This is a genomic window from Prochlorococcus sp. G4PB16 (genome assembly GCF_059772465.1).
The window spans coordinates 57,672-285,640 of the sequence record NZ_CM186289.1 but is presented as its reverse complement, the minus strand read 5'-3'; the positions used below and the strand labels follow the sequence as shown (position 1 = coordinate 285,640).

The following is a 227,969-nucleotide window of genomic DNA, read 5'->3' as shown; positions in this document are numbered from 1 at the left end:
AAATGTTGTAGTTATTGGACCAGATCTTGAAGAGAAGCTATTTAATGACAGAGAAGGTTTAGGAAAAAGAATAAGAATAAAAGATCAGTCTTTTGAAATTGTTGGAGTTATGAAACCTAAAGGTGCAGTATTTGGAAATAATCAAGATGAGAACGCATATATTCCTCTCTCAACAATGGTCAGTAGAATAACTGGTAAGGATCCAACATATGGAATAAGCCTAAGTTTCATTAGTGTTGAAGCAATAAATGAAAAATCAACAAAAGCAGCAAAGTTTCAAATAACAAATTTATTGAGACAAAGGCATAAAATAATCAGAGATGATGACTTCGCTGTTCGATCACAAAAAGATGCTTTGCAAATAGTATCAAACATTACGGGAGGTTTAACATTAATGCTAGCTGCAATAGGTGGAATATCATTACTAGTAGGTGGAATAGGTATCATGAATATTATGCTGGTATCTGTAAGTGAAAGAACAGAAGAAATAGGTCTTAGAAAAGCCCTAGGTGCAAGGAGACTAGATATTTCAACCCAATTCCTAATTGAATCTTTAATTCTTTCTAGTATGGGTGGAATAGCTGGAACAGGCTTAGGACTTACGACTATCAAGATTGTAGCCGTAATAACACCTTTACCAGCAACAATTGGTTTAGGAACTGTATTAGTTACAGTTATAATTTCTAGTACAATAGGTTTAACTTTTGGCGTTTTACCTGCAAAAAGAGCTGCAAAACTTGATCCAATTACTGCCCTAAGAAGTTTGTAACTATTATTTCCTTAAATAGAAAAACTAGAAATAAAATTTTACTCAAAAATATATTTTTTCTAGTATTTCTGAGAACCTGATGAAATCATCCAACAGAAAGGGGCTTTACCCTACTAGAATTAATGAAAAATTAAGGGATTATGAATAAAAAATGGAAAGTTATAGCTCTTTGGGTGCTTCCAATAACAATAGTGGTTTTAATTACTTGGCAAATCGTTGGCTCTGCAACCAATACTCAAGTAACTCAATCCAACTCTTCTACAACTTCAAGAAATGCTCCTGCAGCTAAAATTAGTTATGGAAGGTTTCTTGATTATATAAAAGCTGGAAGAGTCACTTCTGTTGACATATATGAAGGAGGTAGAAATGCAATCGTTGAATCAGTTGACCCCGAAATAGATAATAGAGCGCAAAGGCTAAGAGTTGATCTTCCAGGGTTAGCTCCTGAATTAGTTACTTCATTAAAAGAAGAAGGAATCAGTTTTGACATACATCCTCCTAGGACAGCCCCAGCTGGAATTGGAATATTTGGCAATCTTTTATTTCCAATAATTTTAATTGGAGGCTTAATTTTACTTTCAAGAAGATCAAATTCAATGCCAGGTGGACCAGGTCAAGCAATGCAATTTGGTAAAACAAAAGCAAGATTTGCCATGGAAGCCGAAACAGGTGTGAAATTCGATGATGTGGCTGGAGTGAATGAAGCCAAGCAAGATTTAGAGGAGGTAGTCACTTTCCTCAAGCAACCTGAAAGGTTTACTTCTGTCGGTGCGCAAATACCAAGAGGTGTCTTACTAGTAGGACCTCCAGGAACAGGCAAAACACTTCTAGCTAAGGCAATTGCAGGAGAAGCAGGTGTACCCTTCTTTTCACTTTCAGGCTCGGAATTTGTAGAAATGTTTGTAGGTGTGGGAGCAAGTCGTGTCAGAGATTTGTTTAAAAGAGCTAAAGAGAACAGTCCCTGCTTAATTTTTATAGATGAAATTGATGCAGTGGGAAGACAAAGAGGTGCTGGTATTGGTGGAGGAAATGATGAAAGAGAACAAACACTCAATCAACTTTTGACCGAGATGGATGGATTTGAGGGGAATAGCGGAATTATTATCATTGCTGCAACAAATAGACCAGATGTACTCGACTCAGCATTGATGAGGCCAGGGAGGTTTGATAGACAAGTAACCGTAGACGCACCAGACATAACAGGTAGATTATCGATTCTTAAAGTTCACTCCAGAAATAAAAAATTAGAAAAGGATTTAACTTTAGAAAGTATTGCTAGAAGGACGCCTGGTTTTACAGGCGCAGACCTTGCCAATTTGCTTAACGAGGCAGCAATTCTTACTGCAAGAAGAAGAAAGAATCATATAGGTCTTTCTGAAATAGATGATGCAGTTGATCGCATTATTGCAGGAATGGAAGGTCAACCCTTAGTTGATGGAAGAAGCAAGCGACTAATTGCTTATCATGAAGTTGGTCATGCATTAATTGGTTCGCTAGTAAAGGATCACGATCCAGTCCAAAAAGTTACTGTCATTCCTAGAGGTCAAGCAAAAGGTTTAACTTGGTTCTCTCCAGATGATGATCAGGCTTTAATAAGTAGGGCTCAATTGAAAGCAAGAATTATGGGAGCACTAGGTGGAAGAGCTGCGGAAGATATTATTTTTGGAAGAGAAGAAGTAACAACTGGTGCTGGTGGTGATGTACAGCAGGTTGCTTCTATGGCCCGTCAAATGGTCACTAGATTTGGAATGAGCAGCCTTGGTCCAGTCTCTTTAGAAGGGGACAATCAAGAAGTTTTTGTTGGAAGAAGTCTTATGAACACATCTGATATATCAGATGAAATCTCAAAACAAATCGATGAGCAAGTTAGAAAAATTGTCAAACAGTGTTACAAAGAAACACTTGAATTAGTAGCAAAAAATAGAGCTGCTATGGATAAATTGGTAGAAATTTTAATCGAGAAGGAAACCATGGATGGAGATGAGTTCTGCAAAGTATTATCCGAATACACTGTCGTTCCCGAAAAAGATAGATTTATTCCTGTTTTACAAGATCCTAAATAAAAATTTAATTAAATTGAATTTATTGGTCGCTTGTTAAATACATTATCAATAATTCCATATTCGATAGCCTCAGTTGGAGACATATAGAAATCTCTATCTGTATCTTCTCTTATCCTTTCGATAGGTTGACCAGTCCTTTCAGACAATTCTTTATTTAATTTATCTTTTACAAACAATATTTCATCAGCTTGGATCCTTATATCGCTAGCTTGTCCTCTAGCACCTCCCAGTGGCTGATGAATCATTATTCTTGAATGGAGCAAGCTGCTTCTCTTTCCTTTTGCACCTGCACATAGAAGGAAGGCGCCCATACTTGCAGCAAGGCCAACACAAACGGTATGAATATCAGGTTTTACATGCTGCATTGTGTCAAAAATACCAAGGCCGTCATAAACAGATCCACCTGGTGAATTTATGTAGAGAAAAATATCTTTATCTGGATCTTCAGCCTCTAGGAAAAGGAGCTGAGCAACAATCCTGTTAGCAGAATCACTTGTAACTGGTTCACCCAAAAAAACTATTCTTTCTCTTAAAAGCCTTGAATAAATATCAAAGGCTCTTTCTCCTCTTCCCGATTCTTCTATAACTATTGGAATCATTGAACGATAGTAATGGTCGGTTTTCATGATCCTAGCTAAGTCGCGAGGTAAGCTAAGGTCTCTTAAGAATTATCTAGGTTTGGCATTGAGCGTTAGAGCAACAATTTCAGACAGCAAATCTGATTTCCATAAGGAATTTCCTTATGTCATACCACCAATTTACAGAAAACTTGCGGATGAGCTGCTGGTAGAACTTCACTTACTGAGTCATCAAAAGAATTTTAAGAAAGATGCAATATTCGCTACTGGATTATTAGAAATATTTAGTAAATTTACAAATGGTTATAAACCTGTCGAACATATTACCAAGCTATTCGACGCAATATGTAATTGTAATGATTTCAATCCAAGCGAGATAACCAGCTCATCAGAACAAATACTTAGTAAGGCCAAATCATTTACAAAAGAAGATTTAAATAATTTTTGTTCACAGCTAAATAAAGACAACAAAAGCAGTCAATACTACAGTCGCATAAGCGCTATTGGTATATACAAATTAGTTAGTGAAATGCCAACATCTAAGGATGCAAATGAAGAATATTTGAATAAAGAAATAAGTAATATTTCCGAATTACTTGGCTACCAGTATTCAAGAGTTGAGAAAGATATAAGTATGTACAAGTCAAATATTGAGAAGATGAAACAAGCATTAGAAATTATTTCTTTAAACATAACATCAAAATAAAATATAAATTACTTTTTTCTTCTTTTATCTTTCCAATCAATATAGGTTAAGTAAATCACACCAATTGTGATAAAAAATAGTAGTGAAATTGAGAAAAAAGATAAAAAACTATAGAGGTTAAAGTCTATAGGCATAACTTTTACTAAATATCAATAGAACCATCACCATTTCTACCCCAAACAACCATTGCAATAGAAAAAGTGAAAATAGCAGCTAGAGAAGCCCAACCTAGAGTGAAGATCATGACTAAAATTATTTACTAAATTATAACTTATTAAAATGATTTAATTTGTCATTATCCACAGACCATTTAGGAAATTAGACAAAAACATCCAAAAAAAAAGATGGGAAGACTTGTTCAAAATCACAGCACTCACATAGAAGGCTTAATCAAATGGCTGAAAAAGATTGCGGAAAACGATGAGATTAAGACAATTACGCCTGCCTCGCTGTCAAAAACTAATGGTAGGGGTGAGAATCTTGGTCTAAAAGTTACTGTCAAAACAAATGAAGGATATAAGCTCCTTGCTAGAAAAGGAAAACTCGTACAAGAGGTTTTTCTTGTTACAAGCTTGGATGAAAATAAAATTGTAGAATTAATTAATAAAACTAATCCAAAGGGTCGTCGGAAAAAGAAAGGTTATTAGATGAAGTATGACGATAGAAGGGATTTTTATTTTGCTTGGATACAGATTCAAAAAGTTCTCTAATGATATCTTCCTTGATCATATTCATTGCTGAATCGATTTCGTACTTATTTTCTGCCATAAAGATAATCTTTAAAGAGAATATAATCCCTGAAAACTAAGAAGCTCGATTAGTTAATAAAGAAATCGGATTTACTCAAAGCCAAATGAAAAAAATTTATAAATAAAAAGTAGTTAAAATTTATCAACAATTCTGTTTTTAACTAAAGAATATAAATTAAGATTTAAAAAATCAATATTTCATATAGCTAATCTAAATAATATTACACTAATGGACAAAAAGAAGATAAATCTAAAGTTCATATTCGTTTTTAAATTTATCTAAATTAGTCAAATATAGTTGATGAAGATTAGTAGTCTCATCATTAAATCCAACTTCCTTATACATCTGATCAAGTGACATATATGCACTCATTACAGGCAAGAATGCAGATTTATATTCTTCCTGTATATCATCCTCATCTATATCATGAATTATAGCTGTAATTAATTCAATTTGCTTCTTGGCTAATGAAATGTTTTTCTCTAATTCAGGACTAAGTTTACGTCGTCTTTTTGCCATTGAATACAATTCATCCTTAAAAATAATACACTATTTTTAATAGAAAAATCAATCAAACGAGTAAGGGAATTAGAAAACCAGAAGAATAAGAGTAAATACTCATAAAAGGGTCCGGTGAGAGTTCCTTTTTTATAAAAATGGGATATATTTTATTTGGTACAATATTAATGTGATAAAGGCCCAAAACAAGGTTTATTAAAGGGCTGACAAATCCAACTATCACTATGAAAAGTAATTCAGATAAAAACCAAACAAATCTTCCATGGTGGGTTGAACTGTTATTTGTTCAAATAGGATTACCTGATGCGTGGCTTTCTAAATATCTTAAAAAGAAAAAGCAAGCAGTAAACTTTATTAATGAAAATAAAAAATATATAGTTTATTCAGCTATCTTAATTTCTGGAATTTTATACATCTACCCAATAGTAAGGTATACATCATCAAGTGCTACATGCATAGATAAAACTACAAAATATCTAAAATCAAATAATATAAATAGATCTCAAAATGAAATTGACATAAATTCCCTAGCAGTTGGATATTGTCATGGTGGTTCTCTGCCAGAATAATCACCTTCTATTCATTTAGTTTTATCACCATCAATATCATATGTGGGAGGAGTTTCAGGAGCCTTTCCCTCAAGCAAAGGAATCAATTTAGAAAGAAACCTTCCCATAACAGGAACCCAGAATTCTGCATAAGCTTTTTTAAGTATTTTATTCATTGATATTTTTATTTAATATAAAAAAGAATTAACATAATATTATTCACCCATATTCACTAATAATAAGTGATTGTCAAATTTTTTAACAGGAATAAAAAGTCGTTTTGATTTTAATTTATCAAATGAATCACTATTAGAGGTGATAACATACTTATATTTTTTTATTGATTCTATATCCTCTACAACCTTGAATGAAGGCAAATAATATGATAATAAAGTCTGAATTTTACTGTTTACACCAAATAAATAAATTGTATTAGAGTTAATAATTGAAGATACAACATCACTTTTCAAGAATAGCTTTGTTTTATAATTGGGATTACCTAGTACACCAAAATTAAACAATAATGATAAAGAAATATATTGAGGTATAATTATATTATAGAAGAAATTAATCAAATTAAAACTAAAACATTTAAAGTCGAACAGAAATCTAATTGAGGTAACGTAGGAAACCAATAGAAATGAAGTTAAGATATAAACTATTAAAGGTTTTCCATAAGAATAATTAATTACCAAATCATTATAATTAAAAATAGAAAACAAGAGGATGGATGATACCAATAGAATTATTATAAACAATAAACAACTAATAGTATAACTTGAAAAGTAGTATCTAAAGGAATTAGACGTAATGTAGATAGAAAAAATTATAGATAAAGAAGGTAATAGGAAAAGATAATAATGAGGATAAGAAGTAGACATACATAATAATAAAAATAAAGATATAAAAGGATAAAAATAAATCAATAATGGATACTTTATATTAATATTTGACCTAACAAGAAGAAAAACAAGAAGGAATAACACTCCAACTGGAAAAGTTAAATAAAGAAAATTTAAAGGAGTAAGCAAAAAATTATTATAACCATATTCTCCTACAGCTTGTTTTGTTGCAAAATCAATAAGAGCTTTAATACCAATAATTCCAAACTTCTTAAATGCAAAATAAAGATTTAGAAAAGTTGGCATAGATCCTATAAATATACCAGTACAAAAGAAAATTTTAATAGTATTTTCTTGTCTAAATAAATGATAAAAAATAAAAGGTGCTAGTCCTAAGAGAGGAGCAAATGCCATATAACTTCTGACAAAAAAGGATAAAGAAACAAAAAAGCCAGACAAAAATATATAAAAATACTTGCTTATATTTCCTAAAGTATCAAGAGATTTAAGAAAAAATAAAATAACAAGAAGTATACACAAAACAAATGGCAAATCAGGACTAGCGTATCTTGAATATTGAATCCATAATGGCATTGATGAAAGTGAAAACAAAGAAATCAATGCAGCCTTTTTATTTGTAATTTTTAATGCAATTAAATACGAGCTAATCAGGCAAAGGAAAGAAGAAAGAATACTTGGAAGTCTTAGAGCTAATTCACTATATCCAAACAACCTAATAGATAATGCTATTAACCAATAGCTCCCTAATGTCTTATGGTGAGGAGAAGGGAATGGGGTTGAAAACCAATTTTCAGAAGACTCAATCAATCTTGCTCTTCTAGCATAAAGTCCTTCATCATGAGCGACTAGACTTTGAGTAGAAATATCGATAAGAAAATATAGTGATATAAAGACAAGAATAAGAAGGAAAGATATAATAGTTATTTTATTCTTTAAGAAAAAAGTTATAAATCCTATTTTAATCTTCTTATAGTTAAAAACATGAGATGGAAGTATTTGCATGTTCGAATATGTTTAAAATTCAATGTTCAATTTTAATGAACTACATTTTAATCAAATTATATCCTTAGTAATTTGATTTGGGAATCTGAAAGAGATTGTATTAATAACATCGTGTATAATAATAGATATACAAGATTTATAAAGATGGCAACTGCTAAGGAAAAGAAAGAGGAGGTAAAAGCATCTCTAAAAATCTTACGAGCGGAACTAAGAAAAATGCATTTAGGAGTAACAGAAGAGCTATCACTCCCAGAGCCCACAGAAGTCAAAAAATTAATGACTCAAATGGAGGAGCTATTATTAGTAATTGAACCAAAGTCATCTAGAAAAGCAAAAAAATAGAAATTGCATTTTTTTAATAGATAATTACAACCTAAAACTGATAAATTTAAATAATATGATTGGTTTATATCACTACTTTTTCATGGATTTAAAAAAAGAGGGACTTGTAATTAATATCGTAATTGCCAAAGGATGTTCTGAAATAGTATAAACAAGAGTCGAAAAAGTGAAAAAATCGATCAGAATTCTAATATCTATTCTTAAATCATATATTGAAAGGACAATTAGAAGAATATATAACCAATTGTATTTTATATAAATAAATAATCTATCTATAGTAATTAAGCTCATGTTTAATCGACAAAATCTTTATTGCTTGTTATTGATAACAATGAAGGGGCTAAAGCAATGCTCGACCAAGAACCAGCTATAACGCCTATTACCAAAGCAAATGCAAACCAATACAAAGTTGATCCTCCCAAAATTAATATACATGTTAATGGAAGTAGTGTTGTAAGACTTGTATAAAGAGTCCTTGTTAACGTTGCACCAACTGCCTTATCTATTTGATATTTAAAACTTAATTGTTTCTCTATTAAACTTTTTTCTCTGATCCTATCAAAAACTACAACAGTATTGTTTACTGAATATCCTGCAATGGTCAAAAGAGAAACAGCAAATAACGAGTCGACCTCTACATTGAATAAATATCCCAGCCATGCAAATACACCACAAACAATAAGTATGTCATGCAAAAGAGCAAATAAAGCTAAGAATGAGTATCTTCGATCATATCTAAAGTTTATATATAAAGCTATTCCAAGAAAAGCAAAGAGTAAAGAAATCAAACTACTTTTAAGTAACTGCCTCCCAAGACTTGGACCAATAATTTCAACTGAAATATTTTCATTATTAAATGGACCAAAAGATTTATCAACCTGCTCAACTACAGAATCAGATTGAGCTGCAGTTAAAAATGGGAGCCTAATTGATATTAATTTTGAATTATCAAGTAATTGTATTTGTGATCGAGTTAAATTAGGAGAAGTATTAGAACTGAAATTTTTATCCTCATTTTTTAAAGCTATTATATTAGAAGATATGTCAATTGTATTTAAAGTAATACAGTCATCAGTACAATTCCTCTCTAAAGTTATTTGAGTTCCTCCGGTATAATCTAAACCAAGGTTTAAAGGGGCCTTAATAGAAGTGCTTTTAAGGGAAATTAACATTCCAATTATTGATATTAAACATAAAGAAAATGAAACAAGCCAAACTATCTTTCTATTTTTATAGAGTTGAACATTGAAAGTAGCTTTCATAATTAATTTAATTTGAATTAGTTGCTATTTAAAGTTGATAGAGGGTGAAGAAATCTGATTAAGATTAATAAAGTTGGAAATTTTTCTAAGACCTTGAAAACTCATTAAGAACTTTAATATTGCTTTTGTACAGGTTAAGGCCGTAAATAAGCTCAATACAACCCCAATACCTAATGTAGCTGCAAAACCTTTTACAAATCCAGTACCCAAATAAAATAATGTAATGCAGCTTATTAAAGTAGTTAAATGACCATCAATAATTGATGAGAAAGCGTTTTTAAAACTTGCATCTATTGAACGAATTAATGTATTTCCATTGCGTAATTCTTCCTTTAATCTTTCAAAAATAAGCACATTAGCATCTACAGCCATTCCTATGCTTAATATAAATCCAGCAATACCTGGTAGAGTAAGAGTTACTGGTAGTAGTGCATAAATAGATAAAGTGAATAGAGAATAAAAAGACAATGCCATGACAGCAACAAATCCAGCTAGTTTATAGATAAAAATCATAAAAAGACCTACAAAAATCAAGCCTGTTAAAGCAGCAAAAAGACTTAGACGAATATTTTGAGCCCCTAAAGAAGGCCCTATTGTTCTTATTTGGATAATATCAATAGGTAGAGGCAGAGCACCTCCCCTTAATTGAACTTCTAAATTTCTAGCATCATCAGCCGTAAAATTTCCACTTATTGTCGCAGCCCCACCCGCTATACCTGCAGATTCAAACTGCCTACCAACACTTGCCTCACTATATGAAATCCCGTCAATAACAATTCCAAGCAATCGAGAAGTTCCCGCAATGGATTTTGTGAGCTCTGCAAATAATTCTCCTCCCTCATTATTGAAGCTTAAAGTGACTTCCCAATTATTGGTATTTTGATCTTGTCGTCTTCCTGCATTTGTCAAATACTGTCCAGTAAGCGATGTTGGCTCAAAGAGAGCTGCTATGTCAGTACTTATTTTATTCCGCAGAAGATTGAATTGAGCAACATCTAATATCTGCTCAGATTGAATATTATATTTTTCGAATAACTGATTAATTTCATTGTTAATATTGATTTCCTTTATCAATTGAGCTGAATTATTGTTCTCTTCTAATAAATTAATAATAGATTCAACACTACTTCGTTTAGTTTGTAATTCTCTTAATTTAGCTTCTGTACCATTTTTCTGAATTCTAAATTCTAATAGAGCAGTCTCCCCTAATACTTTGGCCGCACCCGAAGGATCTTGTTCCCCGGGGAGTTCTAATAACAATTGATTTGTTCCTACAGTTTGAAGTTGAGAATCAGAAACTCCTAATCCATTCACCCTCTTATCAAGAACAGCCTTAACTCCTTCAATTTCATTAGAAGTAATTTGTGGTATTTCGTCAGTAGGCTGCACCTCTAAGGTTAATTGACTACCTCCACGTAAATCCAATCCTAATTGGAAAGGTATATTAGTGCAGATAAAAATACTTAATACTGCAAGAAGAACGACGACAAGAAACCAATAATTCTTCCGACCCATTATTAATCTACTCCACCATTATTAACAATTTTCTCAGCAGCATCTACAATCTGATGAGGTTGAATAATAGTTAAATTTTCTAAATTTCCATTATAGGGAGTAGGAATGTCTTGGCTGCTTAAACGTACTGGAGGAGAATCTAAATCATTAAAACAATTCTCAGTTATTAAAGACATCAATTCAGCTGCAATACCACCTGTTTTCATACATTCCTCAACGATAATTACTCTATGTGTTTTTTTTACAGATTTAGAAATTGTTTCCATATCAAAAGGCTTAAGACTTATTAAATCAATCAATTCGACATCAATTCCTTTACTTTCAAGAAGTTCAACAGCTTTTAAACAGTGATGACGCATTCTTGAATAAGTCAAAATTGTAATATCACTACCTTGCTTAACAAGATCAGCTTGGTCTAGGGCACAAACATAGTCACCCTCCGGAAGCTCTTCTGTGAGGTTATATAAAAGAACATGTTCAAAGAAAAGAACAGGATTATTGTCTCTAATTGCAGCTTTCATTAAACCTTTAGCATTCGTTGGAGTGCTACAAGCAACAATTTTTATACCTGGAACTGCATGGAAATAGGCTTCAAGTCTTTGACTGTGCTCAGCTCCTAATTGCCTTCCAACTCCTCCAGGACCTCTAACAACTGTTGGAATAGTAAAATTACCGCCACTCGTATATCTGAGCATGCCCATATTGTTGGAAATTTGATTAAAAGCAAGCAACAAAAAACCCATATTCATCCCTTCAACAATTGGTCTTAAACCTGTCATAGCAGCACCAACAGCCATACCTGTAAAACTGTTTTCAGCAATTGGTGTATCTAATACTCTGAACTCTCCATATTTTTCATATAAATCTTTCGTAACTTTATAAGAGCCCCCATACTGTCCAACATCTTCTCCCATTACGCAGACTAAGGGATCTCTATCCATTTCTTCATCAATTGCCTCACGAAGAGCATTAAACAAAAGAGTCCCTTTCACAGCTTTAACAGATCGTCCGGATTACCGGTTTGTTATTCCAAACTATCTCAAACAGTGCCTAATTACCCACCCGCCGCAAAAGTCGATAACAGCAATATGGAAAGCAACATCCCAGGAGAGAGTAATAAAACCAGTAGTCCTAAATCATGAAGAGTCATAGGAAGACCTAAATATGACAATTTAATAGTTAAATCTTAGTCTTTTTCTTCCTTATTGCCTTCTATCAAACTGCGAATAAATACTAAAAACAAACCTAGTCCAATAAAACCAAAAGTAAAAGTTGCAAGAAAGCTAATTCCAATAATTAGTGTTTTAAAACCCGAAGCTATACTCTGAGCAATTGGTGATGAATAATTAGGCGTATGAATAGAAAAATATAAAACTATTTTTTTACTTATAAAAAGGCTTAATAGGCTAAAAGATAAACTCGTGATCGAACCTGAAAAAAAGCTCAAGGGGCCTTTCTTTGGTTCTGAAATAGAGTTATCTAAAGGACTTAATGATGGATTAGCTAATTCATCAGATTCATTTTTAAATCCATTACTAGGTGAATTCATTTCTTAATTCAACTCCACTAGACATCATTGAACATGCCCAAGCTGATAAACCAGCCTTAGCAAATGCATTAACATGTTCATTTAGAACTTTATTTGCTTTGGCATAATTTTGAAACAAGGCAAAACAACTTGGACCAGAACCACTCATTGAGACAAGACGAGAATCAGGTAAACGAGACAATATATTCAATGACTTCTCGACCTCTGGAATCATAGGGCGAACGCTTTTTTGTAAATCATTTTGTATCTCTTTACAATCATGAAAAAACCATTGATCAGACCAGTCATTAGATCTGATAATGTTTCTCTTTTTTTCAAAATCCCTATCATCTTCAAGATAGCTATCGCCATACTGTTCTTTATATGTTTTATATGCAACTGGTGTCGAAACTTGTATTGACGGGTCTTTAACCAAAATAATACCCAAATCAAGCCTGTCATATTTTAATTTTTCTAAAACTTCGCCTCTACCAAAACATATCTGTCTACCTCCTGATATGCAAAAAGGTATATCTGATCCTATCTCTTTTGATAAGCTCTCTAATTCCTCAGTCTTGAGATTTAACTTCCAGAGTTTATTTAATCCAACCAATGTGGCAGCTGCGTCTGTAGACCCTCCTGCCAATCCTGCTCCAATAGGTATATTTTTATCAAGTTCGATATCTACACCTAAATTAGTATTTCCTGCTTTATTTCTCAACAGTTTTGCAGCTTTAATTATTAGATTGTCATCACCATTACTAATCTCTTTATTATTAGATGTAAGAGTAATGTTATTTTCTGGACTGTTTATAATTTTCAATTTATCACTTAAATTAATACTTTGCATGACCATTGCTAATTCATGAAACCCATCGGTCCTATTACCTAAAACCTCTAAATGTAGATTAATTTTTGCATATGCTTCTGCGATAAGAAAATCTTCATTTGCTTTGGAAGGTACCATTTTCAGTAACACAAGTTTCTTTTAAAGCTTTTGCCAAGGCGAACCAATTGGAAGGTGAAATTTCCTGTGGTCTTTGTTCAAGACTAATACCTCTGTAGGCGAAAAATTCCTTTATTTTATCGTTGGAAGTAACAAAACTTCCAATCGTGTTTCGTAATTTCTTTCTTCTACCAGCAAAAGCATGTTTTAAAAGTTTCTCTAATAAATTCCCTATCTCATAAAAATCTGGCTCACAAGATACAAAGGGCTTAATCATTACTACTTTGGAATCCACCTTAGGTACTGGTTGAAAACATTTAGAAGGGACATCACATATGACCTGACATTCTGCCAAGAGCTGAACCCGTACACTTAACGCACTAAAGTTACTAGTTCCAGGTCTAGCTACAAGTCTTTGTGCAACTTCCTTTTGCATAAGTAAAACTAAAGTTTCAAAAATATTTTCAGGCGCTTTTCTTAATTCACCAATCAATCTTTTTAACAACGGACCTGTGATGTTGTAAGGAATATTAGCTACAACTTTGTTGATAGTGAATCCATTTTCAGTCTCCAATGGGACAGAGAGGATATCTCCTTCTCTCAAACTAAATTTATTTTGATGCCCAAAACGTTTTTTCAGACCAACGACTAAATCTCTATCTAGCTCAATTGATTGGATGAATCTTGCTTGAGATTCAATTAATTTTTCAGTTAAAGCTCCTTTACCTGGACCAACTTCTAATACGCAATCTTCAGGATTCAATTCGGCAGCCTTAACTATTTGATCTAAGACGCCCTTATCTTTCAACCAATGTTGGCCAAAGCGTTTTCTAGGAATATGCCTAAAATCATTCAAAGTGTTATCACCCATACGCACAATCTCCAAACCACATTAGAAACGATCACATATTTCACTCAAATAAAACTAAATTATTTAAAATATACTCAAAAGAAGATCTTCCATCAATATACATTTTTCTAAAATGACTTTTGATAGCCATAGCATTGAACGATTAAAAGAGTTAGGACGAAAACTTCCTAAAGAGATTTCAAAACCTCAATCAGATGAATTAAGAAATCAAAAAGAAGAAAAAAAACAAAACTTACATCCAGTTGAAATCGAAACCAACCCTGAACAACTTTTTCGAGAGTTGATGGAAATCAGTCCAGATGGATACGTACCCCCTCATTTATTAGAAAGACTTAAAAAACTAGAATCAAATAACCAGAAGATTTCTTCTAATGCCAATCCAAATACTAATAAAAATCCTAAAGATATTACGATAGAAGACTCACCAAGCCTTTATACACAATTTCAACAATTTCTCCTTGAAGATGATATCGATTAAAGAAATATTTTTATGCTAAACATTTCACATTATAAAATCATTGCAATTGGAAAAATAAAAAAAAAGTGGATTCAAGAAGGTATAGAAATGTATATAAAAAGATTACCTGGTTTAGAAATTAAAGAAATTAAAGACAGCACACAAATAAAAGAAGTACATATGATTAATGAAATTATCACCAAAAATGAAATTCTCGTAACTCTTAACGAAAATGGGCAATATTTCACATCAAAGCAACTAGCAACAAAACTTCTAAATTCCAATAATCATAATATTACTTTTGTTATTGGAGGTGCTTTAGGTCTTCCCCATTCCCTTAACAATTCTGCCTCTTGGCAATTAAGTCTTTCGCCTTTAACTTTTCCTCATGAATTAGCTCGCCTTTTACTAATAGAACAACTCTACCGAGCAAAAAACATTACTCAAGGAGGCCCTTACCACAAGGAATAAAAAACTCGAATGCATGCAAGTAGTTTATTTGTACTATAATAGATTATATTGATTTGGCCTATGGATTCAAGCAGCTCTTGTTCTTCCTCAAAGGAAGGCTCTTCGACGCTATTAATTCCATTAGTAAAAGAAACTATTTCTGCGGGTTTTCCTTCTCCTGCAGAAGATCACATAGAGCTTGGTATCGATCTAAATAAATACTTAATCAAAAATCCAATAAGTACATTTTTTCTACGTGTAAGCGGTAATTCAATGAATAACGCAGGAATTTATAATAATGATTTATTAATAATAGATCGCAGTATCAAAGCAACTCCTGGACATATTGTAGTTGCTCTCTTGGATGGAGAATTCACTTTGAAAAGACTTATAAAAAAGCAAGATAATTATTATCTAAAAGCAGACAAAGAAAATTATCCAGCAATAAGCTTATATGAATATATAGATATCCAAATATGGGGAGTCGCGATTTATTCGATACATGAATTACAGAAACAAAAAATCTAATCATGTCCAAAGTAATAGTTCAAATTGATGGGAACAATTTTTATGCCTCGTGTGAGCAAATGATCGATCCTTCCATAAAAGGAAAGGGCTTAGTTGTACTTTCGAATAATGATGGATGCATAATAGCTCGCAGTTCAGAGGCTAGAAAAATGGGAATTCCCATGGGACAGCCATATTTCAAGTTAAAGAATAAGCTGAATCAATTGAATATAAAAGTGAGAAGTTCAAATTACGAGCTTTACGGTGATATAAGTAATCGATTAATGCAGCTACTAAGAAAAAATTGTGAAGAGCTAGAAATCTACTCTATAGATGAAGCATTTGGGACTATAAAACGTCCGAAAGGAAAGTGCTTATATCAATGGGGAAAAGATATAAGAGCTTTAGTTTATCAAAACATAGGAATACCAATATCTATCGGTATTGGTGAGACAAAAGTTCTATCAAAGATTTCTAATCATCTAGCGAAAAAAATAGAAATTAATTCAGGTATATTTGATATAGGTATCATTCAAAATAAAGACCATTATCTTAATCAAATCAAAGTAGATAAAGTTTGGGGTATAGGCAAAAGAATGTCGATATGGCTAAAAAATAAAGAGATAACTAATGCACGGGAACTTAGAGATATGTCAATCAACCAAATCAAAGGAAAGTATGGTGTAGTTGGTCTACGCATTCAAAATGAATTAAAAGGAAAACTCTGTATCCCTATAAAAGATAACTCATCAGACCGAAAAGAAATCTGCGTAAGCAGAAGTTTTTCATATCCCATAGATAACTTAGAAGATTTGAGCCAAGCAATCATTAAATATGTTTTAATCGCAAGTGCTAAGTTGCGAAAATACAATCAATTATGTTCAGCTATTACAGTCTTTACGAATACAAATACTCATAGAAAAGATTTTTTCAGAAGTGAAGCAACAGAAAAGATAAGCGTTCCAACCTCTAACTCAAGAATCATGATTGAAAAAAGCCTATCACTAACAAAAGAAATTTTTAAACCTTATAAAAAATTTATAAAAGCTGGTGTAATGTTGCATAAACTTCAAAGCAATAAATACAAACAAAAGCAACTATTTGATGCAAAAAATATTCAAGAAGAATTATATCTACAAAAACTAGATAATGTAATAGATAATATTAATTCAAAAAATGGTATAGATACAATAAATTGGGGATCCTCAATGATGGAGAAAGAATGGATGCCGCGAAGAAAAAAACTATCTAAAATAAAGACAACAAATATAGAAGATATTCCAACTATATATGCTAAATAGAAGTAGTATAATATTTCACATTGAGTCTACATATTAGAAACGAAACAATTTTCATGTTAAAATTAAAATATAATAAAAGTAAAATAGAAAAAATAATGGAGTTCATACAATATTTAGATAGAAACGAAGTAGAAATAATAAAGATGATTGAAAGGGCAGGATATAAAACGACAGAAAATACAAAACTATGTTTATCAAGCGAAAACTATGTAGGTTTTTTTAATAAGAAAAAAAAGGAAATTATCATTTGTACAAGTAACGCAAAGAAGAGAGAGGGCTATACGCTTCTAAGAAAGAAAAATAAAGATGTTTTTGAAAGGACAGCCCTACATATAAAAAAAGCTTTAAGGCATGAAGCTGTTCATGTTGCACAAGAATGTAATAATGGAAACTTATTAAAGATAGATAAAAAATTATCCATGAACCCATCGAAGATCAATGCTTTGATTGGATCTTTAAGAATATCCGGAGAAGAAGAGAAAGAAAGACAAGCATATATATTAGAGGATAAACCAATATTAATAATGAATGAATTAAGAAAATATTGTCTATAATAATTATTTAATATTAACTATCTCTAAGTAATTGAATAGCATTTAATTTACTACTAAAAATCAAAACCATTCCTTGCTCCAAATATGAAAGACCAATATAATTCTTAACAGCTTGAGAATTCACCAGAGCAGTTCCACATGTTTCAAGAATAAGGAGAGGTAGAGTTGACGTAGAACCTTGCATTCTTTGAAGATCAAGAGATTGACGTACCGCTAACTTGGCTTTCGTAAAACCAATTTTATTGATAAAATTTGCCCAAAGATCATTTGATAAAGAACATTCATCGAAATTAAAAGAAGATATATTTTGCATTGTTAAATATAAGTAAAAAAGATTATTTATAACATCGTTGTTGATCTAGATTTAATATATGTTTTCTTTCAGAGTAGTAAAGTTGTTGAAAGTTTATAGCGTCAGTGTTTAACTCTTCGAACATACTAATAACTCGGTTTTCCATATCAGATGAATTACTAGGATTAGAATTTTCATGAACAATAAGAGAGGCGATACAGTTTTCAAGAGTTTGTAATCTCTGTGAACTCCAAGCTTCAATCAAATGCCTGCAACGTTTTAAAGATTTTTGCTTTTCAAGAGCAGCTAAAGATCCGCGAATGAGAGACTCGGGATCACTTAATGTTGCCAAACGAAGTTCAGTAGCTTCAAGCAAGGGAGTAAGTTTAGGTAGATGTTCATTATCATTTACTAGGAAGTTATCTAACAAGCTTTTAATTAAATCGACATCAGCCAAAATATTACTGGAATCTATTGTACGGTTTATTTTCTCAACAGTCTCAGACCCGAACTTGCTTTCCTCAATGTCACTTATAGTTGACCAAATTGCACGATGATGATTTATTGCAAAGTTATCTAAATCCCTTAGGCGAAGCTGATAACGAATATAAGATCTATAATTAGGACAATGGATATAAGTAAAAAGTATATCCGCTTCACTTCTTTCTCGAAGACTTATTTCTTGAGGTTTATCATATTTTTTAGAGCGACCGTGCCATCTTTGACCGCTAATTTGATTACGTAAATCTTCCTCTAGTTGTAAAGCAAATCTACCTTGACCTCCACTTAGACGCTGTGCAACATTCTGAAGATAATGAGTTCTTATTGCTGTTTGAGGTAATTTCCCAAGAAGAGTTACTAAATTACTAACGCCTTTTTGAAATTGATCAGATTTACTTAAATCTAAATCCTTCAATGCTTGATCGATTTGCCAATCCATCCAGAGAGGTGATTTAGCCGCCAATGCCTCATATTCGGATGGAGAATTATCCTTAAGGAACTCATCTGGATCTTTTCCTGATGGTAACTGAAGAATTCTTAAATCTAGCTGACCTTGAATAGCAAGGTTTTCTACTTCACTAATAGCACGATTAGCGGCACGGATTCCAGCATTGTCTGAGTCAAAATTTAAAAGGATCTTTTTACTATCGGTAGAGCGAGAGAGAATGGTTATTTGATTGCGACTTAATGCTGTTCCCAAAGAGGCGACAACATTTGTAATTCCAGAATCATGAAGGGCCATCACATCAAAATATCCTTCGACTACAACTGCATAGTCTTTTTTCCTAATTGAAAGGGCTGATTTATCTAAACCAAAAAGATTCTTACCCTTTTCAAAGATTTCAGTCTCAGGTGAATTTAAATACTTAGGCTCTGAGCCATCAAGACTTCTTCCTCCAAAACCAATAATTCTTTTTTGCCTATCGTGAATAGGGACAATAATCCGATTACGAAATCTGTCATAGAAACCATTACCACCCTTTCGAGGAACAATTAATCCAGCAGATTCAAGAACTTGAACATTGACTTTTTCTACTTCTACAAAATATTGGAGTAAAGAATCCCAATTGTCTGGTGCAAATCCAATCTCAAAATTGATTAAAGTACCTTCACTTAAACCACGCTTATTCCGAAGATAGCTAAGAGCATTTTCTCCACATGGAGAATTTAATTGATTTCTAAACCAAGCAGTAGCGATTTTTAAAACACGATAAAGAGTATCTCTACGTGAAAGCTGTTGCTTTAGTCTTTCTTGTTGAGGCCCATCAACAGTATCAATTGGTACTTGATATTTTTTTGCCAACTCAAGAACAACCTCACTAAAACTTTGCCTCTGAAACTCCATTAAAAATTTAATGGCATTTCCACCTGCCCCACATGAAAAACAATAATAAAATTGCTTGCCAGGAATTACTGACATTGAAGGTTTACTATCGTCATGGAAAGGACATATTCCAACGTATTCTTTACCTTTTTTCTTTAGGACGACGTGCTCACCAACCACGTCAACAATATCTACACGTTCTTTAACAGACTCAATTGTCCTAGGATGTAGTCGAGCAGAAGCCATATGATAATTTTAATTGATCTTTAAATATTTAGTTAAGAGATTTAGAAATTGAGAAAAAAAAAACTTACAAATGAATTTAATTTAGAGAAAAATTTAAAAGGGATCAAATTTTTAATAGGAAGCAGTTTGGCCTTTAGCCTTATGAGTGTTTGCGTTAAGGCGATTGGAGAAAGGATACCTATTTCTGAACTTGTTTTTGCTAGGGCTACAATAAGCATAATAATAACAAGATTTTTCTTATATAAAAATAAAATCAACCCCTGGGGATATCAAAAAAGATTATTAGTTATAAGAGGTTTACTTGGAACATTTGCACTATTTTGTATCTTCAAAGCATTAACAATATTACCCATAGCAACAGCAACAGTAATACAATATATTTACCCAACTTTTACTGTGATATGTGCTTACATAATTTTAAAGGAATTTATATTAAGGAGAATAGTATATTCAATAATTATTGGATGGCTAGGAATTCTTTTAGTTAGTCAACCAGAATTTACAACAAAAAGTGATATTCAAGAAACATTGTTAGCAATTTTCATTGCAATATTGGGCGCATTGATGACATCATTAGCATATATATGCGTAAGAAAACTATCCACCAAAGAACACCCTCTAGTTATTATTTACTACTTCCCTTTAGTTTCTATTCCCTTATCTATTCCTTTTATTATTAATGATTTTGTATTACCAATAGGAACAGATTGGTTCTGGATAATAGGTATTGGCTTTTTTACACAGATTGGTCAACTCTGCATAACAGAGGGTTTAAGACTACTGCCAGCTGGCCAAGCAGCTTCTCTAAATTATTCACAAGTTATCTTTGCAAGTATATGGGGAGTATTGATATTCCAGGAAACAATAACAAGTTCAATTTACCTAGGTGGTTTTTGCGTACTAATTTCCACTATTATTAGTATAAGTGCATCCAAAACGTCACAAGCCAAAATATGAATTGTAAATCTTTCGTTTTTTCAATAGTTCTCATTTGCACTGGATCATCATCCATTCTTGCAGATGAGTATCAGCGAGGTTACTCAACAAGTAGAACTTGTACGAGAAACGAATATAGAGAAGAATATATTCCAGGGACAAGAAATGACCCTGGATATGTCAAAAAATGGGAGGAAACGGTAGAGGTTCCTTGTCCAAGTGATGGTTCAATAAACAAAAACAATGAATTCGATAACAATGATTGCTCTGAAGGGAAAATTGCTGGTGGAATTTTAGGTGCTGGCTTCGCTACCGCAATATCTAGAGGAAAAGATCGTTGGTGGGCAATTCCTGCTGGTTTAGTAGGGGGTTCAATGGTTGGATGTCAGATTGATGGTGGTTGATTTTAATTTATATTCTCAGAAATTTAATCAAAATAGATAATGATTAGCTGGTTAAAAGGTGAAATAATTCATACTTGGGAAATAGCCTCCAAAAAAGGAGTTGTCCTAAATGTTGAAGGGGTGGGTTATGAAATACAACTATTACCAACACAAATAGTTAAAGCAGAAGAATCAAACAAGATTGATTTATGGATTCACCAAATAAATAGGGAAGATGGCACAAGTTTATATGGTTTCAAAGAGGTTAATCAAAGAGATTTATTTCGAGAAATTATAGGTGTAAATGGATTAGGTCCTCAAATTGGTATTGCATTGCTTGAGGACTTTGAGGTGAATGAACTAGTTAATGCTATAGAAACTAAAGATTCTAATTTATTAACAAAAACCAAAGGTATAGGCAAACGAATCGCAGATAGATTAATAGTTGAGCTAAGAAACAAACTTCAAAGATTTATAGATAATAATGAAATAATTCATTATGATAAAAATGAATTAGACACTAATCAATTCTCTAAATATATAGATGAAATATATTTATTTCTAAATTCACTTGGCTATGTAGATAATGAAATAAAAGATGCAATTAAAATAATATCAACAAACGAAAAAGAAAATTCTCTACTATTGAATTCCTTATCTGCAGAAGGAAAAGAAGAGCTAATGGATAAACATCTCAAAGAGATTCTTATGAAATTGAGTGAAAAGAGTACTTGATAGAAGGCTAGGGATTCAATTAGAATTGAAGAAAAAGAAAAGTTAATCAAATGTCACTTGGCACAGAAGAGAAACAAAACCTAATCAACACACATCAAGTACATCCAACTGATACTGGTTCAGTAGAAGTTCAAGTGGCCATGCTTACCACAAGGATCTCAAAATTAAGCACACATCTTCAGGGAAACATCCATGATTTCTCCTCGAGACAAGGATTGCTCAAAATGATTGGACAGCGCAAAAGACTTTTAGGTTACGTACGAACTAAAAGTGAAAAAAGATATACAGAGCTCATAGAAAAATTAGCTATTAGAGGATAATGACTTGTACTAGATTGCTAGAAGCTAATGAAAGGTGCAAAAAAAAACAAAAAGGAGCAACCTAAAGAAGTAAATATAGGATTCTCAAGCAATAACTCGGCTCCAAAAATAGTTTCAAAGAAATCTTCCAAAAATACTAGCCAGAAATCTGGAATTCCAAGCTATGTTGCAAATAGGATGGCAAGAAGAATAGCTTTTACTACAGGTATTCCAACGCTCAGTGGCATGGGGGTATTTATTGGGAGTTATTTTTTAATAAGTAAAGGCATTGCTGAAATATCTCCATCACTCACTCTTGTCAGTTCTGCTCTGTGTTTCCTTGTCGGCTTATTGGGATTAAGTTATGGAATACTCTCCGCGAGTTGGGATTTTAATCCAGGAAGTTTTCTTGGTTTTGAAAACATAAAGCCAAATATAAATAGAATGAAAGATGCATTCAAAACAAGTCAAAAAGATATTTCTAGTTAAAAATAAAATTTAAATTACAAGACTTTGACTTGATCTTGCAATAAAGGAATTCTTAGACAGTGAATCCAAAGCCAAGTCAGTATCCTTTACGCAAAATTGATCGCCCAACCGTACATACCTAGTATTATTATTATCCTTGAGACAGGCTACTACAGGGATTCTTACACCTAATTCATTTCTGGCAGGTCTATTTTTATAAAGGCATTCTCTTAATTTATGCTGAATATTGATATCTGTAGCTTGATCAGGACGAAGATCAATCAAAAGAAATCTTAAATCATCAATTTCACGGCAATCATCAATAAGCAATTGAACACTTTCATCTCTTCTATCTACGCTACCCCATATCAATAACCTCGTTTCAACCATCAAATGATCAGATAATCTTTCATAACTTTTGGGAAAGACAACGGCCTCACAAGAACCAGTTAAATCCTCTAGTTGAATAATCGCCATCCTGTCACCTTTTCTAGTTGTGACTTCTCTTATTTCTGGAATCATTGCAATAACGCTGACCTTTGACTTATCCTTTTGCTCTTCTAAAGAACCAATACTGATAGGAGCAATCAATTTTGCTGGTTCTGAAAGTTGCTTTAAAGGATGATCCGAAAGATAGAAGCCAACATGCTCTTTTTCAAATTTAAGTTTTTCTGAAGGGAGGTACTCGTTGACTGGTTTAGCCTTTGGAGCTGAAGAATAATCATCAGCCGGTGATGATAAAGTATTCGTAGAAGTAGAAAGATCGAAAAGATTACCTTGGCCGCTAGCTCTATCTTTTGCTCTTGAAGAAGCCCATTCAATAGTCATATCCAAATCAGCAATCAGCTGAGCGCGATTTGCATTTTCATCAAGACAATCAAGCGCTCCACTATGTATCAAAGCCTCAAGTCCTCTTCGATTGACTGCACTAAGTGAAATTCGATCACAGAATTGTGCTAAAGAAGTAAATTCACCATCTTCATCTCTAGAGGTAATAATTTTTCTAATTGCACCATCACCTAAATTTTTGACTGCTGAAAAACCAAAAAGAATAGAATTATCTTTTGGAGTGAAATCAACACCAGAAGTGTTGATATTTGGAGGCATTACGTTAATGCCCATTGAATTACAGTTAGAGATGTATCTCTGAACCTTGTCAGTTGAACCGGAATTAACAGTAAGCAATGCCGCCATATAAGCGACAGGATAATGTGCTTTTAAATAAGCAGTCTGATAGGTAACCGCGCCATAAGCAGTTGAATGACTTTTGTTAAAGCAATATTCAGCAAACAAAACCATTTGATCAAATAGCTGTTCAGAAACAATGGATGAAACGCCATTTTTAACCGCTCCATCAACAAAGAGGGTTCTATGACGCTGCATTTCGGATACTTTTTTCTTACCCATTGCTCTTCTCAATAAATCTGCTTGACCAAGCGAATATCCTGCTAAATCCTGAGCGATCTTCATAATCTGCTCTTGATAAACCATGATTCCATAAGTCTCACTTAAAATAGGCTCAAGTGACTGATGTTGAAAATCAATACTCTCCTTACCATGTTTTCTATTTATAAATTTAGGAATTAATCCCGCATCAAGAGGACCTGGACGATAAAGGGCAAGAATTGAAGAAATATCCTCAAGAGATGAGGGTTTTAGATCTTTTACTATTTGTCTCATTCCACTAGATTCAAGTTGAAAAATTCCTTCTAAATCACCCCTAGAAAGTAATTCAAATGTTTTTTCATCTGTGAAAGGCAAAGAATCAGGATCTAACCTCTTACCAATTGATTTCTCAACTAAATTAATTGTCTTTTCGATCATTGTAAGATTTCTAAGTCCTAAAAAGTCCATTTTCAAAAGGCCCAGTGATTCAATATCTTCCATAAAGTATTGAGTAATTATTTGTCCATCATTGTTTCGTTGAAGGGGAACCAAATTATCAAGTGAATTAGCCGCAATAACTACACCTGCGGCATGCACACCAAAAGTCTTATTTGTACCTTCTATCCTCATTGCCATATCAACCCATTTCTTTACTCGTGAATCATTATTGTATTTTTCATAGAAATCTTTATTTGGCGATTCTTTTGAAATCATAGATGACAATTTTGCAGGCTTACCTCTTACAACAGGAATTAATTTCGCTAAACGATCTGCATCTCCATAGGGAATATCAAGAACACGAGCAACATCTTTCAAAACAGCTTTAGATGTCATTCTGTTAAATGTAATTATCTGTGCAACTTTATCTTCACCATATTTTTTTGTAACATAATCAATAACTTCTCCTCGTCTTTCAATACAAAAATCAGTATCAATATCAGGCATTGACTTTCTCTCAGGATTGAGAAATCTTTCAAATAATAAACCATTTTCTACAGGATCTATATTAGTTATATGAAGAGAGAAAGCAACTAAAGAGCCTGCTGCAGAACCTCTACCTGGACCCACAGGAATGTTTTTTTCTCTTGCAAATCTTATATAATCCCAAACCACAAGAAAATAAGTAGGAAATCCCATCTGTTCTATTACCTTTAACTCATAATCAAGTCTTTCTTTATAAACAGTTGGGAAATTTTCAAATTTATTAATATCTAATATTTCCTTCAAACCATTGATAGTTATCTCTTTAAGATATTCGATAGGCTTATATCCATTAGGTATAGGAAAATTAGGCATCTTATAAGTTCCTAATATGGTATATTCCTCAACCTTATTTGATAGTTTAACAGTATTTTCAATTGCACTATTTATGACATTATTGTCTAAATGATCAGTAAATAAACTTCTCATTTCCTCCTCAGATTTAATATACTCAGTACCTGTATATCTTAATCTTTTGTGATCACTAATTAATTTTCCAGTCAAAACACAAATCAATGCATCATGTGCTTCAATATCATTTTTTGACACATAATGTGCATCATTGGTAGCTATGATTTGGATATCAAGTTCTTCAGCTATTTTAACTATTTCACTATTAACAATTCTATCCTCAATTGATCCATGGTCTTGAATTTCAAGATAAAAATCATCACCCAAAATTTCTTTATACCAAGCTGCTACTGATCTGGCTACATCGTTTCTTCCTTTTAATATTGCTTGCGGGATTTCACCTCCTAAGCAAGCTGTTGAGCAAATTAATCCCTCACTATATTTCTTGAATAAAGACTTATCTATACACGGTCTTGAAAAGATCCCTCTTCCTCTAACTCCATTTAGATGACTAAGTGTGGTTAATTTTACAAGATTTTCATAGCCAATTTGGTTTTTCGCAACAACGACTAAATGATATCTTTTCTCTTTTTTGGGCTGAGGGTCATCAATTGAACCATTGATAACGTACATCTCATTCCCAATAATTGGCTTTATATTTGCAGCCTTACATAACTTCAACAATTCAATCGCGCCATACATTACCCCATGATCAGTGAGGGCTAGAGCTGGCATCCCCAGCTCCTTTGCCCTTTGAACCATTAAAGGTAGTTGACTAGCTCCATCAAGAAGACTGTAGTCACTATGGTTATGAATAGGAACAAAGGTCATTATTACCGCATTAAACTACGCTGCATATAGTGTAGCGATAATTATGTTGTCCACATGAAGTGGTTTAACCTTTATAACGTGAAATCTGTTTTAGGCCTGTTTTTATGAACCTCAGCAGCTTTTTCGAATTGACTAGCCACTTGAAGAAGCTTACCTTCTTCAAAAACATTGCCTATAAGCTGCAAACCTATTGGCAAACCAGATTTATCAAAACCACATGGAAGGCTTATAGCAGGTAATCCAGCTAAATTAGCTGGTATGGTTAATAAATCAGATAAGTACATCGCCATAGGATTATCAATATTATCTCCAGAACCAAATGCAGTAGTTGGAGCTGTGGGAGCAAGCAAAACATCTACTTTTTTGAAAGCATCATCAAAGTCTCTTCGTATCAGAGTTCGAACTTGCTGAGCTTTCTTGTAGTAAGCGTCAACATAGCCAGCGGATAGAGCATAGGTACCTATAAGAATTCTTCGTTTAACTTCACTTCCAAAACCAAGTGCTCGACTTTTAGAGGTCATTTCGATAAGAGTTTGTTCATCTTCCGAGCGGAATCCATATTTGACCCCGTCATATCTAGCCAAATTCGCTGAAGCTTCTGATGGGGCAATAACGTAATAAGTGGCAATTCCATCATTAAAGCGAGGACAAGAAACATTAATAATCTCTGCACCTAAATTTTGAATTACCGACGCAGCACTAAGAACAGATTCTTTAACATCAGTGGCTAAACCTTCATGCTCAAAACAGTTATCAATTAAACCTATCTTCATGCCCTTAATTGACTTAGAAAGCTTCTCTAAATAATTAGGAACAGGTATATCAACAGTAGTTGAATCAAATTCATCTTTGCCTGATATTACTTGCAAAATTTCAGCTGCATCAGAGACATTATTAGCAAATGGACCAACCTGATCTAAAGAACTAGCAAAAGCTATTAACCCCCATCTACTTACACGACCATAGGTAGGTTTCATTCCCACGACACCACAAAATGAGGCGGGTTGTCGGATTGACCCGCCAGTATCAGAACCAAGAGCTGCATAACATAAAGAGGCAGCAACAGAAGCTGCGCTACCACCTGAGCTACCTCCAGGCACTTTAGTTATATTCCATGGATTTAAAGTAGAACCGAATGCTGAGGTTTCAGTAGAACTACCCATCGCAAATTCATCCATATTTGTCTTACCGATCATTATTGCTCCTGCGTTCATAAGCTTTTGAGTAACTGTGGACTCGTACGGTGGTACAAAGTTACCCAAAATCTTGCTAGCGCAAGTTGTCCTAATCCCTTTTGTACAAAGGTTGTCTTTAATAGCAATTGGTATTCCCGACAAAAGCGGTATAGAATCTCCTGAAGCAATTTGTTTATCGATATATTCAGCTTTGATTAAAGCCTCTTGAGTATTAACAGTTAAAAAGGAATTCAAAGTTTTATCTAATTTCTTTATTCGATTTATTTTTTCTTCAACAAGCTCTTTGGAAGAGACTTCACCACTTTTCAATTTCTGGCGTAAGTCTGCAAAAGTCATTATTAATTTATAAAAAATATTTTTAAGCTTATGACGTTAGAGGCTCATTACGGCGACACCTAATTAAAGTATGACTTATTTTTTTTGGTGACTCTTCAGAAAGATCATCAACAAATCCATTTAATCTGAGCTTCAAACTACGACGAGTCAGAAATGGACCAAACCAATAAGTCACTTCAGGTTGAATTGTCTCAACCTTGGCCCACCAAGCCAAGCCAAAACTATTTCCTAAGCTTCGAAGAGCCCTAATGGGACCCATAAGTAAACTGCGTTTAATTTATTATACTTTCTTAACCAGATGTTTATCAAATAAAAAAGGAATATTATGTTCACTTGATGATGAAACATCTATTTGAATACAAAAGACATTGAGTGAAAATCCTGTGGTCGATGTAATTAATAATGTAATTTGATTATCATGTTTTTAAAATCATAATAAAACTATAAAAAATATACGCTGATTTTCAGAGTTAAATTTAAATAGATTAGTTATTAGTTTCAGTAGAAATCTGAGGTTTCAATAATCTAGGAGATGGGTCTTGACCAGATATTGAGCGCATCCATCTGGATCTAGCTACTTCATATAAGAAAATAGACGTAGCTACTGATGCATTAAGGCTTGTAGTGACACCCTTAAGAGGAATCCTTAGCAACTGATCACACAACCTTCTAGTTATGAGGGAAATTCCTTTATCTTCAGCTCCTACTACTACTACTAAAGGGCCTTGGAATTTGATTTCAGACAAAGTTGAAGGTCCTTCCTCTGCAAGGCCAACAACGGTATAACCTTCATCTTTCAATTTCTCTAAAGACCTATTTAAATTAACAACTCTAGCTACGGGTAAATGTTCCAGAGCTCCGGCCGCAACTTTTGCTACGGATCCTGTTAAACCTGCACTGCGTCTTTGGGGAAGAATTAATCCTTGAGCGCCAAGGGCTTCGGCAGATCGAATTATTGCTCCAAGATTCTGAGGATCAGTTAATCCATCCAAAGCAAGAAGCAATGATGAGTCACCAAAAGATTTGCAAGCATCTATTAGATTCTTTAAATCAAGTGTCTTTGATGCGGCAATTTGTAAAACTATTCCTTGATGAACTGCTCCATTAGTGAGCTGGCCAAGCCTGGACCAAGAAACTTCTTCAACCAAAACCCCAGAAGCTTTTGAATCTTTGAGAAGTTGAAAGAACTTTGGCGTACTTCGTAATTCGGAGGTACACCAAATCCTATGAATTGCCCTACCACCCAAAAGGGCTGCCTCACATGAATGACGACCCCAAATCAAATCATCACTTAAAGTTTTCGTAAAGCTTTCCGAATAGGAGAGAGGTTCTTTATTATCTTCTCTTTTGTAATTATTATCTTTATGAGAATTTTGTTTTCTGTATGAAGGGTTATTAGATTTCCCTTCAAATCGATTAGATCTTCTGTATTTGTTAGTTTCTTGTAGATTTTGATCTCTGTATGAAGTGTTATTAGACCTTCTTTCAAATCGATTAGATCCTCTGTAGTTTGAGTTTGACTGATTACTACTTCTTGATCTTTCAGAAGATTCTTTATCTAATGAATATTGATTAACTTTCTCAGATGAATAACGATTACTTTTATTATTTGCTCTTCTTCGATCGTTAAAATTTGACTTTTTGGACTCATTATCTTGACGAAAAAAATTACTACCTCTTTTGCTAGATGAAGGGTTTCTTGAATTCGTTGTGTCTTTATTGAAGCGATAACTCATTTTATAAGAACTATTTTCTAATTAATGGGTCGATCTAGAAGATCGAATAAGTCAGCAAGGCGACTGGGATTTTTTAAAAACAACCATCCAACAATAGTCTCAAATCCGGTAGCAATTGCATATGTGGCAGCATCTATATTTTTCGGACCTCTTCCAGCTTTGTTTCTACCTTTTCTAAGGAAATCCTTTTCAGTATCAGTTAAAAAAGGTTCGATTTTACTGATTGCCCTAGCTTGACTGGATGCATTCACCTCTTTAACAACAGCATTGTGTAGATCCCTTGATCGCATTGGACTATTGCAATGTCGCAACCTTTGATGCATTTCCCATACTGCATCACCCAACCAAGCTAATTGGAGCGGGCCCAAGCCATCAGGAGAAATGGATGATTTGGAAGAGCGAATCCAATCAGTCAAGCTGATAAGTTGCCAATGGCAGTTTTCAGATCTGGGGTCAAATGAAGAAATTCCTCTAATCTAACAAGTTTAATTGTTTGAATGACTCTAGGATTTCCTACAACGTTAAATGATCTTTTTGACTGGGTACATTTTTTAGCTGCTTGCACCATTGCACCAAGGCCACAAGAGTCAATGAAATCGATATTAGTTAAATCAATTACGACTGAAAGTTGATTAGAAGATAAAACTTCATTGATATATGTAGAGAATTGTTTCTCCGAATATGCATCTAGTTGACCAGTGAAATTAATCACCAAACAACCATTTTGCTGGCTAAACCCACCTCTAAGAGAAACAGTAAGTCGTTGTAATTCAGTTATGGGATTAGTCCCCTATGACTTCATGTTGGAAGTGTAGTGATAGAAACCAAATTAATCCACGATTCTTCGTCGTTCTTCTATTAAGGTTACGAAATGATTAAAATGATGATCAGCGTCGTGAGGTCCTGGGCTTGCCTCTGGGTGATATTGAACACCAAAGAAAGGCTTATCAATTACCGAAATGGCGGCCACTGTTTGATCATTTAAATTAAATCGTGTAATTTTTATTTTTTCGGGATTTAGAGATTCTGAATTCAAAGCAAAACCATGGTTTTGACTCGTGATTTCAACTTTTCCATTCAATCCACATGGATGATTTAATCCTCTATGGCCATAAGAAAGTTTAAAAGTTTTTCCACCTAAAGCTAATCCAAGGATCTGATGCCCTAAGCAGATTCCAAATACTGGTAGTTTTTTATATTCAATTAAACTTTCAGCAAGATTAATACCACTGTCAACTGTCGATGGATCACCAGGGCCATTAGAGAGGAAAACACCCTCAGGAGATAAAGCTAAAACATCGGATATGTCAGAATTTGCAGGTAAGACAGTTACTTCACAACCATGGGCAACTAATCGATCTAAAATTGATTGCTTTATTCCAAAATCTATAGCGACAACTTTGTATGGAATTGTTTGAATATTTTTAATTCTCTTATCAAATGAAACAGGACAGCTTGAATTAACTTTAAAAGAGCTTTTCGTCGTTACTTTATCCACAAGATTCAGACCACTCATTGAAGGAGATTTTTGTAAAAGAGAAAATAATTCAGCTATTGAATAGCTTGATTCTGAAGAAATAATTCCATTCAAAGAACCAGATTCTCTTATATGTCTAACAAGTGCTCTTGTATCTATTCCATGAATTCCAACAACATTTTCTTCCTTTAGCCATTTTTCAAACGAGATTTCATGTCTCCAATTACTGGGAATTTTTGTGATTTGACGAGCTATCACACCTTTAACTGAAGTATTTGATGATTCATTATCCTCAGAATTAACTCCAGTATTCCCAATCTCAGGGTAAGTAAAAGTAATAAGCTGACCATAGTAACTTGGATCAGTTATGACCTCCTGATATCCTGTCATACCAGTATTAAATACGACTTCTCCTGCAATAGTCCCTACAGCGCCAAAAGATAATCCTTCAAAATAGGTACCGTCCTCTAATAACAATATTGCAGAGCTATCAGTATCAAAAAACATAAGAAAAAAGATTTAACAGGTTAAAAGAATTACGTGGTTAAAAAATCTTTTAACTGATTAAAAAGGAGCCAGGATTTATCTGTATTCAAACAATCTAATGATCGTTTGACACCTAAAGATAAATCATCCTCAGATCCTGATGCCCATAAAACAAGAGCCGTGTTTAATGCTACGACTTCTTTGTGATATTTATTTCCTTCTCCTTTAAGTAATGACATTAGAATTTGAGAATTAGTTTTCAAATCATCACCGCTCAAGCTGTCATTAGATATTTCAGTAAGTCCAAGATCACTAGGGTTAATAATTTCAGATCTAATAACATCTTTGTCTAAGAACCTAAATTGATTAGGCCCTGATAGTGAAGCCTCATCAAGACCACCTGCACCATGGACCACAACAGCTCTTTTAAGCCCCATTGCTTGTAAAGCTACTGATATTGGATCAAGTAAATCAGCTTTGGCAACTCCTAATACTTGAGACTTTGGTTTAAGTGGGTTAACTAATGGACCTAGCAAATTAAAAATGGTTCTCACTCCTAAGCTTTTTCTTAAAGGAGCAAGGTTTACCAATGAAGGATGCCAAGAAGGAGCAAAGAGAAAGGTAATACCCAAATTCTTTAGTGCCTTAAGAACTTTTTCGGAAGAAACATTTAAAGGTAATCCTAAATTTTCTAATACATCAGCTGATCCAACCTTGCCACTTGCACTTCGATTTCCATGTTTAGCGATTTTCACGCCTAAAGCAGCTGAGACAAAAGCAACTGCTGTAGAAATATTGAAAGTGTTAGCTCCATCTCCACCAGTACCACAAGTATCAACCAAATCAAAGGTTGGAAGATCTAATGGTGTTATTGAGGCATCCTGAAGGATTTTGGCCATAGCCGAAAGTTCAACACCAGATACCCCTTTTGCTCTAAAAGCCGCTAAGAATGCGCCAGTTTGAACTGGTTCAATTTTATTTTCGAGCCATGAAGTCATTAAAAAATTAGATTGTTCTTCTGTTAAATCATTTGAGGAAAGGAGAGATTCTAGAATTACTGAAAAACTTATAGGATTTAATGGGGTCATTTATAAGAAAATGCCTGAATGATAAACATTCCAAGCAGAATATTTTTAACTTCATCATTAATATATCAACAATAGAAGTTGTTTAAATAAAAAAATAATTTCCTAACATTAAGCTTGAGAGGAATCTGACGTATCAAATCCAGAACCAACGTTATCAGGGCTTGAATGACTTGTAGGACGAAATCCCTCTGACCAAAGTTTTCTTGTTATCACCTCTAATTTATCTCGATTAATGCTCCATTTTTTTAATAATTTGTCCATGTCAGAATTAAGATCATCAGCACCTTTGAAATCTTGATAGCGAATTATTAATCTGGCTAATTCAACAAAATGGTTAGATGTTGGGGAATCGATGGCACATAAACGATCAATATTTTCACGATCAATAGAATAAAGCGGATGATTTTGAGCCTCGTTCATAAATTTAGTTAAAATGGTTTCGCTCGCAACCATGGGCTTATATTGCCTAGGTTAATGAGCATATTAATAAAAGAATGGCTGCATTAAGACTTGATCTAATAAAAAACTACTTGAGACCACATAAGAAGGACTTGATAATAGGTGCTTTCTGTCTGATTTTTGTAAATATCCTAAGTGTTGTTATTCCAATGGAAGTTAGAAACATCGTTGATGATCTCAAGGAAGGATTTACATTTTCATATGTCTTAAATAAGTCGACATGGTTAATACTCTTAGCAACAGTTATGGGAGTGACGAGATTGATATCTCGGCAACTCGTCTTTGGAGTAGGTAGACAAGTAGAAGTTTCATTGAGACAAAAATTATTTGATCGCATGCTGGAACAAGATCCTGGATGGGTTCAAACCATAGGAACTGGAGAAGTCATAACAAGAGCCACTAGTGATTTAGAAAACATTCGAAGATTGCTTGGATTTACAGTATTAAGTCTTACGAACACATTTTTGGCATACACCTTTACATTGCCAGCGATGCTGTCAATCGATCCACTTTTAACTTTCTTTGCTATTTCTGTCTATCCAGTTTTGCTGGGGACAGTTGGATTATTCGGTGGAAGAATGGTCAAACAAAGAAAGAGGCAACAGCAAGCATTATCAGAGTTGAGTGAATTAATCCAAGAAGATTTATCAGGAATTAGCGCTATTAAAATTTATGGTCAAGAACAAGCTGAGCAAAAAGCATTCAATAAATTAAATATCAGATACAGAGATGCTGCTATTAACCTTGCAAGAACTGCAAGTACTTTATTTCCACTACTTCAAGGTTTATCCTCAATATCTTTGCTTCTACTTATTGCAATTGGGAGTGGGCAACTAAGCAGTGGAAGTCTTACCGTTGGGGGTTTAGTAGCTTTAATTCTTTATGTAGAAAGACTGGTTTTCCCAACAGCATTATTAGGTTTTACACTTAATACTTTTCAATTGGGCCAAGTAAGTTTAGAGAGAGTAGAAGAGCTACTAAATAATGAACCTACAATCAAAGATAAAGAAAAGACTGTAAATATAACTAAAAATATTACAGGAAAATTAGAAGCAAGAAATCTATCAATAAAATATGAAGATTCTCCTAGAAAAATACTTGATGAAATATCTTTTAAAATAGACCCTGGAGAAATAGTTGCATTAGTAGGGCCTGTAGGTTGCGGTAAAACGACATTGGCAAGAGCTTTAGGGCGAATGATAAAAATTAATGAAGGAAGCTTATTTTTAGACGACAATGATGTGACGGACTTAAAGCTAAATCAGTTAAGAAGTAATATAGCCATAGTGCCTCAAGAGGGATATCTTTTTACAGAAACACTTTCAGAAAATATAAAATACGGTAATACAGAAGCGTCACTAGAGAAAGTGCAGAAATCAGCTTATGAAGCCCGGATGACAGATGACATAAAAGGTTTTCCAGATGGCCTGAAAACACTTGTTGGTGAAAGAGGCATAACTCTTAGCGGTGGCCAAAGACAGAGAACCGCTTTAAGTAGAGCATTACTGGTAGATTCAAAAATAATTGTTCTTGATGATGCCTTGGCAAGTGTGGACAATAAAACCGCCTCTGCAATACTTCAATCAATAAAAAATCAATATAACAAGACTATATTAATGATTAGCCATCAATTATCAGCTGCTGCTGCTTGTGATCGGATATTAGTTATGAGTGATGGAAAAATTGTACAAGAGGGAACGCATCAATTTTTAATTAAGAAAGACGGTTTGTATAAGAGCATGTGGGAGAGAGAAAAAGCTAAAGAGAAACTTCAAGCAGATGATTAATCATTACTAATTAAAGTTTTTTAATCATTTTATATGAATTGGATTTAAAGTAGAAAAACAATTATGTTCACTAAGATAATCATGAAATTATGAGCGACCAAACAAAATATAAACTTATTTGCGACCTCGCATTTGGTGATATTTACATTCAAATCCTTGCATGGATGGGTGTAATTTTTGTAAGCCTTGCTGCCGGTCTTGCACTCATGGGATCATCAAGACCAATTTTCGCTCTTTTAGGTGTAGGATTAATACTTGTTTTAAGCCTGCCTTTCTTATTATTTGCATTTGTTACAACACTAATAAATCATATAAAAATAGAAACTATAAATTAAAGTTATGATTAAAAATATAATTGAATATTTAACAACTTTAATTGATAAGCTATATTCATATAATATTAAAGAAAAATCAAAGAAAAAAGTGCTACATGTAATATTAAAAAATGAACTAACCGCAAAACTAAAAGAACATGAGAAAGAAATATTGTTTGGATGTGGCTGCTTTTGGGGCGCTGAGAAAGGTTTCTGGAGGCTGCCAGGTGTTATCAATACTGCCGTGGGGTATGCTGGCGGTGAAAAAGAAAATCCAAACTACAGAGATGTGTGTTCTGGGTTAACTGGTCATACCGAAGTCGTAAGAGTTGTTTGGAATGATAATGAAATTGATCTAAGTGACTTACTAAAATTATTTTGGGAATGCCATGACCCAACTCAGGGAAATCGTCAGGGAAACGATAGTGGAAGCCAATATAGATCTGCGATTTATACGACGAGTAAAGATCAACTAAGTAAAGCAATAGAAAGCAAAAAAAGCTATCAAAAAGAATTAAAAAATAATGGCTTCGGGGAAATTACCACAGAAATTAAGAATGATATTAAATTCTATATCGCTGAGAATTATCATCAACAATATTTAGCCAAGCCTGGCAGCAGACCATATTGCTCTGCAATGCCAACGAAGGTAAGATTTAAAGATTTTAGTGGTGCAAACTTTAAACTAGATAAAAGAATTTGGTCTAACTATAATTGGAATATAAATCATTGTATTCTTAGAGGCGAGAATAAACCTATTGAATCTAATTTATAATGAATGATCAATTACCAGACAAAACTATTTTGCTAATTATATTTGCTACATTGTTGCTAGTATTTTTTTTAGTATTTAGTTTCAAATCTGAGAAAATTGAACAAGAAAAAACAATTCAATGGATGGATAGTTCGATAAATACTGAATTTTCATACCCAAGCTAAACAAAAAAATTTAATCTTAGCTTGTGAATTTTAAAACATATGAAAAATAATAAGTTAGAAAACCATTTAGAAAGAGCCCGGATCAACATATACAATATTCTTGCGATTATAATTGTAATTATTCCAGAATATTTTGCCGAGTTATTCTATATAATCGAATCCACTCAACATAAATCTAAATTGCCGTATGAGGGAGATGCCTGGAAAAACAATATAGAGTTAAGACTCTCAAAGATGAGTATCTACGAGTTAAGATTAATGGCTAAAAGACTATGTATTCATGGTTATTCTAGTGAAAATAGAAATTCACTCATTAGACGAATAAATAAAACGTCAAAGAAAAGAATTAAATGGAAATCATCAAAAATTTAAAATCTATGGAACCCCCTATGATAATTTAAATTTACGGGACGTAGCGCAGCTTGGTAGCGCACCACTTTGGGGTAGTGGGGGTCGTGGGTTCAAATCCCGCCGTTCCGATAAAATCTTAAGATTACTAATCAGAGTCGCTGATTAAGGATTGGATTAATTTCGTTGTACTAATTAGAACTGCTAAGAAAACGAAGAGAGTTAAAAAAATAATTAACGCAAAAACGAAAGTGGGAACATCTATTTCTCCAAAAGAAACAATGAATAAATTAGGTAAAATTTTCATCAAAGCTACGAAGTTCATAATGCAATATTAAACTAAATAAAATAGAAAACTTCTATTCATAAAGTTGCTAAAATAAATAAACCAAAAGCTATACGATAATAAACAAAAACAAAAGTATTATTTTTACCTAAGAAGTTAAGAAGCAGGTCAATAGCATATATTGAAGAAAAGAAAGATGATATAATCCCGATAATCGTAGGTATAATTTCTATTACAGATAAAGATCTAAATAAAGTAAATAATTCTACAAGTCCTGAAATTGAAATAGCAGGAATACCAACTAGAAAAGATAGTCGAGCTGCTGTTTTTCTTTCAATACCTGAAAACAATGCTGAGGTCAAAGTAATGCCAGATCTAGAAACCCCAGGAAAAATAGCTAAAGCTTGAGCCATGCCTAATAAAATAATATCTTTTAAATTAACATCCTCAATAAACTTTTTTCTTTTACCATAAATCTCCGAAATAGCTAACAATACTGCCATAATAATAGATGTAATAGCTATGGAAAATAAACCTCTAAAATTCGAAACGGAGTAAGTGGGCCAATATAATTTAATAATTAAACCCAAAACAAAAATTGGGATACTTGCTACAAAAATATAAGTAGAAAGTCTGTTATTATAATCATTTAAAACCTTACGACCATTCAAGATTGAAGAAAAAGAATCAATTATTAAACTAATCTGATTTCGAAAATAATAAACAATAGCTGCTGCGCTTCCTAATTGTAAAGAAGCGGAAAAAGACACACCATAATCATTCCATCCAAAAAGAGTAGGTATAACTTTCAAATGGGCTGTACTACTAATGGGAAGAAACTCAGTAAAACCTTGAATAATGCCTAGGAAAAATGATTTAACGCAAATAAATAAATAAGGACTAATTTCATCAAGCATATTTGGAAAATAATAAAAACATAAGCTTGTTAAATTTCTATAAATTTCCAATTATTATAGATATGATTTCAAAAATAAGAATAAATCATGCAGAAAAAAATTATATTATCACTAATTCTTGCTCTGACATCATTGGGAGGATTACAAGATAAGGTACTGGCAGATTACTGGCTTGTAATTGGTAGTTATAGACAAGGGCCCGGAGGAAAACCACAGGTAAGTGGTATTACGAGTCCATCATTATTTGCAATTCCTATTGGTACAAAAAAAATGTGTATGGAAGCTGGAACGAAAATTGAGAATGATATCTACAAACCTGTCTGGCAATTTGATAGTAAATGGACATGCATCAAAAATTCAAATAATTAAAAGAAATTATTTGGGTCAGATGGAAATAATAATCACCTCTGCACGTCATGAGCGCATCCATCTCCCTCATAGTCATCGCTATTGTAATATCCATTCTTTGTGCCAAAAAAAATAGCAGATATAACAAAAGGTACTGCTACAAAAATCAAAAAATTAGATAAATTCAAATTACGTAAATACACGTTTGTACTCTCAATCTAACAAGAAAACGAAATTTTTGAAATCAACATTCTGTATATATTATTAATCTATAAAAAGAAATAAATAAAAATTAGCTAAAGCGACTGAGAATAGGATTTACGCCAAATTCAATAATAATATACGTTAATAAAAACCAAGATAACATAAAGAATATAAATAAAATTGGACCTTTGAGAAAAGGTTGAAAATACTTATTCGAACCATCTCCCTCTAGAAGAGATCTGCATTCTTTCACCTGTGAATTCGCAAGTCGATAATAATCTGAGCCAGGTAATCTATTATCAACATATGTTTTCCTAAGATTTCTGATAAGTGGTTCAGGTTTTTCAGTAACTATAAAGGCAAGCAATTCACCTGGTCTTAAGTCAATTCTGGTTCGTTCAAGGTTGTTAGTAAAACCAATATTGAATAAATCACCGTTTTGAATCAAATAGACATATGAAGCCATTTTATAGGCATGTGTAAGATTTATATTTAATAATAATAGTGTTTAATTAAAGTAAAAGATAAAAGTTAACAAAAGATAAAATAAATAAACCAACAAAACTCATGATATATGTTATTTAATATAGTTTAGGAATATAGAAATTAGTATTGATTAGTCTTTAGTTTTTCAATTCGACGATTTTGATTGATTACGACTGTAGTATCTGAATTAATAAAAGATAAAGATTGTTGTGGAATTGAGCATTGAATCATACGTATAAAGTTAGTTAAATTGTTACCTTTCAATCCTGAACCTTTTATTTTAATCATTTCATTTTCTTGCTCTGATTTCCATAGAATTGTATTATCAAATTTAGAAGACTTAAGATGCCAAATCTTATAAAACTTTTTCCAAATTTCACTATATTTATCCAGTGAATCTTGAATCAAAATACGGTAATCTTTTTCACTCTGAGTTAATGATAAGTTAATTTCTTCACCAGTCAAATCATTTATTTTCAATGAATCTAAAACGGGTTCACAACCAACAAACCACCCTTCCAAAATTAAAACTCTAGGTTTTAATTCACACCACCCTGATCTATCTCCTTTCCCATCTCTTAAAGACTTATCAAAAGTAGGACTAATTAAAACTCCAGTTTTCAAAAATCTATCTATTGAATGATGCAATAAATCTATAGAGTGACTACCCGGGAAACCTCTAGGAACATTCCATGGATTACCATTCATTGCAGCATCCATTTCTTTTCCAGGCAAATAAAAGTCATCCAAAGATATAACTTTAATATCTAAAGATAGTTCTCTTGCAACACTATCAATCCAAAAGCCTAAAGTAGATTTTCCAGAGCCAGGTAGTCCTGAGAAGCCTATTATGATTGGATTATTTATAGAATTTATATAATTCTCTAACAGGGTGAAAAAAGGAAAAGCTAATGACCATTTCCAATCTAATTTTGTATTTGGTTTCCAATATTTATCAATAATAGATTGATTGTTAATCTTAGACCATTTATTAAAAAAAAGAGAGGGGTTAATCGACAAACCTTGTAGGAATAAATGATAAGTTTCTAGCGGGAAAAGGAAATCATCCTTTATTTCCCTTGGGAAAATATCATTGAAATCATAGTTAATTTCGTTATCTATCATAAATCCTTAAAATTATTAATAACGTCTGCAACACTATTTGACCATCCCTCTGCATGTGGAGCATTTGCTAATCTAAAAGATCCATTATCAATTCCATTCTGTAAATACTTATTTGGACCATTTTTACCAGGAATAACAATAGATATATCAGCATATTCAAGTAGAGGAAGATCATTTTGAGAATCACCTAGTGCAATTATCTTTACATCTTTATTCTGTAAGTGCTCCTTTAATTTATTAACGGCTTGGCCCTTATGACTTTCATTAGAAAGCAAGTGACTCATACGGTTTCCCTTGAAAATATGAACATTATAAGAATCACAAAAAGACTTTAATTCTTCATAAATATCATCAGGAGGATTTAAGAATGGAACACTCCACTGCCTATCTAAAGCTCTAACAATACCTTGCTCAGACAAACCAGTAAGTTCAAATATTTGATTATTATTTAAATCATTTAAAGGAATCAAATGGTAATTAAGTTCTTTAGATATATTCATTAATATAAATCTCAATTCCTTATAACTTTTACCTAGGACCAACTCCCACTCAGAAGAATTATTTTCATTAGTCCCATAAATAGCCGCACCATTCTCTACAATAAAAGGATCTGACAACCTATTTTCATTTCTAAAATATCTAACCTCAGAAGCTGTTTTACTTGTACAAGGTATGACAGGAATATTTATTTCTGACAACATCTTCAATGTTTTCTTAGCAGGCGATATGTCATAGTTCTCATCCATCAATGTTCCATCAAGATCTGTAACTATCCAATATCTAGAATTATTTTTCATAATACTAATCAGTTAAAGAGAACCAAGCTACTTGATAGGGATTAAGTTTAAATGTATCAGTATTAAAATGAGAGCCTGTAATATTATCAATTAAACTTTTATTTGAAAATGAATTGCATAAATCAAGTTCATTCAATGGATAAATATCTAAATATTTGTTAGACATATTACAAAATATATAAACACTTTCTTCACCCAAACCTCTTTGAATTATTACACAATTATCAATATTAGTAGAGATACATTTCATACTCGCCTCTGGATGAAAAGCCTTAAGTCTTGATCTAACTTTAACTATGTGAGTAAGATATGAAATATTTTTACTAGCAGGAGAATCAAAGTTCTTTAGAAGCTCAAGTAATTCGCTAGCCTCGAATTTCTCACGATTTAAATCTCTTCTTTGCCCAGTTTTTCTAAAAGAGTCAAGATCATTTGGAGAAGCTAATATCGATGGAAGATAAAAGGCTGGAACTCCTTTTAGAGATAAAGTGAATATCTGACTGAGTAAAAAACGTTCAAATTGTAGTAAAGAGATATCAGCTCCATTGTGAGACATTGCACTCCACCAACTAATGTTTAATTCATATGGTTGATCTTCCCCGTTTGAAAGACGACGATGACTAACTAATCCTCCTCTCTTCTCAGATTCAACCAAGAGATTATGTACTCTATGATCGTCCATAATTCCTTCTAATGCTCTCAAACCAATACCATCGTGAGAAGAAGTAAAATTAAGCAGTGATGTATCCTTTGGCAACTCATTCCAATTGGATAACCAATTATTCAACAAATCTGTTTTACCGGTATAAATAGCTTCTAATAATAAAGGAGGTAAAGTAAAATTATAAGCAAGATTTGCTTCATTACCTTCAATCAAATAAGAAAGATTTTCCTTTTCCGGTACATTAGTTTCAGTAATTAATACAGCCGATGGTTTTATAATCTTAAGGCATTTATTTAAAAGCTTAACTATTAAGTGTACTGGGCCTAAATGTAAACAAGTAGTGTATGGCTCCTTCCAAATAAAAGCAATTGCATCAAGTCGAATCCATTCAGCTCCATTATTTACATATCTAACCAATAATTTCAAAAACTCTAAAAAGATATGTGGATTACTCCAATCAACGTCAATCTGATCCGGTCCAAATGTTGTCCAAACGTTCTTAAAGCCTTGATTAGTATTTATGTTAGTGAAAAGCGATGAATTTCTCGGTCTTATAACTTTCTCCCAAGAATGAGTCTCAGATGGAGCAACAATGTAGCCAATACCGGGATTCTCTGATTTTATAAATTGATGAACCCATGGATGAGAAGAAGAGACATGATTTAAAACTAGATCTGCCATTATTTTGTGCTTACTTGATAAATCCTTTAAATCATTCCAATCCCCAAAAGTATCTTCAATCTTTTCATGATTAGAGACAGCGAATCCTCCATCACTTGTAGAAGGAAGAAATGGTAAAACATGTATGACTGAAGAAAGAGCGCCTAGTCTATTTTTAACGAATTCAGTTAATGTTTTTAATGTTGATTCACCTTTCCTATAAATTGAATCTGGGTATGTAATCAAAACAACACTTGAAGCATCCCAAATTGATTTAATCTCTAATTCATCAGTGTCGTTATTAACACGAAATGGATCGAGAATCTGCAACAATTGTGACCACACTGAATTGATTTCTTGTTCAGAGTGATCAGGATAAATTTCTCTGAGAGACAATCTCAGTTCATCTAATTCACTATCCAACTCAGACACTCTTTAAAGGGAAACAATCATCTCTACCTCATCGTAGCTCCCACCTTGAATCTGTAAAACTTTTTTCTTGAATGGACTTTCAGCAGGGTTTAATCACAACTATTCATGAGTACGGACTAGCAAAAGATCCAGTATCTCAAATAAATAAAGACCTATTAAAAAGGCCAACATCAATACTTATTCCATGCCTATACGAAGAATTCAGTAGGCCAGCATTAAAACTAATAAGAACCACTTTAAAAGAATTAAAAAATTTAAATCAATTAGTCATAGCTTTATCGGCAAATAATCGAGAAGAGGTAGCAAAAGCAAGAGATTTCTTTAAAGAAATGCCATATCCAGTTCACGTCCAATGGACGAATAGTCCCGCGGTAATTGAATTGCTAAAAGACCAAGAGAAGAATGGCCTAGATCTATTAGGTGTTCCAGGAAAAGGATGGGCCGTATGGCAAGGAGTAGGTGTGGCAACAAAAAGCTCTGAGGTTGTAGCACTTTTTGATGCAGATATCAGAACATTCAACTCTAAATATCCAGCAAGAATGTTGGGACCTTTACTTGAAAAATCAAATGGGATTTCTTATGTAAAAGCTTTTTACAGTCGTTTATCTCTTGAGACAAATGCACTACAAGGTAGAGCTACCAGACTATTTGTAGGTCCACTTCTATCAAGTTTGGAACAATTGATGGGGAATGCCCCATTCATCCAATATTTACAGTCTTTTAGATACCCACTCGCTGGAGAATTTGCTTTTACTACTGACTTAGCAATGAATTTAAGGATCCCATGTGACTGGGGCCTGGAGATAGGGCTTCTATCAGAGGTCTATAAAAATGTAAGAATATCAAGAATTGCCCAAGTGGATCTTGGGATTTTCGATCACAAGCATAAAGAAATAGGTTCAAAGGCTAATGAAGGCCTCCAAAAAATGTCTACTGAAATTCTTTCCAGTGTTTTAAGAGGTTTGATGGAACATGAAGCAAGAACACTTACAAGTTCTCAATTAGCAAACTTGGAGGTTTTATATCGAAGAGCAGGAGAAGATAGAGTTAAACAATTTAGTTTAGATTCCTCAGTTAATCAGTTGCCCTACAGTCGACATAAGGAAGAACTAGCAGTTCATACTTTTGGGAAACTATTAAGACCCGCAATAAATAAATTCCTTGAATCACCTGTCAAGCAGCAATTGCCATGTTGGGCAAGGGTTTTAGACTGTGAAAGTAAATTGCAAGATGATTTAGAAAAAGCTGGATGCGTATAAAAAACTTTTAACAAAGTAATACTCATAAAAAGGCTTTGATTAGTAATGAAATTCCAACAGAAAAAGAAATTATTTCAAAAACTACCTTAATAAATTTAGAACCTTTAATTATTGAAAAATAAGCTCCAAAATAGCCACCTAGAAGTGAACCTGAAATCAAAACAGGTATATATTTCCAAATAATATTTCCAGTTAATCCTAAAGAAAGGGCGCCAATACCATTCCAAAAAATTCCAACAAATATCAAGGTATAAGGAACCGCCTCAGAAAAAGATAAGTCAAATATTGTTATCATCCAAATCGTCACAAATAGCCCAGTACCAGAAGAAAGATAGCCATTGACGAAACCAATCATAAAAAGGCCTAATGAGCCGATTAGTATTTTTAACTTACTAATTCGGATTTTTTGATTTGAACTGCCAAGTGTTTTCTGCTTTATTGAGTAAAAGCTCAGAAACAGAGTGAAAAAACCTAATAACGTAGTAGAAAAGTTATTAGGCAAAATGGAAGATGTATAGGCCCCTATTAAAACGCCAGGTATTCCCGAAATTAATATCAAAAAAGCGTATTTTATTTGTAAGTTATTTTTCTTTAAATGTGGGATTGACGCCCCAAAGCCAAGTGCAACACTAGCAACCTTATGAGTTGCTAAAGCTTTTGAGAAAGGTAAGCCAAAAAATAAGAGAGCTGGAAGCTGTATTAATCCTGCGCCTCCTCCAGATAACGCAGAAATGAAATTAGATAAAAATGATATAAATCCCAAAAAGATTTGAGAAAAAATATCAATATTTAACATATAAATCTAAATGAATTCTTTTATACAAAAATCATCTATTATGTATAGACTAAATATTCGTAATAATTTCCCTCCTAATAAGGTCGATACAATTTGGGTGCTCATGAATATATCTATTAAATTCCATTGCAAGTAATCTTGCTTCATAAGCATCACATGCATAAAAGCAATTCTCAAGACGTTGATTATCACAGTTCCTATAATGAACTGTATAAGGCCTTAAGCTTGAAAGTGGGATTTTAAATTGAGTTTGATTCATTTTCAATTTATATTCCTATTTCAGTTATGCATCCATTTTATTTTTTTTTCTACTGATGTCTTGTAACCAATATAAATTAAAATTTATTTATAATTTGATCTTGAATTAAAATTCGACTTATAAAGATTAAATAAATTAGTAGAGATTATTTGCATGCTCAAATTATCTGAAATAGATCTAGGGTCTGCCCTTTTATCAATTTTTATCTTGGTGGGATTTATAGCTACGGCTTTTGTCTTTATAAGACTAACGATAATTGGAATTAATTATGTAAAGGTTAATTATTTAAAAGAAGAAGGAGAGTATAGGGGGAAAAAGGAAAACAAAAACGAAACCAAAGGGTTTTAAAGACTTTAAATATAGAAGAAACAAAGATAGGCTTTTCAACACATAAAGGAATTTTGAGTAAATGGATAGTTAATTCATTGATTCAAAAAATATGTTAATTTAGTAAAATCTAAAGTTATTCATAATGGAAGTAAATCCACTAATACCAATTGGGTCCAAGATAAAAGTAGATAAGTCAAAATTAGAAACTCTGCTACCAAACAAATTATTCGATAACTTACCTCAGATAATAAATGGAGAAATTGTTGATTATAAAATGACCGATGGGATGGGTATTGGATATGTCTTAATTACTGAAAATAATCTAAGAATTTGGATTTTCAACACCGAATTAAACGAACAAACAAGAAAAGAATATAGCTTGGGAGAAACTAAAAAACAGTATAATCCTCAAAATAGTGTTCTCATATTAGGAAAATATAAGGTTGTCTACGAGCTAAATGGAAATAGAGCTATTAAAAAGATAGCCAATCCAATCAATTTAATTAACTGGTTAATATTTACGATGAAAGATATTTTCTAAACTACTAATCAACTTGGCGTTTCATGATAAGAAATAACATATTAGCTATTTTAATTGTTTCTGAAAGTTCCCATCGCTCAAGTCCTTTTTTATTTAGAAATTTACTTAGTTGAATAGCAGGATGATTGGATCCTTCATTTTCCTGATATTGTTCAGGGAATTGATCTTTGAGAAAATCTGGACTTAGTGAACCCTTAAGTTTTTGACTTGCAGCTTCAGGATTGCTCGATTCTTCTTTTATACTTGACGATTCGTCTACGTTTAGATGGACTACGTGATACTCCCATTTCATTATATGATTTCAGATAATAATTATTATACATAATTCAACTATAAAAAATTTGAATATATACAGATTTCAAGAAAGTTAAGAATCGGAAATTAAATCAAAAAAATATTAATATGGAAAAAGCTAATTAAATTAATCGTGGAAGGTTTTGACCCAGCAATAAATTACGGCCCAAATGATGCAGGAATTTCAGCGGTAACAATAATTTTAGGGATTTTTGGCCTTATTGCTATTTCCTGGCTATTTGGAAAAATATATGGACAAGTAGCTAGATTCTTTGAAACAAATAATAAGAATGATTCATAGATAAAAATACATTAAAGAAATTTATATCAATAAAATAATAATATTAGAGGGAAATTATTTTTGAATGAGGTAATAATTTAATATAGTTGTGAATTATTACGAACATAATAACAAAACTAAAATAGATGTAGTATTTTTAGAATTAACTATAAAAAGTATCTTATGTTAGCTTCATTGATGGTTCACGATTGGGCGACGCCATTAAATCTATCGGCTCCGATAGCTGGCATACTCACCATAGGTGGCTTTATGGGGTACTACAGTTTATCTAGGAAGTTTTAAAAATATACCTTAAGAGTAAAGAAATCATAGTAAATACCTATAACTAAATAAGTTGAACTGGTCAAATCTTGATAAATGCCTATATTAAATATGTATGAAATGTAAAAATAAAAAATCCTAAGGAGTTTATGCTTTCCCTAGGTGAGGACTATTTATTGCCGTTGCAGTAAGTCATTCACTTGAACTACCACTATTAGAAGAGTCTAAAAGTAATTCTCTCATAGTTAATTATATACGAAAAGGGTCATACACTTGAAAAAATAAGATATTTAAAAGGTACAGAAACTCATGTATGGGTTAGCAAAAAAGGGGCTACATGGTGGAATTCTTATAAATATATAAAAAATAATGAATGTATAATTTTTCCCTGGGAAAGTATCAATGCAGCTAATAAAGATCGAGATTTATACAATAAATCTCGATCATAAACGATTTTTACCACATCAAATCATTAGATTTATCAACTCTAAATGACAAGTTGTTTGGACTAAAACTCAATAATCCATTTAATTTAGTAGCAAATTCATAAGTATCACCTTTTAATCCTAAATTAATATAATAATTATTGGTTTTTATTTTTTTTCTTAAGTTCAATAAACCAATATATTTTTTCCATAGAATATCATTACTATAATTATAGGCCCATATATCAAAAATATCTTCAATTATGTTAATGGGAATCTCAGAAGAGTAACCAATAATAGAATTATCTAATTTATATCGATCAAATTTAGAATCAAAAGCCAGAATATCTAATGTGCTATTAATTGCTTCTTTAACTTCATTTGCAGCTTCAATACCAAATAATTCCTTTCTATAGCACTCAAGCAATTCAAAACCTGTAGAATTCAAGATATCATCATCCTCAGTAAAGTTAACAAGCCAAAAGCTTTTATCCTCACTGACTCCTGAAGCCAAATATAGGTTAACAGAACTAGTCATTAATTAAAGCCTATAGACACTGGGCAATAAATAGAACTTAGAAAAAGACAATTTAATAAAAAGATATCTAAGTATAAAATAATAATCTTTATGTACTTAAATTGAAAAAATTATTTTTATTGTAAAAATAAACTAACCTCCCAATCAAATGGAAAAAGTAGCCTCAAGTAAATCCATGGGTTATAGAAAAAGCCTTGGCCCTGGAATCCTCTTAGCTGCAGCATGCATAGGCGGGTCACACCTAATGTCATCAACTACAGCGGGTGCCAAATTTGGATTTTCGCTTTTTGGACTTATTTTATTAACAAATCTAGTTAAATATCCTTTTTTACTTGTTGGAACAAGATTTACAGCAGTGACTGGATTATCACTTTTAGAGGGATTTCAAAAACGTAATAAATTTTATTTACCTTTATATTTAATAGTTGGTTTAATTACAGGAACCTTTACTATTTCTGCCGTTAGCTTTGTTACTGGTCTCCTTTTAAAAAATATAGTAATTTTTTCATCCTTTCCTGCTTTAGATTTAGCTATAGGTATATTAATAGTCTGTTCATTAATATTATTTATAGGCCAATATAAAGCTCTTGATAGGATATCTAAAATACTAGTATTTTTGCTTACAGTATTAACATTTTTTGCTGTTATCTCTTTACTTATTAAAGGCCCCGCTGGAGATATCAATATTTCATTCTTGAATAGCAGACCCTCTCCGTGGACTCTCTCAAACCTTGGTTTTCTAATTCCTCTTATGGGTTGGATGCCTGGTCCAGTAGAGCTTTGTATATGGCCTTCATTGTGGATGTTTTCAAGAGCTAAAGAGACAGATCACACAGCCACGTTGAAAGAAGCAGAATTTGATTTCAATCTTGGATATTTCATCACTGTTTTAACTGCAATTTTCTTTCTAATACTTGGTGCATACACAATGTATGGCACTGGCGATGAAATGCTTACAGGTTCAGGAGTTAGTTTTGCTCAGAATTTGATCCGCTTGTATACAGAATCCATTGGTGGATGGGCAAAGTGGATAATTGTACCTGCAGCTTTTGCTGCAATGTTCAGCACTACGCTTACATGTTTAGATGCATATCCCAGGAGCATCTCATCAGCTCATGGTTTGATAACTCGCTCAGACAAGGGTAATAGCTCTACTTTGATTGAAAAGAAACGTCTCAAGAAATGGATAATATTTCATGTTTTTGCATCACTTTGTGCTCTTCTTATTGCCAAATCTGGAGGAATTGGAGTTAAAGACTATGTCTTCGGGGCAATGACCGGTAGTTTCCTGACAGCTCCTTTCTTTGCATGGATGGCTATGGATACTATGAATAGCTCATTAGTCAAAAGTCAATTTCATTACGGAATTGTTCTAAAAACAATTTGCTGGTTTGGGATTTCATTCCTCTCAGTCTTTAGTTTATTATTCATATTCAATTCATTCTTTGGTATTGGACAATAAGCTCATAATTTATAAATATCGTTAAAATAAAAATATTTAATGAAATTAATTAAATAATTTAACTTGAGGCAGAAGTATAATGTTTAAGGGCGAATTTCCAGAAGAGTCTGCTAAAAATAAAAAATAAACTACTTAATATTAGGCCAAAAAATATTATATTAAATTTAAGTTCTCCAAGAATTGCCTCAGCAGGAAAAGTGGTTAAAAAAGCTACAGGTAAAACCAAAGTAAATATGAATCTCAAAATAACAGGATAAGCGGAAATAGGGTATCTACCTGCAGCTAACAAAGCTCTAAGAACTTCTGTAGCATTCCATGTCTTAACGAACCAAATACTTGATGCAGCAATTAGGAACCAAACTGAATAAAGAATAATAAAACCAATCAATAAGGAAATATTAAATACAAATAATGAGTAAATTGAAAAAGATGAACCTGATTGGATAGCCGCCCAAAAAACAATTGAAATTCCTAAAATAATTTCAGGTAATCCTGCAAAAGAAAACTTTTTAACTGATAGCCAAAACTGACTATCAATTGGTTTTAATAAAACATAATCGAGAGTACCCTCTCTAACGTAATTAACGATCTCGGTTAAATTTGGTCGTAAAAGAGCATTCGTTAAACCATCGAGAAAGGTATAAACTCCCTGAATAACTAAGGCTGATTCCCAAGTCCAATCTCCTAATTGCCTTCCTCCAGTAAAAAAAAGGGATAATATAAATACACTTCCCAAAAGAGTTCCCAACATAGCTAACAACTCAATTAAAAAATTTAATTGATATTCAAGTTGAGAAGCAAATGCTGTAGACCAAAATAATCTAATAGTTTTAAAGTAACGCTGCATATTAGGCTCCCATTGCTGTATATCTTTTTACACCAAGTTTCCAAAGAATATTTACAGAAGGTACCAGTATTGAAATCCACAAGATCTGAGCTAAAAAGCCATTAAAAATATCAACTGGCATCCCTGATAAAATCTTTGCTGGAAAATTAATTAGATAGGGAAATGGTGTTAACATTGCCAGTTTTAGAACGTTAGAAGGAAAGGCTGATAAAGGTACTAATAAACCAGAAAGAAAAAGATAAGGAACAAATATTAATCTCTCAAGAGCACTAGATTTTTCAGTCCAAAAGCAAAGTGCAGCGACTAAACTTTGAAGAAGGAAAGCGATAGTAAAAGCAAAGTGAGTAGATAAATACGCCAAAAACAATTGAGGCAGTGAAGGAAGCCAAAAAGATGATGGATTTAATATAAAAAAGGTAATAGCTATGGCTATTGCGAAAGGAAGTCTTGTTGCCTGCTCTGCCAAGTGAGAAGCTACATATCTAAAAAGAGGGTGCAAAGGCTGCAGCAAATATGGAGATAATCGACCAGAGAGAGAATCCTCCTCAAACGAGAAGACGACCCAAACAACTGAAAATTGCCTAACTAGAAAAGCACTTAAAAAATATCTTGCCAACTCTATATCATTTAGACCAAATGAATTACCAACATCATTTTGACTCCAAAGAGAAAACATAATAAATGGTAGTACTCCAGATAGAGCCCATAAAGCTATTTCTATTCGATATTCCAACATATATGCATATTGTGTTGTTAGTAGGGTCTTAATAACCTTGAAAGACAATCCAAATATTCTCAATTGACTTCACCTTTAATAAATAATTCTCCTATCAGTAGATCAATAGGAGGATCACTAATCTCTAAATCGATAATATCGAAATCAGTTAATAGATTGCTTACTACATCTGTCAATTTCTCTCTTGAAACTAATAAACATACAAAACGATCATTTAAATCTTGAATCTCACCATATTTTTCAAATTGTTCACTTGTACATGGTTTTTTCAATTCAACTTTTACCTCTCTTGAGGGTGATAATGAATTAGCCAGTGAATCAAGGTCACCATCATAAAAAAGGTTTCCTTTATGAATACAGATAACTCTTGGACATAATGCTGTTATATCAGCCATGTAATGACTAGTTAGCAAAATTGTCGCACCAGTTCTTTTGTTGTATTCAGATAAAAAACTACGAACTCTAGCTTGAGCATTTACATCTAGACCAAGAGTAGGTTCATCTAGAAAAAGGACAGATGGTTTATGCAACAAGGCAGCAAGAATTTCAGATTTCATTCTTTGTCCTAAAGACAACTTTCTTACAGGTCTTGTAAGTTCTTCTCCTAATTCAAGCATTTCAGCTAATTCATTAATTCTTACTTTTGCTTCGTGGTCAGACAAACCATATACAGCTGCGTTTACATACAAAGAGTCCATGGGAGGAAGGTCCCAAATCAACTGTTGCTTTTGCCCCATAACCAAAGTTATCTCCTTTAGAAAAGCAGGTTGCCTTCGTTGAGGAGAGAAACCTCCAACATCAACTAACCCTGTCGATGGATGAATAAGACCACACATCATTTTTAATAAAGTGGTCTTACCAGCTCCATTAGCTCCGAGAAATCCGACGACCTCTCCCTGTGAAATTTTAAAACTGATATCAGTGACGGCAGGGACGTCATAAGTCTTGCGATCGAAAAAATGCTTAAGAGTACCCTTAAAGCCAGGTTGTTTGTTTGCAACTCGATAATATTTACTCAGCTGATCTACAACGATCAAGTCACTAGGATTATTGTGCAATTAATTTTCAAATGCTTCAACATTAAGATAAAACATTTTTGCCTACATAGCAGATAAAATAAAAGGAGTGAAAAATTTATAGGTTGTTAAAACTAAATGGAAGAACAAAAATATGTAATAGCGATTGCTCTTGCAGAGCAAAATAATAAAAGATTAATGCCTCTTGGAGGAAAAACTTTTTCAGGAGTTGATCCTTTAAGTCAATCGTCTAACAAAGAAGTCGAAAAGATAATACTTGATTTATTACTAAGGATATTTCAAAGAACTACTGAAGGTAGTCTTAAAATAGCAAACAATGAAACTGGATTATTACTAGCAGAAATTAGTTTTGAAAGTATGCATAATAATATTCCGGAAATAAAATCAAATTGGATTAATAGCGGAGATACAAATACTTTAATAGAAAAATTAAAATCAATTTGTTCAAATCTTTGGAGTGTTAAATTCCAAAAGCATGAAGGTATAATGTTTAATGACTTAAAGAATAAATAACTATCCTGAAATCTTTGATTGAGCTTTCTCAGCCTTACGAATAATCTTCTGAGCCTCTTCACGAGACATGCAAGACTCAGCTTTAGTTTGCAACTTTATAAGTTTCGCGTGCTGCTTCTCCAACTTCATAAAAAAATTTAAGAATTAAATAATTATTATAAACATAACATACTTCTTTGTATTTGTAAATACAATAAGTTCTTAAAAACCAATATTTACAATAATTCTAGTGATCTATTCTTTTATTTGAGATATACCTATGAAGAACAGAGATATCTAATTCACCCAAACCAGCCTGCATTAATCGTTGCTCAATCTCTTTTACTTTAGAAGCTATTGGTAAGTCAATATTTATAGATTTAGCCAGATCAATGCCAATAGATAAATCCTTATGATGCAACTTTAATTTAAATCCCAAGGGATGTTTATCAATCAACATTGCTTTTGATCTGTTTTCTAATGGCCATGAATTCGCTGCTCCAACTTTTAAAGCAGAAACAACATCATCCATGGGCAAATCAAGCAATTTCCCTAATTCCATTGCCTCGGCTACTGCGGCATATGTTCCTGCGACTAATATTTGATTAAGAGCTTTGACTTGTTGGCCTTTACCTACGCCATTAAAATAATTAATTGATTTGCCGAGGACATTAAATATATGTTCAAAAGATAAGCACTCTTTTTTGCTTGCACCAATAAACAAAGACAGTGAACCTTTATCAGCTCCCTCTGTCCCCCCTGAAACTGGACAGTCAACATAAAAGATATTTTTTTTAGCTAATCTCTTATGTATGGAGATAGATTTATTAGGACTTATTGTAGAGAAATCAATCACAAAAGATTTCGGCTTTAGTGAGTCTGCTACTCCATTATCTCCAAATAAAACAGATTCAACCGCATTATCATCAGTAACACAAATCAAGAGTCCATCGCAGTCAGTAACAGCCTCTATAGGGTCAACAAAATATTTTCTTTTTTCATCCTTTTTTTGTTTATTTCTCTGATATAAATTCAAATAATAACCATTATCAATAAGTCGCTCAGACATTGGTTTCCCAATAGATCCAAGACCAATAAAAGCTAGTTTCATCAAAATCGGATTTTCATTCAAAACGAACTAAGAGTAATAAGTTCAACAAAGGTTAGAAGTATTACTATAAAAAATTAATATGCTGCCAAAAGAAGAAAATATGATGCGATAATTAAATCATTGAATACTTAAGAAATTGACTAATTTAACAGATTCCAAGAATGCGACACATCATTGGTATCCATTCTTGAAGTATCAAGAGGAATGTGAAGCCGCTGGCAAGGAAGCTAGCGTAAATGATTGGATGAGAGCTTCAGGTCAACTACAAAACAGAATTGATTTTGAAGAAGCGAAGAAAGCTGCTGAGGCAGAGGCTCTTAAAGCGAAGGCTGAGGCTCCCAAAAAAGAGGCTTAAATAATTAATTTTCAAATAAGAAAAAAGTATATTTACCTCTTTAAATAATTAGAAAGATTACTTGAAAATAATAAGGAAATCTTGTGAAGATCTATCAAACTAGTTGCATAAATGTAAGTCATTTTACTAAAGTTATTTACTTAAGGTCCTAGGATATCTTGCCTAAGATCTATATATCTGATCCTAAATAATGTCAGAGACCAAAGCCCTAAATGTACTTATCGCCCCAGAAGGACAACTACAGGGTAATGGACAATTAAGAGAATCCTTTCATGAGAGAAGGGATCGCAGAGGCGCAGATTATCCTATGTGGTATCTCAATTGTTCGTTAGTCAGCAAATTCAATATCACTGAAAAAGAGGGTTATGAAGCAGTTGTAGCGGAAGATGCAACAACAATAGCTTGGCTAAAGCTTCGCTTTGGAGGAGAAAAGTTGAGCAAAGAACTCAATATCGATGAGCTTTGGGAGCATGCAAGTTTGCCCCCTGAACCACCAGAAATAAAAGATATATCAATTCAGAAATAAATAACCTTATGAAGCCTGTTCATAAAATAACTATCCATCATAAACAGGAAGGAAAAACATATACCTTTGAGGTACCTGAAGGTGAGTACATTTTGAGAAATTTCGAATCCAAAGATGAGAATGGCGAAATTATCGGAAATAGGCTTCCTTTCTCTTGCAGAAACGGCTGCTGCTCAGAGTGCGCAGTTAAAATAATTTCAGGAAAAATGGATCAAGAAGCTTGTATAGGTTTGTCTAAAGAGCTTAGAGATAAAGGTTATGGTTTGTTATGCGTTTCAAAAGCTATTGGACCTTTGGAATGCGTGACACAAGAAGAAGACGAAGTCTATAACGCTCAATTTGGTAAATATTTCAAAGGACTGGAAACTCAAGCTGGCAATCCTTTTGATATTTAAAAGCTCTAAATACTCTTACTTGTCAGTCCAAAAATTCAGAATATCTCCACCAGTAAAATTAACATCCTTATCGTATCTTAATGCGTTAGTTGCCTCCATAGGTAAAGCAAATTGCTGAAAAATTAAAGAAACAAATTTTATAAATTTAACTGGTTTAGATATCCCTTTTGTGGAGACAAAAGCTCTGAAAGCTTCAATAATATTATTTCTTAAATCCCAAAATCTGTTGTCTTCTAAATTAAATACCCAAGGGAATGCATTTTTAGATGTGTGGTTAGTTCTTTTAATAACTTCCTCATCAAATTCTTTAGGCTCAATACCCAATAATTCATAAAATTCTCCTCTTTCACAAACTGTCAATGTATGAGTAAGAAATACACTCCAAAGGAAAAAACGACTTAATAACTTACCTCTCCAACCTTTAGTAATTCCAGGCCAGCATCTCATCATTACAGTAAAGCAATCGCCATGCCTATTCTCGTCTTGACACCATGGTTCAAAGAAGTCAAATAAGGGAGCAAAAGCTTCCCCTGGATTAGCTTTAAGGTGCCTATCCATTAAAATATATCTCCAATATCCAATTTTCTCTGAAAGATATACAGAGTAAATAACCCAACTTATGGGGAACCAAGTTGCTGCTCTTTTTCCACCTAGATGAGGGAGATCCACTTCAATACCCTCTGCAACTAATGCTCTGCTGAGAAAGCCAGCATGTCTAGCTTCGTCTCTAGCTAAAAACTGGAATAGTTTGCCAAGATCCCTATTTCCCTCTTTCTTTAAACGGTTTGAAATCTCCTTAAATAGTAGGAATCCAGAAAACTCTGATATGACTGATCTAACTAAATAACTCTCATAAGTCTCTTTTGCCTTCTGAGGCAATTCTTTTAATCTATCAAGACTTGCCTTTCTATCAAAATGAGTACAGTTATAATCCGCTTTCATTTCTGATAGCATTGCTTCGAACTCTTCACGTGCATCAGTTAATTCTGTCTTGGCCGCTTTCTTGAATTCGGTTACATAGAAACGAGGTGTTAAAAGGTTTTCATCTAAATGTGGCGGCAACTCATTAGTTCCGCGTGTATCAACTCTTAATTTTGGGGAAGAAGAAGCTGTTGCGGTCATTCCAATTATCAAGCAAGAACATAATTGTATGTCTAAATTTGAAAAAAAGGTGAATTTTTAATCAGGTAGTAATAGAGCTTTGCCAAAAATGATCGAAAAGACACTGAAAAAAGTGATTATAAAATTGATATTTAACAATTTATAGAAATAAATATCATAAAATAAATAATATTTATAATTGAGATTACAAGATATTAAATTTACATAAATATCAAAAGATGTTTAAGAATGAATATCTTGTAATGCTGAAACTGATAAGGACTGACTCTGCAATGCCTGAATACCTTCTACTGCAGCGCTAGCACCTTTTAAGGTAGTTAAAGTTGGTACTGAATAGTCAAGTGCTGCTTTCCTAAGATATTTGTCATCATAAATTGCTTGCCTTCCAATAGGTGTGTTGATTACTAACTGAACTTTTCCAGATCGAATCATATCCTCGATATTGGGTCTTCCCTCATGAACTTTTAAAACCATTTCAACATTTAAACCGAATGCTTGGAGATATTTAGAAGTACCTGAGGTTGCTAATAATGAAAAACCTAACCCAATTAATTTTTTCGCCACAGGAATTAATGCAGCTTTATCTCGATCATGAGTAGATAAGAAGACAGAACCAGAGGTAGGCAATCCCTCCCCGGCTGCAAGTTCAGATTTTGCATAGGCCATGCCAAATGAATCAGCAGATCCCATCACCTCTCCTGTTGAACGCATTTCTGGTCCCAAAACACTATCTGAGCCAGGGAAACGTCTAAAGGGCATTACAGCTTCTTTGATTGCTTGAAGAGGTGGAATTGGTTCTTGATTTAAACCAATATCTTTAAGTTTTTTACCTAGGAGTAACTGAGTTGCAATTTTCGCGAGAGGGATACCAGTAGCTTTAGAAACGAAAGGAACAGTTCTTGAAGCCCTTGGATTTGCCTCGATAATGTAAACAATCTCATTTCCTTTGTTATCTCTTTTGACAGCAAATTGAAGATTAATTAAACCAACAACATTTAATTCAATAGCCAAATATTTAGTCCATTTTTTTATAGTTTTGATTGATTCTTCAGAAAGAGTTATCGCAGGCAGGCAACAGGCCGAATCACCGGAGTGAATACCCGCTGGTTCAATATGTTCCATTAAGCCTCCAATGACAACATCTTTACTGACGTCACATAAAGCATCTACATCAACCTCAACTGCGTTCTCTAAATATTGATCAATTAAAATTGGATGATCAGGCTCAACGTTTACAGCTTCATTTATATATTTTTCTAATTCATCTTGTTCATAAACAATTTCCATAGCTCTACCGCCAAGGACATATGAAGGTCTAACAACCAGTGGGTAACCAACTATGTTAGCTACTTCTATTGATTCTTCAAAAGTTCTAGCAAGACCATTTTTGGGTTGTCTAATACTTAATCGCCTCAAAACCTTATCAAATTGCTCTCTATCTTCAGCTAAATCTATTGATTTTGGAGAAGTACCTAAAACTTTAGTACGCAACTTTAGATTTTCAGATTTATCTAGCCAATTTAATATTGGTAATGAAAGTTTTAAAGGAGTTTGTCCTCCAAATTGAACAACTATTCCAAAAGGATCTTCAGCCTCAATAACATTTAGAACATCTTCTAGAGTTAGTGGCTCAAAGTAAAGTATGTCACTTGTATCATAATCAGTAGAAACTGTTTCAGGATTGCTATTTATCATTATTGTTGTAAAATCTTCCACTTGAGCTTGATAAGAAGCATGGCAACAGCAATAGTCAAATTCAATTCCTTGTCCAATACGATTAGGGCCACCACCAAGAATTAAAATTTTATTTTTGTTATCAACTTTAATCTCATTAAGATTGATATTTTTAATTATTTTTCCATCTTTATCTATCTTGAAAGCTGGTCTTTCATATGTTGAATAATGATAAGGTGTATTAGAGGCAAATTCAGAAGCACATGTATCAACTGTTTTAAAAATAGGAATTATTCTTTGGGCAATTCTTTTGGATCTAATTGTTAATTCATCTGAATTCAATGCAAATCCAATTTGACGATCGGAAAATCCAAGTTGTTTTAGTTTAAATAAAAAATTAGAGTCTAATTGATTAATACTTTCATACTTTAGTAATTTCTGCTCAGCATTTACTATATTCCTAAATTTAGATAAGAACCAAGGGTCTATTTTAGAAAAACAAAAAATTTCATTATCGCTACGACCATGCAGCATGGCCAATCGGACATACATAATTCTATCTGGAGAAGGAGTCCTTAATTTTCTCTCTAATTCAATAGATGAAAGCTTTTCCTCTTCACGATCACAACCCCAACCACTTAAACCAGTCTCAAGGGATCGTATTGCCTTTTGAAAAGATTCTTCAAAACATCTTCCTATTGCCATAGCCTCTCCTACTGACTTCATTGAGGTAGTGAGAATTGAAGAACTTCCTGAGAATTTTTCGAACGCAAAACGAGGTATTTTAGTAACTATGTAATCAATTGAAGGTTCAAAGCAAGCGGGAGTCATGCCAGTAATATCATTAATAATCTCATCTAATCTGAAACCAACAGCCAAGAGAGCTGCAATTTTAGCAATAGGAAAACCTGTTGCTTTACTTGCTAAAGCTGATGATCTGCTAACACGAGGATTCATCTCAATCACAATAATCTCACCATTATTGGGATTAATTGCAAATTGAATATTGCTTCCACCAGTTGCTACTCCAATTTCTCTAATTATTGAAATTGAATAGTCTCTTAGCCTTTGATATTCTCTGTCAGTTAGAGTTTGCGCTGGAGCTACTGTAATCGAATCTCCAGTGTGAACTCCCATAGGATCTATATTTTCAATACTGCATATAATTACAACATTATCTGATAAATCTCTCATAACTTCTAACTCAAATTCTTTCCAACCTAAAAGAGATTTTTCGATAAGTATTTGAGATACAGGACTAGCATCTAGACCTGTTTTACATAATTCTAAAAATTCATCCTGGTTATAGGCGATACCACCTCCACTTCCTCCCAATGTGAAAGCAGGACGAATAATTTTTGGAAATGAAGAAATTTCATTTCCAACTATTTCAGCTTCTTGAAGATTAGAAGCAATACCAGATGGACAAACATCAACCCCAATATTATTCATCGCAATTTTAAATAAATTTCTATCCTCTGCCTTTTTAATTGCCTCAAGATCTGCACCAATTAATTCAATATTGTAATTTTCTAAAATGCCTGATTCAGCCAATTCAACTGAAATATTCAAAGCAGTTTGCCCACCCATTGTGGGCAATAGGGCATCAGGTTTTTCTATTTCTATAATTTGTTCAACAACTGAAGCCGTTAGTGGTTCAACGTATGTCCTGTTTGCCGTTTCAGGATCCGTCATTATTGAAGCTGGATTAGAATTAACTAAAATAACTTCAAAACCTTCGCTTCTTAGCGCCTTACATGCCTGGGTACCGGAATAATCGAATTCACAGGCCTGTCCAATAACAATTGGTCCAGACCCTAGTATCAAAATCCGACGTATATCTTTACGCCGTGGCATTTGAATTTCTTGTAAACTTCATTTATGTCACACATACTAGGTATCTGTTTATCATCTACTGCCTAGATCGGCAAACTACCATTAAAGTTTAACTAACTTTCCGAATAAGAAACAAAGAGTATGAGCGAACTACAGCGCCTTAAAGGGCTGCTGCCACCAGAGAACCAAAGCTGGGTATTCATTGAAGCCGCAGCAGCAATAGATCCTCCTCTAATCACGCTTGAAGAAATTGGGCGAGATGAAGTGGAGATTCAAGTTGACCTTGAGCAATGGGACTATCTAGCTCAAGATCATAGAAATCTATTGTTTTGGCATGAGGTGGGACGCATTCAAAATGACACTATTCCAAGAGATGGGTGGGAAATGGCAGCTCTTGCAATAGGTTTAGGTGGTGCCATTGGAGAATTATGGGTTCAAGATGGATTGCTACTTTTAATGGCACTTGGATTGTCAGGTTTTGCAGGTTATAGGCTTTACTTGAAAAATAATTCAGAGAAACGATTGCAAGATGCAATATCCGCTGATGAGAGGGCTATAGATTTAGCTTGCAGATTTGGATATAGCGTTCCAAATGCATATAAAAGTCTTGGCGGAGCATTAAAAGATTTAGTAGAAAAATCTAGAAAGAAAAAAAAGCGTACATTTTATGAAGACAGATTAGAAGCACTCAGAAAGAGTGCTGAAAGAGCTCGAGCAGAAATGGCAGCTCAGGAGGGATCTAAAAAATCAGTTACGAGTGAAAATGTTTATGGATAGTAGGGGTTTAGTTGAACTAGCTGCAGTTGCTTGCGATGATAGAAAAGCAGGAAATATAAAACTTTTAAAAGTAGACGAGGTTTCCAGTATTGCTGATTGGATATTAATTACAGAAGGACTCTCCGATGTTCAAGTAAGAGCGATAGTTAATAATGTAGAACAGACACTAAGAGAAGAAGCTGATCTACTTCCTCTTCGGAAGGAAGGAATAAATGAAGCGAAATGGGCCTTGTTAGATTACGGAGATCTAATAATTAATGTTTTTCAACCTAATGAAAGAAAATTCTATGATTTAGAATCATTTTGGAGCAATGGGATTACTCATGATTTTATTAATAATAAATTAATAGCCTTAAAAGATGGATAAAATAATATGCCCTGTTCCAATAAACCAAAGGCCCTTAAATGAATTTAATAGTATTAGAAATTCATGGATAATTTCATGGCCTTTTTTAGAAAGAAGTATTTTCTATAGAAAATTATTATTTAGCTGGTTTTTAACTACACCAATTTGTTTAATAATATCTTACGGAAGTGATTACTTAAAAAACAACATTTTTGAATTTGCATTAGTAAGCTTCACCTCCTCTCTTTTTTTTCCTATATTATTACTAGTAAGACAATGGCTAAGTTGGTTATACATATACAAACGTCTTAATTCTGAAAATATTGAATATGAAGAGTCTGGATGGTATGACGGACAGGTCTGGGAAAAACCTATTGATTGGAGAGCGAAAGAATTACTTGTAGCTCAATACCAAATCAAACCAATTTTAAATCATTTAAAAGTAATAATAATACTATTAATCGCAGTTATTATTATATTATTATTATTTACAATTTTAGAAATGAATTATACATGAATATACAAGGAAAGTCGTTAAATCAAGAAATAAATCCTATGAAGGTTCTGGTAAAAAGAGGTTCAAGTGTTGAATCCATACACAGAGCACACGCTTCGATATGTGATACGAAAGGCAGGATATTAATGAAAGCAGGCTTATGTGAATATGAAACATTCATAAGGTCCGCACTGAAACCATTCCAAGCTTTGCCATTCCTTACAAGCGGTACTTCAGAAAAATACAATTCAGACAACAAAACCTTGGCTCTTGCATGTGGTTCTCATTCTGGCTCAGCTGAGCAAGCGAGAACAGCTTTCAAGCTCCTTTGGAATGCAAACATAGATATAAAAGAACTCAAATGCCCCATCCCCAAAAACAGAGAAAGCAATCTTCAACATAATTGTTCAGGAAAGCATTCAGCATTTCTTGCAACTTGCAAAAAAATGAACTGGGATTTAGATAGCTACTTAATGGGACATCATCCACTTCAAAAAGAAATTTTCCGAAGAGTTTCAGAGATATTAAAAATACCCGCTGAAGAATTGATTGCCGAAAGAGACGACTGTGGAGCCCCGACCTTACTTTTACGTTTGTCCCAGATGGCTCTTTTATACGCTCATTTATCAAAATCAGACCAACCAGAATTCGAAAAAATAACTCGTGCAATGACAAATCACCCAGATCTTCTTGCTGGGAAAGGCTGTTTTGATTCGGAAATAATTAAAAGAGGTCACAAACAAATCGTCAGCAAAGGCGGAAGTGAAGGAATCCAATGTATAGGTCTTTTAGGTGAAGGAATTGGACTCTCAATAAAGGTTGAAGATGGATCAAAAAGAGCAAAACACGCTGTAGCCATACATCTTCTTAGACAGCTTGAATGGCTCACTCCATCGGCATTAGATGAAATGGATGAAATGATCCTCCAGAAGAAACCTGGCATATATTTAGAAGTTAAAGGACAATTAAAGGTCCCATAACGAAAACAAATTATTCTTTAGCGACACTTAAAGATGTATGCTTTGTTTGCTACGCGGGGTAGAGCAGTCTGGTAGCTCGTCGGGCTCATAACCCGAAGGTCGGAAGTTCAAATCTTCCCCCCGCCACCACTTCAAACCAAGCCCTAAGGGCTTTTTTAATGCATTTTTTTATATTTAAGGAAGTAGCTAAAACTACAAGAAGAAGAGACATTCCATTTATAGCTCCATCGACTTTTTTCAAATGCACACTTTCACTAAAGAAAAATGGTCTAATCCTCTCAAAAAGTTCTCTGTGACTGAAATGATTTAATTTAATTCGTCGGGCGGATAGCACGAAGGTCAGAAAATATATTTAAATCGTCACGTACAAAATATAAAAAAGGTAAATCAAACCTGAAATTGAAAAATTTTTTTGTCTCTAATTAATCTATAGTGAGTAATTTGAAAGTAGAATTAAAAAATAGTGAGCGAGGGAATTTCGCCGGAAAACGGATGATTGTCAAACGCTTATCGTGTAATTGAAACAGATCAGACAAGTCTAAAACTGTAATATTCAAGTGAAAAAATTACAAAGGTTTTAATAATGATTCTATTTAATAAAGCGAAAAAATCCCAACACCATTTAGGTGATTGTGTGGTTGATTGTTTAATTCCAAATTTTTATCATCCTCATTCGAGGACAAATTTTTATGCCTAAAAAATGGAATAAACTATCAAAAGAGGAACAAATGAAATGTCTAGTAGCAGCAACGCCAAAATCATGGATTGATTAAAGTAAAAGGCGGACGTTATCGTTACGACTATCTCCTGTCGATCGAAACTCTGACAACAATCACTCAGCAAGACATATCTAGTTGATTGATTAATAAATAGTAACGTATATTAAAATAATTACTTTATATTTTAGACCTTGATGTGAAAATAATATAAAGGAGGCTAACAGTAGGTTAATAATCCAATTTAAAATCTCTTACTAAAAATCAGATACAATCCTCATCATTTAATTTTAAATATAATTTTGCATATATATATATTATTTACTCTACTATAGAAATTTAATCTAATAATTCAAAGCTTGTAATTAAAAAATTATTAAGTATACCCATTTGGATTATTTCTTTGCCATTTCCATCCATCCAAGCAAATCTGTTCTAATGATCTTTTAGGAGTCCAACCTAATAATTTTTTTGCTTTTGAAATATCTGCATAACATTTTGCAACGTCACCATCTCTTCTGCTTTGAATTGAAAAGGGAATTTGCAAACCTGTAGATTGCTCGAATTGGCTAATTATCTGAAATACTGAGTATCCTATCCCAGAACCTAAATTAACAAATTCAAGACAAGATTTTTTAGAACATAAAAAATCTAAAGCGTTTATATGACCTTCGGATAAATCCATAATATGAATATAATCACGAACTCCTGATCCATCATTGGTGTCCCAATCATCACCAAAAATATTTACAAACTTTCTTCTTCCAATTGCTACCTGAGTTATGTAAGGGAATAGATTGTTTGGTATGCCGATTGGATCTTCACCAATTAAGCCAGATGGATGAGCCCCAACAGGATTAAAGTAGCGTAAGGAACAAATTTTCCAAGATTTGACATTTGATCTAAATAAATCATAAAACATATTTTCAATTGCAACTTTGGTTTCTCCATATGGGTTTATTGGTGAAATAGTATGATCTTCAGATATTGGAATAGAATCTGTTAAACCATAGATAGTTGCACTACTACTAAAAACAATTGAGTAACAATCATTTTCATTCATTGTAGCTAAAAGATTTAGCGTCCCACAAACATTTACATCCCAATAATGAAGAGGATTAACAACAGATTCAGATACAGATTTTAAGCCAGCTAAATGTATAACTGTTTGTATAGGATTAAATTTCTTTGCGGCATCACTAAAAATTTTATTTAAAAGTTGTTTATCTCTAATATCCCCATCAATCGTTTTTAAATTATAGCCAAGATTTTTATTATCTAAATAAGTTTTAATTGCATTAATTGCCTTTGAAGAACTATTTGCGAAAGAGTCTAGTATTAAGACATCATATCCCTTCTCTAGCAACAACAATGCAATATGCGAACCTATGAATCCAGAACCACCAGTTAAAAGCACCCTCATAATAGGATATGTATAGGTTCAGGAGAATCCTCATTTCAGGCAAGCCTAAAAAAGGAAAAGACTTTTTATAATTATTCTAATTAACAGATTAGCACCTGATAAAAGCAATTTGAATCTAATTAGCACTTTTTATGAAAATCTTACTGAAACTAAATTAGCCATTACAAAGATCTATACTTTACTATCAATCATAATAAACAAAATAAATAATGTATATTAAACATATTACTTGTATTACTTTAAATTTGACTATGTGAGCAATCAGATACTATAAACAAATAAATAAAGTGAATAAATAAATTATAGAGTATTATGATTACAATAAATTTAAAATCTATTTAATTACAACTATATATATGAAAAAGGACAATTTAAAAAGAATCATCAAACAATTCGAAACTTTGATAGAAGAGTTAAAAAGTGAAGTTTACTCTGACAAAGATTCATATGTTCATCCATGGGACGAGCATATTAAAAACACTCCGCGAATTATAGAATCAGATGACGACGATGGTTATGCAGATTAGATCTCCTGACACGGCAGCAAGAAGATAAAGATAAAAAGCACATATCTATCTCAACCTTTTGGTAAATTTACCTATTGCAATTCATTGATATAAAAAGCAAATTATAAAAAACTAAATTATTGAAGGCTGTAATGGCTGCTTTACCTCAACTTGTAAAATCTACTCCATATGGAGGCACTATTCATAAATACCAATTAACAGGGGGTAAAACATCCTTTATGAGATATCTTGGTTGCTATCTTGGAACTTGTAAATTCTGTAATGATATTGAAGAAGCAACAGAATTTGTATCTAGCATAGAGATTTCCCCAAAAAGCCTTTAAATAAAAGATTTCTCCAAAGCAACAAAGACTAAAAATTACATAGAGGATCAGCTAATCGGGATACAAGTTTTTTTATGTAAATTTAATCGATTCTCGAAGGCTTTAGGTGCTATTTTTTTGGGACTTTAAACATTTCAGGAGAATACTCTTTAAATGAGTTAAACACCTCACCAAAAGAGCTGCTCGCCTATGAAAGAAGAAAAAGGAAAAGAAGATAAATCATTTGAATATGAGACTAATAATCTCATTAGATCTGCTTTTAATGAGAAAAAGGCTGTAAAAGAAATAGATAATATTGCTTCAAAGCCCTCTAATCAACTAACCAATGGAATATTAGGATGGTATTCAGTTTCAAGCAGTGAGACAATTAAGGAGGGCAAATTAAATCATTTTACAATTTACAATGAGCCACTTGTTTTATATCGCGATAGAGAAGGAATTGTAAGATGCGTAAAAGACGTATGTCCCCACAGGGGAGCTTCGTTTTTAGGTGGTGAAGTTATAAATGGACAACTTGTATGTCCTTATCATGGTGCAAGGTTCTCATCTCAAGGGAGTTGTACAAATTTAGATAGAATAACTTGCCAGCATATTATAGATTCTAATTATGATAATTATGCGAAAAGTATAAAGCTATTTCAATACCCATGTATAGAAAAAGAGGGTTATATATATATATATTATACAGGTACACCACTTGCAAATATTGAAGACTTCCAGATCAAGTCCTCAATCAATAGCCTACTTCCTGATTCCTATGGATTTCCATCATTAGAGTATGAATATGAAGAAGTTTATGTAGATTTCAAAGCAGATTGGGCAAGAATTATTGAAAATCACCTAGATATATTACATGTATTCTGGATGCACGGAGATACCATACCAGACAAAAACGTTAACAGAGAAACCATTACAAGCTTTAATCAGAAAATAAAACGAGATAGTAGACAAATAGAAAGTATTTATTCATATAAAACAAATGGTCAAGAAGAGTTTATAAGAATAAAATTCGTACCACCTGGCAGGATTTTTATATATAAAGGCTCACCTGAAAGCACAAGATATATTCAAGTTCTTGATCATATTCCACTAGGAAACAATAAAGCAAGAGTAATAGTAAGACATTACAGGAAATTCTTAAAGAATAAGATATTCACGAATTTAGTTTTATTTAGCCATCTACAAAGAAGGACATTTTATAAGATTTTTACAGAAGATTATTTAGTCTTAAAGACTCAGACATTTAACGAACAGATGGGTTATATACAAAAAGATAATGTTAAATTATTAGGTGAAGATAAAATGGTTCAATACTACTGGGATTGGCTACAAAATGCGCTAAACAAAGAAAAACCATGGGATTTACATCCCACTAATTCATTAACCAACTCAGTTCATGAGGATAGAGGAATGCAATATCCACCAGAAAATCCAAATATGGCAATAAAGAATAATAGAAAGATAATTATTAAGCTTTTGACGAGATTATTATTCCCAATAAGTTTTATTCTGCTATTAGTCTAATTAAGATATTACATAGTTATATAAATGAGAATTGAATCTCAAAAAGATTTGAAATGCTGGGCAAAATTTAAAAATATAAATGTTTATATTGATCAAAAAGAAATTCTATCCAATATCACTATTAATTTAAATTATGGAGAGAATACAGTAATATTAGGTCCAAATGGCTCTGGCAAATCAACTTTTTTAAAGTTATTAAATAGATCCATTTATCCAATAGTTTCTCAATATAGTTCATTTAAGCTTTTTAACAAGGAAAACATAAATATTTGGGATATAAGAAAAAAGATTGGATTTTTATTTAAAGAAATGGAGCAAAGGGTAAATAAGGGAGTAAATCTATATAATTTAATTGCATCAGGCTTTTCTGGAACCTTCAATTCTAGATATTCTATATTACTTTCAGAATCAGAGAAAATAAAAATTGATAAGCTAATAAATGATTGGGAACTAAATAATATTATTAAAAATGATTTTACATCATTATCTGATGGTCAAAAAAGAAGAGCATTGCTAGCTAGAGCTCTTGTTTATGAACCTAATATACTGGTCCTAGATGAGCCATTTTGTAATTTAGATATAAAATCAAATTATATTTTGAATAAGAATATAAATAAATTAATTGATCAATCAGTAAATATAATTTATGTTACACATAATTTAGAGTCGATATTATATAAGACTAATAGAGTTATTTTAATAAAAGAAGGTAAAATAATAAAAGAAGGGAAACCATATGAAGTGCTAAATTCAAAAACACTTAGTGATCTTTATGAAATCTCACTTAATGTAATAAAAGAAGAAGAATACTGGAGAGGAGTCCCAGCTAATAATTAAATAATAACAAGAATAAAAGAAATAATTAATATGCAAAGAAAGAAAAAGTATTTATTGTTTAAAGAGAAACCATTGAAATTATTTATTTTATTTTTTGCTGATCGTCTAACTCCAAATGGTGTTCCACATGAATTACAGACCAATCTTCCTGATAATGCACGATCTGCCCTCAGATTAGAGCTTCCACAAACCAAACATTTATTTGCAGTCATTAAAGTTAAATTAATTCAAAATGTCATCTAAGAATGATAATGGTTCGCTCATTTTACTTGAATAACCTAGAAGGCTTTCAGGAAAAAATTTATATAAGACCTCGTTCTTTTCATTCAACAGTATTGTGGCTCCTCTCTGCGTAAGGAATGACGAATCAGGAACATATGTATTCCAATTAGAGAGTATTTCAATCATATTAGAAAGTCTTCTTGTAGCCAATTCAAAAGGACGTAAATATTGTTTTTTAGAAAAAATATCAAACATTTTGCCTTTAAATAAAAAGAAAGGTCCTATTTTTATATTCTCATCAGTGGCAAACAACCTTTTTGCCTTTTTATCCCCCAAATAACCTCTTAGAACCTCTTTTATTGTACCTCTTGAATTTATACCTGCACACATAATTAATAAATTAAAGATTGCTGGCAGTGGTGAAACAAACCCTGCATTAAGATTAAGTTTTTCATGAAGGTCAGCATTCCTGACTGCAACAACATTTTTTAAATCGATTTTATTAAACCTACAAAAAAGTTCTTTAGACTTTTCACTACCAATACCTATTAATAAAAAATCTACTGAATACTTTGCAAGCTTTTTTGATTCGCTAGACAATTGCTGAGAGTATTCAAAACTGTCAAAATCAGCAAAAGAACCCAGAAAAACTATTAAGATCTTTCTTTGTTCTAGAAAAAGCCTTTCTCTTCCAAGAAATTCAATAACGACATTTTTATAGTCCATTAATACATTTAGCTTTGTTTTCAAAATAACAAAGTTCAAAGGGTGGAAATGAGCTTTAACTATGTCTAAAAGCAAATATCATAGTCACTCAATGGGACTTAAGTACTAAATATGCCCATAACACGAAGATCATATTAAGTAGCAGATGTTCTTCAAATATGTACAAAACCTACAATTTCAATAAGCAATGTGAAGGGATATGGAACTTATAGACCTATAAATATATCCTCTTACTGTTCTTTGTTTATTTCTCGTGCAGACCTACGGGAATCCTAGCGTTACCTATGACTGGTACGCGGGTAATTCAGGGACGGCCAATCGCTCCGGAAAATTCATCGCTGCGCATGCTGCCCATGCTGGTTTGATGATGTTCTGGGCAGGTGCGTTCACTTTATTTGAGCTAGCTCGTTATGACTCATCCGTTGCGATGGGTAATCAAAACTTGATCTGCTTGCCTCACCTTGCTCAACTTGGAATAGGTGGAATCGAAAACGGCGTAATAACTGAGCCTTACGGTTGCACAGTTATTGCTGTACTTCACCTAATTTTCTCTGGTGTTCTAGGTGCTGGTGGAATTCTTCACTCCACAAGATATGACGGTGATTTAGGAAACTACCCAGAAGGAAGTCGTCCTAAAAAGTTTGACTTCGAGTGGGATGATCCAGACAAACTTACATTTATTCTTGGTCACCACCTAATTTTCCTAGGTTTGGCAAACATTCAATTCGTTGAATGGGCTCAATATCATGGTATTTGGGATACAGCTCTAGGAGCTACTCGTACAGTTTCCTACAACCTAGATTTAGGAATGATTTGGAATCACCAAGCTGATTTCCTTCAGATTTCTAGTTTAGAAGATGTAATGGGTGGCCACGCTTTCCTAGCATTTTTCCAAATAATTGGTGGTGCATTCCACATCATCACAAAGCAATTTGGTGAGTACACAGAATTCAAAGGTAAAGGACTTCTTTCAGCTGAAGCTGTTCTTTCATACTCACTTGCTGGTGTTGGTTACTGTGCACTTGTTGCAGCTTTCTGGAGTTCAACAAACACAACAGTTTATTCAACAGAATTTTTTGGAGATGTACTTCAACTAAAGTTTGATTTTGCTCCTTATTTTGTTGACACCGACGCATCACTTGCTACTGGTGCTCATACAGCTAGAGCTTGGTTGGCAAATGTTCACTTCTATCTTGGCTTCTTCTTCATCCAGGGACATCTCTGGCATGCATTAAGAGCTATGGGATTTGATTTCAGACGCGTAGGTAAAGCGTTCGACAATATGGAAAACGCAAAAATCACTAACGGTTGATTAGCAAGCTAATTGATTGCAATAGTGATAAAGAAGGCCCTTCAAGGGCCTTTTTTTTTGCAATTTTTAGCAGAAAAATTACAAGCTAACTGAACTAATGTCACAAATAGCTAACTCAAAACACCCTAAAAAAGCAATAAGTGAATGCGTGTGTATTTTTTTATACGAAGTGAAGTAAAAACTTGTCAAAAAATCTCAAGAGCTTCTTGCTATTGAGAATCGGTTGCAAAAAGGATTCTTTTTTGTGTAAGTTAGGTATGAAATCAGCTATTTAGATTCCGATGGCCTTTAGAGGCTACCCAGAGACACCTTCGTCAGCTGTTCGAATGAGTACTGGGCAATCTGTGCTAATAGATCCTTCTTCTCGAAGAGGAGATACTTGTTTAGAAGTATTAGATGGCATTGCTCGAGTTTATTGCCCATGCGAAGAGACAGAAGGAATGACATTAGCATTCTTGCAATCAGGTGACCAATTAAGAACAGATCGTTTATGCAGTGAAGGAGTCTGCGTTGAGGCATTAACCCCTCTTTGCTTTGTAAGTGACGCAGAGGCCTCAATTGAAGCTAGAGGATATGACGCCGTAAATGAATGGACACTTCAACTTTTGAGGATAAGACATTTAGGAAATGCCGAACAGAGACTACAGGCTTTGTTTGCCTTATTAGTAAATCGACTAGGTAGAAGATGCGGTGATTGGTGTCAATTACCTTTTAGGCTTACTCATGAAAGGATTGGCGAGTTAATTGGATCAACAAGAGTTACCTCTACTCGTTTAATTTCAAGATTAAGAACAGCAGAGTTACTAAAAGCACCATCAGGTGAGCCGACTTTAAGCCTTGCACCTGAATTCATTGAGACATCACCATTAACAACCTAATTAATAATGAGTAAATCACTATTTTTCTATTCTGAATCAATTGTCTTATCACTTTGCAAAGAGATAGAATATATAAAATCTAGATCAAAGAATATAAATACATCACTAAAGACTTGCCACAACAAAAATCTATCCAAAAGATTGAAAATAGAACTTGATAAACTAAATAAAAATAGATTAAAAATATTAAAAATTTCTGAAAGTATGTTCAGAATCAATTCTCAAGATTTATCGTTTGAGTTTCTACTAGAAATGACCAAAAGGTCCAATTCTTATCAACAAATATAATTTCACCAATATATATTTTTAATTTATATTTAATTCATTGTCGATAATGAACAAAGCAGATGCATCGTTGTTGGCAAATCTGACTTTACCAAGTAAATAAGCCATTTCATCTTCAGATTTAATTTGCTCATCTATAACCGGATCAAGGAATACCGTAGTACGAGTATCATTTGATCTCTCTGCCAATGAATAAAGTTGCTGGACCGAGGTCGTTACGTCAGCCTCCATTTGGAAAGATAAAGTAACTAATTCCTGAACTGTTTTCCATTCTTGAATCGGTTTAGTTACTTCATCAAGTTCAACAGTTTGACCACGAGCAATCATGTACTTAGCGAAGTTAAATCCATGCTCCTGCTCAGATAAAGACTCTTTCTTGAAAAATGAAGAAAATCCTCTAAGTTCTCTTTCTAGGAACCAAAGGGACATGGCTAGATATTGAGCACTTGAAACCCTTTCAAGAGATGTATGTTGATATAGAGCCTCAAGCAAATCAACATCCATCGGCTGTGCGATAGCACGACCTGAGGGACCCATGTTAAGACCTATTGAACTGGATGTGGCTGATTGCATGACAAAAAAAGCTAAACCAGAGAACGAAAAAACAGATATTTTTTTCAATCAAATGATAACTCCTTTTGTATCATTTTGTTGTTAGAGGTCTAAAATTTAAAATTTATTTATTTGATAATGAATCTCAATTGCTTAAAAAAATTTAACTATAAATTTCTAGGCTTTTACTTTATTTAAAATTTAGATTTAATATTTTCAGGAAGAATTGAAAAGTTTTTTTCGTGAATTGATTCAACTTTACATTTATCTCCAATAGATAAATGTGTATCCAAGCTCATCTCTGATCTTAATTTTAAATTGTCACAAATAATAGTATAGACAAAATGATTGATGCGATATTCTTTTGATATAACAGTGAAGAGATCATTTGAACTAGGTTGGATCCGAATAGCATTTTTATCAAACATACAAACAGATTTTGATGAGATAGAGATATCTGCAGGCAAATTCAATTTGCCAATGCATGTAGAATAGTAATCATCATTGTATTGAATAGGCAAAATATTTTTTTGCAAAACAAATTGACCTACAAAATCATTTGTTGGATTTGAAACTATTTCAAAAGGAGTTGAGTATTGCTGAATTTCGCCACTTCTTAAGACAGCTACCCGATCGCAAATAGCTAATGCTTCATGAGGATCGTGGGTTACTAAAATTGCAGATGCTGAGCAGGACTTTAGAACTGAAGAGAGTTCCGACCTCAATCTAGCTCTCACTTCAACATCTAAAGAGCAAAAAGGTTCATCAAGCAAAACCAGAGAATTACCAGGAGCCAGTGCACGAGCTAATGCAACTCTTTGACTTTGACCTCCTGAAAGTTCGTGGGGATATCTATTCTTGAATTCATAAATATCCAATAAATTTAAGAGCCAGTTTGCTCTTTTAATAGATTGCTCTTTCTTATTTATGCCAAAGCAAACATTTTCCCAAACATTTAAATGAGGGAAAAGAGCATAGTCTTGAAAAACCATTCCTATTTGCCTTCGTTCAGGGGAAAGAAGATAATGATTATTTGAGATTATTTGACCATTTTTTTTTATTAATCCACTTTTAGGTTTTGCGAAACCTGCTATCAATCTTAGGAGTGTAGTTTTGCCACAACCCGAAGGACCAAGCAAGCCTACTAATTCTCCAGGTCTTAGAGAAAAGTTAACATTTTTAAGAACCCAATTATTATTTTTATCAGGCTTAAACTGATGCCATAAATTGTTGACTTCTAATTCAGTACTCACTAAACCTATTTTTTATGATTCTATTCAATCAATACCCATTAAAGACAAACAAACCACAAAAGAAAAAGCCTACGCACATAAATCACGAGTATAAGTATAGAATGATACCTGGGAGTCTACGGTAAAGTCGCTGGATTATGGTCAATGGGTTTTAATTTAGTAATTTAAAAACAAAATATTAATTCTGTAATGAAAAAGAATGAAAGGGTAAAAATAATAATTAAGAGACTTGAAGAAATATACCCTGAGACACCTATACCCTTAGATCATCAAAATGCGTTCACGCTACTTGTAGCAGTTGTGTTAAGTGCGCAATCAACAGACAAGAAGGTCAATGAATTAACTAAAGCACTTTTCAAGATTGCCACAACTGCTGAGGAAATGTATAAATTAGGGGAAAAGAATATATATAATCATATAAAACAACTTGGGCTTGCAAAAAACAAAGCAAAAAATATTCATAACTTATCAAAGATTATTCTTGAAAAATTCAATAATATAGTTCCAAATACATTTCAGGAACTTGAGTCACTTCCTGGAGTTGGGCATAAGACAGCAAGTGTTGTTATGTCTCAGGTGTTTGGTGTACCATCATTTCCCGTCGATACACACATACATAGATTATCTCAGCGATGGGGACTAACATCAGGAAAAAATGTTATTCAAACTGAAAAGGACCTAAAAAGATTATTCCCAAAGAGTCTGTGGAGTAAGTTACATCTACAAATTATTTTTTACGGTAGAGAGTATTGCTCAGCGAGAGGATGTAACGGGAAAATATGTAAGTTGTGTAAGGAACTTTACCCTAATAGAAAGAAACCAATTATTTGTTCAAAGGCTTAATAATAATCTATTAATTTTATTATCTCAACAAAAAGCACTATTTCTTGCTAGAAAGCATATCAAAGTAATTAACTCTAATGAAATTAGCCATAACAGGAGCTTCGGGGAAAACAGGTTTTCGTGTAGCAGAAGAAGCAATACTATCTGGATATGATGTGAGATTAATAGTTAGAACAAAATCTGAGATTCCTGAATCGATTAAAAATTGTGAAAGGTACGTTTTGTCAGATACTAATGGAATCACTCTTGATTATGCATTGCAAGGTTGTGACAGCCTAGTTATTGCAACAGGTGCTAGGCCATCTATCGATTTAACAGGTCCAGCAAAAGTAGATTATCTTAATATCAAAAAACAAGTTGAAAGCTGCAAGAGACAAAAACTAAAAAGGGTTGTTCTTGTTAGTTCGCTTTGTGCAGGTAAATTGATACATCCTCTAAATTTATTTGGTCTCATACTTCTATGGAAAAAATTAGGTGAAAGATCTCTACAAAAAAGTTGTCTAGAATGGACTGTAATTCGTCCTGGTGGTTTGAATGAGAATGAAAATAATTTAAAAAACCAGAACATTTTGTATTCTGGTGAAAAAACTCAGGAAGAAGGTTCAATTCCAAGAAGACTGGTTGCAAAAGCCTGCATAGAAGCTTTAAAAACAAAAGATTCGATCGAAAAAATAATCGAGATTACTAGTAGCAAAGATAATCCTAAAACAAATATGAGTAAGGCAATAAAGACGTTTAGTATTTGATTATAAAACCATAAAATTGCTATGAACAACAACGCTAAAATTGATGCGTTGCAGCTTATGCTTACTGATCTAAGAACAAGGAATGAATCAATAAGACATAAAGCTGCATTCAGGGGATGCCAACCAGAATTTCAATCATTAGTTACGGCACTTATTGATCAATTAGAAACTCAATTGAATGAAGAAAAAAAAATTCACAGAGGAAAATCAAATTCCAATGAATGAATAAGATAAAATCTCACCCCAACTCCAAGCAAGCTAAACCATATACATCATTCATGGAAACAGGAGGTTGAGAACCTCTATACATTCTGAAAGTTTCAGATTCTGATTTAAAACCTAGTTTATTAAAGACTTCAGAAGCTGACTTATTTAATCCAGGAGAGTCGATAATTATCAATCCAGGATGACTCTCAATAAGTTTCCTTAGTAAAATTTTTAAAAGCTTAGGAGTATCAGCCATTAAAGGACCAATCCTCCATCCATCTCCGTTTTTTAAAAGACATGGTCTTATTCGACCAAAACCATGACATCGATTTTCATTATCAATAACCGCTATTACCTTTCCTGCTGAGTGATTCAGCCAATTTGATAAAAAATGAGGTCTAGGAGTTGTCTCTCTTTTTTCGTCAAAATTTTTTACGGCATCTTGAGGGATAGAGGCGCCCTCAACAAAGCTGAAATCATCTAAATTATCGTTCTTAGAGTTTTCTTCAAGTAATTTCCCATCGCCGAACCACTGCCATCTAGTTGTTTTCGATGAAATAGTAAATCCCCATTTTGAGTAATCCGCAATTCTCTCTGGAGCTGCCTCTAAACCAACACAAGGTAAGTCGATTAAATGACTCAAAGCCTTTTTCCAAAGCTGAAGTCCAAAACCCCTACCTCTATACTTCTCAACTACTAAAAACAATCCAAGAAATCCGTAATATTGATTATATCGAACACCTGCAATACATCCAATAGGATTGTCATTCAACCAACCAACCCAAAGTCCCTGTTTATCGGTATTTTGGTATATGGATAAATCTCCAACTCCTGGAGCAAAACCTTCTTTTCTAGATATTTCAGTAACAAAATCGATATCTTTATCACATAGAGGTTTAATAAAAAAAAGATCATCCATAAATTATATTTTTTAATAAATAATAAATCTTATAAACAATAAATCTATAAATATGAGCAAAAAAAAACATCTAACAAATCCTATATATAATATATATGAACGAAATAAAATCCTTTATATATTATGCAAATATTGAAAAGAGATTTAAAAACAATTTTTAAATTATATAAGAATTAAGAACATGAGCTATAATTATTACAAAATAAAAATTAATACATAAGATTATTCAAATCTCCTTTAAAAGATAGATTTTTAAGTTCAGAATAACCACCAATAAATTGATTATTTATAAATATTTGTGGGAAAGTAGAGAAAGAAGTTTTAGTGTTAATTCTTTTAAATTCATCATCATTGGTAATTACATAAGAGTTATATTTTATTTGAAAAGAATCTAGAAGATTACAAGCTTTTTTTGACCAAGGACAATCAGGAAGAACATAAATATCAACGGATGAAGGATTATGTTTTGAGCTCCCCATTGATATTCTATTAAGATTAGGAATTACCCCAATCAAGACATCTAATGATTTGAGAACAATTGTTCCAGAAAGGAGATGTCCACCGAATACACTACAATTATCATCAGATACACTTACATGTAGATGAGAATCGGTTGATCTTATATAACCACTTAAAGTTATAATCTCTAATTTCTTTTCAAGAACAATTGGCTTTTCATTCAAAGGGCATTTGAATGAGACTTTTGAAAGATCGCCAACAGCACTTATTAAAAATGATGTAGAGTTAGGATCCGTATTCAAAACATTTAATGAATCACAAATATCTACTCCTGAAGCAAAATTATAAAAATAATGTTCCATAATATTAATGTTATTAGATATTAAAAATTTTAAGTTATTCCTGATCTAATTTCCGTACAATGAATGCCATTGTACCTAATGATAAGAAAAACATAAAAATGAGAAATGAGGTCATGATTTTACAATGTTAATTCTTAGTATATTATAATTTATTCTAAATAGGCTATGCTTAAGAAATTTTAAACAAATTCACTTAATAATATAAAAAACATGAACAACAAAATTTTCAATTTAGATAGATTTATTACATGGCCGAAGATTATAAATGGACTGACAATTTCTAGGATATTTCTTGGATTACCAATAATTCAATCCCTGAGGAGTGGTAACAATGATATTTTTATTTTTCTACTACTGCTGGCAGGTCTTACTGATTTTCTTGACGGTTATTTTGCACGAAAATATGATCATAAAACTGTTTTTGGCGCGAAGTTAGATCCTCTCGCAGATAAAATCGTTCTTATTGGTCCAATGATTTGGTTGGCCCATGAGAATCTAGTACCCTTATGGGCTATTTGGTTAATAATATCAAGAGAACTATTAATAACTAGTTGGCGATCTGATAAAAGCTCTGGTGGTCCTGCCTCAATTCAGGGTAAATATAAAACTACATTTCAATTTTTTAGCATGATTCTATTATTATGGCCCAAAAGTTGGGGTCCAATTTATACCATATATATTTTTAATAAAGTAGGCTATATTTGTTTCTGGATAGCATTATTTCTTAGTTTAAGTTCTGCAATGAAATATATTTTTAATCAAAAAGAATCTCGTCAGAACTGAAATCAGCTTGTTCATGATTAGCTAATAGATAATCATTTTGATAGCTATCAATTAAACCATTTAATAAATCAAATTTGGGCTCCCAAGATAAATCTTTTTTTATTTTAGAAGTGTCCGTAAAAAAATTAGTTAACCTTAAAGGAAAGAGTTTTCTTGCTTTAGGATCAAGTTTCGAAGGGTCAAAAGATCGTAAATTAAAATCAGTGCTTTTTTTTCCAGTGGCAATAATTGCTGTTTCAATTAGACCTTTAAAAGTTACTGCTTTGCTTCCTGAACAATTATAAATTTGATTAATCGCTTTATCTGTTTCAAGAGATTTTGAAATAGCCTCGGCCAAGTCAGAAACATGTCCTAATTGCGTAATAGATTGACCATCAAGAGGAAGAGGAATAGCTCGCCCATTAGTTATACGATCAAAAAACCATTTTTCAATGGGGTTGTAGTTACCTGGGCCATAAATATACGTTGGGCGAAAACTCGTAAAAGGGATACCTTCAGTCTTCAGCCAAGACTCTGTTTTTGCTTTACCAATATGACGACTTTCAAGATCTACTGGACTATCTTCAGTAACTGGAAACAATTGTGTGTTTTTATATACTCCTGCAGAACTTATGTATATGAATCTAAAGTTAGGAAGACCTGAAAACTTAAGAAGTCGTTGTGAATCTTCCAATTTACGTCCAGAGCTATCAACAATGAGATCAAACGAATAGTGAGATAGCTTTTTTAGATCCTCATCATTTGACCTATCTCCCTTAAGGTGGGTTATATTTTTTGGAACGGGTAAATTTCCACGTGTAAAAACAAATATTTCATGTCCCTTCGATTGCAACTTTGAGACAAGAGCTTTTCCTACAAACCTAGTTCCGCCGTAAAATAGAACTTTCAAGATCCTTTATAAAAAAATTATATTAAAGCCTATAGATAATCTCCCAGAGCTACTTAAATGATGTTAGATGAATAGTAATAATTTTTTTCATGATGGAAATCATACCTGCAATTGATCTATTGAACGGCAAATGTGTTCGACTAAATCAGGGGAATTATGATGAAGTTACCAAGTTCAATAGTGATCCTATAGAACAAGCTCAGATTTGGGAAAGTCAAGGAGCAAAGCGACTACATCTAGTAGATCTTGATGGTGCTAAGACTGGTGAACCCATAAATGATCGAACAATAAAAGAGATAAAAAAATCGATTACAATCCCAATTCAACTTGGTGGTGGAATTAGAAGCATTGATCGTGCAAAAGAATTATTCTCTATAGGAATAGACAGATTAATTTTAGGGACAATTGCGATAGAAAATCCAGAGTTAGTTAAACTTCTATCTCAAGAATATCCAAAAAGAGTTGCTGTAGGAATTGATGCCAAGGAAGGAATGGTGGCAACTCGAGGATGGCTAAAACAAAATGAAATATCTTCTTTAGAGCTAGCGAAACAACTTAACGATCTTGAATTAGCTGCAATAATATCAACTGACATTACAACTGATGGCACTCTAAAAGGACCAAATATTCAAGCCTTAAGAGAGATAGCCGAAATAAGTATTAATCCAGTAATCGCATCAGGCGGAATAGGTTCAATATCTGATTTAATTTCCCTATCAGATTTCGAGAATGAAGGTATTGAAGGCATCATCGTAGGCAGAGCACTTTATGACGGCTCAATAGATCTAAATGAAGCGAGATTAGTACTAAAAAATCTTCATATTCAAGATTCATTTAATAATAAAGATAAATTTCTTGCCTAACATTTACATATAAGATTGATCTTATGGATTTATTGGATAGGGCTGGAAGTATTTTTAAATCAAGTTATCTTAAAAAGGATAGGTTCTAGAATTCAAATTGATCGAAGAAAGACCAAAACAAATTTTAATGATAGCGCCTTCACTCCTGGGCGAATCATTAGCTTTACAGCTAACATCTCAAGATAATAATTTAGAAATAATCCTAGATAAAAAATATATAAATGGTTTACCTAAACTTATTCTATTTTGCCTTGAAGAAATAGAGCTCTCAAGCTCAATCAAACTGGAAATTCTTAGGTTAAAAGAAAGATGGGATCAAGCTCCTATATTAATTGTAATCCCAAAAAATATTAAATTATCCTCTTCCGATTTGATGACTATGGGTAGTGAGGGAGTTATTCAAGACCCTACTGTTGATATTTTAAGTGATACGATCAATATTTTACTTGAGGGCGGCAGAGTATTTAAAATTAATAGTGAAACAAATTACAATGCTGACTCAATTAATAATTCATATGGACTAGGACATTGGCTGTTAACTAGTGGCTTATCACAAATAAATAAAGATCTACAGATTATAGATCATATGATAGATAAGAACTCAATAAATACATTTTACCTTTTCATATTATTAGGGAGAAAAAGAGAACTATTACTAGCAAAGAAATTGATCATTTGGCTATGGGGTCCACTAGAGGTATTGATAGAGTCTCCTGTTGAAAATATTAACAAAAAAAATGTAAATCTAATTAATAAATATAGTACTGATATAACAATAAAAAACTCATCAAGTAACGAGTTATGGCAGGTAATTTATAAACGAGCATGGGAGAGACTTCAAGATGATCTTATAAACTCTACAGACGAACTAGCAGCTCTTTATTCATTAAATAAAAGGAAAAGGAATGATCTCTTAAAAACTCTTTTGAAAGAATTTTCAATTTTTATAAATAAACTTGATTCAAAAAATGAGCGCGAAAAAGGATTGGAAGATATCTTACAAAAAATTACTCCTGAATTATGCGCCAATACATTGCGTAATTTCATAGATTCTTACGATCATCTTCCAAAAAATGGCGTTAATGTTTCTATTTCAGACTTTCTAGTAAATAATGCAGAGCTTGGGATTCTTGATGATGAACTACCTTCAATTACTTTAATAATAGATCCAATATTAAATAATAAACCGATTCTCATCGATGGAGAGTATTTAACTAGAGAAGAACCTCGATCTATTATTCAGTTAGAAACACTCATTCTAAATTGGGTATTCAGGACAGCTGAAATAGTTAGTGAAGAGATTATATCATCATGTTCAGAGTGGCCAGAATTACGTAAATACTTTCTAAAAAAAGAATTAGTTTCAACAAGAGAATTAGAACGAAAAAGAAATCATATTAATACCAATAATCAACTTCAAAATCTATTCAAAAAACCAGTAAGATTGTACGAAAGCAAAAGATTATATTATACTGTGAAAAATAATCAAATTGAAAAGATTATTATCCTTGAACCTAGAGATGATGAATTAAAGAAATTAGACTGGGCCCAAAGACAAATAGCATTTATTATAGAGTTAAGAGATGCTATAGCTCCACAAATACAGGCAATAATTCAATACTTAGGTGATCTAATAGTACTAATTCTTACGAAAGTTGTTGGAAGATCTATAGGATTAATTGGTAGAGGTATCGCTCAAGGTATGGGGAGAAACCTATCCAAGTGATAATTTATTTATTAATTTATGTAGCAAGAGCAGGATTAAGACTTTAGAATTAGAAAAATTATTATTTTACATTGATTTTATTAAAAATATTCTCCTCACTACTTATAATTTTTACTCTCTCTGTTAATCCAGTATATTCTGCTAGGGATACTGATAGTTATGATGGAAATATATTCCCAATTTATGCTGGTAACGGATCATTAGTTCCACCACCAAGCACATTATCCGAATCATTAAAGAACGAAAGAACAAGCGTCTTAATATTCTATCTAGACGATAGTGCTACTAGTAAAGAATATGCACCAGTAGTTTCAGGTATTAAGTTATTGTGGAGCTCATCTATTGATTTAATTCCTTTATCAATTGATGAATTAGACAATGATGACAAGAAAACTTTTAAGGACCCTGGCTATTACTGGCATGGAAAAATACCACAGACTGTGGTTATTGATGGAAAAGGTAATGTTCTACTAGACAAAGAAGGGCAGGTATCGTTTGATCAAATTAATGATGCAATAACTAAAGGGACAGGTCTTAAGAAACCTGATTTTGATCTAACAGTAAAAAGCTTTAACGAATATAATAGTGAGCCTTCTAAAGATGGTTATAATAGACCTAGAGGCAGCTAAAAATGTAATAACAATATTAAATAAATTTTACTAAATTATCAAATATTTTTATTAAAAAATGTTGTTAAACTTTTTTATTCTTATAATAATCACCTTTGGTTTTATTGAAGTAACTCATTCTTTTAGAAAGGATTCGCCATTAGTTCTTAAACCAAAGAAATTTAAAAAAATCATATTAGATTCTACACAAAAATATATTACTTTGGTAGAAATTAAAAATATAGATAAAAGAATGGAAGTTATGATTCCTTCGTTTATTGTGAATCCGCAGTTAATTGGTATCTCCAAAGATGAAATAATAACGATAGGTACCAAAATCAAACCGCTTCATCCGGAAGAAGAAGAAGAACCGCAAAATGACTATTGGAGTGCATATATCTTAAAGGGTAAAAAATCGACATTTATCGAAATTGAAGTTGAATTTAAGATCAGAAGTTCATCATTAGATAAGATTAAATGTTTATGGTTAGATATTGAATGGTGTAATTATGGTCCATTCGGTTCTTTCAAGAGATACAATGGTTTTGTATTACCTAATCTTGCAGATATAACTAAAGAATATTCCTCTAAAACTAATTTAGTGGAACCAATTAAAACTCATATTCTTGGTACTTTAGATGACCCTATTAATATTTTAAGATCCTATATACCCTTAGATTTCTTGCCTACAGATATTCTTACAATTGGAGAATCGCCCTTAGCTATCATGCAAGGAAAATATATAGATTATAGAGCAGTAAAAGCAAGTCCACTTTCAAAGTTAATTTGCAAAGGTTTTCATCCAACAAGTAGTTTGGCAACTGCCTGCGGAATGCAAACACTAATAAATATTTCTGGTCCAACAAGAGTAATAATTTCATGGTTAATTGGAGGGATATTTAAATGTCTTGGTTTTAAAGGAATGTTTTATCGTTTAGCAGGAAAACAAGCAAGATTGATTGACGACATTACTGGAACGACTCCTCCTTATGATAAAAGTATAGTTTTGGGACCTAAGGATTCCCAGATTTTTTGCATGAAAGCCTCAAAAGAACTAAACGTTAATGTAGCTGTTGTGGATGTAAATGATCTAGGAAGAGTTAAAATTCTATCTACAAATAATGTTAATAATTCTGAAAGAATTAAAAGAGCTTTAGCCTCAAATCCAGCAGGTAATTCTAATCAACAGACACCATTAGTACTTATCAGATCAGATGAACTAAGTTTGGAGTCGCACGTTACTTAAAAATATAATAAAATAATAAAATGAAAATCGATGAAGCATTACCTTCAGATTTAATAATCGAGCCACTTAAGCTCAAGCATTTATCTATGCTTAAAGCTGAAAATAATTCTAAATACCTTGGTATATTTCAAATTCTTTTATGTAAAAAATGGTTTTCTTCACTAGAATCTAGTTTTACTAATTTAATTCCTACTCGAAACTCAACATGTCTAGTAGCATTAGAAAGAAATAATATTATCGCATATATTTTAGCGACACCAATTAATCGAAGAGGTACTTGTTGGTCGATATCAGAGCCACATTTTATAGGAGAATCAATATCCTTTAGTCGTTATAACTTATTGCAGAATTTATTAAGAAAAGTTCTTTATGAAAGCAATATTAATACCCATAGTTTTTTAATTTCTATAAATACATGTGACAATCAAAACCTATCAATAATAAGACAATCTGGTTTTCAACCGCTAAGAATAATAAAGTATTGGGAGAGGGAAGAAGGTATTAAATATATAAAGAAAGAGTATAAAGATAATTTTATTTGGGAAAAACTAAATGAAGAAAATAGCCAACAGATATGGAGACTTGAACAAGCAAGGGTGTCAATTAACTTTAGGTCTATTTTTGATAGGCAGTGGCATGACATATATGAAAAAAGACATACATTAACTGGTGTTATTAAATCAAAGGAAAATAATATTATTGCAGGGCTAATACCATCTATTTGCCCGCAATATAATTATTCATTGGAGTTAATCAGAGGATTAGCTTGGGATGAGAGACTAAGTGAATATATTCCTCAAAGAATCAATAATATGAAAACAAGTAAAAATAAGTGTTATATAGAAACAACTAGTGAAGACAAAAGGTTGAATGATATTTTAAATAAAAGTAATTGGGAAGTAACTGAAGAGAGAGTTCTTCTAGGAAGAAGTATTTGGAAAAGACAAAATGGATATAAATTAAAATCTATCGAAACTGAATTATTAACTAATCTTGTTGGAAATTTACAACAACAACCAGAATTACCATCAACTATTCAAATTGGAAAAACAAAATGATTCAGCCCAAACCCTGTTCAGTTTTAAGTCTAGATATTGGAGACAAAAGAATTGGTATTGCAGGTTGTGATCCACTTGGAATATCGATAACTCATCTCCCTGCTATTTTTAGAGATAGCTTTGAACAAGATTTAAAAGAATTTGAGAAAATATGTTTTGAACGAAAAGTTGAAGGGCTCATTGTGGGGAATCCTCTTGATATGCACGGCAAGGAGACAAAGCAATCTATTCGATGTAAAAAATATGGTTTTAAATTAGCGAGATGTTTAAAACTTCCTTTGGCTTTTATAAATGAACATTGTTCAACCGTCGAAGCTAAAGAAAGATTCTCTTTAAAGGATGACAAGACTGGAAAAATAGATAGTGCTGCTGCCGCTATACTTTTACAACAATGGCTTATTGAGGGACCTCATCTGGATGACTCAAATTAAATTTTGAATATGATGTAAAAACATAATCAAATAAAACAAGATACTGACGAATAAAGACTCAACTATGTCATCAACAAATAAAAACGACGAAGTACCTACTCTTTTAGTTAAAGATTCTCAAGGCTCAGACCTTCTATGTTTTCTTGAACAAGTAGTACCTCTAGAAGGCAATGAATATGCCCTCTTAACACCCGTTGATACTCCTGTATCTCTGTTTCAATTAATTGATGATCAAGATCCCAAACTAATAGAAACAATTGAAAAAAATGAGCCAATACTTGAAGTGGCTGATGTTGTCCTTCAAGAACATGATCTTAGACTTGTTCGCTCAGCTATTACCCTTACAGTCTCAGGTGAATTAGATGAGCCCGAACCAGAAGAAATTGAAGAAGAAGACATTGATGACGAGTCAGAGACTTATGAACTTCTTGTCAATTTTAGAGTTGATAATAATGAGTATGGTCTTTACATTCCGCTTGACCCTTTCTTCATAGTTGGGAAGCTACAGGATGGTGAGGTAAAGCTTGTTGAAGGTGAAGAATTTGACAAGATTCAATCAGGAATTGAATCTGAACTTGAGGAAAGAGGATTATCAGAATAACTATAAAAGAATTACTTATTCCAAAATGGAAGGTAAACGATAAAATTTCAAAGATTTCGATAAATGATTTATTATCGAAAAATATAAAAGCATTAATACTTGATGTAGATGGAACATTGATTTATGGGAACAATCCAGTATTATCAAGTAATATAAAAAGTTGGATAGATACATCAAAGAAATACTTTTATACTTATTTATTCAGCAACAATCCATCTAAAAATAGAATTAAGATGATTGCTGATGCATTAGATTTGGAATATACATACTCTGGTGGCAAACCAAGTAAAAGAAAGTTAAAGAGGATCCTAGATAAAATTCCTTATTCATCTAATGAAGTAGCAATAATTGGAGATAGAGTTTTCACAGATATTCTTGTAGGCAATAGATTAGGAATGTATACAATATTGGTAGATTCAGTAGATTATTATGGAAATAAAATTGAGAAAAATAACTTTCAATCCATAGAAAGATACTTAGCAAAAATTATAACCGGAGACATTTTATGACAACCTGGGTGATCAAAATTGGGACAAGCATTTTGCGAGGAAACGATAAATATACAACCTTTGAAATCATTAATAATTATTGTTCATACATATCAAAGGCTCAAAGAAATGGCAATAAATTTATATTGGTATCTAGTGGTGCAGTAGGACTTGGATGTCACAAAATGAGCTTCAAAACAAGACCTGAAGAAATAATCTCTCTTCAAGCTTCTGCCGCAATAGGCCAACTTCATCTAATGGCTTTGTATGAAAAAGCCATGAGTAATTTTGGATATAAAGTTGCACAAATATTATTAACCAGGTCAGAATTGGGCTCAAGGAATAGTTATAAATCTGCTTCGCAGACATTAAAAAGATTGCTCGAATGGGATGTTATACCAATAGTAAATGAAAATGATATAACCTCAGATGAAGAGCTAAAGTATGGTGATAATGATACTTTATCTGCATTAGTTGCAACAGCTATATCTGCTGATCAATTAATATTGTTAACTGATATCGACCATCTCTACTCTTCTGATCCCAAAACCAACAATAAAGCTAAGCCAATTAAAGATATTAATAATTCAAAAGAATTAAATAATTTAGAACTTGCAAATGAACAAACTTCTTGGGGTACTGGAGGAATAAAAACCAAATTAACTGCTGCAAAGATCGCCACTGAAAGCGGAATAAAAGTTCAATTAGCTGACGGCAGATCTCCTCATGTATTAGGAGAATTACTTGATGGGAAGAAAATAGGAACTGTTTTCCACCCTCATCCAAAGCCTATTGGGAATAGAAAAAGTTGGTTAGCATATGCAATTAAACCAGTTGGAGAAATACAGTTAGATGATGGTGCTAGTGAAGCCATCAAAAATAAAGGAGCTTCACTATTATTAGTTGGCGTAAAAAAAGTTAATGGGAATTTTATTGCTAATCAACCTGTAAAAATTATTAACATTGAAGGAGAGGAAATTGCTAAAGGGATTTGCTCAATGAGCAGTGATGCTATAAAGATAGGAATTAATTCAAAATCCGAAAAAACTGGCTCTCCCCTAGTTATTCACCGAGATGTTCTTGTTCTAACAAGTGAATAACTCACATAACAATAGTAATTTTCACTTCCCAAATCAAATCATGCAATTCAATGAAATTGTCGAAAAACTGAAGCAAGGCCAATCTGGTGTGGTTGACTTTAAGATAGAAAACAATGCCGTTATTTTAGCCGCAGCTTCTTTAGAAAAAGCCAAGGAAAACGACATAAGTTTTCTTGACAATAATAGTCCATTAGATCTTAGGAATCTCATTAAAACTTCAAAAGCATCTGCTCTATTATTACCAGCAAATGATAAATATATTATTGAAATAGCAAAGAAAACTTCAGTTAATTGGATACTACTTAAAGAGCCCAAGATTGCTTTCGCTGAAACATTAGAATTTCTTTATCCTTCTGAGATGGAAAGTAAAGGCATACATAAAAGTGCTGTCATCGGAGATAATGTAAAAATTGGACTTGGCGTTTCAATCGGCGCTAATGCTTATATTGGTGATAATACAGAAATTGGAACTAAAACTATTATTCATGCAGGGGTTGTTGTCTATAAAAATGTAATCATTGGTGCCAAAAATTTAATTCACGCAAATAGTGTTATTCATTCTGGATCTACACTTGGAGATGAATGTGTAATTAATGCTAATGCCGTTATTGGTGGGGAAGGTTTTGGATTCGTGCCAACATCAAATGGATGGAAGAAAATGCCTCAAGTTGGAATAGTTATATTAAAAAACAAAGTAGAAGTTGGTAGTGGATCTACCATTGATAGGCCTTCAGTAGGAGAGACAATAATTGGTGAAGATACAAAGATTGATAACCTAGTTCAAATTGGTCATGGAGTAACTACTGGTAAAGGTTGCGCTATGGCTGCTCAAGTTGGTATTGCCGGAGGTGCACAGATTGGAGACGGAGTTATTCTTGCTGGACAGGTAGGTGTTAGTAATAAAGTGAAGATTGGCGATAGAGTGATAGCCAGTTCCAAATCAGGTATCGTGTCAAATATTGAGACAGGGAAAGTCGTTAGCGGCTTCCCTGCTATTCCAAATAAACTATGGTTAAGATGCTCTGCTAATTTCAAAAAACTACCTGAGATAGCAAAAGCCATTCGTCAATTAGATAGCAAAAACTCCAGGTAAGTTTTTCCCTTAATCAATAAGAAAAATGAAGTCTTACAAAATAACATTATTACCAGGTGATGGAATTGGTCCAGAGATAACAAACGTTACACGTAAAATACTTGACCTCGTCTCAAGAAAATTTGGCTTTGTACTCAAATTTAAAGAAATGCCTTTTGGCGGATCAGCTATAGATTCATATAATATCCCCCTCCCAGACAAAACTCTTCAAGAATGTAAGAACTCTGATGCTGTTTTGTTAGCGGCAATAGGAGACCCAAAGTATGACGAATTACCTAGAGAGAAAAGACCTGAGACAGGTTTACTCAATCTCAGATCTTCATTAGATCTTTTCGCAAATATAAGACCAGTAAAGATAATTCCATCCTTAACCAAAGCTAGTAGCTTAAAAGAAGCCTTTGTTAAAAAAGTTGATTTAGTCGTAGTTAGAGAACTTACTAGCGGTATTTACTTTGGAGAACCTAAAGGAAGGATAAAATCACAAAACGGAGAGAGGGCATTTAATACAATGACATACACATCAGAAGAAGTTAAACGAATAGCGGATATTGCTTTTAAATTAGCCCTACAAAGAAATCAAAAAGTTTGCTCGGTTGATAAAGCTAATGTTCTAGATGTAAGTCAATTATGGAGAGAGGAAACTATATTGGTGTCAAACAAATACAAAGAAATAGAACTTACACATCAATATGTAGATAACGCAGCAATGCAACTTGTTAGAAATCCAAGCCAATTTGATGTGATTCTTACAGGTAATTTATTTGGAGATATTCTTAGCGACATTGCAGCTATGCTAACAGGCTCAATTGGCATGCTTCCTTCTGCTTCGCTAACCAATAATGGTCCAGGTGTATTTGAACCCGTTCATGGTTCAGCTCCTGACATAGCAGGAAAAGACATAGCCAATCCAATAGCAATGCTTTTATCTGCTGCAATGATGTTGAAAATTGCCTTTAATCAAACACAAGCAGGAGATTATCTGGAAAATGCAATTAACGAGATCCTGACTGAGGGTTATAGAACTTCCGACTTAATGAGCAGTGAGACCGCTAAACAGGTTGGTTGCTCAAAAATTGGGGAACTTTTAGCAGAAAAAATAAAATAATTAATTCACAAATTAAAAAACTCTTTAATAGATTCCCTTTGATGGTCAGTCGACCTGTAAAAATAAAAAGTCAATACATAAGCGTCGATGTCAAAGCTTCACCCAGTAGTAGCTGTAACTGGTTCATCCGGGGCAGGAACAAGCACAGTTAAAAGAGCTTTTGAGCATATATTTGCTCGTGAAAAGATCGTTCCTGCAGTTGTTGAAGGAGATAGTTATCACCGTTTTGAAAGAATGCCTATGAAGAAAGCAATGTCTGAGGCACTTTCAAGAGGTGAAAACTTTTCTCATTTTGGACCAGAGGCAAATTTATTCGATAAATTAGAAGATCTATTTAGTCAATATGGCAAAACTGGTGGGGGTCAAAAAAGATATTATTTGCATAGCCCTGAAGAAGCAGAAGAACATAACTCTCGTTTAGGAACAAAATTAGATCCAGGTCAATTCACTCCCTGGGAAGACATTCCAACAGGAACAGACCTTTTATTTTACGAGGGACTTCACGGAGGAGTAGTAGGTAAAGATTATGATGTAGCTTCGTTTGCTGATTTACTTGTTGGAGTAGTCCCAATTACTAATCTAGAATGGATTCAAAAAATCCATCGAGACAACGCTGAAAGAGGATACTCAGCCGAAACGATCGTTGATACGATTTTGAGAAGAATGCCTGATTACATTAATCACATATGTCCCCAATTTAGTCGAACAGATATTAACTTCCAAAGAGTACCGACTATTGATACTTCAAACCCATTTATATGCAGAAACATTCCAACACCTGACGAAAGTTTTGTAATTATCCATTTCAGAAAAGGTTCAAGAGAAAAATGGGGAATTGACTTCCAATACTTATTAGGGATGATACATGATTCATTCATGTCAAGTCCTACAAGTATTGTTGTTAATGGAGGAAAAATGGGATTTGCTATGGAACTTATTCTTACACCTATTATTCATAAAATGATCGAAGAGAAAAAAGCTGCAGGATAATAAACTCAAACAATTAATCAATACAAATCATATAAATACATTATTAACATAAGAGGTTGATAAATAAAGCCATTTTAATACTCTTTACATTTATACTTCTATTTATTTTATATTCTATATCTATAGAAGATATAGAAACCATGCTAATAAGTGAGACTAAATTAACATTATTCGCTCTATCAGGTATTATTTACTTGCTATGTTTAGGCTTTTCAAGCGAAAAAATAAACAGTATAAATCTAATAATAGATAATTCATTTTCTATGCTTATTACCTTTATTGTAATGTATTTAATAAGTCATATAAGTTACAATATCTTTAAAATAAATTCATTAGGATTTGGTGATATAAAACTATATTCTATTAGTACAATTTGGCTTGGTATTGATTTGTGTTTTATATCATTATGTATTTCATTTTTCTTATCAGCCATATATAGCATGCACGGGAAGATTTTTAAAAAACTAAAACCATTTCAACAGTATCCATTTGCGCCGTTTATATCAATTGGGATATTTTGTTCTTGGATTATAGATAAGATTTAAACTTTCTAATCCCTTAAAAGGTGCTCAAGGGATTAAATTAAGTTCAATCACAAAATAGCTGTGTCATTATTCGACTGGTTTGCTGATAGAAGGAAAGGTCAATTTGTTGGCAAAGTCACTCAAGAATCTGAAGAAAGTGATGGACTATGGGAAAAATGCCCAGAATGTGGACAAGTTGTTTATAGAAAAGATTTAATTGATAATTCCAGTGTTTGTAATAATTGTGGGCATCACAATCGAATAGATAGCGAAGAGAGAATAAGGCTAATTACTGATCCAAATACATTCAAATCAATCAATGATCATTTAACACCAGTTGACCCTCTAGGTTTCAAAGATCGACGAGCATATGCAGACAGATTAAGAGAAAGTCAAGCAAACACGGGACTTAAAGACGGAGTAATAACAGGAATATGCGAAGTAAATTCTATACCTATGGCATTAGCCGTGATGGATTTCAGATTCATGGGTGGCTCAATGGGATCTGTTGTAGGAGAAAAGATTACAAGGCTTATCGAACACTCAACTAAAGAAAAGTTGCCATTGCTTATTGTTTGCGCATCGGGTGGTGCTCGTATGCAAGAAGGTATGTTGAGCCTCATGCAAATGGCGAAGATTTCAGGAGCACTTGAACGACACAGAGATGCTCAATTGCTGTATATGCCATTACTTACCCATCCCACCACTGGAGGTGTTACTGCAAGTTTTGCCATGCTTGGAGATTTAATACTCGCAGAGCCCAAAGCACTTATTGGATTTGCAGGGAGAAGAGTAATTGAACAAACACTTAGAGAAAAACTACCTGATAATTTCCAAACAGCCGAATATCTTCAAGATCATGGTTTCGTAGATACGATCGTACCAAGAACAGAACTTAAGGAAACTTTGGCAAAAATACTTCGATTACATAAGTCTCCAAAAAAGTAAATACACAAACCAATGATTAAAATAGATCAAAAAAATAAAAAGAAATTTGATTATTTCTTAAAAGAAATTTGATTATTTCTTAAACGTAGCATTTATAATATTAATAATTTTTTTTAATGGTAAAAATTTAGTATATGCAGCTAATAATAATTGGGTGGAAGTTAGCAAAACTAATTCAGGTATTCAATATTCAGACAAAGATAGTCTAAATATTAAAAGTAAAGGAATAATAGAAATAACAACAAAGTACTTAAAAATTGATACTAATAGTTCAAAAGGAATTGAGGAGAATATTTATGTAATGAGAATCAATTGTTTAACAAATGAATTCAAAGATATTTCAGTTAATGGTAAAAAGAATTTTGCTGCAAAATGGGAAGACCCAGATGGAGATAAACTAATAGATGATTTAATTTTACATAGCTGCAAAAATGTTTAAAGTCATTAATTTCTTAAAAAGATGATTAATAAAAATCAAACTCTCCGCATTGCAATTGCAGGCTTAGGTTTCGGTGAAAACGTTCATATTCCTGCATCATTATCTAACAAAAATATTGAGCTTGTAGGGTTATGGCATCCTAGGCCAGATAGGCTAAAAGAAGCCTGTAATAAGCACAATCTTTGTGCATATGAGACCTGGAATGATTTAGTAAATGCTTCTGAAATAGAAGGTATAATTATAGCTACTCCACCAGCGCCAAGATACGAGCTAGCACTAGACGCAATTAAAGCGGGAAAACATCTTTTACTTGAAAAGCCAACCTGCTTAAATTCGAATGAGGTAATGGATCTTCAAAGAAATGCTCTCCAAAGAAATTTAAAAATAGCTGTCGATTACGAATATCGAGCGGTTCCTCTGTTTATGCAAGCAAAGCGAATCATTAACGATAAGAAACTAGATGAACCATATTTTGTAAAACTAGATTGGCTAATGAGTAGCAGAGCCAATCCCGATAGACCATGGAATTGGTATTCAGATGAAGATTCTGGTGGAGGAGTCTTGGGCGCGTTAGGTACCCATGCTTTTGACATGATTCATTGGCTAATTGGTCCAACTCATTCTTTAAGCGCAATAAATTCAACTTCAATTAAAGAGAGAGTTTGCCCAGAATTAAAAACCACTAAAAAAGTGACAAGTGAAGATGTAAGTATTTCTCAACTACAAATAAAAGGTATTAATAACAATTTAATCCCAGCCCAAGTAAATCTCTCTGCAGTAACAAAACAAAGCAAAGGTTTTAGCCTAGAAATTTATGGAGGCAATGGAACTATTGTTCTTAGCAGTGACAACCAGAAAGATTATGTCCATGGATTTGGGTTGTGGTACTCAAGCAAAGGAGAAGTTCTTAGAAATATTCAACCAGATTCAGATCTTTCCTTTTCAAAAACTTGGACAGATGGACGAATTGCTCCAGTAGCAAGAATCCAAAGCTGGTGGGCTCAAAGCATAAAAGAAGGCACACCTGTTATTCCAGGCTTGGCTGAGGGATTAGCCAGCCAAATAGTTTGCGACAAGGTCAAGGAATCAAATTTAATGGGAACGAAGCTTGAGATTAATTAAAGAAAAACTTTTTAGGTGTAATAAGCCACAAAAAGGGCCTTTGATATGGAATAATCTTAAGGAAATTTTTGTTGCATAAATGGCACTCTCGTACTACGCAGAAGAACTTAAGAAAACAGCAAGTGCCATAGCCCAGCCAGGCAAAGGAATTCTTGCTGTTGATGAATCGACGAAAACAGTAGGTAAAAGGCTTGCTTCTATAGGTGTTGAGAACACTGAAGACAACAGAAAAGCCTATAGAGGTATGCTTTTCACAACAGAAGGTCTTGGAAACTTCATAAGTGGAGCAATTCTTTTTGAAGAAACTCTTTTCCAGAACCATCCAGATGGTGAGCCAATGGTTAAAAAGCTTGAGAAGCTAGGAATAATTCCAGGGATTAAGGTTGATAAAGGTCTAAGACCATTAGCTGGTGGAAATGATGTAGAAACTTTTTGTTCAGGTTTAGACGGTCTTGTTGAAAGAGCTGCTGATTATTACGAGCAAGGTGCAAGATTTGCCAAGTGGAGAGCAGTGCTTCAAATAACAGATGATGGTTGCCCTTCTAAACTTTCCATAAGAGAGAACGCTTGGGGTTTAGCGAGATACGCTAGATCAGTACAAGAATCTGGATTAGTTCCAATTATTGAACCAGAAATCCTAATGGATGGTTCACATTCAATTGAAAAGACAGCCGCAGTTCAAGAAGAAGTAATTAAAGAAGTTTATTTAGCTTGCCAGGTAAACGGAGTACTTCTAGAAGGAACTCTTCTAAAACCATCCATGACAGTTCAAGGTGCTGATAGCTCAGCGAAAGCTGATCCGCAGCAAGTTGCTGAGATGACGATCCGTACAATGGAACGATGTGTACCAGCAAGTGTCCCTGGTATTACTTTCCTTTCAGGTGGCTTAAGCGAGGAAGCTGCATCAGTTTATTTAAATCTTATGAATAAGATCGACAGAAAGGCTAAGTGGAATGTTTCATTCTCATATGGTCGTGCTTTACAACATTCATGTTTAAAAGCATGGAAAGGCTCAAACACTGTCGATGGACAAAAAGCGCTTATCGCAAGAGCTCAAGCAAACTCTGAGGCATCAAAAGGATTGTATGTAGCTGGTTCTCAGCCTTCTTCTGATGAACAATTATTTGTAGCTGGATACAAGTATTAAACTAAAATAAGCTAAAAAAAGCTGCTATCTCTCTTCTGGATAGCAGCTTTTTTAATACATTGATTTTAAATTTAAGAAAGAAGTGTACTTAAAATTGATTTACCATCAATATCACCTAAAGCATCATCACAAGCTCTTTCAGGATGTGGCATCATCCCCAAAACATTACCCTTTTTATTTGTTATTCCAGCTATGTCATGGATTGATCCATTTGGATTATCTGCGTATCTAAGAGCTACCGAATCATCATCCTGCAATTTTTTCAAAACGTCATGACTGCATTGATATCTTCCCTCTCCATGAGCAATAGGAAGTGATATGGAATCATGTTTTTTATAGTTTTTCATCCAAAATGATTTAGTACTTGCAATAGATAAATTTGCTCTATCACAAATAAAATGAAGATTCTTATTTCTTGTCAAAGCTCCTTGCAAAAGACCAAGTTCAGTAAGTATTTGAAACCCATTGCAAATACCAAGAACTTTTCCACCTTTATCAACAAAAGAGATTAAAGAATTTAAAACAGGTGCAAATCTTGCTATTGCGCCACAACGTAAATAATCTCCATAACTAAATCCCCCTGGAATGACAATTGCGTCATAACCATTTAAATCGGTGGTTTCATGCCAAAGAAAACTTGTAGAAATTCCTAAGCATCCTTCAGTAGCCCACCTAACATCCCTGTCGCAGTTCGATCCAGGAAAAACAATTATTCCAATATTCATTTTTTTAGTTTATGAGAGCTTTCTGTTCGTCCTTAAATTCCAAAGTCCAATCCTCTATTACGGGGTTTGCGAGCAATCGATCACTCATTAGCTCAATCTTAGATCGGGCATCTTCCTTATTTGCAGCTTCGATCTCAAGTTCAATAGATTTACCAATTCTTAATTGAGTAACTCCATCTATTCCTAATCTCTTAGTAGCTGACCTAGTAGCTTCTCCCGCCGGATCCAAAACAGAAGGTCTTAAATGAACAAAAACTCTTGCTTTAAATAAAGACACTTTAAAAAAAAAAAATGGAACTTACTTTTCCTTGGTTAACCTAAGAAAGAAGGTTAGAACTTATTCTAGATAATATTTGATAAATTTCTAATTGATATTTTCTCTTTGTTTACTTATTAATCCTTTACCTAAGCATGTAAGACAAGTGTGATAACAATTGGGGCTAGATTTCATGTAACCATTACCCCCACATTTATTGCAGGTCTTCATCTTCAAAGTATTCGAAATACTCTGAAAATTATTTTTCACGGTGGTGGTAACTGCTTGACTCACGAAAAAAGTCCGATTAGAAACTATTAATAAATTGAGATAAGAGAATTATCTCCTAACTCACAAAGAATCGCGGATAAAAAAAAAAAACAACCTATTTTTAATATAAATATAATAATTAGAACCTATTTATTTAAAGAGGATTTAAAAGCCTTTTCAACTCCCCCTTTTAGACTCAAAGAGACTAAATCAATCCCAGCATTAGAAGGTTTCCAGGAATCATGATTTGCGCTCTCAAACCATGAATTAAATCTAGATCCAACCATTTGGATCTGAAGAGGCAAAGCTTTACCCTCGATCCAGCATCTACCTTTTAACCGAAGGATTTGATATTCAGGAACAAGTTTTACAAGTATTTCTCTTAAAACATTTTGCTCAATTGGGAATTCAAATCTTAAATGCTCACTAATTACATCAACATGGTCATGGTCATGGTCATGGTCATGGTCATGGTCATTTTGATTAAGACTGGAAATATTATTTTGTTCATTGCTGAGACCGAGAATTAATGAAGGTTCAATTTCCCCATTAGATATTGGCAGAATATTAGTAGTTTGAATTCCTTGCTTTTTCACCTCATCACTAACCAATGAAAAATCTTTTGCAGAGAGCAAATCAGACCTACTAATCAGAATGAGATCAGCAGAATTCAATTGGTCTCTAAAAAGCTCATTTATTGGAGTTAAATGGCCAATACTATTATCTTTTGTTATTTGTTCATTAATTCTTTTTAAATCACCTACAGGACTTCCATTTGAAAGTGCATATCCATCAACTAACGTTACTACTCCATTAATAAAAACCTTACCTCTTATTGCAGGCCAATTAAGAGCCAGCAGTAAAGGCTTGGGCAAAGCAAGGCCACTAGTTTCAATAATGATTCCATCAAGCTGATTTGATCTAAGGAGCAAAGCTTCCATTGCAGGTAGGAAGTCCTCTTGAACAGTGCAACATAAACAGCCATTATTCAATTCAACTATTCTTTCATCTACTTCATCATCAGGGCAAAAACCACAGTTTTTAAGAAGGTCTCCATCTAAGCCTACTGTTCCAAATTCATTAACGACTACAGCTATACGTTGATGACCTTCTCTTAAGAGATGTCTCAAGAGTGTTGTTTTACCAGAACCTAAGAATCCTGTAACTACCGTAACGGGTAGACGACTATCACTCATTTTTATTTTTTCAAAATGTTAGCAACCAAGACTATAGCTGGTGTCTTCCCCGGTCTTTGAATTTGCTCCAGAAGCCATAGAACATAATTCTTTTTGCTGTATTCGACTTATTACCGCATCAGTAAAATCAGCTCCTTCTATAAGTGCATCTGTGAAAGTACTTTCCATTAATAATGCACCATTGAAGTCGACATCCCTTAAGTCCGCCCCTTCAAAATCAGTTGCATATGCCAATGCGTCATTTAGCTGCGCACCATGCAAATCTGCACCATTTAATTTACTGTTATTAAAAACTGCTCCAGTAAGGTTTGATTCACTAAAATTTATTCCTTTCAGATCTAGTTTTACGAAATCATTTCCACTTAAGTCCTGGCTAGACATATCTTGGGTAATATTAAGTTCTTCTTGATTGCGAATCTCAGCAGGCGTTCTAGCAAACACACTTTGAGCAGGGAATATAAAAACAAAGGTAAGTAATACAGCAAAAACAATTGCTTTAAAATCAGAGATGGAAGAAGTTTTTTTGTTCATTGGAGCTTAAAAGGACTTTTAACAGGTAATTTAATTATTCACGTTATGGCAAATAAGGCCAAGAATGAATCATGTCAATGAGCTTAAGAGTAATAGTTCCTCCGCACCCACTCATATCACATTGGTTAACTATTTTAAGGAACCCTAGTACCCCAGAAATTCTTTATGCAACAGGATTAGAGCAACTTGGTACCTGGCTCACGTATGAAGCTCTGAGAGATTGGATCCCAAGCAAAAAAGAGCAGGTCACTACTTCAACAGTAACAACTGAATGCTCAATTATTGATCCAAATATTCCTATTTTGGCAATTCCATATTTGCCTGCAGGGCTTGAGCTATTTAGAGGTGCGAGAAATTTAATTCCGAATTCAAATTTATGTATTGGCGGGCTACCTAAAGAAATAGAGGAAAATGCAGGAATTATTTTTTACATAGATCAAATAACAACTGGTAAAAAACTTTTAAAAGATTTAAATCATCTTAAAGATAAAAAAATTGATGCAAGAAGGATAAGAGTGATTACAGTATTAGCAGCCAATCATGGGCTTAAAGAAATCGGCGAAAATATTCAAGATTTGAATATATATTGTGCTTGTATAGATCCTGAATTAATATCAGAACGTGAACTATCACCTGGGATTGGTGATCCATCATTACGTATCAAAACCAGAGTCACCTCATCGGACTAGCATTTAAAGAAGTCATTCAAAGTTATGAGCCAATACCGAGATTCAAATTCAGGAAGTTTGGCATCATTAATTAGTGGTGCCGTACTAGGAGCTGCTGGTCTAGCTTGGTGGTTACTTTCTGAAGCCGAAAAAAGGCAAGAAACCAGAAAGCAAAAAGCAATGCTTTATGCACCAAGAATTCAAGATGGCTCTGAGGCAACTGAATTAGAATCAAATACTCTAGGGAATCAAAGTAATGAGCACCTCGAGCAACGTGTTGAACAGCTTAATTCGGCCATAGCGGACGTGCGTAAACAATTAGAAGACCTGGGATCTTCGAATTAATTCTAATTTTTTTAACAATAAAATAGAAATCAAATGCTTAGATCAAATGCAATAACACAAGGTATTCAACGGTCACCAAACAGAGCAATGCTAAGAGCTGTTGGGTTTGATGATAATGACTTTAACAAGCCAATCATTGGAATAGCTAATGGTCATAGCACAATAACCCCATGCAATATGGGATTAATGGATCTTGCTAATAGAGCAGAGGCTGCTTTAAAAGAGGCTGGTGCAATGCCTCAAACATTCGGGACCATAACTGTTAGTGACGGCATCTCTATGGGAACTGAAGGAATGAAATATTCATTAGTTTCAAGAGAAGTTATTGCAGACGCTATTGAGACAGCTTGCAATGCTCAAAGCATGGATGGTGTATTAGCAATCGGTGGATGCGACAAAAATATGCCTGGCGCAATGTTATCAATGGCAAGAATGAATATACCCTCAATTTTTGTATATGGAGGAACAATTAAGCCTGGGAAATTAGATGGTTGCGACCTAACCGTAGTTAGTTCTTTTGAAGCTGTCGGACAATTAACAAGTGGAAAAATCGATGAAGAACGTTTAATGGCCGTAGAAAAAAATGCCATACCAGGTCCAGGTAGTTGTGGTGGCATGTTTACTGCAAACACCATGTCTGCAGCAATTGAAACAATGGGTTTTAGTTTGCCATATAGTTCAACAATGGCAGCTGTAGATGATGAAAAAGCAGAAAGCGCTGCTAAAAGTGCTCAGGTGCTTGTCAATGCAGTTAAGGACAACATAAGACCATTAGATTTACTCACAAAAAAAGCCTTTGAGAATGCAATCAGTGTGATCATGGCTGTTGGAGGCTCAACAAATTCTGTCCTTCACTTACTTGCCATTGCGAGAACTGCAGGAGTTGATTTAACAATCGATGACTTCGAACGTATAAGACAAACTGTTCCTGTGATTTGCGACCTCAAGCCAAGCGGTAAATACGTAACTGTTGACTTACATCAAGCTGGGGGCATACCTCAAGTAATGAAATTACTCCTTGACGCAGGAATGCTCCATGGTGAATGCAAAACTATTGAAGGTAGAACAATTGAAGAAGTTCTCAGTGATATCCCCTCAAAGCCCAAAGAGAATCAAAATGTTATCAGACCAATATCAAACCCTATATATAAAAAAGGACATCTAGCTATTCTTAAAGGAAATTTAGCTAGTGAAGGAAGTGTCGCGAAAATTAGTGGGGTGAAAACCCCTGTTTTAACTGGGCCAGCAAGAGTTTTCGAGAGTGAAGAAGAATGTTTAACTGCAATTCTAGACAATAAAGTTAAAGCCGGAGATGTAGTAGTCGTTAGATATGAAGGGCCTGTAGGAGGACCAGGAATGAGGGAAATGCTATCTCCAACTTCAGCAATTGTGGGTCAAGGCTTGGGAGAGAAAGTTGCACTAATTACTGACGGCAGATTTAGTGGTGGATCATATGGATTAGTGGTTGGCCATGTTGCTCCAGAAGCAGCCGTTGGAGGAACGATTGGATTAGTAGAGGAAGGAGACAGTATTACCGTTGACGCTAATAAATTGTTAATTCAATTGAATGTCGAAGACCGAGAAATAGCCAGAAGGAAAGAAAATTGGGAGAAACCAAAGCCTAGATATAAGACAGGCATTCTTGGAAAGTATTCCAGATTAGTAAGTTCATCAAGCCAAGGAGCCACAACCGATCAAATTTAGTTCATGTCAATGAAGTCTTAAAAACCATCCTAAGTCTTCTTGCAAGGGACTCAAAAAGTTTTCCATATGAAGGTGTGTCGCATTGAACACCAGAAGAGCTATCCATCCAAACGGCATGCTTCCCTTGCCATAGTATTGGTCTATCAATTAGAGATTTCCAAGATATAGTCATATTTATCTCATTCCCACTTTTATACACTTCAAGTTCAATATCCAGAGATTCTTCTCTTTCGCCGTCAATATTTCTAGATTGAATTTTAAAAATCAAATCATCAAGCTCATTATCCTCATTTAATTGATTTTCTAAAAAGACAGAATGAACATATGGCTTCATACAAAGGTCTGCAGCTTTGGCGACTTCAGCTATCAAACTATCTTTCAAATCAGGAGTAAGCACTAATTGACTTAATTAAAACTTTGATAGGACCAGCAAAAAATCCTGAGTTCATTTTGCCTGGTTGGCCAAATTTTGAATGAAGTATTTGAAATCGATTAATACATGTGGCATCAAAACTGAGAGGAAGTCGAACAGGCTTTGCTCGACGAGCCGGTTCAAAATCTTTGAAAGGTATTTTGATTCTACTAGCTCCATTTTTCTTTGTAGATATTGATGCAACCCAGCGAATATCACCTTTTAAAAGATTTGATAGTGATAAAGGTTTCTTTTCACAAGCAATCGCAAATTTCAAAGTTCTCCCTTCTCCTTCAACGTCAAGAATTAATCCAGAATAGTTGGAAAGATCAAAAGGTTTATCAAAAACTGGAGAGCGGCAACTAACAAAGCCTCCCCCTTCTTCTACCAAGTTACCCTCAAGAAATAAGCCTTTCTCTGAAGAACGACAATTTGCAAGACTTGATCCACCCATAATTGTGTCATTCAGAGATTTCCAATCTGAAAATTCTGAACCCTGTATGAGAGGAGTAATTGAAATTTCAGTCGGTGGTGAATCAGGAATCAATTTAAAAGTACTTCTCTACTCATACAATAATCTAACTAGAAAGGTGGGTAAGCATCTTTATCAGTAAGAATAATAATTTCAGAGCTTGGTACAACTAATTTTGCAGGAGTTCGCTCCCATGGTTCTGATTGATCAAGTAGACGTTTAAGGGCCGTTTGTTTAGCAGATCCACTGATTAGGAAGATCACATTAGCTGCTGAACTGAGCAGTTTACTGGTGAAGGTAATTCTTTTATGACCTTTACCTTCGCCAACAGTTATTAGGCTATCTCTTTCCAATAATGCATCAGAGCCAGGGAAGAGGGAGGCAGTATGACCATCATCTCCCAAGCCCAATAAAATCAAATCAAATTTTGGTGGATCCCCATCCAAATTGTTCTTCAAAATTTTTTCATAATCTTTAGCACTATCCTCTGGCGATGCCAATTCAACAGTTGCGACACTAAAGAATGATGCCTCTAGGGAAGGATTTCCTTCAATAAACAATGAATTATTCAGTAAAAAGCAATTACTTTCTTGCGATCCACGGTCAACCCATCTTTCGTCTCCGAGAAACAAATCGACTTTCGTCCAATCAATATTCTTTTTACCTAATAAAGTATAAGCAGCCTTTGGGGTGGATCCTCCACAAAGAGCAATTTTAGCCCTAGTTTTATTTTTCAAGGTTGACTGAATAACTTGAGCAATCAAATCAGAAGCGGCTAGAGCAAGAGAGCTTTTTTCATCTGAAACTTGGATTTTATATTTAGTCATTGAAATCAGTCAATCCATTCAGTATGGAAAGATCCGGCTTTGTCTACACGCTCATAGGTATGGGAACCAAAGCAGTCTCGCATTGCCTGGACCAAGTTTTGAGGGAGTCTAGAAGTTCTGAAACTATTTAGATAATCAAGTGTACTACTTAAGCAAGGAACTGGGATACCAGCATTAGCAGCTGCAGAAACCACCTGTGTTAATCCTGAGAGACGATTATTCACTTGATCAGTAAACCAACTATCTAGAATAAGATTGCTTAGCTTCGGATCTTTTTTAAATGCATCCTGTATACGACTCAAAAGAGTAGATCTTATTATGCAACCACCTTTCCATATTTGAGCTATGGAGGGCATATCTAGATCGTAATTATATTCATCAGAAGCGAGTCGTAAAATGTCCATACCTTGTGCATAGCTCGCTATTGTAGCCAATACAACTGCATCCATTAGCAGAGGCATGCCATCAGAAGGCTTACCAAAATCAAGCAACGAAGGCGTATTTCCATTCAAAATTGTTTCTGCATAATTTCGTTGATCTTTCATCGAGCTCATAACCCTTCCATTCAAAGATGCATAGATAGTTGGGACAGAAGCTCCAAGTTCAAGTGCGCTAACAACTGTCCATAAGCCAGTACCTTTTTGACCCGCCTTATCCATTATCTTTTCAACAAGATCGGAACTATCTTCGGGATCCTTAACTCGTAAACATGCCTCAGTAATTTCAACAAGATAGGAGGAAAGTTCTTCAGTTTGATTCCAAAAGCCCATAACGGATGCCATTTCATCACCAGTCATCCCACAGGCTCTTTTCATCAAGTCATAGGCCTCGGCCAATATTTGCTCGATCCCATATTCAATTCCATTGTGAACTGTCTTAACAAAATGTCCTGATCCCCCTGGGCCTATATAAGTCACACAAGGTCCGTCTGCTACCTGAGCTGCCATTTTATTCAACAAGCTCTCAATAGCATCGTAAGAGGTCTTTGTACCGCCAGGCATCATGCTAGGCCCTTCCAATGCACCCTTCGCACCACCTGAAACACCCATGCCGATGTATCCAAAACTCTTACTCTCAAGTTCTTTTACTCTTCTTTCTGTATCCATAAATTGGGCATTACCGCCATCGATAAGCAAGTCACCTTCTTCGAGAAAAGGGGAAATTTGATTAATGACAGCATCAGTTGCCGCACCGGCTTTAACCATCATCAAAACTCTTCTTGGACGTTCCAACTTTGATACAAATTCTTGAAGATCTTTTGCTCCTTGAATTGATTTATTTAGTCCTCTACCTAAAAGAAAATCTTCGGTTTTTTGATAAGTACGGTTATAGACCACACTAGAAAAACCATTTCGCTCTGCGTTAAGAACAAGGTTCTCTCCCATCACTCCAAGACCGACTAATCCAAAATGTGCCTTGGTCATTAAGTTAATAAGTTTCTACTTGAAATAGTGTGACGAGTGAGGACTCATTTCGCTGCATTAAAGAGGTCAATGTCAGGAATGAAGAATTCTTTTTATAAATCTTTGATAATAAAATCGTGCAAAAACTAGGCTTATAAAAATCTCTAGAACAATAAAAAATAATCAAATAATAGTTCCATCTGGAATTGTGGCGTTTTTGACTATGACAACTATTCCATTACGAATATAAAATCCTTGATCTGCACGGTCAGCTTCTTCAATATTGTCTTTATTCACTATTGTGACATTGTCACCTATTCGAGCATTTTTATCGAGAATTGCTCTTTTAACAGTTGTTCCCTGTCCAACACCTAATGGGATCCCCCCTCCATTTCTCAGAGCTATTCTCTCCTCATAAGATTCGTAAAAATCAGATCCCATAACTAAGGTTTCATTGAGAACAACGTCACTTTCAATTCGACTCCTTACTCCCAATACGCAATGGTGAATGCTACAAGATTTCAGTATTGATCCTTCAGAAACTATTGAATCAGTTATTTGTGTATCTACAATTTTTGAAGGTGGCAAATATCTAGGCCTTGTGTAAATAGGAAATTTCTCATCATAAAAACTAAAAGGAGGGGTTGGTTGTTGAGTTAAGGCTAAATTTGATTCAAAGAATGCACCAATGGTTCCAATATCTTCCCAATAATCATTAAAAACATAACTTTTAAGCTTATCGCCTCTACCTAGAGCCTCAGGAATAATTTCTTTTCCAAAATCTGTATAAGAAGGAAATTTATTTAATAAGTCAAAAAGAGTTGCACGACTAAAAACATATATTCCCATAGAAGCCAAATAAGGTTTTTCTTTTGCCTCATTTGCTTCCAATCCAAACCTTGAAGTATCTACAGCCATTGCTTTCAATGAATCACCAGTTGGTTTTTCACGAAATTCTTTAATATTTCCTGATTCATCAGTACGCATCAAACCAAACGCTTCAGCTTGAGCTGAATCAACTGGTAAAGCTGCCACAGTTAAATCTGCTCCAGTTTTTCTATGTTGCTCAACAAATAAACTGTAATCCATCCGATAAAGCTGATCTCCAGAGAGAATCAAATATTCATCAACATCCCACTCCTGAAAAAGCCATTGATATTTTCTGACGGCATCAGCAGTTCCCTCAAACCAAGATGGTGTTTCTGGTGTTTGCTGAGCAGCTAAAACCTCAACAAAACCTTGACCAAAAGGTCCGCTGAGATTATAAGTTTGCGCAATATGCCTATTCAGTGAAGCGCTATTGAATTGCGTTAGAACGTACATTTTGCTGATGTCCGAATTTATGCAATTACTTATAGGAATATCTATCAATCGATATTTTCCAGCTAATGGAACAGCGGGTTTTGCCCTCATTTTCGTTAATGGATATAGGCGTGATCCTTTTCCACCGCCAAGAATTATGGCAAGTACTCTCTTCATGAAGGCACTATTAATCGGCTATTCGGAGCAAACCTACTGGATAGAGTGCTATTTAATCCAGAAAGAAGTGATATGTAGTAAGAATTTCTAAAGTAAATAATAATTTCAGCTGTCTTTTTGCTTGTTCAAAGAACTAGAAACATCGAGATTAAAAAGTTTTTCAATCACATCTAGAGCATCTCTGCGATCATTCCTTGATTGAGGGGCCCTTAATTTTGTTACTGGAGTGTGAAGTATTTTGTTTATAATCCCTTTGCTTAAAGCTTCTACAACTTTTCTTTCCCTAGCGGAAAAATCAGGCCCCATTCTGCTTAATGCCTTCTGAAGTTCTTCTTTCCTGATTGACTCTAAACCAGATCTAAGACAATTTATAGTTGGAACAGCCGCTAAACTATCCCACCATTCAAGAAAAATACGACACTCTTCCTCTATCAAGCCTTCAGCTTCTAAAGCGAGCTTTTGTCTTGCTTCTTGATTTCTTGAGACTACTTCTTGAAGGTCATCAACATCATGAGATTCAATCCCAGCAACTGATTTTGCATCAGAAGAAATATTTCTTGGCACTCCAATATCAATAAGTCTAAGCAAAGGTTTTCTGTTGATATTTATCAATTTTTCTGCATCTATAATTGGCTCATTAGCAGCAGTACTTGTAAATACAAGAGTACTAAGTGATAGGCAACTATCAAGCTCATCAATTAATTGACAGTCAATTTTAATATCGGGGAAAGCTGCTGACAGCTCCTCAGCCCTTTTTTTAGTTCTATTTAGAAGAGTTAGTGAACAACATCCTTTTGATTGAAGATGTTGAAGCAACAAACGACTCATTCTTCCAGCGCCAACAACAGCGACTTTTTCAGTTTCTAAAGTCATCAATTGATCTCTTCCATGCGCTTGACCAAGTTTTAATTGTGCTAGTTCTACAGCGGCAGAACTTATAGAAACTGCTCCAGTTCCAAGATTTGTCTCGCTTCTTACTCGTTTACCCGTACTTACTGCCTGAGTTAATAATCTATTTAAAATAGGACCTAAACTTTGATGATCTTGACCAAGACGCACCATCTTTTTTACTTGAGAAAGAATCTGTCCCTCTCCTAAAACCAAACTATCCAATCCAGCAGAAACCCTCATTACATGAGAAACTGCTTTTTCTTGGACAAAATTAAATAAATGTGGGAATAGAATTTCATCTTCTAGTCCCGAAAATTCAAGAAGAAAAGATTTAATTGCTTCTATTCCTAATACAGGATCCTTAACTAGGCTGTAAATTTCAAGTCGGTTACATGTACTTAATATTGAAACTTCTAATATTTGATCTATTTTCTTTAAATTATTAAATGATCTTTCAACCATCTCTTCTGGGATACTTAGCTTTTCACGCACTTCGACTGGGGCCGTGCGATGGCTAAGACCGACGACAGCAATATGCATAAATTGCCCCTTACTTCATTTAATTAAATATCACTTCAAAGAGATGCTTTTAGCACCATCTTTGATGTGAACAGTATTGGTAAATCTTGCTGTTTGATCAAGCGTACTAATCACAAGACTACTAGTTCTGATGCAATCTTTTTCAAATTTAACTCCATCAAAAAGCAATCCATCTGTAATTCCGCCACCAGCAAAAACAACATTTTCTCCGGAGGCAAGTTCATTGGCTTCATAGATCTTGTCAATATCAGTAATTCCCATTTCATTCAATCTTTTAATATTTCCTTCTTTTGTATAGTCTGCCCATTCTGATGTTTGAGCTATTGCCGGATCATAGACAAGTTGTCCCTGAAAATGACCTCCAAGTGCCCTCATTGCCGCCGCAGAAATAACACCCTCAGGAGCAGCGCCAATACCCATCAAGCAATGTGTTCCAGTCCCCTCAAAGCCACATGCTATTGCAGCTTGAACATCTCCATCTGAGATAGGTTGAATCCTGGCACCAGTGGATCTGATTTCAGAAACTAAATTTTTGTGTCTAGCTCTATCCATAACAACAATAGTTAAATCACTTATTGCGATGCCAAGGCAATCACTCAAGATTTTTATATTTTCTGTAGGTGTCTTTCTTATATCAACTTTGCCCTTAGCTGCTGGTGGAGCAGCTAATTTATTCATATAAAAATCCGGAGCATTAAACAAACCTCCTCTATCTGAGGCTGCTAGAACGGCCATAGATCCGCGCTGACTGTTAGCACATAAATTTGTCCCTTCGCATGGATCTACAGCAAAATCAACCCCAGGGCCTGTTCCTGATCCAACTTCTTCTCCGATATAAAGCATTGGAGCTTCATCTCTTTCTCCCTCTCCAATTACGATTCTTCCTTGCATCTGAATCGTTCCCATTCTCTTTCGCATTGCCTCGACGGCTGCGGCATCAGCCTCATCTTTTTGACCCAAACCAGTCAATTGAGCCGAAGCAATTGCAGCTTGCTCAACTACTTCAAGAATTTCTTGGACGAGAGTACGATCCACTTTTTGCAGCTAGGTAAAGAAATTTACGCCTTAAGGCAGACAATATTGTAAGTAATTGAGGGCATTGAAAAATGCTCAGAAAAAAGTACTCACAAAAAACTTATTATCTGTTGATAAGCGACAATTACTGTATCAGTGCATGGTCACACTAGAACTTATGACCATGAATTAATAGAATCTCTGCCAAAAGACAAAAACAATGATCAAATCCATTTCGTCAGCAATTTTTTCTGAGCACCGTCCAGTTCAAATAATCCCTTCAGTCTTGCCAGCAGACTGGGCAAATATGGGCCAGTGCGTAAAAGATCTTGAATTGGCAGGTGTAGACAGAATTCAATTTGATGTTATGGATGGGAACTTTGTTCCAAATCTCACATTCGGCCCAGAAATGATTTCCGCATGTCGAAAGTATTGCAAAGTTCCATTTGAGACTCAGTTAATGGTTAGTCAATATAATTGTGAAACAATGCTTGAGGGATATGTAGAAGCAAGTAAGGGTGCTGACGGAGAGCCAGGAGTTGTAATTGCTCATGCTGAAGCTAATGTTCATCTCCATCGAATTCTTGGAAGGATTCGTCAGCTAGGCGGGTCTCCCTCCGTAGCCCTAAATCCTCATACTCCAATGGATATGGTTAAGGATGTTCTTGATATGATTGATCACGTACTAGTAATGACAGTTAATCCTGGATTTGGCGGGCAAGCTTATATTCCAACAATGCTCAACAAAATCACTCAATTAAGGAAAATAATTTTAGAAAATGGATACAACGTAGACATAGAAGTTGATGGAGGAATAAAAGCAGATTGGTCATTATCTCAATGTTGCGCTGCTGGAGCAAACTGTTTCATAGCAGGAAGTGGTATGTTTGCTTACCCAACACTTAAAGAAGGTTGTGATGCACTAAGAAAAATTGCTAATGATGCACAGAATGGAATAATTGTAGAGAAATAGTCAACTTCCAGTAAAATATTAATTATCAAAAAACCAACCATAACTGTGCAAGCCAACGCCAAGAAGATTGACTCCAATATAGCAAACAATAATAACGAAAAAGCCTGCTACAGCAACTAATGCAGGCTTTTTACCTTGCCATCCTCTTGTTATCCTAGTATGCAAATAAGCAGCATAAACCAACCAACATATCAAAGCCCAGGTCTCTTTAGGGTCCCAACTCCACCAACTACCCCAAGCTTCATTAGCCCAAACAGCACCGCTAATAAGACCTACTGTAAGCAATAAAAAACCAGCAGTTATTGATCTATAACTTAAAGAGTCAAGTTGCTCAGCATTTGTAAATTCAACAGGCTGTATTGAATTTAGGTTCTCATTTCGGTCATCAAAATATAGCTCAGAACTTTGCCTAAAAGAACCAGAGCCAAAGGAGCTATTACGGATATTAAATTGCTTTGTTCCATCAACAAGAAAGACACCAAAAGACAAAATCGAACCTATTAGTAATGCAGCGTAGGAACACATAATTACACTCACATGCATTACCAACCAACTAGAGCGAAGTGCTGGAACTAAAGGAGCAGAAGTTTGCAGATTCTCTGGTAAAACAAAGCTAGCAAAGCCTATTGAGAGTAATGAGATAGGAGTCGCCACTGCAGAAACTATTGGGGAGCGCCATGCTCGTTCAACGAAAAGTTGAGTCAAAGTACACCCCCAAGTCAAGAAGCAAAGAGACTCATAGAGATTACTAATTGGGAAATGTCCCGATTGCCACCATCTCAGAATCAATTGACTAGTTAGAAAAAGGTTGGAAATGGCAACTAAAAATCTAGCTTTTGAGGAATCACTGTTACCAGCAACTGACCAAAAAGCAATAGGCAAAGCAATTAATAAGGAAAGAAAGGCTACGAACCCAAGAGAAACAACAGGGTCAAAAGAGAAATTATTTAACTGAAAATCAACCATTGATAAAAGCAACTAAAGATTATTTAGAAAGATCAGATCATTTGCTTGCCTTTTTCAACAAGAAACCTCCCCCTAACATAGACAAAAAAACAGGAGACCAAGCAGCAAAGAAAGGATTTATCATTCCTTTGACTCCAAGAGAACTAAAACTAAAACTCAAAATGTAATAGATAAGTATCAAAATAATACTTAAACCGAAACTTTGACTTCGACCCCCTCCTTTTTTTTGCATTACCCCAAAGCTACAACCAATCAAAGCAAAAACTGAACAAGCGATTGGCAAAGTAAATTTTTCTTGAATTCTTACTTTCATTCTTCTTGCTTCTTTAATATTTCCACTACTTTGATATAACTCCATAGCCGTATTCGCCTCTCCAAGATTCATATCATTAGCATCTTTTGGCAGTTGTGCAATATTTGTAAGTTCAGTACCTAATGGATATAAAAAACTCAAGAATTTTGTTCTTGTATTACTTCCATCAGGACTGAGTGTCAAAATATCTCCTTCAAAAAATTCCCAATTATTTTTATCACTATTCCAAATTCCTTTTTTTGCTTTGAGCATTTGAGTAAAGCCCAATTTTGAAAAATCAATTACTGTGACATCCAACATCTGTCCATCAATAAATTTCCAGGCATAAAAAAGGTGAGTAACTCCTCTTTTTTTATAGCTTGAATATGGATCTAAAATTTCTCCTTTTTTTGAAAAGATAATATCTTCTCCCTGTTCATTTGTAAAAGATTTGCCTAAAGAATTTGCTAAAATTATTTCAGCATTCTTATTGGTACTTGGAACAATATTATTATTAAAAACAAAGGTCATATATGACATAAATATCGATAAGATTAAGCCTGGCAAAATCAGTCTATATATTGATATGCCAATACTTTTTAATGCCTTTATTTCACTATTATCATTTAGACTCCCATAAGCCAATAAAGTTGAAAGCAACATTGCCATAGGGAAAGAAATAACAATAAAACTAGGTAGTTTTAGCAATAGAATCTGAACAGCAATAGAGAAAGGAAGTCCTATCTCAACTATTTTTCTAATTAAATCAAAAATAACTCCTACAGAAAGAGAAACGACGGTAAAAGCGGCTATCGAAAAAAATAAAGGCGGCAGTAATTCAAAAAGTATCCATCTATCTAACAAAGGAATTATTTTCAATTTTCTTTCTATTAAATTTTGAACTCTAGATAATAAGGATATGCTGTTAAACATAGCTTAATCGAATGAATTTCCAAGATAACTCTGCTTAACAACCTCATTCCTTGTTAGTTGATCTGAGGATCCATCTGCAAGAATTTCACCTTTATTAAGAATATAAGATCTGTCGGTTATCGCCAATGTCGCTCTAACATTGTGATCAGTAATTAATATACCTATGTTTTTATTTTTTAATTTCCTAATCAAATTCTGTAGATCATTAATAGCGATTGGATCAATCCCTGCAAAAGGCTCGTCTAAAAGTAAAAATTTCGGACCTAAACGTCCCACAGCTAAAGCTCTTGCTACTTCACATCTGCGTCTTTCTCCACCGGAAAGTTGATGTCCCAAACGATCAAGGAAAGAGATCAAATTAAATTCCTCGATCAATTCTTCACGTTTTTTCCTAAATAAAGAAATTGATAACTTAGCTTGAGAAAGCGCAATATCCAAATTCTCAATAACTGTAAGATTTCTAAAAACACTTGGTTCCTGAGGTAAATAACCTATTCCTAATTGAACTCTTTTTGTCATCGAAAAATTTTTAATGCTATTTCCCTCCAAATAGATATTGCCTTTGTTTGGCTTAATCAAACCCACGATCATATTAAAAGTACTAGTTTTACCCGCACCATTTGGCCCCAAAAGTCCAACGACCTCCCCTGGTTTAACATTTAAATTAACGTTTTTAACAATATTTTTATTGGATAAGGTTAAGTCCAAACTCTCAATAAGTAGAGTCATTTCAATAGAACCTATCAGGGGGATGCTTATACATAAGAATTATCTGATAATAAACTATAGCTCTCATATATAAGGTTAATCAACAATTCTCTCAACCCAATACAAGTAGAACATCTCTGAATCATGAAATGAGTTTTCAAATTTTGAATCAGCAATTACTCTAAATTTTTCAAAGTAAAGAGGCTCATCGCCTGGATCCAAATTCTTAATAGATGATCTATTACTTAAAAGTAGTAATAATTTATTTACATTAGGAAATTTATCTAAATAAACTTGAACTTCATCAAATGTTTTTGTATTACTCCTGTCTAATATAATTCGATTGGCCCACTGAGCATAACTTCCAAATCCATTCAATTCAGGCAAGTAGAATTCTCTATCAAGGTATCCAGAAACTGTTGCCACTTCAACATCTCTAGTCGCAAATATTGGGAGATCCTCCCATCCTTTATTCTGAATATATTGAGCAGTTTCCTTTCCACTAGAATAAGGTATTCGAAAATCATTGATAACCATATTAATACCAACGACCAAATGTATAGTTAAACAAATGGTAAGTAATCTAGGGAAATGAAATAAATTACCTTTAGTGAATAAATTTTTGTGATTAGAAAATATAAGTTTCTGATCTTGATTAGATAGTGCTAACCATACTGAGGAGATAATCAATAGAAAATAATATCCATAATGTCTTGATCCATCACCTAAAAATAAAAAATAGTTGAAAAGAAACAAAAATATAATCCCACTAAAAAAGTAAATCAATGCAGGACGATAAAATTTAATAAAAGTGACTGTACTTACAAGCAAAATCAAAGTAATTAAGGCACATAAAACTAAATCAAAAAATCTACTTGAATTAGGAATAATAAGCATATATCCTCCAAAAATCTGTCCTATTACTCTAAGAAAGTGACGTAAATCTACAAATGAAGAAAGTAACTTAACTGAATCTTTTACTTGAAGAAGACTAAAAGCTCCAAAACACAATAGCGTAGAAGAAAGAACGATACTAGAAGTCAAATCAAGAATCCAATTTTTGTTGCTTTTATAATTTTTTCTTTGATTAGGATTTAAGAACCAATCCAAAACGAGAGTCATTCCAATAGAAAATGCTAATGACCAGGACAAAGCTTGTGTATTAGCCAAAAGGCCAATACATAAAGAAAATGGTATGTAGGTTTTATCTCTTAAATGATAAATAGAGCAAAAGGTAAATATTATTAATTCTGCAATAACATAATGACGACATACAAAGAAATATTCCCAAAAAGGAAAATATCCAAAAGTAAATAGAGCTTTAGTCGTTACATTAAAAGGACTAAATCTCCAAAAAATCAAAATCGCAGAACTACCTAAAAACCAATGGATCAGTTGCATGCTTATGGGCGTGCCGGTAATATTTTTCGAAAAATAAATTAGTAATGACCAGAGAATAGGATGTCCAGATGGTGCATTATTTTTCCATAAATCTATTAAGTTATCGCTTTGCCAAGCCACAAGCCAGCCTTGCATCTCATCTCTCCAAAGAGCATGATTAAACGCTCCAATTAGACCTATTATTATAAATAAAATAGGTAAAAATATCTCATAAAAACGCTGATCAGGTAATTGTATTTGATTGATTCTTTTAAATTCCATTTTGATTATGCAAAATGTCGATCTATATAATTTGGATTGATCAAATTGAAGCTAAGAAAAAGAGGAAAACAAGCAAAATAATATGAAATCATCTCTTTTTCAATAGCAAAAATGTAAGAGACTTAACAAAATTTTTAAAGGAATCTGAGAACAGGCACGCTGCAACAAGATAAGTCCTTTCCAATTTGTAGAAATTCCAATCTCCTTGAAACGCAATTAGAAAGCCCTTCAATATCTAATCCAAAATTACTTAAATGAAATCTTTTTAATCTACCCAATGCTTCTCCGTAAAGTATCGTCGCTCCATTTAAATTGCTATTTTCTAGATGAACTTGTGCAACAGCTACTTGCAAAATGCCTTGTATTAATTGCCTATCAGCTCCCCCAGTCTCATGCCATATCTCTTCAAAAACATCATGAGATTTATACCATTGACAAGAATTAAATAATTTCATTCCAATTTCAAAACGAGAATCATTTATAAATAAGTCATCTTGTTTATCTATAAAAGTCATTATTTTTTCAAATTTTTCTTTGCATTAATTTTTCTCAGCCTTATAGATTCAGGAGTAACTTCCAACATCTCCCCTGGTCCAATATATTCAAGAGCTCTTTCTAATGTCATTTCAATTGGAGATTGCAATTGATCTAATTCATCTGCACCAGCTGATCTCATGTTGGTAAGTTGTTTAGCCTTGCAAATATTTAATTCAAGATCTTGTGGGCGATTATTCTCTCCAATAATCATTCCTTTATAAACTTTAGCTCCAGGAGTAATAAAAAATTGTCCACGGTCTTCTGCATTTTTCAAGGAATAGAAAGTAGCTACGCCCTCTTCAAATGAAATAAGGACTCCATTTCTCCTTTGTTCAAAATCTCCTACTGATGGCCTGTATTCAAAAAACGAATGACTCATAATACCTTCACCTCTTGTTGCACGAATAAACTCACCCCTAAATCCAATTAGGCCTCTTGATGGGATAACAAATTCAAGTTGAGTTCGATGATCAGTGCCCGTTTCCATATTTTGCATTTCACCTTTTCTCACCCCAAGGCTTTCAATACAAGCGCCAATAGAAGCTTCAGGGACATCAAGGACTAGGGTCTCAACTGGTTCACATTTAATTTCATCAATGGTTCTAAAAATGACTTGTGGTTGAGAAACTTGAAATTCATACCCCTCTCTTCGCATTGTCTCTATGAGAATTCCTAGATGTAACTCTCCTCTTCCGCTAACAGAAAAACGATCAGGTGAATCTGTGTCCTCGACTCTTAATGCAACGTTCGTAAGAAGTTCTTTGTTTAAGCGATCCTTCAACTGACGACTGGTTACAAACTTTCCCTCTTTCCCTGCAAAGGGAGAATCGTTTACAACAAAAGTCATCTGCAATGTTGGCTCATCTACCTTTATTAGAGGTAGGGGTTTTGGTTCGTCAGGACAGGCTACGGTTTCTCCAATAGAAACATCTTCAAATCCCGCTAAGGCAACTATATCTCCAGCATTTGCTTCATCTATTTCAATTCTTTTTAATCCCTTAAAACCCAATAGCTTATTAATCCTTCCTTTTTTTAAGCTTCCATCTTCTTTTATCAAACAAGTCCTTTGGCCATTTTTAATCACACCATTATGTACTCTTCCAATAATTATTGTTCCTAAAAAATCTGAATAATCAAGTGTGGTGACTTGTAATTGTAAGGGCTTATTTTGATCACCTACAGGAGGAGGAACTTGCCTAATAATTGCTTCAAATAAAGGTTTCATATTATCACTTTCACTTTTGACTTCATTCTTTGCAAAACCACCTAATCCACTCCCAAATAAATAAGGAAAATCACATTGATCATCATCAGCTCCTAATTCCAAAAAAAGATCTAAAACCTTGTCAACGGCGGTTTCAGGTTCTACTCTTGCACGATCAATTTTATTCACAAAAACAATAGGCCTTAAGCCCTGCTCTAAAGCTTTTTTTAGAACGAATCGAGTTTGTGGCATTGGTCCCTCGTTGGCATCAACAACAAGAAGACAGCCATCTACCATACCCAAAACCCTCTCGACTTCGCCTCCAAAATCAGCGTGACCCGGAGTATCAACAATATTTATACGGGTGTCGTTATATGTAACAGCTGTGTTTTTCGAAAGAATTGTTATACCTCTTTCACGTTCCAAATCATTTGAATCCATCGCACAAGTTGGGACTTCCTCGTTATCGCGAAAAGTACCAGATTGATTTAAAAGTGCATCAACCAAAGTTGTCTTACCATGATCAACATGAGCAATTATTGCGATATTCCTTATGGACTGTATATCAAAACTCATAATTGAAAAAAATTAAAATTTCTTTGTTTAATAGAAACTTAAAGAATATCTCACCATGACTTCATTTAGCTGTTTTAAATGCCAATTAAAATATCGAATAAAAAATTAGAAGTAAAAAAAAACTAAGTCAAAATTATTTAAATTTTGTAATTTTATTGGCAGCTTCAAATTTCCTCAAAGCATTAACAGTCCCTTCAAATCTCCAATGCCAAGGCTCATAAGTTACTCCTTGTTTGTTATTGGGTGGGAAAGAGAGAACGAAATGATATTTTGGGGCGAACCTCTTCATCCATTTAAAAGCAGGCGTTTGTTCAAATTCAACCTCAAAATGAGTATCTGGATAATTCCCATCACCAACATCGATTGCATATCCTGTGCTGTGTTCAGAATAGCCAGGAGGAGCTGAAACCATAGAACGCTCTACAGCAGTTTGATTTCTAAGAGATTTATTTTCATAAAAAATCTCTCTTTGCAAATCAATTGATCTATAACCACTTAATAGTTGTAAAGAAATTCCTCTTTGGGCAGCCATAAATTGCATTTCCTTAAAATTTTCATAAATTTCCTTATGAACGTAAATACCTGGAGAGAAAAGAATTAACTCATTTTTCAAAGCCTCAGGGTAAGGAAGGTGGCCCAACAAACTTTTATTTTGATTTGTCTCAGGGGAGTTAATCGAATCATCTAAAAATTTTGTTTGGCGTAAAAATGATTTATCAACTAAAAACGTTAACGACATACCAAATCCAACTAATAGAAGTCCTAAACGCAAAAAAGACTTGGTAGTAAAGGTTTTGATGGATCTAATCCTTTTTGCCAGAGGGATGTCATCTTGATAATTCATACGATCTACTTATGGTCAAAACAATTGGAATTCACAAAAATGATGTTTCGATAGTAACGAGTATCTCCAATCTTTATACTTTCTATGAGATAAGGATGTAAGTTTTATATATAGAGAACTAAATTTTTCATCCAAAGATGTTAAGAGTTGCTGTTATTGGTGGTGGTCCAAGTGGATCATGCGCTGCAGAGATTTTAGCTAAAGCGGGGATTAAAACTTGGATTTTCGAGAGAAAGCTTGATAATGCAAAACCATGTGGAGGAGCGATTCCATTGTGTATGGTTTCTGAATTTGATCTTCCTGAATCAATTATTGATAGGAAAGTCAGAAACATGAAAATGATATCTCCATCAAATAGAGAAGTAGATATTATTTTGGATGATATTTACCCAGGAAGCGACAAAGAATATATAGGCATGTTGAGGCGAGAAGTTATGGATTCTTTTATGAGAAATCGCGCTGCTGAACTTGGCGCAACATTAGTAAATGGATTGGTATCAAAAATAGAAACTGGTACTAACAAACAAGGTCCATATACACTTCATTATACGGAAATACTGAAGGACCAATCTGAAGAGAAAGGGAAGCAACTTGAGGTGGATTTAATTGTTGGGGCTGATGGTGCAACTAGCAGAGTTGCAAAAGTAATGGATGCTGGTGATTACAACTATGCAGTAGCAATTCAAGAAAGAATAAAACTTCCTAAAGAGGAAATGAAGTATTACGAAGATAGAGCCGAAATGTATGTCGGTACAGATGTATCACCGGACTTCTATGGTTGGGTCTTCCCAAAATACGACCATGTTGCAGCGGGAACAGGGACAATGAAACAAAACGGTGGTTTAATAAAAAGCCTCCAGATTGGTGTTAGAGAGAGAGCAAAGAAGAGGCTCGTAAATGGAGAAGTCATCAAAGTAGAAGCTCATCCAATTCCTGAGCATCCCAGACCAAGAAGAGTTGTTGGAAGAATGGCTCTAGTTGGAGATGCCGCTGGTTATGTAACCAAAAGTTCAGGAGAAGGGATTTATTTTGCTGCTAAAAGTGGAAGGATGTGTGCCGAGCAAATTGTCGAATCAAGTCAAAATGGAAAAATAATACCCACAGAGAATGATCTCAAAAAATATTTAAAAAAATGGGATAAAAAGTATGGGACCACATATACAGTTTTAGATATTCTCCAAAGAATTTTTTACACCAGTGATGGAGCAAGAGAAGCTTTTGTAGAGATGTGTGGAGACATGGATGTTCAAAGACTTACATTTGATAGCTATCTCTATAAAACTGTGGTTGCGATGAAGCCACTTCAACAACTAAAACTTACACTGTTAACAATTGGTTCTGTTTTAAGAGGAAAAGCACTTGCACCAAGCACATACAAGCCAGTACCTAGCGCAGTGAGAGATGATAAAGAAGTTAATAAAATGTTAGCGGTAAGCTCAATTAAAGGTGGTATAAAAACCAGTAAAAAATAATACCAATATTAACTAAAATAATTAACTAAGCTTACTGAAATCGGCAAGCTTCAAAGACTGATTCCTAAGGATTGTCAAAAGATTTAGTCTATTATTTCTTAGATTAATATCATCTGTCATAACCATTACACTTCCATCTCCATCAAAAAAGTTGGCTAGAGTTTCAGCACTTGAGACTAGACCATCAGCTAACAATTTATATTTAACACGGTCACCGTTTATCGCTAGAGGTTTTAATTTCTCTAAAACATTAAACATTTCGATTTCACAAGCCTTCTCAAATAGTGATTTATCTACAAAACCTGAAGGATCTATAACATCTTTGGGGATAGAACTTTTAGATGCCAACTTAGAGGCTCTAGTCACAACAGCTTGCAACAAATTAAGGGTATTATTTCTCCTCATTTCCATTAATAATGTAGTACGAAAATAAACGTCAGTTGGATCATCTAATAAATTTGATGTTGAAATTGTGTCTCCTGCAATTGCCTGAATAATATCAAAGTCGATATCTTTCTCCTCTAATAAACTAATAATTCTTTGACGAAAGAATTCCATTAAATCGTTGGAAAGACTATTTATTTCAATAGCAAGAGAAGGGAAAAGTTCCTTCCAAAAAATTAGTGAATCATTTTGTATTTCATTAATATTTAATTGCCAATCCTTATTCCATAATATCAACAAAATTCCATTAGCAGCCCTTCGCAAAGCATATGGATCAGATGAGCCAGAGGGTCTTTCTCCCTTAGAATAGATACTGAAAAGCAATTCAAAGCGTTCAGCTAATGAAACCGCATTGCCTAGGTTGTTTGAGGGGAGAGCGTCTGCAGTTCCTTTAGGTTTATAATGCTCCAAAACACCTAGACATACATCTCTGGATTCACCCTCACGAAGTAAATATTTAGATCCAATAGTTCCTTGTAATTCTGGAAACTCACCAACCATGTTGCTAACTAAATCATGTTTAGAAAAATGTGCAACTTTCACAGATTTCTCAATGTCCTCTTGATCAAATTTAAGTTTTGATGTCAACAATTTTGCAAGCCATTCAATCCGACTAACACGTTCATATAAAGAACCTAATCCTTCAGCAAAAGTTACATCTTTTAATTTATTAATACGTGAAGAGCTTTTTATTAATAAATCTGACTTTATAAAAAATGAAGCATCAGAAAACCTTGCCTTTAATACTTTTTCATTACCTAAAATAATATTTTCTTTGGCTGAAGATAATCCATTACTAATACACAAAAAATTAGGTAGTAAAATATCTCTTGAGTCAAGTGATAATGAATCAAACTCAACATCTTCTTTGTACAAAGGTATATACCTTTGATGAACCTTCATCACTGTGGACAAAACCTCAGGGGGTAAATCTAAGAAAGATTCATCAAAACTCCCAGTCACAAGTAAAGGAGACTCAACTAAATCGGTCAGCTCATTTACAAGGGCTTCAGTTAGATCAGGCTTAACTTTCTTATTTTTCTCGTGATTAAGAACTAAATTATTGATATATGAAAGGCGGCTATTCCTGTCAACTATTACTCCAACATCCTGTAATTGTTCAAAATAAGTTTTTGCGTTCTTTATTTCTAATGTTGAGCCATACAACCTATGTGGTCTTGAGATATTAGTAATTTGAATTTCCGGATCGCACCCTGAAATTCTAAAAGGTAAAACTTCTGAATCAATCAAAGAAACAATCCAACGGATAGGTCTCGAAAAGCGAAAATCCCCTTTACCCCACCGCATAAACCTTCTTCCTTGAATTTTGTTGATCCATCCCGGTAAATAATCAGCCAACAAACTTTTAACGGGCTTACCTTTCTCGATTAATTTCGCGAAAACAAATGAACCCTTTGGCGTTTCACGAACCTCTAATTTTTCAGGAGAAAGGTTATATCTTTTGGCAAAACCTATTGCTGCCTTTGTAGGTTCTCCATCATGAAAAGCTTGAGAAAAAGGAGGACCTTTTCGTTCTGAAATATTATCTTCAGAAAAAGGACTAAGCCCTTCAATGCTTAATGCAATTCTTCGAGGAGTAGTTGTAACTCTTATTTCACTAAATTTTATTTGAGAAGAATTCAAGTCGTTATTTACATTTAACTCAAGCTGGGAAATAACAGATTCAGCAAAATCAGCGGGCAGTTCCTCTGTGCCGATTTCTAAAAGGTAAGTAGACAAAAAAATTTCCTTATGTTCTCAACAAGATTAGATCTAAATTCGAATTACTTCTACATTCTGTGTCCTAGAAAAAATTTAATATAAAATGGAATGCATTCAATCAGTCATGGCTTGATTTGAACAATTAGGCACCAACTAACACGAAAAATGATACAGTGTAGGTACCGGTGTAGGTACCATTGCCCAAGATCATAGAAATACCTGGAAGATCGGGTTTTTACCTCAGGGTTGCTGTACCAAGAGGTAAATTAAGGGAGGCTTTTGGAACATGTGATGTAGTAAAAAAAATAGGGAACACTAAAGAAGAAGCCGAAAAGAACATAAGCTCAGCCGAAATAGCTATTCAACAAAAATTCGATGAAAAGCTCAGAGAAGAAGAGGCAAGTCAGATCAATAAAACATTACCTAAAGGGATAAGACTTGAGGCAGTTAAAAATAGCAATTCAAAAGAAACTCCAAAAAACATAGAAAAAGACCTCAAAGATGCTGGATTCAGTAATGCAGCTATTGAAGCTCTAATGAATTTCGAAGAAAATGACAATACAAATGTTGGAGAAATAAAAGAGACTGTTCCTTCACCTTGCATAGCTAACAATTCCCCTCGAGCGAAATTTGAACAATTTAAAGCCGATAGTAATTACTTAAACGAACCTCTTCAAAGCGAATTAATTAACGACAGTGATCACTTTACAAACGACGCAGTACAACTACTAAAATTTCATGGTAGTTACCAACAAGATGATCGAGAACATAGAAAAAGGGGCGGCACAGGTAAAGACTGGCAAATGATGCTGAGGCTAAGAAATCCAGCTGGTTTTGTCCCAGGTCCTCTTTTTATTGCATTAGATGATCTCTCTGATCGACTAGGGAATAAAACGCTTAGAGCTACCACACGTCAATGCTTCCAAATGCATGGTATTAAAAAAGAGAATATTAAAGAAGTAATAGGAACAATAGTGAAGTCAATGGGGTCGACCCTCGCGGCTTGTGGAGACGTCAACAGAAATGTAATGGCTCCAGCAGCCCCCTATGAAAAAGGTTCTTATCCTGCTGCGAGAAAATTAGCTAATGATATTGCCGATGTTTTATCACCCCAAAAAGCAGAGAAAACATATATTGATTTATGGGTTGATGGTGAGATGAAATACGCTATCAAGCCTTCGCCTGAAGTCAAAAGGAACAGAAAGCTACAACAAAATCCTGGAGTTTTTAGTGGAGATAAAAATGAACCTTTGTATGGTGCAACCTACTTGCCAAGGAAATTTAAATGTGCAACTACAGTTCCAGGCGATAACTCTGTAGATATTCTTACTCATGACATAGGTCTAGTGACTTTCACGAACACAAAGGGAGATCTAGAAGGATGTAATGTCTACGTTGGAGGGGGTATGGGGCGGACACACAACTTAGATACGACATTCGCAAGAGTAGCAGATCCCATTGGTTTTGTAGAAGGGAAACACATTTTAGAGCTTGTTCAATCTATTCTCGCACTCCAAAGAGATTATGGAGATAGAAAAACGAGAAGACACTCAAGACTTAAATATGTTTTGCACGACATGGGTATCGATTGGTTTAAGAAACAGTTGACAACCAAATATTTCTCAAAACAGATTTATACTTTAAGGAACGAAGGAAAAACAATACTTGAAGATTATTTAGGTTGGCATAAACAATCTGAGAAGTTATGGTTTGTTGGATTACCATTATTATCAGGTAGACTTACCGGAGAGATAAAGAAAGAGCTGAGAAATATAGTTGAAAAATATGCATTGGATGTACGTTTAACGCCCAACCAAGATTTACTTTTATGTAATATTGGTAATTATCAAAAAGTCAGTGTAAAAAATGCTCTTATCAATATAGGTTTTAATAATCCAGAAAACCCTGACCCAATAGCTAGGCATGCAATGGCTTGTCCAGCTCTACCATTATGTGGACTTGCAATGACAGAAGCAGAGAGATTTTTACCTGAGCTATTGGAAAGAATAAACAATCAATTAAAAACCCTAGAGATTAACAAATCAATACTGGTAAGAGTTACAGGCTGTCCAAATGGGTGTGCTAGACCATACATGGCAGAATTAGCTCTAGTTGGTAGTGGTCTAAATCAATACCAACTGTGGCTTGGTGGTAGCACTAATTTACAAAGATTGGCGACTCCGTATCTACAAAAAATGCCTATCAATGAATTAGAGAAGACATTAGAGCCTTTATTGCTTAGCTGGAAAGATACTGGAACCTCATCTAGTCTTGGAGATCATGTAACTAAACTTGGCTCTGAAAGTGTAATGTCTTTACTTACCTCAAGTGCAGCCCCATAAATAGCATTACTTTTCTTAGTTAACCAAGACCACAACTGATCTCCATAGCTAAAATGCCACCATTCATTTGGGTGCTGAACAAAACCAGCCTGTTCCATAACTGAAAACAATAGTAATCTTCTATCCTGAAAAACCTGATGTTTTGAATAAGTCATCTTAAAAGAGTCTTTCTTATAAAAGTCAGGGCTAGATTCCGGTCCAATAAAATCTATTTCTCCTCCAAGATCTAATGGTTTACTAGTCATATCAGCAAGTGTTAAATCAATAGCAGCACCTGTACTGTGCGGAGGCGGTGTAAGAGGATCAGAGGATGGTTTTGCCCAGAAACGGCCTACTTCCTCAATTACATCATTGATTCCTCCATTTACAGAACAATCATTAATATCAATGCCCTTCGACTTGCAAGTTTCTTTAATAGTGTAATTAAACATAAAATTTTGGACAGAGATAGGTCTCCAAGCATCAAACAAAGCCAACTGTAATTGAGGATTAATCTCGGAAAGATTCTCTTGCGCACGCATCAATCTTTTTAAAACACTTCTACGTAAAACCCATGGATCTGCTCCACTTAAATATGGTGCACCTAAAGACATATAAGGATGAGGTGTTAATCGAAATATGGATTTTGGAATAGATATTAAAGGCTCATTACACTCATTTATTTTGATGTAATTCCAAGGTCTTAACTTTATCATTTGTGGAATATATGAGTATTAAAATTTAATCGTTTAAAAATTATTTTTTAATTTTACCCAAAAAACAAATGAGTTCAATAGTTAGAACTTTTTAAAAAGTTAATTTAATTTATTACCAATTTTCAGTTTTTCCCACTGTTCTTTTATTAGAGAACGAAGCATTGAGTTATTTGTAAGAACAGGATCAGAGTCTAAAATATTTCGAGCTTCGTTCCGCGCAAGATCAAGGACATCAGCATCATCTGCTAATGATGCCAGAGCAAAATCAGGCAAACCCGATTGTTTAGTACCTAAGACTTGTCCAGGCCCACGAAAGCGCAAATCAATTTCAGAAATTTCAAATCCATCATTGGAATTAACCAAAACTTCCAATCTTTGTCGAGATAATTTGTTTTTATTCTGATAACTCAACAGGCAGTATGACTGGGATGCCCCCCTCCCAACACGGCCCCTTAGTTGATGCAATTGAGCAAGTCCAAACCGATCAGAATCTTCTATTAGCATTACGCTGGCATTTGGGACGTCAACACCTACTTCTATAACCGTAGTAGAAACTAGTATGTCACTTTTTTTGTTAAGGAAATTTCGAATGACATCTTGCTTTTCTACACTTTTCATTTTTCCATGCAGTAATTCAACAGTAAAATCTGAAAAGATATCTGTAGACAATTGATGATGTACATCAACAGCTGAGCTGAGCTCAAGTTTTTCGGATTCTTCAATTAAAGGTAGAACAACATAAATTTGATGTCCTTTATTGATTTCACTCCGCATTAAATCATATGCATACTTTTTATCTTTAGGTGATATCAGCTGAGTATTGATAGGAGTGCGACCAGGGGGAAGTTCATCTAGCTGACTAACATCGAGATCACCATGCAAAGTAAGTGCCAAGGTTCTAGGAATGGGAGTAGCAGTCATCGTCAGCAAGTGAGGTTGCAAACCTTTGTTCAAAAGTTTGTTCCTCTGCTTAACACCAAAGCGATGTTGCTCATCTACAACTACAAGACCAAGTCGATCAAAAACAACTGGGTCTTCAAATAATGCATGAGTTCCTACAAGAATTTTTGTAGATCCATTTACTAAATCATTAAGAATTTCTTTACGACGAGACTTTGATGTGGAACCAGTTAATAGATCAACATTTAATTCAAGCTGAGGAATCCATTTATTTAATGTTTGATAGTGTTGTGAAGCAAGCACCTCAGTTGGTGCCATAAAAGCAGCCTGCCATCCTGATTGAACTGCAGTGAGGAGTGCTGAAATAGCAATAACAGTTTTTCCACTTCCAACATCCCCTTGTAAAAGTCGAGACATTGGTTCGGCTTTGACTATATCTGATTCAATTTCCTTTAAAACCCTTTTTTGAGCATCTGTGAGGGAGAAAGGAAGAATACTCAAAAATTTCCTAACTAGGCTATTACTGCTCAGCTCAATACTTAATTGAGGGGAATTACGTTTCTTATGTAATTCACGTCTTAAAAGAAGACTAAGCTGCAACAATAAAAATTCTTCGAATACAATTCTTCTTTTTGCTTTAGCTAAAGTTTTTGAATTCTCAGGATTATGAATATGGAAAAAAGCTTCTTTCTTCGTAGGTAGGCCTAGTCTTTTTAATGTATCTTTAGGGAGTGGCTCCTTTATCTCAGATGTCAAATAAAGAATCGATTGGACTAGATCTCTGAATTTATCAGCAGTAATTCCTTCAGTTAAAGAATAAACAGGAAATATCTGACCAATAATTTTAGATTTCAAATAACTATTAGGACTATCGATAATTTCTATTAAAGGATCATTTAATGATTTACCATATCTACTCTCCTTAACCAACCCACTCACCGCAACAGTAGCACCAACAGCATATAAACTTTGCTGAGATTTCACATACGAAATACTGCTGTTACGACGTCCGGCAAAAAACCTAGTGACTTTCATACCCCCTGTCTTATCTTTTATAAACAACTCAAGAATTGAAAGATTTGGATTTTTAGGACTTTTAAATGAACTACATCGCCTTACTTTTGCGACAATCGTTACATTCTGACCAGCTTGGCTTTTATCTATAGTTTTCAATGAAGTGTAATCAACATAATCACGAGGAAAATAATTTATGAGATCACGAATTAAAATTAGACCCAATGAAGATAATCTTTCAGCTTGCTTTGGCCCAACACCTTTAATAGCTGCAATCGAACTTTCTAAACTCAATGAATCTGAGGAAGAGCTTTTCTTATAAATATCAGGATCACTTGATCTTCTTATCTTTAACTTTTCCGTACTTGTTTTCTCTTCACGATTTTGAGATTTATATAGATTATGAAGAGCTTGTCTTGTCTGAACTAATAATCTACGTCTATCATCTATAGACATATTTGAATAACCTTCAAAAGCCAAAGCTAATTTCTTTAATTTAGAGAGTTCAGACTCGTAAACAGCTATGGAAGGGATACTTAATAAATATCTATTTACGAAATAAGAAAATCTACTTTTTCTCCCTTGAACATTCGTAAACCCGTGGTCAACTTCAACTGTTAAAGCTTGTTGTAAAGATCGAATCCAGGTTTTTAGTTCACATGATTTGCGATCAGGTATAGCTTTTAGATCATTGCTGCTTATATTTTTGTTGTATCCTTCCACCATTCTTTACTCATCTCTTCGGCTAGAGAACGCCCTTGCCAGTATCGTTGTTGTTTAATCATACCCAAAAGTACTTTTTGATAATGTTGAATATTACTTCGATTTTTCCTAAGTGCTGGATTATCAAATTCCATATCTGAAGGTGTAATTAGCAAGCAATCGACATCTAATCCTCCAGAACTTAATAGATTATTCGTTGGCAATTTAAAAGTAAGAATATTGGAAATAGATTTAGAAGAAATTAATTGGCCAGATAAAGCCGCATCTAAAATATTAATTGGGACAAGTGTATTTACCAAGCCTGATTTTAAAAGCTCAGTATTAATGGAATGTGAAAGATCACGCAATCTTCGAACCAAAGCTGTATCTATAGAAATCATCCACTCGTATAATCCAATTGGTGATTGTGGTAAAAATCGATTATTTTTACCATTTTCAATAGAGTTAGATTTATCAGATGAAGCTTCTATTTTTGATTCTAAGTTATTTGAACTTGATTCATCTGTCAAAGCAAATATGGACTTTAAAATATCAATATCTTTCCTTTTTAAATTAAACTTATCAGAATTCTTATCATCATCTTTTAATGCCTGATACTCCTTACTTGTATTATTAATTAGATTCTCACTATCTGATATTTTACTTTTAATGTAAATGTCTTTATCATCTATTGAATATGGAGCTTTTATTTCTCCATTCCATCCTTCAGTAATAGACAAGTTCTCCAAAGGCGGAATTAAACTTATATCAATTGAAGCAACATCACTCAATGATTCTAATTTCTCCGAATCATTTTTCATTTCAAAGGAATTCGGAATTTCATCTTTTGCATTATGGAACTGACGAATATTTTCTTCATCAATTTTCTTAGCCAATTCATTTAGATGTTCAATTGTTAGAAGAGAGATATTATCTGAAACCAATTTATCAATTTTTAACTGAAATATTTTTCTTGAACTTACTGTTGAGAAGCCGAAATCATCTCCAAGCCTATCAGTAATGAGAGAGAATAATGAAGTTCTTATAGTTTGAGGTAAAAATTTTCTTAGTTCTTCTAGGTAATAAGAATTAGCCCTATATAAATAAGGAGATATATTATTACATTTTTCTTTTAGTAATCTTATTTGATCTAAAGGATCAAAATTAGAATCAAATAAATACTTGTTTTCAGACAAGATCAACCTGAAGTCATAGATGCGACCTCTTCTGCAAAGTCAGGTCCTTGAACCTCAATCCCCTCTCCAAGTGTATATCTAGTAAATCTGCGAACCTTTAAATTTTCTCCTATTTTTCCAGCAACTTGTTTTACCAACTCTTCAACAGTTATTGAACTGTCTTTTATAAACGGCTGCTCAAGGAGAGCCATTTCTTTTAATCTCTTTCCAATTCTCCCTTCAACAATTTTAGCTTTTATCTGATCAGGCTTTCCTGAAAGATCATCTCTACCCATCTCTATTTCTTTCTCCTTATTGGCAATTGATTCTGGAATTTGATCAACGCTAACATATTCAACATTTGGGCAAGCGGCGACTTGCATAGAAAGGTCTCTCAATAGGCCTTGGAATAAATCTCCTCTGGCCACAAAGTCCGTCTCACAATTCAGCTCAAGAAGTACACCTACGCGAGAACCTGTGTGTATGTAACTACCTACAGCACCCTCGGCAGCAACTCGACCTGATTTTTTTTCTGCACTGGCAATACCTTTTTGTCTTAACCACTCAATAGACTTTTCCATATCACCCTTATTTTCAATTAGGGCTTTTTTGCAATCCATCATCCCTGCAGATGTCTTATCTCGCAGTTCTTTGACGAGTTTAGCTGTTATATCCGGCATTTTATTTTAGGTAGTGAGAATAAGGTTGTTAAGAATTTATCAAATAAATGTATTAACTAGTCATTAGGGCCATGCCTTCCTTCATTAATAGCATCAGCAAGTCTACCCAAGACTAGTTGAACAGATCGGACAGCATCATCGTTGCATGGTATTGGAATTTCACATAAATCTGGATCGCAATTAGTATCAAGCATTGATACTAAAGGAATATCTAGTTTTCTAGCCTCTAGAACAGCGTTTGTTTCTCGCCTTTGATCAACCAAGACGACAACATCGGGCAGTCGTCTCATTCCTTTAAGTCCACCTAAATATTTTTGCAATCGTTCTAATTCTCTACGTAATACGGCCCCCTCCTTTTTGGGGCGCATTGCAATAGCACCACTTGATTCCATTCTTTCAAGATCTTTAAGTCGGTCAATTCTTGCTTTCATTGTTGTCCAATTAGTAAGCATCCCTCCCAACCATCTTTGATTAACGTAGGACGCACCGCACCTCATAGCCTCTTGAGCAACTACTTCGGAAGCTTGTTTTTTAGTACCAACAAAAAGAAATCGTTTACCGCTTCTTGCTGCTCCTCTTGTCCATTTGTAAGCACTATTCATACAAACAGCGGTTTTGACTAAATCAATAATATGGACCCCATTACGAGCAGAATAGATGTAACGGGACATCTTGGGATTCCATCTTCTTGTCTGATGCCCAAAGTGAGCACCAGCTTCCATCATCTCTGAGAGAGAAACTACAGCCATGTTTTTGTTGTGGGTTCCGGGTTCGCCTCCACCCAACAGGGACAAAGTAAATCTGGATTAAATAATCAAAATTTATTTATCACCCGAAACAGTCAGGTGTGCGGTTTTAAATTGCAATTCTAATCTAACAAATCATGGCTCACCGAAGTCCAATTAATGATGCTTCTCTAAAAATTTGTCTCACTCCAATCAAATTAAGAGGAAGTCTTAACAATTCCATAGCCAAGCCAGATTGACCATTTTTTATCAAAATAGACAAGATCGGTCTAAGAGTTTTTGTATTAATAAGCCCGCCAAGAGTTAAAAATTCCCAAACAAAACGATGAATAAATGTATATTGAATTATAAATCTCACTCTTAAAGTTGGGTGCTTACGATAAAAAACCAATCCCATCTTTGCTCTTTCTTTTTCAATTCGAATCAAATTAGGAATTTGATCAAGAGCTAATGCTGGATGCCAATGATATCCAATAGCTTTTGGACATTTAATAAGCTTGACTCCCATATTTCTTAGTCTTTCTCCTAGTTCCAAATCCTCCCAACCATAAAGTCGAAAAGATGTATCAAAAAGGCCTGATTTTTCTAAAACCTTTTTATCAATAGCAACATTTCCAGTAGCAAAGTAAGCCCAAGATAAATCTTGCAGTTTAAAAGGTTCAGAATTTGGATTATTAAAATTAGAAGTATTTATTACTGATCCATAGGTAAAACATTTTCTATTACCATTTTTTTTCCAAGCTTTGAGTAATGAATCAACATGGTTCCTAAGGAAAAACTTATCAACGACTAGATCACTATCAATAAAAACAATTACATCACCTTTTGAATTTCTGACTCCAAAATTTCTTCCTAGAGCTGGTCCACCATGCGTTTGTTCAAAGAGTCTTAAGTGAGGAAAAGTCTCAATATTATTTCTTAGCCAATCAATAGTCCCATCTGTTGATCCGTCATCGACAATTACAATCTCGTAATCATAGATTTCACCACTCCATGTTTGATTTTCTAATGAAATTAGACACTTTCTTAGTATTGGAAGTCTATTGTAAGTTGGTATAACAACGCTGATTAACATCCTAAATTAAAAAGATAAAGTGAAAATCTTTGTTCAAACACTTTAAATTAAAGGATTTAAACAGAATATTTTCTAATTTAAAATAAATTCTTAATCAGCGGCTCCTCCGTTATTTGCCGTACCGGTAACACCATTACCTGCCCCTTCACCTCTACCATCATTGCGAAGCTTGCGCTTCTTGAATTTCCTCGCATAAGCCCTATTTCTCTCTTGCTTCTCTTTTTTAAGATTTCGTCTTTTGGACATGCTAGTTCCTACAAAATTTAATATCTATATAATTTACTAAACAGAGGGCAATAATTGACCATCTTCCATGCGCAAGAGACGATCTGCTACATCCAATATTCTTGGATCATGAGTGACCATCAATACTGAACAGGATTGTTCTAAAGCTAGTTTTTTTAACAAATCAACAATTTCTCTACCAGTTGAACTATCTAATGCAGATGTTGGTTCATCTGCTAATAGTAATTTGGGTCTGGCAGCAAGCGCTCTTGCAATAGCAACTCGCTGTTTTTGGCCACCTGACAAATCATGTGGCAGCTTACATAAGTGATCTTCTAAACCAACAGCTCTAAGCCATTCTCGAGACTGCGCCCTTCGAGCCTTATATGAAAATCCATTTAAAAGGTCAGCGCCCATTTGGACATTTTGTTCAGCAGTAAGACATCTCAAAAGATTATGCCCCTGAAAAATCATGCCAATATTCTTTCTAAGATTCTGTCTAGTTTTTCGGCTTGCCCCAAAAAGCTGTTTCCCAAAAACTTGAATGTCACCATCTTGAACCTTGCGAAGAGCTCCAATCAACGTTAGAAGAGTGGTTTTTCCACATCCGGAAGGTCCTGTCAGTAAAACAACTTCCCCAGGAGAAATTTCCATAGAGATAGATTGAAGAACATGTCTTTTCATTTCTCCATGCCCATACCAATGATTTAAAGAAGAAATATTTAAAGTATTTTTTTTTGTATTTTTCATAATTTATTTAAATTTAAAAAACTCGATTTATTCATCAAAATATCTCAGCTGGGTCCGCATCAGCCAATTTTTTCATAGCAGCTAATGCTGATCCCATGCACATAAAAAGTATCAGGCAAAATATAATCGATGCTCTACTGAAACTCATTTCAACAGGTAATTTAGTTGATGATCTAACCAAAGCATACAAAGCTTGTCCTGAAACATAAGCAGGAATATATCCCATTATTGATAGAATGAATCCTTCTCTAGCTACAACTCCTAATAAGCTTCTTAAGTTATATCCCATCGCCATTAAGGTTGCATATTCAGGTAAATGATCACTTACATCACTATAGAGGATTTGATAAACAATTACACAACCAACAATAAATCCCATTGCAGCGCCCAATGTAAAAATAAAGCCAATCGATGTACTACTTTTCCAATAATTCTTTTCAAAATCTATAAATGATTTCAAAGACATAACTTTAACGTCACTGGGCAAACTTATATTTAATGAGCGAACAACTTTTTCAATATCAGATCCTTTCTCTAACCTTACTAAACCAATTTCGATACTTCCTTTAGGATTACCGGGAGATAATTCTAAGTATGTCTCACTGCTAGTTATTAAATTTCCATCTGCGCCAAAGGAAGGACCTAAACTAACTATTCCAGAAACTCTAACTCTTTTACCTGCGACTTCAGTTTCAACTATACGTCCAGATTTAAACCAAGACGCAATAGGTCCAAATTCATCTCTGGAAAGATCATCAAACAAAACTCTTCCTTTGTTTTTTAAAGTTTTAGCCTTTCTCTCAAAATCAGAATCAATCAACAAAGGCTTACTCGGCTCAAAGCCCAAAGCAAGAATAGATCTTGTTGATAAATTTTCAGGATTTCGCCAAAGCAAAAAATTCCAATTAACCGCAGTTGTTCCAGTTACATTTTTATGAGCCATTGCTTGAACTAATCTTCTTCGAGGAAACCCACTCATACTTATTGAACTTTTTGAGCGAGGACTAATTAAGACCAAATCTGCGTCAAACAACTTATGAACAGTAACACTTGCGTCAAATAAACCATCTCTGAAACCTAATTGCATAAACATCAAGATTCCTGCAAATGCAATTCCAGCAATAGCTACCAATATCCTTAAGGGTTGTCTTGTCAGCAAGAGCCAAGCAAGAGGTATTTTTCTTTTATTTAAAAAATTAATTAAATCCACTACGGCTGAAAACGAGCAATGACTTTCATTCCAGTAAGGTGAGAAACCTTTTTAGATGAAGAATTATCAAGCTTTACTCTGACCTCAACAACCCTTGAATCAGCATCACCAGTTGGATCAGTTGAAAGAACTCTTCTTTGCCTGACTTGTGGACTGATCAAGCTAACTTGACCACTTAAAGACCCATTAAAACCTCCATTCTCACTAATCAATTCAACAGATTGACCCATTTGAACTCTATCTATATCGGACTCATAAACTTCAATAAGCGCTTCCATTAGTTGGTTAGCACCTACATTAACTACACCAGACGAATTTGGTCTCTCTCCCTCACGAACTAAGATTTGCAGAACAATCCCATCAATTGGACTTTTTAATTCTGTTTGTTCTAAGTCAACCTTAATTGAATCGATAGCAGACTGAAACTTTAATGTACTGGTCTCAGAAATAAACAAATCGTCTTTCATCTTATCTAAAACAATTTCAGCCACTGCTCCTTTATCAACAAGATTTTGATATCTATTTATTTCCCTTTTTTTTATCCTGATTTCACTCATTAATACATTTAAATTAGCTTTTGCAGATTCCAAATCGGCTTCAAGCTTGGAACGATTATCAAAAACAGCCAAGATTTGGTCCTTTATAATAGAGTCGCCTTCTTGAATTAATAATTTAGATAATCTTGGTGTACCGCCTTTTCCACTAGTTGGAGCTGCTAATTTTCTTACTTCGCCGTGAGGATTTAATTGGCCCAATGCAGCTACACCCTCAATCTTTTCAATAACTTCAATATCCTTGAGAGATTGACTAAGTTCTAAATTTTTGTTATTACATCCACTAACTAATATAACGCTTAAGTTTGTGATACCAAGAAGAAGTAAATTTTTTAAAGATAAATATTTAAACATAACTAGCAATCAAAAAGTATCTTGTTTATGTATTCGTTTGCCCATGATGAACCAAAAAATTTAGTTAGAATCCCTCTAGTTTTATCATTACGTTTTTGATTTAAGCAATATCGTTTTTGATAATTAAGTCTATTCATTGTGTCCAACGAATTAATTTCGTCAATATCTACATTAACTAACAATGACAATAATAGTGACAAATATTGATCAATGAGTTTTAAAAATGATTTTTCCTCAAGAGAATCAATTGGACGAATAAAGCATACATACGGAGAAAAGATAAATCCCCATTCTGGAAGCTTCCCCGGTTCTTTGAATTTAGGGACCTTTAATGATCTGATTTGTGAAATCAAAGAATCAGGCAAATGTTTTCCAACAGGAGACAAATCAACAATGGCGGCGGAAATATTATTTGAATTAACTACCAAATCAGCTCCAAACAAGGGAAGTTCATAGCAAGGGTCTGGGAAAAAGACGCAATGAAGGATTTGCAATGATTTACCAAGTTTTGCGACTTCCAAATGAATTTTTCTAAATCCTTTTGCCTGATAAAACTCGTTTAGAATAAATAAATCCTCATTATTTAGGTTGTTATAAATCCTGCTCAACTTAGGATCAATATTTAGAGGTTCAACATCAATCAAGGAATTGATTCTATTATTGATAAGTTCGTAAGCCTCAACCAAAAGAGGATTCAATTTATTTTGAGTATAAAAAACTGACTTCAAAACCAAGTACTCAAGCTAAAAAGGTTTGATCAAGAATCATAGAAACTGTTTATTTATAAATACACTTGCACAATATTATATTATTAATAAGGCTCAAAAAACTGACAAAAAGAGATTTTATGCAAAGAAAAGTGAATAAGCACAAGATAAATACTTGAAATAATGATAAAAAATATATATTAACAGAAAATCAACTTAATAAAACTAATTTAAATATAAATATAGATCTAAAGTCATATAAAACTTAAATTGACTGTCCAATTTAAGAATTTTAAAACCATAGAATTACAAAATTATAAATCTGATTAACATAAGCCATATAGCATAAAGATTTAGCTTGCTTTAAAATATTTAAAATGAAAGTAAATCATTGGTCATTGCCTAATGGCGCTACATGTGTTCTAGCTGATACAGAGCAATCAACATTAACTTGTATTGACTTTTGGTGCAAAGCAGGAAGTCTTTGTGAAATAAAAGATGAAGAAGGAATAGCCCATTTCTTAGAACATATGATATTTAAAGGGAGTAAAAACCTTAGAGAAGGTGAGTTCGATTTAAAAGTTGAATCCTTAGGGGGAAGTAGCAATGCTGCAACTGGTTTAGACGATGTTCACTATCACGTTCTTGTACCACCAGAAAACATAGAAGAAGCACTAAAATTAATATTAGATTTAGTATTATTTCCTGAGATTGATCAAAACGCATTTGAAATGGAAAAAGAAGTGGTTTTAGAGGAAATCGCACAAAATATAGAGCAACCAGATGAAATTATTTATATGAAATTATTAAAAGAATGTTATAAACCACATAGATATTCTAGATCAATATTGGGCGATGAAAAAACCATTAAAAACTTAAAACCTAAGCAAATGAAAATATTTCATAAAAATCATTATATAGGTCAAAACTGTACGCTTTGTATTGCTGGTGAGTTACCAAAAGAAATTTATTCAATAATTAACAATAGTAAATTAAAGCAATTAAAAACATTCTCAGATAAAACAAATATTAGTTCAAAGCCTATTTTTAATAAAGGTTATAAAAAAGAAACTATTCCTAGGCTTGAAGGAGGAAGAATATTGAAAGCATGGAGACTACCACCTGCAAAAGAGCAGATATTGATTTTAGGAGCAGAAATTGCTGCCACAATGTTATGCGAGGGTAAAAGTAGTATTATTGTTAAGGACTTAAGAGAAGAAAAACGTATAATCGAATCAATAGATATAGATTTACAAATTCTTGAAGAAGGTGGATTAATCCTTTTAGATGTGAGTTGCCCAGAACAAAATCTTAAAATTGCCGAATATGAAGTCAACAATATTCTCAGAGAATTAAACAGGAACGTAGTTACTATTAAAGACTTGGAACGTGCGAAAAAACTAGTAAAAAATAATATTTATTTTGGTCTAGAATTAAGTGGCCAAATTGCTTCTACATTAGGAAATCAAGCTCTATGGGGTAGACATCAATCAATATTGAAATCAATAAATGATATATCATATTGGACATCTACACGTTTAAATGAATTAATTTTTCCATTATTTAATCCAGATAATGCATTTACATTAGTTGCTAAACCTGAGAAATTAATATGAAAATAATTCTGGACAAACTTAATAGTAAAAATATAATGTCTGCAAAACTATGGATAGTAGACGGAAGCAGAAATGATCCAAAAGATAAAAAAGGGATTCATCAACTTTTAAGCGCAACAATGCTTAGAGGTTGTGGTCCATACAATAATAAGTTAGTTGCTGAAATAGTAGAAAGTTCCGGCGCAAGTTTAAATTGTGATACATACGAAGATGGTCTTTTAATAAGTCTAAAATGTGTCGAGAATGATGCTTCTAAACTTCTTCCATTAATTGGTTGGATGATTACAAAACCACTACTCCAAATTGATCAGATTGAATTAGAAAAAGATCTAACGATAAAAGCTATTAATAGACAAAAAGAAAGTACATATCAACTAGCATTTGATGGGTGGAGAAGGATGGTATACGGTAATGGACCATATGGACATGATCCACTTGGATTAATCAAAGATATAAATAAAATCAAAAAGGATCACATAATTCCAATAGCAAGATCATTAACTAATAGAAAAAAAATCCTAGTGATTTCAGGAAAGTTTTCTATTAATATAGAAAATTATATAGAAAATTCAATTGCATTTAAAGGTATTAGTCAAAATTTTAATGACCAAAATAAAACATCTAAAAAATACAATAATTTTGAAATTGAGAATAAACCAAAAACTAGTATTTGTACAAGAACATTAGATACAAAACAAGTCATTCTGCTACTAGGTAAAGCAACAATTAGATACGATAATGAATCTGATATTTTACTAAGGTTATTATCATGCTACTTAGGTTATGGGATGTCAAGTTTATTATTCAAAGTCCTAAGAGAAAAGTATGGAGTAGTTTATGAAGCTGGAATTTATCATCCTATTAGAGAGAATCAAACACCATTTATAATGCACGCTTCTACTACTGAAGATAAAGCAATAATTACTCTAAAATTACTAAAAGAATGTTGGAGTAAAATTATTGATAATGAAATAACTGCTGAAGAATTAGATTTAGTAAAGATAAAATATCGAGGCCAAATGGCTCATTCCCTGCAAAGTATTAGTCAAAGGGCTGAGCATAAAGCTCATATCTTAGGGATTGGTTTAACGAAGGATCATGACGAAGAAACTCTATTAAGACTCGAAAATATAACGAGTAAAGAAATCAAGTATGCTGCAAATAAATATTTAAAGAACCCATTACTAAGTGTTTGCAGCAACAAAGAGGTTATTCAGAAAATTAATAAAAGCTGGGAAATTTAATCAAATATTATTTTATTTTTAGATATCACTATCCAAAAGCTTAAGTCTTTCAGAAGGTATCAAGAAATTACCCCGTCTAAATTTCACTTCTAGTAAATCATTTGGCCTTATTCCAATTATTTCTCCAATCTCATCAAGAGATACTAGATCTGGGGGCCTTAACATCGAGATGGAGTCTGCTGTCTTTAAATATGGCAAAGGTACTTGTAAGGATACTTTTTCTCCAACTGAAAATTCCATTATGACTATGTAGTTCTAAATTATCTTATTGACATATCAATCAATTTGTAAATAATAATGTATAAGATATTCTAATTAAATTCATTGCACAAATTTAGTATCGGAGTAAAAGCAATAACAGGCATAATGTTAATTATAGTATGCTCAATGATACCATCATCAATAATTCTTCCTCAAGAAGAGCTGTCTCTCTCAAATATCCCACTTCATAGCAATTGGCAAATCCAAGGGCTACTTTTGAATTCATTGATCTGTGGACCCGAAATTGGAACAATTTCTGCAATTTCATATTTGATTATAGGTTTATTATATTTACCTGTTTTTCATGGTGGAGGAAGTGTAGGTTATATCTTAACCCCTGAATTTGGGTACTTATTAGGATTTATTCCTGCTGCTTGGACATGTGGTTTTTTAGCTAAAAATGCTTCAAAAGCTAATTTAATCAATTATTCATTTTATACAATCCTATCATTATGCATTTTGCATATTACAGGTATTATTTATTTAATTTTTGGTAAACTCTTCGGAAATTGGTTAGATTCTTTATCCGATCTGATTTTGATTAATACTTTTTTACCTTTTCCAAATCAATTATTACTATGCATATCAATAAGTCTATTATCAATATTACTAAAACAAATATTAATAGTAAAATGATTTCCTTTAAGAGTAGAAAAATGAAAATAATAGTTTACTCTATTTTTATTATTTTTTTAGATCAAATTAGTAAGTTCTTAGTTTTAAGTACATTAGGCTTTGAAAGGTCTAAAAATATTATTCCTAATTTATTAAATTTCACCCTAATACGAAACAAAGGAGCTGCATTTAGTCTTTTTAGCGACTCAACAAACTTTCTTACGATTACAAGTATTATTGTTTCATTATTATTAATTACTATTATTTTAAAATACCCTCCGAGATCTTATTGGAATTTAATTGGACTTGCATATCTTTTAGGCGGAACGTTAGGCAATGGAATTGATAGATTATTAAAAGGTTATGTTGTAGATTTCATAGAGCTAGTTCCTATTAATTTTCCTATTTTCAATCTAGCGGATGTATCAATAAATATTGCTATAATATGTTTTTTAGTTGATATAGCTAAAGACAAGCCAAGAAAAAAATATTAAACAATTGGTTATTATTATATGAAAATCTATAGTTCAAAAAAAATAATATTATATATATCTATAATTATTATTAGCTTAATATTTGTGGGCTTGGTTGGAGCAATAATTAGATTAATAAATATACCTGCGGTATTAATCACAATTTTATTAATTTGCGGTTTAATTTATTCAAAGAAAATAGAGTGGATACAAACCAATCTACAATCGATATTTAAAATAAAAATGAAGAAGAAAATTATAGATTTTTCATTAACAACTAAAAAGCAAGCTGCAGATAAATCATTAAAAAGTATTGATCAGCTAATCAAATTAATTAATGATAAAGTCAAAGCCAAGGCCCTACAGGATGAGAAGGATAGAGTTTCATTAGAGTTAGATAGAGGGGATATTATTTTAGTAGTTTTTGGAATTGGCTCTAGTGGCAAAACCTCACTAATAAGAGCTCTTTTAAAAAGAATAGTAGGTAAAGTTAGTCCTGAAATGGGATCAACAAGAGAAAAAGAAACCTTCAGGCTAAAACTCAAAGGACTTCCAAGAGGAATAAGAATTATTGATACGCCTGGAATATTAGAAGCCGGGAAAGGAGGCAGAGGAAGGGAAAAGAGTGCATTAATAGAAGCACGCAAATCTGATTTAATGTTAGTAGTAATAGATGGAGATTTACGTTCTGAAGAAACAAGAATAATTAGGAGTTTATCTAAAGCAGGAAAAAGACTTTTACTTGTTCTTAATAAGATAGATTTAAGAGGAGAAAATGAAGAAAAAAGATTAATCGAAATTCTAAATTCTAGATGTGGTGATTTTATTGAGCCAAAAGATATTATTTGTACATCCTCCTCCCCTCAGACAATTGCAATCCCTGGGAAAAAGCCCTATCAACCAGCCCCTGAAATCGAAAGTTTAATTAGAAGATTAGCAAATATCCTACACGAAGAAGGTGAAGAATTAATCGCAGATAATATTTTGCTTCAATGCAGCAATCTTGGGAAAGAAGGTAAAAAATTATTAGTTAAGCAAAGAAGTCAATCAGCAAAAAAATGTGTTGATAAATATGGTTGGATGAGTGGAGGTGCATTAATACTAACGCCATTACCTGTTATCGACATGATCGCTGCGGCGGCTGTTAATGCTCAAATGGTCATTGAAATAGCAAAAATCTATGGTGTTGAAATTACCAAAGAGAGCGCAAAGAATTTAGCTATATCGGTAGGAAAAACACTTGCAACTATGGGTTTAGTTCAAGGTGGTGTTTCATTAATAAGCTCAACATTAAGTCTGTCACTCCCAACATTAGTTGTTAGCAAAGTAATTCAAGGTGTAAGTGTTTCCTGGCTTACTAGAATTGCAGGAGCAAGTTTTATAACTTATTTCCAACAAGACCAAAATTGGGGAGATGGTGGAATCCAAGAAGTTGTTGAGTATCATTACAACTTAAATAAAAGAGATGAGTATTTCAAAAGTTTTATTAGAAGAGCTTATGAAAGGGTTATTGATCCCATAGTTGAAAAAAAACTTAGAAAACTACCACCGAGATCAAGGCCTCCGAGGGAGGAGGGGTCATCGGACCTCTAAAGTCTAAAATAAAAACCAATGCCAAATAAATTAGGCCAATCAAAATTGATATTGCAGCTGTTATAAATGCCACTATATTTTTTTTGTTAAAAAAATCTTTATTCATTTTTAATCAAATAATTGATTGATTAATAAGATTAGACAAAAGTTTTAAATCCTCAAATTTAGTATTAGGATTCCCCATAACAGCTTTTAAATAATATCTATCTCCATAAATTGGTCTTGAGAGCATAAACTTGTTGACTAATAAAGAGTTTCTCGTTTTAATAGACCATTCGGAGGCTTGAGAAGAAGTACAATTGTTCGGTGTTATAGCTAAAAGATGAAGAGGTCCTGATATTATTTTAAATTTTGATGAATCAATTATTGATTCTAAATAACATCTTCTTTCAATAGATTCCAAAAGTATTTTTTCAATACCTTCTTCACCTAATTGTCTTAAACCAATCCACAATTTTAATGACTCGGCGGACCTAGTACCTTGAATACCAAGTTCTCCACCATGAGAGTCATTTCCTGTAATTGGTTCGGCATAAGGGAGTCCGGTTGAGAAGGTAGAAGAAAGATGTTTTTTATTAGCTACCAGTAATAAAGAGGAAGTTTTTGCGATACCCAATAATTTCTGTGGATTAACAGTTATGGAGTCTGCGGAACCTAAACCTTGAACAATTTCTGAAGTTATTTTTGATAGACCATAAATCCCACCAATTGCACCATCAACATGAAGCCAAACTTTTTCTTTTTTGCAAAAGTGAGCGATGTCAGAAAGTGGATCAATAGCTCCCCTTACAGTAGTTCCTGCTGTGGCCACGACAGCAAAACATTTTTTTCCCTGAGATTTTATTTTTTTTAATTTTGAAGACAAGGAAGAAATATCTAATTTACCTTTTTCATCAGTAGGGACTTTTTGGAAAGATTCTTGTTTAAGGCCCATAATCCTTAAAGATTTTGAAAATGAGACATGACAATCATCACTTGCAAAAAAAACTGCACTGGGATCATTTTCTAGACCAGCAACATTTCTTGCTATTACTAATGCCATTAAATTACTTAAACTTCCCCCACTAGCCGCTACACCTCCAGACAAATCACCAAGACCTAATTTCTGACAAAACCATTTACATAAGTTTCTTTCCAAGGATGTCAAGCTAGGTGATAATTCTTCAGCCAAAAGATTATTATTCAAACCTGCACAAATAAGCTCTCCTACAATCGATGCTGATAGAGGAGGAGGATCTAAATGAGCGAGAGCCCTTGGATGAGATGGTCGGTAAGAACCATTCATTAATAATTGAATATCATTCAATAAAACTTCATTGGATAAACCTTTTTTATTAGGAAAGGCCTCAGGCAAATCAAAGGAATCAGGCATTGGACCTTGACTGCCTGATTCAGCAAACCAATAACAAAGATTACTTGAGGCTTCAGCAAGAAAAGAATGAAGTTCTCTATCTAAATTGTGAGGTGATGCAAAAGGGTCCAAAGAAAATAAGTCTCTATTTGTAGTATTTGATGATCAAGTTCAAACCAAAAAAAATGATTAATCTCTAGATAAACATTTTATTTGATAATTCCCCAAACATCTAAAAAATTGTCAAAACCAATAGCACTGAGTCAGGAAGAAAAAATAATGTGGATGACAAGATTGTTATCTAAAGCAAAGCTCGTAGGAAAGAGAGGGGAAGTCCCTATTGCAGCAGTTATCCTCGACAAGAGGGGTAGATGTATTGGTTATGGAGGGAATAGAAGGGAAGCGATGAAAGATCCTTTAGGTCATGCGGAGTTGGTAGCGCTTCGACAAGCTTCTTGGATAAATAACGATTGGAGATTTAATGACTGCACTTTGATTGTAAATCTGGAGCCATGTCCAATGTGCGCAGGCGCTTTAATACAAGCAAGGATGGGAAAGATTATCTATGGATCTGCAGACCCCAAAAGAGGCGCACTAGGTGGAACGATTAATCTCGCAGAACATAAAAGTGCCCATCACAAAGTGTTGATTGAAAGAGGAATAATGGAAGTAGAATCTAGAAAGATAATCTTAGATTGGTTCAAAGATAAAAGAGTATTACCTAGAGAAAGTTTATTATCTAAATTTAGGTAATTCAGTTTCAAAAATGTTTATTATCTTATCTACATTAGAAGAGGTTGAGTTGTAACCCATCAAACCAATTCTCCATACTTTTCCAGCAAGATCACCAAGTCCACCTCCAATCTCAACCCCAAAATTATTTAGTAAATGTTTAGTAAATGCCTTACCGTCAACTCCTTCTGGTATTTTCACTGTTGTTAGCGTCGGCAATCGCAATTCTTCTTTAACGTGTAATTCTAAACCAATATTTTCTAAAGAACTCCAAAGTAGTTTCGAATTTTTTTTATGTCTATCCCATGAAACTTCCAATCCTTCTTCTGCTAACAATCTAAGCGCTTCTCTAATGCCAAAATTCATGTTTACAGGAGCCGTATGATGATATACCCGATCACTACCCCAATATTTGTTTAATAAAGAAACGTCTAGATACCAGTTAGGTACCTTGTCTTTTCTATTTGACATTTTATTCTCAGCTCTCTCATTCATTGAAAAAGGACCTAATCCAGGCGGGCAACTTAATCCTTTTTGACTACAACTATAAGCTAAATCAATTTTCCACTCATCCAAATAAAGAGGAACGCCTCCCAATGAAGTCACAGTATCAACAAGTAGTAAACAATTATATTTTCTACACAAATCACCAATTCCATCCATAGGTTGACAAACACCGGTGGAGGTTTCTGCATGAACAATTGCTAATACAGCTGGGTTATGCTTTTTCAGCGCATCTTCTATTTCGTCAAGAGAGAATGCATTCCCCCAATTTTTGTGAATGGTTTCAACATTTGCTTTATATCTTCCTGCCATATCAGCAAGTCGATGTCCAAAATATCCTTTAATAGCAACTAAAACTGTATCCTCTGGCTCAACAACATTTGCTAAAGTTGCTTCCATTGCGGCACTCCCTGTACCACTCATTGGAAGTGTTAATCGATTACTTGTTTGCCATGCATATCTGAGCAACTCTTGAACCTCACTCATCAAATCCACATAAAAGGGATCCAAGTGGCCAATGGGAGGCTGAGATAGCGCTTTCAACACAGCAGGATCTGCGTTAGATGGACCTGGCCCAAGCAATAACCTTTCAGGAGAAACAGTTGGACCAAAATCTTTACGATGTTGATTATCAACAGAAGGAAGAATTTGAGTGGCCAAGAAAACAGATCTTTTTGTTTATCTACTGAGCCTAAAAGGCAATAGGCAAAGTCGGGGTATTTTTTTTAGGGATTGCAATAGGAATTAGCTAGATTTCCCAAATAAGAGAGAAAATAAAGAAAGAATTCTGTTAAAAGTCTAAAAAAAGTGCTTGTCGATACAAAAATGAATGCAAACGCTCATTACCTTCATAATTAAGTATCTCTGTTGCAAATCAAATTCATCATGAGCAAGACCTCTCAAGATGTTCTTCGTCAAATTAAGGATGAGGGCATTGAGCTAATAGATCTAAAATTCGCTGACCTGCATGGTAAGTGGCAACATTTAACTGTAGCTTCAGATCTGATTGAAGAAAGCTCTTTCACAGAAGGACTTGCTTTTGATGGCTCTTCCATTAGAGGTTGGAAAGCTATAAACGAATCCGATATGGCGATGGTTCCAGATCCATCAACAAGCTGGATAGATCCTTTTTACCATCACAAAACTCTTAGCTTGATTTGTTCAATTCAGGAGCCCAGAAGCGGAGAACCATATGCAAGATGTCCAAGAGCTTTGGCACAAAAAGCATTGGATTATTTAGGAAGCACGAGTGTTGCAGATTCTGCATTCTTTGGTCCTGAACCAGAATTCTTTATTTTTGATGACGTTCGATATAACTCAGGGGAAGGCGGAAGTTTTTACAGCGTAGATACCATAGAAGCTCCTTGGAACACAGGGAGAGTGGAAGAAGGAGGAAACCTTGGGTACAAAATTCAATTAAAAGAAGGTTATTTTCCAGTATCCCCTAATGACACAGCTCAAGATATGAGGTCTGAAATGCTTCTACTGATGGGCGAATTGGGCATACCTATTGAGAAACATCATCATGAAGTAGCGGGTGCTGGTCAACATGAATTAGGGATGAAATTTGCGCCCCTAATCAACGCAGCTGACAATGTGATGATTTACAAATATATAGTTAGAAATGTAGCCAAAAAATATGGAAAGACTGCAACTTTCATGCCCAAGCCAGTCTTTAATGACAATGGAACAGGAATGCATGTTCACCAAAGTTTATGGAAAAGTGGTCAGCCTTTATTTTATGGAGAAGGTACTTATGCCAATTTATCTCAAACGGCAAAATGGTATATCGGGGGGATTCTGAAACATGCTCCTTCATTCCTTGCTTTTACGAATCCAACTACCAACAGTTACAAAAGATTGGTTCCAGGCTTTGAAGCACCAGTTAATTTAGTTTATTCACAAGGCAATAGATCAGCAGCAGTAAGGATTCCTTTGACTGGGCCAAGTCCAAAAGCAAAGAGACTTGAATTTAGATCGGGCGATGCGTTAGCCAATCCTTATATTGCTTTTTCAGCAATGATGATGGCAGGTATTGATGGAATCAAAAATCAAATTGACCCTGGAGATGGTGTTGATGTCGACCTTTTTGAACTTCCATCGGAGGAACTATCAAAAATAGACACAGTTCCATCCTCGTTGAATGATGCATTAGAAGCATTGAAAAGTGACAACAAATATTTAACTGAGGGAGGAGTATTTACTGATGATTTCATAGAAAACTGGATAGATCTTAAATACGAAGAAGTTCAACAGCTAAGACAAAGACCTCATCCACATGAATTCACTATGTACTATGACGCCTAAAATAAATTTTTTGGATTAATTAATTGGAGTTTTAAAAAATAAGGTCTATGCACAATTTGTACATAGACCTTATTTTTTTTTTGTTAATTCGTCACTAATCAATCAAATCTGTTAGATAATAAAGAAATTAATCAATGGTTCATGGCAGCGCCAAGCCTTAAAAAATTTGCATATCACACTCTTCAACAAGGAAAAACGCTTGCTGGCCTAGCTCATAAAGAGTTGAGTACGAAGTTAATGGAATTTTTTGCACCCGAAGCAGCCCCAGGAAAATTCCCAATTGATCAAGATCTATTAACAGAAGTTAGACGGTCAATGGAAAAACTAGAAAAAATTGATTGGCAAGAAGCAGAGGCAGGTGTTTATCCAAAATCTCAACTATTCGAAGCTCCATGGCTGGAATGGGCAAAAAAATATCCGTTAGTTTGGCTTGACATGCCTAAAACATGGGAGAGGCGTAAAAAAAATAAAACCAGAGAAATTCCCAGAAATGTAAATGAGAAAGATTACCCTGATTACTATTTACAGAATTTTCATCACCAAACGGATGGTTATCTAAGTGAGCATTCTGCTGAAATCTATGATCTACAAGTTGAGATTCTTTTTAATGGAACAGCAGATTCAATGCGAAGAAGAGTTTTATCTCCTTTGAAAACAGGTCTAAAAAAATATTTGTCTGAAAACTCAAAGAGAGTAAAAATATTAGATATAGCAACAGGAACTGGAAGAACACTCCAACAAATACAAAGTGCATTACCTGAAGCAGAACTTTATGGTATTGATTTATCTGGTTCATACTTAAAGCAGGCTAGTAAATATCTAAGTTCCAGAAGTGGGGATCTCGTTCAACTAACCAAAGCCAATGCAGAAAATATGCCCTATTCATCATCTAGTTTTCAAGCACTGACTTGTGTTTTTCTACTTCACGAACTTCCTAGAGATGCGCGACAAAATGTTTTAAATGAATGCTTTAGATTGTTAGAACCTGGTGGGACTCTTGTCCTTGCGGACTCCATTCAAATAGAAGATTCTCCAAAATTCACTCCAATAATGGAAAATTTTCATAAGATTTTTCATGAGCCGTATTATAGAGACTATATAATCGATGATATAAATTTAAGATTAGAAACCAGTGGATTTGCAGCCGTAACTAATGAATCTCACTTTATGACTAAAGTATGGAAAGCAAACAAACCAAATTAATTCAAAAAACAAAAAAATATTGAAATTTAGAATAAAACAAATTAAAAATCATGACAAGAAAAAATAGAAAGATTTGGTCAGAAAAAACAATTTTACTAACACAACAGCTTCACAAGGAAATAAGCTTGAACAATCATAACTGGCATGAATTTAGGGGGAACAAACAAAGAAGAAGCGCTGAATTAATTATTTCCGCAATCTCACAATTAATTCATGATGGAGATGAAACAGAAATAGAAGACCTACTTATGCAAGCAATTTTGTGGATAAGAGAAGACTTAAAAGATAAAGGCTGCAATAGTCATTAAAGAATTATTTCTTTATTGATAGCTGAAGTCTATTCCCTTTTCTACTCCATCTAACATCATCAAAACACTTATGAATTAAATATATACCTCTTCCATTATTAGCATCAATTTCAAGAGGTAAAGTGCATAATCTTTTATTTTTAACTATACCTAGTCCTTCGTCCTGAATCTGCCATACAAACCAGTTAGGAGTAAGAATTCGTCTAACACGAATAACTTTATTAGGGTTAGATAAGTTGCCATGCACTACGGCGTTAACAAGTGCCTCATGGAGGCCCAATTCTATTCTTTTTGCGGTTTCACTACAGATTACTGGCTCTAAAAGAGTTTCAATAAATGTTGCTAGTTTTAAAGTAGAGGGATGAATAAAAACAGCCCAATTTTTAGAAATCTCCAAAATTAAAACTTTCTTTGTAAATTAATCTTTTAATCAGACAATTAATCTGGAAATAAAAAACATAAGTTCAACTTAATCCATAAATAGTATCCTTGGAGAGAACATTAAAAATTAATCATTAAATTTCTAGCTTTTAGCTGTTAATGCTTGATGGTTTAGCAAGGCATCCATTAATCGAACTCCTCTAAGCTGGTTAACCAAAGGCATATGACCATTGGGTGCTTCAATTGACCAATTAAAAGCTTTTGGATATCTAGTCCATACTCCATCTTTTTTCCAACCAATTCGAGGCCAAAGTTTGTCATATCTTCCACCTACTGAATCTAATATTTTTGCTTGAACTGAAAATCCAAATTTTCCTCTTGAATAAACAATCCATAGTTTATCCAAAGTTGACAAATCAATAGAGGGTATTGTTTCAACCTCGGAAAAATAAACATAACCTCTATTTACAGCCTTTTCCCCAGCAAGCTCTCTAAGTTTTGAGCTAGTAAAACGATCAGCATCCTCATAACTCTCGTTTAATAAATATCTCTGAAGAGGTGAATAATCAAAACCAACCTCTGATGGGGAATTAAACCAACAAAGGTCATCGCAATCGAGATTATTTTTTATAAACTTATCATCATTTTTGTGAATGAGTTGCAAAATGAAACCAGGGGGCCAATCATAAACATCAGGATCAAATACTGACATTAAAGAAGAGCCAAGGCTAAGAAGCTCCTCAACTCGCTCTTCTAAACCATTTAACAAACTAAATCGTTTCCTTTCTGAAGCCATTCTAAAAGACTCCAAATATTCCTTTAAAGTCTCTTTATTTGGATGTGTTTTTTCTTCAGTCATGATCTACTGCCGGCCTAAATTGACCTGATCACTAATACTATGTCAGAGAAACCTGCCAATTCAGCCTATCCCGTAACGGATTTTCGAAATTCAACGAGCCAAATTGTTGATGTAAGGAGCCCAGATGAATTTTGCAAAGGTCATTGGCCAGGCGCTATTAATATTCCTCTGTTTTCTGATGTTGAAAGAGAGACAATAGGGAAAAGCTATAAAAAAGAAAGTCGCTTAAAAGCAATATTTATTGGTTTAAAAATTACCCTTCCTAAAACTAAAAAACTATTGGAAATAATTCTAAAAACGACCAAAGCAAAAGAGAAAGGAAATAAATCATTGCGAATATATTGCTGGAGGGGAGGCATGAGATCTGCTGCTTTTGCATGGCTTGCACAGACAATTGGAATTAATACTTATTTATTAAAAGGTGGATATAAGTGTTATCGAAAATGGGTCTTAAATCAATTCGAAGCTGACCTACCCATAAGACTTATCGGAGGTAAAACTGGTACAAGAAAAACCGACCTACTAAATCACATAAATAAAGAAAATATATTTGTAATTGATTTAGAGGGAATTGCTAATCATAGAGGAAGCAGTTTTGGTTCATTAGGTATGGAGAAGCAACCCTCAACACAACAATTTGAAAATATTCTTGCCGAATCAATTAATGAGTTTCAACAAAGTAAAGCTAATGAAATATGGATAGAAGCTGAAAGTTCTAATCTAGGAAAATGTCGCATACCAACAAGTTTGTATATAAAAATGAAAAAAGCCCCGATCATAGAAATAATTAAAACTAAAAATGAGCGTGTGAAAAATTTAGTCAATCTATATAGTCAAAATTCTCAAAACGAATTAAAAGATGCTGTAAATAGAATAAGTAAAAGATTAGGACCACAAAGAACAAAAGAGGCATTGAATGCGATAGAAAAAAAAGAATGGTCTCGAGCCTGCGAAGCAATGCTGGATTATTACGATAGATGTTATGACTACGAACTAAAAAAAACAAAAAATATTAATTCTGTTGATCTTAGTGGTCTAAGCCTAGAATTATCTTTAATTAAAATCTTAAATGAGAAGCTCAACCCATTATAGTTTTATATAAGGATATGTCTTTTAATGAAAACTAAGTTAGAGATGACTAAAAGCAATGAGGATGTATCAATTCAATTTATTAAAGGGGAAAGCGAAAAAGAGCAACCTGAAATACGTTTATTTAGAAATATCGATGGCAAAAAAGGTTATGTAGTATATAAATTCCACAGACCTAAATCAATAACAGTACAAAATTACAGATCAATACAGAAAATGTATCTAATTGACCAAGAAGGTGAGCTATCGACAAAAAAAATTGATTTATCTATCTCAGAAAATTATATTAAGGATGTAAAATCTACGTATAATTGGAATTCAGAAAAGGAATTTGAAAGGTTCATGCGTTTTGCATTAAGGTATGCAAATTCTCAAAAAATAAATAAATAATTTAATTGAAACCAACAAACTTGCTATCAATTATAGCTTTAATTATTTCTATATTAATCTTATGGGGTTTAAAAGAAATAATTATACTTTTTTTCGCATCTATAATTATAGCAATGGCTCTTTGCACAATTACTGGTAAAATTCGAGATTTTTTTCATCTTTCCAGATGGATTTCCTTAGGAATAACAATAATATCTATAATATTAATTTCAAGTCTTTCAATAGTTTTAATCATACCACAGTTTACGAGTGAGTTTCAAGAATTAATCAACCAAATACCCTCTGCCGCTAGCAAACTATGGGATCTATCTATAAATACATTTTTTGATTTTGCAGAGCTTATATATAAGGATAGTATTCCCAATTTAGCAGACAGAACAATACTCACAAACAAGCTCAGCATTATTCCAGACAGTGCCACCCTTGCCAGTGGAGTAACAGATAGCATCACAAAATTGATCAGCCTTGCAAGTAATGTTGGAATTGGAATTATTCAATTGTTTTTTATAATTTCTGTTGGCCTAATGATATCTTTACAACCTAATTCATATAGAGAAGTTGCAATATTATTAGTTCCTTCGTTTTATAGAAGGCGAGCACGAACGATTTTATTAAGGTGCGGCAATGCTCTAAGTAATTGGATGTCTGGAGTTGTACTTAGCTCTATATGTGTAGCAATACTCGCTTCTATTGGACTATATTTATTAGGAATAAAATTAGTAATTGCTAATGCTTTGATAGCAGGCATTTTAAACGTCATACCAAACGTAGGTCCAACTATAAGTACTATATTCCCTCTCTCTGTTGCATTACTTGATACCCCATGGAAATCACTTGCTGTACTAGGTTTGTATATAGTAATTCAAAACTTTGAGAGCTACGTAATAACTCCCTCAATAATGCAAAAACAAGTCAAATTGTTGCCAGGATTAACAATCACTGCTCAATTTATATTCACTATTCTTTTTGGGCCACTTGGTTTATTGCTAGCAATTCCAATGGCTGTAGTGATTCAAGTATTCGTTAAAGAAATAATTATTCATGACATATTAGAAAGAAATTACTCTTCTATTAATAATTAAGAAATAGGTAGCTGAAAAAAACTAGTTTTCCCAGGGATCAGTCCAAGAAGAAGAAATATCATCTATAGAGATTTGTGAGATATTTTTTCTTTTTAAATCCATCCATTCACACCACATTGAGTTTAATAGCCAAGCCTGCGATTGACTATGAGGACCATCATCAATCAATTTAATTTGATAAGGTTTTAATTTTTTCCATTTCTTATACTGTGTCTTCCAAGTTTCTTCAATCATTTGCTAAATTAATTGCCTTATATATATATTGTTATTAGTTTTTCACTTCGCAAGTCAAAGTAAATATTGAGAAATAAAAAATTTACAATTAAATTAATTCGTCTTATGCTTTTTAAAATTTTTTCAGACATAAATTAATTACATCAATCGTCAAACTCAGGCTTAGGTTTCTTTTTAACTTTACCTGAAAGTAATTGATGTAAAGCATCTAAAGAATTGTAGACCTCTTTAAGCTCAGATAACTCTGGCAACAAACCATATTGGCCAAGCATTTGATCCAAGTCTCGAAGTTCCTGCCTGATATAACGCAAATGCGAACTAACTTCCTCTCTTTTACTTGTGGACATTATAAAATAGATTGATTGCTGCTAAGCATTAACTTTAACCTAAGATAAGTATATTAAGGATCTTAAGATTCAAAAAATTTATAAACTCACAAGTAATCAGCTAACTATCAAGATAATTAATTTCTTAACTTATCTAAATCTAATAATTAAAAAAAATAGAAGACAGACATTGAGTTGTATAGAATCAAGAGCAAACAACTAAAGAGCCAATCCCAAAAAACCTTTCTGGTTTGTAAAAAAATAAGAAATATCTTGTGCCATATCATAAATTTGGATGAAAATAAATAAATGGATCAACAAAAAAGAAAAGACCTCAACCTGAGGCTAGGAAATTTAATACTCGCAATATTTCTTGCCACTGTTCCAACAGCCATAACATATGGAACGCTTAGTATTCATGGACTCAATATATGTAGGAACCTTAGCAGTAAAGTAACCAACTCTGATCTTATAAAATCTCAGTGCGATCAAGCAGCATGGGACACAACAAAAAGTTATATCATATTAATAGGATTTTTTATTACTTTGCCCACTTGGATGTGGTTCTACTTATCAACGAAAAAAAAAGAGACTAGATAAAAGTAATTTTTAAAATCTTAAGAAGACAAAAAGCTGGAAAAAGGAAAGCCAAATGATCTTTTTTGTTTGTTAGATTTTAAAACTTCTGCTTTATTAGACGATGACAAGCGTTTTTGTGATCTCTGACTAAAAACATCATTTATCAAATCAGGATTAGAATTGAAAATTAGTTTAATGAGATAATCAGCAGAGAACATACCTGGACCTAATAAAATTATTGAAAATGCAGAAGCAAAATAAAGAGCTAATAATTCTAATAAATATATGTTAAAACCTGAAGTAACAATTGCATGATAAATAGCAACGCTCATAGTTCCAAGTATTGCAGACGCCCCTAATCTTGTCCCAAGACCCAGAATTAACAACCAACTTCCACCTATCTCAGAACCAGCAGCGATATAAGAAAGAGTAACAGGGAAAGGCAAATGCAATGGCCTAACAAAAGCTTCAGCGAAGTTATTAATGTCGTTTAGCTTTTCAAAACCATGATGGATTAATAGCGCTCCAGTAAATACTCTTAAAACCAGAAAAGCTAAATCTTTGAATATTGATTTGTAGAAGATCGAATTGAGCAATTTAACTCATAATATTTCCATAGACTTTACTTATCCCATGGCACAAAGCGTGGAAGCAGAAAGGCAGACCTCCCATGATGAGTATTAATACTTACGATGAGAGGTCTGCCTAGATATTTCATGGCAAGGGCTAGGAAGGGATGTAAAGGCATGATTCGATGATTCAGTGTTGAGAAAGAAAACATCAATTCACTCCAAGGTTAATTTGATACATCGTGAAGAAAAAAATAATAAATCACTTTAAATAGTATTAATACTCACAAAGATATTTAAATCAATATGTAAAATAGTCAAACTTATGAAGAAAGCGTGAACACGTCTTTACTTACTGCAACGGCTGCTGTGGGTCTAATAGTAGTTGCGATACCAGCTCTAATTGCGTCACTTGGCTAAAATATTAAATTCAATTTATCCATAATTTTTGCACTATTTTAAGTAACAAAAAATTAATAAAAATCAATTAATTTATGATCTATTTAAAATCATTGAATTTCCAGCGATCCAACCACTTGTCCAACAGTGTTGAAAATTAAAACCACCAGTAATACCATCGATATCTATTACCTCTCCTGCGAAAAACAATCCCTTGCAAATCTTACTTTCCATAGTTTTAAAATTAATTTCCTTAAGTGATATGCCACCAGCGGTTACAAATTCTTCACCAAAAGGGCCACGACTGTTTATTAAAAAACTTTTCATAGTTAAACATTTTACTAAAGACTCTTTATTTTTTTTGGACAAATCAGACCATTTTAATTGAGTATCAATCTTTTCGCTTAAGAGAAGTGCATTCCATAAGCTTCGAGGTAAATGATTAAAAGGTTTATTATTTAATAAAAACTTCTTACCATTCTCTAATTTATATAAATCAATTTCGGAGCGTACCTTTTTTTCACTCATGCAAAGCCAATTTATTCTTAATTCTCCAATATATTTATTAGCATGTAAACTTCTAGCACTGAAAGCAGATAAACGTAATATGACTGGACCACTAAAACCTTTATGTGTTATCAACATAGATCCTGTTTCAGAATATTTTTTTTTATCAACCGTAAGTTTAATTTGAACATCGAGAGATATACCAGAGCATGATTTTAACGAGTTTTCAGAAACAGTAAAAGAGAACAGAGATGGAACAGGTTGAATAATTGAGTGACCAAGACTTTTTGCTAATCTCCGTCCACTTGGGTGGCCACCAGTACAAATCAAAATATTTTTTGCTTCATAGTTAATACTCCCTTTAACTGATACATCAAATCCTTTCTTTGTTAGGCTAACTTGCTTTACATGAGAATTAGTGAAAACCTTTACACCAGATTTTTTAGCAACAGATATTAAACATTTTATTACGTCATCAGAAGAATCTGAACAAGGAAAGACACGTCCATCTTTCTCTACTTTAAGACTAAGACCTTTACTCTGAAACCAATCAAAAGCTTCTGTTGTAGAAAATCTATTAAACAAGCTTATTAGTTGTTTTTCTCCTCTGGGATAATTATCTACTAAGTTAGGGATATCCCAACATGAATTTGTTAAATTACATCTACCACCTCCACTAATTCTAACTTTCTCTAGAACTTTGGATGTGCTTTCTAGAATCACAACAGATCTGAGTCCACTACTAATAGCTGTGATTGCCCCCATAAAACCGGAGGCACCTCCACCAATAATGACAAGATCTAAACTCATCAAATAATAAACTTCTAGTAAATTTTATTTTAGTAAAATAATATATAGTTTATTTATTTATAACTTTTATTTATTAAGCTGAAGATAAATTTTAAAGAATTATAGAAGGATAAGATTTAATTCGAAATAAAGTGAGAAAGATTTTATCTAAAAACAATTGTCTTGATACGCAGTTGAAATATTAATTCAGTTCTTTTTTGTTGTATCTTTCTTGAAAAATAAAAAATAAATATGGCTGGACCAAAAAGAGATGAAGCAAAATCTATTCTATCTTACGTTAGGCAAGAGCTTAGATATATGGACGAAGATCTCAGGAAAGATGGTTTACTACCAGAATTATCATCCCTCAGATCAGTTTATGAACAACTCTCAACTTTACTAGAGCTTTCAGACGGCAGGAGAAAAAAGAAAGATAAACCGGAATTCCCTGAAGACAAAAAAATATAAAATACCTTTAGTAAGGATTAATGTTCAACCTCGGCTGCTATAAAGACTAAACAAAGTAAAATTCATCTAATTTATTTTTAGAAGAGAGAGTCAATAGTCTATTCTGGAATTTAATATAAAAACTTATTTCAAATTAAGTAATACCTTTTTATTACCTAATGCCTAAAAACCTTACAAATTCCAATAGCGAATCTAATCTTCTAAACCCAATAAATCACATTCATTTTTGGGAAAAAGGAGAAATGGCATACTCAGCTCTTAAGAAAATAAATGAACTCAAGACTAATAATGAATTGGAAAAAGCTCAGATAATGTTGGCTGAATGGATTTTTTAAAAGTATAAAGTCAAGAAATAAATAATTTTTTTTGAATTAAAGAAAAAGTAAAGTAAATTAAAATTCGAACTCAATAGGTATATATGCCCTCAACAAGAAAAAGGATTGGCTATCTTCCTTCACTTGAGACTCAAGAGGTGATAACCAGAATTGCAAATAAAGAAAAGCTAAGCCAATCAAAAGTTGTAGGAAAATTAGTTGAAGAAGCATTAATAGCAAGAGGAGAAATAGATCTTAGAAATATAAATAATTTAATTACAGACAAACTTGATAGACCAGTAAATAATATGAGTAATTCATCTATCAAATTCAATGAGGTTGATGAATTAATTTCGGATAAAGGTATAATCTATAATAGAAAAAAGTATATGTATAAAAATAAGGATAATTTATCTGAACCCAAAGAAATATACAATGCGGAATTATTTGAGCAATTTAAACAATTTATTCTATTTCAAAAGAGTACACAAGAAAAATCATAAAAATATTTTTAAATTAATTCTAGTAAAAACTATTTCCTTTTAAAACAAACTACATAGTTAAATTTTCGAAAGAATGCAGAGATCAACAAAAATCGCGCATAAAACACACTAAATGTACTAGAAAGTATTCATATGTTCTTCCAAGGCTAACTCAAGAAATTTTATAAGAAATTTCAAATATAAACATGACATCAACAACAAGTCGTCCAATAGCAAACTCATCTAATCTTCTTGAAGAAGCTTTGAATCAGCCTCTAATCGGAGAAACTGCTAATTTTTCATGGAATGCAACACCATTAGGTATTGCAGCAATTTATAAAGGTATTTCGCCCTCAAAACCACCTTATGAGCAAGCAATCAAAGAAGGTGAGGAATTATCAATGGATTTAAGCCGAGAAGAAAAGGAATTTTATTTAACTCAAAAAGGCCTTGCACTTATTTTCTACTCATAAAAAAGAAAAAATTCCAATTAATTAGAATCAAAAATAATACTATGATTAATCACTTGTCTTCAACAGATGAGTCTATTACCCACTCATCACATATTCCAAGAAGAACCAAGGCCTTATCTTCCCAGTCTGTATCAATCGACCAATCGTAAGGTACATCTAAAGACAATAATATTTCATTTTTAGTCTTGGTGTAAGTTTTACTTTTAGGGAGTTTTTTATTGGAAAAATTGTTATCTAGTAAAAACATATCATCAGAAATAAAGAACTCAACATAACCTAAGCTCTTTATTTCCTCTTCAAATTTCAGTTCTAATCTAATATTAAAACAATGAGCCTCGTCCCAGTCAGAGTAATGTGAAAAATATTCATCCCAAGAGTTTGGCATTTAAACACCGATATATCCCAACTCTACTATGAAGGAGAAATATTCTATTAATTATAATAGAATATATATATTGAATAAAATAAGGGAAAAGAATATTTAGAAGAATATTATCAAACAAAAGTGTCTAACAATTTATTAGTTTGTAAAAGTGAGAAAATTAAAATCATTGAGTACCCAGGTACCTAGGGTGAGAAGCGCAAAACCAGCAACAAACATCATCAATGAGGCCAACTTATACCTGTCAGCCTCAGAAACTCTTCTAAGCAAAAAGGTTTCAGCAGCAAAAGAATTTGATTGAGGAATGCTTTTTGCAGTTGTCTTTTTCCTTGATGAAAACATTTCGTGCTAAAAAAACCAATATCAAGCTAGTGGAAATTCATATCGATCGCGAAGAGTCAAAAACATTGAGAAAACTCATATAGGGAAAAACAAGTGTGACACTTAACAGACATAGAATATAGCCAATCGGAGCTTAAGCCTCACTCCAAGCAAAGCATGCAGATACTAAAACTGAGCATTGATACTATAAAAATTCAAACACTGTCTCGAAAAAAGACATTAATCGATCGCCAAACGAGAAAGGTGTCGAAGACACGCCAAAAGGAACCAGAGCAGAAACTTCACAGAAGTTCATAATTGCTTTACAATAGTTAACAACTTCGGTCGTATGACTCCCGGTGCGCAGATAGCTCAATTGTCAGCTATCCAGAAAGTCGTTTGTAAATTCGATCCGATCCCAAACAAAGCACCCTTATAAGCTCAATAAAATGGAAATGAATCCTTTTAAACCTTTAGTTCAAATTTTTGAAGTTATCTATTATAGAAAATTTTCATTTATGACTTCAATAAACAAAGTTCATTTAAAACTTAGCTTAGCCAAAGCTAATTCATGAACTATAGAATTTCAGATCAGTACAAATTCAAATCATAATTATATACCTAACTATTCAGAGCAGATAAAAAAATTTATCGATTTTGGTTCATTAAAAAAACTTTTTTAATTCTTTTAAATAATCCTCAGTCGAAGAGTTAGTTTCAATTAATGGAAAAATATTATATTGTTTATATATTATTAATAATTTTTTTATATATTCATTAGCCTTTTCAACTGAACCTAGAAATTCCTTAGAACAATAAACTCCTTTCCATGGCCTAAATTTAAATCTAGCTAAAAACTGCTTAGACGGAATTAAAACACTACCATATAACTTTATGTTTGATGTTTTAGATTTGTGTTTTATTGAGGTGAGTATTATGCTTTTTAATATGTCTATTCTACTTTCAAAAAGATTATAATCAGTACCAAATTGAATCCAAATAGATTTTACTAAACCAGATTGAAGTTTCTTTTCTAACCTTATAATCTCCTCTTCAAATAAAAAACTAGGAAGATAAGGATTAAATGCTACACCAATAAAAATATCATTATTATAAAAAAAGGGATTTTCCCTAAGCAAAGATAAGGATGAAACGGAATCTAATGTTGATCTTTTTTGAGAACCTGAAACAAGTAGAAGTTCCCTACAGCCTAGATTATTAACATATTTAAGGAATTTAATAAAAGAATTCTGAGTATTATTCTTATTTCTCATGAATTCATAGTAAATACTAAAATGTGGGATAATCTCTAAATCTGGAAACTCTTCTCTTGAAATTTTAATGGAATCTAATAAAAAATCTTTTTTTATACTATTTTTACAAGGAAAATTAATTTTATAAATTTCATTTCGCTGATAAAAACCTAGTATCAAACGTAATTCTTCAAATGATTTAAAAGATATTTCTACCCTTAAATCATTCAAGTCAAATAAAATATCCTTCATTTATATATATAAAAGATAAATTCAATATAAATAAAATATTTAGAAAATAGATTAAATTAAATTTAATTTTTTACCATTTATAAATAGCTTTATGTCGCTTGAGATCTTATCCAAAGAACGATAGTAGTAATCATTCCATGAATCAGAAGGGATACCCAGAAAAATCATTGATTTAAGATGATATTCATCAGCATCACTTTGGGAAATCATCTCTAAATAAAAATCAGGCTTACCTAAAGCAATCTCGACTCCGAGCTCAATAATTATACCTTCATCAGGATTAGCACCTTAAACTATTGCAAATAAGCCATCGGATACCCTCCAGTCTTTTAGGTTTGAAAAAGCAATTTGATTAGCCTAAGCCGAGATAGGAGTGTCGATAATTCCATTGCGTGCAAGAGGTTCAAAACCCTCGCCCCTAAAAACTCAAGTTTATTAATAAATTCAGTAAAAGTTCATCTCGAATGTTCAGAGAAACCATATGGGGAAGAAAGATAAAGGAGCTTATTTGACAACGTATTTAATCGTCAGATTAATCATAAATAAATAATATTAATAGCTAAGACATTAATTACTATACAAATAATAAAGGCACAATTTTCTTACTATGATTTGTATCATTGTTTAATTGAATTTACCTTGACTATTATCAGAAAAACGCTTGTTAGCGTCTTTTACTAATAAAAGGGACAAGTCCTTTACATTAAAAATAAATTCTTTTTGATTCAAATACATTTTTGTTATAATTTCCTTAATCTCTAAATTAAAAGCTGTATTAGACAGCAAAATAATTGAAGTCCATCCAGTTATAACAGCAGAGAAGATAAGTAATAACTTAGTAAGTTTTTGTATCGTATTCAGCAATTTATTAAATCTTAAATAATTAATACGATTTTAACCCATAAAAAAAAAAGTACATTAAAACTAAAAACATATGACAATGCTCTTGAAACTCCATATCAAAATAAAAACCTTCAAGCAATTTTAAACTTTTCAGCATCAAACTCAACCCAGCCCGATGCAATCAATTGTCTCCAAGTGTTAATTAATTCTTCTTCAGTGACCTTTCTTCTACTTTTAAATTCCATTGGTTTACCGCTTGGAACAAATCCCCACATATCAATAGTGAAAAGATTATTGCTCTGGTCATTAGATACCTGTTTAAAGTCAAAATGAATAACCCATTTATTATGAGGATCTATAAGCCAACCAATAGGGCTAACTAATTTTTCTACGTTTGCCATCAAAAAATAAAGTCTTAATTTTGTTTTTAAGTAAGAAACAGTGCTTCGTCAAGTCACAAATCTAAAGTGAAGTTAAAGAAATCAAAATATCAAACAAAAAATAAACAGCCCAAAAGCGAAATACCTAATTAGAAAAAATTCAAACCTCCTAGGAATATTATAATCTTAAATAAGATTTATTATAAGTTAAAAAACAATACTAATATAATATTCTACTCTTAAAATCAAGTTGATTGGGGTTCTAGAAAAGAAATGAATAATTAGATCAAATATTTTCAGACAGATAAAAAAGTGAATTTATTGTCTATAATTCCTATAATGAGAATTAAACCTCTATTAGCTTTTATAAGCGAAAGAGTAATTATTTAAAAAAGTTGAAAGAAAATTAATCATTTAGAATCAATAGATATAATAAAACTTATACCTATAACCAAATAAGATGTCGTCTGAAGCTGGCAGTACTCAATGCAGAAAGTTGATAGAAGCAAAAGAAAGCCTTATAAAAGCAATGAATTCTCTTGGAGCAATTGAGAATACAGGCCATATCGATAAAACATTGCGTGAAGTCTATAACGAATTGGAACAACTACATGAATCAAGGAGGATAAAAGAATCGAATAATCTTAATTAAGTATTAACTCAATCAAGATATAAGATTAATAAACTCATTCTAAAATATAAATTATATCTAAAATTGATTAAAATTATATAATCTATATATTATTATTTGCAAAATATTTATGTACAAAAATGATTTCAATTATTTATATGATTTTAAAATATTTGAACATTAAAATTAGTGAATAATCTATTAAAAAAAAATAGTTGAAAATATTTCATATCAATAACGACTACAAATACGACTTAAGCTGATATTATAAATAAAATTATTGTTTATATGTCTATAAAAGATTCTGATATATCTAAATTAAAAGATCTTGATAAATTTAGATCTGCCCCCAAGCTAAATGAAAAACAGTCAAAGTTTCTTTTCAATGAACTTAAAGATATTATTAATAATTCAGATTGGATAACGATAGGAGTCATGTCTCCTTCATTAACAAAAGGAATCAATGTGGTTAGAAAAATAGAAGAAAAGTTTGAATACAACAAGATGAGATGTATTACGTTACCAAGTTCAGATGGTCCAATATTCCTAAAAGCAAATCAGAAAACTGGAGAAATACACGCAAGGATTGAATACGGTTTAGGTGAAGGTATATTAATCAGTTGTCAAAATTATAATAATTCATTGAATTCGAAAACTATTGGGCCATTTCCATTAGATTTCTTTGATTGAATGTAATATGTTACACCTCGTAATAACATATCAATATTTCCAAAAAATAAATCAAGTCAAAAAAAAAAAAAGAAAGTTATCAAAAGAAATGCTATCCTAGTATTGGTAAAATAAACCAAAGTTTGAATACCTTAATAAAATTGAATTTAGTAATGAATAGAATGAATCAAATTTTTTACTACTGTAAATCGAATAAAGAGGATTTAATACATGACCCATTTTATATAAATGGATAAAGAAAGAGCCAAATTTTATCAATCAGGGGATGGCTCATATTTTTACACAGCCGATGATGCCTCCAAGTGGGATCTTCTAGATAGGATTGGTCAACTCAATTTGCTTCATGTATTAAAAAAAGAATGGGAGCCAGAAGAATCCAGTCAAAGTAAATTAAGAAAAGTCCTTCAAGAAATAAATATTGATGAGTTTGAGGATTTCATGGCGGATATACTTGGAATATGCGAATCATTCGAGGAGATGGTTTATGAATTTGAAGGTAACATAAATTTAAGCCCGGAATACTTAGAGAGGGTTTACCCAGAAGAGAAGGAAAGTCTTGAAAAGTTGAAAAATCAGATCAAAGAACACAAAGAATGGAAGGAAAAACATCAAGCCTCATATTCTTTTCTAACTAGAAGGCTCTTAGAAACAAATGAAAAAGATAATAATGAAAATAAATAATAAAAAATTAAACATATCAAAATTTAGTTTTTTTATTGTTCCATTTCTAAGTAGATAATAAGACTTTCTTTTATCTATTAAATTTTATCAGATCTAATTTATTCACTAATATTTTGAGGAAATACAGAAGAAAATTATAGCTTTTATACTTCTGATCTATTTTACTAAAGATATTTAATACTGAATTCTACTTGATATATACATTTACGGTTAGCGATTAAATGCGATGAGATTACTTCGTCAGGTTATAAATGAAAAGATTAATTAGTAATGAATAAAGGTATAAAGAAGAAGAAACTAAAAATATAGCAAATGATCTAGTCTTCATACATTCCTGAAAATTCGGAGAATTGATACTCTTTAAGTCCAACAAAATAAATCGCTTAAGGTGCAAAATTGAATCAAAGAGCATCAATAAATTGATCGAACATCATATTAAAGTGATTTTACCTACACAACTTACAAAAAAATCCATTATAATCTTAACAAATGTTTACATACAAGCCTTACTTCTCTTTTGCCGTCTTCTATTAGTTTTGGTCAAAGATCACTAAAACTCATGGCTCCACTGATTTCTTGGCAAATTCAACTCAAATCGAATTTGCTCAACTAAAGACTTCATTCCAAATCTAAAAGTCTTAAATTCACAAAAAACAAATGACTTCTACTAATCCAAAAGCAACAAACCTTATCAATAGAGATGATGTAAATGAAATGATAGAGAATGCAATTAGAAGGCACAATAGGAGGTCTACAATAATATCGGCAATACTTGGATGGATACTTATTGGGGGATATTCATTTGGTTTATTTCATGTAGTTCAGAACATTTGACGGTTCTACGAATTTATAATTAATTAATTAATTAATTATAAAAATAATTGTTAATATAATATGCTATGTGTTCTTAGAAAATAAGAAATAAAAATAGCTAACTAATTAGTCTGCTCACGTTCATTAATTATTTAATTAATAATAGGTACGAGCTTTTAAGTAAATATTATGAGATTGAATATTATCTAACTAATACGACTCCATTTGTCTTGATATGGAAGTTGATAGTCCTCTTTATTCATTGGGATCCAACTCCAATCCAAACAAATAGAAAGTTGATAACCAATTACATAGAGTGCAAGTATCGCATTGAATAGGTTTATATGATTGATTGGTGTATTCATGATTTATTTATTACTAGTCTTATTTTAGCTAATTTAGAACTTAATTAGAACTACCAATCAAAAAAGTGGCCATTGAAGTACGATTTAATTCTTATAAATAAGAATTAATTTATAATATTCAATAACGAAAATAGACCTTTTTAAAGAAATTAATATTACTTATTAATCGAAATTGGCACTGTAGGATGATCATAAGGATCATCATTCAAAATAGGTGCACACACCTGGCGACAAGACTTTCCCTGCTCATCTTCAATACAAACCTCTAAACATTCAAAATATCTGTCTTGTGCTGTTTTCATATTGTTAAGTTTAATAGTTTTTAAATATACTATTAATTAATTACTTTTTCTTTAATAATTAACAAAACTTTTTTAGGTAAATTCACTTATTTTCGATCTTTTAAATGAAAAAGTATTTCTGAAGATTTTTTATTTGCATCGCAAGCTAAGGCACATTGTGTTAATTCATTATGCGCTAGAAGTTGAAGAATCCTGGCCATATCAATTGAAGATAATTCCCCATCAGAACTCCATTTCAGTGTAGTTTTTCTTTGAATGGGTTTGTTCATGTCCCTCCAATAAAACTAAGCTACAGTTAGCATAGCTTTTCTCAAATAAAAAATTTTTTATATTGTTTTTATTTTTCTTTGTTAGCATAGGTATAAATGACTTCTAATAGCTTATTACCATAATTGATGTCTATGCTATTAATCTTATCTCAAGGGATTAAAAATCGAAAAATATAAATTAGTGAACTAAATTACAATAAAGTAATTGTAATTTAATATTGAAATGATTCGAAAATAGAGAATATATGAAAATTCAATTAATTAAACTAATTTTTCGTTTGACTTTTTTGTGATTTTGACTTTAAATCTTTAATAAAAAATTTGGCAAATTGCTGAGTTTTATGTTTTTGCATTGGTGGATGAATGTTTTGAATTATTTGGAACTACTTAAATAATCTCTATCATTTAAGTTAGCTCCTATAAGATAGCGAAAATTAACGAATACCGCGTGTGAAAACCGAACAATCATTCAATTAGAATTAATTGTGTTTTCAACTGTAATTTTATAAATTCAAATAGAAGTAAATCACTTAACAAATAAAATCTTTTCTTCCCAAAAAATTATAAGTAGAATAAGAAAAATACTATATACTTAAATTCTTTTTTTATTCTAGTTAATTGATCTAGTCCAGTTTTTTGTACTCTTGGATTTTTTCTCACCTTTCAATATAAAAAGCATTAACAGTGGTGCTATTCCCATTAGTGGAACGATAAGGTTCATAGCATAGTTATGGGTCTCTTCCATTTCAAAAAAAATTTATAATTTCTATTTTAATTAATTTTATTTTTGATGTTAATGCGTAAAAATTCTTATTCATACTCTAAAAGCTGTTTTGCTTTAAAGATTATTTTACAGGTTTGAATAAAACAAAACTATTCAATCATTTTATATTTACCTTAGATAGGATAGGAGAAAAGATTATCAAAAAACAAAAATGAGAAATAGTTTTTTCAACTTAGACTACTTTTCTCCTACAGGTTTAATTGGATTCTGGGTGCTTTTCATAGGACTAATTTTCACAGGGACAATGTTCTATTTTGTATTTTTTAGACTTAACAATGAGGATTCCTATAAAGATAAAAAACAAAAAAAAATAGAAAAAGAAAATCAAAAGCAGAGAATATCTAGACTATATCCCAAAGGAAAGCTTTATTAATGTAAACAAGTTACATAAAAAATATATAAGCAATTGCTAGAAGCCAATTCACCTAATTAATTAGGATGTTTTCACCTCATAAATTGGCCCGAAAATCAATCTTGTTTAAAAGAGCGAAAGATGAGAGAACGACTAGAAAGTGGCTTTTCAAGTATAAGGATCATTTTTTCTATTACATCTCGTTTTACTTCATAAGGTTTTTATTTTTTGGGCTAATAAAAAGAGATAATAGAAAAATAAGAAAATGGCTTCTATTCAAAGAAACCTGTTTTAATTCAACCTATGGCTTCGAATCAAGCAAACACTGGTATTAGTCTTAATGAAAAGTACCCTTTTTCATCCTCTGGGAAGCAGGTTCCAGCAGCTTTATCAATGATGGTTGACTCTATGGCGAGCATGGTAGAAAGAGCAAAGATCGATTTAGAGAATGTTGATCAACGAGCTAGAGCCGACCTTGAGAACATCGATCAAAGAGCAAGAAAAGATGTTGCATTTCTTGACCAGAGAGCAAGAGAAGATATTCAAAAGGTTGACCAAAAAGCAAGAAGAGATCTAGCAATTCTTGATCAAAGAGCAAGAGAAGATCATGAGCTACTTCGAAAAGTCCGCAAAGCTAAAAGATTAACCTCTTAATTTTAATCGTTTATAAAGACCACAAATCAATGCCTAGCACAAAATTATATTGGAATAAGATATATAAAAGATTAAAAACTAATCTATCAAAAATTTTATCAAGTTAGAATTAAGAACCACTTACCTCATTTGGGATAAGAATAATAAACCTAAACTAATCAAAGAATTAAGAATTAGATTTTTCAATGATCTACCAAATATTCCTAGCTTTACTGGTAGGAATATTTGGTAGATCATTTTGGTAAAACAGCCTTAGGTCAAGGGTTTTTATTAATTTATCAGGGCAATCATAGGAAGACTTAAATGGTTAGTACCACTTTGCCGTAAGGCCCAAGAAGCATCGACCTGGTAGAACCAGAGGGGGATTCAAAGTGAAGCTTCGTTTCCAGAACAAAGCTGGTATACGTTACTTTCACGACAGTTTCCCCATATCGAAAGAGAGTCAGATCAGAGCACTTGAGAAGGCCAATACCAACAAAGTAGTACTTCAACAATCTAATCAAAATAGCATCAAGAGGTAGGCCAAATTGAACGTATAGTTTTTAAAACACCTAATGCTTCTTTCTTTCTAGACGAAGTATCTTTATTTTTCAAAAGAAAAGTAACGTGACCAAGCTTCCTTCCCTTTTTTTCTTCTTCTTTTTCATACCAATGAACTTTTAAGCCAGGAATACCCCTTAAATTATTTAACCTCTGAGTAAGTGAAATTGGATAGTTGCTTTCTAAGCCAAGCAAATTTGCCATTAAAGCACCATCAACAAGCATTTCAGGCATAGGGACATCAATACCAGATGTGATACATATTTGTTGATCAAACTGACTGCTACTACATGCATCTATAGAGAAATGACCTGAGTTATGAGTTCTTGGAGCTATTTCATTTACAAGTAATCCTTGAGATCCATAGAAAAATTCAATAGCAATAACTCCCACATAGTCCAACTCGGCAAGCAAGGAAGATACGATATTTTTTATCATAAGAATAACATCATGATTGATGTCAGCAGGAGCAAGGACCCAGTCACATACTTGTTTAGATTGGTAAGTCTCTACAATAGGCAGGCTGCGAACTATACCTTTTGAATCCCGACTTGAAACAATAGATAATTCTTTTTCAAAAGAAACCCATTTCTCTAGCATCCATTGTTCATCTTTCTCAACTGCAAGAAATTCTTTCAGTTGTTTTAAATTTTTAATAATTTTTGTCCCTTTGCCGTCATATCCGCCTGTGGCTGCTTTTGCCATTAATGGGAATCCCCAATCAATAGGAAGATCAATCTCTGATGATTTTTCTAAAGGGATAGGCAACCAGTCAGGGCAGGGAACATTAAGACTATTTAATAATTCTCTTTGAGTTATTTTATTAATTAAAGGTCTTATAGATTGAAGTGTTGGGACAAACGAAACTCCATTATTTTGTAGCGAAAGTAAACTTGGTATATCTATCCACTCATTCTCAAATGTAATCAAGCGGGACTTTTCAGCAAGAAGTTTTGTACCCCCTGCATTTGTAGGATCATGCAAAATCACCTGCTTAGTTTTTTTCGCAGCAGGATCAGTTTTGGCTGTAGTCTGAACAACTACATCAACATCCCTTTTTTTTCCAGCTTCAACAAGAAGCATTGCAAGCTGACCTCCACCCACAACCCCAATCATTAGTTCAAGTCCTCATTTTTAGAGCTTTGCGCACTAGAAGGAAACAGCATAAACTTTGTAAATCGAAAAAATTATTGTATAAACTGTGTTTTTAATAATACATCTTTCATTCACAACCTAAAGAATATTCCACTTTGTGATTATTTTGATCCCGTTATAGATACGAATCGTATGCGAACACATATCATTGGTTTATTAAATGTGTTAGTCAAACGTGTAATTACTTTCATGTTTTCATGATTTAATCAAATAAATCATCAAAAATCTTATACCTCACAACTGTGAATAAAGACAACCTCCATATTAAAGTTTCTTTAACTAGCAACCCATACGAAATAGTTATAGGGAAAAGTAGTCTTGAATGTATAGGAGATGAACTATTTAAAATTGGTTTTAAGGAAGGACTAAAAGTATTAGTCGTTTCCAATAAAGAAGTCTCAGATCATTATGGTGATTGCATAATTAAAAGTCTTATCAAAAGTAAGTACAAGCCAAAACTTTTAATATTAAAAGCAGGAGAAGAACAGAAAAATCAATCTTCTATAGATTTAATTCACGATGCAGCTTACGAAGCCAGGCTAGAGAGAGGATCTTTAATTATTGCCCTTGGAGGAGGCGTTATTGGAGACATGGCTGGTTTTGCAGCTGCTACTTGGTTGCGTGGAATTCATGTAGTCCAAATTCCTACGACGTTGCTCGCAATGGTTGATGCTTCTATTGGAGGTAAAACAGGTATAAATCATTTGAAAGGGAAAAATCTTATTGGTGCTTTTCATCAACCTAAATTGGTTTTGATAGACCCTAAAACATTAGCAACGCTTCCAGCTAGAGAATTCAAGGCAGGTATGGCTGAAATAATTAAATATGGAGTTATATCAGACCTAGAGCTGTTTGAACTGCTGGAGAGCCAAGATAATATTTCTGATCAATCAATACTAAAAGAGAAACTTTTAATAGAAATAATCCAGCGCTCTGCTAGGTCTAAAGCAGAAATTGTTATAAAAGACGAGAAAGAAAGTGGAGTAAGAGCATTTTTAAACTATGGACACACTTTTGGCCACGTTATAGAAAATCTTTGTGGCTATGGAAAATGGCTACATGGTGAGGCAGTTGCAATGGGTATGGTTGCAGTTGGTCAGCTAGCAGTTCAAAGGGGGCTCTGGAAAGAGATTGATGCAATAAGGCAAAGACAATTAATTGAGAAAGCAGGCTTACCCTCTAAGTGGCCAGAGCTTGAAATAGAAAGTGTTCTAAGCTCTCTTCAAGGAGACAAGAAAGTTAAGAATGGCAAAGTAAGTTTTGTTATGCCCTTAAAAATTGGTGCTGTAAAATTATTTAATAATATATCTAACAAAGAAATACATGAATGCTTGCAAAAACTTAGTTAATTGGTTCTTCAAGAAAACGATTACTGAAAACCAAATCATTACTATTATCCTTCTGGAAAGCCAACCACCTAAATCCCCCTAGTCCCATTGGATCAACGAGTCTCAACAATGACTCTCTTCGATTTAAAGCAGCTGATAAATCTTTGCTATTTGTTTTTTGAATAGAATATAGAAAGCTTGAAAGTCCTAAGGCCAATAAAGCCTGTCCCTGCCTAGTCTCACCAATGAATTTCCATCCGTTGGTCAAGGCATAATTAATAGTTGATTCAATACATAAATGTGCTGTTAGATCACTCAAGCCAGGATCTTTCAAAATATCTGGATTTGCTCGTTGATTCTTGTAAGAAATAAGAGTACCATCATTTCGAATTGCGTTGTAATACCTCTTCGATTCCAAAGCATAGTCGACAACTAATAATGAGCCATTTATTAAAATCTTAGACAATTTTTCAAACCAAATCGGCACATCACAATGCCATTCTGTAGTCCATCTATCACAAATATCTTTTGGTGGAAACTCAATATTTAAAATACTTTTCGAATCTTGCAAAAATTTCGTAATCGCTGAAGTAATCTCGAGATCAACAAACCCCAAAAAATATTCGTCATTTATTTTTTTTAAAGAAACTCCTTGTCTAAAAACCTTTTTTTCAGTAAAAACCAATCTCTCTACTGGAAAAGCATCTAAAACTTCATTCGCAATAATTACACCTGTTACTGGACTTGAAGTAAGATCTTCAATGTTGCTCCAACGACAATTAATCCCCTCCAAGTTATTAACTACTTTTTCTTGTCGTTTTCTCATCCCTACATTTAATTCAATTAAAACAAGCTCAATTTTACTGAGCAAAGCAGGTGCAATTTCAGCAATTGCAACTATCAAATCTTTTGATAAAGATCCTTCTCCTGGCCCAATTTCAACAAGAGAGAAGAGTTCCGATTCGATTTCTGATTTTTCTAGATCGAGAAACCAGTCAACAATCTGAATTGCCAATAAACGTGCAAAGTCATTCCCCATGGATGGTGAGGTGCAGAAGTCTCCATCCTTCCCAATATTCAATCTTCCAGTGGAATAAAATCCATTTTCAGGATCATTTAAAACTAAGTCCATATATCTGTGGAAGCTTATTGAGCCACCAACATCAATCATTCGATCAATCAACCATTGAGGACATCTCGCAGTCGGGTCAATCATGATGGAGAATAAGTTCAAAGAAAATCAAGCACATGCTGAAAAAATCATTTAATAAAGTCATAATTTTCTGCCTGGGAATGATAATAATATTGTCGATGGGAGGGCGCACATTTGCTTACGATAATCCTGAACTCTTACCAACAGAACAAACACCAATAATCGATCTAGCAAAAGCTTTAAGTGAGAAACAAAGATTAGATTTAGAAACCTCACTTAATTCTTACGAACAAGAAACTGGATGGAAAATAAGAGTGTTGTCGCAATATGAGAAAACTCCTGGCTTAGCTGTAAAAGAATATTGGGGTCTTGATGAGACAAGCTTACTAATAATTGCTGACCCTAGAGGAGGAAATTTACTGAGCTTTAATGTTGGAGATGCATATTTTGCCCTAATGCCCAGAATCTTTTGGGTGGAGTTACAAACAAGATTTGGCAACCAATTCTATGTAAGGGATAACGGAGAGGATGGTGCAATCTTAGCTTCGATTAAGGCTGTAGAAACCTGTTTAGACCGTGGTGGTTGCGAAGTGGTACCTGGCTTACCTCAGGAACAATGGCAATGGACCTTATTAACCTCTTTGTTGGGAGGAATAATTGCAGGTTTTGCCGCTTCTCCAAGGAAAGAGAGTGAATCATTCTCAATAGGGTGGCTATTGCTCCTATCGCCTCTTTGGATAATGCTATTTGGGATTTTTGGGATAGCTCCAGTGGTAACAAGAACTAATGATATTTTGCCTTTAACGAGGAACATTTTAGGATTTATTGGTTCTGCTATTGGTGCTTATTTGATTGCAGAAAGAAAATTTAAGGATTCTGATTTAAATAATCAAACATAAAAAATGAATTTAAAGGTGAGTAATATATAAATAATACTAATTATTTTGATCTAATAAAATCTCTTTATAAGCTATTGATGCATCACTCCTGTACCATCTATGAGATGCATGTATCAACTTGCCATTAGAGAACTCAACCCAAGAGAAATGACACAAATTCTCCCCTGCAGAATCAATACCTCTTCTTGGTACACAAGCCGCATTTAGATATGAAGTCCCCCATATATCTTGAGTAAAAGTTTTTCTAGTTCGATTCCCCCCAATTCTTAATTGATGATGAGTATGACCAAAAACCACTAATTCTGGAATCCTAAATTTGCGAATTTGATCGATTGCGATACCAAGATCTTTATCTCCCCAATCTATTGATGGCAATTTCCAATCTCTTCCACAAGGACTAGAAGACTCTGAGCCAAGACCAACTGGTCCTGAATGAGCAAGTATTAATAAAGGAAAATCTAGTGGTGCAGACTTAGCCGCAGAAACAATCCTAAGAACTGATTCATCAAGACTGACCTCCCCGAAAACCGACTTAACCTCTTGTGTTAAGAAAAATCCTCCCCCACCACTGCAAGGTCTAGCCCCAACGACAGAAAGCTCATTTAATTTCCATTTGGATAAATTCCAAGCACAATTCTTTTCACCTAACAAATCCAATTGGGCTTTTAAAATATCGCCAGAACCGTCTTTCCCTCTATCATGATTTCCCAGTATTACTGATGTGGGAATAGAGATTTTTCTTATTGCCCGAACAATTCTTAAATCACCATCTGATAAGTCGCCAACAAATAAAACCCCATCTGGATTTAATTCCAAAAGCAAATCAAGATCATCATTACTCCATGACCCATGTAAATCCCCAGCTATAGCGATTCGGATATCTGACAGATTATTTAGGAAATTAACCTCTATACTGCCCCAACAAGTTCATTTGGAAACTAATTACCACTGTTTCCTATTACAAGACTGATATATCAGTCTCAAATAAAAGGAATAATCTCACTGATGAGATCAATTCTTTGCGTGAAAAAAGAAATGCAATAATTCTTGCTCATTACTATCAAGAGCCTGCAATACAAGACATAGCAGATTTCATTGGAGATTCACTTGAGTTATCCAGAAAAGCTTCGGAGACAAATGCTGACGTAATTGTTTTTTGTGGCGTTCATTTCATGGCTGAGACAGCAAAGATCCTTAGTCCAAATAAAACTGTCCTTCTTCCTGATTTTGACGCTGGGTGCACACTCGCAGACGACTGCCAACCAGATGACTTCCAAGAATTCTTAAATAAACATCCCGATCATTTTTCTATCAGCTACATCAATTGCAGTGCAGCAGTAAAAGCAAAAAGCGATCTGATTTGCACAAGCAGTAACGCTGTAGATCTTGTAAAACAATTACCCAAAGATTTACCAATTTTATTCTCACCAGACAGGAATCTAGGTAGATGGGTTGAACGTCAGAGTGGTCGAAAATTAACCTTATGGCCTGGAAGATGTCTTGTTCATGAGACTTTTAACGAAGAATCTCTTTTAAAGCTAAAAATCAAGAACCCAACAGCTGAAATACTTGCCCATCCAGAGTGTCAAGAAAATCTATTAGATTCAGCAGATTTCATTGGCTCAACAAGCAAATTGCTGAATTACTCTCAAAAAAGTAAAAACGATAAATTCATAGTGCTTACTGAACCAGGGATAATCCACCAAATGAGATTAAAAGACCCACTTAAGACTTATATTGAAGTACCTGGTTTAGATGGATGTAGTTGCAACGAATGTCCATATATGAGAATGAATACCTTAGAAAAGGTTTGTAAGTGTTTAAAAGAAATGAGCCCAGAATTAAAAATGGACGAAAAGATTAGAGAAATGGCCTATAAACCAATGAAAAAGATGTTGGACATGAGTAATTAAATCAAGCTTATGGATTTATCCCTTTTTATTGTTGTATTAGGGGGAAGAAGTTTAAAAAGTAATATAGAAATACACGATGTAAGATGGGTATTAGGTGAATCAATAGAGGATACATTCCCTGAGCTTAGAAAACAATGGTTAGGAAAGAAAAGCGGACTTCATATTGATAGTTATAAGTGTATTAAATATGTTGATGGATACGAAATAGTCGTATCTAAATCCAATAAAGAGAGTTTAATAAGTCTAAAAAGAGAAAATTTATCCCTTTGGTTTGTCAACTTAGGAGGCTACAATCCAAAAAGGATGTATGAAGAACACGAATTCAATCTAATTGTCGCAAAAAAGGCTATAGAGGCAAAGAAAAAAGCGAAAAACAATTGGGAAGCAAATTTAAAAAGCAAACACAATGATGACTACTCAAATGTAAATCATATAGAAACAATCGACGACATACACCCTATTAAAATAAAAAATTGGGAAATAAATCTAATACCTGATCCTGAAGAAAGAAGTGAAAAACTTATTCCTGACTGGTATGGATACAGGAGAATTGATAAGTTTTAACTATTTTTTTAGGGCGTAGTCTAGATTAGATCCTAAGGGGTTGAAAGAATTTTGATTACTTTCAATTCTAAACTTCTTAAGTAATAATTTTTCAGCCACTACATATTGACTATCTTTTAAAGTTCCTAGATCAGAAGTTGTGAATTTATTTTTATCATTTAATACTAGATCTGCTCTAATATCAGGCTCTATTCCATTTTCATTAATGTCTTTACCACTTGGTGTTAAATATTTAGCTACAGTAACTGTTAAACCTGATCCATCAGAAAGAGACCTTACAGACTGAACTAGTCCTTTCCCAAAAGTCTTTTTCCCAACCAATAATCCTCTATTATTATCTTTAATTGCTCCCGAGAGAATCTCACTAGCACTCGCAGAGCCTTCATCAATCAAAACGACGACTGGTCTATTAGTTAAGGCTCTACCTTTTGCCTTTCTTATATCAGTAATACCATCTTTTGTTCTAGTACTAACAATTATTCCTTTATTTATCCATTGTCTGGCTATTTCAATACTTGCCTCAAGCAACCCTCCAGGATTACTTCTAAGGTCTAAGACATAACCAAAAGGTTGCTGTTTCTCTAATTCGTTAATCGATAAACTCATTTCTTGAGGAGATTTTGCATTGAATTGTTTTAATCTTAGATAACCAATTTTCGCCCCTAAAACTGTATTATTTAATCGACTATCAACCACATTAATTTCAATTCGATCTCGTATTAATGTGACATTTAATAACTGATCATTTCTAAGGATACCTAGTTCTACCTTCGTTCCTTTTTTACCTCGAATAAGTTTAACGGTACTATCTATACTTAGACCTTCGATAGACTTACCATCTATGGATAAAATTATATCTTTAGGTTTGATTCCGGCAAGAAATGCTGGAGTTCCTTCTATTGGTGATACGACAACAATTTGATTAGTAACTTCATCTAGAGAAATTTGAATACCTACTCCCGTCAATTCACCAGTTGTATCTATTCTCATTTCGTTAAAATCTTTAGGTTCTAGAAATCTTGTATAAGGATCATCCAATTCTGTCAACATTTCTTTAATAGCAGTATAAGCATCGTCATTATCAAAATATTTAGTTGACAATATTTCCTTTCTTAATTTAATCCAATCTTCTACCTTATATTTACCTGAATAGTCTAAAAAGTCACGATATATAATTTGCCAGACCTGATCAATTATCTCCTTTGGATTGTTAGTAATCAACCTAGAAGAATTAGCTTGGAAGGAATAAGATGACGCAGGGAAAGCACATATTAATAAACATATCTTTAAAAATCCCTTCAACATAATTATCAAATATTTTTTTTATGATAAGCCAATTAAAATATATATTCTGTTTTTAAGGGTCTACCCATTTGCCATCTTCTTTGATTAAATCAACTAAGGCCTGAACACCTTCATCCTCAGGCACTCTCTTGATTTCATCTCTATTTCTATAAAGAGCAATTGTTCCAACACCTTTACCTACATAACCATAGTCAGCATCTGCCATCTCTCCAGGTCCATTAACGATACAACCCATAACTGCTATATCTAATCCTGTCAAATGAACGGTAGCGGCTCTAACTTTTGCCACAACTTCTTCTAAGTTAAATAATGTTCTTCCGCAGCTAGGACAACTAATATATTCGACCATAGTTTTTCTAAGACCAACTGCTTGCAAAATTGAATAAGCAACAGGTATCTCCTTCTCAGGGGCCTCAGTAAGGGAAACTCGTATTGTGTCTCCAATCCCCTCTGATAATAATGTTCCGATTCCAGCAGTACTTTTTATTCTTCCATAATCTCCATCACCAGCTTCAGTAACACCCAAATGCAAAGGATAATTAAATCCCTCTTTATCCATAGTGTCGGCCATCATTCTATAAGCAGCGAGCATGACAGGAGGTCGTGAAGCCTTCATTGAAACAACAATATTATGAAAGTCCAATGAATCACAAATTCGAATAAATTCCATAGCTGATTCAACCATCCCAAAAGGTGTATCTCCATATGCAAATAACATTCTCTCCGCTAATGATCCATGATTAACTCCAATTCTAAGTGCCTTATTCTGCTCTTTTAAAGTATTAACAATTGGTTCAAATTTCTGAATAATCTTGTCTTTAATTGCTTTTATTTCCGCGTCAGTAAATTCAGACCTATTTGGATCAGGTCTTTCAAAAACAAATAATCCAGGGTTGATCCGAACTTTATCTACATGCTTTGCAACCTCTAAAGCTATTTTCATTCCATTGTGGTGAACATCCGCTACTAATGGAACTGGTTGATAAGTACTAGCTAAAAGTTTTTTTATTTCTCCAACAGCTTTTGCACTTGCAAGAGTGGGAACCGTTAATCTAACAATCTCGCATCCTATTTCATGCAATCTTCTTATTGCGGCAGTTGAGCCCTCAATATCCATCGTATCTTCATTTATCATTGACTGAACACGAACTGGATTATCTCCACCGATTCCAATATCTCCGACCATTACAGGTCGAGTATCTCTACGAATAATTCTGGTGCTATAACGCTGTGAAACATTATGTTCTTTCTTATCTTTTTCCAGGGTCGCAATCATGAGTTAACAATTGAGCCTCTTTAATAAATAAGAATGACATATTTGAGGGCTATTTTAAAGTATCAATTTTTTCCTTGATTTTTAAAAAATCCGATTTGGTTAAACACATTGGAGTCCCTTTCTCTTTTGATTGATTTCTAAGTAAATAAGCTGGATGAAAAATAGGCATAATAAGTCTTCCATTCCAATTAATCCATTTACCCCTTAGAACGCTTATAGGTGACTTATTTTTTAAAATTGCTTCTAAAGCTGTAGCACCAACAAGAACTATAATTTCTGGATTTACAAGTTTGATTTGTTGATACAACCAAGGAAGATTTTCTTGGATTTCAGCCTTTGTTGGACGTCTATTTTGGGGCGGTCTACATTTGACCACGTTGCAAAAATAAACATCTTGGTTGATATCAATCCCAACTTTTTGAAGCAATTCATCAAGTAATTTTCCAGACCTTCCTACAAAAGGCTCTCCTATCTCCTCCTCCTTAGCTCCTGGAGCCTCGCCAATAATCATTAATTTAGCGTAAGGATTACCCCTTGATACAACGATCTTTTTTATGGCATTGCTTAAATCAGAAACTTTATAAACATCTTTATCAGAAGTGATTTTTTTTGTCACATCAAAGCTTCCTTATCTGATCCTTTTAAAAGATCGGGCACCAAAATTAAAAATTTATTACCTTCTGGGTCTAGCATCCATTGCTCAGATCCAAAGTTTGCCAATTTTGGAATCCCCATTGCACTACCTCCAATTTTTAAAATCTCAGATGTCCAACCCTCTAAGATTTTTGATGGATCTTCGCAAGGATCACTTTGAAAACACAATGAGGTTGAATTTCCTTTCCTTTGCCATTCGTGATTTTTATTAGGTTTATAAAAATGTATTTTGGATCGATTACCTAATGAAATAAAATAATGAGCATTATTAAAACCTTTATTTGCCTTATCAGAGTTGATTTTGGCATAAAATTCTGATAATTCTTTAGGGTTTTTAGAAGCAATTACAAAGTTTATATTCATCAAAGGCATGCAAGTAACTGATTAAGTAGTAAATTTATGGTTATATGAATTCACTCTAAAAGTGAATCTAAGAAAAACATTTTGAAGTTATGCTTCGAAGATGACTGAAAAATCACAGATATCTAAAAGAGCTCTCTCAATAAAACCTTCTCTAACTCTTGAGATTAGCGCAAAAGCTAAGGCTCTAAAAGCTGAAGGAAAAAACATTTGTAGTTTAAGCGCTGGAGAACCTGATTTCGATACCCCAGAATTTATTATCGATGCCACTCTAAAAGCATTAAAAGATGGAAAAACTCGTTATGGACCTGCTGCTGGAGATCCAGAATTAAGAGAAGCAATTGCCCAAAAGCAAACAGATATTAATAAAGTTCCCACAAAAACTGACAATGTTTTGGTAACAAATGGAGGGAAACAAGCAATATACAATTTATTTCAAGTAGTACTTAATCCTGGAGATGAAGTCCTTATACCTGCTCCATATTGGCTTAGTTACCCAGAGATAGCTCTTTTAGCTGGTGCCAAGCCAATTAAAATTAAATCTTCAACTAAAGATAATTTCAAAATAGATATCAATTCTCTAGAAGAAAACGTAACTGAAAAAACAAGGTTATTAATTATTAACTCTCCAAGTAATCCAACAGGCTGCGTTTTAACCGAGCAAGAAATGAATATTATTTCTGAGTTTTTAAGAAGACATCCAAGAATTTTTTTAATGAGTGATGAAATCTATGAATTTCTTATTTCTCCAAATCAAGTTCATCACAGTTTCGCAAAAATATCACCAGATTTAAAAAATAGAATTTTCACAGTCAATGGATTTGCCAAGGCTTGGGCAATGACTGGCTGGAGGATTGGATACCTAACAGGAAATAAAGAGGTAATAGAGAAAGCCATTGCTTTACAAAGTCAAAGTACAAGCAATGTATGTAGTTTTGCTCAAAAAGGAGCTATTGCTGCACTTCAGGGCTCAAAAGATTGCGTTCATGAAATGGCAGAAATTTATAACAAAAGGAGGTTATTGATAACAGAAAGACTAAAAAAAATAAAAAATATTTCTTTTGTCCCTCCTACTGGAGCTTTCTATGTTTTCCCAGAAATTAATCTAGAGGATATCGATTCAATAAGTTTCTGTAAATTAGCGCTAGAAAAGGTTGGCCTAGCTATAGTTCCAGGGATTGCTTTCGGAGATGACAAATGCATAAGAATCTCATATGCATCTTCAAATGAAATGATCAACGATGGAGTTGATAGATTAGAGAAACTATTAAATAATTTTTAAATTAAAAAAAATGAATCAAGGACCAAGAGCAATCAAGTTCACAAAAATAACTATTGCTCTTTTATCAATATTTAATTTATCTAATATTGGTTCATTAAAAGCAGAGGAAATACTTCGCATTGGGGCGATACCAGATCAAAACCCAGAGCACCTGAATCGTCTATATAAAGTATTATCCTCTGAATTAAGCGAGCAGCTCAATGTTCCAGTCCGATATAAACCAGTTACTAATTATGCTGCAGCTGTAACAGCTTTTAGGACCGGGAATTTAGATTTAGTATGGTTCGGTGCTTTAACGGGCGTACAAGCAAGACTTCAAAGCAAAGGATCCAAGGTGATAGCACAAAGAGATATTGATGAAAAATTCCATAGTATTTTTATTGCAAACAAGAAAAGTTCAATCAAAAAAATAAATAACATAAATGACTTAAAGACACTAAAAGGAAAGCGTTTTACTTTTGGCTCTGAAAGTTCAACATCAGGAAGATTGATGCCACAACATTTTTTAAACAAAGCAGGTGTTGAACTTAAAGATTTCAAAGGTGCAAGACCTGGCTTTAGTGGTAGCCACGATGCAACATTAATGCTTGTGCAAAGTGGTTCATATGAGGCAGGTGCTCTTAGCGAAGAAGTGTGGAAGAGAAATCTTGAGAGAGGACGCGTGGACCCCTCAAAAGTCTTTGTAATTTGGAAGACTCCCTCTTATAATAATTATCATTGGCTTGCTCAAAGGAACCTAGATAAAAAGTTCAAAAGAGATTTTACGAAAGAGCTTACAAATGTACTTTTAGGTTTCAATGAAAAGTCAAAAAAACAAAAACAAATTCTCGAATTATTTAGCGCAAAGAAATTTATAATATCAAAAAGCGAGAATTATAATAACATAGAAAACATAGCTAGAAAAATTGGAAAGATTAAGTGACTAAGTTACTAGAATTAAAGAATATAAGCCATAGAAGTAAAGAAAGTATTAGATTAAAAGATATTAATTTTACTATAAATCAAGGTGAGAAAATAGCACTTATTGGGAAGAGTGGCTCTGGCAAAAGTACATTAATCTCGATCGCGAATGGATCGCTAATCCCAAACGAAGGGGATGTAATATGGAAAGGTTCTAAAATTAAAAATATCTCAAATATTGAGTCGTCAAAAATAGGAACTATATGGCAGGATTTATACTTGATAGAGGAGCTAAATGTTGCACAGAATATAAACTGTGGTGTACTAGGTAAACACAATTTTATATGGGCCTTAAAAAATCTCCTAGGAGTCTTAGATAAAGGTTTATGCCAAGAGTGCCTAGCAGCAGTCTCTTTGCCTAAAGAAACTATTTATTCCTATATAAATAAACTTTCTGGTGGGCAAAAAAAAAGAATAGCAATTGCGCGTCTTTTAAGACAAGAACCAGAGATTCTTCTTGGAGACGAACCTTTCTCAAATTTAGACCCTCTATTATCAAAAAATATCTTAAATTTATTTATTAATCAAAAAAATTATCTTAGAATTAAAATCCCTGAGACCATACTTATAAGTCTTCATCAAATAAATTTAATAAATAATTTCAATAGAGTTATTGGGTTAAAAGATGGAGAGATTGTAATAGATAGAGAAATTCATAATATTAATCAATCAGAGTTTGATTGGCTATTTTAATTCATAATGAAATTAATAAAACCAGTATCAACTTTATTAACATTAATCCCATCAATAGCCTATATTCCCATACTAATAGAAATCATCAAAGGGTTTCATATAGGGGGTCTAAATATCATATTTCTATTCATAAGCTCAGCAATAAAACCATCATTCAATCAAGAAGTAGTTAAAAGCGCATGGGAAGGACTTCAAATAACAATTGCTACTGCTTTAACTAGCTGGGTTTTCAGTATGCTTATTGGAATTCTTTTAGGGGTACTATCTACAGATTTATTTTGGAAAAGTATTCCTAAATTTTCTTATTTAGGTAAATTCATAAAATACTCATTAGCAATTCCAAGATCAATACATGAAGTAGTTTGGGGCTTGCTATTTATACAAATTTTAGGTTTGAATATTTGGGTAGCAATTATATCTATAGTCATTCCCTATTCAGCCTTAACAGCAAGAGTAATTTCAGAGCAACTAGATAGTTTAGACATACAACCTCTAATAGCAATTAAGAAAACTGGATCTAATTTTATGATCTCATTTATAACTATTCTACTACCAAAGTTAATACCTATCGTATCTACATATGGAAGTTACAGATTTGAATGTGCAGTTAGAGGTGTAACATTACTTGGAATATTTGGATTAGGAGGTATAGGGACAGAACTATATTTAACCTTAAAATCCTTTGAGTTTAATGAAATGTGGACTTGTTTATGGATGCTTTGGTTAGTAATAATTTTACTAGAGAAATTTATAAGATTTTTAAGAAGTTATATATCTGAAAATATTATTTTGAAGAATTCTTTCTTAATTTCAATCTCAATATTTTCACTATCTCTATCATTAGGTATTAATTGGCTTTATAATCTAAATTTTGAGATATTTACTCCATTAAGCTTTTCGTATTTAAATTTACCTTCATTCGTAGAGATAAGAAATGGATTTAATAACTTACCTCTGCTTAAACTAATCATTACAACAATTTTAATAACTTTTTTTGCGTCTGGGATTGCAATAGGGACACCTCCACTTTTACTAGTATTATTCCCAAGTAAATTGTCTCTAAAAGTTCAAAATATTATTTGGATCTTCTTTAGATTGATACCTCCTCCATTGACCACTATACTTATTCTACTTTTTACTACTCCAAATATATCTGTAGCCGCTTTATCACTAGGAATTACACATATGGGTGTCATGGGAAGACTGCTTACAGATAATATACTAAATCAAGAAAAAAATATTTATCAAGCAATCAAAAGCAATGGTTCAAACAAGAAAGCAGCAACACTTTATGGAATTTTAGCCCCCCAAAGTAATAGTTACTTAGCTTATGGAGCATATAGAAGTGACGTAATCCTAAAGGAAACAGCAATTATAGGTGCAGCTGGAGGAGTAGGATTAGGGTGGGAATTACAGGAATCACTAAGCTCATTCGATTGGGCTCAAGTAATAGTAATAACTGCTACTTTCTCTGTATTAACAATGTCAGGAGAATTTCTATTTAACACTTCTCAAAATTATTGGTTAAAGAATTCAACCAACAATTTAATTAGTTAGTTATTTTATTCAACATATCGACTTATGAATAACTATCAGAAAAAATTAATCATAATTGGAGATAGTGGGGTTTACGGATGGGGAGATCTAGAGGGAGGGGGATGGTCTGAAAGATTAAGACAAAAATGGTTGAATTTAGAGGGGGGGCCTATCATTTACCCCCTTGGAGTAAGAGGAGATGGATTAGAGAAAGTTGCAAAAAGATATAAGAGTGAATGGGAAACCAGAGGTGAGCTAAGGAGAAAAGTTCCAGAAGGTCTTTTGCTATCTATTGGATTAAATGATACTGCCAGAATAGGAAGAGAAGATGGCAGGCCCCAATTATCCGAAGATGCTTTTAAATTTGGATTAAAACAATTAGTAAACGAGATTAAGAATGAAGTTTCTGTAATGGTTCTAGGACTAACCCCTGTTAATGAAGATTCAATGCCTTTTGCAGAATGTCTTTGGTATTCAAATCAAGCTTGTTCTAAATATGAAAAAAAAATTGAAGAAACTTGCCTAGAATTAAATGTCCCATTTTTATCTATCCATGAGAAAATGATCAACCTATTATCATTTAAAGAATTTCTTTCATCAGATGGAATACATCTAAATACTAAGGGTCATAAATGGATTTATGACCAAATTAGCGAATGGCCAGCACTGAAGAATTGGGCTGATTTAAAATAAATATTTCAAACAAACTTCAAATATAAAAAGATAGAAATAATAGCGGCTATAGATGTCTGGATAGAATTAACTAATTCATTAGTCATCCAATCAATCTTATTTTGAACTACTGCTCCAATATAACTTTCCAAAAAAGTTGCTAAATAACTTGAGAAGAAGACTATAAAAGCAACAGATAGTCCAGAAATGATCGATAGATTAAGCATAAACATTGTCATGATAAAACTTCCTAGCAACCCAGCCATCGAACCTTCGATGCTTACTGCCCCCTCTGTTCCTGGTGATACTGGCTTTAAAGTCGTAATTAGAAAAGTCCTTTTACCAAATCTTTTACCAATTTCACTTGAAAAAGTATCGGAAAGTTTTGCGCTGAAACTAGACGCAAAACCTACCATGAATAAAGTTAAGAAATTTGGCCAAAGACAACTTAATAAGGCGAGTGAGCAACCTGTTGCTGCAGACCCCCATACATTTTCAGGGCCACGTTTACCACCTCTGGATTCAGCAATCCCTCGAGAAGCCTTATTTTTATATCCAATTTTTGTAACTAAAGTTCCCAACAAGAGATATACACAAACTGATATCCAACCATTCCAACCAATAGATCCTAATAAAAGTGTTCCAAGTATTCCAGCATGAATCCAACCTTTTTTAGTTAAAAACGGAAGTCTATGTCCCAAAAATATCAACAAAAAATTAATCAAAAAAGCATTAAGCCAAATACCGCTACTAGCTAACTGGAAGTTATTCATGGTCTCTAATTAGCATGAATGTCCTTGAACAATAAACGTTTTCATGATCAGCAACATTTAATCTTAAAAAGATGATTTAAGCCTTCTCCACGCAGTCATTAGCTGACAGGCACTTACAGCAGCTGTTGATGTCCTCAAAATAGTTTCTCCCATAGACACCCCAACCAAGCCAGCGTCAAAAGCTAATTCCTCTTCATATTTATTCCAGCCCCCCTCTGGGCCAATTACCACCCAAACTTGATTGACTTTATGTGTTGTTTCTTTTAACCAGTTCACACAATCTTTCAAATCTTCAATGCGTGTTGTGGCGAAGCCAATTTGAGCCTCGGGAGGTAAATTATTTATCCAATTTGAGAATGTCAATACCTGCATTACTTCTGGACTCCAAAGTCTTTCAGATTGCTCAACTGCTTCATGGATAATTTTATGGTATCTAACAATTTTCTCGTTATTGCATTCTTTAACTACTGATCGCTTTGAAATTAATGGTTGAATTATATCAACTCCTATCTCACAACTCATTTGCAAAAAATTTTCAAACCCTTTTTTAGGTATAACTACAGCAATGCATAAAAGTGGTCTCTCTCTAGAAACTTCTTGGAGAGGTTTATTAAAACCATCGATAAGTTTTATGGTTTTTTTTTCAAGAATTTTGGCATTCCAAAGATGACCTTTTCCATCAATAACTTCTAAAAGATCTCCCGATCTCATCCTCATAACCCTAGATAAATAATGTGATTCTTCAGAGGTCAATATCAACTCTCCTTTTGAATCGATCTCATCACTTAATCGATTTAGTTTTATAAATAATCTTCTTTTTTCAGCCATAGAAAATTACTCTGTTGAAGAAAAAATTGCATCTGGATGTTCTTCTACTGGCCAATCTTGATTTACTCCTCCGATAATTAATTCTTCTATTTTCACTACATCAACATCCATTTGTTTTAGTACATTTATCAAAATATCAATTGCTATCAGATCAGAAGTACCTAAATCCACCCAGCATCTTGCCCAACACTCATTAAACTCAAATTCTCCTAGATTGTGCATTAATGATGGAAGACTAGATGAGCTCTCGTCATTTTCATAATTCATCCAACTAACATCAGAACCCATTTCATGCGTTTGCAGATTTTCAGAATTAAATCCCCCAAGTCTGCCGAGGACATACCAAGAATCAAAAATACCATCAATGTATTCCTTTACCCCTTTAGTAGGTATATCTGAATATCTAAGCCAGATCCAACAATTGAAAGGATCAACTTCACGAAATCGAACTTCCATAAACAATAGATCTTGAAAAAGAAAAACTAAAAGATATCAAACATAATCTAATGTAAATTGATTAAAGAAAATAAAAAAATCTTTATTTAGTTGATCAAAGCCTTAATGAAAAAGAATGCTTAGTTTAAAAAATATTTATTATCATCCCTCAACAGCGGAGAAGCCAATCCTTAGAAATTTGTCTTTAAAATCTAAAACTGGAAAAATCACAATAATTAGAGGCCCCAGTGGAAGTGGAAAAACTACATTGGTAGAAGTCATTAGCGGTCTATCAGGATATCAAAAAGGAGAGATCTCATGGTTCAACCAAACTTTAAATGCTCGTCAGCGCAGGTGGTTATGTGGTTTAGTTTTTCAATTTCCAGAAAGATATTTTCTTGGATTATCGATAGCTCAAGAATTACGTCTTGGACACAAGAAGTTAACGACTGAAGAACAAATTTCAACTCTCACAAAAGTGGGATTAATCGACTTAGATTTAAAGAAGCCGCCAGAATCTCTCAGTGGAGGCCAACAACGACGATTAGCTATTGCAGTTCAACTACTAAGGAGACCAAAAGTACTTTTATTGGACGAGCCAACAGCAGGTTTAGATTGGTCAGTGAGGAAAGGAATCATAAAATTGCTCACAAAGCTTAAAGACAAGCAAACGATTCTAATAGTTACTCATGAACCGGAACTTTTTAAAAGTTTTAATACCGACAGTTATGAGTTGAACGATGGTCGACTTATCACTAACTCAAACAATCCAACTAATCAATGAAAGATTCACTAGTTAGAGCGACTGCTGCTAAAGGAGGAATAAGGTTGGTTGCAGTATCAACAACTGAAACAACCAAAGAAGCAAAAAAAAGACATTCACTTTCATATTTAACTTCTGCAATTGTAGGCAGAGCCATGAGTGCAAGCCTCTTGCTTGCAAGCTCAATGAAGGTAAATCATGGAAGGGTGACTTTGAGAATAAGCTCAAACGGCCCACTAAAAGGATTAACTATTGATGCGGGTCGAGATGGAAGTGTGAGGGGATACGTTGGTAATCCAAGTCTTGAATTAGACCTTATAAAAAACAAAAACAAAAATTATACATTTGATTTTAAAAAAGCTACAGGTATTGGCTATCTTCACGTTATTAGAGATGATGGAAAAGGCGAGCCACACAACAGTACAGTTGAATTAATTAATGGAGGAATAGGCGAAGATATAGCATCTTATTTATTACATTCTGAACAAACACCATCAGCTGTGTTCGTTGGAGAAATAATTAATCATAATGGAATAGTTTGTAGTGGAGGGCTGTTAGCACAAATATTACCTAAAGCAGAACGAGACTATTCATTAATAGCCTTACTTGAAGATCGATGTAAAGAGATTAGCTCTTTTAGTGAGTTGTTAATCAAAAAAGGGAATAATCTTATTTCTCTTATCGAAGAAATTTTCCCTGATCTTGATCAATCACCTTCAGATATTATTAGCACATCTCAAAAAGTTCGTTTTAAATGTAGATGCTCAAGAGAAAGAAGCCTATCAGCATTAAAGATACTTGGAAAGAATGAACTTAAGGAAATGATAGAGGAAGAGGGTAAAGCAGAATTAACATGCCAATTCTGCAAGAATGTTTATATTGTTAATAAGGAAAAGTTAAAATCTTTAATAGATTAAAGTAAAGATTTAATCAAGAAAAATTACTCCTAACCAAATCAAAATTACTGCAGGTATCGCCTCAAATTTGTCTGAAGACAATGATCCAGCATTATCAATAATTGATTGAGCACCACCTAAAAGTAGCGCTCCAGATAAAAGTCCAACGCTGAGAAGAAGAATGCACCAGAGGATAGAGGAAAAGAAAGGCCTACCTCTTCGAGACTGGCTGACGAATAAGCCTATTGTTGAGAATGAAAGTATTAATTCAACACTTTCAGAAGGCACAATTAAAACAAGTAAAAAAGCCAATATTCCAAGAGAAATTCGTATATTTAATTCTTGCCCAGAGGGCAGCTCTAATCTTGATAAAATATTAGATTTTGATGCTTGGGAGTTAGGAAAATTTAAATTCCTCAACCTAGTGAGAAGCGAACCAGGTTCCATCTCACCAACTTTCTTAGCTTCATTTTCTTTCTTTGATGCATTTATTGCCTCATTACTTGCATTACCAAGCTGTCTTGACTTGAGACTTACCATTAGCAAAGAATCATAAGCAGCTTCTATTTTTGCTTTAGTAATTTGGTCATCTCCTGCTTCTGTTAACCTTTTGTCCCTAGCTTCTTTAATAGCGTCAAAACTTGCACCCTCATTGATTCCAAGCATTAAATATGGATCTTGCGAGTTCGAATTTGATTGTGAATTAGTACCAGGATCCATAGATTTATCAGAAAATGGTTTATGAAATATCTTTGGTATTAGATATTAATCTACTTCAGAGGGAAACAGGATCAACACCACTGACAACTGGAGCAACTGAGTTTAATTCAATCTCAGGATGTTCTTCCTTTAACTGATTTAGATTCCATTCATTTTTAAAAAGCAGTACTGGTCTAAGCCAAGCATCCTGAACAGTTTTACAATTAAAAATTCTTCCAACCTCCTCTAAAGAGGACCATCCACCTTTTACCCACCTGGCGACTTGATAACCCATCGGTTCAAGCCTAGTTTCCACACCATATTCACTAGCAAGTCGATGTTGTACTACCTCAAGCTGAAGCTGACCAACTGCAGCCAAAATTGGATCTCTTTTGCTTTGATCTTTATCGTAAAGAATTTGGACAGCTCCCTCCTCTCTTAATTCATTAACCCCTTTCCTAAAATTCTTAAAAGCTGAGGGATTTGGATTTCTTAACCAACTAAAAATCTCGGGGCTAAAACATGGAATCCCCTCGAATTCAACTCTCGGACCAATATATAAGGTATCTCCAATAGAAAACATCCCTGGATTATTTAAACCAATAACATCACCAGGGTAAGCATCATCAACAACAGCTCTATCTTGGCCAAAAATCTTTTGCGGCCTAGAGAGTCTGATTTGTTTGCCAGTCCTAGCATGTTGAACTGTCATATCTTTTTTAAACCTCCCACTACATACACGCACGAAGGCAACTCTATCTCTATGTTTTGGATCCATATTTGCTTGCAATTTAAAAACAAATCCACTAAATGATTCTCTTGTAGGAACGATTGGGCCATCAAAGCTATTTCGAGCAACCGGTCCCTGAGATAGCTCAAGAAAACTATCTAAAAATGGCCTAACCCCGAAGTTAGTCATTGCAGATCCAAAAAACACAGGAGTTAATTCGCCAGATAAGATTAATTCTTGATTTAATTCACAACCAGCCTCATCCAAGATCTCAATTTCTTCAAGTGCTTTTGTTAATAGTTCCTCTTCTACTAAATTTTTAAGTTCAGGATCATTAATTTTTAACCGTATTTCACTTGATTGCTTCCCTCGTTCCGCTCTAGAAAACAAAACAACTTCTCTGGTTGCACGTTCAACAACACCTCTAAAAAGTTCACCACTTCCTATTGGCCAATTGACTGCAAAGGTTGATAATCCTAATTCAGACTCAATCTCATCTAATAATTCCAGCGGTTCTTGACCTGGCCTATCCATCTTGTTGATGAATGTAAAAATTGGTATTTGACGCATTCTGCAAACCTCAAAAAGCTTTCTTGTTTGAGGTTCAAGTCCTTTCGCTGCATCCTCTAGCATTACAGCATTATCAGCAGCAGCGAGTGTCCTATATGTATCTTCTGAGAAATCTTGATGACCAGGGGTATCTAATAAATTAATGGTCTTATCTTTATAGGCAAATTGTAAAACAGTTGATGTGATTGATATGCCTCTCTGTTTTTCAAGCTCCATCCAGTCAGAAGTAACCTTTCTCTGTTCACCTCTTGCTTTAACAGCTCCTGCTTGTTGAATAGCTCCGCCATAAAGTAAAAGTTTTTCTGTCAAAGTGGTTTTCCCTGCATCAGGGTGAGAAATAATCGCAAAATTTCTTCTTTTACCAACCTCCTTACTTAAAGATAAGGTAAATTCTTCTTCTAAATTTGGATCTAAATTAGTCTTGTCTTGGGGAATTGATTTCATTATTGTTTTTGGTTGTTCAATTGTTCAGGGAAAAGATTAAAGACACCCAATAATCTCAAAATAAAGCTCATCAACTTGAAAAACCTCTAATTGAGATAACCCTGCATCGTCAAGCTGTTGAGATACTTCCTCAACTGTAAATGATGCTTTGAGAGATGCATAAAAATCCTTTTTCAGGATTTCTGGAGAATTTGAAAGATGTTTTTCTTTAATTTCAAATGCTTTTTCTGCAGACGTAGGCCTTATTAAATCACGATGAATATGAATACACTTTGCTTTACCAAGTTTTTTCAATGCACCCCAGAAATTATAAGGATCGTGAAAATGATGCAAGGCACTATTACTGACTAGGACATCAGCTTTAAAAGGAAAATGTATTTCACTTGAGGCTATCGAATTAATGTCAAACAATTCATAAGAGAGATTCTTCGTAAGATTTTCGGAAAGTTTGTTTTCTGCCTCATTCAACATTTCCTTTGAACCATCAATTCCTACAACATTTACAAAAGGCCAATTCTTTGCAATTCTCTCTGCAATATTTCCTGGACCACATGCCATATCAAAAATTAAATCACTTTTATTAAGAGTTCTTCCTACTTTTTTTAAATATTTTTCGAGCGCTTTAACAACCATAGAATCACTCCTAGAGAAATCAGCATCCGCATAAGCCCTTACCTGCGAAGGGATTTGCATAAGTTCAGGTTCAGGTGTTCTCTTCATTACTAAAAGAAAAAATTTGTTTTTTTCTTTGGAGCCCTGTAGATGGTGTTAAAAAAACTTGCTAACGCTATACATGGCGTTACCGTAGTACTTACCAACGGGATACAAAGATTTTGACAATCGCAACAAGCCGGTCCGAAACCAATAATGCAGCATCGGGTAAAAAAAATGTTACAACTGATTTTCCAATAACTGCACCTGCAGCCAATCCTGTTTTTTACAGAACCTATAGTAGAAAACTTTCAGCAGGTCGTGAAAGCTGGGAACAAGTTAATACAAGGAACCTAGATGGTCTAAAAAAGCTTGGGGGATTAAATGAAGCAGAAATAAATTTAATGCAAAGAATGCAACAAGAGAAAAAAGCTCTTCCCTCAGGTCGATGGCTTTGGATAGGCGGAACAGATTGGATTGAGAAAGAGAAGAATTTTTCTGGGGCCTACAATTGCACCTCAACAAATCTTGTTGATTGGCAAGCCTTTGGACTTATGATGGACTTAGCCATGATGGGTTGTGGAACGGGTGCAATAATTGAACCTCACTTGATTGACCAATTACCAGAGGTTACAAATACAATTAACATAGAAAATGTTTCTGATATTGGTTTAACCCCTTCTGAAGAAAGAAATGAAAAGACCACATTCTCTATTCAAGAAAATAATGTACTCATAAAAGTTGGGGATAGTAGACGTGGATGGGTTGATAGCTATCAAAAAATCCTTGAACTAAGCAGTGACAATAATTTCAATTCTAAAGTTATTAATGTATCCATTGATTTAAAAGATGTAAGGCCAGCAGGCGAATCACTTAAAGGTTTTGGAGGCATGGCGAACCCTGTAAAACTCAAAGATTTATATCCTCGAGTAGCAAATCTTTTAAACAAAGCCGTAGGAAGGAAACTAACTTCAATTGAATGTTGTCTACTAATCGACGAAGCAGCTGTCACAATCGTTGCAGGCAATATCAGAAGGAGTGCAGGTATGCGCCAATTTTCTGCCCAAGATTTAGAAGCGGCTGGTGCCAAAGAAAATTTATGGAAGCAAGACTCAGATGGTAATTGGAGTATTGACCCAGAGAAGGATGCTTTAAGAATGGCCAACCATACTCGTGTTTACCACACTAAACCTGAATTAGAAGTTCTTGTTGATGCCGTCACTAAACAATTTCATTCAGGAGAGGGAGCTATTCAATTTGCGCCAGAAGCAATTGCTCGATCAAATGCTGACATACTTTCAACAGTAGAACTCAGGAATGAATTTATAGATATTTATTGTGACCAAGGGAAAGAAGAAGCATCCGAATGGATTCAATCAAATTACGGTCCATTTGATGATAAAGAACTTTTTCACAGACTTAGTAGGTATGGTCTTAATCCTTGCGGAGAAATTCTAGGTTCAGATTTTCACTGTAATCTTGCAGAAATCCATCTTAATCAAATTGATCCATTAGACATAAACCAACAAGAAGATGCTTTCAAAGCAGCAGCCTTGTCAGTTGCTTGCCTCCTTAATCATCGATTCGAAGTAGAGCGCTACAGAAAAAGTCGTGAATGGGATCCCATTGTTGGCGTTAGCTTCACAGGACTTTTTGACTTTTTTGTTCATGCCTTTGGGACTCCATGGTTAAAATGGTGGGAATCTGGACGACCTGAGACAAAAGAAGGAAAGGATTTTAAAAATAAAGAGGCTACTTTTTTGAGTCATTGGAGAAAGATCGTCAACGATACCGTATTTGATTATTGTGACAGACATAATATTCGCCGTCCAAGTCGTTGTACAACAGTTCAACCTGCGGGTACAAAAAGTCTTCTAACAGGAGCCTCACCAGGTTGGCATCCTCCAAAAGCTCAGCGTTTTATTAGAAGAATTACTTTTAGGAAAAACGATCCAGTCGCATTAGCTTGCATGGATTATGGATACACAATCGTTCCTTCTCAGTCAGATAAAGATGAAAATGGAAAATTACTAGACAATCCATTTGATCCAAAATGTACTGAGTGGCTAGTTGAAATACCTACTGAGGTGAGTTGGGCAAACATACCTGGAGCGGATGAAATAGATATAAACAACTTCTCAGCTCTTGCACAATTTGATTTTTATATGCAAGTTCAAACAAACTACACAGACCATAACACCTCTGCAACAATTGAATTCAGAGAAGACGAGATAGAGGGTTTAGCTAAAGCTCTACATAACTCAATCAATGAAAATAAAGGTTATATTTCTGCTGCCTTGCTAGCAAGGTTTGATGCAAATGCAACCTTCCCTAGACTTCCTTTTGAACCTATTGACGAAGAATGCTATACAAAACTGCAATCAGAGGTCATAAAAAGAAGAGATTATTGTGATTTTTTTGATGCTCTTAATCGATATGATCAAGGCGAGCTTACTGAAGCAGGTCCAGCAGGTTGCGATTCAGATAAATGCTTACTACCACTTGCCAAACCATCTTAAGAGAAGTCATTCAATCTTGAGTGAGGTTATTAATACCATCCTCAAGAAGTTACTGAACTAAAAAATAGTTTACTTTTTCAAAAAGGTTTAAAGATAATTGTCCAAATTGGAAAATTTGGCTAATTATTAAATAGGTCTTGTGTTCATTAATTTCAATGACTACGATAAATAAACCATTAAAGATAAGTGGCGCAAGTGCTAATGATGCACTTATTGATCAATTGAGAGCTTGTAAAAACCCAGATGAAATTCTGAAATTTGAAAAATGGTTCAATTCCAACATTGAATCAGACAAACTTTATAAAAGAATTTGTGAACTACTAAAAAACAGAAGCATTTCCAGAGCTTTAGGATCTAAGTGGCTCTTAACTCTTATTGAAGATAGAGAAAATACTATTAATAAGTTGTCGGTTCAGTAATTTTTTATTTTAGGTCTATTAATCCAAAATCAATTGAATGTTGATCTCAATTTAAAAAGGGAATGGTCCTGTTGCACCACTTGAAGCAGTAAAGCCTGAAAGAGCCCAAATCCCGAAGGAAAACAGTGCGCATCCAATAAAAAACATCAAGTGAGCTACATAACGGTATTTCTCTTTTTGACTAATACCACCCTCCATTGGAAGGTCTCCAAGGAAACGAGATTGCGGACTCTTGTTGCTTGCCATGAATGTGATTTACCAATGTCTGAAATTATTGCACAAATAATCTCATTGAATTTTATACATACAGAGAATCTATAGGTTCTGAAATTTTTTAAGGTTTAAAAGTATCCCCCTTTAAAAATGAATTGATAGCAAAAGTGAAAAAATTGTGACTTTAGAATTTTTTTTAAGATATCTGTAGCAAATGAGGTTAAGTCATAGCCTTAGAGTTGGTCGAGTAGTTAATATCTCAAGACCTAAAAAATAGCACTAATTGCAATTAAATCAATAATAAGATTATTTGATATAATTGGCTTCAAATAATTTTTTCATTGCATTATATTTTTTAATTTTTAATACTCAAAAGCTGATTTTTATTTTTTTTTACAAGAAGGCCTACTTTCAAAAAGCGAACACTCACGTTCATGAAGCCTTGCCACAAAAAAGCTGACAGAAGTCAGCCCTTCTCGTTCCAATAGAAATCGGTCGTCAACCATCTTTATTTTAACTGTTTTAAAAGAAGACTCTTGGGTATGGAGTTTGTCCGTTCATTAATGATGTGTCTATTGGTTTGCAGATATTCATTAATGCGTTTAGACCAAATCCAGGCCCTGTCGGACCATCAATGAACTCCTGAAATTCTTCTAAAGTAATGTTCTCCTTAGTTTCCCAAATACAGTAAACAGGTCCATCGGAAGTAACAGCATTAGCAGAGTGGTTGTAAAAACCTTTTTCTTTGTTTGCTTCAACTGCCTCATCCCATCCACCTCCAGGTGCCATTGCGGAATAGGCAGTTTCCCACCACTTAGATGAAGTACCAGCTCTAAATTCGTGATGAACGATATAAAAGTTAGAGGTCATCAAAGACATACAAGAAACAAAAGCATTGCATATTTTTGGAAATTTTTATGTATTAAAAGTTAATCGCATCTCTTTCTTCTGACAATAGTTGAGCCTTAGCTTATGGCTTATTAGTGAGCATATGGATCAATCAAAATCAGACTTAAAACTAAACAAGTCCAAATTTAGACTTTTTCTTTGATTTTGCTGGAGTAGAGGCGCTAATCAATTTTGAGAAGGTTTATATATAGCCTTATCAGACTTTTTTAAAATTAACTTGAAAAAATCCTAAGCTAATGATGTAAAATCATTAGTGGAGAGTTGGTCGAGTGGTTTATGGCTCTAGTCTTGAAAACTAGCATGGGGGCAACTCCATCGGGGGTTCGAATCCCCCACTCTCCGTTTTTATATGGAGATGCTAGTTCTATTTAATTATATTTTTAATCTCATTATTTATTATCTATAATTAAAAAGTTGACCGAAAGTCAAACGAAAAAATTTTTTTTAGCTGGCAACAAAAACTTTTCTTCAAAAAATTACTAATCTATTTCTGTCAAGCCTCGGCATTTACTCTTCAAAATGAAGCTGAGATGCAATGTCATGAAGCAAATGTCGATAGTTTTGAAAATCAGCATGGATCAACTACATCAGTGGGGGGGGGCGAACCCCCCACTCCTTATCCTGAGCAAGGGATTTTGAGATCTTTAATTATACTCTTGCACTTTCTACATAATAAATAAGCCGAAATATTAAGTGATTTGATAAGAAAAACGTAAAAATGATTTATTTTTTCCGGCCACCAAGATAAGTAAATCAAATATTTAATACCTAAAAGATTGCCATATTTCTCATGCTTTTTTTATTTTTTCGTTAAGGTAATTCAAAAATAGGTTTTTTTAGATTTTTAAGATACTGATCTGATACTAATCGTGGCAACCTAGTAAATCTGTAAGATTTACTAGGTTGATTTTCTTAAAAAGCTTAGAAACCCATACATTTCATAATTAAATCAAAATGAAAGAAGAGCGTTACTTAAAAGACAGAGAAGCAATTATAAGAGCTGACATTTGGAAAGAGATTACTTCTTCATGCAAAGGGCTTAGAACTGAGCTTGGTTATACAAATATCCAAATAGTTGAGTTTCTGAAAGAAATAACAAAAACATTTGAAAGAGACCAACTCTGAATTGTCAGTTCGAGATTGAGATTCTTTTCATAATCTTCTACTTTTCTATTGCTTTTAAAGCTTCATCAATAATTTCAATCGCATTCGGAACACTATTTGAAGCAGACTTCAAGCGCCAAAAAGCTCCTCCAAAGAGTGCACTAGTATCACCCAAACTTTTTAGAAAGTAATTTGGATTTCTCTTATGAGCTCTATCTGCTATTAAGGATGCCTTCCAAGGGTTCCAAGATGCAAATGTAACGATAGCTCTATAAGCACTGGGCCATGGATTATTCGGCAACAAAATTTCTAAATTTCTTAGATAAATTTCTGCTTCTAAAGGTCTATTCGACAATATCTCCAGAAGCGATAGAGACCATAAAGATTCAACATTTTCTGGGTCTGAACTTATTTTGGATAATGCCTTATCTCTAACTATACTTTGATATTTGAAATGCCCATCAAGCATATGTTTTATTTCTATTTCATCAAAAATAAATTTAATGCCTACTGGACCTTGCTCCATTCCATTTGCTAGTTCCACAAATCTATTATGAAATTCATTTTGATTAAGCAAACCTGACTTTCGCTTCCACAAAGAATAGCTTCCTTCTTTTTCTCTAGGAAATTCTCGAACTTTTATGAAAAAGGAACTTTCTCTAACAGCTTTATCTAGAGCTATTGAATTACTTGAAACAGACCCTTGATCTCCCTCAGCCAAAACGAGCCAATTAGAATATTTAAGAACAGGTTCTATATGCAAAAGAGATTGCCCAAGTTGTCTACCTAGAATATTTCCACCTTCCATTCTCCCAAAATAACTTACATTATGCTGATTAACATCAGGAGTGCTGGGAACAACAATAATTGTCTCCTTTTCATCAAATGACTGATCCGATTTAACGATCGATATTATGTCTTTAACAGGATAATATCTACTTGAAATATTTTCCAAAGTGTTAAACTTACTAATAGAATTTGAAAATAAAAAGCTTACAGGAGGAATCAAAAATAAACCATAAAATTTGAATTTAAAATAAGTATCTAGCCAATCACTCCACTTAGAGAATCCAAGGGCTAACAGTAAGATAATTAACGGGATCGTACATGCAATATATCTTTCATCCTTATTTGGAATGAAAGTTGTAAAAGTCCAGCATGTTATTAAATTAAAATAAATCCATGTCCATTTATAATTATTTTTGTTGAAAATATCCACTAATCTTGATGAAGCTCTAGCAGATCTTACATAGGTTAAAAAGGAAAATATTATTCCAGAAAAGCCAAAGAAAAAAATTATACTTCCAAACTGATTATCTAAATACGGGAAGTACCATAAAATACTTTTCAAGCGCAAAACAGATGGATCACCTTCTATCACAGCCGATTCAAAAACAGCTCTGTAAGTACCACTTAATATCATTATCCAATTATGATAAAACCATGGGAAAACTGCTAAAAAATTAACAATAATCAAGCTTAAAAATTGTAATCGAAATGTTTTACCTCTTTTAAAAGAAAGAATAAAAGTGAATAACAAAGAAGGTATTATAACTAATAAAGAGCTCTGCTTAATCAATAGGGAAAAAGCACATCCAAAAGAAGCGATTATCAATTGAATCCATTTACCTCCTATTGATTTATCACTCCACCTTCCTAGATGAAACAAATAAAATGTAATAGAGGAGATCAAAGGTAATTCCAATACATAATCAGTTCTTAGATGAAATAAGAAAGGAGAAAACGCGGTAATAAGAACACAAAAAAATGAAAATTTTTCTCCTCTCAAATAAAGTCCCCATGACGCGATATTAAAGATCAAAAATCCATTCCAAACACTTAAGGACCAGGCAGCTTCGTGAGGGGCATCACCAACAAAGGCAATTAAGGATCCATTGATTATTGAGGCCAAAGGTGGAATCTTTGGGGATTTATCTAGTAAAGAACTAAAGTTTTTAACTCCATCTCCATCCAAAAAAGAAAGTGCGCGCGCGTGGTCAAGGGCACTATTCAGATAATCAGCTTGATCCCATGAAGGAGTATTACTATAAAAATTCCACCAAATCCGATCAACGAAGGTAGATATAATCCATATAAATAAAATTGAAATCCAAAAAATATATTTAGGATGATTAATATTTTTCTTAATAAGCATACTATTGTCTAACAATCTAATGTCTCACTTGTTTTTTTATTAGTAACACTGTTTACGCCATCTGCGACAATACATAGCTTATTTTTAACATCGTTCGCTATTAATACATCCGTAAAGTCGGCACCTTCAATAATAACGTTTTCAAATTTAGCATTATAGGCAAAAGCACCTTCTAATACGCTGTTTGAAAGGTCTGCACCGTTAAGTATGGCCGCATCCATTGTTACATCTCTCATATTTGTATTACTTAGGTTAGCGTTTTCAAGCTTTGCATCAAAAAAACTAGCTCCTTGAAGATCACTACCTGAGAAATCGGCGTCTTGGAGATCACTTAAATAGAAAGTCGCACCTTTCAAATCTGTGTTAGAGAAATCAGCGCCTATCAAGGTTTGTTTTCCATAGTCCAAGGCAGCAGAAGCTGGCAGAGAATAAAAGAAAAATAGAAACGAGCTTACAAAAAAGAGAAGACTTTTAAACATCACTTTCTAATAATTACCAATGATTATATTTTAATTCAAAAGGGGTTATCAATTAAATATTGAATTTAATATATATTAGAGCAAAAGAAACTACTACTATAATCTCTCAAAAATCATAAAAAATAAATCTATTAATCTTAATAATTAAATAAAAATTATTTCATACTAAAGCTTTACTTGAAAAAATAAAAATAGATAAATTAATCAAATTTCCTAACCAACTAATAGATAAGCCTATGATTTAATATATATTTAAAATACCAAAGAAATAATTCTCTAGTTCATCCTAATTTAAAATATACAATTCCTACAAATGATGAACAAGCCATATGAAGTCATAATTATCGGTTCTGGTGCAACAGGAGGAATGGCTGCTCTCACAATGGCAAAGGCAGGCGTAAGAACATTAGTAATTGAAAGAGGTCCTAAACTAGAAATCGAGCAGGCCAATGGAACAGAGCCTTGCAATATGATTCGGAGACTTATAGGAGTAACAACTGGAGATTATCAAAATCAACCTCAACATCCAGGTTTCTGGAAATCAAATCCCTTACTCTACGCAAACAAAAAAGCAAATCCTTACACACACCCACCAAAAGCTCCTTTCATGTGGACTCAAGGAAATCAAGTTGGTGGAAGGAGTCTTACATGGGGAGGAATAACCTTAAGATTAGCCGAAGAAGATTTTGAAGCTTCAAAAGATAAAGAATATAACCTTGAATGGCCCATTAATTATAAAGATCTTGAGTCACATTATTCAGATATAGAGAGTTTTCTAAATATATATGGCAACAAAGACGACCTCAATAAACTTCCTAATGGTGAATATATTGGCAAACTTCCATTCACAGAAAGTGAAACAAGATTCGCCTCCAATATCAAAGAAAAATTAAATCTTCCCTTTATACATTCTAGAGGCTTTGGGGCAAATAAAGATAAAGCAAAATGGCCAAGATATAGCAGTTTAGGCAGCACATTAAAAGAAGCTACCAGATTAGGTAAAGTAGAAATACTTTCAGATCATATTGTAGAGAAATTAGTATTAAATAAGGATAGAAAATCTGCGAAAAGTCTTGTTATAGTAAATCAAAAGAATGGAGAGAGAAGTGAATTAGAAAGCAAATTAATAATATTATGTTCATCAACAATCCAAACAATTAGAATTCTATTAAGTTCCGAAGAAAGCAATAATTCAAATGGTCTAATTGATCCCTCCCACTCATTGGGAAAGAACTTAATGGATCATATATCAACCTGTAGGTTTTTTACTTTCCCAATAGATAAGAATCTTACCGATTATCAAAGTGAAAATAATAATCATCTTTTAACAGGAGCTGGCAGCTTCTTTATCCCAATCGGCAGAAACCGATCTACTAAAAATAATTTCGTCGGAGGATATGGAATATGGGGAGGAATCGATAGATTCGAACCACCTGATTTTTTAAAAAAATATAAAGATACTAAAACAGGATTCCTTATCGGGCACGGAGAAGTACTCCCCAATGAAAAAAATAATGTTTCCCTCTCAGGGAAAACAGATCAATTTGATATTTCTATCCCACACATATCAATAGTTTGGCGTGAAAACGAAAAACGAATGGTGACAGAAATGAACAGAATGATTGAACTGATTATCAATTCTGGAAATGGAAATATTATTCCAGCGAGTGAAATCCTAAATATTCCATTTACTAAACAAATTTTAAATAAATCAGTTGCGACTAAAAACGATGCTCCACCACCTGGTTATTACATTCATGAAGTAGGAGGAGCGCCAATGGGAAATAATAAGGAAAAAAGCGTTTTAGACAAATGGAATCGTCTATGGGAATGCAGCAACGTCTTGGTGGTTGATGGGGCTTGTTGGCCAACTTCATCTTGGCAAAGCCCAACCCTAACAATGATGGCAATAACTAAAAGAGCCTGCGAAAAGGCGATTATTGACTTTAAAGCTTAAAAATATCATTTAGATATTTCTCAGTAACCGCCCTATCATCAGAGCCATTTTGAAAAAGAAAATTTGCGATAGCAGAGCTAATAAGCTTTGATTGATCCCAATTATTGTTTCCACTTATAAAATCCTTCATACCAACATATAGAGCCTCAGGCACCTCAGCTTCAAGACTTATAGACATTAGGTCTAAATCATTTTCACAACATTTAGCATCATCACTTCCCATTTCATCAATACGAGTCTCAATTTGATTAAACTTCATTTCCTTTTTTTAAAAGTTTTAAATTTATGAGATAAGGATCTTAAATTTTCAATGAAACGTCAAAGATAAAGAAAAGCTTTACCAAAAATCTGAGACAAGAATAGACTCACCTCATATCATGATTCCTCGAGGAGAATCTACAAATAAAGTATGTTTATCCACCTAAAATGTCTAAGTGTAAATTACTATTAAAATATCTACCGAATCCCACAAGTCCTTCGCTAAACCTAGAGTTTTAGTTTTCTATAGTGGAAAACTGCTCGCTAGTTGTGGAAATCGCCTGGGGAAAAGAGCCGAAACTAAACATTAAAAAAATGTATAATTAACGAGTCCCTTGCGACCCAAGCAAGAAAGAGACATATGATTCTTTAATTTAAACCTATTTTTTTTAGATTTGGCTTTTATTTAAAGAGCGAAGCGTGACAGGTCCTAAAGGATGTTCTGCATGTGGATAAGGGAAATGTTCATGTAAGTGCTGATGCACTTTGTTTCCTGGGGAAATATCTAGACATCCTTCTACATGATCATGGTGACTGATCTGCTCATATCCAACCTCACTTTCAAAGCCCAATAAATTAGAGCGATATTTACATAAAGCACAATTCATAAAATTCTCTCCATTAAAAACCTCTTGAATTCTCTCCATAAAAGTATCAATCACTAACTCTTGGTCTGATAAATAAGTTGCATTTAAAAATTGCACTTCAGGATTATCATTTGCTACTTTTATCGCATGATCTCTAACGCGACTTACTAAAACACCAGAAAAAAGAAAATAAGGTAATAAGATTAATCTTTTAAAACCTAATCTAAGAGCATGTCTTAAGCCAGGCTCAACAAGAGGGAATGTTACTCCTGAAAAAACGGTTTCACCCCATCCAAAGCCAAATCCCTCAACGAGCATCCTTGTAATCTTACAAACATTTGAATTAGCATCTGGATCTGATGAACCCCTCCCCGCTACGACAAGTAATGTTTCAGAAATAGGAAATTTTGGATTAAGATCAATTATTTCTTGGATCCTTGCACCTGCTGCTCCAATCATCAAAGAATTTAGGCCAAGCTCTCTACCAAATTGAATTGGAAGTTCATTTTCAGCAGAGTATTTATTCAAAACCGCAGGAATATCATTTTTAGTATGTCCGGCAGCAAATAACATAGCGGGTAAAGCAATTACCCTCTCCACTCCCATATTTCTAAGTTGATCTAAGGCCTCACTGATTATTGGTCGGTTAAATTCTAAGAAGCCGAATGCAACTGGAATATTAGGTATTCTGGATTTTATTTTATTGACTACATTAATAAACTCCTCTACTGCTTGGCGATCTCTACTCCCGTGCCCGCACAAAATAATTCCAATATTAGATGGATATTTATGATTGATTGATGCCAAAGAAATTAAACCTCTTTTAACCAATAATCTACTTTAATAGAATAAAGTTTTATAAAATATCAACTTAAGAAATTCATTATAGAAAAAGGAGCAGATTATCAAAAATTCAATATCACTACAAAATCAAAATTCCAATGATAGTAATTTCCTTGGAGTTTTTGAAACTGTCAACTCAGGATTTCTCCAAGCACTAAAATCATCCGAACCGATTTCCAAACCATTTTTAGTGTCGAGTGGAGGAACTACAAGCAGATCCGCCGCAGATAAACATTGGATTTTAGACCTAAGAAAAAACTACCAAAACATATCTTTTGATTTAGAAAAAAAGCTTGTAGAAATTGAGGCTGGAGTAACGATGGGAGAGTTATCCTCTTTCTTAAAAAAACATAAAAGAAGCTTCCCAATTGGTTTATCGGGAAAAACAGGAATGGGGTATATATTGACAGGTGGAATAAGCCCACTTAGTAGAAGCAGAGGATTAGCAATAGATCAAATCATGGAGATTAAAGGTTTCTGGGGAAATGGAAAAGAATTTCATTTATTACGACCGAATACAAACAAAGAATCAACTGTTGAATGGAAAGCCCTTTGTGGAGCAGCTATATTTCTTGGCATAATCACAAAAGTAAAGCTAAAGACTCAGCCATTAAGACCATTATTAAGTTGGAAAGCAAATCTTTCGTTTTCTCAGCTATCTGAATGTATTAATCAGGCCGAAAGTTGGCCTAACTCACTTAGCTTTCAATGGATATATGGAGAAGATATCTTTGCTCATGCAATTGGTGAAATTAAAAACACCAATGATGAACTCATCTTGATTGATTTATTAGAAAGACTACCATTCTTGAGAAATAGAGTCATTAATAAATTTTCCGATATGAACTCTTTACCAAGCTTAAGTTTAGGAAATAATAAAAATAATAATTCAAACCATTCTGAAGTTCTTGGTTTACTTGGTCCTGCTTGGCAAGAGAATAATCCAAAAGTATTAAAAATCCTCAAAGAATTAATTAATAAAAGACCTCACAAAAGTTGCTATATAGCTTCTCAACAACTAGGAGGTTTAACACATTTAAATGATCTTGATACTTCATTTATACATCGTGATGCGATCTGGAAACCTTGGATTAATGGGGCTTGGGAAGCCTACGATAAATTAGAGAGAACAAGATCCCTTGAATGGATGAAAGAGTGCTGGAATAATCTAGAATTTATATGCCCTGGTGTCCATCTTGCGCAAATACATCCACATTTGGAATGGCATAAAAAAGAATTATCGTCAGCATTCAAAGATTGGCTTCCAAAATTAAAAGCAATTAAAACCATTCATGATCCAAGAAATGTAATGCCCCCTCTTGAATAGTCAATAGATTTTACTCAAAAAATGTAAGTCCTTATAAATCTAAGAAAGTTAAACACTAAGGCTTACGCGTTGATAACAGAACCACAACCATTGTTGAAATAATAAGTTTCTATGTGATCGCCATGAAGTATTTGATTTAGTTAAATCAAAATTTTCTGGAGGAGGTACGTCGCCTCTTTTCTTATCTCTTTCCATCTCAGACTTCAATCGATCAACATTATATTCAGGATGTCCTAAATGCATTAATTGCCTTTGATCAGGTGTTTCAAAAATTGTATAACCTACCTTTTCCCCATGGGCTAATAATCTTAGCTTGCCTTTTCTTTCAGCTTTTTCCATTTCAATATCAGGTAAACCAGCATGCCTACTCTGGGGGCAGAAGAACTCATCATCTTGGGTTCCCATTAAAGAATGACCAGGCACAAGACTCCTCATTGGATATACACCAAAAAGTTTTTTATTAAAAATTTTTTTCTCAACTCCTGCCATATATGCCATTGCAAAACCAGCCCAACATAATCCCAAGGTACTTGCACATTTTAATTTTGCTTCCTCAATTAGATTTACTAATTCTTTCCAATAATTAACTTCTTCAAACGTAAGATGCTCCACAGGCGCCCCAGTAATAATCAACCCATCTAAAGGAGTTGGAGACATTGCTTCCTCCCAGTGAACATATAAGTTTTTCAGATGTTCTAAATCCCATGTTCTATATGAATGAGATTTTAATCTTATCCATATAGGTTCTATTTGTAGGGGAGAGAGTCCTAACGGGTGTAATAGATTAAATTCATATTGTTTTCCCAAAGGCATAATATTTAATATCCCAATCCTCAGAGGTCTTATATCCTGTCTTTCTGCTAATTCAGGCTCAATCCACGAGATATGATTTTTTTCAATTGATGAAATTTTATGATAACTACGAGGAAGTATTAAAGCCATATCTAAACATTTCTTTGGAAAATTAAATTAAATTTAGGGCCTGCTCAAAATCCTCTAAAATATCATCAATATGTTCTATCCCAACAGACACTCTTACCATAGTCGGAGTAACGCCTGCAGACAACTGTTCTTCGGGAGATAATTGTTGATGAGTTGTTGAAGCAGGATGAATTACTAATGTTTTTGCATCACCTACATTAGCTAGATGACTCGAAAGTTTCAAAGAGTTTATAAACTTTACAGCATCATCAAAGCCACCTTTCAGAGAGAAAATCAACATGGAACCTTTTCCTCTATTAGTCATATAAGAAGAAGCTCTTGAATGGTAATTATCCGATGGTAATCCTGGATAACTAACATTATTAACTTTTGAGTGATCGTTTAACCACTTAGCCAATGAAAGAGCATTAGAGCAATGTCTTTCTATTCTTAAACTTAAAGTTTCTAATCCTTGAAGTAATAAAAATGAATTAAATGGACTGATTGCAGGGCCCCAATCTCGTAACCCCTCTAGCCTAGCTCTTAAAGCAAAAGCAATATTTCGATCTGCAGGGACTCCAAGCATTCCACAAATATCACTCCCAAACCCAAAAGCATCCCAATGAACTAAGCCATGATAAGCAGCGCTTGGTTGACTCATTAAAGGATATTTTCCATTTCCCCAATCAAAAGTTCCTGCATCAACAATCACTCCTCCAAGACTAGTTCCATGACCTCCTATCCATTTCGTAGCACTTTGAACAACTACATCTGCTCCATGTTCAATTGGACGAATTAAAGCGCCAGCAGCACCAAGAGTGTTATCAACAATTAAAGGGATATTTTTCGATTTAGCTAATTTCGATAGTCCCTCAAAATCAGGGATATTAAATCTAGGATTCCCCATGGACTCAACATAAATTGCTTTTGTAGATGAATCAATTTGTTCTTCAAAGCTTTCTGCATCATCACCATCAGCAAACTTGACATTAATTCCTAAGCGTGGAAATTGAACTTTAAATTGGTTGTAGCTCCCGCCATACAAAAACGATGTTGAGACAAAACTATCTCCTGCAGTAAGGAAGTTTGTAATCGCAATGAATTGTGCAGACTGTCCTGATGCTGTAGCTAAAGCAGCGACTCCTCCCTCAAGTGCTGCAATTCTTTTTTCAAAAACATCCGTTGTAGGATTCATCAAGCGAGTATAAATATTTCCAAATTCCTTCAAACCAAATAAGTTGGCTCCATGATCTACATCGTTAAAAACATATGAACTTGTCTGATAAATAGGAACCGCCCGAGAGTTGGTAGCAGGGTCTGGTACTTGACCTGCATGCAATTGAAGAGTTTCAAAACGTTGGGAAGTCAATTAATTAATTATCTCTATTTTCTTTTTAGCCACATAATTTAAAAATTGGCTACTTAATTATCCAATCATTAGGAGGTAAAGATTTATCTGACTCAGCTAGTGAAGGTAAATTGTCTTTTATAAATGATAAAAGCTTTTCATTAACTTTTTTACGAAATTCCATAACGTTTGCTTTATCAATAATTTGATAGTCTTGATTTCTTTCATATTCACCATCTCTCAGAGATCTCCAACTAGAGTTTTCACCACTTGATTTGGCAATAGCCAAAGCTGCTTGGAAATCAAATTGCTTTGTAATAACTGATCCTTTGTAGATTTCCAAAGCTGTTTTGACTAAATCCTCTCTTATTGGGCCAATCAATTTAGCTTTAATCGTATCCGGTAAACCTAGGACTGGTTCAAAATAATCAATTATACGAAGTTCTTCCTCTAGAAAAATAGGCCAAACACCTCTCATGCCATTGTCTAGATTTGCATTTAACTCAAAATCATTCATTTGATCAAGAAAGAATTGAATCCAGCAGTAATATGATTTTTCTTTGAGAGGTTTTTTAACTGAAACTTTATTTTTAGAAATTTCAGGCAATAAAGATTCCGCTTTCCTTAAAAATAACCTATCTTCTCTCTCTAGATTTATGGAGCCCCACCTTTGCCTGTAATCCCATAATTCAATATATTTGTACAAATCTTCCTGACTCCATCCCAATTGTCTAAGCTCCTCGGCCCTATGGGTTAATTCCTTTGCCACAAGAAAAAATAAATATCAAATTTACTTTAGTGACAAGTTGGGTTATTTGAAACCCTAAACAAGATTTTGTACATCTGAGACAAAAGGGGGATTTGATGAAATCCCAATTTTTTGAAGTGACTTTGACAAAGTAGGAATTTGAGTAACGAAACTAGAAAGCAATCGATATTGGACCTCTGCTCTATATAAATTGTGAGTGTGATATTTTATTTTGAAGTACTTATTTGACTGCAAAAAATCATTCAGGAATCTGATAGTTAACTCAACTATTATCATATAAATAAATTCTGGAAGTAATCCAAAACAATAATCACCCTTTTGATTGGGTAATGAGAAATAGCCTTTGAGGAAATAATTACAACAGTTAATATCAAAGTATACATTCTCTATATTATCTGGATCCTCGCCAGCAATATTACTAATTGAACGTATACAATCGGCCAAATCAGTAAGCAAATAACCAGAAGATACAGTATCTAAATCAATCAATGAAACAACATATTTGTATTTAAGATCAAACAGAAAATTGCTTAACTTCGGATCACCATGTATAACACTATGGTCTATTGTTTCCCCTCTTATATAACTTAATATGAATTCAACAATTCCGATATGATCTGACAAACTAGTAATTAATTTTTGAACCCTCTTATTAACATTATAATCTAAATTCTTAAAATTATAATGTTTAAGACTCATATTAAATTGGTCTATATAATAGCTAGTATTATGAAAGTCTTTAATATTATTCACTAATTTTTTAAAATCCAGATCTGAGCAAACTAAATGAAATTTACCAAGTCCAATACCTATTTGATAAGCCATTAATTTATCTTCTAAAGTATCAACGCTAAAAGTATCCTCTATATACAACATGGCTCGCCAAAAATCGGTGTCATAAGGAAAAACAAAAAGGTTATTTGAGTTACATCTAATTAAACTTGGAATTCCCCATCTATACTTATCCAAATAGAGGAAATTTTTTTTTATTTTTTTTTGAATATGATCTGTTATCAATATATGATTCATATTAACTATCTCATGAGATTCAAATATCTTGCTAATAGACTGTAAGATAAATTTAGACTTTTTTCCTTTATTTAAATGTTCAATTATATACGTTTTGTTTATAAGACCAGAATCTATGGAATCTATATTCAAAACTTTACTATTATAAAAAAAATTATTTGTAATAAAATTAATTTTTTCAAAATCTACAGAATTCATACTACTTTTTAGATGCTATTAAATAGGTTTCTATATGATCAATAACTTTATTATAAATTTGTTTATCTTCAGATTTTGTTGGATTATCAAATTCAATCTCATTTGAATCAAAAAATAACCCATTTTCATCTATTAAAGAATTTGTTACAAAATCAATAGAAGTCTTTAAATGAAAATTATTGAGCGCATCAGATATTTTCTTATTCTGGAATTTTCTAACAGATTCTTGACAATAATTAGCTAACTCACGACTAATTGTCATAACATTATAAATATCATTTTTCATCTCTTCAGGTGACATTATACACATATATAAAAGATTTATCATTGAAGCATTATTCATGGGTATTGAATATTTACTCAAAATATATGGCCAGTAATTTAAAGAATTTATTCCTTCTAAAGCTCCACGTTTAAGACCAGACTTTTCGCACCATTCTATAAACTCATCCACACCTTTTGGGCATCTTTTATATTCAATCATCTTCTCAGCGAGGACTTCCCCAGCTTGAAAATTCCTGGTGGGCTTACCACTTACAGGTAACATCATGCTTCCTCTCACGTCAGCAACCATGGCCGTCAATTGACTAAAAGTATGATCTCTAACCTGAACGAAGTCTCCATCCTTTAGCAAGGACGCCTCTATACGTTGGACGCTATATCCAAGTTCAGTAATAGGGAAGGGTTGTTTTGTATATAAATCCTCCCTATCTGATCGACTCATTGAGACATAAGCAGCCTGATCTAGGCATTGATCTAATAATAAAGTCAATAAAGTTGGCAATAAACCAGGATTATTCTTATGAAAAGTATGACCGAAACCAGCTAGAATTGAAGAAATATTTTTAGCAGCTTTAATATATTGACCTTCAACGTTATGTATACCTGCGGCAACTTGAATATTTGGTGAGATTTTATTTAATAGTTTTGCACCTAATATTGCATTCATAGCATCTGGATGACAAAAATTAGCAGTAAAGCTATCTAATGGATTTCTAAGTGCTCCATGTCGATGAAACCCTGAAAAGAAAGCTAGATTATTAAATTTTTCACACAGAACGAAAGATTCATTTGAATTGAAATCATGGCAAAATGACCCAACTAAACATGCAATTAAAACATTTTCACGGCCAAGTTCTTTTCTGAGTTTTAATGCTGAATTAATATCATTTATTATATGTTTACTATTTGAACTCAAGACAACTAATTCACAGTTACTTATTAAATCCTGAAGAGTATTATATCTTCCTGATTTATCATGATTTGAAATTGCCATAGCTTCAATTTTATTTTTGATACCTTTATCCATTTCAGAAAGTTCAATATCAGAAAAGGCTCCAAAAAGTTTTCTACCGTTTCTTGGGGCTAACAGAATATTCAATCCTCCATTTTGCAACGCACAGTTATAGGCAAGAGAGGCAGGATATAATCCAACACTGTAAAATCCTACTTTTCCATTCAAAACCTCTCTAATTCTTATTGCTACAGTCTCACTTGAATAAGGCTCGGTAAAGAAGCTATTACTTAAATTCTTTTCAAGCACAGTTTATTTGCATTAAATTGCATTATATACAATAAGAAGAAACTTTAAAAAATGGATTTTATAATACTGAATATATATCTATATACTTATTTGAGGATAAGATCTATAAAGAAAGTGTAAATTCAATTGAATTAGAGTAAAGTAATATTTAAAGGCTTCTTTTATGAATATGTTTAGGACGAAAGAAGAAGTTATAAATACTATAATAAATGAAGAAAATATTTTAATAGTTCAGGATCTTGACGGGGTATGTATTCCACTAGTTCAAGACCCTCTTAAAAGAGAGATAAACAAAGACTATATTAAGGACGTTTCAAGGTTAAAAGAGAAATTCGCAGTTTTAACCTGCGGGGAGCACGAAGGAAGAAGAGGAGTTAATCGTTTAGTTGAAAATGCACTTAATTCAAAAACAAAAGCAAAAGAAAATGGGTTTTACTTACCTGGTCTCGCAGCCTGCGGAGTCGAATTTCAAGATAGATTTAGTAATCTATCCCATCCAGGTCTCACAGATAATGAGATTAATTTTCTTGCAAACGTTCCCAAGAAGATGCGCTCAATATTAACTAATGAATTAAAAGAAGTCTTACCAAATCTATCAAATGAATTAAGAAATAATTTAGTTGATGTAGCTGTATGTGACACACGATTTACACCCACTTTAAACTTTAATGAAATCTTTAGCTACGTAAAAAATGATTTAAAGAAAGTAAAGAGTTTACAATTGATAATGGAAAAAATAATGAATGTTTTACTAACAGATTCTAAAAAATTTGGCTTAGGTAACTCTTTTCATCTGCATTTAATGCCAAATCTAGGATTAAGAGATGGCAGAGAAATAATGAAATATGCAACTCAAAATGATTTCGGGACAACAGATATTCAATTTATTATCAAAGGAGCAATAAAAGAAGCAGGTCTTTTATTGCTATTAAATAAATTCATATCAAACAAAACTGGCATTTATCCTTTCGGTGAAAACTTCAATGTAAGGAATGCTCCAAGGACAATTAACAAATTAATAGAGCTATGCAAAGATAAAATTCCTAGTGATCAAATGCCACTGCTAATAGGTGTTGGGGATACAGTAACCTCGGTTAAAGATAGTAAAGATAATTCCTGGCTAAGAGGCGGAAGTGATAGAGGGTTCTTAACATTGATCCAAAAGCTGGGAGAATCATACAAGAAAAAGAATCAAGTTGTATTTGTTAACAGCTGTAATGCTCAGGTATTGAGGCCAAGAGTGAATGGAACTGACATGAATGGCATTAGCGATCCAAATGATGATTTAAAATTCAATATGATTATTAATGCTGGTCCAGAAGAATATATAGAGTGGTTTAAACAATTAGCTAGTAACTTTTAGATTATTAATAAAAAATTTTATAAAATATTCTCACTTAAAAAAATATTTTTACTATAATTACATATGATGATATTTATATATAGATCTCAATGGAGATAAATAAAACAAAATTCCCAAAAATCAAAAGGAACCATCTTGATACTTTACAAATAAATATAGGTTACAAATGTAATCAAGCCTGTAGTCATTGTCACGTTAATTCTAGTCCAAGTAGAACAGAAATGATGAGCGATGATATTATAAAACTTATACCTAAAGTTATAAAGGCTAACAATATTAAGCTTCTAGATATTACCGGAGGAGCACCAGAGCTTCATCCTAAGTTTAAACAATTAGTGAAGGATGTACGTAGTCTTAATGTTGAAGTCATGGACAGATGTAATTTAACGATACTTACAGAGCCAGGTTATGAACATTTAGCGGGTTTTTTAGCATCAAATAAAGTACAAATAACAGCATCCCTTCCTTGTTATCTCGAGGGCAATGTAGATAAACAAAGAGGTAAGGGTGTTTTTGAAAAAAGTATATTAGCTCTTAAACAGCTCAACTCTTATGGCTACGGTATAAAAAATAAAGATTTAATTTTGAATTTAGTTTATAATCCAAGTGGTCCGCAGCTTCCACCATCACAAAAAGAATTAGAAGATATTTATAGACGAGAGCTAAAAGAGAGGTATGGTATTCTTTTCTCTAATCTATTTGTTTTAGCTAATATGCCAATAAATAGATATGAAAACTATTTAAAGATAATTGGAAAATTAAAAGAGTATAATAAATTACTTAAGGATAACCATAATCCTGGAAATCTTAACTCAGTAATGTGTAGAACAACTCTAAGTGTTGATTGGAAAGGTTATCTATATGACTGTGATTTTAACCAACAACTTGGAATGAAGACTAATGGTGACATTAAGCATTTGTATGATCTATTGATTCCTTTCATTTCTTTAAAGAATAATCCTATTTCAATAGGGAATCATTGTTTTGGTTGTACTGCTGGAGCTGGTTCTAGTTGTGGTGGAGAATTAACTTAAAAAGCAAGTTTTATTTATTAAGACACATCGGACATAATGCTCTTACGTTTAAAGATGATTCCAATAATTTAAATCCGAAAGTTTTAGCGGCTGATTTACCAGCATTAATAACATCATTATTTTCAAACTCTTCTGTTCTACCGCAGCGAATACAAATCAAATGATGATGATCTGGATGATCATGGCTAAGTAGTTCAAACCTATTTCCTCCCTCACTTAAATCAAGCTCATTAAGGAAGGTCATCTTCACCAAAAGCCTTAGAGTTCTATAAATAGTCGCAAGAGAAACCTTCTCTCCAGAAATTGTCAATTTGGAATGAACCTCCTCAGCACTGAGATGGATTCCAGAGCCAATCTCTTCAAACAAAGAAAGAACCTTTTTCCTTTGAGGGGTCATTCTTTTACCATCTGAACGAAGGCCAGTTTCAAAAGGAGAAGAATGGGTACGATAGGAAGAGGGAGAGACCAATATGAGCTATATTTTCTCAATAGTTTAGCGTAATGAGAACAGACTGCAACAAGAGGGTAGGCTACTTAGGGTGTTTTCGATAGAAATGATGTCTAAGTAATTTAGATGATTTATATTCAAATAAATAAAATGAAATTTTAAAATGGATCAATTTCTAAACAAACAATCAATTGCAATCAATATAAATAATAATAAAACATTAGTAGAAGATGAGACTTTACTACTAATAGTAGATGTGCAACAAAAACTTATAAAAAATATTAAAGACAAACAACTATTAATATTTAATATTAGAAAGCTTATTGCTACTTGTAATTTGCTTAATGTTCGTATCGCTGTTACGGAACAAAATCCACTAAAGCTTGGTAAGACTCTAGATTCAGTTTTAGACAATAATGAATATCCTAAATTTGAAAAAATGGAATTTAGTTGCAGTAAGAATAAGAACTTTATAAATTATATAAGTGAATATAACTTTAAAAATATAATAGTTTGTGGAATAGAGAGTCACATATGTATCCTTCAGACATCGATTGATCTTTTACAAAAAGGGTTAAATATACTAATACCAAGGGATGCTATCGGGAGTAGGAATGAAATAGACAATGATACAGCTTTTTTAAGGCTTATATTATCTGGAGCAATTGCATCCACAACCGAAAGTCTTATATGTGAATTATGTAAGACCTCTAGTAGAAAAGAATTTAGAGAGGTTAGTAAAATTCTAAAAAATTCATTTTCAAATTAAATAATAAAAAATATCTAGACAAATCATTTTTATCAGGCAACCTAAAGAAAAGTAATTTAGCATCATGAATGATTTTTATAAAAATATAATTATTTCATTATTTACTTTCAGCATAGGTTGCATAATTTCCCTTATAAGTCCAAAAATCCTAAAAAAAATTTTAAGGAGAATAACATCCGCAACACAAAGCAAAACAGATGACTACATAGCTACTCTTTTGATTGAGACTATTAAGCCTTTAGGTTTTATTTTAAGTTTCATAGTCGCATGGAAAGTTTTACTAATTGGTGGAATTGTAGATAAGACATTAATTGGTATTAGTAAATTTCTATGCCTTATTTATATAGTCCGATTTGTAAATAGAGTATTTTTGAAAATAATACAAAGATGGGCAAATAAAATAAATGATCAATCTATAAGCGAAATGATTCGTTCACTTAGTCCAATGGTTGGAGCATCTGTTTGGAGTCTAGGAGTAATTTTCTATCTTCAAAACATGGGTGTCCAAATGGCAGCTATTTGGGCTCTATTAAGTGCAGGAGGAATAGGGGCTGGACTCGCCTTAAAGGAACCCGTTCAAGAGTTCTTCGAATACATAACGATCCTCCTTGATAAACCATTTCAAAGTGGACAGTTTATTCATATTGATGGAATATGGGCAAAAGTTGAGAGCGTAGGAGTTAGATCCACTCGCTTGAGAAGTATAAATGGAGAGGCAATAGTAATGAGCAATAGCAGACTGACAAATGGAGTAATTTCAAATTATGCAGAGATGAAAAAAAGAAGACTGGTTCATAAATTGGGTGTGGTCTATGAAACCACGTATGAACAAACAAAAAACATCCCCTTGATGATCAAAAATATCGTTGATAAAACTGAAAATGCCATCTTCGACCGATGTCATTTTATTGAATTCGCAAATAGTAGCCTTGATTTTGAACTTGTCTATTACATTCCAACAAGTGATTATCTTCAAGCAATGTCAGCCCAACAAGAAATTAATCTAGAAATCATGAAGAAATTCCAAAATGAAAATATTAGTTTCGCATACCCAACCCAAACAATTCATGTAAATAAATAAGAGATATTCAGCTAATTACCTTATCTATTAAAATCTTAGATAACTCCCATATATTATCAGATAAATCTTCTTTCTTAGCATCGTTACTAATATCTACTTCTTCAAAAATAAATTTACCTGATGAAACAATTTTATTACTATAATAATTGAAACCAGGTTTGTTATATTTACATAAACAAGCTAAACTACTTAAAAGTAAACCTGCTGTTTTATTTGTTGTGGTTATCCTTAAAACATCTCTTGCTAGAAAAGCGAATAATATTTGTCCTAATTGATTATATTTTCTACTATACCTAAAAAACCCTTGGTTATCTCTAGAGATAACCAAGCCTGGAGCCCATGCAATAACGGGAATTGATAAGTTTTTTCGCATCAAATCACTACTTAACTTTTTCGCAAAAAGAATATTACATAACTTACTATCTTTATATGCCTTATCAGCATTAAATTCATTTCCATCAATCATCTCAAATCCTGGACCAGATTCTAATCCTTTTAAGTTTCCTAAGCTCGCTTTAGCTCCTACTTTTCCACCACCACTTTTAGGATTATGCACTTCTGAAGAAGTAATGATTATTTTTGGATTATTACTTGTATCTATCAAAGGTAAAATCTTTTGTGTCAGGTAAAAATGTGCTAAATGATTGACCGCAAAGGTCAATTCAATTCCCTGAGTTGACCATCTAGGTGTTTTTGATCCTGTATATTGCAGACCAGCATTCAAAATTAAAACATCAATATTCAACTTTCTCTTTATAAATTCAGAGCATAAAGAGTCAATACTCTTCAAATCAGAAAGATCCATTATTGGGGTATAAATCGTCCCTCTCTTAGATAATTTTAATGAAGATTGATTAATTAATTTAGTCAATACTTCATTCGCTCTAAATATATTTTTACAAGGTAATATTATATTATGACCAAGCGAAATAAACTCTAAAACAGCTTGATATCCAATACCTGATGAACCACCTGTTATAAAAATAGTTAAAGATTTATTTTTTTTTGAAAGATTAAATTTTTCTATCATAAAATTTTTATTTTAATCTTAAATGATTTTGGAATTAAATTAAATGTTTATTACTTCAATTTTCAATAAAAAGTCTTCATTCATACTTAAAAATAAAATAAAATCATTAGTTGATAAAAAACATTAATACAATTCATTGTGAATGCCATCACGAGCTATTGTTGATTCTATAGACATAGGTGTTTAAAGTGGTAATCCTGGGAGGCAGTCAAATAAAAGAATTTTATCGTAAGAAATTAAATCCTAATTTTCGATTCGAAGTAAGCGGACAAGGTAATCTTCTGCAAGGTAAACCATGAGTACTAGTGCATTAAAAGATGCTCTAGTACTTGGTTCAGGCCCAGGCGCTTTATCAATAGCGGCAGCATTAGCAAATGAAAACCTAAATGTTGAAATCTTGTCCGAGCAATCTCCAGAGGAGCCTTGGCCCTTCACCTATGGAATTTGGGGTGAAGAGGTTGACGAGCTTGGCCTGAGTCATTTACTTGAACATAGATGGATAAATACCATTAGTTATTTTGGTGAGGGAGACAAGGATCCAAATTCTAAAAAGAATAAAGCTACTAAACACAATAGAGATTATGGACTTTTTGATAAAAATAAATTGCAAGCTTATTGGTTAGCTCAATGCAATAAAGCTGAAATAGAATGGCATAAAGGATCGGCAATCAACTTAGAAACTAATCAATTAACCAGTACAGTTCAAACTTCTACAGGGAAAGAGCTAAATGCTCGATTGGTAATTGACGCAACTGGTTACAAACCTGTTTTTATTAAAGCTCCAAACCAAGGTCCAGTAGCCGTACAAACTTGTTATGGGATAGTAGGGAAGTTCAACTTACCCCCAGTAGAGAAAGGACAATTTGTTCTGATGGATTATCGCTGCGATCACTTAAATCCAGAGGAAAGAAAAGAAGCACCAACATTTCTTTATGCTATGGATATGGGTGATGGAAAGTTTTTCTTAGAAGAAACATCCTTAGGTCTATTTCCTCCAGTCTCACTTGATGAGTTAAAAAGAAGACTGGAAAAAAGATTAGAGACTCGAGGTTTAAAAATAAAAAGTCTTGAACATGAAGAGCATGGATCATATCTGCCAATGAACATGCCTATCCCTGACTTAACACAACCGGTACTTGGCTTCGGCGGTTCTGCTGGAATGGTTCATCCTGCATCGGGATACATGGTTGGCAGCCTTTTAAGAAGAGCTCCTAAAGTTGCCCAAGCTCTTTCATTGGCAATGAAAGACCCAAAAGCGTCCTCAGCTTCACTAGCAAAGAAAGGTTGGCAAGTCTTATGGCCATCAGAACTGAGAAGAAAACAAGCTATTTATAAATTTGGATTAGAAAAATTGATGAGATTCGAAGAGAATTTACTAAGAGGATTCTTTGTAGAATTTTTTAGTTTACCTAATAAACAGTGGTATGGATTCCTTACAAATACACTTAGCCTTAAGGAATTAATATCCGCAATGTGGAAAATGTTTAGGAAATCACCCTGGGCTATCAAACAAGGATTAATGAACATGCATGGTAGAGAGTTAAATTTATTATTTAAAGCAATAATAGTTAAAAATAAATGAGAAAAATTCTTATAAGTGGAGCAAGTAGAGGAATAGGTAAAGCTATAGCATTAAAATTACTTAAAAAAGGTCATTACTTAAGTTTAGGAGTAAGAAAAAAAGATGATTTATTAAATACTCCTCTAGATCCAAAATCAAATGATTCAGAAAGGGTTTTGATAAATCGATATGACGCAAATGATCAGAATTCATCAAAACTTTGGGTAGAAAAAACAATCAAAACTTTTAAAAATATTGATACTATTATTCATTGTGCTGGAATTTTTAAAAGAACAAATTTAATATTTAATGAAAATGAAATGCAAGATATAGAAAATCTATGGAAAGTTAATGTGATGGGCCCATGGATATTAACAAAAGACGCCTGGAATTATTTATCACTAAGTGATTCAGCTCGAATTGTTGTTTTGGTATCTATGAGTGGAAAACGATCAAAAGGTAATTTAGCTAGCTATTCAATGAGTAAATTTGCTTTAATGAGCTTGTGCCAAACCATGAGAAATGAAGGATGGGAAAAAGGAATTAGAGTTACAGCTATTTGCCCAGGCTGGGTAAATACAGATATGGCAAAGGAAATAAATCATTTTCCAAAAGAAGATATGACACAGACAAATGATATTGCAAATATTTGTTCAAATTTACTTGATTTACCAAACAGTTCTGTTCCTTTTGAAATTGCACTCAACTGCCAACTTGAAACAATAATGTAGAAAAAGGCTTATATTTTTTCAAACAGGATTGGTGGTTTTTTTAAATGTATTCAAGACTCCAAGAATTACCTTACGGATATACTTATGAAAATAATTCCTATAAAAACTTCCTATAGCTTTACCTACTGAATACGTTCTCTGTATAAGACCAACTATAAAATTAAAAAGCCACAAAACAAGCAAAACAGTAATGGCTAAAGAAGCGATTGAATAAACCTTATTAAGCTGTTCTTGTATTGGCTCTAAGAACTGAAGATAATCAGCAATGTTCATACTATTAGGAATAGTAGCTATTAATTAACTTTATAGCTATATTTTTATACTTAAGCAATAAATTATAAATTATATATATATATATATAAAATGATAATTTAGATCAAGGAGACGTTGAAAAGCTGGAAAAAGTATATAGAACATATGCAAATGAAATCATGCAAATAGCGATCAAAAAACCTTTTAATCTATTAGAGACTGTCGAGAAAAGTGACAAATCATCAGTATCGTATCCTCCGAAACTACCAAGAATTGTAAGCGACCACATTGGAAGAGAAGCAAATACTATTGAAAGGAAAAAACTAAATATAAACATCTTATTAATAAGGAAGGAAATCATAAAAGTTAAAGTTGCAAATAATAAAGAACCATTCAACCCAATTGTCAACTCTTCATTTAAGCTTTTTGGTAAACTACTTTTTCCTTCTAAATGTTTTTTACAGTTATTAACCTCTGATTCAGATAAACGAAAATAGTTAGTATCTGGTATTCGTTTTTTCTTATAAAGCCTTAGTAATCTTACCTCAAAAGATTTAGGATCATTAGTTTTGAAAGAAGAAATTATTTCACCTGGTTTCATTTTACTAGCCTCACTTTTTAAATTAGTGGTGCACCCGATCTTATATAAATCACTGTTTTTCATTAAATAAACAAATCCTGGCATAATTTAATTTTTTTGAGAAATGAAAAGTTTAGAATATCAAAATAATGGATTATATTTTTATAGTAAAATATAATGAACAAAGAAAATTTTAAATAGAATATACTTATTAGGTATATTCTATTTAAAATTTTAGGATTGACTAATCATATCTAGGTATAGATTCTAAAATGATTTTAACAGGAAACTTATGAAGCACAATATTCTATATAGCTTTAGACGGTGTCCTTACGCGATTAGAGCTAGATGGGCTCTATTAAATACAAATCAAGTAGTGGAGTTAAGAGAGGTCGACCTGAAAAATAAACCTATTGAATTAATTCATATTTCCAAGAAAGCTACTGTACCTGTATTAAAGACAAGCTTAAATCAAGTAATTGATGAAAGTTTAGACATAATGATATGGAGTATTGAAAGATCAAATATGCATTCATTGTTTGGTAATGATAATGATAAATCCCAAGAAATACTTAGTCTTATAGAATCAAATGATAATAGATTTAAATATCATTTGGATCGATTTAAATATGCATCTAGATTCGAAATAGACAAATCAGAAGATCATCGAGATGCTTGTATGAAAATACTTTTATCTTTAAATAATAGATTAAAAGAATTCTCATGCAAAGGGAAACCACAATTTCTTATCGACAAAAAAGAGACCTTAGCTGATTGGGCTATTTGGCCGTTTGTTAGGCAATTTAGAATAGCGGATATTAAAAAGTTTGATCAAAACAATGAAATCAAATTTGTAAGAAGTTGGTTAAATTATTTTTTTACTCATAAAAATTATTCAATAGTTATGAAAAAAAATGAACCTTGGAATAAGAAAAATGAGCCCCTATTTTTTGGACAATAAATTAGAAAATCATTCTGAGGCCCTTCTTTTATCAATAATTCTTGATAACTCTAAAAAATAGCCTGCTGTACAGAATTTACCTAAATTTCTATCTCTATTTCCTATGTCACTCCTAAACTCTGCTGTTTCAGCCATAACCAAATCCAACTGATCCTGAGGCAACTCATAGAGTTCTCTTAATTCAACCTCTTTCCCAAGAAGATGACTTTTAAACCATTTTTCTTTTAATTCTTGAGGAGGAATATCTTTGTAAATTTGTCGATTCATATAAAGGAGTCCGATGATTTATTAAAACAAATATTTCTATAAATTAAAACTTTTCTTAAGTTTATTCATTTTCATACTGACGCTTTAGTGTATTTTGACTGCAAAGATATTGCGATCGCGCATAAAAACAAAGAGATTAATCCACAAAATTCAGTCCAGCCTTTAAGTCCAAAATTACTAATAAATAAAGGAGCTATTACAGTAATTAGGCCTCCAGAGAGAAGTGGTTGAAGAAATAATTGCTTAATAGAAAACACAGGTAAGGTATTAGTAGCATTTCTAGGATCAGCCAATCTCAACAGCAATAATCCACTAGCAGCAACACCCGTTGAATTCCCAAACTCTGCTATTGCTCTTTCAAACCACTCTTCTCTAAAAAATAATCTAGAAAAGACCAACATACCTGCAAGATTCCAAATCAATCCACCAATGGCTAAAATAGCTATGGGTATCCAGTAGTTAACCAATAAAGGTAAATTCAATCCCGCCATTGCGGTAATTATAAGTAAATCTGTTGAAAGTATTCCAATCTCACGTTGAAATAGGGATGAAACTAATTTTGTATTTCCAGTTTTTTCTAATGAAAATCTTATAAAAAATGATCCCAATAAAGCCAATGGAAATACAGGGAAAGCTAATATCACCTGCTTACTTACATCACCCAAATATGTAGAAAAGAGTCTTAAACAAGATAGTAAAAATATACCAACTAATACAGCCAAACCTGCTAAGGCAAAATTATATAAAAGCACCTTAAATTGTTCAATTGGTTTAAATTCCGAGTCAAAATCATTTAAATCATTTAAATCATTTAAATCATTTTTGATATCTTTTTCAGCAGGTACAAGCCATCCAAAAAACCTACCTAGAACAACTAAACCGCTCCCTAACAGAGTAGAAGCTAGTAACCCTACTGTTGCCATTGCAAACCCTAGGTCTAATCCTTCAGGAAAGCCTAACTTCATAAAACTTTCTCCCATTATTGCCGCAGCTCCATGTCCTCCTTCAAAACCAACTTCGATAATGCATCCCATTAATGGATCTACTCCTAAATTAGGAAGCAAAAATGACAACACAATTATCCCACCAACAACATATTGACCAAAACCTAATAAAAGTCCTAACAATGCCTGCGAGGCGACTGGTTTCCATAAGACACTAATTCTTGGAATAGGTCTCCCTAGCATTAAGGTCGCAAAGACTAAAGTAAGCAATGGAGTTGGTAATTGCACCCAAGTATTCAGAACCCTTTCCGGTAATAAGGCAAAAGGACCATAAGGACCTATTAAAAAACCTAATGCTCCAACTAAAAGGGCTATTGGGATACCAAATCTTTCCAACTTCATTGCAGAATCCAATCTTCTCCCGAGGGTTAGAAGAATTCCTATAATTCCAAGCAATCCTAAAGAAAGTACTAATGTTGGGATTGCATTATTTTTATATAGGCCATCTAAACCTAAAAACAACAGACTCATCTATTAACAAGCTTACGGAAGAAACTGAGAATTCCTAAAAAATAATATCCCATCTGAATATTTAACATCAAAAGTTAAATTGATTCTTATCATATCTCAATCAAGTTATTTATTTATTCTAATACTCAGTAAAAATCTGACCAATATATAATTAAAGATTAGATAAATAAAGATTTTAAAAAATATTGAACTAATAAGAAATCTTATTTATTCTAATTCTTATTAATTAGCTATTGATAAATACAACCCAATAAAAAAGCCCCATACAATTGGGGCTTTTTTAGGGTTAAATTTCTTTAACTATTTTAATGATACTGAAGCAGTATCTAAATTACTTAAGGCATTAGTTACTCGTTTAAAATCGAATCCCATTGCCCTAAGTGCATGCCATAAATGACCTTGGATAAAGAAGAATCCAAAATAATAATGAACGTTAGAAAGCCAAGCACGTGAAGTATGAGCTCCGTTAGGGAGATCGACAGTATCTACCCAATAAGGAGAAATACCAAACTTAAGCGCCAATGGTTCACCAAACCATTCAACAGGGTAAACAGTAGTATTTTGTGCGCACCAGAATGCTGCAACTACTGCCATCCAACCAATACCTGCAAGAGACCATGAAAGAATAGCTTCTGCAGAAAGAAGACCAGATCCTTTGAACTTCGTATATTCACCTACTTGCTTAGTAGCTATGTGGAAAGCTCCACCAGTAATTTCCAAGAAGGCCAAGAAAGCATGCCCTCCCATTACATCTTCCAAACTATCAATAGTAAGGAAGTCGAACTGATGGTCCCAAATGTGACTCAAGTTAAGGTCATATTCAACCTGACGAATAGCACCAACAGCAGGATCATAAATTCCATGAATTCTGGCCCATTCAACAAACCAAATACAAGCAACACCAAAGAAAATCAAATGATGTCCTAGTATGAAAGTCTGGTTATCAGGGTTGTCCCATTCAAGTTTAAATTTCCTAGCCTGGGGTACTGAAGATTCCTGCATATCGCTAGAAAACAGCAATGAATGCATTAATCCACCAGCGCCATAAACCATGGACAAAACCAGATGAACCACAGCAATTGAAACAACTGCAGTACCACCAACAAAAGCTCCAGACTCATCAAAGCCTAAACCTAAAGCTGCTAAATGAGGAAGAGCAATTAAAGGCTGATGACCCATTGGTACGGAAGGGTCAAAACGAGCTAATTCAAATAACGTGAAGGCACCAGCCCAGAAAGCAATCAAGCCGGTATGAGCGGCATGAGCAGCAATAAATTTGCCTGAACGGTTGGTGACCCCTGAGTTACCAGCCCACCACCCGTAGGTGACTGCTGAATTTCCATAGGTCTGCATTAGAAGTGCTATTTTTCAAAACCGATCAGAGACTACTGCAATTTCATCGAATACTCATCTAACAGAAAGAATATGTAAATTTTTTTTATTATTTAATCCAATGAACCTAGAAAAATCAACAAGAGCAGGTTTAAAACAAAGATGAAATAAAAGGAGATCTAACAAACAAAATCAAGTGAATTGCCTAGCTAAGAATTCTTATTAAAGAATTAATTGATACATAAAAAGAATTTATATAAGGCATTCGAGACAAATCAGTCGGAGAATCAATATAAATACATGCAAATATGTAATTAATATAAAAGATTAATTTGGTCTCTTTATTTATAACTATTAAATAATTAAATCCTTTCGGATATCGAATCATGAACTTCAATCGACTTAATAGTCTAGAGATGGAGACAGAAGATCACTATAGAAAAAAGGCACATGTTTATAGAACATCAGCTGAATATGGAAAAATGATTTCTCTTTATCCAATTCTCGAGACGTCAATCAATGATTGCAAAGGTGAAAATTTAGTAGCTTAAAAAGCCAAATCTTAAATATCGAATTTACAAAAATTTTGTTTTTCTCAGGCTGCTCTATGAGCAAAAGAATCATTATTGTTCTGCCAATATTCAACAACTTCTTTACATTCTTTTATAAAATAGGAAACTTTCGGTTTCCATGGTAATTGACCAGGATCATTTGAAGTCCTCCAGTGAGATCCTGGCTTTAAATAACCCCTTTCTCTCAGCAACTCTAAAGATTGTTCATCTACTCTTAAAACCTCACTAGCTTCTTTTTCTGATAACCAAATTGATTCTTCTATCATTATTCAAATAAATAAGTATTCTTTCTTCTAACGCAAAAAGCCAACCAAAGAAAGATCAAAAGATCAGCTTAAAAAGCAAGTAATAATAAAATCATACTTAAATCGCATTAAATCATAGATAAAAAATTATTTACATCTTTTCAAACCAAGGTCTAATTTTATTTTTACTTATAGGCATTGTTAAACCAGAATCTGCGGATGGCTCATAAAATTCAGCGGTTTTCACATCACTTTTAATATTGAATAATTTAGAAGATTTTATAATTCTTCTTTCATCCCAGCCGACTTCCCAATTAGATAAATCAACTAGCTGTGACCAAGAAACTTTTACAACCACCTTTGAGTCAAGTATAGACATCAAAATGACCCATCTATTTAGCAGTTCTCCACCATATTTAATTGCAACGAAATGAACTTGGCCATCAATATAAGCCTTGCTAGTCCATGCTTTTACTGGAGGCCAAATCATAAAATCAAATAATTCGTAATATTATTCTAATAAATACTTTTTAGTATTTTATTCTAAGACTTAAATATAATTATTTTTCCTTTGTTATTTTTATATATTCTTGTCTGATTGACTTTAACAATGCCTTCTTCTTTCTCATTATTTTATTCTTTTCATTGAAATCTATTTCAAGTCTCTCTTCCTTTGTTAAGTTCATCCAATTATTTATATCAACTTTTTGTTCAGATTGTTCTTGAAGTTTTTTCTTCTTTTTGAAAAGAGATTTAAAGAGCATTATTTTTTTAAATTTAAATTACTTAAAGACGTAAAATCAATGTGATCTATTTAAGCACTTATTATAGACATATTATTCTTTTATGAAGAAATCTTAGTTCCCCTCACCAAGCTTCCAAAGATTTATGCCTGTATTCTCAATTTCTTGTCGATTAACAACAGATCTTGTATCAAAAATCCAAGCTGGTGATCTCATCAAAGAAGCTAAATAATTCCAATCAAGCCCAAAAAATTCATCCCATGGAGTAAGAATTAAAACTGCATCAACATTTTTCAGTGCCTCTGGAATTGAATTGGCCATTTTCCAAATCCCTTGGTTATTAAATGAAAATTTTTCAAAATCTTCTTCTATTCTCTCCAATGAGACCTTAGGGTCATAAATTGATAAACTTGCTCCTTCCTCGAGCAAGTCACTGCAGATTCTTATTGCAGGAGATTCTCGAGTATCGTTTGTATTTGCCTTAAAAGAAAAACCTAGTATTGCTATATTTTTGCCATTAACTGTACCAAAAAGCTTTTCAAGAACAATTTTATAAATTCTATCTTGCTGCCAAGTATTGATAACCACAACCTGATTCCAGTAATTAGCGACCTCTGGCAGACCGAAATATCCACTTAAATAAACTAAATTTAAAATATCCTTTTTAAAGCAGCTGCCGCCAAAACCAGGTCCTGCACAAAGAAATTGATCACCTATCCTTCTATCTGTTCCAATTGCTTTTGCAACTTCCTGAACATTTGCTCCAGTAGCTTCACAAAAAGCTGAAATAGAATTTATTGAACTAATTCTCTGAGCCAAGAATGCATTAGCAGCTAATTTTGAAAGCTCGCTACTCCATAAATTAGTACGAATTATCTGTTCACTAGGAACCCAATTCAAATAAATATTAACCAGTGCTTCTACAGCGTCAGAATCCTCCCCACCAATTAAAACCCTATCAGGTTTTTCTAGGTCATTAATTGCGGTACCTTCAGCCAAGAATTCAGGATTCGATAAAACAGCAAAAGTTTTTGAAATTTCTTTATTTTGGTTCTCTCTATTTGTTGTTTTAAGTATCTCTTTTATTGCTTGTGCAGTACGAACTGGAAGAGTACTTTTTTCAATTACTATAGTGTGTCCTTTTGCATATTTAGCTACTTGCCTTGCACTTGCTTCAACCCAACTAAGATCACTTGCTTGTCCAGCCCCAAGACCTTTTGTTTTTGTTGGAGTATTAACTGATATAAAAATCATATCAGCATCAGATATTGACTTTTCCATTTCTGTACTAAAGAAAAGGTTGCGACCTCTTGTTCTTGAAATTATCCGATCTAAACCAGGTTCAAATATTGGCAATTTATTGAGATCTGAATCATTCCATGCATCAATTCGTTCTTTATTGATGTCAACAACCCTAACTTCTATATCGGGACATTTGTCTGCAATAACAGACATTGTTGGCCCACCAACATAACCGGCGCCAATACAACATATTTTTTGGATTTTAATAGAGCTCATTTTAAACAATTCATCATTTTCTTAAGCAATCAATTTTTTAATTAACTTATCAAGATCCTCCTTTGAAAAAATATATTCATTACTCTCCTCATCCTTTTGTTTATTCCTTAAGTTCTTAATCAATAATTGACCTTTAGATGCCTCATCCTCGCCTATAACTAATGCCCATTTTGCTCTACTTTTATTTGCTCGCTTAAATTGTTTTGAAAAAGATGAACCTGAGTAATCCAATTCAATCATTAATTTTGATGACCTTAACTGACAAGCAATTTCCAAAGCAAGTTGCTCAGCTCTTTCACCTTTATGAATCACATAAACATCTGGAGATTTTGATTGTAAAATTTTATCTCCAGCAAGAATTATAAGCCTTTCCATGCCAATAGCCCAGCCAATTGATGGGGCTTGAGCCCCCCCAAGTTCGCTTATCAGGCCATCATAACGTCCTCCTCCACAAACAGTTGCTTGAGAACCCAAGTGATCACTTGTTATTTCAAAAGCTGTATGAGAGTAATAATCAAGTCCCCTCACCAAGTTATTGTTAATTTTATATGGGATCTTTAGATTATCAAGTAATTTCTGTAGATAATCAAATCTATTTTTACTCTCATTTGATAAAAAGTCGTTTAAAGATGGAGCTTCAAATAAAAGTTCTTTTGTAGAATTATTTTTACAATCTAATATTCTCAAGGGATTAACATTAATTCTTTTCTGAGAATCTTCATCTAATAAATCAAATCTCTGATTAAGCCAATCTTTCAATTTTTCTTTGAAAATATTTCGATCTTCATTACTTCCAAGACTATTAATTTCTAAAGTCAAATCATTTAGACCAACATCTTTTAAAAAGTTCCAAGCTATTGAAATAACCTCAGCGTCACTCATGACGGAGGCCAATCCAACAAATTCAACCCCAATTTGATGAAACTGCCTTTGCCTTCCTGCTTGAGGACGCTCGTATCTAAACATTGGACCTCGATACCAGAGCCTTTGAGGCCCATTATTTAATAATCCATGCTGGACAATTGATCTCGCGACTGAAGCTGTACCTTCAGGTCTCAAAGTGCAAGAACGACCTCCTCTATCTTCGAAAGTATACATTTCTTTATTCACAACATCAGTATTTTCGCCAATACTCCTCGAAAATAATTCAGTTTGTTCAATAATCGGTGTTCTAATTTCTTGAAGACGAGCTCGATTAAAATGTTCAAGTGCAATTGATTCGACCTTTTGCCAGCCCTGACTCTGAGCAGGTAAGAGATCTACCATTCCTCTTAAATTCTTGAAATTGGTCAAAGTAGCTTCAGCAAAATTATTTTTGTTTGTTTAATAGTAAATGTTTGCGTAAACTGAAAAATAATATTTTATTGATGAATTTGCTATCCCAAATTTCTGAGAATCATTTTAGAAAGGTATTAAAGCTTAATCCTCTAGTCGAGTAGCGCCTGAATATTTAACCAACCAAAAATTAACTCTTCTTCTCACATTAAAAGGCATTTCATTTTGGAGTTGAATTAACTCCATCGCTCCGAGCCTCTTAAGTTCTCTCGATTCAAGACTCCACATTCTTTCAGCTTCACAAATTAAACGAGCCCAACTTCTTGAGTGCTGCCATTGTCTGAGGCGCTTCTTTAATTCATTACCGTCAGCCTTACTTTTAAGGAGAGGATACTGAGAAACTATATTTTTCTTAATGAAGTATTTTCTCATAAATCAACAATGGAAATACCCTAGAAAAACTCTTTACCCAATACATTAAACATATAGCAAAGATTTGAAATGAGTACTTTATGAAAAGTCCACTTCAAGCATTAAAGTCGACCTCAAACACAGGGAATTCTAATTTCTCCATATCCCTACGACTCATTTTTCTAGACCAAGCACCCTTAATGGCATCATTCCACCTAAACCCAGCATTTTTCGCTAAATACCTTTCTTCATAGGAGATCTCAGCACGAAAAAGGACTTTTGGTTCTAACGCTCTAATTAATAGTTTTTCAAGTTCACTACATCTTTTAAAAACCTCTGCCAAATATATACAATCTGTTAGAGCTCTATGTGCATTCCAGACTGGCACACCATAAGCCAAGGCAAGATCTCTAACAGATGGGCGAGTCTTCAATTGTCTATCAGCTGGCCACGTTATATCGTCCATGGAACATATCCATTGTTTTTCGATCTGAGGTAATTTCTTCAGACCAAACCATTTCATATCAAAGTCTGCATTGTGAGCAACAATCACATCAGATACTCGAACCAAAGATTCAAAATATTTAATTGCTTCAGATAAAGGTTGAGGCAATCTGGTTATTTCAGCAGGAATATTGTTTATTTTTTCCGCATTATTATTTTCAACTGGTAAAAGAAAAGATTGCTGCGCTAACACCGATCTACTTTTGACATTAAAAAGGATGGAACCTACTTCCATACAATCATCATTTACATTGTCAAGGCCTGTAGTTTCCGTATCTAATATCAAGAGATTCTCAGGTGGTAATTCTTCCCTTAAAATTTCAACCCGTTCTTCTTTTGATTTGAGAGAACGTTTTCCTAATAAATCTTTTTCTTTTTCATTGGCAATTTCTTTTGTTGTTTCATTTAGAAAGTCAAGCTGCTCACTCTCTTTCTGATAATTCTGCTCTTCTTTCACTTCAAAATTAATTAGTCATGCTTCTATTATCATCAAAAAAACAGAGTTGAATAAAAACTTAGTAGAACATTAAAATAAAAGATACTTAATTTTTAATTTATAATTGTTTTCTATTTATCTTAACGAGTGATTCTTCATCAATGATAACTTTTAAGCGTATAAATGATGTTTCCTGTCAATGGCCCTCAAGGCCAGTTGGTCTTATTGAAATAATTGGAGGTAGCTATATTTCAATCAAGCCAGAAGTTACATACAAAAGACTTATTTCTGGTCTTTTAACGAGAAATTTGGCAGTACATTCATGGAGCTATATCCCTAATTTTGATCACCAACTTCAAGCGAATCGAGCATGGATACAATTCCGTCAATCTCGAAAAATTCTTGAAAAAAAAGTTGGCTTAATCCCCAAATCAATCAGACTGGGTCATAGCCTTGGATGCAAATTACATTTACTAGCACCAGATGGGGGGAGGAATTGCGATGGCTTAGTAGCTATAAGCTTCAATAATTTCAAGGCAGATAAATCTATACCTTTGCTCAGAAAAATGTCTCAAAAGCTAAACTTCCAAACTGAATTTAGTCCAAGCCCTAACGAAACATTAAATCTTATTAGAGAACACTATGAACAAATAAATAATCTATTAATAAAGTTTAAAAATGATAATCTAGATCAAAATGATCTTTTGCTTAAATCATTAAAGAAAAGATGTTCTGATAAATCTAAAATGATGTTACTAGATGGTAACCATCTAAGCCCAGTAAGTGCAGGAATAAGAGAGAATTTACTAAAGTCTAGCTTACAAAGCTCGATGAAATACGAAAAAATTGACTTAATAGTCGATCAAATAACTCATTGGGAAATCTAATATTAACTTCTTAATTTATCTAAAACCGATCTATCTTCAAGAGTACTTGTATCTCCGCTTATTTCATCTCCCGAGGCCAGTGCTCTCAAAATTCTGCGCATAATTTTTCCACTTCTTGTTTTTGGAAGAGAATCAGTAAATTTAATTTCATCAGGCTTGGCAATTGGTCCTATTTCATTAACCACGTGTTTTTTTAATTGTGCATCAATATTTTCATTTGCATCTGCACCAGTTCTCAACGTGACAAAGGCTACTATTGATTCACCTTTTAAATCATCAGGTCTACCCACAACCGCAGCTTCTGAGACGAGCTCATGACTAACTAAAGCTGATTCTATTTCCATTGTTCCAAGCCTATGTCCAGAGACATTTATAACATCATCAACTCGTCCCATTACCCAAAAATAACCTTCCTCATCTCTTCGAGCGCCATCTCCAGCAAAATATATATAGCTATTGTCTGAAGGTTTTAAATACTCCCAGTAACTCTCTCGAAATCTTTTTTCATCACCATAAACATTTCTCATCATTCCAGGCCATGGTCTTTTAACTACCAAATATCCACCCTCATTATTAGAGACAGAGACCCCATCTGAATTAACCACGTCGGCTTCAATCCCAGGCAAAGGGAAAGTTGCTGATCCAGGTTTTGTTGGAGTCGCACCTGGAAGAGGACTAATCATTACTCCTCCAGTTTCTGTTTGCCACCATGTATCAACTATGGGGCATCTCCCCCCTCCAATAACGTCTCGATACCAGATCCAGGCCTCTGGATTAATTGGCTCTCCAACAGTTCCTAAAAGTCTCAAACTTGATAAATCGTATTGCTTAGGAATCTTTTCTCCTACTTTCATAAATGCCCTTATGGCGGTTGGAGCAGTATAAAAAATCGAAATTTTATGCCTCTGAATTACTTCCCAAAAAGCGCCTGGATTTGATGGTCTAGGAACTCCTTCGTACATAACAGTAGTTGCACCATTAGATAATGGGCCATAGACGATATAACTATGTCCAGTTATCCAACCCACATCAGCGGTGCACCAATAAACATCATTTTCACGAATATCAAAAATCCATTTAAAAGTTAAATGAGACCAAAGGTTATACCCAGCAGTTGAATGAACTACTCCCTTTGGTTTGCCTGTAGAGCCAGAGGTATATAAAACAAATAAGCAATCCTCACTATTCATTTGTTCTGGCAAACATTCTTCTGATTGACTATCTACAATTTCATGCCACCAATAATCCCTACCATCATCCATATCAATAATTTTTTTTGTCCTTTGAACAACTAAAACTGATTCGACCTTTGGACAAGCACCACCCTCCAATGCTTGATCAACAGCATCTTTTAGAGGAATTATTTTGTCTTTTCTAAAACCTCCATCAGCTGTAATTACTGCTTTCGCTTCTCCATTAATTAATCGGTCCCTTAGGGCCTCAGAGGAAAAACCTCCAAATACTACTGAATGTGGTGCTCCAATCCTTGCACAAGCAAGCATTGCAATTGCGGCCTCAGGTACCATAGGCATATACAAAGCGACAAGATCCCCTTTGCTTATACCTATAGACTTGAGTGCATTAGCTGCTTTGCAAACTTCTTTGTGTAGTTTTTTGTAGGTATATTTTTTTTGTTCACCTGGCTCCCCTTCCCAAATCAAAGCGACTTTGTCAGCTGTTGCACTATTTAAGTGTCGATCTAGGCAGTTAAAAGAAATATTGGTTTTTCCGCCATCAAACCATTTTGCGAATGGTGGGTTGGACCAATCAAGGACTTTATCAAAAGATTTAAACCAATGTAATTCTTCTCTAGCTGCATCACCCCAAAACTTATTGGGATCTGATTTAGCCATCTCCGACATTTCCAAATACTTAGAAAAAGATGAAATTCTACTTTTACTAGAAAAGTCATCAGAGGGAGGGAAAACTCTCTGCTCCTGAAGAACAGACTCAATAGAGTTAGAATTGTCTGAATTCATGAAAGATAAAAACAACTTTTCATTTATTGCATTCAAGCTATTTCTGACCAAAAGGCTTGAATAGTGAAACTCTTATTTAAAACAAATTCATAATGAAGAAAAATTGGAATTTTCCTAAAGCATTTTTATTTGATCTTGATGGAGTTCTAATTGATTCAGAACCCTTGCATGGACAAGCATGGAGAGAAACAGCCGCACTTTTTGATCTAAATCTAACTTATAGCCAACTAAAACTATTAAGAGGAAAAAGAAGAATTGATTGTGCCAATGAACTGGTTAAATTGATTCCAAAAGCAGTTGAGGTGGAAGAATTACTAAACCTACATAAGCCCATCTCAAAAAAACTTATCCTCAAGGCAGAAGCAATGCAAGGTGGCGAGAGTTTGGTCAAAAAGTGTCAAAAAAACAATCTCCCAATTGCGTTAGTAACAAGTAGCAGCTTCGAATCTTTCCAAATAAAATCTGCTCCTCATCAATGGATGAATCTGTTTTCTGAAATAGTTCTTGGCGATGACGAATTACTAGCCAAAGGGAAACCAGCTCCAGATCCATATCTACTAGCCGCTAAAAAATTAAATGTTGATCCTCAAGAATGCTGGGCTGTTGAAGATTCAATTTCTGGAGTATCTTCAGCTTTGGCGGCAGGATGTTTTGTTTTCTATTTAAAAGAAAAACGTGATGTACTTCCAAAAAAAGAAGTTTTTCATGAAAATATCAATTTAAAACAAATCACCCATTTAAAAGAAATTGAACAAACATTAAATAACTTCTAAATTAATAAAGTCTACTAATTACAAATTCTGGTAATTCAAGTAGTGCTTTTTTTGATGGTGAATCTGGCAACCATGAAATTGAATCTTTTGATTCAGAAGCAAATTTTTCGGCTAATTCTCTTGATTTTTTGATCGCGTTTGAATCTCTTACGAGAGATAGAGCCTTCTCAAGATCATCTTTCTTGGAGAATTTATCATTAATAAGTTGGCTAAGAGCTGAATTTTCTTCCAAAGCATAGAAAACAGGTGCTGTTAGATAACCGCTTTGAAGATCACTAGCTGCTGGTTTACCTAATTGTTCATCATTTCCAGTAAAATCAAGAATATCATCAACCACTTGAAAAGCTAATCCTAACTGTCTTCCAAAAAAATAAAGTGAATTTAAGCTCTCTTGATCTACATCAGATAAAACACCAATAGCCTTGGAGCTATTAGCAATTAAAGAGGCAGTTTTACAATAACTTTTTTCTAAATAACTATCAAAGGATTGACTTGAATCAAATCTATTAAGACCCTGCTTTATTTCACCTTCAGCCAGATCCATAATCACCCTACTTAACAATTTAACAACATCTAAATTCTCAAGATTTGCCAAATGCCAACTTGCTTGAGCAAATAGAAAATCTCCTGCAAGAACAGCTATCCGGGGATCAAATCTACTATGGACAGTTTCAACACCTCTTCGTGTATCAGCTTGATCAACGACATCATCATGAACAAGAGATGCGGTATGAATCATCTCAGTAATCTGGGCCAATTTTCGATGCTTTAAAGGAAGATCCTTTTCAGCCGTCAAAGCTCGTGAAATTAATAAAACAATTCCAGGTCTTAAACGTTTACCTCCTGCACTAAAAAGATGTTCTGCTGCTGCCTGCAAAATAGGATGTCCAGCACCTATGAGGCTGCGAAGATCCAAAAGCAACGCTTCCAGATCAAGTTCTACAGGTTGAAGAATTTCCGTGGCTGTGGTCATAAAACCGCTCTACTTTTTGATATTAAGAGACTCAGCCCTTCTTCTGCAGCGAAACGAGATTAACTTCAGGAAACACATCTAACCAATGCTTAGCTTTATTGGGGAAATTTTTGAGTTTGGAGGTTACGTAAAAATTTAAATCCACTAAATTTCTTTTATTTGAATAATTGCCTCCTTTTGAATCCATAAACAACTTTAATTTCAAAGAAAGAGCTTCTGCAGGGTCAATCAATTTAATACTAGAGGGTAAAATCTCAGTCAGCAATGGAGTTATGAGAGGATAGTGACTACAGCCAAGAATTAAAGAATGTATTTTTTGTTTTAAAAGAGGTTGTAAATATCTAGTCGCAACATCGGTAATTTCATCTGAATTAATATTATCCATTTCAATCATTGGAACAAATGCAGGGCATGGTTGTTCAATTACAAAAGTTTTTGGCTTGAATTCCAAAATCGCATTTGTATAAGCCTTAGTTTTTACTGTAGAAGGGGTTGCCAGAACACCAACCCTAGATTCCTGAATGGTTGAGGCAGCAGATCCAATCAAGTCAAAAATAGGGACTTCTAAATTATTTTTAAGTACATCCAAGGCAATTGCATTTGTTGTATTACAGGCAACCAAAAAAGCATCAATATTTTGATAACGAAACCAAAATGATATTTCTTCTGCAATTTTTTTGATCTCATTAGTTGTTTTTACTCCATATGGAAGTCTTGCTGTATCAGCCAAATATATAAATGAATTATTGGGACATAACTCAATAACCTTTTTCAGAACAGTAAAGCCTCCAATACCACTATCAAACAATCCAAGACGCATATCTAATTTGAAACTTTTAGATAATTCAGTATTCCCCTAGCGATAGCAAAGGACATTTTATCCCTGTAAGCTTTTTGTCGTAATAAATCGGCATCATATCTGCCAGTAACAAATCCAATCTCTACTAAAGCTGCAGGCATTGATGTTTTTCTAATTACATAAAAGCGTGATCTACGAACACCTCTATCAGGGCTTTGTGGAGAAACAATTAAAATTTGTTTTTGAATATTTTTTGCTAAAGAATAACCTTTATAACCAGAGTAATAATAAGTCTCTAAACCATTCACATCTTTTCTTTTTCCTCGTGTTGCATTTGCATGAATACTCACAAAAGCATCCGCTTTTGAATTATTAGCCTTGTTAACTCTTGGCTGTAAATCTAATGTTGTCTCGTAATTCCGCGTTAAAATAGTTTTTACACCTTTATTAGTAAGAAATCCTGAAACACTCTTTGACACTTCTAAAACAATATCAGTTTCTCTCAGTCCATTTATTCCAACAGCACCAGGGTCTGACCCACCATGGCCAGGATCTATAACTACTTTATATTTTCCATAGGGTACATATGGCAAAGAAGTAACATCTAAATCTTGAGTATTTATTTTTTCAAAAGTTCTTTTAATTGAGTTTCTTAGGATATTTCCTTCTTCAATAGAACGGAAAGAATTACTTTCTAGGCCAAAAAGTTCCAATTCCCAGTTGTTTGGTGATATACCAATTAATTGTAATTTTGAGGGTTCTAATTCAACTGATTGAAGAAACTCAATAACAAGCCTTGTTTTGCCCTTGGAGGGTTTACCTAGTCTGATTTCCTTGACTGATCCATTACCTTTAATAGTCCTAGGACGACTTAATTCTCCAGGGAAATCTATCCAAACCCTCTCACCTTTATTAGTGGTTGAGGATTGATAAAAAGCATCTAATTTAGCCCCAGAGGAAGTTCGTAATTTAAGAGTCCCGTTACTAGTTAAGGCCCAAGCCGCGAGAGCACTAGCAGATCTGAGCGGTAAAGAAATAAAAAGATTTGAACAAAAAACAAATCCTGCAAACAATCCTAGTTTTGATTTTAAAGATTGATCTTTAAACATCAAATAAAAAGCTCTGTTTTTCTATGTTTTAGGCTGGGCATTTGTCCTCTTATTCTCCCAACTCTCTCT

251 protein-coding genes, 3 tRNA genes and 1 other RNA gene (2 of these 255 cut by a window edge) are annotated in these 227,969 nt (G+C 33.4%); 117 read left to right on the top strand and 138 right to left on the bottom strand.

Going from position 1 to position 227,969, the window contains the following annotated elements:
- Together AC6EIZ_RS01535 and ftsH are read left to right on the top strand one after the other, a co-directional pair.
- Window positions 1-769, top strand: the 3' portion of a protein-coding gene (locus AC6EIZ_RS01535; RefSeq protein ID WP_498511791.1) for an ABC transporter permease. 461 nt of this gene lie to the left of the window's left edge; the window shows 769 of its 1,230 coding nt (coding positions 462-1,230); the start codon falls outside the window, past its left edge; the stop codon is at window positions 767-769.
- Window positions 770-909: 140 nt separating this feature from the next.
- Entirely contained in the window at window positions 910-2,832 is a 1,923-nt protein-coding gene (gene ftsH / locus AC6EIZ_RS01530; protein WP_498511789.1) for an ATP-dependent zinc metalloprotease FtsH, read from the top strand.
- An 8-nt stretch (window positions 2,833-2,840) separates the two neighbouring features.
- Here ftsH and clpP read toward each other — a convergent pair whose 3' ends face one another.
- On the bottom strand, window positions 2,841-3,431 hold the full coding sequence (gene clpP, locus AC6EIZ_RS01525) for an ATP-dependent Clp endopeptidase proteolytic subunit ClpP (RefSeq protein ID WP_498511787.1): 591 nt from the start codon (window positions 3,429-3,431) through the stop codon (window positions 2,841-2,843).
- Window positions 3,432-3,516: 85 nt separating this feature from the next.
- On the opposite strand from clpP, the gene psb29 reads away from it, so the two are divergent.
- Window positions 3,517-4,116, top strand: a complete 600-nt coding sequence (gene psb29, locus AC6EIZ_RS01520; RefSeq protein WP_498513152.1) for a photosystem II biogenesis protein Psp29 — start codon at window positions 3,517-3,519, stop codon at window positions 4,114-4,116.
- A gap of 142 nt (window positions 4,117-4,258) precedes the next feature.
- Here the strand turns inward: psb29 and petN are convergent, their stop codons facing one another.
- Entirely contained in the window at window positions 4,259-4,360 is a 102-nt protein-coding gene (gene petN, locus AC6EIZ_RS01515) for a cytochrome b6-f complex subunit PetN (protein WP_071841048.1), read from the bottom strand.
- A 100-nt stretch (window positions 4,361-4,460) separates the two neighbouring features.
- Between petN and AC6EIZ_RS01510 the strand changes: the two genes are divergently transcribed.
- The gene (locus AC6EIZ_RS01510) at window positions 4,461-4,763 is read left to right on the top strand and encodes a DUF2103 domain-containing protein (protein WP_498511785.1); all 303 of its coding nucleotides are present in this window, start codon (window positions 4,461-4,463) and stop codon (window positions 4,761-4,763) included.
- Window positions 4,764-5,115: 352 nt separating this feature from the next.
- Here AC6EIZ_RS01510 and AC6EIZ_RS01505 read toward each other — a convergent pair whose 3' ends face one another.
- Window positions 5,116-5,385, bottom strand: a complete 270-nt coding sequence (locus AC6EIZ_RS01505; RefSeq protein ID WP_498511783.1) for a hypothetical protein — start codon at window positions 5,383-5,385, stop codon at window positions 5,116-5,118.
- A gap of 224 nt (window positions 5,386-5,609) precedes the next feature.
- Here AC6EIZ_RS01505 and AC6EIZ_RS01500 point away from each other — a divergent pair, with 224 nt between their 5' ends.
- Window positions 5,610-5,954 (top strand): hypothetical protein, encoded by a 345-nt coding sequence (locus AC6EIZ_RS01500; protein ID WP_498511782.1) that lies wholly within the window; start codon window positions 5,610-5,612, stop codon window positions 5,952-5,954.
- Window positions 5,955-5,965: 11 nt separating this feature from the next.
- Here AC6EIZ_RS01500 and AC6EIZ_RS01495 read toward each other — a convergent pair whose 3' ends face one another.
- Together AC6EIZ_RS01495 and AC6EIZ_RS01490 are read right to left on the bottom strand one after the other, a co-directional pair.
- Window positions 5,966-6,109: a hypothetical protein gene (locus AC6EIZ_RS01495; RefSeq protein WP_498511780.1), complete on the bottom strand. Its 144-nt coding sequence runs from the start codon at window positions 6,107-6,109 to the stop codon at window positions 5,966-5,968.
- Window positions 6,110-6,148: 39 nt separating this feature from the next.
- Window positions 6,149-7,798 carry an ArnT family glycosyltransferase gene (locus AC6EIZ_RS01490; RefSeq protein ID WP_498511778.1) on the bottom strand — a complete coding sequence of 550 codons (1,650 nt, stop codon included), beginning with the start codon at window positions 7,796-7,798 and terminating at the stop codon, window positions 6,149-6,151.
- 144 nt (window positions 7,799-7,942) lie between these two features.
- Here AC6EIZ_RS01490 and AC6EIZ_RS01485 point away from each other — a divergent pair, with 144 nt between their 5' ends.
- Window positions 7,943-8,140, top strand: coding sequence for a DUF8635 family protein (locus AC6EIZ_RS01485; protein WP_498507195.1), 198 nt, complete (start codon window positions 7,943-7,945; stop codon window positions 8,138-8,140).
- A gap of 293 nt (window positions 8,141-8,433) precedes the next feature.
- On the opposite strand, the gene secF is transcribed toward AC6EIZ_RS01485, so the two are convergent.
- From secF to rsmA, 6 genes are all read right to left on the bottom strand, one after another.
- The gene (gene secF / locus AC6EIZ_RS01480; protein WP_498511776.1) at window positions 8,434-9,402 is read right to left on the bottom strand and encodes a protein translocase subunit SecF; all 969 of its coding nucleotides are present in this window, start codon (window positions 9,400-9,402) and stop codon (window positions 8,434-8,436) included.
- A 24-nt stretch (window positions 9,403-9,426) separates the two neighbouring features.
- Window positions 9,427-10,917, bottom strand: a complete 1,491-nt coding sequence (secD, locus tag AC6EIZ_RS01475; protein ID WP_498511774.1) for a protein translocase subunit SecD — start codon at window positions 10,915-10,917, stop codon at window positions 9,427-9,429.
- Window positions 10,918-10,919: 2 nt separating this feature from the next.
- Window positions 10,920-11,858: a pyruvate dehydrogenase complex E1 component subunit beta gene (locus AC6EIZ_RS01470; protein ID WP_498513150.1), complete on the bottom strand. Its 939-nt coding sequence runs from the start codon at window positions 11,856-11,858 to the stop codon at window positions 10,920-10,922.
- A gap of 245 nt (window positions 11,859-12,103) precedes the next feature.
- On the bottom strand, window positions 12,104-12,466 hold the full coding sequence (locus AC6EIZ_RS01465) for a DUF3082 domain-containing protein (protein ID WP_498511773.1): 363 nt from the start codon (window positions 12,464-12,466) through the stop codon (window positions 12,104-12,106).
- Entirely contained in the window at window positions 12,453-13,412 is a 960-nt protein-coding gene (gene ispE / locus AC6EIZ_RS01460) for a 4-(cytidine 5'-diphospho)-2-C-methyl-D-erythritol kinase (RefSeq protein ID WP_498511771.1), read from the bottom strand. Before ispE ends, AC6EIZ_RS01465 begins: the two co-directional genes overlap by 14 nt.
- Window positions 13,390-14,262, bottom strand: a complete 873-nt coding sequence (rsmA, locus tag AC6EIZ_RS01455) for a 16S rRNA (adenine(1518)-N(6)/adenine(1519)-N(6))-dimethyltransferase RsmA (protein WP_498511769.1) — start codon at window positions 14,260-14,262, stop codon at window positions 13,390-13,392. Before rsmA ends, ispE begins: the two co-directional genes overlap by 23 nt.
- A gap of 112 nt (window positions 14,263-14,374) precedes the next feature.
- Between rsmA and AC6EIZ_RS01450 the strand changes: the two genes are divergently transcribed.
- From AC6EIZ_RS01450 to AC6EIZ_RS01430, 5 genes are read left to right on the top strand one after another with little or no spacing between them, the layout of a single operon-like run.
- Window positions 14,375-14,740 carry a hypothetical protein gene (locus AC6EIZ_RS01450; protein WP_498511767.1) on the top strand — a complete coding sequence of 122 codons (366 nt, stop codon included), beginning with the start codon at window positions 14,375-14,377 and terminating at the stop codon, window positions 14,738-14,740.
- Window positions 14,741-14,752: 12 nt separating this feature from the next.
- On the top strand, window positions 14,753-15,190 hold the full coding sequence (locus AC6EIZ_RS01445; RefSeq protein ID WP_498511766.1) for a 23S rRNA (pseudouridine(1915)-N(3))-methyltransferase RlmH: 438 nt from the start codon (window positions 14,753-14,755) through the stop codon (window positions 15,188-15,190).
- A gap of 60 nt (window positions 15,191-15,250) precedes the next feature.
- A complete protein-coding gene (locus AC6EIZ_RS01440; protein WP_498511764.1) occupies window positions 15,251-15,697 on the top strand; it encodes a LexA family protein in 447 nt (148 codons plus the stop codon).
- 2 nt (window positions 15,698-15,699) lie between these two features.
- Window positions 15,700-16,977: a Y-family DNA polymerase gene (locus AC6EIZ_RS01435; protein WP_498511762.1), complete on the top strand. Its 1,278-nt coding sequence runs from the start codon at window positions 15,700-15,702 to the stop codon at window positions 16,975-16,977.
- Window positions 16,978-17,030: 53 nt separating this feature from the next.
- Window positions 17,031-17,531 (top strand): DUF8637 domain-containing protein, encoded by a 501-nt coding sequence (locus AC6EIZ_RS01430; protein ID WP_498511760.1) that lies wholly within the window; start codon window positions 17,031-17,033, stop codon window positions 17,529-17,531.
- A gap of 13 nt (window positions 17,532-17,544) precedes the next feature.
- Here AC6EIZ_RS01430 and AC6EIZ_RS01425 read toward each other — a convergent pair whose 3' ends face one another.
- On the bottom strand, window positions 17,545-17,844 hold the full coding sequence (locus tag AC6EIZ_RS01425; RefSeq protein ID WP_498511758.1) for a hypothetical protein: 300 nt from the start codon (window positions 17,842-17,844) through the stop codon (window positions 17,545-17,547).
- Window positions 17,845-17,866: 22 nt separating this feature from the next.
- Window positions 17,867-19,894: a DNA primase gene (dnaG, locus tag AC6EIZ_RS01420; protein WP_498511756.1), complete on the bottom strand. Its 2,028-nt coding sequence runs from the start codon at window positions 19,892-19,894 to the stop codon at window positions 17,867-17,869.
- A gap of 48 nt (window positions 19,895-19,942) precedes the next feature.
- Between dnaG and AC6EIZ_RS01415 the strand changes: the two genes are divergently transcribed.
- The 5 genes from AC6EIZ_RS01415 to AC6EIZ_RS01395 are packed head-to-tail and all read left to right on the top strand — an operon-like array spanning window position 19,943 to window position 22,736.
- Window positions 19,943-20,851 (top strand): DMT family transporter, encoded by a 909-nt coding sequence (locus tag AC6EIZ_RS01415; RefSeq protein WP_498511754.1) that lies wholly within the window; start codon window positions 19,943-19,945, stop codon window positions 20,849-20,851.
- Window positions 20,848-21,234 carry a cAMP phosphodiesterase gene (locus tag AC6EIZ_RS01410; protein ID WP_498511752.1) on the top strand — a complete coding sequence of 129 codons (387 nt, stop codon included), beginning with the start codon at window positions 20,848-20,850 and terminating at the stop codon, window positions 21,232-21,234. Before AC6EIZ_RS01415 ends, AC6EIZ_RS01410 begins: the two co-directional genes overlap by 4 nt.
- A gap of 39 nt (window positions 21,235-21,273) precedes the next feature.
- Entirely contained in the window at window positions 21,274-21,948 is a 675-nt protein-coding gene (gene ruvA / locus AC6EIZ_RS01405; RefSeq protein WP_498511750.1) for a Holliday junction branch migration protein RuvA, read from the top strand.
- 50 nt (window positions 21,949-21,998) lie between these two features.
- A complete protein-coding gene (gene rpsO, locus AC6EIZ_RS01400; RefSeq protein ID WP_498511748.1) occupies window positions 21,999-22,268 on the top strand; it encodes a 30S ribosomal protein S15 in 270 nt (89 codons plus the stop codon).
- A gap of 27 nt (window positions 22,269-22,295) precedes the next feature.
- The gene (locus AC6EIZ_RS01395; RefSeq protein WP_498511747.1) at window positions 22,296-22,736 is read left to right on the top strand and encodes a photosystem II biosynthesis protein; all 441 of its coding nucleotides are present in this window, start codon (window positions 22,296-22,298) and stop codon (window positions 22,734-22,736) included.
- Window positions 22,737-22,745: 9 nt separating this feature from the next.
- On the opposite strand, the gene AC6EIZ_RS01390 is transcribed toward AC6EIZ_RS01395, so the two are convergent.
- The 9 genes from AC6EIZ_RS01390 to AC6EIZ_RS01350 all read right to left on the bottom strand — a co-directional run bounded on the left by AC6EIZ_RS01390 (window position 22,746) and on the right by AC6EIZ_RS01350 (window position 33,036).
- Window positions 22,746-26,264 carry a DNA polymerase III subunit alpha gene (locus AC6EIZ_RS01390; protein WP_498511745.1) on the bottom strand — a complete coding sequence of 1,173 codons (3,519 nt, stop codon included), beginning with the start codon at window positions 26,262-26,264 and terminating at the stop codon, window positions 22,746-22,748.
- Window positions 26,265-26,335: 71 nt separating this feature from the next.
- A complete protein-coding gene (gene gatA, locus AC6EIZ_RS01385; RefSeq protein WP_498511743.1) occupies window positions 26,336-27,796 on the bottom strand; it encodes an Asp-tRNA(Asn)/Glu-tRNA(Gln) amidotransferase subunit GatA in 1,461 nt (486 codons plus the stop codon).
- 28 nt (window positions 27,797-27,824) lie between these two features.
- Complete coding sequence (locus tag AC6EIZ_RS01380; protein WP_498511741.1) at window positions 27,825-28,055, bottom strand: DUF1816 domain-containing protein; 231 nt, start codon at window positions 28,053-28,055, stop codon at window positions 27,825-27,827.
- Window positions 28,056-28,281: 226 nt separating this feature from the next.
- Complete coding sequence (rlmB, locus tag AC6EIZ_RS01375; protein WP_498511740.1) at window positions 28,282-29,532, bottom strand: 23S rRNA (guanosine(2251)-2'-O)-methyltransferase RlmB; 1,251 nt, start codon at window positions 29,530-29,532, stop codon at window positions 28,282-28,284.
- Between the two features lie 17 nt (window positions 29,533-29,549).
- On the bottom strand, window positions 29,550-29,948 hold the full coding sequence (locus AC6EIZ_RS01370; RefSeq protein WP_498511738.1) for a Mini-ribonuclease 3: 399 nt from the start codon (window positions 29,946-29,948) through the stop codon (window positions 29,550-29,552).
- Window positions 29,945-30,310 (bottom strand): STAS domain-containing protein, encoded by a 366-nt coding sequence (locus AC6EIZ_RS01365; RefSeq protein ID WP_498513148.1) that lies wholly within the window; start codon window positions 30,308-30,310, stop codon window positions 29,945-29,947. The genes AC6EIZ_RS01370 and AC6EIZ_RS01365 overlap by 4 nt, the downstream gene beginning before the upstream one ends.
- A gap of 51 nt (window positions 30,311-30,361) precedes the next feature.
- Window positions 30,362-31,516, bottom strand: coding sequence for a glutamine-hydrolyzing carbamoyl-phosphate synthase small subunit (carA, locus tag AC6EIZ_RS01360; RefSeq protein ID WP_498511736.1), 1,155 nt, complete (start codon window positions 31,514-31,516; stop codon window positions 30,362-30,364).
- A 29-nt stretch (window positions 31,517-31,545) separates the two neighbouring features.
- Entirely contained in the window at window positions 31,546-32,583 is a 1,038-nt protein-coding gene (gene trpD, locus AC6EIZ_RS01355) for an anthranilate phosphoribosyltransferase (RefSeq protein WP_498511734.1), read from the bottom strand.
- 108 nt (window positions 32,584-32,691) lie between these two features.
- On the bottom strand, window positions 32,692-33,036 hold the full coding sequence (locus AC6EIZ_RS01350) for a DUF3288 family protein (protein WP_498511732.1): 345 nt from the start codon (window positions 33,034-33,036) through the stop codon (window positions 32,692-32,694).
- A 41-nt stretch (window positions 33,037-33,077) separates the two neighbouring features.
- On the opposite strand from AC6EIZ_RS01350, the gene AC6EIZ_RS01345 reads away from it, so the two are divergent.
- The 4 genes from AC6EIZ_RS01345 to AC6EIZ_RS01330 all read left to right on the top strand — a co-directional run bounded on the left by AC6EIZ_RS01345 (window position 33,078) and on the right by AC6EIZ_RS01330 (window position 36,562).
- Window positions 33,078-34,829 (top strand): ABC transporter ATP-binding protein, encoded by a 1,752-nt coding sequence (locus tag AC6EIZ_RS01345; protein WP_498511730.1) that lies wholly within the window; start codon window positions 33,078-33,080, stop codon window positions 34,827-34,829.
- 89 nt (window positions 34,830-34,918) lie between these two features.
- A complete protein-coding gene (locus tag AC6EIZ_RS01340) occupies window positions 34,919-35,164 on the top strand; it encodes a hypothetical protein (RefSeq protein WP_498511728.1) in 246 nt (81 codons plus the stop codon).
- A gap of 4 nt (window positions 35,165-35,168) precedes the next feature.
- Window positions 35,169-35,918, top strand: a complete 750-nt coding sequence (gene msrA, locus AC6EIZ_RS01335; RefSeq protein WP_498511726.1) for a peptide-methionine (S)-S-oxide reductase MsrA — start codon at window positions 35,169-35,171, stop codon at window positions 35,916-35,918.
- 570 nt (window positions 35,919-36,488) lie between these two features.
- Window positions 36,489-36,562 (top strand) — tRNA-Pro (locus AC6EIZ_RS01330).
- Between the two features lie 231 nt (window positions 36,563-36,793).
- Here the strand turns inward: AC6EIZ_RS01330 and AC6EIZ_RS01325 are convergent.
- Window positions 36,794-37,633, bottom strand: a complete 840-nt coding sequence (locus AC6EIZ_RS01325) for an undecaprenyl-diphosphate phosphatase (RefSeq protein WP_498511724.1) — start codon at window positions 37,631-37,633, stop codon at window positions 36,794-36,796.
- A gap of 87 nt (window positions 37,634-37,720) precedes the next feature.
- On the opposite strand from AC6EIZ_RS01325, the gene AC6EIZ_RS01320 reads away from it, so the two are divergent.
- Window positions 37,721-38,002: a hypothetical protein gene (locus AC6EIZ_RS01320; protein WP_498511722.1), complete on the top strand. Its 282-nt coding sequence runs from the start codon at window positions 37,721-37,723 to the stop codon at window positions 38,000-38,002.
- Window positions 38,003-38,034: 32 nt separating this feature from the next.
- Here the strand turns inward: AC6EIZ_RS01320 and AC6EIZ_RS01315 are convergent, their stop codons facing one another.
- The 5 genes from AC6EIZ_RS01315 to AC6EIZ_RS01295 form a co-directional block, all read right to left on the bottom strand.
- Window positions 38,035-38,169, bottom strand: a complete 135-nt coding sequence (locus tag AC6EIZ_RS01315; RefSeq protein ID WP_498513146.1) for a DUF8629 family protein — start codon at window positions 38,167-38,169, stop codon at window positions 38,035-38,037.
- Between the two features lie 104 nt (window positions 38,170-38,273).
- Window positions 38,274-38,651: a GIY-YIG nuclease family protein gene (locus tag AC6EIZ_RS01310; protein WP_498511721.1), complete on the bottom strand. Its 378-nt coding sequence runs from the start codon at window positions 38,649-38,651 to the stop codon at window positions 38,274-38,276.
- 140 nt (window positions 38,652-38,791) lie between these two features.
- Entirely contained in the window at window positions 38,792-39,796 is a 1,005-nt protein-coding gene (locus tag AC6EIZ_RS01305) for a uridine kinase (RefSeq protein ID WP_498511720.1), read from the bottom strand.
- Window positions 39,793-40,593, bottom strand: coding sequence for a mannosyl-3-phosphoglycerate phosphatase-related protein YedP (yedP, locus tag AC6EIZ_RS01300; RefSeq protein ID WP_498511718.1), 801 nt, complete (start codon window positions 40,591-40,593; stop codon window positions 39,793-39,795). Before yedP ends, AC6EIZ_RS01305 begins: the two co-directional genes overlap by 4 nt.
- 4 nt (window positions 40,594-40,597) lie before the next feature.
- Window positions 40,598-42,349 carry a sugar phosphorylase gene (locus AC6EIZ_RS01295; RefSeq protein WP_498511716.1) on the bottom strand — a complete coding sequence of 584 codons (1,752 nt, stop codon included), beginning with the start codon at window positions 42,347-42,349 and terminating at the stop codon, window positions 40,598-40,600.
- Window positions 42,350-42,420: 71 nt separating this feature from the next.
- On the opposite strand from AC6EIZ_RS01295, the gene AC6EIZ_RS01290 reads away from it, so the two are divergent.
- On the top strand, window positions 42,421-43,608 hold the full coding sequence (locus tag AC6EIZ_RS01290) for a glycosyl transferase (RefSeq protein WP_498511714.1): 1,188 nt from the start codon (window positions 42,421-42,423) through the stop codon (window positions 43,606-43,608).
- Window positions 43,609-43,630: 22 nt separating this feature from the next.
- Here AC6EIZ_RS01290 and AC6EIZ_RS01285 read toward each other — a convergent pair whose 3' ends face one another.
- Entirely contained in the window at window positions 43,631-44,404 is a 774-nt protein-coding gene (locus tag AC6EIZ_RS01285) for a sulfite exporter TauE/SafE family protein (RefSeq protein WP_498511712.1), read from the bottom strand.
- A gap of 49 nt (window positions 44,405-44,453) precedes the next feature.
- Entirely contained in the window at window positions 44,454-44,663 is a 210-nt protein-coding gene (locus tag AC6EIZ_RS01280) for a DUF8647 family protein (protein WP_498511710.1), read from the bottom strand.
- 153 nt (window positions 44,664-44,816) lie between these two features.
- On the opposite strand from AC6EIZ_RS01280, the gene AC6EIZ_RS01275 reads away from it, so the two are divergent.
- Together AC6EIZ_RS01275 and AC6EIZ_RS01270 are read left to right on the top strand one after the other, a co-directional pair.
- The gene (locus tag AC6EIZ_RS01275; RefSeq protein WP_498511708.1) at window positions 44,817-45,011 is read left to right on the top strand and encodes a hypothetical protein; all 195 of its coding nucleotides are present in this window, start codon (window positions 44,817-44,819) and stop codon (window positions 45,009-45,011) included.
- 124 nt (window positions 45,012-45,135) lie between these two features.
- Window positions 45,136-45,534: a DUF2862 domain-containing protein gene (locus AC6EIZ_RS01270; protein WP_498511706.1), complete on the top strand. Its 399-nt coding sequence runs from the start codon at window positions 45,136-45,138 to the stop codon at window positions 45,532-45,534.
- Between the two features lie 4 nt (window positions 45,535-45,538).
- Here the strand turns inward: AC6EIZ_RS01270 and AC6EIZ_RS01265 are convergent, their stop codons facing one another.
- Complete coding sequence (locus AC6EIZ_RS01265; RefSeq protein WP_498511704.1) at window positions 45,539-45,826, bottom strand: hypothetical protein; 288 nt, start codon at window positions 45,824-45,826, stop codon at window positions 45,539-45,541.
- A gap of 135 nt (window positions 45,827-45,961) precedes the next feature.
- Between AC6EIZ_RS01265 and AC6EIZ_RS01260 the strand changes: the two genes are divergently transcribed.
- Complete coding sequence (locus AC6EIZ_RS01260; RefSeq protein WP_498511702.1) at window positions 45,962-46,129, top strand: hypothetical protein; 168 nt, start codon at window positions 45,962-45,964, stop codon at window positions 46,127-46,129.
- 717 nt (window positions 46,130-46,846) lie between these two features.
- Here AC6EIZ_RS01260 and AC6EIZ_RS01255 read toward each other — a convergent pair.
- Window positions 46,847-47,353 carry a josephin gene (locus AC6EIZ_RS01255; protein ID WP_498511700.1) on the bottom strand — a complete coding sequence of 169 codons (507 nt, stop codon included), beginning with the start codon at window positions 47,351-47,353 and terminating at the stop codon, window positions 46,847-46,849.
- A gap of 148 nt (window positions 47,354-47,501) precedes the next feature.
- Between AC6EIZ_RS01255 and AC6EIZ_RS01250 the strand changes: the two genes are divergently transcribed.
- A complete protein-coding gene (locus tag AC6EIZ_RS01250) occupies window positions 47,502-48,815 on the top strand; it encodes an NRAMP family divalent metal transporter (protein WP_498511697.1) in 1,314 nt (437 codons plus the stop codon).
- A 58-nt stretch (window positions 48,816-48,873) separates the two neighbouring features.
- On the opposite strand, the gene AC6EIZ_RS01245 is transcribed toward AC6EIZ_RS01250, so the two are convergent.
- The 3 genes from AC6EIZ_RS01245 to AC6EIZ_RS01235 are packed head-to-tail and all read right to left on the bottom strand — an operon-like array spanning window position 48,874 to window position 51,456.
- Window positions 48,874-49,662, bottom strand: a complete 789-nt coding sequence (locus AC6EIZ_RS01245) for an ABC transporter permease (RefSeq protein WP_498511695.1) — start codon at window positions 49,660-49,662, stop codon at window positions 48,874-48,876.
- Window position 49,663: 1 nt separating this feature from the next.
- Window positions 49,664-50,461, bottom strand: a complete 798-nt coding sequence (locus AC6EIZ_RS01240) for an ABC transporter permease (protein ID WP_498511693.1) — start codon at window positions 50,459-50,461, stop codon at window positions 49,664-49,666.
- Window positions 50,458-51,456 (bottom strand): ABC transporter ATP-binding protein, encoded by a 999-nt coding sequence (locus tag AC6EIZ_RS01235; protein WP_498511691.1) that lies wholly within the window; start codon window positions 51,454-51,456, stop codon window positions 50,458-50,460. The genes AC6EIZ_RS01240 and AC6EIZ_RS01235 overlap by 4 nt, the downstream gene beginning before the upstream one ends.
- Window positions 51,457-51,552: 96 nt before the next feature.
- Between AC6EIZ_RS01235 and AC6EIZ_RS01230 the strand changes: the two genes are divergently transcribed.
- On the top strand, window positions 51,553-51,948 hold the full coding sequence (locus AC6EIZ_RS01230) for a DUF8680 family protein (protein WP_498511689.1): 396 nt from the start codon (window positions 51,553-51,555) through the stop codon (window positions 51,946-51,948).
- Here the strand turns inward: AC6EIZ_RS01230 and AC6EIZ_RS01225 are convergent, their stop codons facing one another.
- Together AC6EIZ_RS01225 and AC6EIZ_RS01220 are read right to left on the bottom strand one after the other, a co-directional pair.
- Complete coding sequence (locus AC6EIZ_RS01225) at window positions 51,949-52,077, bottom strand: hypothetical protein (protein ID WP_498511687.1); 129 nt, start codon at window positions 52,075-52,077, stop codon at window positions 51,949-51,951.
- A 97-nt stretch (window positions 52,078-52,174) separates the two neighbouring features.
- Window positions 52,175-53,038: an NAD(P)-dependent oxidoreductase gene (locus AC6EIZ_RS01220; RefSeq protein ID WP_498511685.1), complete on the bottom strand. Its 864-nt coding sequence runs from the start codon at window positions 53,036-53,038 to the stop codon at window positions 52,175-52,177.
- Window positions 53,039-53,174: 136 nt separating this feature from the next.
- On the opposite strand from AC6EIZ_RS01220, the gene AC6EIZ_RS01215 reads away from it, so the two are divergent.
- The 3 genes from AC6EIZ_RS01215 (at window position 53,175) to AC6EIZ_RS01205 (ending at window position 54,314) form a co-directional block, all read left to right on the top strand.
- Entirely contained in the window at window positions 53,175-53,393 is a 219-nt protein-coding gene (locus AC6EIZ_RS01215) for a hypothetical protein (protein WP_498511683.1), read from the top strand.
- Between the two features lie 190 nt (window positions 53,394-53,583).
- A complete protein-coding gene (locus AC6EIZ_RS01210; RefSeq protein ID WP_498511681.1) occupies window positions 53,584-53,919 on the top strand; it encodes a hypothetical protein in 336 nt (111 codons plus the stop codon).
- 8 nt (window positions 53,920-53,927) lie between these two features.
- Window positions 53,928-54,314, top strand: coding sequence for a 2Fe-2S iron-sulfur cluster-binding protein (locus AC6EIZ_RS01205; protein WP_498511679.1), 387 nt, complete (start codon window positions 53,928-53,930; stop codon window positions 54,312-54,314).
- A 15-nt stretch (window positions 54,315-54,329) separates the two neighbouring features.
- Here AC6EIZ_RS01205 and acsF read toward each other — a convergent pair whose 3' ends face one another.
- A complete protein-coding gene (acsF, locus tag AC6EIZ_RS01200; protein ID WP_498511677.1) occupies window positions 54,330-55,436 on the bottom strand; it encodes a magnesium-protoporphyrin IX monomethyl ester (oxidative) cyclase in 1,107 nt (368 codons plus the stop codon).
- 222 nt (window positions 55,437-55,658) lie between these two features.
- Entirely contained in the window at window positions 55,659-58,967 is a 3,309-nt protein-coding gene (gene carB, locus AC6EIZ_RS01195) for a carbamoyl-phosphate synthase large subunit (RefSeq protein ID WP_498511675.1), read from the bottom strand.
- Between the two features lie 120 nt (window positions 58,968-59,087).
- On the opposite strand from carB, the gene AC6EIZ_RS01190 reads away from it, so the two are divergent.
- From AC6EIZ_RS01190 to AC6EIZ_RS01170, 5 genes are all read left to right on the top strand, one after another.
- Entirely contained in the window at window positions 59,088-59,723 is a 636-nt protein-coding gene (locus AC6EIZ_RS01190) for a DUF3318 domain-containing protein (protein ID WP_498511673.1), read from the top strand.
- On the top strand, window positions 59,716-60,090 hold the full coding sequence (rsfS, locus tag AC6EIZ_RS01185) for a ribosome silencing factor (protein WP_498511671.1): 375 nt from the start codon (window positions 59,716-59,718) through the stop codon (window positions 60,088-60,090). The genes AC6EIZ_RS01190 and rsfS overlap by 8 nt, the downstream gene beginning before the upstream one ends.
- Window positions 60,083-60,586 carry a CGLD27 family protein gene (locus tag AC6EIZ_RS01180; protein ID WP_498511669.1) on the top strand — a complete coding sequence of 168 codons (504 nt, stop codon included), beginning with the start codon at window positions 60,083-60,085 and terminating at the stop codon, window positions 60,584-60,586. The genes rsfS and AC6EIZ_RS01180 overlap by 8 nt, the downstream gene beginning before the upstream one ends.
- Complete coding sequence (locus tag AC6EIZ_RS01175; RefSeq protein WP_498511667.1) at window positions 60,583-61,545, top strand: asparaginase; 963 nt, start codon at window positions 60,583-60,585, stop codon at window positions 61,543-61,545. The genes AC6EIZ_RS01180 and AC6EIZ_RS01175 overlap by 4 nt, the downstream gene beginning before the upstream one ends.
- Before the next feature lie 52 nt (window positions 61,546-61,597).
- Window positions 61,598-61,674, top strand: a tRNA-Met gene (locus tag AC6EIZ_RS01170).
- 963 nt (window positions 61,675-62,637) lie between these two features.
- On the opposite strand, the gene galE is transcribed toward AC6EIZ_RS01170, so the two are convergent.
- Window positions 62,638-63,684: a UDP-glucose 4-epimerase GalE gene (gene galE / locus AC6EIZ_RS01165; protein WP_498511665.1), complete on the bottom strand. Its 1,047-nt coding sequence runs from the start codon at window positions 63,682-63,684 to the stop codon at window positions 62,638-62,640.
- A 356-nt stretch (window positions 63,685-64,040) separates the two neighbouring features.
- Between galE and AC6EIZ_RS01160 the strand changes: the two genes are divergently transcribed.
- The 4 genes from AC6EIZ_RS01160 (at window position 64,041) to AC6EIZ_RS01145 (ending at window position 66,895) form a co-directional block, all read left to right on the top strand.
- The gene (locus tag AC6EIZ_RS01160) at window positions 64,041-64,211 is read left to right on the top strand and encodes a hypothetical protein (RefSeq protein WP_498511663.1); all 171 of its coding nucleotides are present in this window, start codon (window positions 64,041-64,043) and stop codon (window positions 64,209-64,211) included.
- Between the two features lie 131 nt (window positions 64,212-64,342).
- On the top strand, window positions 64,343-64,534 hold the full coding sequence (locus AC6EIZ_RS01155; protein WP_498511661.1) for a hypothetical protein: 192 nt from the start codon (window positions 64,343-64,345) through the stop codon (window positions 64,532-64,534).
- 189 nt (window positions 64,535-64,723) lie between these two features.
- A complete protein-coding gene (locus AC6EIZ_RS01150; protein WP_498511660.1) occupies window positions 64,724-66,058 on the top strand; it encodes a Rieske 2Fe-2S domain-containing protein in 1,335 nt (444 codons plus the stop codon).
- A gap of 24 nt (window positions 66,059-66,082) precedes the next feature.
- Window positions 66,083-66,895, top strand: coding sequence for an ABC transporter ATP-binding protein (locus AC6EIZ_RS01145; protein ID WP_498511659.1), 813 nt, complete (start codon window positions 66,083-66,085; stop codon window positions 66,893-66,895).
- Here AC6EIZ_RS01145 and AC6EIZ_RS01140 read toward each other — a convergent pair.
- On the bottom strand, window positions 66,892-67,107 hold the full coding sequence (locus tag AC6EIZ_RS01140; protein WP_498511658.1) for a hypothetical protein: 216 nt from the start codon (window positions 67,105-67,107) through the stop codon (window positions 66,892-66,894). The genes AC6EIZ_RS01145 and AC6EIZ_RS01140 overlap by 4 nt on opposite strands.
- Before the next feature lie 10 nt (window positions 67,108-67,117).
- Complete coding sequence (locus tag AC6EIZ_RS01135) at window positions 67,118-67,867, bottom strand: AhpC/TSA family protein (protein ID WP_498511657.1); 750 nt, start codon at window positions 67,865-67,867, stop codon at window positions 67,118-67,120.
- 229 nt (window positions 67,868-68,096) lie between these two features.
- On the opposite strand from AC6EIZ_RS01135, the gene AC6EIZ_RS01130 reads away from it, so the two are divergent.
- Both AC6EIZ_RS01130 and AC6EIZ_RS01125 read left to right on the top strand, forming a co-directional pair.
- On the top strand, window positions 68,097-69,155 hold the full coding sequence (locus tag AC6EIZ_RS01130) for a chlorophyll a/b binding light-harvesting protein (protein WP_269610185.1): 1,059 nt from the start codon (window positions 68,097-68,099) through the stop codon (window positions 69,153-69,155).
- Between the two features lie 281 nt (window positions 69,156-69,436).
- Entirely contained in the window at window positions 69,437-70,033 is a 597-nt protein-coding gene (locus AC6EIZ_RS01125) for a Crp/Fnr family transcriptional regulator (RefSeq protein ID WP_498511655.1), read from the top strand.
- 306 nt (window positions 70,034-70,339) lie between these two features.
- On the opposite strand, the gene AC6EIZ_RS01120 is transcribed toward AC6EIZ_RS01125, so the two are convergent.
- Window positions 70,340-70,891 carry a ferritin gene (locus AC6EIZ_RS01120; RefSeq protein WP_498511653.1) on the bottom strand — a complete coding sequence of 184 codons (552 nt, stop codon included), beginning with the start codon at window positions 70,889-70,891 and terminating at the stop codon, window positions 70,340-70,342.
- A 173-nt stretch (window positions 70,892-71,064) separates the two neighbouring features.
- Window positions 71,065-72,123 (bottom strand): ABC transporter ATP-binding protein, encoded by a 1,059-nt coding sequence (locus AC6EIZ_RS01115; protein WP_498511651.1) that lies wholly within the window; start codon window positions 72,121-72,123, stop codon window positions 71,065-71,067.
- Between the two features lie 189 nt (window positions 72,124-72,312).
- Here AC6EIZ_RS01115 and nth point away from each other — a divergent pair, with 189 nt between their 5' ends.
- From nth to AC6EIZ_RS01100, 3 genes are all read left to right on the top strand, one after another.
- Window positions 72,313-72,966 (top strand): endonuclease III, encoded by a 654-nt coding sequence (gene nth / locus AC6EIZ_RS01110; RefSeq protein WP_498511650.1) that lies wholly within the window; start codon window positions 72,313-72,315, stop codon window positions 72,964-72,966.
- Between the two features lie 77 nt (window positions 72,967-73,043).
- Window positions 73,044-73,712 carry an SDR family oxidoreductase gene (locus AC6EIZ_RS01105; protein ID WP_498511648.1) on the top strand — a complete coding sequence of 223 codons (669 nt, stop codon included), beginning with the start codon at window positions 73,044-73,046 and terminating at the stop codon, window positions 73,710-73,712.
- A gap of 21 nt (window positions 73,713-73,733) precedes the next feature.
- A complete protein-coding gene (locus AC6EIZ_RS01100) occupies window positions 73,734-73,937 on the top strand; it encodes a hypothetical protein (RefSeq protein ID WP_498511646.1) in 204 nt (67 codons plus the stop codon).
- A 13-nt stretch (window positions 73,938-73,950) separates the two neighbouring features.
- On the opposite strand, the gene AC6EIZ_RS01095 is transcribed toward AC6EIZ_RS01100, so the two are convergent.
- Both AC6EIZ_RS01095 and AC6EIZ_RS01090 read right to left on the bottom strand, forming a co-directional pair.
- The gene (locus tag AC6EIZ_RS01095; RefSeq protein WP_498511644.1) at window positions 73,951-74,838 is read right to left on the bottom strand and encodes a GNAT family N-acetyltransferase; all 888 of its coding nucleotides are present in this window, start codon (window positions 74,836-74,838) and stop codon (window positions 73,951-73,953) included.
- A gap of 209 nt (window positions 74,839-75,047) precedes the next feature.
- Window positions 75,048-75,659: a PCC domain-containing protein gene (locus tag AC6EIZ_RS01090; RefSeq protein ID WP_498511642.1), complete on the bottom strand. Its 612-nt coding sequence runs from the start codon at window positions 75,657-75,659 to the stop codon at window positions 75,048-75,050.
- A gap of 210 nt (window positions 75,660-75,869) precedes the next feature.
- Between AC6EIZ_RS01090 and pgsA the strand changes: the two genes are divergently transcribed.
- The gene (gene pgsA / locus AC6EIZ_RS01085) at window positions 75,870-76,442 is read left to right on the top strand and encodes a CDP-diacylglycerol--glycerol-3-phosphate 3-phosphatidyltransferase (protein ID WP_498511640.1); all 573 of its coding nucleotides are present in this window, start codon (window positions 75,870-75,872) and stop codon (window positions 76,440-76,442) included.
- Here the strand turns inward: pgsA and AC6EIZ_RS01080 are convergent.
- Window positions 76,414-77,331 carry an NAD-dependent epimerase/dehydratase family protein gene (locus AC6EIZ_RS01080; RefSeq protein ID WP_498511638.1) on the bottom strand — a complete coding sequence of 306 codons (918 nt, stop codon included), beginning with the start codon at window positions 77,329-77,331 and terminating at the stop codon, window positions 76,414-76,416. The genes pgsA and AC6EIZ_RS01080 overlap by 29 nt on opposite strands.
- Before the next feature lie 92 nt (window positions 77,332-77,423).
- Here AC6EIZ_RS01080 and hisA point away from each other — a divergent pair, with 92 nt between their 5' ends.
- The 17 genes from hisA to AC6EIZ_RS00995 all read left to right on the top strand — a co-directional run bounded on the left by hisA (window position 77,424) and on the right by AC6EIZ_RS00995 (window position 92,820).
- Entirely contained in the window at window positions 77,424-78,194 is a 771-nt protein-coding gene (gene hisA, locus AC6EIZ_RS01075) for a 1-(5-phosphoribosyl)-5-[(5-phosphoribosylamino)methylideneamino]imidazole-4-carboxamide isomerase (protein WP_498513144.1), read from the top strand.
- 127 nt (window positions 78,195-78,321) lie between these two features.
- Window positions 78,322-79,920 carry a DUF3685 domain-containing protein gene (locus AC6EIZ_RS01070; RefSeq protein WP_498511636.1) on the top strand — a complete coding sequence of 533 codons (1,599 nt, stop codon included), beginning with the start codon at window positions 78,322-78,324 and terminating at the stop codon, window positions 79,918-79,920.
- Between the two features lie 71 nt (window positions 79,921-79,991).
- Window positions 79,992-80,549, top strand: a complete 558-nt coding sequence (locus AC6EIZ_RS01065) for a thylakoid membrane photosystem I accumulation factor (RefSeq protein WP_498511634.1) — start codon at window positions 79,992-79,994, stop codon at window positions 80,547-80,549.
- 58 nt (window positions 80,550-80,607) lie between these two features.
- On the top strand, window positions 80,608-81,774 hold the full coding sequence (locus tag AC6EIZ_RS01060) for a hypothetical protein (protein ID WP_498511632.1): 1,167 nt from the start codon (window positions 80,608-80,610) through the stop codon (window positions 81,772-81,774).
- A 20-nt stretch (window positions 81,775-81,794) separates the two neighbouring features.
- Window positions 81,795-82,832, top strand: coding sequence for a hypothetical protein (locus AC6EIZ_RS01055; protein ID WP_498511630.1), 1,038 nt, complete (start codon window positions 81,795-81,797; stop codon window positions 82,830-82,832).
- Window positions 82,829-83,263, top strand: coding sequence for a Holliday junction resolvase RuvX (ruvX, locus tag AC6EIZ_RS01050; RefSeq protein ID WP_498511628.1), 435 nt, complete (start codon window positions 82,829-82,831; stop codon window positions 83,261-83,263). Before AC6EIZ_RS01055 ends, ruvX begins: the two co-directional genes overlap by 4 nt.
- A 64-nt stretch (window positions 83,264-83,327) precedes the next feature.
- Window positions 83,328-83,864, top strand: a complete 537-nt coding sequence (locus AC6EIZ_RS01045) for a DUF3727 domain-containing protein (RefSeq protein ID WP_498511626.1) — start codon at window positions 83,328-83,330, stop codon at window positions 83,862-83,864.
- Window positions 83,852-84,373, top strand: coding sequence for a YqeG family HAD IIIA-type phosphatase (locus tag AC6EIZ_RS01040; RefSeq protein ID WP_498513142.1), 522 nt, complete (start codon window positions 83,852-83,854; stop codon window positions 84,371-84,373). Before AC6EIZ_RS01045 ends, AC6EIZ_RS01040 begins: the two co-directional genes overlap by 13 nt.
- Window positions 84,370-85,452 (top strand): glutamate 5-kinase, encoded by a 1,083-nt coding sequence (gene proB / locus AC6EIZ_RS01035; protein ID WP_498511624.1) that lies wholly within the window; start codon window positions 84,370-84,372, stop codon window positions 85,450-85,452. The genes AC6EIZ_RS01040 and proB overlap by 4 nt, the downstream gene beginning before the upstream one ends.
- 40 nt (window positions 85,453-85,492) lie before the next feature.
- Window positions 85,493-86,545: a UDP-3-O-(3-hydroxymyristoyl)glucosamine N-acyltransferase gene (gene lpxD, locus AC6EIZ_RS01030; RefSeq protein ID WP_498511622.1), complete on the top strand. Its 1,053-nt coding sequence runs from the start codon at window positions 85,493-85,495 to the stop codon at window positions 86,543-86,545.
- 25 nt (window positions 86,546-86,570) lie between these two features.
- Entirely contained in the window at window positions 86,571-87,650 is a 1,080-nt protein-coding gene (leuB, locus tag AC6EIZ_RS01025; protein ID WP_498511620.1) for a 3-isopropylmalate dehydrogenase, read from the top strand.
- 87 nt (window positions 87,651-87,737) lie between these two features.
- Window positions 87,738-88,640, top strand: a complete 903-nt coding sequence (locus tag AC6EIZ_RS01020; protein ID WP_498511618.1) for a phosphoribulokinase — start codon at window positions 87,738-87,740, stop codon at window positions 88,638-88,640.
- Window positions 88,641-88,780: 140 nt separating this feature from the next.
- Window positions 88,781-89,185, top strand: coding sequence for a prepilin peptidase (locus AC6EIZ_RS01015; protein ID WP_498513140.1), 405 nt, complete (start codon window positions 88,781-88,783; stop codon window positions 89,183-89,185).
- Between the two features lie 60 nt (window positions 89,186-89,245).
- Window positions 89,246-90,112 carry an acetyl-CoA carboxylase, carboxyltransferase subunit beta gene (accD, locus tag AC6EIZ_RS01010; protein WP_498511616.1) on the top strand — a complete coding sequence of 289 codons (867 nt, stop codon included), beginning with the start codon at window positions 89,246-89,248 and terminating at the stop codon, window positions 90,110-90,112.
- Between the two features lie 154 nt (window positions 90,113-90,266).
- On the top strand, window positions 90,267-90,551 hold the full coding sequence (locus tag AC6EIZ_RS01005; RefSeq protein ID WP_498511614.1) for a hypothetical protein: 285 nt from the start codon (window positions 90,267-90,269) through the stop codon (window positions 90,549-90,551).
- Between the two features lie 21 nt (window positions 90,552-90,572).
- Window positions 90,573-91,673, top strand: coding sequence for a Gfo/Idh/MocA family protein (locus AC6EIZ_RS01000; protein ID WP_498511612.1), 1,101 nt, complete (start codon window positions 90,573-90,575; stop codon window positions 91,671-91,673).
- Between the two features lie 79 nt (window positions 91,674-91,752).
- Complete coding sequence (locus tag AC6EIZ_RS00995; RefSeq protein ID WP_498511610.1) at window positions 91,753-92,820, top strand: class I fructose-bisphosphate aldolase; 1,068 nt, start codon at window positions 91,753-91,755, stop codon at window positions 92,818-92,820.
- 71 nt (window positions 92,821-92,891) lie between these two features.
- Here the strand turns inward: AC6EIZ_RS00995 and purQ are convergent, their stop codons facing one another.
- The 4 genes from purQ to AC6EIZ_RS00975 form a co-directional block, all read right to left on the bottom strand.
- The gene (purQ, locus tag AC6EIZ_RS00990) at window positions 92,892-93,545 is read right to left on the bottom strand and encodes a phosphoribosylformylglycinamidine synthase subunit PurQ (protein WP_498511608.1); all 654 of its coding nucleotides are present in this window, start codon (window positions 93,543-93,545) and stop codon (window positions 92,892-92,894) included.
- A gap of 4 nt (window positions 93,546-93,549) precedes the next feature.
- Window positions 93,550-93,822 carry a phosphoribosylformylglycinamidine synthase subunit PurS gene (gene purS, locus AC6EIZ_RS00985; protein ID WP_498511606.1) on the bottom strand — a complete coding sequence of 91 codons (273 nt, stop codon included), beginning with the start codon at window positions 93,820-93,822 and terminating at the stop codon, window positions 93,550-93,552.
- A gap of 395 nt (window positions 93,823-94,217) precedes the next feature.
- On the bottom strand, window positions 94,218-95,267 hold the full coding sequence (locus tag AC6EIZ_RS00980; RefSeq protein ID WP_498511604.1) for a GTP-binding protein: 1,050 nt from the start codon (window positions 95,265-95,267) through the stop codon (window positions 94,218-94,220).
- An 18-nt stretch (window positions 95,268-95,285) separates the two neighbouring features.
- Window positions 95,286-95,798, bottom strand: coding sequence for a pentapeptide repeat-containing protein (locus tag AC6EIZ_RS00975; RefSeq protein WP_498511602.1), 513 nt, complete (start codon window positions 95,796-95,798; stop codon window positions 95,286-95,288).
- Between the two features lie 71 nt (window positions 95,799-95,869).
- Between AC6EIZ_RS00975 and AC6EIZ_RS00970 the strand changes: the two genes are divergently transcribed.
- Genes AC6EIZ_RS00970 through ilvD form a run of 3 tightly spaced genes read left to right on the top strand, consistent with a single transcriptional unit; the run spans window position 95,870 to window position 98,515 of the window.
- Window positions 95,870-96,487, top strand: a complete 618-nt coding sequence (locus AC6EIZ_RS00970) for a uracil phosphoribosyltransferase (protein ID WP_498511600.1) — start codon at window positions 95,870-95,872, stop codon at window positions 96,485-96,487.
- 24 nt (window positions 96,488-96,511) lie between these two features.
- Entirely contained in the window at window positions 96,512-96,811 is a 300-nt protein-coding gene (locus tag AC6EIZ_RS00965; RefSeq protein ID WP_413682570.1) for a hypothetical protein, read from the top strand.
- A gap of 33 nt (window positions 96,812-96,844) precedes the next feature.
- On the top strand, window positions 96,845-98,515 hold the full coding sequence (gene ilvD / locus AC6EIZ_RS00960) for a dihydroxy-acid dehydratase (RefSeq protein WP_498511597.1): 1,671 nt from the start codon (window positions 96,845-96,847) through the stop codon (window positions 98,513-98,515).
- Between the two features lies 1 nt (window position 98,516).
- On the opposite strand, the gene AC6EIZ_RS00955 is transcribed toward ilvD, so the two are convergent.
- The 7 genes from AC6EIZ_RS00955 to glpX all read right to left on the bottom strand — a co-directional run bounded on the left by AC6EIZ_RS00955 (window position 98,517) and on the right by glpX (window position 105,574).
- On the bottom strand, window positions 98,517-98,912 hold the full coding sequence (locus AC6EIZ_RS00955) for a DUF8659 family protein (RefSeq protein WP_498511595.1): 396 nt from the start codon (window positions 98,910-98,912) through the stop codon (window positions 98,517-98,519).
- Window positions 98,899-99,474 carry a CIA30 family protein gene (locus tag AC6EIZ_RS00950; RefSeq protein ID WP_498511593.1) on the bottom strand — a complete coding sequence of 192 codons (576 nt, stop codon included), beginning with the start codon at window positions 99,472-99,474 and terminating at the stop codon, window positions 98,899-98,901. Before AC6EIZ_RS00950 ends, AC6EIZ_RS00955 begins: the two co-directional genes overlap by 14 nt.
- 35 nt (window positions 99,475-99,509) lie before the next feature.
- The gene (gene pgl, locus AC6EIZ_RS00945; RefSeq protein ID WP_498511591.1) at window positions 99,510-100,226 is read right to left on the bottom strand and encodes a 6-phosphogluconolactonase; all 717 of its coding nucleotides are present in this window, start codon (window positions 100,224-100,226) and stop codon (window positions 99,510-99,512) included.
- A 5-nt stretch (window positions 100,227-100,231) separates the two neighbouring features.
- Window positions 100,232-101,650, bottom strand: coding sequence for an NADP-dependent phosphogluconate dehydrogenase (gene gnd, locus AC6EIZ_RS00940; RefSeq protein ID WP_498511589.1), 1,419 nt, complete (start codon window positions 101,648-101,650; stop codon window positions 100,232-100,234).
- A gap of 162 nt (window positions 101,651-101,812) precedes the next feature.
- Window positions 101,813-103,108, bottom strand: coding sequence for a glucose-1-phosphate adenylyltransferase (locus AC6EIZ_RS00935; RefSeq protein ID WP_498511587.1), 1,296 nt, complete (start codon window positions 103,106-103,108; stop codon window positions 101,813-101,815).
- Between the two features lie 105 nt (window positions 103,109-103,213).
- Window positions 103,214-104,539: a glutamyl-tRNA reductase gene (locus AC6EIZ_RS00930; RefSeq protein WP_498511585.1), complete on the bottom strand. Its 1,326-nt coding sequence runs from the start codon at window positions 104,537-104,539 to the stop codon at window positions 103,214-103,216.
- Window positions 104,540-104,569: 30 nt separating this feature from the next.
- A complete protein-coding gene (gene glpX / locus AC6EIZ_RS00925; RefSeq protein ID WP_498511583.1) occupies window positions 104,570-105,574 on the bottom strand; it encodes a class II fructose-bisphosphatase in 1,005 nt (334 codons plus the stop codon).
- A gap of 199 nt (window positions 105,575-105,773) precedes the next feature.
- Here glpX and rpe point away from each other — a divergent pair, with 199 nt between their 5' ends.
- Window positions 105,774-106,526 (top strand): ribulose-phosphate 3-epimerase, encoded by a 753-nt coding sequence (rpe, locus tag AC6EIZ_RS00920; protein WP_498511581.1) that lies wholly within the window; start codon window positions 105,774-105,776, stop codon window positions 106,524-106,526.
- 18 nt (window positions 106,527-106,544) lie between these two features.
- Here rpe and ccsB read toward each other — a convergent pair whose 3' ends face one another.
- From ccsB to AC6EIZ_RS00885, 7 genes are all read right to left on the bottom strand, one after another.
- A complete protein-coding gene (gene ccsB, locus AC6EIZ_RS00915; protein WP_498511578.1) occupies window positions 106,545-107,492 on the bottom strand; it encodes a c-type cytochrome biogenesis protein CcsB in 948 nt (315 codons plus the stop codon).
- 37 nt (window positions 107,493-107,529) lie between these two features.
- Entirely contained in the window at window positions 107,530-108,717 is a 1,188-nt protein-coding gene (locus AC6EIZ_RS00910) for an LptF/LptG family permease (protein ID WP_498511576.1), read from the bottom strand.
- 3 nt (window positions 108,718-108,720) lie between these two features.
- Window positions 108,721-109,446 carry an LPS export ABC transporter ATP-binding protein gene (gene lptB / locus AC6EIZ_RS00905; RefSeq protein ID WP_498511574.1) on the bottom strand — a complete coding sequence of 242 codons (726 nt, stop codon included), beginning with the start codon at window positions 109,444-109,446 and terminating at the stop codon, window positions 108,721-108,723.
- Window positions 109,447-109,521: 75 nt separating this feature from the next.
- Window positions 109,522-111,087, bottom strand: a complete 1,566-nt coding sequence (locus tag AC6EIZ_RS00900) for a hypothetical protein (RefSeq protein ID WP_498511572.1) — start codon at window positions 111,085-111,087, stop codon at window positions 109,522-109,524.
- A 134-nt stretch (window positions 111,088-111,221) separates the two neighbouring features.
- Window positions 111,222-111,602: a DUF309 domain-containing protein gene (locus AC6EIZ_RS00895; RefSeq protein ID WP_498511570.1), complete on the bottom strand. Its 381-nt coding sequence runs from the start codon at window positions 111,600-111,602 to the stop codon at window positions 111,222-111,224.
- Window positions 111,602-113,404, bottom strand: a complete 1,803-nt coding sequence (typA, locus tag AC6EIZ_RS00890) for a translational GTPase TypA (RefSeq protein WP_498511568.1) — start codon at window positions 113,402-113,404, stop codon at window positions 111,602-111,604. The genes AC6EIZ_RS00895 and typA overlap by 1 nt, the downstream gene beginning before the upstream one ends.
- Window positions 113,405-113,537: 133 nt before the next feature.
- A complete protein-coding gene (locus AC6EIZ_RS00885; RefSeq protein ID WP_498511566.1) occupies window positions 113,538-114,143 on the bottom strand; it encodes a M15 family metallopeptidase in 606 nt (201 codons plus the stop codon).
- Window positions 114,144-114,385: 242 nt separating this feature from the next.
- Between AC6EIZ_RS00885 and chlP the strand changes: the two genes are divergently transcribed.
- Window positions 114,386-115,720: a geranylgeranyl reductase gene (gene chlP / locus AC6EIZ_RS00880; protein WP_498511564.1), complete on the top strand. Its 1,335-nt coding sequence runs from the start codon at window positions 114,386-114,388 to the stop codon at window positions 115,718-115,720.
- 21 nt (window positions 115,721-115,741) lie between these two features.
- On the opposite strand, the gene glyS is transcribed toward chlP, so the two are convergent.
- Window positions 115,742-117,904 (bottom strand): glycine--tRNA ligase subunit beta, encoded by a 2,163-nt coding sequence (gene glyS / locus AC6EIZ_RS00875; RefSeq protein ID WP_498511562.1) that lies wholly within the window; start codon window positions 117,902-117,904, stop codon window positions 115,742-115,744.
- Window positions 117,905-118,422: 518 nt separating this feature from the next.
- Here glyS and AC6EIZ_RS00870 point away from each other — a divergent pair.
- Complete coding sequence (locus AC6EIZ_RS00870; RefSeq protein WP_498513138.1) at window positions 118,423-120,228, top strand: NADPH-dependent assimilatory sulfite reductase hemoprotein subunit; 1,806 nt, start codon at window positions 118,423-118,425, stop codon at window positions 120,226-120,228.
- On the opposite strand, the gene AC6EIZ_RS00865 is transcribed toward AC6EIZ_RS00870, so the two are convergent.
- The 11 genes from AC6EIZ_RS00865 to AC6EIZ_RS00815 all read right to left on the bottom strand — a co-directional run bounded on the left by AC6EIZ_RS00865 (window position 120,165) and on the right by AC6EIZ_RS00815 (window position 131,006).
- Window positions 120,165-120,920, bottom strand: coding sequence for a M15 family metallopeptidase (locus AC6EIZ_RS00865; RefSeq protein ID WP_498513136.1), 756 nt, complete (start codon window positions 120,918-120,920; stop codon window positions 120,165-120,167). The two genes, AC6EIZ_RS00870 and AC6EIZ_RS00865, sit on opposite strands and share 64 nt — an antisense overlap.
- Window positions 120,921-121,022: 102 nt before the next feature.
- Window positions 121,023-123,563: an ATP-dependent DNA helicase RecG gene (recG, locus tag AC6EIZ_RS00860; protein WP_498511560.1), complete on the bottom strand. Its 2,541-nt coding sequence runs from the start codon at window positions 123,561-123,563 to the stop codon at window positions 121,023-121,025.
- Entirely contained in the window at window positions 123,536-124,735 is a 1,200-nt protein-coding gene (locus AC6EIZ_RS00855) for an adenylate cyclase (RefSeq protein WP_498511558.1), read from the bottom strand. The genes recG and AC6EIZ_RS00855 overlap by 28 nt, the downstream gene beginning before the upstream one ends.
- 2 nt (window positions 124,736-124,737) lie before the next feature.
- Window positions 124,738-125,394, bottom strand: a complete 657-nt coding sequence (gene tsf / locus AC6EIZ_RS00850) for a translation elongation factor Ts (protein ID WP_498511556.1) — start codon at window positions 125,392-125,394, stop codon at window positions 124,738-124,740.
- A gap of 56 nt (window positions 125,395-125,450) precedes the next feature.
- On the bottom strand, window positions 125,451-126,143 hold the full coding sequence (gene rpsB / locus AC6EIZ_RS00845; RefSeq protein WP_498511554.1) for a 30S ribosomal protein S2: 693 nt from the start codon (window positions 126,141-126,143) through the stop codon (window positions 125,451-125,453).
- A gap of 139 nt (window positions 126,144-126,282) precedes the next feature.
- Window positions 126,283-127,215 (bottom strand): glycosyltransferase family 2 protein, encoded by a 933-nt coding sequence (locus AC6EIZ_RS00840; RefSeq protein WP_498511552.1) that lies wholly within the window; start codon window positions 127,213-127,215, stop codon window positions 126,283-126,285.
- Window positions 127,216-127,305: 90 nt separating this feature from the next.
- A complete protein-coding gene (locus AC6EIZ_RS00835) occupies window positions 127,306-127,461 on the bottom strand; it encodes an Asl3888 family RNA-binding protein (protein ID WP_011293689.1) in 156 nt (51 codons plus the stop codon).
- 36 nt (window positions 127,462-127,497) lie between these two features.
- Window positions 127,498-128,190, bottom strand: coding sequence for a DevA family ABC transporter ATP-binding protein (locus AC6EIZ_RS00830; RefSeq protein ID WP_498511550.1), 693 nt, complete (start codon window positions 128,188-128,190; stop codon window positions 127,498-127,500).
- 34 nt (window positions 128,191-128,224) lie between these two features.
- Complete coding sequence (gene devC / locus AC6EIZ_RS00825) at window positions 128,225-129,391, bottom strand: ABC transporter permease DevC (RefSeq protein ID WP_498513134.1); 1,167 nt, start codon at window positions 129,389-129,391, stop codon at window positions 128,225-128,227.
- Between the two features lie 8 nt (window positions 129,392-129,399).
- Window positions 129,400-130,308 carry a lipid ABC transporter permease gene (locus tag AC6EIZ_RS00820; protein ID WP_498511549.1) on the bottom strand — a complete coding sequence of 303 codons (909 nt, stop codon included), beginning with the start codon at window positions 130,306-130,308 and terminating at the stop codon, window positions 129,400-129,402.
- Between the two features lie 2 nt (window positions 130,309-130,310).
- Window positions 130,311-131,006: a phycocyanobilin:ferredoxin oxidoreductase gene (locus AC6EIZ_RS00815; RefSeq protein ID WP_498511547.1), complete on the bottom strand. Its 696-nt coding sequence runs from the start codon at window positions 131,004-131,006 to the stop codon at window positions 130,311-130,313.
- A 386-nt stretch (window positions 131,007-131,392) separates the two neighbouring features.
- On the opposite strand from AC6EIZ_RS00815, the gene AC6EIZ_RS00810 reads away from it, so the two are divergent.
- Together AC6EIZ_RS00810 and AC6EIZ_RS00805 are read left to right on the top strand one after the other, a co-directional pair.
- Window positions 131,393-132,631 (top strand): M16 family metallopeptidase, encoded by a 1,239-nt coding sequence (locus AC6EIZ_RS00810; RefSeq protein ID WP_498511545.1) that lies wholly within the window; start codon window positions 131,393-131,395, stop codon window positions 132,629-132,631.
- A 35-nt stretch (window positions 132,632-132,666) separates the two neighbouring features.
- Window positions 132,667-133,875, top strand: a complete 1,209-nt coding sequence (locus AC6EIZ_RS00805; RefSeq protein ID WP_498511543.1) for a M16 family metallopeptidase — start codon at window positions 132,667-132,669, stop codon at window positions 133,873-133,875.
- Window positions 133,876-133,893: 18 nt separating this feature from the next.
- Here the strand turns inward: AC6EIZ_RS00805 and AC6EIZ_RS00800 are convergent, their stop codons facing one another.
- Window positions 133,894-134,115, bottom strand: a complete 222-nt coding sequence (locus AC6EIZ_RS00800) for a DUF3148 domain-containing protein (protein WP_498511541.1) — start codon at window positions 134,113-134,115, stop codon at window positions 133,894-133,896.
- Between the two features lie 147 nt (window positions 134,116-134,262).
- On the opposite strand from AC6EIZ_RS00800, the gene AC6EIZ_RS00795 reads away from it, so the two are divergent.
- The 3 genes from AC6EIZ_RS00795 to AC6EIZ_RS00785 are packed head-to-tail and all read left to right on the top strand — an operon-like array spanning window position 134,263 to window position 136,817.
- On the top strand, window positions 134,263-134,772 hold the full coding sequence (locus tag AC6EIZ_RS00795) for a biotin transporter BioY (RefSeq protein ID WP_498511539.1): 510 nt from the start codon (window positions 134,263-134,265) through the stop codon (window positions 134,770-134,772).
- Between the two features lie 20 nt (window positions 134,773-134,792).
- Complete coding sequence (lspA, locus tag AC6EIZ_RS00790; protein ID WP_498511537.1) at window positions 134,793-135,245, top strand: signal peptidase II; 453 nt, start codon at window positions 134,793-134,795, stop codon at window positions 135,243-135,245.
- Between the two features lie 18 nt (window positions 135,246-135,263).
- Complete coding sequence (locus tag AC6EIZ_RS00785) at window positions 135,264-136,817, top strand: YcjF family protein (protein ID WP_498511535.1); 1,554 nt, start codon at window positions 135,264-135,266, stop codon at window positions 136,815-136,817.
- A 112-nt stretch (window positions 136,818-136,929) separates the two neighbouring features.
- Here AC6EIZ_RS00785 and AC6EIZ_RS00780 read toward each other — a convergent pair whose 3' ends face one another.
- Window positions 136,930-138,300, bottom strand: a complete 1,371-nt coding sequence (locus AC6EIZ_RS00780; RefSeq protein WP_498511533.1) for a pyridoxal phosphate-dependent decarboxylase family protein — start codon at window positions 138,298-138,300, stop codon at window positions 136,930-136,932.
- A gap of 153 nt (window positions 138,301-138,453) precedes the next feature.
- Between AC6EIZ_RS00780 and AC6EIZ_RS00775 the strand changes: the two genes are divergently transcribed.
- Window positions 138,454-138,921 (top strand): nucleoside deaminase, encoded by a 468-nt coding sequence (locus AC6EIZ_RS00775; protein WP_498513132.1) that lies wholly within the window; start codon window positions 138,454-138,456, stop codon window positions 138,919-138,921.
- On the opposite strand, the gene AC6EIZ_RS00770 is transcribed toward AC6EIZ_RS00775, so the two are convergent.
- Window positions 138,904-140,064: a pyridoxal-phosphate-dependent aminotransferase family protein gene (locus tag AC6EIZ_RS00770; protein ID WP_498511532.1), complete on the bottom strand. Its 1,161-nt coding sequence runs from the start codon at window positions 140,062-140,064 to the stop codon at window positions 138,904-138,906. The two genes, AC6EIZ_RS00775 and AC6EIZ_RS00770, sit on opposite strands and share 18 nt — an antisense overlap.
- A gap of 225 nt (window positions 140,065-140,289) precedes the next feature.
- Here AC6EIZ_RS00770 and glnA point away from each other — a divergent pair, with 225 nt between their 5' ends.
- The 3 genes from glnA (at window position 140,290) to AC6EIZ_RS00755 (ending at window position 143,222) form a co-directional block, all read left to right on the top strand.
- Window positions 140,290-141,711 carry a type I glutamate--ammonia ligase gene (gene glnA / locus AC6EIZ_RS00765; protein ID WP_498511530.1) on the top strand — a complete coding sequence of 474 codons (1,422 nt, stop codon included), beginning with the start codon at window positions 140,290-140,292 and terminating at the stop codon, window positions 141,709-141,711.
- 141 nt (window positions 141,712-141,852) lie between these two features.
- Window positions 141,853-142,914: a class I SAM-dependent methyltransferase gene (locus AC6EIZ_RS00760; RefSeq protein ID WP_498511528.1), complete on the top strand. Its 1,062-nt coding sequence runs from the start codon at window positions 141,853-141,855 to the stop codon at window positions 142,912-142,914.
- A gap of 50 nt (window positions 142,915-142,964) precedes the next feature.
- Window positions 142,965-143,222: a DUF6439 family protein gene (locus AC6EIZ_RS00755; protein WP_498511527.1), complete on the top strand. Its 258-nt coding sequence runs from the start codon at window positions 142,965-142,967 to the stop codon at window positions 143,220-143,222.
- Window positions 143,223-143,226: 4 nt separating this feature from the next.
- Here the strand turns inward: AC6EIZ_RS00755 and AC6EIZ_RS00750 are convergent, their stop codons facing one another.
- Together AC6EIZ_RS00750 and AC6EIZ_RS00745 are read right to left on the bottom strand one after the other, a co-directional pair.
- Complete coding sequence (locus AC6EIZ_RS00750) at window positions 143,227-143,619, bottom strand: ATP-binding protein (RefSeq protein WP_498511525.1); 393 nt, start codon at window positions 143,617-143,619, stop codon at window positions 143,227-143,229.
- A 126-nt stretch (window positions 143,620-143,745) separates the two neighbouring features.
- On the bottom strand, window positions 143,746-144,462 hold the full coding sequence (locus AC6EIZ_RS00745) for a GUN4 domain-containing protein (RefSeq protein ID WP_498511523.1): 717 nt from the start codon (window positions 144,460-144,462) through the stop codon (window positions 143,746-143,748).
- A 39-nt stretch (window positions 144,463-144,501) separates the two neighbouring features.
- On the opposite strand from AC6EIZ_RS00745, the gene mnmH reads away from it, so the two are divergent.
- From mnmH to AC6EIZ_RS00730, 3 genes are read left to right on the top strand one after another with little or no spacing between them, the layout of a single operon-like run.
- Window positions 144,502-145,554, top strand: coding sequence for a tRNA 2-selenouridine(34) synthase MnmH (gene mnmH, locus AC6EIZ_RS00740; protein WP_498511521.1), 1,053 nt, complete (start codon window positions 144,502-144,504; stop codon window positions 145,552-145,554).
- Between the two features lie 42 nt (window positions 145,555-145,596).
- Complete coding sequence (gene psb28, locus AC6EIZ_RS00735; protein WP_498511519.1) at window positions 145,597-145,941, top strand: photosystem II reaction center protein Psb28; 345 nt, start codon at window positions 145,597-145,599, stop codon at window positions 145,939-145,941.
- A 5-nt stretch (window positions 145,942-145,946) separates the two neighbouring features.
- A complete protein-coding gene (locus AC6EIZ_RS00730; RefSeq protein WP_498511517.1) occupies window positions 145,947-147,023 on the top strand; it encodes an AI-2E family transporter in 1,077 nt (358 codons plus the stop codon).
- 21 nt (window positions 147,024-147,044) lie between these two features.
- On the opposite strand, the gene AC6EIZ_RS00725 is transcribed toward AC6EIZ_RS00730, so the two are convergent.
- Together AC6EIZ_RS00725 and AC6EIZ_RS00720 are read right to left on the bottom strand one after the other, a co-directional pair.
- On the bottom strand, window positions 147,045-147,257 hold the full coding sequence (locus AC6EIZ_RS00725) for a hypothetical protein (RefSeq protein ID WP_498511515.1): 213 nt from the start codon (window positions 147,255-147,257) through the stop codon (window positions 147,045-147,047).
- 143 nt (window positions 147,258-147,400) lie between these two features.
- Window positions 147,401-147,604 (bottom strand): DUF8635 family protein, encoded by a 204-nt coding sequence (locus tag AC6EIZ_RS00720; protein ID WP_011293667.1) that lies wholly within the window; start codon window positions 147,602-147,604, stop codon window positions 147,401-147,403.
- Window positions 147,605-147,892: 288 nt separating this feature from the next.
- Between AC6EIZ_RS00720 and AC6EIZ_RS00715 the strand changes: the two genes are divergently transcribed.
- Window positions 147,893-148,183: a hypothetical protein gene (locus AC6EIZ_RS00715; protein ID WP_498511514.1), complete on the top strand. Its 291-nt coding sequence runs from the start codon at window positions 147,893-147,895 to the stop codon at window positions 148,181-148,183.
- 17 nt (window positions 148,184-148,200) lie between these two features.
- Here the strand turns inward: AC6EIZ_RS00715 and AC6EIZ_RS00710 are convergent, their stop codons facing one another.
- Entirely contained in the window at window positions 148,201-148,758 is a 558-nt protein-coding gene (locus AC6EIZ_RS00710; protein ID WP_498511512.1) for a DoxX family protein, read from the bottom strand.
- A 465-nt stretch (window positions 148,759-149,223) separates the two neighbouring features.
- A complete protein-coding gene (locus tag AC6EIZ_RS00705) occupies window positions 149,224-150,447 on the bottom strand; it encodes a BaiN/RdsA family NAD(P)/FAD-dependent oxidoreductase (protein WP_498511510.1) in 1,224 nt (407 codons plus the stop codon).
- A gap of 231 nt (window positions 150,448-150,678) precedes the next feature.
- On the opposite strand from AC6EIZ_RS00705, the gene AC6EIZ_RS00700 reads away from it, so the two are divergent.
- From AC6EIZ_RS00700 to AC6EIZ_RS00685, 4 genes are all read left to right on the top strand, one after another.
- Window positions 150,679-150,894, top strand: coding sequence for a DUF8635 family protein (locus AC6EIZ_RS00700; RefSeq protein ID WP_498511508.1), 216 nt, complete (start codon window positions 150,679-150,681; stop codon window positions 150,892-150,894).
- A 158-nt stretch (window positions 150,895-151,052) separates the two neighbouring features.
- The gene (locus AC6EIZ_RS00695; RefSeq protein WP_498511506.1) at window positions 151,053-151,229 is read left to right on the top strand and encodes a hypothetical protein; all 177 of its coding nucleotides are present in this window, start codon (window positions 151,053-151,055) and stop codon (window positions 151,227-151,229) included.
- An 83-nt stretch (window positions 151,230-151,312) separates the two neighbouring features.
- Window positions 151,313-151,711: a hypothetical protein gene (locus AC6EIZ_RS00690; RefSeq protein WP_498511505.1), complete on the top strand. Its 399-nt coding sequence runs from the start codon at window positions 151,313-151,315 to the stop codon at window positions 151,709-151,711.
- A 185-nt stretch (window positions 151,712-151,896) separates the two neighbouring features.
- The gene (locus tag AC6EIZ_RS00685) at window positions 151,897-152,163 is read left to right on the top strand and encodes a DUF8674 family protein (protein ID WP_498511503.1); all 267 of its coding nucleotides are present in this window, start codon (window positions 151,897-151,899) and stop codon (window positions 152,161-152,163) included.
- Window positions 152,164-152,212: 49 nt separating this feature from the next.
- On the opposite strand, the gene AC6EIZ_RS00680 is transcribed toward AC6EIZ_RS00685, so the two are convergent.
- The 6 genes from AC6EIZ_RS00680 to AC6EIZ_RS00655 form a co-directional block, all read right to left on the bottom strand.
- Window positions 152,213-152,548 (bottom strand): hypothetical protein, encoded by a 336-nt coding sequence (locus AC6EIZ_RS00680; RefSeq protein WP_498511501.1) that lies wholly within the window; start codon window positions 152,546-152,548, stop codon window positions 152,213-152,215.
- Window positions 152,549-152,683: 135 nt separating this feature from the next.
- Window positions 152,684-152,887: a hypothetical protein gene (locus AC6EIZ_RS00675; RefSeq protein ID WP_498511500.1), complete on the bottom strand. Its 204-nt coding sequence runs from the start codon at window positions 152,885-152,887 to the stop codon at window positions 152,684-152,686.
- 644 nt (window positions 152,888-153,531) lie between these two features.
- Window positions 153,532-154,371, bottom strand: a complete 840-nt coding sequence (locus AC6EIZ_RS00670) for a hypothetical protein (RefSeq protein WP_498511498.1) — start codon at window positions 154,369-154,371, stop codon at window positions 153,532-153,534.
- Window positions 154,372-154,422: 51 nt separating this feature from the next.
- A complete protein-coding gene (locus tag AC6EIZ_RS00665; RefSeq protein ID WP_498511496.1) occupies window positions 154,423-154,581 on the bottom strand; it encodes a hypothetical protein in 159 nt (52 codons plus the stop codon).
- Between the two features lie 414 nt (window positions 154,582-154,995).
- Entirely contained in the window at window positions 154,996-155,235 is a 240-nt protein-coding gene (locus AC6EIZ_RS00660) for a hypothetical protein (RefSeq protein ID WP_498511495.1), read from the bottom strand.
- A 110-nt stretch (window positions 155,236-155,345) separates the two neighbouring features.
- Complete coding sequence (locus AC6EIZ_RS00655) at window positions 155,346-155,615, bottom strand: DUF1651 domain-containing protein (protein WP_498511493.1); 270 nt, start codon at window positions 155,613-155,615, stop codon at window positions 155,346-155,348.
- 439 nt (window positions 155,616-156,054) lie between these two features.
- On the opposite strand from AC6EIZ_RS00655, the gene AC6EIZ_RS00650 reads away from it, so the two are divergent.
- The 4 genes from AC6EIZ_RS00650 (at window position 156,055) to AC6EIZ_RS00635 (ending at window position 158,430) form a co-directional block, all read left to right on the top strand.
- Window positions 156,055-156,246: a hypothetical protein gene (locus AC6EIZ_RS00650; protein WP_498511491.1), complete on the top strand. Its 192-nt coding sequence runs from the start codon at window positions 156,055-156,057 to the stop codon at window positions 156,244-156,246.
- A gap of 267 nt (window positions 156,247-156,513) precedes the next feature.
- On the top strand, window positions 156,514-156,915 hold the full coding sequence (locus tag AC6EIZ_RS00645; RefSeq protein WP_498511489.1) for a DUF1824 family protein: 402 nt from the start codon (window positions 156,514-156,516) through the stop codon (window positions 156,913-156,915).
- A 228-nt stretch (window positions 156,916-157,143) separates the two neighbouring features.
- Window positions 157,144-157,596, top strand: coding sequence for a hypothetical protein (locus AC6EIZ_RS00640; RefSeq protein WP_498511487.1), 453 nt, complete (start codon window positions 157,144-157,146; stop codon window positions 157,594-157,596).
- A gap of 657 nt (window positions 157,597-158,253) precedes the next feature.
- Window positions 158,254-158,430, top strand: coding sequence for a hypothetical protein (locus AC6EIZ_RS00635; protein WP_498511485.1), 177 nt, complete (start codon window positions 158,254-158,256; stop codon window positions 158,428-158,430).
- A 185-nt stretch (window positions 158,431-158,615) separates the two neighbouring features.
- Here the strand turns inward: AC6EIZ_RS00635 and AC6EIZ_RS00630 are convergent, their stop codons facing one another.
- Together AC6EIZ_RS00630 and AC6EIZ_RS00625 are read right to left on the bottom strand one after the other, a co-directional pair.
- Entirely contained in the window at window positions 158,616-158,774 is a 159-nt protein-coding gene (locus AC6EIZ_RS00630; RefSeq protein ID WP_498511483.1) for a hypothetical protein, read from the bottom strand.
- A 388-nt stretch (window positions 158,775-159,162) separates the two neighbouring features.
- Entirely contained in the window at window positions 159,163-159,345 is a 183-nt protein-coding gene (locus tag AC6EIZ_RS00625; RefSeq protein ID WP_498511481.1) for a DUF8633 family putative protein, read from the bottom strand.
- A 1,439-nt stretch (window positions 159,346-160,784) separates the two neighbouring features.
- On the opposite strand from AC6EIZ_RS00625, the gene AC6EIZ_RS00620 reads away from it, so the two are divergent.
- Entirely contained in the window at window positions 160,785-161,135 is a 351-nt protein-coding gene (locus tag AC6EIZ_RS00620) for a hypothetical protein (RefSeq protein WP_498511479.1), read from the top strand.
- Window positions 161,136-161,441: 306 nt separating this feature from the next.
- Here the strand turns inward: AC6EIZ_RS00620 and ssrS are convergent.
- Together ssrS and AC6EIZ_RS00610 are read right to left on the bottom strand one after the other, a co-directional pair.
- Window positions 161,442-161,624: non-coding RNA, 6S RNA (gene ssrS, locus AC6EIZ_RS00615), on the bottom strand.
- Between the two features lie 21 nt (window positions 161,625-161,645).
- A complete protein-coding gene (locus tag AC6EIZ_RS00610; protein WP_498511477.1) occupies window positions 161,646-162,791 on the bottom strand; it encodes a 5-(carboxyamino)imidazole ribonucleotide synthase in 1,146 nt (381 codons plus the stop codon).
- A gap of 281 nt (window positions 162,792-163,072) precedes the next feature.
- Between AC6EIZ_RS00610 and aroB the strand changes: the two genes are divergently transcribed.
- Complete coding sequence (aroB, locus tag AC6EIZ_RS00605; RefSeq protein WP_498511476.1) at window positions 163,073-164,179, top strand: 3-dehydroquinate synthase; 1,107 nt, start codon at window positions 163,073-163,075, stop codon at window positions 164,177-164,179.
- Here the strand turns inward: aroB and AC6EIZ_RS00600 are convergent.
- Window positions 164,172-165,374 (bottom strand): class I SAM-dependent methyltransferase, encoded by a 1,203-nt coding sequence (locus AC6EIZ_RS00600; protein WP_498511474.1) that lies wholly within the window; start codon window positions 165,372-165,374, stop codon window positions 164,172-164,174. The two genes, aroB and AC6EIZ_RS00600, sit on opposite strands and share 8 nt — an antisense overlap.
- Window positions 165,375-165,469: 95 nt before the next feature.
- Between AC6EIZ_RS00600 and AC6EIZ_RS00595 the strand changes: the two genes are divergently transcribed.
- Complete coding sequence (locus tag AC6EIZ_RS00595; protein ID WP_498511473.1) at window positions 165,470-166,210, top strand: TPM domain-containing protein; 741 nt, start codon at window positions 165,470-165,472, stop codon at window positions 166,208-166,210.
- A gap of 36 nt (window positions 166,211-166,246) precedes the next feature.
- Here AC6EIZ_RS00595 and AC6EIZ_RS00590 read toward each other — a convergent pair whose 3' ends face one another.
- Complete coding sequence (locus AC6EIZ_RS00590; protein ID WP_498513285.1) at window positions 166,247-167,089, bottom strand: TIGR04168 family protein; 843 nt, start codon at window positions 167,087-167,089, stop codon at window positions 166,247-166,249.
- A gap of 92 nt (window positions 167,090-167,181) precedes the next feature.
- On the opposite strand from AC6EIZ_RS00590, the gene nadA reads away from it, so the two are divergent.
- On the top strand, window positions 167,182-168,123 hold the full coding sequence (gene nadA, locus AC6EIZ_RS00585; RefSeq protein WP_498513283.1) for a quinolinate synthase NadA: 942 nt from the start codon (window positions 167,182-167,184) through the stop codon (window positions 168,121-168,123).
- 9 nt (window positions 168,124-168,132) lie between these two features.
- A complete protein-coding gene (locus tag AC6EIZ_RS00580; RefSeq protein ID WP_498511472.1) occupies window positions 168,133-168,687 on the top strand; it encodes a DUF1543 domain-containing protein in 555 nt (184 codons plus the stop codon).
- Here AC6EIZ_RS00580 and AC6EIZ_RS00575 read toward each other — a convergent pair whose 3' ends face one another.
- From AC6EIZ_RS00575 to AC6EIZ_RS00560, 4 genes are read right to left on the bottom strand one after another with little or no spacing between them, the layout of a single operon-like run.
- Window positions 168,688-169,992 carry a S41 family peptidase gene (locus AC6EIZ_RS00575; RefSeq protein WP_498511470.1) on the bottom strand — a complete coding sequence of 435 codons (1,305 nt, stop codon included), beginning with the start codon at window positions 169,990-169,992 and terminating at the stop codon, window positions 168,688-168,690.
- A 52-nt stretch (window positions 169,993-170,044) separates the two neighbouring features.
- On the bottom strand, window positions 170,045-171,268 hold the full coding sequence (ispG, locus tag AC6EIZ_RS00570; protein ID WP_498511468.1) for a (E)-4-hydroxy-3-methylbut-2-enyl-diphosphate synthase: 1,224 nt from the start codon (window positions 171,266-171,268) through the stop codon (window positions 170,045-170,047).
- 49 nt (window positions 171,269-171,317) lie between these two features.
- A complete protein-coding gene (locus AC6EIZ_RS00565; protein WP_498511466.1) occupies window positions 171,318-171,884 on the bottom strand; it encodes a uracil-DNA glycosylase in 567 nt (188 codons plus the stop codon).
- Entirely contained in the window at window positions 171,881-172,285 is a 405-nt protein-coding gene (locus AC6EIZ_RS00560) for a VOC family protein (RefSeq protein ID WP_498511465.1), read from the bottom strand. Before AC6EIZ_RS00560 ends, AC6EIZ_RS00565 begins: the two co-directional genes overlap by 4 nt.
- A gap of 100 nt (window positions 172,286-172,385) precedes the next feature.
- Between AC6EIZ_RS00560 and AC6EIZ_RS00555 the strand changes: the two genes are divergently transcribed.
- The 5 genes from AC6EIZ_RS00555 to AC6EIZ_RS00535 are packed head-to-tail and all read left to right on the top strand — an operon-like array spanning window position 172,386 to window position 177,446.
- Window positions 172,386-173,564, top strand: a complete 1,179-nt coding sequence (locus tag AC6EIZ_RS00555; protein ID WP_498511463.1) for a pyridoxal phosphate-dependent aminotransferase — start codon at window positions 172,386-172,388, stop codon at window positions 173,562-173,564.
- A 10-nt stretch (window positions 173,565-173,574) separates the two neighbouring features.
- Window positions 173,575-174,486, top strand: a complete 912-nt coding sequence (locus AC6EIZ_RS00550) for a putative selenate ABC transporter substrate-binding protein (RefSeq protein WP_498511461.1) — start codon at window positions 173,575-173,577, stop codon at window positions 174,484-174,486.
- Window positions 174,483-175,217, top strand: coding sequence for an ATP-binding cassette domain-containing protein (locus AC6EIZ_RS00545; RefSeq protein WP_498511459.1), 735 nt, complete (start codon window positions 174,483-174,485; stop codon window positions 175,215-175,217). The genes AC6EIZ_RS00550 and AC6EIZ_RS00545 overlap by 4 nt, the downstream gene beginning before the upstream one ends.
- 6 nt (window positions 175,218-175,223) lie before the next feature.
- Window positions 175,224-176,774, top strand: coding sequence for a PhnE/PtxC family ABC transporter permease (locus AC6EIZ_RS00540; RefSeq protein WP_498511458.1), 1,551 nt, complete (start codon window positions 175,224-175,226; stop codon window positions 176,772-176,774).
- Between the two features lie 24 nt (window positions 176,775-176,798).
- Entirely contained in the window at window positions 176,799-177,446 is a 648-nt protein-coding gene (locus AC6EIZ_RS00535; RefSeq protein WP_498511456.1) for a GDSL-type esterase/lipase family protein, read from the top strand.
- 5 nt (window positions 177,447-177,451) lie between these two features.
- On the opposite strand, the gene AC6EIZ_RS00530 is transcribed toward AC6EIZ_RS00535, so the two are convergent.
- From AC6EIZ_RS00530 to AC6EIZ_RS00520, 3 genes are all read right to left on the bottom strand, one after another.
- Complete coding sequence (locus tag AC6EIZ_RS00530; RefSeq protein WP_498511454.1) at window positions 177,452-178,198, bottom strand: TIGR00297 family protein; 747 nt, start codon at window positions 178,196-178,198, stop codon at window positions 177,452-177,454.
- A 63-nt stretch (window positions 178,199-178,261) separates the two neighbouring features.
- A complete protein-coding gene (locus tag AC6EIZ_RS00525; protein ID WP_498511452.1) occupies window positions 178,262-179,026 on the bottom strand; it encodes a 16S rRNA (uracil(1498)-N(3))-methyltransferase in 765 nt (254 codons plus the stop codon).
- Between the two features lie 6 nt (window positions 179,027-179,032).
- Entirely contained in the window at window positions 179,033-179,482 is a 450-nt protein-coding gene (locus AC6EIZ_RS00520; protein ID WP_498511450.1) for a DUF3531 family protein, read from the bottom strand.
- A 115-nt stretch (window positions 179,483-179,597) separates the two neighbouring features.
- Between AC6EIZ_RS00520 and AC6EIZ_RS00515 the strand changes: the two genes are divergently transcribed.
- Together AC6EIZ_RS00515 and hslO are read left to right on the top strand one after the other, a co-directional pair.
- Complete coding sequence (locus AC6EIZ_RS00515; RefSeq protein WP_498511449.1) at window positions 179,598-180,245, top strand: ABC transporter ATP-binding protein; 648 nt, start codon at window positions 179,598-179,600, stop codon at window positions 180,243-180,245.
- A complete protein-coding gene (gene hslO / locus AC6EIZ_RS00510) occupies window positions 180,242-181,141 on the top strand; it encodes an Hsp33 family molecular chaperone HslO (RefSeq protein ID WP_498511447.1) in 900 nt (299 codons plus the stop codon). The genes AC6EIZ_RS00515 and hslO overlap by 4 nt, the downstream gene beginning before the upstream one ends.
- A gap of 9 nt (window positions 181,142-181,150) precedes the next feature.
- Here hslO and AC6EIZ_RS00505 read toward each other — a convergent pair whose 3' ends face one another.
- The 3 genes from AC6EIZ_RS00505 to AC6EIZ_RS00495 are packed head-to-tail and all read right to left on the bottom strand — an operon-like array spanning window position 181,151 to window position 184,283.
- Window positions 181,151-181,840, bottom strand: a complete 690-nt coding sequence (locus AC6EIZ_RS00505; protein WP_498511446.1) for a CPP1-like family protein — start codon at window positions 181,838-181,840, stop codon at window positions 181,151-181,153.
- A gap of 55 nt (window positions 181,841-181,895) precedes the next feature.
- Entirely contained in the window at window positions 181,896-183,563 is a 1,668-nt protein-coding gene (locus AC6EIZ_RS00500; RefSeq protein WP_498511444.1) for a peptide chain release factor 3, read from the bottom strand.
- A gap of 36 nt (window positions 183,564-183,599) precedes the next feature.
- The gene (locus AC6EIZ_RS00495; RefSeq protein WP_498511442.1) at window positions 183,600-184,283 is read right to left on the bottom strand and encodes a class I SAM-dependent methyltransferase; all 684 of its coding nucleotides are present in this window, start codon (window positions 184,281-184,283) and stop codon (window positions 183,600-183,602) included.
- 113 nt (window positions 184,284-184,396) lie between these two features.
- On the opposite strand from AC6EIZ_RS00495, the gene nrdJ reads away from it, so the two are divergent.
- Complete coding sequence (gene nrdJ / locus AC6EIZ_RS00490) at window positions 184,397-186,733, top strand: ribonucleoside-triphosphate reductase, adenosylcobalamin-dependent (protein ID WP_498511441.1); 2,337 nt, start codon at window positions 184,397-184,399, stop codon at window positions 186,731-186,733.
- A gap of 155 nt (window positions 186,734-186,888) precedes the next feature.
- Entirely contained in the window at window positions 186,889-187,152 is a 264-nt protein-coding gene (locus AC6EIZ_RS00485; RefSeq protein ID WP_498511440.1) for an RNA recognition motif-containing protein, read from the top strand.
- A 51-nt stretch (window positions 187,153-187,203) separates the two neighbouring features.
- Here the strand turns inward: AC6EIZ_RS00485 and AC6EIZ_RS00480 are convergent, their stop codons facing one another.
- Entirely contained in the window at window positions 187,204-187,398 is a 195-nt protein-coding gene (locus AC6EIZ_RS00480; protein ID WP_038652013.1) for a hypothetical protein, read from the bottom strand.
- A gap of 489 nt (window positions 187,399-187,887) precedes the next feature.
- Window positions 187,888-188,235 (bottom strand): hypothetical protein, encoded by a 348-nt coding sequence (locus AC6EIZ_RS00475; protein ID WP_498511438.1) that lies wholly within the window; start codon window positions 188,233-188,235, stop codon window positions 187,888-187,890.
- Between the two features lie 294 nt (window positions 188,236-188,529).
- Here AC6EIZ_RS00475 and AC6EIZ_RS00470 point away from each other — a divergent pair.
- Window positions 188,530-188,616 (top strand) — tRNA-Ser (locus tag AC6EIZ_RS00470).
- A 612-nt stretch (window positions 188,617-189,228) separates the two neighbouring features.
- Entirely contained in the window at window positions 189,229-189,399 is a 171-nt protein-coding gene (locus AC6EIZ_RS00465; protein WP_498511436.1) for a hypothetical protein, read from the top strand.
- Window positions 189,400-189,436: 37 nt separating this feature from the next.
- Here the strand turns inward: AC6EIZ_RS00465 and AC6EIZ_RS00460 are convergent, their stop codons facing one another.
- Window positions 189,437-191,533, bottom strand: a complete 2,097-nt coding sequence (locus AC6EIZ_RS00460) for an ArnT family glycosyltransferase (RefSeq protein ID WP_498511435.1) — start codon at window positions 191,531-191,533, stop codon at window positions 189,437-189,439.
- 8 nt (window positions 191,534-191,541) lie between these two features.
- Window positions 191,542-192,012, bottom strand: a complete 471-nt coding sequence (locus tag AC6EIZ_RS00455; protein WP_498511433.1) for a pentapeptide repeat-containing protein — start codon at window positions 192,010-192,012, stop codon at window positions 191,542-191,544.
- 313 nt (window positions 192,013-192,325) lie between these two features.
- On the opposite strand from AC6EIZ_RS00455, the gene AC6EIZ_RS00450 reads away from it, so the two are divergent.
- Window positions 192,326-193,969, top strand: a complete 1,644-nt coding sequence (locus tag AC6EIZ_RS00450; RefSeq protein ID WP_498511432.1) for a GMC oxidoreductase — start codon at window positions 192,326-192,328, stop codon at window positions 193,967-193,969.
- On the opposite strand, the gene AC6EIZ_RS00445 is transcribed toward AC6EIZ_RS00450, so the two are convergent.
- Both AC6EIZ_RS00445 and AC6EIZ_RS00440 read right to left on the bottom strand, forming a co-directional pair.
- Window positions 193,959-194,228, bottom strand: a complete 270-nt coding sequence (locus tag AC6EIZ_RS00445) for a DUF2811 domain-containing protein (RefSeq protein ID WP_498511430.1) — start codon at window positions 194,226-194,228, stop codon at window positions 193,959-193,961. The two genes, AC6EIZ_RS00450 and AC6EIZ_RS00445, sit on opposite strands and share 11 nt — an antisense overlap.
- Before the next feature lie 388 nt (window positions 194,229-194,616).
- Window positions 194,617-195,627 (bottom strand): sirohydrochlorin chelatase, encoded by a 1,011-nt coding sequence (locus AC6EIZ_RS00440; protein WP_498513281.1) that lies wholly within the window; start codon window positions 195,625-195,627, stop codon window positions 194,617-194,619.
- A gap of 220 nt (window positions 195,628-195,847) precedes the next feature.
- On the opposite strand from AC6EIZ_RS00440, the gene AC6EIZ_RS00435 reads away from it, so the two are divergent.
- Window positions 195,848-196,984: an FAD-binding protein gene (locus AC6EIZ_RS00435; protein WP_498511428.1), complete on the top strand. Its 1,137-nt coding sequence runs from the start codon at window positions 195,848-195,850 to the stop codon at window positions 196,982-196,984.
- Between the two features lie 48 nt (window positions 196,985-197,032).
- Here the strand turns inward: AC6EIZ_RS00435 and AC6EIZ_RS00430 are convergent, their stop codons facing one another.
- The 5 genes from AC6EIZ_RS00430 to AC6EIZ_RS00410 are packed head-to-tail and all read right to left on the bottom strand — an operon-like array spanning window position 197,033 to window position 202,792.
- Window positions 197,033-197,926 (bottom strand): homoserine O-succinyltransferase, encoded by an 894-nt coding sequence (locus tag AC6EIZ_RS00430; protein ID WP_498511426.1) that lies wholly within the window; start codon window positions 197,924-197,926, stop codon window positions 197,033-197,035.
- 22 nt (window positions 197,927-197,948) lie between these two features.
- A complete protein-coding gene (locus tag AC6EIZ_RS00425; protein WP_498511424.1) occupies window positions 197,949-199,274 on the bottom strand; it encodes an O-acetylhomoserine aminocarboxypropyltransferase/cysteine synthase family protein in 1,326 nt (441 codons plus the stop codon).
- Between the two features lie 49 nt (window positions 199,275-199,323).
- Entirely contained in the window at window positions 199,324-200,022 is a 699-nt protein-coding gene (locus AC6EIZ_RS00420) for a hypothetical protein (protein WP_498511422.1), read from the bottom strand.
- 54 nt (window positions 200,023-200,076) lie between these two features.
- Window positions 200,077-201,249: a phosphotransferase gene (locus AC6EIZ_RS00415; RefSeq protein WP_498511420.1), complete on the bottom strand. Its 1,173-nt coding sequence runs from the start codon at window positions 201,247-201,249 to the stop codon at window positions 200,077-200,079.
- Window position 201,250: 1 nt separating this feature from the next.
- Complete coding sequence (locus tag AC6EIZ_RS00410) at window positions 201,251-202,792, bottom strand: DUF8648 domain-containing protein (RefSeq protein WP_498511418.1); 1,542 nt, start codon at window positions 202,790-202,792, stop codon at window positions 201,251-201,253.
- 169 nt (window positions 202,793-202,961) lie between these two features.
- On the opposite strand from AC6EIZ_RS00410, the gene stpA reads away from it, so the two are divergent.
- A complete protein-coding gene (gene stpA / locus AC6EIZ_RS00405) occupies window positions 202,962-204,155 on the top strand; it encodes a glucosylglycerol 3-phosphatase (RefSeq protein ID WP_498511416.1) in 1,194 nt (397 codons plus the stop codon).
- An 89-nt stretch (window positions 204,156-204,244) separates the two neighbouring features.
- The gene (arsS, locus tag AC6EIZ_RS00400; protein WP_498511414.1) at window positions 204,245-205,189 is read left to right on the top strand and encodes an arsenosugar biosynthesis radical SAM (seleno)protein ArsS; all 945 of its coding nucleotides are present in this window, start codon (window positions 204,245-204,247) and stop codon (window positions 205,187-205,189) included.
- A 10-nt stretch (window positions 205,190-205,199) separates the two neighbouring features.
- On the opposite strand, the gene AC6EIZ_RS00395 is transcribed toward arsS, so the two are convergent.
- Window positions 205,200-205,586 (bottom strand): Fur family transcriptional regulator, encoded by a 387-nt coding sequence (locus AC6EIZ_RS00395; protein WP_498511412.1) that lies wholly within the window; start codon window positions 205,584-205,586, stop codon window positions 205,200-205,202.
- Between the two features lie 214 nt (window positions 205,587-205,800).
- Between AC6EIZ_RS00395 and AC6EIZ_RS00390 the strand changes: the two genes are divergently transcribed.
- Together AC6EIZ_RS00390 and AC6EIZ_RS00385 are read left to right on the top strand one after the other, a co-directional pair.
- Window positions 205,801-206,406, top strand: coding sequence for an isochorismatase family protein (locus tag AC6EIZ_RS00390; RefSeq protein ID WP_498511410.1), 606 nt, complete (start codon window positions 205,801-205,803; stop codon window positions 206,404-206,406).
- A 64-nt stretch (window positions 206,407-206,470) separates the two neighbouring features.
- A complete protein-coding gene (locus AC6EIZ_RS00385) occupies window positions 206,471-207,487 on the top strand; it encodes a mechanosensitive ion channel family protein (protein WP_498511408.1) in 1,017 nt (338 codons plus the stop codon).
- A 7-nt stretch (window positions 207,488-207,494) separates the two neighbouring features.
- Here the strand turns inward: AC6EIZ_RS00385 and AC6EIZ_RS00380 are convergent, their stop codons facing one another.
- Complete coding sequence (locus AC6EIZ_RS00380) at window positions 207,495-208,517, bottom strand: SDR family NAD(P)-dependent oxidoreductase (protein WP_498511406.1); 1,023 nt, start codon at window positions 208,515-208,517, stop codon at window positions 207,495-207,497.
- Between the two features lie 295 nt (window positions 208,518-208,812).
- Here AC6EIZ_RS00380 and crtL point away from each other — a divergent pair, with 295 nt between their 5' ends.
- Window positions 208,813-210,099, top strand: a complete 1,287-nt coding sequence (gene crtL / locus AC6EIZ_RS00375; protein ID WP_498511404.1) for a lycopene beta cyclase — start codon at window positions 208,813-208,815, stop codon at window positions 210,097-210,099.
- Window positions 210,096-210,809: an SDR family NAD(P)-dependent oxidoreductase gene (locus tag AC6EIZ_RS00370; protein ID WP_498511403.1), complete on the top strand. Its 714-nt coding sequence runs from the start codon at window positions 210,096-210,098 to the stop codon at window positions 210,807-210,809. The genes crtL and AC6EIZ_RS00370 overlap by 4 nt, the downstream gene beginning before the upstream one ends.
- An 18-nt stretch (window positions 210,810-210,827) precedes the next feature.
- Here the strand turns inward: AC6EIZ_RS00370 and AC6EIZ_RS00365 are convergent, their stop codons facing one another.
- Window positions 210,828-211,082 (bottom strand): hypothetical protein, encoded by a 255-nt coding sequence (locus AC6EIZ_RS00365; RefSeq protein WP_498511401.1) that lies wholly within the window; start codon window positions 211,080-211,082, stop codon window positions 210,828-210,830.
- A 103-nt stretch (window positions 211,083-211,185) separates the two neighbouring features.
- A complete protein-coding gene (locus AC6EIZ_RS00360) occupies window positions 211,186-211,746 on the bottom strand; it encodes a GIY-YIG nuclease family protein (protein WP_498511399.1) in 561 nt (186 codons plus the stop codon).
- 187 nt (window positions 211,747-211,933) lie between these two features.
- Here AC6EIZ_RS00360 and AC6EIZ_RS00355 point away from each other — a divergent pair, with 187 nt between their 5' ends.
- The gene (locus AC6EIZ_RS00355; protein ID WP_498511398.1) at window positions 211,934-212,602 is read left to right on the top strand and encodes a glutathione S-transferase; all 669 of its coding nucleotides are present in this window, start codon (window positions 211,934-211,936) and stop codon (window positions 212,600-212,602) included.
- Window positions 212,603-212,611: 9 nt separating this feature from the next.
- Here AC6EIZ_RS00355 and AC6EIZ_RS00350 read toward each other — a convergent pair whose 3' ends face one another.
- The 3 genes from AC6EIZ_RS00350 to AC6EIZ_RS00340 all read right to left on the bottom strand — a co-directional run bounded on the left by AC6EIZ_RS00350 (window position 212,612) and on the right by AC6EIZ_RS00340 (window position 215,697).
- Window positions 212,612-212,869, bottom strand: a complete 258-nt coding sequence (locus AC6EIZ_RS00350; RefSeq protein WP_413390142.1) for a hypothetical protein — start codon at window positions 212,867-212,869, stop codon at window positions 212,612-212,614.
- Between the two features lie 71 nt (window positions 212,870-212,940).
- Complete coding sequence (locus AC6EIZ_RS00345) at window positions 212,941-214,344, bottom strand: sodium/glutamate symporter (RefSeq protein ID WP_498511397.1); 1,404 nt, start codon at window positions 214,342-214,344, stop codon at window positions 212,941-212,943.
- A 300-nt stretch (window positions 214,345-214,644) separates the two neighbouring features.
- Window positions 214,645-215,697 (bottom strand): chlorophyll a/b binding light-harvesting protein, encoded by a 1,053-nt coding sequence (locus AC6EIZ_RS00340; RefSeq protein WP_498511395.1) that lies wholly within the window; start codon window positions 215,695-215,697, stop codon window positions 214,645-214,647.
- 365 nt (window positions 215,698-216,062) lie between these two features.
- Between AC6EIZ_RS00340 and AC6EIZ_RS00335 the strand changes: the two genes are divergently transcribed.
- Window positions 216,063-216,227: a hypothetical protein gene (locus AC6EIZ_RS00335; RefSeq protein ID WP_498511393.1), complete on the top strand. Its 165-nt coding sequence runs from the start codon at window positions 216,063-216,065 to the stop codon at window positions 216,225-216,227.
- Window positions 216,228-216,271: 44 nt separating this feature from the next.
- Here the strand turns inward: AC6EIZ_RS00335 and AC6EIZ_RS00330 are convergent, their stop codons facing one another.
- The 7 genes from AC6EIZ_RS00330 to AC6EIZ_RS00300 all read right to left on the bottom strand — a co-directional run bounded on the left by AC6EIZ_RS00330 (window position 216,272) and on the right by AC6EIZ_RS00300 (window position 221,401).
- Entirely contained in the window at window positions 216,272-216,514 is a 243-nt protein-coding gene (locus AC6EIZ_RS00330; protein WP_498511392.1) for a hypothetical protein, read from the bottom strand.
- Between the two features lie 130 nt (window positions 216,515-216,644).
- Window positions 216,645-216,983 carry a TIGR02450 family Trp-rich protein gene (locus AC6EIZ_RS00325; RefSeq protein ID WP_498511390.1) on the bottom strand — a complete coding sequence of 113 codons (339 nt, stop codon included), beginning with the start codon at window positions 216,981-216,983 and terminating at the stop codon, window positions 216,645-216,647.
- A gap of 70 nt (window positions 216,984-217,053) precedes the next feature.
- Complete coding sequence (locus tag AC6EIZ_RS00320) at window positions 217,054-217,257, bottom strand: hypothetical protein (RefSeq protein WP_498511389.1); 204 nt, start codon at window positions 217,255-217,257, stop codon at window positions 217,054-217,056.
- A 93-nt stretch (window positions 217,258-217,350) separates the two neighbouring features.
- Complete coding sequence (locus AC6EIZ_RS00315; protein WP_498511387.1) at window positions 217,351-218,754, bottom strand: nucleotide sugar dehydrogenase; 1,404 nt, start codon at window positions 218,752-218,754, stop codon at window positions 217,351-217,353.
- A gap of 21 nt (window positions 218,755-218,775) precedes the next feature.
- Window positions 218,776-220,047 carry a histidine--tRNA ligase gene (gene hisS, locus AC6EIZ_RS00310; RefSeq protein ID WP_498511386.1) on the bottom strand — a complete coding sequence of 424 codons (1,272 nt, stop codon included), beginning with the start codon at window positions 220,045-220,047 and terminating at the stop codon, window positions 218,776-218,778.
- Window positions 220,048-220,173: 126 nt separating this feature from the next.
- Window positions 220,174-220,461 (bottom strand): hypothetical protein, encoded by a 288-nt coding sequence (locus tag AC6EIZ_RS00305; protein WP_498511384.1) that lies wholly within the window; start codon window positions 220,459-220,461, stop codon window positions 220,174-220,176.
- 94 nt (window positions 220,462-220,555) lie between these two features.
- A complete protein-coding gene (locus AC6EIZ_RS00300) occupies window positions 220,556-221,401 on the bottom strand; it encodes a 3'-5' exonuclease (protein ID WP_498511382.1) in 846 nt (281 codons plus the stop codon).
- A gap of 140 nt (window positions 221,402-221,541) precedes the next feature.
- Here AC6EIZ_RS00300 and AC6EIZ_RS00295 point away from each other — a divergent pair, with 140 nt between their 5' ends.
- Window positions 221,542-222,267 carry a DUF1350 family protein gene (locus AC6EIZ_RS00295; protein ID WP_498511380.1) on the top strand — a complete coding sequence of 242 codons (726 nt, stop codon included), beginning with the start codon at window positions 221,542-221,544 and terminating at the stop codon, window positions 222,265-222,267.
- Window positions 222,268-222,269: 2 nt separating this feature from the next.
- Here the strand turns inward: AC6EIZ_RS00295 and acs are convergent, their stop codons facing one another.
- Window positions 222,270-224,246, bottom strand: coding sequence for an acetate--CoA ligase (gene acs, locus AC6EIZ_RS00290; RefSeq protein ID WP_498511378.1), 1,977 nt, complete (start codon window positions 224,244-224,246; stop codon window positions 222,270-222,272).
- A 92-nt stretch (window positions 224,247-224,338) separates the two neighbouring features.
- Here acs and AC6EIZ_RS00285 point away from each other — a divergent pair, with 92 nt between their 5' ends.
- Window positions 224,339-225,019 carry an HAD family hydrolase gene (locus AC6EIZ_RS00285; RefSeq protein ID WP_498511376.1) on the top strand — a complete coding sequence of 227 codons (681 nt, stop codon included), beginning with the start codon at window positions 224,339-224,341 and terminating at the stop codon, window positions 225,017-225,019.
- Window position 225,020: 1 nt separating this feature from the next.
- Here AC6EIZ_RS00285 and sds read toward each other — a convergent pair whose 3' ends face one another.
- The 4 genes in view from sds to AC6EIZ_RS00265 are tightly spaced (at most 31 nt apart) and all read right to left on the bottom strand, a layout consistent with a single transcriptional unit that may run on beyond the window.
- On the bottom strand, window positions 225,021-225,992 hold the full coding sequence (gene sds, locus AC6EIZ_RS00280; protein ID WP_498511374.1) for a solanesyl diphosphate synthase: 972 nt from the start codon (window positions 225,990-225,992) through the stop codon (window positions 225,021-225,023).
- 31 nt (window positions 225,993-226,023) lie between these two features.
- Entirely contained in the window at window positions 226,024-226,812 is a 789-nt protein-coding gene (murI, locus tag AC6EIZ_RS00275; protein ID WP_498511372.1) for a glutamate racemase, read from the bottom strand.
- Between the two features lie 2 nt (window positions 226,813-226,814).
- On the bottom strand, window positions 226,815-227,900 hold the full coding sequence (locus tag AC6EIZ_RS00270) for an N-acetylmuramoyl-L-alanine amidase (protein WP_498511370.1): 1,086 nt from the start codon (window positions 227,898-227,900) through the stop codon (window positions 226,815-226,817).
- Window positions 227,900-227,969, bottom strand: the 3' portion of a protein-coding gene (locus AC6EIZ_RS00265; protein WP_498511368.1) for a carbon-nitrogen hydrolase family protein. It continues 755 nt past the right edge of the window; only the last 70 of its 825 coding nucleotides appear in the window; its start codon lies beyond the right edge, outside the window; the stop codon is at window positions 227,900-227,902. Before AC6EIZ_RS00265 ends, AC6EIZ_RS00270 begins: the two co-directional genes overlap by 1 nt.

What these genes read in the sequence shown, in the direction of transcription:
- ftsH (WP_498511789.1), top strand. Translation starts at nt 910, where the DNA reads ATGAATAAAAAATGGAAAGTTATAGCTCTTTGGGTGCTTCCAATAACA.
- clpP (WP_498511787.1), bottom strand. Translation starts at nt 3,431, where the DNA reads ATGATTCCAATAGTTATAGAAGAATCGGGAAGAGGAGAAAGAGCCTTT.
- petN (WP_071841048.1), bottom strand. Translation starts at nt 4,360, where the DNA reads ATGATCTTCACTCTAGGTTGGGCTTCTCTAGCTGCTATTTTCACTTTT.
- AC6EIZ_RS01510 (WP_498511785.1), top strand. Translation starts at nt 4,461, where the DNA reads ATGGGAAGACTTGTTCAAAATCACAGCACTCACATAGAAGGCTTAATC.
- AC6EIZ_RS01505 (WP_498511783.1), bottom strand. Translation starts at nt 5,385, where the DNA reads ATGGCAAAAAGACGACGTAAACTTAGTCCTGAATTAGAGAAAAACATT.
- AC6EIZ_RS01500 (WP_498511782.1), top strand. Translation starts at nt 5,610, where the DNA reads ATGAAAAGTAATTCAGATAAAAACCAAACAAATCTTCCATGGTGGGTT.
- AC6EIZ_RS01495 (WP_498511780.1), bottom strand. Translation starts at nt 6,109, where the DNA reads ATGAATAAAATACTTAAAAAAGCTTATGCAGAATTCTGGGTTCCTGTT.
- AC6EIZ_RS01490 (WP_498511778.1), bottom strand. Translation starts at nt 7,798, where the DNA reads ATGCAAATACTTCCATCTCATGTTTTTAACTATAAGAAGATTAAAATA.
- AC6EIZ_RS01485 (WP_498507195.1), top strand. Translation starts at nt 7,943, where the DNA reads ATGGCAACTGCTAAGGAAAAGAAAGAGGAGGTAAAAGCATCTCTAAAA.
- secF (WP_498511776.1), bottom strand. Translation starts at nt 9,402, where the DNA reads ATGAAAGCTACTTTCAATGTTCAACTCTATAAAAATAGAAAGATAGTT.
- secD (WP_498511774.1), bottom strand. Translation starts at nt 10,917, where the DNA reads ATGGGTCGGAAGAATTATTGGTTTCTTGTCGTCGTTCTTCTTGCAGTA.
- AC6EIZ_RS01470 (WP_498513150.1), bottom strand. Translation starts at nt 11,858, where the DNA reads ATGGATAGAGATCCCTTAGTCTGCGTAATGGGAGAAGATGTTGGACAG.
- AC6EIZ_RS01465 (WP_498511773.1), bottom strand. Translation starts at nt 12,466, where the DNA reads ATGAATTCACCTAGTAATGGATTTAAAAATGAATCTGATGAATTAGCT.
- ispE (WP_498511771.1), bottom strand. Translation starts at nt 13,412, where the DNA reads ATGGTACCTTCCAAAGCAAATGAAGATTTTCTTATCGCAGAAGCATAT.
- rsmA (WP_498511769.1), bottom strand. Translation starts at nt 14,262, where the DNA reads ATGGGTGATAACACTTTGAATGATTTTAGGCATATTCCTAGAAAACGC.
- AC6EIZ_RS01450 (WP_498511767.1), top strand. Translation starts at nt 14,375, where the DNA reads ATGACTTTTGATAGCCATAGCATTGAACGATTAAAAGAGTTAGGACGA.
- AC6EIZ_RS01445 (WP_498511766.1), top strand. Translation starts at nt 14,753, where the DNA reads ATGCTAAACATTTCACATTATAAAATCATTGCAATTGGAAAAATAAAA.
- AC6EIZ_RS01440 (WP_498511764.1), top strand. Translation starts at nt 15,251, where the DNA reads ATGGATTCAAGCAGCTCTTGTTCTTCCTCAAAGGAAGGCTCTTCGACG.
- AC6EIZ_RS01435 (WP_498511762.1), top strand. Translation starts at nt 15,700, where the DNA reads ATGTCCAAAGTAATAGTTCAAATTGATGGGAACAATTTTTATGCCTCG.
- AC6EIZ_RS01430 (WP_498511760.1), top strand. Translation starts at nt 17,031, where the DNA reads ATGTTAAAATTAAAATATAATAAAAGTAAAATAGAAAAAATAATGGAG.
- AC6EIZ_RS01425 (WP_498511758.1), bottom strand. Translation starts at nt 17,844, where the DNA reads ATGCAAAATATATCTTCTTTTAATTTCGATGAATGTTCTTTATCAAAT.
- dnaG (WP_498511756.1), bottom strand. Translation starts at nt 19,894, where the DNA reads ATGGCTTCTGCTCGACTACATCCTAGGACAATTGAGTCTGTTAAAGAA.
- AC6EIZ_RS01410 (WP_498511752.1), top strand. Translation starts at nt 20,848, where the DNA reads ATGAATTGTAAATCTTTCGTTTTTTCAATAGTTCTCATTTGCACTGGA.
- ruvA (WP_498511750.1), top strand. Translation starts at nt 21,274, where the DNA reads ATGATTAGCTGGTTAAAAGGTGAAATAATTCATACTTGGGAAATAGCC.
- rpsO (WP_498511748.1), top strand. Translation starts at nt 21,999, where the DNA reads ATGTCACTTGGCACAGAAGAGAAACAAAACCTAATCAACACACATCAA.
- AC6EIZ_RS01395 (WP_498511747.1), top strand. Translation starts at nt 22,296, where the DNA reads ATGAAAGGTGCAAAAAAAAACAAAAAGGAGCAACCTAAAGAAGTAAAT.
- AC6EIZ_RS01390 (WP_498511745.1), bottom strand. Translation starts at nt 26,264, where the DNA reads ATGACCTTTGTTCCTATTCATAACCATAGTGACTACAGTCTTCTTGAT.
- gatA (WP_498511743.1), bottom strand. Translation starts at nt 27,796, where the DNA reads ATGACTTTTGCAGACTTACGCCAGAAATTGAAAAGTGGTGAAGTCTCT.
- AC6EIZ_RS01380 (WP_498511741.1), bottom strand. Translation starts at nt 28,055, where the DNA reads ATGGGTCCCATTAGGGCTCTTCGAAGCTTAGGAAATAGTTTTGGCTTG.
- rlmB (WP_498511740.1), bottom strand. Translation starts at nt 29,532, where the DNA reads ATGAGTTATCGCTTCAATAAAGACACAACGAATTCAAGAAACCCTTCA.
- carA (WP_498511736.1), bottom strand. Translation starts at nt 31,516, where the DNA reads ATGTTTTTTGATACTGATAGCTCTGCAATATTGTTATTAGAGGACGGT.
- trpD (WP_498511734.1), bottom strand. Translation starts at nt 32,583, where the DNA reads ATGACCCCATTAAATCCTATAAGTTTTTCAGTAATTCTAGAATCTCTC.
- AC6EIZ_RS01350 (WP_498511732.1), bottom strand. Translation starts at nt 33,036, where the DNA reads ATGGTTGCGAGCGAAACCATTTTAACTAAATTTATGAACGAGGCTCAA.
- AC6EIZ_RS01345 (WP_498511730.1), top strand. Translation starts at nt 33,078, where the DNA reads ATGGCTGCATTAAGACTTGATCTAATAAAAAACTACTTGAGACCACAT.
- AC6EIZ_RS01340 (WP_498511728.1), top strand. Translation starts at nt 34,919, where the DNA reads ATGAGCGACCAAACAAAATATAAACTTATTTGCGACCTCGCATTTGGT.
- msrA (WP_498511726.1), top strand. Translation starts at nt 35,169, where the DNA reads ATGATTAAAAATATAATTGAATATTTAACAACTTTAATTGATAAGCTA.
- AC6EIZ_RS01325 (WP_498511724.1), bottom strand. Translation starts at nt 37,633, where the DNA reads ATGCTTGATGAAATTAGTCCTTATTTATTTATTTGCGTTAAATCATTT.
- AC6EIZ_RS01320 (WP_498511722.1), top strand. Translation starts at nt 37,721, where the DNA reads ATGCAGAAAAAAATTATATTATCACTAATTCTTGCTCTGACATCATTG.
- AC6EIZ_RS01310 (WP_498511721.1), bottom strand. Translation starts at nt 38,651, where the DNA reads ATGGCTTCATATGTCTATTTGATTCAAAACGGTGATTTATTCAATATT.
- AC6EIZ_RS01305 (WP_498511720.1), bottom strand. Translation starts at nt 39,796, where the DNA reads ATGATAGATAACGAAATTAACTATGATTTCAATGATATTTTCCCAAGG.
- yedP (WP_498511718.1), bottom strand. Translation starts at nt 40,593, where the DNA reads ATGAAAAATAATTCTAGATATTGGATAGTTACAGATCTTGATGGAACA.
- AC6EIZ_RS01290 (WP_498511714.1), top strand. Translation starts at nt 42,421, where the DNA reads ATGGACTTTCAGCAGGGTTTAATCACAACTATTCATGAGTACGGACTA.
- AC6EIZ_RS01285 (WP_498511712.1), bottom strand. Translation starts at nt 44,404, where the DNA reads ATGTTAAATATTGATATTTTTTCTCAAATCTTTTTGGGATTTATATCA.
- AC6EIZ_RS01280 (WP_498511710.1), bottom strand. Translation starts at nt 44,663, where the DNA reads ATGAATCAAACTCAATTTAAAATCCCACTTTCAAGCTTAAGGCCTTAT.
- AC6EIZ_RS01275 (WP_498511708.1), top strand. Translation starts at nt 44,817, where the DNA reads ATGCTCAAATTATCTGAAATAGATCTAGGGTCTGCCCTTTTATCAATT.
- AC6EIZ_RS01270 (WP_498511706.1), top strand. Translation starts at nt 45,136, where the DNA reads ATGGAAGTAAATCCACTAATACCAATTGGGTCCAAGATAAAAGTAGAT.
- AC6EIZ_RS01265 (WP_498511704.1), bottom strand. Translation starts at nt 45,826, where the DNA reads ATGAAATGGGAGTATCACGTAGTCCATCTAAACGTAGACGAATCGTCA.
- AC6EIZ_RS01255 (WP_498511700.1), bottom strand. Translation starts at nt 47,353, where the DNA reads ATGACTAGTTCTGTTAACCTATATTTGGCTTCAGGAGTCAGTGAGGAT.
- AC6EIZ_RS01250 (WP_498511697.1), top strand. Translation starts at nt 47,502, where the DNA reads ATGGAAAAAGTAGCCTCAAGTAAATCCATGGGTTATAGAAAAAGCCTT.
- AC6EIZ_RS01245 (WP_498511695.1), bottom strand. Translation starts at nt 49,662, where the DNA reads ATGCAGCGTTACTTTAAAACTATTAGATTATTTTGGTCTACAGCATTT.
- AC6EIZ_RS01230 (WP_498511689.1), top strand. Translation starts at nt 51,553, where the DNA reads ATGGAAGAACAAAAATATGTAATAGCGATTGCTCTTGCAGAGCAAAAT.
- AC6EIZ_RS01225 (WP_498511687.1), bottom strand. Translation starts at nt 52,077, where the DNA reads ATGAAGTTGGAGAAGCAGCACGCGAAACTTATAAAGTTGCAAACTAAA.
- AC6EIZ_RS01220 (WP_498511685.1), bottom strand. Translation starts at nt 53,038, where the DNA reads ATGAAACTAGCTTTTATTGGTCTTGGATCTATTGGGAAACCAATGTCT.
- AC6EIZ_RS01210 (WP_498511681.1), top strand. Translation starts at nt 53,584, where the DNA reads ATGTCAGAGACCAAAGCCCTAAATGTACTTATCGCCCCAGAAGGACAA.
- AC6EIZ_RS01205 (WP_498511679.1), top strand. Translation starts at nt 53,928, where the DNA reads ATGAAGCCTGTTCATAAAATAACTATCCATCATAAACAGGAAGGAAAA.
- acsF (WP_498511677.1), bottom strand. Translation starts at nt 55,436, where the DNA reads ATGACCGCAACAGCTTCTTCTTCCCCAAAATTAAGAGTTGATACACGC.
- carB (WP_498511675.1), bottom strand. Translation starts at nt 58,967, where the DNA reads ATGCCACGGCGTAAAGATATACGTCGGATTTTGATACTAGGGTCTGGA.
- AC6EIZ_RS01190 (WP_498511673.1), top strand. Translation starts at nt 59,088, where the DNA reads ATGAGCGAACTACAGCGCCTTAAAGGGCTGCTGCCACCAGAGAACCAA.
- rsfS (WP_498511671.1), top strand. Translation starts at nt 59,716, where the DNA reads ATGGATAGTAGGGGTTTAGTTGAACTAGCTGCAGTTGCTTGCGATGAT.
- AC6EIZ_RS01180 (WP_498511669.1), top strand. Translation starts at nt 60,083, where the DNA reads ATGGATAAAATAATATGCCCTGTTCCAATAAACCAAAGGCCCTTAAAT.
- AC6EIZ_RS01175 (WP_498511667.1), top strand. Translation starts at nt 60,583, where the DNA reads ATGAATATACAAGGAAAGTCGTTAAATCAAGAAATAAATCCTATGAAG.
- galE (WP_498511665.1), bottom strand. Translation starts at nt 63,684, where the DNA reads ATGAGGGTGCTTTTAACTGGTGGTTCTGGATTCATAGGTTCGCATATT.
- AC6EIZ_RS01160 (WP_498511663.1), top strand. Translation starts at nt 64,041, where the DNA reads ATGAAAAAGGACAATTTAAAAAGAATCATCAAACAATTCGAAACTTTG.
- AC6EIZ_RS01155 (WP_498511661.1), top strand. Translation starts at nt 64,343, where the DNA reads ATGGCTGCTTTACCTCAACTTGTAAAATCTACTCCATATGGAGGCACT.
- AC6EIZ_RS01150 (WP_498511660.1), top strand. Translation starts at nt 64,724, where the DNA reads ATGAAAGAAGAAAAAGGAAAAGAAGATAAATCATTTGAATATGAGACT.
- AC6EIZ_RS01145 (WP_498511659.1), top strand. Translation starts at nt 66,083, where the DNA reads ATGAGAATTGAATCTCAAAAAGATTTGAAATGCTGGGCAAAATTTAAA.
- AC6EIZ_RS01140 (WP_498511658.1), bottom strand. Translation starts at nt 67,107, where the DNA reads ATGACTGCAAATAAATGTTTGGTTTGTGGAAGCTCTAATCTGAGGGCA.
- AC6EIZ_RS01125 (WP_498511655.1), top strand. Translation starts at nt 69,437, where the DNA reads ATGGCCTTTAGAGGCTACCCAGAGACACCTTCGTCAGCTGTTCGAATG.
- AC6EIZ_RS01120 (WP_498511653.1), bottom strand. Translation starts at nt 70,891, where the DNA reads ATGCAATCAGCCACATCCAGTTCAATAGGTCTTAACATGGGTCCCTCA.
- nth (WP_498511650.1), top strand. Translation starts at nt 72,313, where the DNA reads ATGAAAAAGAATGAAAGGGTAAAAATAATAATTAAGAGACTTGAAGAA.
- AC6EIZ_RS01105 (WP_498511648.1), top strand. Translation starts at nt 73,044, where the DNA reads ATGAAATTAGCCATAACAGGAGCTTCGGGGAAAACAGGTTTTCGTGTA.
- AC6EIZ_RS01100 (WP_498511646.1), top strand. Translation starts at nt 73,734, where the DNA reads ATGAACAACAACGCTAAAATTGATGCGTTGCAGCTTATGCTTACTGAT.
- AC6EIZ_RS01095 (WP_498511644.1), bottom strand. Translation starts at nt 74,838, where the DNA reads ATGGATGATCTTTTTTTTATTAAACCTCTATGTGATAAAGATATCGAT.
- AC6EIZ_RS01090 (WP_498511642.1), bottom strand. Translation starts at nt 75,659, where the DNA reads ATGGAACATTATTTTTATAATTTTGCTTCAGGAGTAGATATTTGTGAT.
- pgsA (WP_498511640.1), top strand. Translation starts at nt 75,870, where the DNA reads ATGAACAACAAAATTTTCAATTTAGATAGATTTATTACATGGCCGAAG.
- hisA (WP_498513144.1), top strand. Translation starts at nt 77,424, where the DNA reads ATGGAAATCATACCTGCAATTGATCTATTGAACGGCAAATGTGTTCGA.
- AC6EIZ_RS01070 (WP_498511636.1), top strand. Translation starts at nt 78,322, where the DNA reads ATGATAGCGCCTTCACTCCTGGGCGAATCATTAGCTTTACAGCTAACA.
- AC6EIZ_RS01060 (WP_498511632.1), top strand. Translation starts at nt 80,608, where the DNA reads ATGTTGTTAAACTTTTTTATTCTTATAATAATCACCTTTGGTTTTATT.
- AC6EIZ_RS01055 (WP_498511630.1), top strand. Translation starts at nt 81,795, where the DNA reads ATGAAAATCGATGAAGCATTACCTTCAGATTTAATAATCGAGCCACTT.
- ruvX (WP_498511628.1), top strand. Translation starts at nt 82,829, where the DNA reads ATGATTCAGCCCAAACCCTGTTCAGTTTTAAGTCTAGATATTGGAGAC.
- AC6EIZ_RS01045 (WP_498511626.1), top strand. Translation starts at nt 83,328, where the DNA reads ATGTCATCAACAAATAAAAACGACGAAGTACCTACTCTTTTAGTTAAA.
- proB (WP_498511624.1), top strand. Translation starts at nt 84,370, where the DNA reads ATGACAACCTGGGTGATCAAAATTGGGACAAGCATTTTGCGAGGAAAC.
- lpxD (WP_498511622.1), top strand. Translation starts at nt 85,493, where the DNA reads ATGCAATTCAATGAAATTGTCGAAAAACTGAAGCAAGGCCAATCTGGT.
- leuB (WP_498511620.1), top strand. Translation starts at nt 86,571, where the DNA reads ATGAAGTCTTACAAAATAACATTATTACCAGGTGATGGAATTGGTCCA.
- AC6EIZ_RS01020 (WP_498511618.1), top strand. Translation starts at nt 87,738, where the DNA reads ATGTCAAAGCTTCACCCAGTAGTAGCTGTAACTGGTTCATCCGGGGCA.
- AC6EIZ_RS01015 (WP_498513140.1), top strand. Translation starts at nt 88,781, where the DNA reads ATGCTAATAAGTGAGACTAAATTAACATTATTCGCTCTATCAGGTATT.
- AC6EIZ_RS01000 (WP_498511612.1), top strand. Translation starts at nt 90,573, where the DNA reads ATGATTAATAAAAATCAAACTCTCCGCATTGCAATTGCAGGCTTAGGT.
- AC6EIZ_RS00995 (WP_498511610.1), top strand. Translation starts at nt 91,753, where the DNA reads ATGGCACTCTCGTACTACGCAGAAGAACTTAAGAAAACAGCAAGTGCC.
- purQ (WP_498511608.1), bottom strand. Translation starts at nt 93,545, where the DNA reads ATGAATATTGGAATAATTGTTTTTCCTGGATCGAACTGCGACAGGGAT.
- AC6EIZ_RS00980 (WP_498511604.1), bottom strand. Translation starts at nt 95,267, where the DNA reads ATGAGTGATAGTCGTCTACCCGTTACGGTAGTTACAGGATTCTTAGGT.
- AC6EIZ_RS00975 (WP_498511602.1), bottom strand. Translation starts at nt 95,798, where the DNA reads ATGAACAAAAAAACTTCTTCCATCTCTGATTTTAAAGCAATTGTTTTT.
- AC6EIZ_RS00970 (WP_498511600.1), top strand. Translation starts at nt 95,870, where the DNA reads ATGTCAATGAGCTTAAGAGTAATAGTTCCTCCGCACCCACTCATATCA.
- AC6EIZ_RS00965 (WP_413682570.1), top strand. Translation starts at nt 96,512, where the DNA reads ATGAGCCAATACCGAGATTCAAATTCAGGAAGTTTGGCATCATTAATT.
- ilvD (WP_498511597.1), top strand. Translation starts at nt 96,845, where the DNA reads ATGCTTAGATCAAATGCAATAACACAAGGTATTCAACGGTCACCAAAC.
- pgl (WP_498511591.1), bottom strand. Translation starts at nt 100,226, where the DNA reads ATGACTAAATATAAAATCCAAGTTTCAGATGAAAAAAGCTCTCTTGCT.
- gnd (WP_498511589.1), bottom strand. Translation starts at nt 101,650, where the DNA reads ATGACCAAGGCACATTTTGGATTAGTCGGTCTTGGAGTGATGGGAGAG.
- AC6EIZ_RS00935 (WP_498511587.1), bottom strand. Translation starts at nt 103,108, where the DNA reads ATGAAGAGAGTACTTGCCATAATTCTTGGCGGTGGAAAAGGATCACGC.
- AC6EIZ_RS00930 (WP_498511585.1), bottom strand. Translation starts at nt 104,539, where the DNA reads ATGCATATTGCTGTCGTCGGTCTTAGCCATCGCACGGCCCCAGTCGAA.
- rpe (WP_498511581.1), top strand. Translation starts at nt 105,774, where the DNA reads ATGATCAAATCCATTTCGTCAGCAATTTTTTCTGAGCACCGTCCAGTT.
- ccsB (WP_498511578.1), bottom strand. Translation starts at nt 107,492, where the DNA reads ATGGTTGATTTTCAGTTAAATAATTTCTCTTTTGACCCTGTTGTTTCT.
- AC6EIZ_RS00910 (WP_498511576.1), bottom strand. Translation starts at nt 108,717, where the DNA reads ATGTTTAACAGCATATCCTTATTATCTAGAGTTCAAAATTTAATAGAA.
- lptB (WP_498511574.1), bottom strand. Translation starts at nt 109,446, where the DNA reads ATGACTCTACTTATTGAGAGTTTGGACTTAACCTTATCCAATAAAAAT.
- AC6EIZ_RS00900 (WP_498511572.1), bottom strand. Translation starts at nt 111,087, where the DNA reads ATGGAATTTAAAAGAATCAATCAAATACAATTACCTGATCAGCGTTTT.
- AC6EIZ_RS00895 (WP_498511570.1), bottom strand. Translation starts at nt 111,602, where the DNA reads ATGACTTTTATAGATAAACAAGATGACTTATTTATAAATGATTCTCGT.
- typA (WP_498511568.1), bottom strand. Translation starts at nt 113,404, where the DNA reads ATGAGTTTTGATATACAGTCCATAAGGAATATCGCAATAATTGCTCAT.
- AC6EIZ_RS00885 (WP_498511566.1), bottom strand. Translation starts at nt 114,143, where the DNA reads ATGTCGTTAACGTTTTTAGTTGATAAATCATTTTTACGCCAAACAAAA.
- chlP (WP_498511564.1), top strand. Translation starts at nt 114,386, where the DNA reads ATGTTAAGAGTTGCTGTTATTGGTGGTGGTCCAAGTGGATCATGCGCT.
- AC6EIZ_RS00870 (WP_498513138.1), top strand. Translation starts at nt 118,423, where the DNA reads ATGAATTTCGAAGAAAATGACAATACAAATGTTGGAGAAATAAAAGAG.
- recG (WP_498511560.1), bottom strand. Translation starts at nt 123,563, where the DNA reads ATGGTGGAAGGATACAACAAAAATATAAGCAGCAATGATCTAAAAGCT.
- tsf (WP_498511556.1), bottom strand. Translation starts at nt 125,394, where the DNA reads ATGCCGGATATAACAGCTAAACTCGTCAAAGAACTGCGAGATAAGACA.
- rpsB (WP_498511554.1), bottom strand. Translation starts at nt 126,143, where the DNA reads ATGGCTGTAGTTTCTCTCTCAGAGATGATGGAAGCTGGTGCTCACTTT.
- AC6EIZ_RS00840 (WP_498511552.1), bottom strand. Translation starts at nt 127,215, where the DNA reads ATGTTAATCAGCGTTGTTATACCAACTTACAATAGACTTCCAATACTA.
- AC6EIZ_RS00835 (WP_011293689.1), bottom strand. Translation starts at nt 127,461, where the DNA reads ATGTCCAAAAGACGAAATCTTAAAAAAGAGAAGCAAGAGAGAAATAGG.
- AC6EIZ_RS00830 (WP_498511550.1), bottom strand. Translation starts at nt 128,190, where the DNA reads ATGAAAAATACAAAAAAAAATACTTTAAATATTTCTTCTTTAAATCAT.
- AC6EIZ_RS00820 (WP_498511549.1), bottom strand. Translation starts at nt 130,308, where the DNA reads ATGTTTAAATATTTATCTTTAAAAAATTTACTTCTTCTTGGTATCACA.
- AC6EIZ_RS00810 (WP_498511545.1), top strand. Translation starts at nt 131,393, where the DNA reads ATGAAAGTAAATCATTGGTCATTGCCTAATGGCGCTACATGTGTTCTA.
- AC6EIZ_RS00805 (WP_498511543.1), top strand. Translation starts at nt 132,667, where the DNA reads ATGTCTGCAAAACTATGGATAGTAGACGGAAGCAGAAATGATCCAAAA.
- AC6EIZ_RS00800 (WP_498511541.1), bottom strand. Translation starts at nt 134,115, where the DNA reads ATGGAATTTTCAGTTGGAGAAAAAGTATCCTTACAAGTACCTTTGCCA.
- AC6EIZ_RS00795 (WP_498511539.1), top strand. Translation starts at nt 134,263, where the DNA reads ATGATACCATCATCAATAATTCTTCCTCAAGAAGAGCTGTCTCTCTCA.
- lspA (WP_498511537.1), top strand. Translation starts at nt 134,793, where the DNA reads ATGAAAATAATAGTTTACTCTATTTTTATTATTTTTTTAGATCAAATT.
- AC6EIZ_RS00785 (WP_498511535.1), top strand. Translation starts at nt 135,264, where the DNA reads ATGAAAATCTATAGTTCAAAAAAAATAATATTATATATATCTATAATT.
- AC6EIZ_RS00775 (WP_498513132.1), top strand. Translation starts at nt 138,454, where the DNA reads ATGACAAGATTGTTATCTAAAGCAAAGCTCGTAGGAAAGAGAGGGGAA.
- glnA (WP_498511530.1), top strand. Translation starts at nt 140,290, where the DNA reads ATGAGCAAGACCTCTCAAGATGTTCTTCGTCAAATTAAGGATGAGGGC.
- AC6EIZ_RS00760 (WP_498511528.1), top strand. Translation starts at nt 141,853, where the DNA reads ATGGCAGCGCCAAGCCTTAAAAAATTTGCATATCACACTCTTCAACAA.
- AC6EIZ_RS00755 (WP_498511527.1), top strand. Translation starts at nt 142,965, where the DNA reads ATGACAAGAAAAAATAGAAAGATTTGGTCAGAAAAAACAATTTTACTA.
- AC6EIZ_RS00745 (WP_498511523.1), bottom strand. Translation starts at nt 144,462, where the DNA reads ATGACTGAAGAAAAAACACATCCAAATAAAGAGACTTTAAAGGAATAT.
- mnmH (WP_498511521.1), top strand. Translation starts at nt 144,502, where the DNA reads ATGTCAGAGAAACCTGCCAATTCAGCCTATCCCGTAACGGATTTTCGA.
- psb28 (WP_498511519.1), top strand. Translation starts at nt 145,597, where the DNA reads ATGACTAAAAGCAATGAGGATGTATCAATTCAATTTATTAAAGGGGAA.
- AC6EIZ_RS00725 (WP_498511515.1), bottom strand. Translation starts at nt 147,257, where the DNA reads ATGATTGAAGAAACTTGGAAGACACAGTATAAGAAATGGAAAAAATTA.
- AC6EIZ_RS00720 (WP_011293667.1), bottom strand. Translation starts at nt 147,604, where the DNA reads ATGTCCACAAGTAAAAGAGAGGAAGTTAGTTCGCATTTGCGTTATATC.
- AC6EIZ_RS00715 (WP_498511514.1), top strand. Translation starts at nt 147,893, where the DNA reads ATGGATCAACAAAAAAGAAAAGACCTCAACCTGAGGCTAGGAAATTTA.
- AC6EIZ_RS00705 (WP_498511510.1), bottom strand. Translation starts at nt 150,447, where the DNA reads ATGAGTTTAGATCTTGTCATTATTGGTGGAGGTGCCTCCGGTTTTATG.
- AC6EIZ_RS00700 (WP_498511508.1), top strand. Translation starts at nt 150,679, where the DNA reads ATGGCTGGACCAAAAAGAGATGAAGCAAAATCTATTCTATCTTACGTT.
- AC6EIZ_RS00695 (WP_498511506.1), top strand. Translation starts at nt 151,053, where the DNA reads ATGCCTAAAAACCTTACAAATTCCAATAGCGAATCTAATCTTCTAAAC.
- AC6EIZ_RS00690 (WP_498511505.1), top strand. Translation starts at nt 151,313, where the DNA reads ATGCCCTCAACAAGAAAAAGGATTGGCTATCTTCCTTCACTTGAGACT.
- AC6EIZ_RS00685 (WP_498511503.1), top strand. Translation starts at nt 151,897, where the DNA reads ATGACATCAACAACAAGTCGTCCAATAGCAAACTCATCTAATCTTCTT.
- AC6EIZ_RS00680 (WP_498511501.1), bottom strand. Translation starts at nt 152,548, where the DNA reads ATGCCAAACTCTTGGGATGAATATTTTTCACATTACTCTGACTGGGAC.
- AC6EIZ_RS00675 (WP_498511500.1), bottom strand. Translation starts at nt 152,887, where the DNA reads ATGTTTTCATCAAGGAAAAAGACAACTGCAAAAAGCATTCCTCAATCA.
- AC6EIZ_RS00670 (WP_498511498.1), bottom strand. Translation starts at nt 154,371, where the DNA reads ATGAAGGATATTTTATTTGACTTGAATGATTTAAGGGTAGAAATATCT.
- AC6EIZ_RS00665 (WP_498511496.1), bottom strand. Translation starts at nt 154,581, where the DNA reads ATGATTTCCCAAAGTGATGCTGATGAATATCATCTTAAATCAATGATT.
- AC6EIZ_RS00655 (WP_498511493.1), bottom strand. Translation starts at nt 155,615, where the DNA reads ATGGCAAACGTAGAAAAATTAGTTAGCCCTATTGGTTGGCTTATAGAT.
- AC6EIZ_RS00650 (WP_498511491.1), top strand. Translation starts at nt 156,055, where the DNA reads ATGTCGTCTGAAGCTGGCAGTACTCAATGCAGAAAGTTGATAGAAGCA.
- AC6EIZ_RS00645 (WP_498511489.1), top strand. Translation starts at nt 156,514, where the DNA reads ATGTCTATAAAAGATTCTGATATATCTAAATTAAAAGATCTTGATAAA.
- AC6EIZ_RS00640 (WP_498511487.1), top strand. Translation starts at nt 157,144, where the DNA reads ATGGATAAAGAAAGAGCCAAATTTTATCAATCAGGGGATGGCTCATAT.
- AC6EIZ_RS00635 (WP_498511485.1), top strand. Translation starts at nt 158,254, where the DNA reads ATGACTTCTACTAATCCAAAAGCAACAAACCTTATCAATAGAGATGAT.
- AC6EIZ_RS00630 (WP_498511483.1), bottom strand. Translation starts at nt 158,774, where the DNA reads ATGAATACACCAATCAATCATATAAACCTATTCAATGCGATACTTGCA.
- AC6EIZ_RS00625 (WP_498511481.1), bottom strand. Translation starts at nt 159,345, where the DNA reads ATGAACAAACCCATTCAAAGAAAAACTACACTGAAATGGAGTTCTGAT.
- AC6EIZ_RS00620 (WP_498511479.1), top strand. Translation starts at nt 160,785, where the DNA reads ATGGCTTCGAATCAAGCAAACACTGGTATTAGTCTTAATGAAAAGTAC.
- AC6EIZ_RS00610 (WP_498511477.1), bottom strand. Translation starts at nt 162,791, where the DNA reads ATGATTGGGGTTGTGGGTGGAGGTCAGCTTGCAATGCTTCTTGTTGAA.
- AC6EIZ_RS00600 (WP_498511474.1), bottom strand. Translation starts at nt 165,374, where the DNA reads ATGATTGACCCGACTGCGAGATGTCCTCAATGGTTGATTGATCGAATG.
- AC6EIZ_RS00595 (WP_498511473.1), top strand. Translation starts at nt 165,470, where the DNA reads ATGGGAGGGCGCACATTTGCTTACGATAATCCTGAACTCTTACCAACA.
- AC6EIZ_RS00580 (WP_498511472.1), top strand. Translation starts at nt 168,133, where the DNA reads ATGGATTTATCCCTTTTTATTGTTGTATTAGGGGGAAGAAGTTTAAAA.
- AC6EIZ_RS00575 (WP_498511470.1), bottom strand. Translation starts at nt 169,992, where the DNA reads ATGTTGAAGGGATTTTTAAAGATATGTTTATTAATATGTGCTTTCCCT.
- ispG (WP_498511468.1), bottom strand. Translation starts at nt 171,268, where the DNA reads ATGATTGCGACCCTGGAAAAAGATAAGAAAGAACATAATGTTTCACAG.
- AC6EIZ_RS00560 (WP_498511465.1), bottom strand. Translation starts at nt 172,285, where the DNA reads ATGAATATAAACTTTGTAATTGCTTCTAAAAACCCTAAAGAATTATCA.
- AC6EIZ_RS00555 (WP_498511463.1), top strand. Translation starts at nt 172,386, where the DNA reads ATGACTGAAAAATCACAGATATCTAAAAGAGCTCTCTCAATAAAACCT.
- AC6EIZ_RS00550 (WP_498511461.1), top strand. Translation starts at nt 173,575, where the DNA reads ATGAATCAAGGACCAAGAGCAATCAAGTTCACAAAAATAACTATTGCT.
- AC6EIZ_RS00540 (WP_498511458.1), top strand. Translation starts at nt 175,224, where the DNA reads ATGAAATTAATAAAACCAGTATCAACTTTATTAACATTAATCCCATCA.
- AC6EIZ_RS00535 (WP_498511456.1), top strand. Translation starts at nt 176,799, where the DNA reads ATGAATAACTATCAGAAAAAATTAATCATAATTGGAGATAGTGGGGTT.
- AC6EIZ_RS00530 (WP_498511454.1), bottom strand. Translation starts at nt 178,198, where the DNA reads ATGAATAACTTCCAGTTAGCTAGTAGCGGTATTTGGCTTAATGCTTTT.
- AC6EIZ_RS00525 (WP_498511452.1), bottom strand. Translation starts at nt 179,026, where the DNA reads ATGGCTGAAAAAAGAAGATTATTTATAAAACTAAATCGATTAAGTGAT.
- AC6EIZ_RS00520 (WP_498511450.1), bottom strand. Translation starts at nt 179,482, where the DNA reads ATGGAAGTTCGATTTCGTGAAGTTGATCCTTTCAATTGTTGGATCTGG.
- AC6EIZ_RS00515 (WP_498511449.1), top strand. Translation starts at nt 179,598, where the DNA reads ATGCTTAGTTTAAAAAATATTTATTATCATCCCTCAACAGCGGAGAAG.
- hslO (WP_498511447.1), top strand. Translation starts at nt 180,242, where the DNA reads ATGAAAGATTCACTAGTTAGAGCGACTGCTGCTAAAGGAGGAATAAGG.
- AC6EIZ_RS00505 (WP_498511446.1), bottom strand. Translation starts at nt 181,840, where the DNA reads ATGGATCCTGGTACTAATTCACAATCAAATTCGAACTCGCAAGATCCA.
- AC6EIZ_RS00500 (WP_498511444.1), bottom strand. Translation starts at nt 183,563, where the DNA reads ATGAAATCAATTCCCCAAGACAAGACTAATTTAGATCCAAATTTAGAA.
- AC6EIZ_RS00495 (WP_498511442.1), bottom strand. Translation starts at nt 184,283, where the DNA reads ATGAAGAGAACACCTGAACCTGAACTTATGCAAATCCCTTCGCAGGTA.
- AC6EIZ_RS00485 (WP_498511440.1), top strand. Translation starts at nt 186,889, where the DNA reads ATGACTACGATAAATAAACCATTAAAGATAAGTGGCGCAAGTGCTAAT.
- AC6EIZ_RS00480 (WP_038652013.1), bottom strand. Translation starts at nt 187,398, where the DNA reads ATGGCAAGCAACAAGAGTCCGCAATCTCGTTTCCTTGGAGACCTTCCA.
- AC6EIZ_RS00475 (WP_498511438.1), bottom strand. Translation starts at nt 188,235, where the DNA reads ATGACCTCTAACTTTTATATCGTTCATCACGAATTTAGAGCTGGTACT.
- AC6EIZ_RS00465 (WP_498511436.1), top strand. Translation starts at nt 189,229, where the DNA reads ATGAAAGAAGAGCGTTACTTAAAAGACAGAGAAGCAATTATAAGAGCT.
- AC6EIZ_RS00460 (WP_498511435.1), bottom strand. Translation starts at nt 191,533, where the DNA reads ATGCTTATTAAGAAAAATATTAATCATCCTAAATATATTTTTTGGATT.
- AC6EIZ_RS00455 (WP_498511433.1), bottom strand. Translation starts at nt 192,012, where the DNA reads ATGTTTAAAAGTCTTCTCTTTTTTGTAAGCTCGTTTCTATTTTTCTTT.
- AC6EIZ_RS00450 (WP_498511432.1), top strand. Translation starts at nt 192,326, where the DNA reads ATGATGAACAAGCCATATGAAGTCATAATTATCGGTTCTGGTGCAACA.
- AC6EIZ_RS00445 (WP_498511430.1), bottom strand. Translation starts at nt 194,228, where the DNA reads ATGAAGTTTAATCAAATTGAGACTCGTATTGATGAAATGGGAAGTGAT.
- AC6EIZ_RS00430 (WP_498511426.1), bottom strand. Translation starts at nt 197,926, where the DNA reads ATGGCTTTAATACTTCCTCGTAGTTATCATAAAATTTCATCAATTGAA.
- AC6EIZ_RS00415 (WP_498511420.1), bottom strand. Translation starts at nt 201,249, where the DNA reads ATGAATTCTGTAGATTTTGAAAAAATTAATTTTATTACAAATAATTTT.
- stpA (WP_498511416.1), top strand. Translation starts at nt 202,962, where the DNA reads ATGTTTAGGACGAAAGAAGAAGTTATAAATACTATAATAAATGAAGAA.
- arsS (WP_498511414.1), top strand. Translation starts at nt 204,245, where the DNA reads ATGGAGATAAATAAAACAAAATTCCCAAAAATCAAAAGGAACCATCTT.
- AC6EIZ_RS00395 (WP_498511412.1), bottom strand. Translation starts at nt 205,586, where the DNA reads ATGACCCCTCAAAGGAAAAAGGTTCTTTCTTTGTTTGAAGAGATTGGC.
- AC6EIZ_RS00390 (WP_498511410.1), top strand. Translation starts at nt 205,801, where the DNA reads ATGGATCAATTTCTAAACAAACAATCAATTGCAATCAATATAAATAAT.
- AC6EIZ_RS00385 (WP_498511408.1), top strand. Translation starts at nt 206,471, where the DNA reads ATGAATGATTTTTATAAAAATATAATTATTTCATTATTTACTTTCAGC.
- AC6EIZ_RS00380 (WP_498511406.1), bottom strand. Translation starts at nt 208,517, where the DNA reads ATGATAGAAAAATTTAATCTTTCAAAAAAAAATAAATCTTTAACTATT.
- crtL (WP_498511404.1), top strand. Translation starts at nt 208,813, where the DNA reads ATGAGTACTAGTGCATTAAAAGATGCTCTAGTACTTGGTTCAGGCCCA.
- AC6EIZ_RS00370 (WP_498511403.1), top strand. Translation starts at nt 210,096, where the DNA reads ATGAGAAAAATTCTTATAAGTGGAGCAAGTAGAGGAATAGGTAAAGCT.
- AC6EIZ_RS00365 (WP_498511401.1), bottom strand. Translation starts at nt 211,082, where the DNA reads ATGAACATTGCTGATTATCTTCAGTTCTTAGAGCCAATACAAGAACAG.
- AC6EIZ_RS00360 (WP_498511399.1), bottom strand. Translation starts at nt 211,746, where the DNA reads ATGCCAGGATTTGTTTATTTAATGAAAAACAGTGATTTATATAAGATC.
- AC6EIZ_RS00355 (WP_498511398.1), top strand. Translation starts at nt 211,934, where the DNA reads ATGAAGCACAATATTCTATATAGCTTTAGACGGTGTCCTTACGCGATT.
- AC6EIZ_RS00350 (WP_413390142.1), bottom strand. Translation starts at nt 212,869, where the DNA reads ATGAATCGACAAATTTACAAAGATATTCCTCCTCAAGAATTAAAAGAA.
- AC6EIZ_RS00345 (WP_498511397.1), bottom strand. Translation starts at nt 214,344, where the DNA reads ATGAGTCTGTTGTTTTTAGGTTTAGATGGCCTATATAAAAATAATGCA.
- AC6EIZ_RS00340 (WP_498511395.1), bottom strand. Translation starts at nt 215,697, where the DNA reads ATGCAGACCTATGGAAATTCAGCAGTCACCTACGGGTGGTGGGCTGGT.
- AC6EIZ_RS00335 (WP_498511393.1), top strand. Translation starts at nt 216,063, where the DNA reads ATGAACTTCAATCGACTTAATAGTCTAGAGATGGAGACAGAAGATCAC.
- AC6EIZ_RS00330 (WP_498511392.1), bottom strand. Translation starts at nt 216,514, where the DNA reads ATGATAGAAGAATCAATTTGGTTATCAGAAAAAGAAGCTAGTGAGGTT.
- AC6EIZ_RS00325 (WP_498511390.1), bottom strand. Translation starts at nt 216,983, where the DNA reads ATGATTTGGCCTCCAGTAAAAGCATGGACTAGCAAGGCTTATATTGAT.
- AC6EIZ_RS00320 (WP_498511389.1), bottom strand. Translation starts at nt 217,257, where the DNA reads ATGCTCTTTAAATCTCTTTTCAAAAAGAAGAAAAAACTTCAAGAACAA.
- AC6EIZ_RS00315 (WP_498511387.1), bottom strand. Translation starts at nt 218,754, where the DNA reads ATGAGCTCTATTAAAATCCAAAAAATATGTTGTATTGGCGCCGGTTAT.
- AC6EIZ_RS00305 (WP_498511384.1), bottom strand. Translation starts at nt 220,461, where the DNA reads ATGAGAAAATACTTCATTAAGAAAAATATAGTTTCTCAGTATCCTCTC.
- AC6EIZ_RS00295 (WP_498511380.1), top strand. Translation starts at nt 221,542, where the DNA reads ATGATAACTTTTAAGCGTATAAATGATGTTTCCTGTCAATGGCCCTCA.
- acs (WP_498511378.1), bottom strand. Translation starts at nt 224,246, where the DNA reads ATGAATTCAGACAATTCTAACTCTATTGAGTCTGTTCTTCAGGAGCAG.
- AC6EIZ_RS00285 (WP_498511376.1), top strand. Translation starts at nt 224,339, where the DNA reads ATGAAGAAAAATTGGAATTTTCCTAAAGCATTTTTATTTGATCTTGAT.
- sds (WP_498511374.1), bottom strand. Translation starts at nt 225,992, where the DNA reads ATGACCACAGCCACGGAAATTCTTCAACCTGTAGAACTTGATCTGGAA.
- murI (WP_498511372.1), bottom strand. Translation starts at nt 226,812, where the DNA reads ATGCGTCTTGGATTGTTTGATAGTGGTATTGGAGGCTTTACTGTTCTG.
- AC6EIZ_RS00270 (WP_498511370.1), bottom strand. Translation starts at nt 227,900, where the DNA reads ATGTTTAAAGATCAATCTTTAAAATCAAAACTAGGATTGTTTGCAGGA.